We start from the raw sequence: 188,931 nt of genomic DNA on the forward strand, positions 1-188,931 counted from the left end.
GGAGAGATGGCTGAGTGGTTGAAAGCACCGGTCTTGAAAACCGGCATACGTTAATAGCGTATCTAGGGTTCAAATCCCTATCTCTCCGCCATATTAAGGCCCAAGTTAGTTTCTAGCTTGGGCTTTTTTACGTGTTTTACCTACCAAGCCAATGAGCTATAAACCCCTTCGAAAATATGTAAAAGTAATGACAGACCAAAAGTGAGCTACTTTAATTGTAACTAGCGCGAGACTAAAGTCGCATTGACCCAAACGTACTTTACTCAAAAACTAAATCGAGACTTAATTTTGTAAGGTATTTGAAATGAAAAATGTGGCGACAGCAATTGCTGTATCATTCCTTTCTCCGGTAATAATAGGAACAATGTTAGGGACCTACTTTTTCATTGGTTATGGAGAAGTCGAGTTGTTTTGGCAGTTATTTACAACGGCCATCGCAAATGCACACATAGTTGGTATTTCAATGGCAGTTTGTGTATTGCCTACATATCACCTCCTTTACAAGCGCGACAAGGTTAGTTACTCGGCAGTGATGACTGCTGCCATGCTGGGAGGGGCGGCATTAACCTACGTGTTTTCTGTTGATGGAGGGCCTATTCTTATCGCAAATTCAGTTATGTGCAGTCTCGCTGCGGCATTGTTTTTGTACAGTTTAAGAAGGCGTAACGTAGCTTGCTGAGCGTTAATTGAACAGATAGTTAGAGATTGATCGCAATTTCTTACTTTTTCTTAGTAAAAGGTTTCATTTGTTAGCGCGAAAGAGTACCTTTACTCCTTATATGTAAGAATGTTCAGTATTGAAAATGCAAAAGCAAAAATTTTATGATCTGTTAAACCAACAAGCTCAAGGGTTGATTGGTGGCGAAAATAACTTTATCGCTAATATGGCAAATCTAAGCGCACTTTTATTCACAAACATGGAAGACATCAATTGGGCTGGCTTTTATCTGATGGACTCAGAGCAAGAGCTGGTGTTAGGTCCATTCCAAGGCAATCCTGCTTGTATACGTATCCCTGTTGGAAAAGGCGTTTGCGGTACAGCTGTTTCTGAATTAAAAACGCAACTTATCAAAGACGTTCATGCTTTCGAAGGGCATATTGCTTGTGATGCAGCATCAAATTCAGAGATCGTAATTCCCGTTTATCGACAAGGTAAAATATTTGCTGTTCTGGATATTGATAGCCCAAGTTTGGCAAGGTTTGATGAACAAGATAAACTGGGGCTGGAAGCCATTGTAAAAAGCTTCGAGGAAACACTTTAAATGAAAGATATGCTTAATGTACAAGATTACCTGTTCTCAACTTTTGATGTGGGAGACTGGGAAGGTGATGAAGAGCAAGTTGCTGAAACGCTTAATGAGTTAATCCATTTTGCGTGGGAAAAATTGCCGGATGATCTTGGAACTGAGCAAATCGACCACATTATAAATGGTATTTGGGAACATTTACGCGGTGATATGGCACTCATAGATACCGAGTTAGATGAGCTCTTAGACTGGGTTACACACTACATTAATTCATCGTTAGATGAGAGTATTTAAATAGGTTTAGACATGGAAACCACAAACAAGCTAAAAGATATTAATGAGGTTCTAGAGTTTTTATACTCTGAGTTTCCTCAGTGTTTTAAACAAAAGGACGGTATAAAGCCTCTTAAAGTCGGGATCTTTAAAGATATTGCTGAAAAGATCGAAGGCTCAGAGAAGGTAAGTAAGACACAAGTAAGGCAAGCGTTAAGAAAATACACTTCAAGCTGGCGTTACTTAGAAGCTGTAACTAAAAATGAATTCCGCGTGGATTTAGAAGGTGCTCAAGCTGAGAAAGTAGAACAAGAACACGTTGAGCATGCTCAAAAAGCTCTTGAAGAAAGTCGTGCAAAAATGGCTAAGCGTAAGAAGCCGCAGAGACCACGCAATGACGGTGACACAAAATCTTACAAATCAAAAGGCCAAGGTCACCCTCGTCACGCAAATAAAAAGGCTAAAGTTAATAATAAGAAACCTGCGCCTCAGCAACAAAGAAGAAGTTCAGGAAAAGTTGAACCTCTTCCAGCAAATGAGGTCAAGGTAAATAACAAAGTTAAAGTTAAGCTTGGCCAAGCGCTAGTAAATGCAACGATTACTGAAGTAAATAAAGACGAAGTACACGTTGAGCTTGTTACTGGTATGCAGGTTAAGACAAAGGCCGAGAGCCTGTTTATTTTATAAGGAGTAGTGTATGAGTAAAAATTTACCACTCATAGGGGCAGTTGCACTGTTTGTTTCCAGCGCTTGTTTGGCATCAAATGGAGCCGTAACAGAAAAAGATATACCAGTGCTTAAACCTGAATTACAGCACGCGACCGCTACGAAAAGAGTGACCAGTAAATTTACTCGTGAACACTACAAGCGCTTTAAACTCAATGAGGCACTATCTGAGCAGATCTTTGATCGCTTTGTTGAGAATATTGACTATAACAAGTCGCTATTCTTACAGTCCGAAATTGATGCATTTGCGCAACATAAAGCAAAGTTTGATGAAGCACTGGTAAGTGGCAAATTGAACTTTGCTTTTGAAATGTTTAATGAAAGCATGAAACGTCGCTTTGAACGTTTTGAGTATGCGATTTCATTATTAGAAACAGAGATGAAGTTCGACAAACCGGACGAATTTTATTTTGATCGTGAAGAAGCCAATTTTGCTAAGAATCAAGCTGAATTAGACGAGTTTTGGCGTCAACGAGTTAAGTCTGACGCGCTCAGATTGAAATTGACTGGCAAAGATTGGGAAGGAATCAAGGAAGTTTTGACCAAGCGCTATAAAAACGCGCAGAAAAGATTGGTCCAAACAAATAACGAAGATGCGTTTCAAATCGTCATGAATGCGTTTGCACGTAGCATCGAAGCCCATACATCGTATTTGTCACCTCGCAGAGCTGAACAATTTAAGATGGATATGGAACTTGAACTAGAAGGCATCGGTGCAGTGCTTGGCTATGAAGAAGATTACACTGTTATTCGTAGTCTAGTTCCGGGTGGCCCAGCTGATAAGTCAGAAAAGATTAAAGCTGATGACAAAATTATTGGTGTTGCACAAGATGGCGAAGATTTTGTTGACGTTATTGGCTGGCGATTAGACGATGTAGTCGATCTAATTAAAGGTCCAAAAGGCACGAAAGTGCGCCTGCAATACCTTAAAGGCAGCGATTCACACGGCACGCCAAAAGTCGTCGAAATTACACGTGATAAAATTAGACTTGAAGACAGAGCCGCAAAATCTTCGGTATTTGAGGCAAGCTACTCGACTTTAACAAGTAAAATTGGTGTGATTGAAATCCCAAGTTTTTACAATAATTTGTCAAAGGATGTACTTAAGGAGCTGACGAAGTTAAAGGCTGAAAAAGTTGATGGCATTATTGTTGACCTTCGCCAAAATGGCGGTGGTTCATTAAATGAAGCAAGAAACCTGACAGGTTTATTTATTGATAAAGGGCCGGTAGTTCAGATCCACACCGCAAATAATCGCGTTGATATTCTTAAAGATTTGGATGGCGTTACACACTATGACGGGCCGCTCACTATTTTGGTTGACCGTTACAGTGCCTCCGCATCCGAAATATTCGCCGCAGCAATGCAAGACTATGGGCGTGGTGTAGTTATTGGTGAGCAAACCTTCGGCAAAGGTACAGTGCAGCAACATAGGGGCTTGCGTAAAACATATGACCTTTTTGAGAATCCATTAGGTAGCATTACTTATACCATTGCCAAGTTTTATCGTATCGATGGGGGCAGTACACAAAATAAAGGTGTGATACCAGATATTTTGCTCCCGTCATATATTGATCCAGAAGAGTGGGGTGAAAGTCAGGAAGATAACGCCTTACCTTGGGATAGTATTGTAAAGGCTAAGTACCGTACCTTAGAAGACTTAGCGCCAAAGATTAATTACTTAAATGACATGCACCAGAAGCGTATAAAATCAGAACCTGAATTCTCTTACGTCATCAGCGATATTGCGCGTTACAAAGAGCAAGAGAATGAAGAGTCTATCTCACTCGTAGAAGCTGAGCGTAAAAAAGATCGTGAAGAGAGGGATGCGCGTGCGCTAGCCAGAACTAATGAGCGCCTAACACGCTTAGGACTAGAAAAAGTAGAATCACTAGATGATATTCCAGATGTGATTTCAGATTTGGACCCATATTTAGAAGAAGCAGCTCTAATCACACAAGATGTTATTAACTACGGTAGATTGGTCAAAAATAATATCAAGTAATAAAGACGTTTTTTGTGATATGAAAAAGGGCGCTTAAGCGCCTTTTTTCGTTACTAGTCTTGTCAAATTTGTTATCATCGCCAGTCGCAACAAGACAACATTGGCTAGTTTTACCAATCCGTATTAATAATTAAAGCCAAAATTTAGAGCCTGTAAGTAAACCACTCGGGTTTTCGTGTTCGAATAGAGGTTAAAGGCAATCAAGTATTGTTAAACCGGATTGGTATAGGAAGCGTGTTCTGCACCTAGCTGAATAATAATACGCACCATGACGAGTGCGAGGGGTACAGTAATTTGAAACAACCTAAAGCCGCATCCTCTTGGGATGCTTTCATACCAATAATAGTATTAGTAAGTTTACTTGGCGCAGCAGTGTATCTATATGGCGATAACTCGTCTTCGGGTCCAAACCAGATAGCGCTATTATTTGCCACATTTACCGCCGCGCTCATCGGTCTCAAAAACGGTTTTACATGGAAAACGCTTGAAGAGGCGATGATTAAAGGTATCACAATTTCTTTAGGTGCAATCTTGATCTTACTCATGGTTGGAGCACTTATAGGCACTTGGTTGCTATCGGGCACGGTACCAACGCTGATTTATTATGGACTACAAATTATCAATCCAGCTTGGTTTTATGCCGCAAGCTGTTTGATATGTGGCATAGTTGCGATGAGTATCGGTAGCTCTTGGACAACAGCGGCAACCATTGGTGTTGCTTTACTCGGGGTTGCCAATGGATTAGGTCTAGATCCAGTAGTTACGGCAGGCGCTGTGATTTCAGGCGCTTATTTTGGTGATAAGTTGAGTCCATTGTCAGAAACAACCAACTTAGCTCCAGCTGTTGCGGGCAGTGACTTATTTGACCACATACAGCATATGCTTTGGACAACGGTCCCCAGCTTTGTGATTGCTTTAATCATTTTTATAGTGATGGGTTTTAACGCAGATGTTGCAAGTGATGCTGGCAAGATTGATGCGATAAGTTCCATTTTACAAGAAAACTTTAATATCAATATCCTGATGTTAGTTCCGCTAGTAATTTTGTTAGGGTTAGCTATCAAGAAAATGCCAGCTTTCCCGGCTATCTCAATAGGTGCGGTTGTTGGCGCTGTTTGGGCGCTGTTGTTCCAAGGTGATTTGATAGCAAGTCAATTGGATGCCAGTCAAGGGCCGCTTGTCGGACAATTTAAGCTCATATGGGCAACATTTTTTGACGGTTTCAGTGTGCAAACTGGTGATGCAAAAATGGATGATCTGCTTAGTGGTGGCGGAATGTCCAGCATGTTGACTACAACCTGGCTGATTATGACGGCGTTGATGTTTGGTGCAATTATGGAGAAGACAGGCTTATTAGAAGTCTTCGTCCGTAGCATTTTAAAAATTGCAAAGAGTACAGGTTCGCTAATTGCTTCCACAATTGCGACTTGTTTTGGTACTAATTTGGTAGCGGCAGACCAGTATATCGCTATCGTGGTGCCAGGTAGAATGTTTAAAGAGGAGTACAAAAAGCGAGGCCTTCAAAGCGTAAACCTATCTCGCACACTTGAAGATGGAGGAACGATTACGAGCCCACTTATTCCTTGGAACACGTGCGGTGCCTACATGCAAAGTGTCCTGTTAATTAACCCTCTAGATTATGCTGTTTACGCATTTTTCAATTTAATAAACCCACTTCTAGCAATAGTTTATGGTTACCTTGGCGTCAAAGTTCTAAGGCTAAAACCAAGAGCGCAAGAATAAAGCAAAAAGCCCCACTGAGTTGGGGCATTTTTATAGTTTAAACCGAGACTTAACTGGTCTAAACTTGTTTACATGCTACTCGAGCCTAATTTAAAATTATTAAATCTTGTCCAATAATATAACTGAGTCGAGAAATCTGGTTTCAGGGTTTACATTACTCACGCGAAAAGCCGAATCAATAAATCGCGTTTGAGTATGCTTATGTTATGAAGGAATTTAAATGACGCATAAACCACAAGCAAAATATTTAAAAGACTACCAACCGCCTAGTCATCTAGTTGAACATATTGATTTAACTTTTGATCTGTCACCTAAAAAAACGGTCGTGACGGCAAAGTATCATTTAGAAGCAAACAAGCAGTCGAGTTCAGTTGAACTAGATGGTGTGGACCTTAAGCTTACTTCTTTAAAGGTGAACGGGTTACCACATGAAAAATACGAGTTAACTGATTCAAAGCTAATAATTGATGGCGTACCAAGTGCATTTGACTTAGAAATTGAGACTGTCATTGCGCCAGAATTAAATACATCACTGGAAGGGTTGTATTTATCTGACGGAGCATACTGTACGCAATGTGAAGCTGAAGGCTTTAGGAAAATTACGTATTTCTTTGATCGACCTGATGTGCTAGCAACCTATACTGTCACTGTGATCGGTGACAGCGGGTTTCCATATTTACTGTCCAATGGTAATAAAGTCGAAGAAGGTAGCCTTGAAAATGGAAAGCACTACGTAAAATGGGAAGATCCTTTTAAAAAACCTTCCTATTTATTTGCGTTGGTTGCGGGAGAGTTTGACTTACTGGAAGACACTTTTAAAACTAAAAGTGGAAGAGATGTAAAACTGCAAATATTTGTCGATAAAGGTAATTTATCCAAAGCACCGCATGCCATGGAGTCGCTAAAAAAATCCATGAAGTGGGATGAAGAGCGCTTTAATTTAGAGTATGACCTTGATATCTATATGATTGTTGCTGTCGATTTCTTTAATATGGGCGCAATGGAAAATAAAGGTCTGAATGTGTTTAACAGCGCATGCGTATTGGCAAATCAAGAAACTGCGACTGATAGAGATTACCATGTTATCGAGTCCATCGTTGGCCATGAGTATTTCCACAACTGGACGGGTAACCGAGTCACTTGCCGAGATTGGTTTCAGCTAAGTTTAAAAGAAGGTCTAACAGTATTTCGAGATCAGGAGTTTAGCAGTGACTTGGGGTCAAGAGCGCTTAACCGTATTGACGCAGTAAACGCGATGCGAACGCATCAATTTGCGGAAGATGCAGGGCCTATGGCACACCCGATTCGTCCTGAAAAAGTCATTGAAATGAATAATTTCTATACTGTCACTGTGTATAACAAGGGCGCAGAAGTCATTCGTATGATGCATACTTTATTGGGCGAACTAGGCTTCCAAAAGGGCATGAAACTGTACTTTGAACGCCATGATGGACAGGCTGTTACGTGTGATGATTTTGTCAACTCAATGGCCGATGCAACAGGAACAGATTTAACCCAGTTCAAATTATGGTACAGCCAGTTTGGCACACCAAAGTTAAAGGTACGTACTCAGTACAACAAAACACACGGAGAGTATCAAATCGACATTGAGCAGGTTCATGCTGCACAAGATCCGGTTCAAGAACCACTGCATATCCCTGTAGCAATCGAATTGTTAGACAATCAGGGGGCTAGAATAATTTTAGAGCATCCAGAAGTGCGCCAAGGTCGAGTTATTGAGCTAAAAGCTGCAAAACAGACCTTCACATTTGAAGGTATATCTGAAGAACCTACATTGGTCTTACTCGAAGATTTTTCAGCGCCGTGCTTATTGGAGTACGACTACACAGTTGATCAACTTTGCCATATAGCGAAGTTTGCATCGAGTGATTATGCACGATGGGAAGCTCTACAACAGTTGTATACTCAGCAAATAAGAGAGTATGTTGATGGGCATACAGTGGACTTTATGCTGTCTAAAGCGCTATCTGCGGTCCTCTTGAGCTTATTTGACAATAAACCAAGAGACCTCGCTATCCTTGCAGAATATATCACGATCCCTAATTTCGATACTTTGTCAGCTGGTTATGAACAGGTGCCAGTAGAAGCGCTGTGTAACGCTATTGATGAGCTAGAAAGTCAGATAGCACATTTATTAAAAGATGTACTTACGCAGTTTTATATTGGTACCCAAGAGAGCGGCAGCTTGAGTGCTGAGGATGTTGCTATTAGAGCACTTAAAAATAGAAGCTTGTACTATCTGGCACTAACAGATGTGGACGTTTCAACATCTCTGAGCTCACAAGCTTCATCTACAAACATGACCAATAAACTCGGTGCACTGCGCAGCGCTGTTAACGCCAATCATAACCTGCAAAATGAGTTGATGGCGCATTTTGATAAACAATGGAACCATGACCTGTTGGTCATGGACAAATGGTTTGCATTACAAGCTGCAAACAAAGCTGATGCGTGTATTGACAATATTTTGTCTTTATACGAGCACCCTTGTTTTGATAAATCCAATCCGAATCGCGTACGAGCACTTGTTGGTACGTTTGCTAGGACTAACCCAAAACAGTTCCACAGAGAGGACGGTGCCGGCTATAAACTCTTGGCAGATCTTATCTGTGAACTTAATCAGCTCAACCCTCAAAACGCTTCACGAATCATCACGCCACTATTGTCGTTTAAGCGATTCGATGAAAAGCGTCAAGGCCTCATGAAAGCGCAGTTAGAGCGGCTTTCAAGCATTGATAATTTGAGCGACGATCTGTTTGAGAAGATAGACAAAGCACTGAATTGATAAATGCAAGAGTATTACTTTTATTTAAAGCTAACACATGAACAGTGTTTAGCTTACTACGAAGGTGAAGTAGAGCACATACAAGTCATTGAAGACGGTGGAAAGCGCATTCGCTTTCCTGCTCAGCATATTCGTAGGTTTGTATCAACTATCGGAGTAAGTGGCCGTTTTAGACTGCAATTGGACGATAATAACCGTTTCATTGCGTTAGAAAAGGTCAATTAGCATACATATTGTCATAACGAGATAAACTATTTTTGTTAATTCGGTTTGTTTTAAACTTAAATTACGTGTTATAACTATTCTGGTAAGACGTCTTACCAAGGTTAAAAGACGGCCTAAAAAGTTAAAAATGCACCGAACGAACGCGTAAAATTTGTAATTTTCAATTTTCGCTTCTATCGTTACGACAACAAAAAACAATAACTTGATTAGATTTACCCGCCACAAGGGGGAGAAATAATGATAAAAAAAGCGCGCTTTACAAAGAACAAGATTATGCTTGGGCTTGGAGCAGCCATTTTTGGAACTGTTGGTTTGCCAGTGCACGCTGCCAACTTTCAGGTCGGTGATTTTGAAATAACATTCGACTCAACGTTTTCATATGGTCAAAGCATTCGTGTAGAAGATAGAGACTTTGGCATTATTGGTAAAAGTAACCATCCTAGATTTGATTGGACTGGCTATAACGCTTCGACCGGCAATACACTGTACTCTTCTTCTCAAGTTTGGAGTCAGCCAGGCGCGTATTCAAACAACGGCGATGCTGGTAACCTAAACTTTGATTCTGGCGACACCTTTTCACAATTGCTAAAAGGTACGCATGAATTTGCAATCACAAAAGATAACTACGGCTTCTTCTCGCGCTTCATGTATTTCTATGACTTTGCCATGGAAGACGGTGATTTCGCATATCGTAATCCGGTTTCTGGTCAGTCTGTAGATCCATGTGACGATGATGAAACTAAAGAGCAGGTGTGTTCAGATTTGCGCCTACTTGACGCATTTGTGTGGGCGGATTTTGATCTAAACGGCGGTAACAACCCACTTTCAATTCGTTTAGGCCAACAAGTTATTAACTGGGGTGAAAGTACGTTAATTTCACACGGTATCAACGTGAACCCTGTTGATATCGACAGACTTAGAGCGCCCGGCTCAGAACTGAAAGAAGCGTTCATTCCTGTAGGCATGCTTTGGGCATCATTGGGTATTACTGAGAACATTACGCTAGAAGCATTTTATCAATATGAATGGCAGGAAACTCGCTTACCTCCAGCAGGCAGTTATTTCTCAACGAATGATTTCGCCTCTTCAAATGGTTATGGGCAAAATGTACAGTTAGGATTCACGTCTAACCCAGATATTGATTTGCACCATTTAACAGATGCTTTAAATGGTTTGCAGGCTAATTGGTTAGGCGCATTGTCAGCTCAGGGGCTAGATGTTACGGATCAAAATGTTCTACAAAGTGCTGAAGCAAGGCAAATGCTCTCTTCAATGTACTTGGCATACCCTACGAGAGTCGCGTTAAAGGGTAAAGGCGATGCAGGTAAAACCGATGCAGATGACGGTGGTCAGTTTGGTATTAGACTTGGGGTATTTGTTCCAGAACTAAACGACACTGAAATTGCGTTGTACCATATCAATTATCATAGCCGTAGGCCGCTTATTTCTGGTAAAGCGTCAGACTTTACACAACAAGCCATCCAAGAAGATTTGCAGTTGATTACGACGCAAGGGGTCACAGCAGACAACATCACAAGTTTGAATGCTTTTACACAAGCTGTGTTAGTGTATCCTGAAGATATCAAACTATATGGTTTAAGCTTTAATACTGCGATTGGTGAAACCGCGTTTTCCGGTGAATTTGCATACCGTCAGGACGAGCCGTTACAAATAGATGATGTTGAGTTGCTATATGCAGGTATGGTAGAGCAATTAGCTGCCGCTGGCATTCGTGATGATTTTGCTGGATTCTCTCAACTTAGTCAGGGCAATGACGTTGCTTTTGTTAAACCAGGACAAGTAGCGCAAGGTTTCGTTTTAAAAGATACATTACAAGCTCAATTTACGGCAACACATTTGTTTGGCCCATCTTTGGGTGCAGATAGCTGGGCTGTAGTGGGTGAAGTTGGCGCAGTTACAATCAAAGATATGCCAACTTATGACGAGTTGCGTTTAAACGTAGCTGGTACAGGACGAAGCGGCACCATTGAAGGGATCGAAGGCCGTAACTACGACCTTATCCATCAAGCAGTTTCAAATGGTCCAGAAACTAATCCTTTTCCTACGGCATCATCTTGGGGTTATCGTTTAATCGCAAAAGGGGAATACAACAACTTATTCTCTGGTGTTAACTTTTCACCGCGTATCGTATTTTCTCACGATGTGAACGGCACAACGCCTGATCCGATGTATTTATTCGTTGAAGATCGCAAATCAATGGGTGTAACACTTAACTTCAGTTATCAAAATGCTTGGTCATTTGACTTAGGTTATAACACTTTCTGGGGTGGCGGCGCGACGAACACATTCTCTGATCGTGATTTTGTATCGTTTAATATTAAGTATTCAATTTAAGGGCTTTCGTTATGTTTAGAAAACCTACTATATTAGCAGCTTCAATAATGACAATAATGGCTGCACCAATTGCTGTCGCAAAAATGACAGCAGAAGAAGTGGCGCGTTTAGGCAAAGATTTGTCTCCAATTGGCGCAGAGGTTGCGGGTAACGCAGATGGTTCTATTCCGGCTTGGACTGGCGGGATCACTAAGCCACCAGCAGGCTTTAAGCCAGGCATGCACCACCCTGATCCATTTGCAGACGACAAGATTCTTTTTACTATCGATAAAAGCAATTTAGACAAGTACAAAGATCAATTAAGTCCTGGACAAATTGCGCTGTTCGAAACGTATCCTGATACGTTTAAAATGAATGTATACCCAACACGTCGAAGTGCAGCTTACCCACAGTTTGTATATGACGCGACTAAGCAATATGCATCGACAGCAGAGCTAATTGAAGGCGGTAATGGGATTAAAAATACAGCCATTGGTATTCCTTTCCCGATTCCAAAGAATGGCCTTGAAGCTATCTGGAACCATCTATTAAGGTATCGTGGCCTGTCAATTGCGCGTAATGGTGGTCAAGCCATGCCTACAGCTTCTGGTTCATACAACATTATTGGTTTCGACGAGAAGCTATTAGTGAAATACTCAGATCCAAACGCGACACCTGAAGAGCTACAAAAATCGAACGTACTTTTCAAGTTTAAGCAAAAGGTGACTGAGCCAGCTCGTCTTGCAGGTACTGCATTGCTTGTACACGAAACAATGGACCAGATCTTAACGCCTCGTCAGGCTTGGACGTACAACACAGGCCAGCGTCGTGTTCGCCGTGCTCCTAACGTTGCATATGATGCACCGGGAACTGCGTCTGATAGCCTACGCACGACAGATGACTTTGATATGTTTAACGGCTCACCAAACCGTTACAACTGGACGTTAAAAGGCAAGAAAGAGCTGTATATCCCTTACAACAGCTATAAGCTACACAGTGACTCGCTTAAATATGATGATATTTTGAAAGCCGGTCATATAAACCCGGAGCATGTTCGTTACGAAAAACACCGTGTTTGGGTTGTTGAAGCGAACTTGAAAGAGGGCACACGCCATATCTATAAAAAGCGTGTCTTCTTCATTGACGAAGATAGCTGGCAAATTCATGTTGCGGACTTGTATGACAACAGAGATCAAATGTATCGCGTAGCGATGGCACATGGTATTAACTATTATGACGTACCGACACACTGGAGTACGCTTGATGTTTACCATGACTTGAATTCTCGTCGTTACTTAGCAATTGGATTAGACAACGAAGAAGAAATGTACGATTTCACACAGTCATTCCAAGACAATGAGTTTACTCAAAGTGCACTGCGCCGCGAGGGAAGACGTTAATCAACGTCTTTCAGGATCAAGTAATTTGATCTATCAAATTATTACCACTAAGGCTGGGTATATGTGTACCCAGCCTTATCCCACCAAGTCATTCACGACTTTTTTATTTGAGAATTCATAATGATTAAGAAGTTAATTGCAACCTCCCTTGCAGTTTTCGTTATGCAAACTGAAGCCGTTAGTGGCGAATCAGCTGCGCTTATGGTGGCGCACCCTGAAACGACTCTACTTACAGATATCACCTACAGTGGCGAAAACCTTGTTGCTGTCGGAAAGCATGGCACAATTGTACTGAGTAAGGATGGAAATCATTGGCAACAAGCCAGGGTGCCAATTCAGTCTCTTTTAACCGCTGTAGATTTTACTTCACCACAGCATGGGTGGGCGTGCGGGCACGATGCATCAATATTAAATACAACTGACGGTGGTAAATCGTGGTCAATTCAACAACATTTACCAAATGTTGAAAAGCCGTGCCTAGATATTGAGTTCATAGACGAAAATAACGGATTTGCGATTGGCGCGTATGGCATGATGTACCAAACCACAGACGGTGGTTCAACGTGGAATAAACGCTTTTTAAATGAGTTTGTGCACCCAGACGATGTCGATTACCTTGAAGAATTAAAGCAGAACGACCCGCAAGCCTACGAAGAAGAAACACAGTTTATCTTGCCACATTTTAATCGCATGGCGATACACGGTCGCACAATTTATCTAGCCGGTGAGATGGGGTTGTTTGCGGTGAGTAAAGATCTCGGTGCAACTTGGCAACGATTTGACGAATTTTACTCTGGTTCATTTTTCGCAATAAGCAAGCAAAAAGAGCAACTCTTAGTAGCTGGTCTAAGAGGGAACACCTTTCAAAAAAGCACAAAAAACAACGACTTTTTCCCTTTAAAAGTGGATAAGTCAGCAACGATAAACAGCATTGTTCGATATAAAAACAAACAAATTATGCTAGCAAACAGTGGCTTTATGTTCACAGTCGAAGATGACAAGGTGACGACAACTCAGTTACAAAATGGTAAATCCATCATGGCTGGCGCAATTCATGATAATAAATTAGTGCTCGCAACTGAGCAGGGTATTCAAATAATTGAGGTTGAGCGCTAATGCAGTCAATACTAAATCAACTGGTTTACGTTGTTTTTCGCCATCGCTTTATGATGATCGCGTTGTTTGCGTTGACAACTGTATTTTTGGGGTTTAAATCTACCCAGATCCAGCTAGATGCGTCATTTAACAAAAATATCCCGCTAAACCATGACTATATGAAAGTTTATTTGAAGCATGAGAAACAGTTTGGCGGTGCAAACAGTATATTAATTTCGGTGTGTGATGCTGACGGAAATATTTTTAATCCGGAGTTCTTTACTCAACTCAAAGCAGTCCATGACCAACTATATTTTATTCCGGGTGTGAACAGACCCTTGGTAAACTCTATTTTCGCACCAAGCGCACGTTTTGTTGAAGTTGTGGAAGATGGTTTTGCCGGTGGCCCAATCATTCCAGCAAACTTTACCGCTGATGAAGCGGGTCTTGCTGTTGTTAAGCAAAATATCGAGAAAGCTAAAGTAGTAGGGCGGATGATTGCAAGCGACTACTCGTGTGCGATGGTATCAGCTCAATTGATGGAGACAGACCCTCAAACTCAGGAAAAGCTCGATACATTGGCATTTGCTAAAAAGCTCGAGTCAGAGATACGTGATCCATTGAGCACAGATAAAGTTTCTATTCATATCATTGGTTTTGCGAAAATGGCTGGTGATATCGCTGATGGTGCAAAAGATGTCGTGTTGTTTTTCGCAATCGCGATTTTATTTACGTTTATTATGGTGTGGCTATTTTGCAAGAGTTTTAAGCTTACGCTATTACCTATCGTTTGCTCATTAATCGCCGTGGTTTGGCAATTGGGTTTACTGTCTGTGTTAGGCTTTGGCCTTGACCCAATGTCAATTTTGGTACCATTTTTAGTATTTGCAATTGGTGTGAGCCATGGTGTGCAAATGATTAATGCCATAGGCAAGAAAGTCTCTGAAGGTGTTAGCAGTAAAGTAGCGGCAGAAGCGAGCTTTAAGGCGTTATTGATTCCAGGTGGCATCGCGTTGCTTTCTGACACCATTGGTTTTATGACGTTACTTGCTATAGACATCGGTATTATTCGAGAGCTTGCTATTACAGCAAGTTTGGGTGTGGCGGTTATTATCTTCACCAACCTAATCTTGCTTCCGGTTTTGGCCTCTTACTATAAGTCGTCAAAAATGAGTCGAGTTGATGATGGTGACTCATCAGCAAACAGCATTTTTACAAACCTCAGAGAGAGCTTGGTCCTTGCGACAGACAAGCGCTATGCTGCTTTAATTTTGGTGACCTCTGCGGCATTGTTTGCTTTTGGCTATTGGCAATCAAAGGACATGCGAATAGGGGACTTACATGCAGGTGCACCAGCACTTCATCAAGATGCAAGATATAACTTAGACACTTTCCTGATTTCAGATCGGTACGAAATTTCGTCCGATATTTTGAAAGTACTTGTTGAAGCGTACCCGGCTGCTTGTACTGAACACGATACAATGGACCGTATCAGCCGCTTTCAATGGCGAGTTGAAAACTTAACTGGTGTGCAATCCGCAGTGTCGTTGAGCTCTGTAGCACAAGCCGTTAACGCAGGGTACAACGAAGGCAATTTAAAGTGGCAGACCTTACCTCGAAATGGGGCGTCATTGGTCCAGGCCACATCTCGAGTAGAAACAAGTACAGGTCTGTTAAATGGCGATTGCTCGGTCATGCCTATTATTATCTTTATGGATGACCACAAAGCAGAAACAATCGATCATGTTGTAGAACAAATTAAGCTCTTTGCCACAGAAGAGGGCACTGATCGTGTTAGCTTCAAACTTGCTTCAGGGCCAATTGGCGTGATGGCTGCGACGAATGAGTCGGTAGCTGCTGCACAATTGCCAATGATGATCTATGTTTATGGTGCAGTGATAATTTTATGTTTAATAAGCTTTAGAAGCGTCCGTGCAACAATCGCAGTGGTGTTGCCACTATACATTGTGTCGACGCTGGCTCAGGCTTTGATGGTTAAATTAGAAATTGGCTTAACAGTATCTACTCTGCCAGTAATTGCATTAGGTGTGGGTATTGGTGTGGATTATGGTATTTATATCTTGTCTTCGATGATGAATCAGTTAAAGCAAGGTGTGCCGTTAAGCCATGCGTATCGCAACGCTTTAGCTGAGCGCGGAAGTGCGGTTCTATTTACTGGGATCACATTGGCAATTGGCGTTAGTACTTGGATTTTCTCTGCATTAAAGTTCCAAGTTGATATGGGGATATTACTGACCTTCATGTTCCTAGTGAATATGTTGGGGGCAGTCCTGCTATTACCTGCTATAGGGACTTTTATCTGGCCAGACCAGAAAAAAAAGTGTGAATAATTGTGCTCTTAAATGGCCTTAATTGGCCATTTATATCTACAATTTGTGAATATATGACCAACTGGCTGAAAAGCCTCAAATGTTTTTGTCAAAAAAGCTTTTTATTAGCGCCAGAAAGGTTAAAATCCTCTGGACTCCACGCTAATAATTGGCTGTACAAATAATCTACCGTTCAAAGGTGGTATAGATTAAGGAACACATAATGACACAAAGTGAAGGTCCAGCATCGGTTATCCTTGATAACGTTTGCAAGTTGATCCATAAAAAAGTTCATGCCGATAACGTGTCGCTCGTTGAAACATTTGCCAAAGCCTTGTACAGCAACATGTCTAAAGAGGACTTGGCACATCGTAACGACAGTGACCTCTACGGTGCTGCTTTAAGTTTGTGGAATTCTCTAGAAAAGAATACCTCAGACAATGCAGTAATCCGTGTATTCAACCCTGAAGTTGCAAAAGATGGCTGGCAATCGTCTCATACGATTGTTGAAATCATTTCAAATGATATGCCGTTTTTGGTTGATTCAGTGCGTATGGCACTTAGCCGTAAGAATATTGCATCGCATTTGCTTTTACACTGCCCTCTCAAAATCAACCGTGACAAACAAGACAAAATTTCTGCCGTTTCAGGTTTGAAGACCGAACAAGAATCTTCATCTACTAAAACTGTTTTCTTTATTGAGATTGACCGTCAGACTGACGAGTCGGTCATTGCTGACTTTAAACAAGAGTTAGAGTCAGTGTTAAAAGATGTATCAGTAGCGGTTGAGGACTGGTTACTAATTAGAGATAAACTAGTATCAGTTGGCGAAGATATTCCTAGCCGTAAGCATAACGCTTCAAAAGAAGAACTAAACGAAGCCGTTGAATTCTTAGATTGGCTAGCACGTGATAACTTCACGTTCATGGGCTATCGTCAATACGATTTAGTACCAGTGCAAGGTGATTATGAGTTGAAACCAGTGGCTGGTTCAAGTTTAGGTTTAATGAAAAACTCTACTGAAAGCAGTAGATTACTATCAGAATTACCTGAGGTTGCGCGTCTTGAAGCTCGTAGTAAAAACTTGCTTATTTTAACAAAGACCAATTCTCAATCTCGAGTACATCGCCCAGCACATATCGATTATGTTGGCATTAAGCGTTTTGACAAAGAAGGCAATGTAATCGGAGAAGACCGCTTTATTGGTTTGTTCTCATCAAGTTTTTACAATAACAGCGCAGCTGACGTTCCTGTTCTAAAAAGCAAAATTGCTCGCATAATGGAGCAGTGTGATTTTGCAAAAGGCACCCATGCATATAAAGCCGTACTCAACATCTTAGAAACATACCCTCGTGACGAGCTAGTGCAGGCTCGTGAATCTGAGTTGTTAGACGTTGCCACCGGAGTTTTACAAACTCAAGAACGTGACATGTGTCGCCTATTCATTCGTAGAGATGTATACGGAAGATTCTTCTCATGTATGGTTTATGTACCGCGTGAACGCTATAACACAGCGCTTCGCCGTGAAACTCAAAAGTTGTTAGGTAATGCTTTCGGTTCTAACGAAAAAGTTGAGTTCACCACATTTTTCTCAGAGTCTACACTGGCAAGAACGCATTACATTGTTCGTGTAGCTGACAACAACATTAAGTATAACGTGAAAGAAATCGAAAATAACTTGGTAGAAGCTGCCCGCACATGGGAAGACAAACTACAAACTGCTTTACTAGCTAGCGATGGTGAAGCGCGCGGAAACGATCTTAATCGTAAATATGCAACAGCTTTCCCACGTGCATATAAAGATGAAGTATTACCAAGTGCTGCTGTTGTAGACATCGAAAAACTTGAAAAGCTGAGCGATGAGAACAAACTAGAAATGTTGTTCTACCGTCCGCAAGAAGAAGCTAACTCGCAAATTGTACGTCTGAGCTTATTCCATAAAGATGAGCCAATTCATTTATCAGATGTCATGCCAATGCTAGAAAACTTTGGCCTAAGAGTTATTGGTGAAACACCATATGCAGTTAAAACCAGTGATGGCCAAGTTAACTGGATCATGGATTTCTCAATGCTTCTTGATAGCAAAGGTCTGGCTGACTTTGATAAAGTGTCGGCGCGTTTCCGTGCTGCACTGATTAATGTATGGAACAACCGCTTAGAAAATGATGGTTTCAACCGTCTAGTGTTAAAAGCTGGCTCAACGGGTCGTGAGGCGTCAATCCTACGTGCATATGCTAAATATATGCGCCAAATTGGTGTGACATTCTCACAATCATATATTGAGAACACATTTGAACACTATCCTCACATTGCTAACCAATTGGTTGAATTGTTTGAGAAGAAGTTCTGCCCGCAAAAGAAAGTTGCACAAAAATCGCTTGATAAGCTAGTGGAGAAAATCTATCACGAGCTAGAGAGCGTTGCTAACCTTGATGACGACCGTATTATTCGTTTATATGTTGCCATGATTGACGCGACATTACGTACTAACTTCTATCAAAAAGAAGCGGATGGTACCAACAAGTCTTACGTGTCATTCAAGATCCAGCCAAGTGCAATCCCTGAAATGCCGTTACCACTTCCTGCGTTTGAGATCTTTGTTTATTCTCCACGCATTGAAGGTGTTCATTTACGTGGTGGTAAAGTTGCACGTGGTGGTTTACGTTGGTCAGACCGTCGAGAGGATTTCCGAACAGAAGTATTAGGCTTGGTGAAAGCTCAGCAGGTTAAGAATACGGTAATCGTTCCCGTTGGCTCTAAAGGTGGTTTTGTATGTAAACAGTTACCAAATGATCGCGAAGGCTTCTTCCGCGAAGGTCAAGAGTGCTACAAAATCTTTATCCGTGGTCTACTAGATATCACTGATAACATCATCCATGGTGAGATTGTTCCTCCTGTTGCCGTAGTGCGTCATGATGAAGATGACCCGTACCTAGTTGTTGCTGCAGACAAAGGTACTGCAACGTTCTCAGACATCGCCAATGGAATTGCTGATGAATACAACTTCTGGCTAGGCGACGCGTTTGCTTCTGGTGGTTCAATTGGTTACGACCACAAGAAAATGGGTATTACTGCTAAAGGTGCTTGGGAGTCAGTTAAGCGTCACTTCCGTGAAATGGACATTGATTGTCAAACAACCGACTTCACTGCTGTTGCGATCGGTGACATGGCAGGGGATGTATTTGGTAATGGTATGTTGCTATCTGAGCACACTCGCTTGGTTGCAGCATTTAACCACATGCACATCTTTATCGATCCAAACCCAGATGCAGCAAGCTCATACAAAGAGCGTGCGCGCATGTTTGAGCTACCGCGTTCTTCTTGGGAAGACTATGATGCAAATCTAATTTCAGAAGGTGGTGGTATTTTCTCTCGTGCAGCTAAGTCAATTAGCTTAACACCTGAGATTAAGAAAATGCTTGGTACCAAGAAAGCCAGCATGACGCCAACTGAGCTTATCAAAGCTCTATTGATGATGCCTGTTGACCTACTGTGGAACGGCGGTATCGGCACATACATTAAAGCAGCTAGCGAAAGCGATGCAGATGTAGGTGATAGAGCAAACGATGCACTGCGTATCAACGGCTCGCAACTAGGAGCTAAAATCTTTGGTGAAGGTGGTAACTTAGGTGCAACGCAACTTGGTCGTATCGAGTTTGCAGCGAAAGGTGGCCGCATCAACACTGACTTCATTGATAACGTAGGTGGTGTTGCGTGTTCGGATAACGAAGTAAACATCAAGATTCTACTTAATGGCCTTGTAGCAGAAGGTGATTTAACGAAGAAACAACGTGACGAGTTGCTATACGCGATGACTGACGAAGTATCTGAGTTAGTATTAGCTGACTGTTATCGTCAAACTCATACGTTGTCGGTAACGAAGTCGAAAGGTCCTGCGACGCTAAAAGAGAAGATTCGCTTTATTCATGCCCTTGAAAAAGATGGCAAGTTGGATAGAAGCATCGAGTTCTTGCCAAGTGACGAAGAGCTAGCAGAGCGCGCAGCAGCTGGGCTTGATCTGACTCGTCCTGAGCTTTCAGTGCTTGTTTCTTACTCTAAAATGGTATTGAAAGAAACACTGGTTGTTGACGAAATTACTGAGAACCCGTATTACCGTCAGCTACTTGTAAATTCTTTCCCAGTACCTCTACGCGAGCGTTTTAACGCTGCGATGGATGAGCACCCACTACGCAAAGAAATTATTGCAACTAAATTGGCTAACAACATTGTCAATGACATGGGTCTTAACTTCATGGTTCGTATGCATGAAGAGACTGGTGCGACAGAAGCTGAGATAGCACTTTGCTATTCAATTGCGAGCGCTACGTTCCAGATGTCAGAGACTTGGACAGCGATTTCAGATCTTGATAACAAGATCCCAGCTGCGGTTCAAACTGAGATGCTATATCAATTGCGTCGCACAGTTCGCCGTGCTACACGTTGGTTCTTGCGCCACCGCAATAAAGCACTGACAATCGAGCAAACGATAGAGTTCTTTGCGCCGACATTCGCTGACTTAAGTGCAAACCTTGATAACTACATGGTTGCAGATGAAAGTGCACGTCTAGCTGAGAAAGCAGAAGTGTTAACTTCAGACGGTGTACCTGCTGAACTTGCACATCGTATTGTTACTTTGTCTAGCTTGTTCTCAGTGATGGATCTAGCTGAAGTTGCAAATAACGCGAAACGTGATATCTCAGTCGTGTCTAACACTTACTTCAAGCTTGGCGCTAATATGGGACTACACTGGTTCCTAGACCAGATCACAGCGCAGCCAGTAGCAAACCATTGGCAAGCACTAGCACGTGCTTCTTATCGTGAAGAGCTTGATTGGCAGCAGCGTGCTTTATCTGAAGTGGTATTAAACAGCTTTGAAGGTAACGATGATGATGTTGATACACTGATTGATCAGTGGATGGAAAACCAAGCTTCATTGCTTCACCGTTGGCAACAGATGCTTGCTGAGTTCAAAACATCTCAGAACCACGACTTTGCGAAGTTCTCTGTAGCACTAAGGGAGTTAATGTTACTGAGTCACAACTGTGACACTTCCAAATAAAAATTAAAGCGTTACAATACCCCGGCAATTGCTGGGGTATTTTTTTGCCTCAAACTGTTACCAGGAACTTAAGGAGTCACGATGTTTTACGATTTAGCACGTCGTTATATGTTTAATAAAGATGCGGAGTGGGCGCACGACTTTGCATTAGGCAATCTACGCCGCTTCAAAAATACCCCGTTAAGTCTCGCATGGTCACAGTCACTCCCTAAGAAGCCAGTTAATTTCTTAGGACTAGAGTTTGATAACCCAGTTGGTTTAGCAGCTGGTTTGGACAAAAATGCAGAATGTATTGATGCATTTGGTCAAATGGGTTTTGGGTTTATTGAGGTGGGTACCGTTACACCAAGACCGCAGGTTGGTAATGACAAGCCACGTATATTTCGTCTTCCAGAAGCGCATGCTGTAATTAATAGAATGGGCTTTAATAACAAGGGTGTGGATAATCTTGTCGCAAATGTAAAAGCGTCGAATTATACAGGGATCCTTGGGATCAACATTGGTAAAAATAAAGACACACCGAATGAGCAGGGTAAAGATGATTACATTCATTGTATGCGTAAAGTGTTTGAACATGCTTCGTATATCACTGTAAATATTTCATCACCGAATACTCCAGGGCTTCGAGATTTACAATATGGCGAAGCGTTAGATGATTTACTACAAAGCCTTAAAAACGAGCAAGTAGATTTAATCGCGAAACACAATAAATCGGTACCAATGCTTGTAAAAATTGCGCCAGATGTAGATGCTGTTCAATTAACACAAATCTCCGAATCTCTTGTAAATAATCGCATTGACGGGGTCATTGCGACGAACACAACACTCGCGAGAGAGGCTGTTGAAGGGCTTGAGTTCGCTAATGAAGCTGGTGGCCTTTCAGGCAGACCTGTACGTGAAAAGTCCACTCACGTTGTCAGTGAATTAAAGCGTTTAACTGACGGGAAATTGCCAATTATCGGAGTGGGTGGAATTGATAGCGCAGAAGCTGCGCAAGAAAAGTTAAATGCAGGTGCTGATTTAGTTCAAGTATATACAGGATTTATATACGAAGGCCCGCAATTGATCAAAAGGATCGTAAATTCTTTATAAGGATCAGGCATATTACGAAATGATCCTAAATAAAAAGTTATTATAAATATTTTTACACTTGCAAAAATCGCGATATACTACGAGTTACTGTTAGTTTGGAGAAGTAGTAATTCGGAGGCGATTTTGCAAGCATCAAAAGAGTGGCGTTGGTTACAGTGTCACACACAGAATCGGTTGCTTGTTGACCTCGGAGACGAGCTACAGTTGTGTACCCCTTTTAGGTTGCGTCAACTAACAGCCGATTCTATATCCAGCCCAACTTTTAGCGTTGAAGAAGCCGAATTTTACCAGAATGTGTTCGATTACTTGTGCACTTATGGTGTTTGGTCTGAAGCGCAGTGCTGTCAAATATCACTGAATGCTACCGCTACAAAATTCCATTTACTTCCCATGCAAGCCAAAAGCTGGTTTTTCAGTCCTTATACAGGTTCTGATGTGTTGTGTAATGCGGTAATCTCACTAGAGTCGAAAGAAATGACTGGTGAGTGTTTAATCGTAGACCACGACAGCGAAGCCAGTCTGTGTGTTAATCTCACTGCTAATTTCAAGCTCGATGAAAATATTGTGCTCGAACAATTTCAAGCAATTAAAGTGCTTAACAATCGTATCCACCCTCTATTAGTCAGTAATAAACTCGTCAGAAGAGCGTAATCCAATCCCAGTCTGTAAACAGCTGTGTTATACTCGCGTCAATTGAAATTATAGGGTTATCACATTGCAGTTTATTGCACTTACGTCGATTGGTATCGAGAATTTATTAGTTGAAGAGCTTCAATCTTTCGAAATTAAAGTAACTAAGCAAAGTATTGGTTCAGTACGTTTTGATGCTGATAATTTAACAGCACAGAAATTCTGTATGATGACACGCTATTCAACACGCGTAATGTTGCTGATTGATGAGCACGAAGATATTAAAAATAAAGATGACCTATATAAATTTGCGCGTTTTCAGGGCTGGCAGGAATGGTTTGGTCCAAAACAAACATTTGCTGTTGAGTTTAATGGTACCAACAAAGAGCTGAAAAACAGTCAGTTTTCTGGACTTGTGATTAAAGATGCAGTTGTAGATTATTTCCAAGATCTTTATGAACAACGTCCTTCTGTTGATAAGCAAGATGCTAACGTTCGCATTATTGCAAAATTAAATAAACAGAAGCTCGCTTTATACCTCGATTACTCAGGCCCAAGGTTGTCAGACCGTGGTTATCGAACTAAGCAAGGTAAAGCACCTATTCGTGAGCATTTAGCGGCTGCACTAGTGACTCGTAGTGGTTGGTTAAATGACACTTCTAAACCACTTTTTGATCCTTGCTGTGGCTCAGGTACATTGTTAATTGAAGCGGCGAGTATGGCATTGAAATTGCCGACTAACCTAAATAAAGCCTTTGCTTTTAAAAGACTTCCTAGTTTTAGAGAAGCAAAATTTAAAGAGCTGCAACAAACACTTAAAGCTGAAAAAAATGATTCTAAACTGTGGTTAATTGGGCATGATATTGATGCGAAAGTCATCGAAACTGCACAATCGAATGCTAATCGAGCTGGTTTAGGCGAGCAAATTCAATTTAACGTTGCTGATGCAGGCAAACTTCAATCCGTCGCTAAGCGCCCTGGAACTGTTTTAAGTAACTTGCCTTACGGTGAGCGTTTAGGATCTATGGCTGAACTCATTAGTTTATACCGTAATATGGGGGCGAGCTTTAAGAAATACTTCCAAGATTGGAATGCCGCTCTTTTAGGGACTGACGATGAGTTGTTCAGGCTGCTCAAACTTGCATCTAAAAAGCGATATAAGTTTAAAAATGGCCCGATTGATGTGACGTTGTATCTTTATGAGTTAAATGAGAAACAAGTTGCGCAAAATCAGCAAGCGTCTGAACTGCACTACGAGCAATCTCGTGCTTTTGCAAATCGATTAAAGAAGAATAAACAAGGCCTTAAAAATTGGCTTAAAAAAGAATCGGTACAGGCTTACAGGTTATATGACGCAGATATTCCTGAATACAATGTTGCCGTTGATGTGTACGGTGACAACGCGGTTATTTTCGAATATGCAGCGCCTAAAGAAATCAATGCAGAAGTTGCCGACAAACGTTTACAGGATGTGATTTCCTTAACAGCTGAAACATTGCAGATTTCTCCAAGTAATCTCGCTGTTAAAGTTCGTAAGAAACAACGTGGTGATGAACAATATACCTCGTATGAAAAGCAAAATCGCTTACAAGTTATCGAAGAATTTGGAGCGAAATTTAAAGTTAACTTGTATGACTATCTCGACACAGGTTTGTTTTTAGATCATCGACTAGCACGTCGCTTTATTCAGCAAAATTCAAAGGATAAGCGGGTACTGAACTTGTTTGCGTACACAGGCACAGCGTCAGTACATGCGGCACTTGGTGGCGCGAAAGCTGTGACAACAGTAGATATGTCCAAGACTTATTTAAAGTGGGCGGAAGAAAACTTTGCTTTGAATAACCTTAAAAATCCTCGTTTTAGATTTGAACAAGCTGATTGCCTCAAATGGTTAGAACATGCGAAAGGTCAATATGATTTGATCTTTTTAGATCCCCCAACGTTCTCTAATTCTAAGCGAATGAAAGATGCGTTTGACGTGCAAAGAGATCACATCCAGCTATTAACTTGGGTAAAGAATATCCTGAGTCCAGACGGTGTGCTGTTGTTCTCTAATAACAAACGCGGTTTTAAGATGGACGAAGTTGCGCTAATAGGCTTAGGCTTGAAAGCAGAGAATATTTCTGCGCAAACGTTGTCGCCAGATTTCAAGCGTAATAAGCAGATCCACAACAGCTGGTTAATTACTCATGGCTAAAGTGACCTTGTATTACACACAGGGGTGTCATTTATGTGAAGAAGCGCTCTCGTTAGCGCTTTGTTGCGTTCGTGAAGGTGATATTCTTCACCAAGATATTTTGGAAAGTGAGGCTTTGGTTGAAAAATATCAAACCTCAATTCCTGTTTTAGAAAGTATAACTACTGGTAAATTGCTATATTGGCCGTTTACCCAACAACAAATTCAAGAGTTAGTACAAGAAGATGGATTTAATAAGAATAGCTAAAGCGCAACTTGCTTTCGGCTCTCATCCGTTATTAGACAATGCTGATGCTCTCATCGAAGCCGGTGAGCGAGTGTGTATTGTTGGTAGAAATGGTGCAGGCAAGTCAACCTTACTAAAAGTATTAGACGGCCAAGTCGTACTTGATGATGGTGAAATAAATAGATTAACTGGCTTAAAAGTTTCTCGATTAGAACAAGATCCACCTAAGGGCGCTGAAGGGAGCGTGTTTGATTATGTCGCCAATGGGTTACCGGAGGTTGCTAGTTTACTTATTGAATATAATCATGTTAGTGAAGCGCTTCAAACCGATCAATCTAACTCTTTGTTAAATCGACTAGAGCGTCTATCAGCTGAAATTGAGGCGGCTGATGCTTGGCGGTTTGAAAGTAGAATTAACCTAGTACTTAGCCAATTGCAGCTCACAGCGCAAATGCGTTTGGAAAAGCTATCGGGTGGTTGGTTAAGAAAGGTGGCACTGGCAAAAGCGCTTGTGGGAGACCCAGATTTACTATTGCTTGATGAACCTACTAACCATTTAGACATGGCGAGTGTTGAGTGGCTGGAATCATTTTTAAAGGACTTTAAAGGCGGCATTGTATTTATTTCTCACGACCGTGCTTTTATTCGTGCTGTCGCTACACGTATTCTAGATTTAGATCGAGGTAAGTTAATATCTTACCCTGGAAATTACGCTAAGTACCTAGAGCAAAAAGCGCATGACTTAAAAGTTGAAGAAACACAGAATGCGCTTTTCGATAAGAAGTTAGCAGAAGAAGAAGCATGGATACGTCAAGGCATTAAGGCGCGTAGAACGCGAAATGAAGGGCGAGTTAGAGCTCTAAAAGCCTTGCGTGTTGAACGTAAGCAACGAGTCGAGCAAGTGGGCAAAGCTGATTTTAACATTGAGTCGGCAGAGCGTTCAGGGAAGTTGGTTTTTGAAGCTAACTTCGTTAACCATGCATTTAAAGATAAACCTATCGTTAAAGATTTTTCGACACTGGTTATGCGTGGCGACAGAGTGGGCTTAGTTGGCCCAAATGGGATAGGTAAAACAACATTGCTAAAGCTATTATTCGGCAAGCTTTCTGCTGACAGTGGCAAAATTAAACAGGGTGTCAATCTGGAAGTTGCCTACTTTGACCAGTATAGAGAGAAGCTGGATGAAGAGATGACGGTACAAGACAACGTTGCTGAAGGAAAACAAGAAGTTTCTATTGGTGGACGTAGCAGACATGTGTTGGGTTACTTACAAGACTTCTTATTTCCACCAGCAAGAGCAAGAACACCTGTTAAAGCACTGTCAGGTGGTGAGAAGAACCGTTTATTACTAGCAAAACTGTTTTTGAAGCCTTCGAATGTACTTGTGCTCGATGAGCCAACCAATGATTTGGATATCGAGACCTTAGAGTTATTAGAAGAAATAATCACACAGTATAAAGGTACAATTTTAATCGTAAGCCATGACCGTGAATTTATCGATAACACCTGTAATAGTGTGTGGGCATTCGAAGGGGATGGTGTTGTCACTGAAATCGTCGGTGGCTACAGTGACTTTGAAGCTTACCGAGAAAACAAGCTCGCTCAGCAAAAAGCACTAGAGAAACTAGACAAAGAGAAGAAAGCTGCACCAGCGGCTAAGAAAGAGACAAACAAGAACAAATCAAGCAAGTTAAGTTACAAATTAAAACTTGAATTAGAAAGCTTGCCAAGTAAAGTAGAGGAACTTGAGGCAGCTCTAGAGAGCCAGCAAGAATTAGTTAACTCTCCAGAGTTCTTTAAACAAGACTCCGAAGTAACACAGCAAGCGTTGAACCAATTAGCAGAACTAGAGTCAAAGCTCGAAACCGCGTTTGAACGCTGGGAAGAATTAGAAGCTTTACAGAATCAGCAGTAAGGATTGAGATGAAATATTCACTTTTAGCCGCCAGTATCGGTTTGTGCTTTTCAGGGCAGCTGTTTGCTGTCACTTATGATTTAACAGAATTACCAACGAATGAAAAAACAAAGCATACCTATATTATGGATGCAAATGAGTCTGGCGCGATAGTTGGCCGCTCAACAGAATTGTTCAATCTGCCTATCGATGTGAGTTACATTGATATTGAAGACAGCGGCATCAAGAGCGCATATGACTCTTGGAAGCGAAACCTAGAACTTCGTGATGAAACTATCGACTTTACACTTGAACAGATCAAAAATGAAAATGCGGCTGCGACAAACGCAGATGCTAATTTATTCATGCGTAACTTCCTCTCTTCACGCGCTGGGAATGCGGAGTTCCAAAAATTAAACTCAGGTATAGCCTCAATTTTTTCAGCTACGACCGCTGAAGAGAAAGTGTTATTTGATGCTAATCGTAGTTATACAAATAATGAACTATCTCGCTCTACAATTCAGTTGCTCACTGCGGTTGCATCTGATGGTACCGCTGTTGGTTGGGGTACTGCACCTTACGACCAAATTCAATTTAGGAAGAAAGATGAAAATGAAGACACTACTTTTTTCCAAAGAGCACACACATCACGCGCTATATTGGTAAAGCCAAGCGGCGAAGTTATGGAATTACCTGCTAAGTTTACGGACGATTATGGTAGTTACAGTATTGCGACAGATATTAAAAAATTAAATGACGGTTCTTACCTAGTTGTCGGTCAAAGTGCTGTGAGTGTTGAAAAAGACTCCCAAGACCGATTTAACGATAATTGTAAAAATGAAGATGAGCCAACCGCAGTTTGTGCATGGGAATTGCAAAATGCAGGCTACTACGATCTTCGTGCCTATCAATGGAAACTGGATGCTAACTTTAACATCATTGCAGCTGATACAGACGAATTGGGTATTGGTTTAACTCGAAACGATGATGAAGAGCGCATTCACATTAGTTCTGCACTAGCCGTAAACAGTGCGGGTATTGCTGTCGGTAATTCCAATACACGTGAAGGAGATGACTTCATCGTTAGACAGCGAGCGGGCTATTATCAGGGCGGCGCTTTTAAACCTGTGGTTGATCACGACAAAGGTTATGAGTCTAGTAGAGCAGTTGCCATAAATGATAATAACATTGTTGTTGGTTATCGTATGGACGAATTTTCTACTGGTAATAATTCTAACGTGAAAGGTTATTACTATGAGATTGATAACGCGAAGTACGTAGAAATCGAATCCTTCTACGAAGGTTCGGATATGTATGTTAGAGATATCAACAATGCTGGGCAAATTATTGGTCAAGCAGAGGTTGAAAAGAACGTTGCATCTCCGCGTAGAGAAGCGTTTCTGTTTGATAAAGCGACAGGCAAGCTAAACAACATTAATGATCTACTGCCATGTAAAAGTGCTGAATTCCCATATGATGTTTCTGAAGCGATTAAAATTACTGAAAATGGAAACATTTACGCAATCGCAACTAAGACAGTAAACAGAAAAGATGCGCTCGGCAATAATATGAAAGACAGTAATGGCAATGACGAATTCGAGTCTGTGGCTATCCCTGTTCTTTTGACCAGAAACAATAGTGGTGAACCGGCACAGTGTGCGCCGGATGAAGCAGAAACTTACGAACGTGGCTCAGCATCATTTGGCATGCTCAGCTTACTGGCTGCACCTCTGGTGATGTTAAGAAGACGCAGAAAAGCAAAATAATTAAGAAGGCCCTCACTGTAGGGCCTTTTTTAATTCCGTTACATTAGCCGTAGTAGAACAGGGTGAAAAAGGCGAGATGACGTATAAACAGGCGCAGAGCGTTATGCGTTCAACATCGTTCAACTTTCTTAGTTTGGCTTCGAAAGCATGGTCGTCCTTGGGGGTAATCGATAACGAAAGTGTGTTGCTTGTTGGGTATATCAAGGCCTGCTCATAAATCACGCTGGCAGAGTGTGCAATATTGCTCAGTAGAGTATCAATAGTTTCAACAGAAATACAATGTCAGTTGTTCAAAGACAGACGGGTATAATTGCTCTCATAATGCACTAGCAGAACGCGTTTATGGCATCTTTAAAGGCGAGTGTTTTTTGTACAAATGAATGGCTTAAATGAAGCTAAGAAAATGATTGAAGAGTTGATAGACATTTATCTTTTAAAAACAAAACGCCCGACGGCATACATTGGGCGTTTTGACTGAAAAAGCTGTTATCCAATATCAGGACTAGTCACGCAAATGACTTTAAACCACAAGTAGTTCAATCCACCTGATTACGAGCTTCCCACGCTTTATTGACCGAGCGTCTCCACAAATAATCAATGCCAAAAAAACCAATTACAGCTGCAATACAAGCGCAGATGAGTGAGCCAACCATAAATGCAGGCCCAATCGTGGAGATACTTTCGCTTAACCATGCCCATGTAGGCTCGAAATGAAATGGCTGTAACTCTTGACCAAGCGCAAAAACGCCGACAAGATAAGAGCAATAAAAAATAGGTGGCATTGTCAGTGGGTTAGTTATCCAAACAAGTGCTATCGACAGGGGTAAGTTAACTCTGAACGGTATGGCAAGGGCTGCCGCAAGTACCATTTGAAAAGGAACAGGGATGAACGCAAAAAATAGTCCAACTGAAAAGGCACCTCTGGCTGAACGTCTGTTTAAATGCCAAAGGTTCGCATCATGCAATAAATTTCCAAATATCTTTAACGATTTTTGTTCTTTGATCTTATTGTGATCAGGTAAAAAGCGTTGGATCGTTTTCTTCGCCATATAGAGCAACCATCTACTTCACTATTGATTTGCTTTGGCATCATTTTTGGGTGCCTAATATCCGTGTTTTATCTGGATTCTTGGCAGTTACCCAGCAGTATTGCCATGCTTGTTTTTGTTAGTAGCTATTTTAAGCCTTTTTCGAATGTTTTGGCAGGTTTTATTTTAGGTATTTTTGTTACACTTTCTCACTACCATCTTTTCTACCATTTGGATTGGGAAAGGGAGGTCGTGAATAAGCCGGTTGAGATACATGGCAAGGTATCAAAAATACTAAACCGTGGTAGCTACTCATACATCAAGTTAGATGTATCCGTGCTCGATAAGTTTCATGTGCCACCATTTAAAACGGTTTATGCGAATTTGGCGGTTGTAAATGGACCAGATAGCTTAGCGCGTGGAGATGAGATTGCTGGTCATGGAAACGTGCGGCTTTTTCGCTCTCGTAAAAACTTTGACGTGTTCGACGCTGAGTTATATGCATTTCGTAATCATATTCACTTTAAAGGGAAGGTGGAGATAGAGTCAATTTCAGCTGCCAAAATTGGTTGGCAGGAAGCATACCGAGCGTTTATTTTCAAAGTATTTAGTAACTACGAGTTAGGTTGGTTGTACTACGTGTTACTTAGTGGAGATAAGTCTCATATCGCATCACAGGACAAAGAGAATTTTAGAAAGCTGGGCTTAAGCCATATTATGGCAATTTCGGGTTTACATATTGGTATCTTGTTTACTTTGAGTTTTGCGATCTTAAAAGCGGTTGTGTTCATATTACCAAATAAGTTAAATCAAGGAATTAACATTAATATCGGCTGCTTAATCGGTGCGCTTTGCTTGGCTGGAATATATGTTATTTTAAGCGGTATGCAGGTGTCTGCCCAACGAGCTTGGTTGATGGCTGCACTCGGGGTTTTGTGTTATTTCTTAGGACTGCGATTAAGCTTTACAAGGACTATAGTTTATGCGCTTGTACTCATCGTGCTTTTTACACCGTTTTCTTTGTTAAACATAGGTCTTTATTTTTCATTTAGCGCAGTGATTGCAATTCTCTGGTTATTGTCGCTGCAAACAAACATCCTGTACCAAAAACAAGGCGGCTTGTTTAAACTTAAATGGTTGGTTTTGTTACAGGTCGTCATTTTTTTATTCTTACTGCCATGGAGTTTGTTTACCTTTCAAGGAGTGAGTGTTTCTGGCCTGTTTATAAACCTAGTTATGATCCCTTTTTTGGGAGTGGTTCTTTTTCCTGCAATAGTGGCACAATGCTTTGCGTCACTGCTATTTGATCTACACCTCTTAGGTGGACTGGATAGCCTACTTTCCACGTCTTATGATGTTATACAACATTGGCAATACAACTGGTTGTCGGTGGGTAGCATTGCGTTTCAAGAGTTGGGATTGACGTTACTCTGTATTTTGCTTTTACTTAATAGAGACACAGCGCGTTACGCTTGTATACCTGCTTTGATCTTAATTGCAAGATGGCTAACACTGCCATCACCGCATTGGCAAGTAGACTTTTTCGACGTAGGTCACGGGAGTGCGGTACTCATATCTCGCGACGATGAAGCAATTCTTTACGACCTTGGGGCCAATTACTTTGGCACATACTCTATTTTTGAAAATGTCATTTTGCCGTTTGTACGTGCTAATAATCTATCTCTTATTCATACTATAGTGAGCCATGATGATGGCGATCATGCCGGCGGGCTAGCTGATCTGATAAAAAATGGATATGGGGAAAGTTTACACACATTTCATGGTCACAAATATCAACAGCCCTGCGTTAACGGAACCGTTCGATTTGGGGAATTAACGGTCACAACAATCTGGCCAAAAGAGAAGCAAAATAACGATAACAACAGTTCATGTGTTGTACGTATTAGTGATGGTAAGCACAGTTTGCTGTTACCTGGAGATATCGAGTCGAGCACAGAAAATAAGCTAATAAAAATGAGCGAAAAATTGCTTCCTTCGACATTTCTGTTGGCACCCCATCACGGTAGTAAGACCTCATCGGGTATTGATTTTGTTCGTTCGGTTAGTGGTGAAGTCGTTGTTTTTTCGAGAGGGTTCCACTCTCCGTGGGCATTGCCGCATCAGGAAATCGTAGCGAGATATGGTCAGGCTGGATATAAGATGTTTGATACGGCCTTAGATGGACATATTCAAATTCGTATATTTTCTAATCACTATGAGGTTTTATTGGCCCGAGAAGCGAAAAATCTATGGTTTTTAAGATAATGCATTCAGTTTTCGCGTTATGGCGGATACAATACAAGGGTTTTGAAGTTTTAGAGTAACGCTATGCAACAGTCTGGAAAGCAAATTTATAAAAGGCTTTTGACTTACACTTATGAATTTAAACTTGCGGCATTTTTTGCTGTGTTTGGCATGCTTGGTTATGCAGCGATGGATGCGCTTTTTATCCAGTTAATGAAACCATTTATGGACGATGGATTAACACAGGGTAATCAAGATGTATTGGCAATGGCCCCAATTGTGGTTATTTTACTGGTGATGGGCAGAGGTATTTTTAACTATATGTCCTCGTACTGTTTGAGTTATGTGGGTTCTCAAGTTGTTCGTAAATTGCGTCAACAGCTGTACGAGCATATGTTATTTATGCCTGTTTCATTCCATGACAAACACTCTAATGGTGAATTAGTCTCGAAAATAACGTTTGATACCGAGCAGGTTCAACAGGCGGTTACGCGAGCTTTGCAAGTTGCAATCCGAGAAGGGGCATTTGTGGTGTTCTTACTTTGGGGTATGTTCGCGATTAGCTGGAAATTGTCTCTTCTCTTTTTGGTGATAGTTCCGTTTGTTGCGATTGTTGTGAGTGTTGTTTCTAAACGATTCAGAAAAATCTCGAAAAAAATACAAGACGCGATGGGCGCAGTGACAAGAGGCTCAGAGCAAATGCTTTCGGGCCACAAAGAAATTCACGGATTTGGTGGCCAAGAAAAAGAGATTAAACACTTCGCGATGGTGAATAATCACAATAGACAACAACGCGTGAAAATGGATGCAACTCGCGCATTGAGTGTGTCCGTTATTCAGCTGATTGCAGCAAGTGCAATGGCGGTAGTACTCGCAATTATTGCAATGCCTGATGTACATGAGTCGTTGACGCCAGGTGTGGTCGCGTCACTTATCACTGCGATGGTCATGATGTTAAGACCTCTAAAGCAATTGGCGAATGTAAATAGTGATTTTCAACGTGGTATTGCAGCCGCAAAGAGCATTTTTGAAGTACTAGACCAAGACAAAGAGAAAGACACAGGATCGTACGAAGCTAAGGCTGTCCGCGGTGAGATTAGTGTTGAGAATGTGACATTTACTTACCCAACTAAAGATGAACCTGTAATCGAAAATTTATCACTGCATGTAGAAGCTGGTAAAAGTATTGCGTTGGTCGGGCGAAGTGGCTCTGGGAAGTCGACACTCTCTAATTTACTACCTAGGTTTTACGAGCTTGATGCAGGAAAAGTAACACTTGATGGCGTTGAGTTGACTGATTACTCGCTGGCATCTCTTCGTAAGCAATTTGCTTTGGTGTCTCAGCATGTAACCCTATTTAATGACACAATTGCTAATAACATCATGTATGGGCTAGAAACGTCCCTGACTAATGAAGAATTAGTAAAAGTAGCTAAGCAAGCGCATGTTTGGGAGTTTGTAAAAGACTTACCTGACGGGTTGGATACGGAAGTGGGAGAAAATGGCGTTATGTTATCTGGTGGACAGAGACAACGTATCGCCATTGCCAGAGCAATCGTCAAAGATGCACCTGTACTTATATTAGATGAAGCGACTTCAGCGCTGGATACCGAATCTGAGCGTTTGATCCAAGAAGAGTTAGAGCAGCTGATGAGTAATAAAACATCTATTGTGATAGCTCACCGCTTATCTACGATAGAGAAATCTGATCAAATTTATGTACTAGACAAAGGGAAAGTGTTGGAGCAGGGCAAGCATGAGGAATTGTTAGCAAAAGACGGCGCGTATGCCGCGCTATGTAAAATGCAATATGGTGAGTAACAGTGAGCAAAATAGAAAAAAGCTGGTATCGACCAATGGGCGTTTTAAATATTGCTCTATTGCCGTTAAGTGCTTTGTTTTGGTTAGTGAGTAGTGTGCGCAGGGGGTTGTTTAAGCTTGGTATTAAGTCCTCGTATAAAGCAACTGTGCCTGTTTTAATTGTTGGTAATATCGGTATTGGCGGCAACGGTAAGACACCATTTGTATTGTGGTTAGTGCCTTATTTAAAGTCACTTGGACTAAAAGTGGCTGTTATAAGCAGAGGCTATGGTGCTAAGCCGCCTCATACACCTTATCAGATCAATCAACAAAGCGCGCCAGAGCAAGCTGGTGATGAACCGCTACTGATTTTTAATCGTCTAGGCTGCGATGTCGTGATTGGCGGCGACAGAAAAGCAAGCATTGAGTACCTGATAGAACATAATGAGCCGGATATTATTATTAGTGACGATGGGCTTCAGCATTACCAGCTTGCGCGAGACATTGAAGTCTGTATTGTGGACAATGAACGCCGGTTTGGTAACGGGTTACTGCTTCCAGCAGGCCCGTTACGAGAACTTCCGGGGCGCCTAAAGTCAGTAGACTTAGCTGTGTACAATGGTTCTATAAAAGAAGATGGCTATTCACTATGCACCACTGGAATATACAGTGTAAAGACAGGTGAAAAGCTCAAAGCACATGCTACACAAGGGGTAGCAATAAGTGCGATAGGCAACCCATCTCGATTTGAAAAATCATTGCGAGCAAACGGGATAACCATTACGCAAACAAAACACTTTGCAGATCATCACTTATACGGTGAACAAGATTTCGAACCATATATAAATCAACCGGTGTTTATGACAGAAAAAGATGCAGTTAAGTGCCAAAAATTTGCAAAAGAAAATTGGTACTTCTTGCGTGTAGACGCCGTTCCATCAGATGCACTTATAGAAAAGTTACATCGTTTATTAGAAAAGAAGGGGATTATTGGTCATGGCATTTGATACAAAACTATTGGAAATCATCGCTTGTCCTGTATGTAAAGGCAAGTTGGCATATGACAAAGAAAACAAAGAGCTTATTAGTACCGCGGCTAAGTTAGCGTACCCGATTAAAGATGACATTCCGGTATTGCTTGAAAATGAGGCGCGTGAATTGAGTCAGGAAGAGGTTGAGAAGTGGAATTCATAGTTGTCATTCCTGCACGCTACGCTTCAACGCGTTTACCAGGTAAGCCACTTGTAGATATCTGCGGCAAAACCATGATCCAACGTGTTTTTGAGCAAGCTGAAAAATCTGGAGCCAAGGCAGTTTACGTTGCGACTGATCATCAAAAGGTGTTTGATGAAGTTAAGACATTTACTGATAACGTGTTGATGACTAGAGAAGATCATCAGTCTGGTACCGAGCGTTTGGCAGAAGTAGTGGATATTCTAGGTTTAGACGATGAAACATTGATTGTGAATGTCCAAGGTGATGAACCTTTACTGGAGCCAGAAAATATAACGCAAGTAGCTCAGCTGCTTTTTGCATCTTCTGCACCAATGGCAACTTTGAGCGTTGATATTGAAAGTGTCGAAGAAGTTTTGAATCCAAATGCCGTCAAAGTCGTTAGTGATGCAAACCACAACGCGTTGTATTTCTCTCGTGCATCTATTCCATTTCAGCGAGACAGCATGATGGAGTTGGATGAGGCAAACATCCCTCTTGAGCATTTTAAGCGCCATGTGGGTATATATGCTTATCGCGCAGGATTTATTAAAACTTATTTAGCGCTTAGCGTTTCGCCGCTTGAAGTTCAAGAATCGTTGGAGCAGCTAAGGGTTTTGTATCATGGCTACCCTATAAAAGTGACGAAGGCTGTAAAGCCCGTTCACGCAGGTGTTGATACGCCAGAAGATTTGGCCCGTGTCATAGAGTTTCTTAATGGCTAAATTTGACATTATCGCCCATCACGCAGATTTTGTTGTCGCTTATAAGCCGAGTGGGGTGAGTTTTCACAGTGAAAATGAAGCGGGCTTTGTCGCATTGCTTGAAAAACAGCTCGATATTAGTCTTTACCCTGTACATCGTTTAGATAAGGTCACCTCCGGTTTACTTGTCTTAGCAACTTCCAGCGATGCAGCACGTGAGCTAACTTTGCTTTTTACCGAACGGTTGGTCAATAAGTTTTATCTAGCGCTGATAACCGATAAACCTAAGAAAAAGCAAGGTTGGATAAAAGGGGATATGGCTAAGTCTCGCAGGGGGACTTTTAAGTTATTAAAAACGCAAGAGAACCCTGCAATTACAAGGTTTTATTCGGCTAGTGTGCGGGCAGGACTTCGAGCTTGCTTGATGAAACCTTTTAGCGGCAAGACACACCAATTACGTGTCGCGCTGAAAAGTTTGTCTGCGCCTATACTAGGTGATGAAAGCTACGGTGGAAGTAGCTCTGATAGAGTATACCTTCACGCTTTTTACCTTGCTTTTGATTGGCATGGTGAGCACATGAGTTACAGTGCTGTACCAAAAGAAGGTGAACATTTCATGCATTTGATTAAGCATGATGTATTTAATTCGTGGCAACAGCCCGAGCAGTTAGAGTGGTAATATGACAGAGCAAGATACGTCACTACGATTTGGTGGTATTGGTAGGCTATATGGGAATGAACAGCTACTTTGGTTGAATGAAGCCAATTTTTGTGTAATTGGGATTGGTGGAGTAGGTAGTTGGGCAGCTGAAGCGCTAGCCAGAACGGGTATCGGACATATCACGTTGATCGATTTAGATGATATTTGTGTAACCAATATTAACCGTCAATTGCACGCTGTCACAGATACTGTGGGTGAAATCAAAGCAGAAGCAATGAAAGCTCGTTTAGAAAACATTAACCCAGCTTGTAGAGTTACTGTAATCGATGATTTCATTACGCTTGAAAATATTAAAGAGCACATTCAAGGCTTTGACTACGTCATCGACTGCATTGATGCTGTAAAAGAAAAAGCAGCTTTAATTGCCCACTGCAAACGCAATAAAATTCCCGTAATAACAACGGGTGGGGCGGGTGGCCAAACGGATCCGAGCCAAATTTGTTTTGGTGATGTTGCTAAAACAACGCATGATCCATTGCTAGCTAAAGTACGTTACTTATTACGAAAGCAGTATAATTTCACCTCCAATCCGAAACGAAAATTTGCTGTCGACTGTGTTTACTCGACAGAACAACTTGTTTACCCAACTGACGACGGTAATGTGTGTAAAGCTAAGCAACAAGCTGATGGCAGTAAAAATATGGACTGTGCAACAGGGTTTGGCTCTGCAACCATGGTAACCGGTAGTTTTGGTTTTTTCGCAGCGGCGAAATCTGTGCGTAAATATTTAGATAAGCGCGAGAGAAATCGTTAACATTAGGCGCATTTCAGTTGCTTTACTGAAATGCGCTCACTTGCGTTTTTATACGCTCGATGATGGCTTTTACGCCATTGCCTCGAGATGGGCTTAAATGTTTTATCAGCCCCATTTGTTCGAATAATTCATATGCGTCGATTTCTTTTGCTTCGTGCGGCAGTCGATTATTGTAGGTTGCCAGTATTATGGCGAGAAGTCCCTTTACGATACGTGTATCAGAGTCACCAATGATCACTAATCGCTCTTGATTTTCGTCTAAGTCTAAATGTAGCCAAACATTACTCTCACAACCCTGAACGAGGGCATCAGGAGTCTTTAGTGCTTCAGGTAAAGCTGGTAATTTTTTCCCAAGCATCATAATTTCTCGGTACTTGGCTTGCCATCCGCTTAAACTGTTTAGACGATTTTGAATTTGAGTGATGTCCATGATTATTCTTCCAACATATCAATAGTATCTTTTAACGCATCGATAAATGTATCGATGTCTTGGTATGAATTATAAAATGCCAAGCTTACTCGGACCGTGCCCGTCAATGATAAGTGCTCCATTAAAGGTTGCGTGCAATGATGGCCACTTCTGACCGCAACACCATACGTATTTAAAAAGGTCGCGATATCGAAGTGGTGCTCGTCCTTATATGTAAAACTGACCACACCTATGTTTTGTTTAGTGTCCCCCCAAATCGTAATCCCGTCTATATCGTGAAGTGCATCAACTAAATAGCGATATAGAGATTGCTCATAGTGAGCAAGCGCAGAAGCATCAATTGCATTTAAGTAATCGAGGGCAGCACCGAACCCAATAACTCCGCTGATATTCGGTGTACCGGGTTCAAACTTGCCTGGGGCAGCTCTAAACGTAGTGCCTGAAAAGCTCACGCGTTCTATCATTTCTCCGCCGGTTTGATAAACCGGCATGTCGTTTAGTAACTCATAACGACCAAAAAGGCCGCCGACGCCGGTTGGTCCAAGGGCTTTATGAGCTGAGAAGACGAAAAAATCGCAGCCTAAAGCTGTCAGATCTGGCCTTAGATGCAAAAAGGACTGCGCGCCATCTATAACCGTGATGGTCCCACATTGATTTGCTACATCAATTAAAAAAGCTACGTCATGAATGTTCCCCAGTGCATTAGATGCGTGACACACGCTAAGAATTTTGGGCCGTAGCGTTTTAATTAATTGCTTTGAAGCCTCTAAATCTAAAATGCCTTGAGGGCTAACTGGCAGCGTTTCGATTCTGGCTCCTGTTCTTTGCGCAGCTTGTTGCCATGGAACAATATTGGCATGATGCTCAAGCGGAGAAATTAGGATTACATTGTCTTTATTGAGCTTGTCAGAGAGACCATAAGCAATGAGGTTGAGGGAGTCTGTTGCACCTTTAGTCCATACCACTTCTTTTGCAGTGACATTCAGAAAGTCGGCAAGCTTTGTTCTGACAGCTTCATACTGCGTTGTTGCGGCGGCACTAAGGGTGTGTGCGCCACGATGTACATTCGCATTTTCTTGCTGGTAAAATTTATTCACTGCATCAATTACACTCTGCGGCTTTTGTGTTGTCGCAGCGGAGTCGAAGTAACATAGTGGTTGTTCATCAACTTGAGTGTGTAACAATGGAAAATCTTTACGAAGTTGCTCGATCAATGTGTGTACTCTGCAAGGACTATAAACGGCAGAATTCTACCTAAATGTAAGGGCCTTGCAACCCTGTACTAAAAATTACATAAAGCAAATGCAAAAAAGACAGCCACAGCTGCCTTTTTACGCTTATTAGAGTTTAATGTTGGGGCTTTGGAGGGAAGTTTGCCAAAATATCTTTCACGGTATTATTGACCGACTCAGTACGTTTTTCTGGAGATTGGTTTTTTCTTAATCGACCTTCTTTGGCACCTCGCCAAACAAGCTGATTTGAAACGCGGTCGACGATGTCTATGACTAATGTGCCAACTTCATACTCTCTCGCTTGAGTTTGAGTATGCCAGCCAACGCCCCAGTAATTCCATCTTGCTGTGTAACTTGTATTAAAGGTATCAACATCGAGTTTTGTGTCTACAGAGGCATGAAAGTTAACCATGACATCTGCTTGCTGAGCATCAACTAGCTTGAAGCCATGTTGGCTCATTTCAGATTTAATTGCGTTACGAACTCGCTTCTCCATTAATTCGCTGATTTGATAATTTTCGGCACCATTATCAAAGTCAGTGTCCGGTGACCAAGCAAACGTTTTATAGTTTGCGAATTTAACAGATTTATCGTAATCCCAATCGGGTGTGTTAGTGCATGCGGTTAATACAAATAAACTCAAAGCTACAAGCAAGTTGCGAGTCATTTTTTACTCCTTAACTAAGGCGTAACGCCTTTTTAAACAAATTGGGGTCTAAATTTATTAAATGTAATCACTCATTTATCAATAAATAGACCCTAACTCTAAGACCAGAATTTATTATGAATGTTCCACTTCAATCCAATCTTTTTCGTCCACCCAGTTTTGGCTACCTTGATTAACACTGCGTATCGGAACTAGATAGTCGCAACTGATCTGCGGCTTAACCGACGCAAAGATTGGTACAAACCCAAAACTTAATGCGGTTTCAATTATCGCTTTTTGGTTCTGAGGGTCAATATCCGCAGCTTCATCAATATAAATGGGTATACGGTACAGAGCTTGCTCCTGATCAGAAAGTAAGTATCTGATGAACAGCATGCCACATAACAACTTGATTGTAATACGTGTACCATTTGAGCCAGCCGAGTCAATTTTATCGAAATGCTCTGTTTCTCCAGCGCGATTCACGACTTCAAAGCGTATATCAAACAAATCAGTCAGTGTTAGACCCGCTTTTTCACTGGCAAGTTTAATAATATGATCTTTGGCTTCATTAACTGCTTTTTCATCTGCTGGTGCGTCACTCAAAAGGTCGAAGCTTTCACCTTGCTCATATTGTTCTGATGTGCTGATGATAGTATCAATACTTTCAACCAACATCTTTCTCGGAATAACATTAATTTTAAATGCCTTTAAATTGGAGATGCGGTGCTGGCTAATGCCGCGGTTGAAGCTATTCATTTCGCGGCGCAGTCGGTCTAAATCTTCACGCAACCCTTTAATGGTTGCTGCAACTTCTGTTAAGGCGACACGTGCTTGACGCTCTACGGCATCTCTCTCATTATCAATGTTATGATATGCACTGATGAGTTTAGCGTATTTAGTTGATTCGTCGGTCTCGTTGTCAAACTTGGTAATACCTGCGTTGTATATATGCAGGTAAGTGTTACGTACATTAACGTCTAGATTTCGTAACTCTTGGCAGTCTTTGTTGAATTGGTGAACAATTTCAGACAAGTTATCAAAGTCTATGGTCACATCGATAGGATAGGGAGTCTGTTTCCCCTCATAAATGGATAAAGTGTGATCGATACGTTCAGACTTAACCTGCTTTAGCCTATCACTCTGTCTTACAATCAGATCTTGTTTGCTCTTAATGATCGAGCGACGATCTGAAATTGATCCGGCGTTTCGCTGAACATCTTGCAAGTAATCATCTACTTGCTCTCGCTCTGCACCCAATTGGTCTTTAAGTGCTGTTTGCGCATCGACAGATTGCTGCATTGTTTGAAACTGCTCAAATCGTTTCAACGCTTCTTCGGTTGCCATCAACTCTTGATACAAGCTGTCTCGCTCTTGTTGCTTGTCTGCAACGTTAGCGGCAACTTCGCGTTGCTGCTTCAACTCATTCAGGGAGCGTTGCAATGCGTCTAATTGGGCTTGCAATTGTGATTTATTTTCGCCGCTTTGCATCTGCACTGGCGCTAGTTTCTTAAGTTTTATTGTCGCCCCAGGTAGCTGTAGCTCCCCTCCTTTTACAGCGGCTGAAAGAGAAGAGAGAAAATCGGCAAACGCATCTTCATCGTGTATATTTACTTCCCCTTGTGACGTGGTTGCAAACGACAATAGATCGGGGTTAAGGATCCTAGAGATCTCTTCCACTTCTTTCAGGGATAAATCTTCGCGCATACGAGTAAACAAATTGAACTCAAGGTTCTTAAGCTGAAGTTTCAAGCTCTTAATTTGTTTTTGTGTTTCGCCAATTCGGTAATCAAGCGTATGTAAGCTTTGGCCTTGCGCGCTATTTATTGAAAATGACAGCTGCTCGTACTCTTTCTTAAGAAGAGTGAGGTTTGTTTTGAGCGTAGCATGATTGGTCAGTTCAAATTCTGATTTAAGCGCACTATAGTCTGTAAACCACTGCTCAATCTGAGTTTGTTTTCGCTCAATATCTCTAGATTGTTGAACAAACAGTTGTTGCTTTTGCTCAAATTCGCGCTTTTCTTGCTCGATGTTTTCTAGTTGTTCATTGAGCTCATCAATCTGAGATGTCTGATATTCGTCAAACGCAATAATGGCTTGATCGATTTTAGGTGCGTAAGCTGCTAATTTTCCCTTTATGGTGGCTTCACTTTCAATCATTTGTTCAAGTGCACCAATGGGTTCCTGCATTGATTCAAGCGCACTTAGTTCACGTTTTGAGCGGTTAACCTTGTCAAATGCCCGTCGCCAAACTTCGTAAAAGTCTACCTTAGAGTTAGACATATGGCGTTCAAATACACGAAGCATAAAGCGCTTAACATCGTGTGCACCAAGCTTATGTAAGTTTAAGATTCGTCTAAATATTTCTTTGTAAATAGCGGCATCTTGAACATTGTTCAAAGGGATCATTTTAAGGTTTATGTCGCCATCATAAGGCGTTGCACCACCAGTCAAAAGTGCATTGAGCTCAGCAGCTTTCAATTCAATGGCTTTATAGCCTTTGCTATCCAGATGCTTAAATAGCTTGGTGTACTTGATGATGCTTTTACCTTCGGTAAAGTCATCGAGATTCAGTTTACCGTTATAGCAAAAAAACTGATGTGCATAACCTGCTATTTTACCAAGGCCTGCCACGCCAATGACTACATCACCATGCGGGAGGTTGGCCTCAAGCAATATATATGATTGGTCACTTGAGAAGTAAAACTTGCGCGTTTCTTCCAAGTCATGACCATCCCACTCAGTAAGACGCAGATCATTAACTAAAGGAAATTGCAAAGCATTGATGACTGAGCTTTTACCTGTGTTATTTGGAGCACAGATTGAGGCGCTTTTATCTAGTGGTATAACGCATTTTGCATAACCAGCCGTGTTTAACAATGCCAGCTTACTTAAACCATACAATTCGCTCATACTTCTTCCTCTAGCGCATCAAAATTGTCTTCATTTACTTCCATCAAAGCATCGATGTATCGGTATATAGGGGCAAGTAACAAAAAACCTTGTTCGGCTTCTTTACACAGACCTAAGCGCAACATGCGTAAAAATACATCTTTACGTAGGTCAGACCCTGAAAATATCTCTAGCTGGTCAAAAAGGTGCTTGTTCAATTGAATGAGAGTTTGCATTAGCTCTAAATCAATGTGCTCATCGAATAGGGCTCTGAGAGGGTCTTTGCCTTGGTTAGCGTAATACTCGATTAGGATGAAAACAGTAAGCGCAATCGCACGGCTGATTTTACCCATATTTGGGGTACTCTCGTCACTTGCAAGGTAATAAAACCCTCGTCCATCATGCTGTAAATCGTGACCTAAGGCTGCAAATAATGCCTGATATGATTCAATGTGTTGATCGAGTTCTTGCCATAGCGTCGTATCTTGCTCGCTAATGTGATAGCCACTGGCAAGCTTCTTATTGATAGCTTGCAGTTGTGTGAGTTCATTAAGGTTAATATTCGTCATGTATTTCGTGCTTATTCTTTAGGTTGTTCAGCGTCGCTTACTTTGTTGTTAGTGGCGCTAAACGGATAAAGTTTAATTCTTGCGTTAGCCAGTTGCATTGTTTCTTGAGAATCAGATTGAGCGACGTTTAATTCGGGGTCACTAATCAGCTTCTGGTAAAGAAACAGCATTTCATCAGCCTCTAGGTTTGGATATGCATCGCTCAAAAAGCCGAGTAGTGCAGTGCGTTTTTTACCACTCGAAGAAAACGACTTTCTGACGTCGTTATAGTCTGGGATATTTGGACTTTGGTATGCTGGCACATCTTGATGATCCGGTAATTGGTACTCTTCGTGTTCAAACTCCGCAAGACTCGCCATATATGCAACCATGTGGCGCTTTTGTCCCAAATTGAAACGCTGTATATCAGATACAAATTCTGGCTGAACAGGGCTGAGCATTCGGTCTACACCGTTTTTACGGATGAGGCCTAGCACCTTAGCGGCTTGCCTTGTAATTAGCGTGTTGCGCCTTAATTCTTCTCGCAGCGGCATGAGCATGTCAGCACTTTTACCCAAACTCTCACGGCCTATTAAGTGCATATCGAGAATACGTGTTCTCAATTGTTCCAGCATACGCTTGTCTTGTGCGCCCCGACCAAGTTGCTCTATTTGGTCTATTTGTTCACTGATAGAGGCTTCAATTTGTGTAAAACAGGCATGAAACGGGCCGTGAATATCGACCATTTCAAGCATAGGTTCGATATACTCATCGAATGCCTCAATAACGGCTTGATAACGGCGTTTGAGTGATAAATTGCTGTGATCAGACTTTGCTTGCTCAACAAGGTTGAGGATTGCACTTTCATTGTGTTGATAAAGCTTTACAATTTTTCTGACCCGCTCGTCCATGATTCGGCTAAATCTTCTTAGCTCGCTGTGGTCTCCTTCATTACCGGCTTCTGTTAGCCTTTCACCTAACCGTTGCAAATCTTTAACTAATACTGTGATTTCTTCGGCTAAACCCAAGTGTTCTTCTTGCAACAAAAAGCTCGCAAAATCAGCAACAGCGCGGTTGATTTCAAGCTGAGACGACTTTGCTAGAGGAATAATTATTTCCTGATTTAACAATCGATTTGTTTCTCTAAAAACGCGCTCACTTGACCAGTTAGGGTTTTTAAGTTTTATGATGTTTTGTACATCTTTTATACTGAAATCAGCCATTTTAAAGCGCTTAAATAACAGCTCTAAAACGCTCCAGTGCTCATTTAGCGTACTCAGTACTTTTTTAGCTGGGATCATAACTTTCCAGTTTGTATCATTTTTGTGACAGGCTGCCATCACAATTTTGTCATAAAGTGTAATTACTGATAGCAGTCACTCGCTCATAGTGTTAGACTCCGCGCCGATTTACATCACCCTTTACAAAAATTACATTTTATTACAGGTTGTTTACGCGTATGGTCACTTCCATAATCCTAACCCTAATAGCGTTAGCGTTTGTGCTTATCGTTATAGAGGATATTATCCATGTAAACAAGGCCAAAACGACCCTTTTTTTTGGCACTTTATGTTGGATTATCGCTTTTATATCTCCAATTCATGGTGAAAGCACAGAAACTATACAACATCAGCTAGACCATAACATTCTAGAAATAGCCACTTTATGGCTATTTTTGATGGCAGCTATGACCTTCGTTGCGTACTTGAACTCAAAAGGATTTATTCAAAACATAGTGCATAGGATTATGCCCGAGCAAATAAGCGAACGAAAACTCATGTTTTTAGTAGGCGCTTTTGCTTTTGTTTTTTCTTCCATTTCTGACAATATTACAGCGACGCTAATTTCATTGGCGGTCGTTATGTCTTTGAAGTTAGACACTAAGAAGTTAGTTAAGTATGCCACACTTATCATTTTTAGCGTAAATTCTGGTGGGGTTTCTCTTATTACGGGTGATGTAACTACCTTAATGATTTTCCTAGCGGGTAAAGTTACCATCCCAAATCTACTTCTTTTAGTTGTGCCGGCCATGGTTAGCGTGTTTGCGCTTGCCGCTATGTTATCAATTGGTATGAATGAACAATTGCACTTTGCAAGGCAAGAAATGCGCCGTATCGAGAAAACAGATATCACCATTGCGATTATATTTATGTCGACTGTACTTGCCACGTTGTTTTTAAGCGTCGAGTATCAGGTACCTCCTATGCTGACTTTTCTATTCGGGCTCTCGTTTATGTTTTTAGTGGCGCAGTTTTTGATGCGTAAAAAGGACGTAAACAAGAAAATCATCGATTACATCAGAGAGATAGAGTATGACACTTTGTTGTTCTTTGTCGGAGTTTTACTGTTAGTCGGCGCCCTAAAGGAGGTTGGTGTACTAAGTATGTTCACGGAGTTGTATCAATATTTGGCTCCCGAATATGCAAACTATTTAGTTGGTCTGTTGAGCGCAGCGGTAGACAACGTACCGCTAACAGCGGCTTTATTAAAAGCACAAATTGAAATGACTCCACAGCAATGGCTAACCTTTACCTATGCGACTGGTGTTGGCGGATCCATGCTTATTATTGGCTCTGCAGCTGGTATCATCGCGATGAGTAAAGTGAAAGCGTTAACGTTTATGAGCTACCTGAAAATGGCGCTGTACTTGTTGATTGCTTACACAATTGGCTACGGTGGATCATTTTATATGGGCCAATTGATATAATAGTTTTTTATGTTTAGGTACAAAAGTACTTGACACCTAGACGTCTAAAAGATAATTTTTATAAGCCTGCTCACTGTAGCGGGCTTTTATTTTGCTGATGTTCATGTTTAAACACGCAAAATAAACAGAAGAGGTGCGATGCTTAGGTAGCTTGTTTGAGGACACGATTTCCTTAGACGACAAGTGAGGGAAGTATTCGCCGAGGAAAGTGATTGGTCGTGACAATGACTTTTCGGTTTTAGAGGTTGAATCCTCTGAACTGTCACCGGTTTTGGTGGAGAGCTTCTGGCAGTGGTCTTACAATAAGTCTATTCTTCCTCTTGCCATGTTAGTTCTCCTTATTTTTAAGGGTAATCTTGCTGATTATCTAAAGGAGAGAAAATGAATTCCCAGTATGTTGTTGCAAAGTTTGGTGGTACCAGCGTGGCCGACTTTACAGCCATGCATCGTTGTGCCCAAATTATCAATGATGATCCAAGCGTTAGAGTTGTAGTGGTCAGTGCTAGTGCAGGCGTGACGAATCACCTCGTGACCCTTGTACAGCAGAAGTCGGACGAAGCACAAAGGCTTGAACTGGTTGAATCGGTCATGAAAATCCAGAGTAATATCCTAGCGCATGTAACACTAGATAACGATTTGCAAGATGGGTTTAACGCGACGGTTGAGCAGTTTAAACAACTGGCGCAATTACCAGCGTTAGATCAACAGCAATGTGATGAGGTTTTGAGCTTTGGTGAGCGTTTCTCATCATTTATTTTCTCTCAGGTTCTGCGTGACCAAGGTGTAAGCACACAGCGCTTTGATATAAGAGATGTTTTAAAAACAGATAGCAGCTTTTCAAAAGCTACACCAGATATCGCAGCAACAGAGAAAGCAGCTGCAAAACTATTAACCCCCTTACTAGAACAACATGTTGTCGTGACGCAAGGTTTTATTGGTAGCGATAAATATGGCCAAACTACCACTTTAGGGCGGGGGGGGTCTGATTACAGTGCTGCGTTGATTGCCGAAGCCATAGGCGCAAAAAGCGTGCATATATGGACGGATGTGGTTGGTATATTCAGCACTGATCCTAGGCTTTGTAACAAAGCAAAGCCGATTCCAAGTTTGAGCTTTGATGAAGCTGCTGAGATGGCTACATTCGGCGCTAAAGTGTTACACCCAGCAACGATTCTACCTGCAAGCCGCAAAGGCATTTCGGTGTTTGTTGGCTCAAGCAAAGCGCCTGAGCAAGGTGGAACTTGGATCGAAAAGGAAACCCAATCTCAATCTGGGATCAGAGCAGTAACGCAACGTAAGAATCAAATTCTGTTGACTTTGAAAAGCCCGGAAATGCTTCTGGCAAGCGGCTTTTTGGCGAGAATATTCACAATTTTAAGCAATTATAATATTTCTGTTGATCTGGTAACTACCTCTGAAATTAGCGTGGCATTGACACTGGATAACGCGCCAAATGCAACACGACCAGAGTTAGATCAGGCATGCCTCGATGAGTTGGGGGCTTTTTGCCACGTCACAGTGGAAAACAATTTGACACTGGTTGCAATGATTGGGTCAGAGATTCAATTGCAAGGTGGAGAAAATTGCCTCGTTGACGTACTTTCAGAGTTTGATATTCGATTGATCTGTCACGGTGCCAGCCGTCATAACTTATGCTTTTTGGTTGAACAAAGTAAGTCCGACTTAGTTGTACAGTCTATCCATCAAAAACTACTTGAAGCTGCTTAGTACTATGCGCCGCACAGTACTCAGCATATGAAGACATTTCTTATTAGACCAAGCACAATGCGTTAGTGCTTGGCTAGCTTTGTTCTTGTTGTATTTATACATAAATTTATAACAAAAATTAGTGATAAAGTTGCAATTATATTGGTCTGGTGGCAATCTAGAAATTAGACCAATGTGAGTAAGGAAGTAGGCAATGCAGTATCAGCAAGTATATGAATTTTGGTTTGTTACCTGTTCTGAAAGTGATTGGTGGCAAAAGTCGACAGTGTTTGATCAAAAAGTGACACAAGAGTTTTCTACACTACATTCAAAAGCACTTAATGGCGAATTGGCTTCTTGGCGCCAGAACCCATTAGGGGCGTTATGTGAAATCATCGTTTTAGATCAATTTTCTAGAAACATGTTCCGCGACACGCCAAGTGCTTTTGCGAGTGATACACTAGCGTTGTGTTTAGCGCAACATGCTATTGAAAAGGGCTATGACAAAGAGCTCAATGATACCGAAGTGAGCTTCTTGTATATGCCTTTTATGCATAGTGAAAGTCGCTATATTCACCAGTATGCAGAAAAATTATTTCGTGACCTTCCAAACTATGAATTTGAAATCGCACATAAAAAGATAATTGACCGATTTGGCCGTTATCCTCATCGCAATGAGATTTTAGGGAGAGTATCAACAGATGAGGAGATTGAGTTTTTACAGCAGCCAGGCTCCAGCTTCTAACTATTGATAATTTGTGGATAGAAATGTTTGGAAGGTTCTTAAATCGGAACCTAGCCACTCGCAATTTTCGTTCAACAGGGTATAATCGCGGACCTAAAACAATAATTATATTAGCGTTAAATTATGGCTCAGGTACGTGATGGTTTTCAAAGCCGACTTGGTTTTGTTCTTGCAGCAGCGGGCGCCGCTGTTGGATTAGGAAATATTTGGGGTTTTCCCACACAAGCCGCCAACCATGGTGGTGGAGCATTTTTGCTTGCATATTTTATCGTCATCTTTTTACTCGCATTACCCGCTCTGTATACCGAACTATATCTCGGTCACCAAGCTCAGGCTAACCCTGTAAAAGCGCTAAAAATGGCATGGCAAGAGAGAAATCCAAAAATAGGCGCAGGCGCTGGTTATTTAGGTCTAGCTGGCGCAATTGTGATGCTCAGCTTTTATTCCATTGTAGCAGGGTGGATGTTGGCGCACTCAATTGAGCCTGTAACAACATTTATGGGTCTTGAGTCAACAAGCCAGTTTCTTACTGGTGACTCGATGACTCGTAATTTTGTTTTTACACCGCTTATGTTGCTGCTAACCGCAGCGATTATTTTAAAAGGTGTTAAGTCTGGTATTGAAATTTGGTCTCGCCGACTAATGCCTGTATTGCTATTGCTCTTAATTCTTTTGATTGTATATATGGCAACACTTGAAGGGGCAAATGAAGGGTTTAGAGCTTATTTGATTCCAGATTTTAGTAAAATTACGGATCCTGATTTAATTATTGCCGCAATGGGACAAGCATTTTTTTCGCTCTCGTTGGGGGTTGGCTGTATGATGATTTATGGGTCATACCTTAAACCCAATGAGAATTTACCAAAACTGACTTTCAGTGTCGCTATGCTAGATACAGGCGTCGCGTTTTTAGCTGGTTTACTTATTATTCCAGCGATTTTTGTTGCTCAACAAAACGGTGTAGAGGTGTTCCAAGATGGCAAACTAGTTGGCGAAGGAAGACTTATTTTTGCTATTTTACCAGAGTTATTCGCAAGCATGGGTCAAATTGGCATTTGGGTCGGCCTGACATTCTTTGTGTTAATGTCAATTGCATCGCTTACATCAACCATCTCATCTACCGAAATTCCTGTGTCATTCCTAGTTGAGAATCATGGGTTTGCAAGAAAATCGGCTACTTGGATTGTGACTTTAGTTATTCTTGTCTGTTCGAGCTTGATTATATTGAACTTTGAATGGCTGTTTGGATTAGTGATAAATGTATTCACTCGCTATCAGTTACCGCTAATGGGATTATTTTACTTTATTACGGTTGGCTGGATGTGGCGACGTGGTAATCAACTGCTCTTAGTAACTGGTGGTAAGCAATATTGGTTTGCCCAATATCTAAAGTTTGTATGTCCAATTTTAATGACCGCCGTGTTTGTAAATGTTGTCTTGAATAAATAACAGATACCTTGCAGAGACTTGAAAAGCGCAGCTGCGAAGAGCTGCGCTTTTTTGTGTTTAAAGAACTTTAAACGCTGTTAGGTGACACTTGCTCACAATCGAGAGCATTCAAATTGCTTATGGTTACTGACGCAATTTCGGTTAACGCTTCTTTTGTAAAAAAACCTTGATGACCAGTGATTAAGACATTTGGAAAGCCACTTAGACGAATAAAGTCATCATCTTGTATGATATCTTCACTCCTATCTTTGAAAAATAACTCTGACTCTTGTTCATATACGTCGAGTCCTAAATAGCCTATTTTTCTAGATTTGAGCGCTTTAATACAAGCTTGAGTATCTATTAATGCGCCACGACTGGTATTAATCACCATAACGCCAGTTTTCATTTTTTGAAAAGCTGCGTCATCTAATAAGTGGTGTGTGCTTTCGGTTAACGGGCAGTGCAGGGTGATAATATCGCTTTGCTCAAACAACATTTGCAAAGACACCTTTGTATAGGAACCTTCACCCACATTAGGGTCAAAGACCAATGTATGGGCGCCAAAGCCATTTAGAATCGACACCAATGACTGGCCTATTTTCCCACACCCAATTACGCCTACAGTCTTGTTGTGAATATTAAAACCTAGCAACCCATTTAGGTCGAAGTTTTCTTCCCTCACTCGGTTATAGGCTTTGTGGGTTTTGCGTGCCAATGTCAAAATAAGCGCCATACAATGCTCGGCTACCGCTTCAGGGCTATAGGCAGGAACACGAACAACTTGAATTCCTAAAGCATGTGCAGCGTCGATATCGACATTATTAAAGCCCGCGCAGCGCAGTGCAATAAATTTGACATTTAACTCAGCTAATTCAGCCAAAACGCACGCATTCACATCGTCGTTAACGAAAACACATATGGCATCAAAACCGGATGCTAGGTATACAGTTTCCATTTTTAACGCATGTTCTAAATGCGTAATTTCTATATGCGGATAAGCGTTTACAGCTTCGGTAAAAAATGCTCTTTCATACTTTTGCGAACTGAATAGTGCTACTTTCATGGTGAAACTGGCCCTCAATAATCTGCTTCAAGGATTCAGGCTTAGTGCGCGGCGCGTAACGTGATAGTAGTTCTCCATTGCGGCCGATTAGGAATTTTGTGTAATTCCACTTTACGGCACGATTTTGGGCAATGCCGCGCGTATGTGATTTTAAATAGTTAAAGAGGGGATGTGCGTCAGGTCCATTTACTAAAACTTTCTCAGAGACCTTAAAGCTTAAATTGAAATGAGATTGATAAAACTCTCGGAGCATTTCATTTTCCAAAGGTTCATTTTTGCCAAACTGATTACATGGAAAAGCAATGACCTCTAAACCGCTGTGTTTATATTTGCGATACATTTTTTCTAGTGCGGCTAACTGCGGGGTAAAGCTACACTTGCTAGCAATATTGACTATCAGTACAGGTCTGTCTTGCAGTGACTTAAGAGAGAGTGTTTCTCCACTAAGTAACTTAACGCTGTATCTGTAAATATTATCCATATTGAAAGGCTCCGTGCATAAAACAAGTTTTATTAATGTTATTCATCTTGGTCAACTTCAGGTCACACCTCATATTAAATGGGGCAATAATCCCTCCATTGTTCAAGCATAGCAGCCATTTAGGACAATTTTATGTCAGTGTAGGTTTAAATTTAATCAAAGTTAAATAATGTTGTAGAAATGAAATAATTTTGGGAACACAGGGTACTTCTTACGAAGTACCCGATATTTGAGTGGTGGGTTAAACTAAGCGCTTTAGTAAGCTAGACGTGTCCCAACGGTTACCCCCCATTTTTTGAACGTCTGCATAAAACTGGTCCACAAGTGCTGTAAGTGGCAAGGTAGAGCCGTTTTTCTTTGCTTCATCTAGCGCAATGGCTAAATCTTTGCGCATCCAATCCACGGCAAAGCCGTGTTCATAATGGTCTTCAAGCATCGTTTTATGTCGATTTTCCATTTGCCAGCTGCCTGCGGCACCTTTTGAAATAACTTCGATGACAGACTCGCAATCAATGCCGGCATTTTGGCCAAATTGAAGTGCTTCCGCTAAGCCTTGGACAACACCTGCGATACAAATTTGGTTCATCATTTTTGCAATTTGCCCCGAGCCTACTGTGCCCAAGAGTTTTGAGAATCTTGCATAGGCAGCCATGATGGGTTCAACCGCTGAATATATGTCAGAATTACCACCACACATGATAGTCAACTGACCGTTGATAGCACCAGCCTCTCCGCCAGAGACTGGCGCGTCAATAAACCCAATCTGTTGTGACTCACACAGTGAATACAATTCTCTGGCAACATCAGCAGATGCAGTTGTGTGGTCCACTAGTATAGCGCCAGATTTCATGGTTTTTAGTGCGCCGTCTTCACCAGAGGTTACTTGGCGCAAGTCATCATCATTACCTACGCAAACGAAAACAACATCTGCATCTTGTGCTGCTATTGCAGGTGTCTCTGCTGACTTGCCATTGTAAGATTCTAGCCATAACGCTGATTTGCTAGAAGTGCGATTATAAACAGTTACATTGTAACCTGCGTTAGCTAGGTGCCCAGCCATAGGGAAGCCCATTACACCTAAACCGATAAATGCTACATTTTTTGTGCTCGATGTCATGCTTAACAAATCCAATTGCCTTAAGTGCATATGATTGTATCTTAAGTAAATTATTTGTGTAGCAAAAAAGTTTACGAGGTGCTGAGAAAAGATAATGTAAGGCATTTAGGGCAGTAAGACTGCCCTAAAAAAGGATTAAGATGCTTTTGAAGTAGATAAATTCTCTTCTAATTCTTTAGCTGCGTTAGGGTCGTTGAATACCGATTGATTGAGCTCATTTTCTGATTTGGCTACGACACACGTAACCATACAATCACCAGTAACATTAACCGCAGTACGGGTCATGTCTAGTAATCGGTCTACACCCATGATTATGGCAATGCCCTCTACTGGTAAACCAACCTGATTTAACACCATAGCCAGCATGATTAGGCCAACACCAGGGACGCCAGCGGTGCCTACAGAAGCCAACGTTGCTGTAAGGATGACCATAAGGTAGTCACTTAAAGTTAAGTCAACAGCAAACACTTGAGCGATAAATACGGTAGCCACACCCTGCATGATAGCAGTGCCGTCCATATTGATTGTTGCTCCAAGAGGTACGGTGAAAGACGCCACTGTGTTGTTGGCACCTAGCTTTTTTGTAGCTGTTTCTAAAGTAACAGGCATAGTCGCACTAGAGCTTGAAGTACTAAATGCAAACATACAAGCATCTTTCATTTTAGTTAAGAAAGTAACAGGGTTTAATCCTGTAAGTACCTTCAACAAAATTGAATAATTTACCAGTGCGTGGAAAAACAGTGCCGCAACTACAACTAAGAAATACTTACCGAGTTCTAAGATAAGACCCATTTGTATGTCGGTGAAGAGCTTCGCCATTAAGCAGAAAACACCATAAGGTGCGAGGTTCATTAAAAGCGTCACGAGTTTTAGTATCACAGTGTTCAAATCGTCAAAAACAGCTGCAATGCGCTTCCCAGCTTCGCCACTTAAGGCCATTGCAATTCCAAACAGCAGTGCAAACACAATTACTTGCAGCATATTGCCGTTTGCCATTGCGTCGATTGGGTTGGTAGGGAACATACCGATAATGACTTGTGCCAATGTCGGTGCCTCTTTTGCATCGAAGCTAGATGTTGTAGGCATATCGATGCCGGCGCCAGGGCTAACCAATAGCGCTAAAGATATCGCCACTGTGATGGCAACCGCGGTCGTCGTTAAATATAGGAGGATTGATTTACCGCCAAGGCGACCTAGCTTCTTTGGGTCACTTAAACTACAAGTACCACACACAAGTGAGATAAACACCAAAGGTACTACGAGCATTTTCAAGCTGGCAATAAAGATTTGTCCACCAACATGAAAAAGGCCATCTACAAAAAAGCCTCTAAGCGGCAAGTCGAACAGGCCAAGCGGAATTAAAAACTCAGCCTTTCCACCGAGTGCAAATTGAAACATTAGACCTACACCAATACCCGCAATCATGGCAATCATGATGCGTGTTGTTAGGCTAAATTTATTATTATCTGTCATAGTTTTGGACACGCCCTAAAACTTCTTGTTGTTAAAATCGTTATAGCCTAACAGGATGGTTCGCAATGAACAAAAAAAAATGCTGAAGACTACGAAAAAATTGTGATTTTTTGCCAAGGTTTGGGTTAACATTGTGAAAATAACTCTAATTTATAATTGTGCGAGGGAGAACTGCGGATGCTTTCAATGCGTTGGTTTAGCACCATATTTATGATATTTCTTCTGACTGCCTGTGGCGGCGGGGGTTCTATCGAACGAGACTCTTCAGGCGATGGTAGTGGCAACGACACAGATGACTATGCTTTAGAGCTTAGCCTAGAGTCCCAAAGCGGCACATCAGAATTAAGTGTCGGTAATCCAATCCAAGTTCAAGCCAAAGTAACAAAAGATGGTCAAATTCTAGCAGACAAGCTCGTTAAATTTGTTGGGGATGAATTCTCCGAATTTAATGGTGCTGATTCTGCATTGACGAATAGTCAGGGGATTGCAGTCGTTGGCATTGTTGCCAATAGTAATGCTGGCGCTGGTACAATCCAAGCTTCTATTGATGTTGATAGCGAAACCATTTCAAAAAGCATTGAGTATGCCGCAGCAGGGGACGGGGGGATTCAAATCGCCCTGACGATGAAAGATAGTTCGGGCAACGACATAAACGCTCAGAACCCACTTTCAGGTGAATTGCCAGCAACAGTAATGGCAACGCTAACCGACAATGGACAACCAATCGCTGATAAAATCATTACTTTTACATTTGACGAACTGCTGAACACCAGCAGCAATGGTAAAATTGTCACCAATAGTAATGGGCAAGCGAGCTTTGAGGTTAACGCAACACAGCAAACCGGTGCCGGAGATATTACCGCACAGTATGAAGAAACGACCCAAACACTTGCATACGTGTCAGACGGGTATGAGTTCTTTGGTTTAGAAGTATACGAGTTGCAGGTAGCAGGGTTAAATGCACAAGGGCAAGATACCAGCGAACTTTCATTTAATACGCCGATTTCAATCAGAGCTTCTTTGACTTTAAACGGTAAAGCTGTTGCAGATGCACCGCTAACGTTTGTTGTTGACAAAGCATTACTGAGCTCAGCGACAAATGTATTGAAAACGAATAGCGAAGGGATTGTGACCGTTGCTTTGTTAGAGAATAATGTTTCTGGAACAGGCAGTGTCACAGCAAACTATACGACAGAAAATGACCAAGAATTAAGCCGCACATTTACGTTCAACAGCGCCGGTGATGGCGGGTTGCAAATGACGCTAACCGTTAAAGATGATGCTGGCAATGCGATTAATATCGATAATAAAATTGATGCCGATAAGCCCGGGCGCGTAGAAGTAACGGTAACAAACAATAACGCACCAGTTGCCAATGGTATCGTTACTGTAACAAATGGTGGCAAGGCCGTGACTGTTCCGGCTGATGGTGAAGTTGAAACCCAAGCTGACGGTAAGGCGAAGTTAGACCTTATTGCAACTCAGGAGACAGGTCTTGCGGAAATTACAGCAACCTTTACAGACCCAACCACGAATGAAACCGTCTCTCAAAAATACATCTATCATACTAGTGGTGACCCAGACTACACACCGTCAGCATTTGGTTTAACAATTTCAGGTAAAAATGCAGAGGGCGATGAGACCAATGAGTTGTCGGGCAATGCACCTCTGACTATAGAAGCGACTTTGCTCCAAAACGGTCTACCTTTCGAGAATCAACGAATTCAATTTACGGTCAATTCGTTTGGAACACTTGATCCTACCTCGGGCTCTGTATTGACCGGTGCTGGTGGCGTGGCAACTATTATCCTTAGGGATAACTCGGTTAAAGGGGCTGGAACTATTACGGCGACATTTACCTCTTCAACAGGTGAAGCCGTGTCTCGAAACTTTAATTTTGAGAGCGCTGGAGATGGTGGCTTACTGCTCGTCCTTAATTCGATCACGGATAATTCAAACAATGATATCAATGTGGGTAATCAAATCTCTCGGACTAACCCTGGCACTGTTACCGCGACGTTGACACAAGATGGTGCACCGGTGCCGAATGCATTGGTGACTTTTACCGTAGATAACGTTGCGACGATGGATCCAGCAAGTGGACGTGCGGAGACCGATGCTCAGGGTCAGGCTAAAGTTCGCCTTCTAGCAAGCACTGTAAGTGGTGTTGGACAAGTCTATGCTGAGTATGAAAGCTTGCGCACAAATGAAATGATTTTCCACGCTGCGGGTGACGCTGTCGTGATAGACGGCAATTATAGTTTTGATATTCGACTCCTTACAGGGTGTAACGATGGATGGGATGCAGTACGAAATGATCCTGACAACGAAATTAACCCTGTTACAGGTGGTTGTACAGAAGTCACTAGTATTGACTCAAGTGTTATCCCTGAGTTGTTTATTAAACTGGGTAAAGTGACCGGCGACGGCAAGGAAGTTGATAATCAAATCATTGAAGTAGTCAGTGATAAAGGACAAGTTTTACCGAATTCTGGAAAGGTTCTAACTGATGTTAATGGCATTGCTTTGTTGAAACTTCAACCTGGTGACAGCGATGGTGCAGGCACAGTAACCGTTTCATTTGACGGGGAAACGGCCTCAGAAAACTTCACTGTGGGTATTCAAGAGCTATATTTGCAATTGACAGCTAACCTACCAGCATCAACTAACCCAGATCAGACGCTGCCAGAGTTAGACTCAGGCGATAGCTTTATCATCACTGCAAAAGTTTTCACGCAGAGTGATTTTGATGAAAGCTCACTTTATACACAGCCGGTTGATGTTGGCTTTTCATCTATCTGTGTCAGTCAACAGCCCACCGATCCACTAGCGACGTTGGATAATCCGGTACGTACGCAACAGGGTGTAGCCAGTTCGACCTACAGGGCGAGTGGTTGTAAAGGCAGTGACACTATTACGGCCAGTATTTCTGCCGCAGATCCCGCATCGTATACTTTTTTCGTGAATGATGCACCAGTACAGTCTTTAAAATATGTTAGTGCGAGTAACCGCTTTATTGGTTTACCACCAGCAACTGGTAGTGTAGCGGTTACTTCTGAAATAATTTTTGAGCTGATAGACACTGACAACCGACCTCTGATGCAAAAGCAAGTGGAATTTAGATTTGCTGATTTAACCGGTCGTGCTGAATTGACCACGTATAAAGGCAACACCGACGGCGATGGACAAGTAAAAACCCTCATTGAAGGGGGGGTGATCCCTGGGGCACTTGTTGTTGAAGCGTGTTACTTGCCAGATGATAAAATAGCAGAAGCGGCGCTGACCAATCAGTTTCCAACATGCTGGCAATCTAAAATTACGCAATGTACAGCAGACCCTACGCTGAAGTTTTGTGAGTTACCCGATGGTATTAATGGATTTGTTTTAATCCCTGGGGACGAGCAAGTGAACGCAGTATCGTCAGGTGTCATTCTGTCTTCAGGCGTACCAGATCAGGATAGCTTTGATGCCGCGCCTGAGAGTGCAATTATAAACGCACAAAACTATATAGGTGTGTTTACTAACATTAGCGTCTTTTTTGGTGATCAGTTTAATCAGTTAACAAGAGATGATCTAGTTGCCAATGTCCTTGCCGAGAGCGGGGTTGTAGGTAATATAGATGGCACCGGTGGTGCAGAAACTTATCAATGTTTTGCAGTGCGAGGAGTGTGTAATGTCCAGTGGCGAGCGCAAGGTACACTCCCGTTTACCGAAGATAAATGGGAAAACAAAATCAGTGATGTTTGTGACACTTATCAAGGTCAGCCAGTTCCATGTATTGGAGATTTCCCAACTGAAGTTGACTTGCCAGGAGGCGGGACTCGAAAGGTCGTAAGAGGTGCGCGTGTTACGATTTTAGCAACAACCAAAGGTCAAGAGAATTTCCACGATAAGCCGTCGTCGGACACTGTTACAAGAACAAACGGTATATTTGATATCGGTGAATTCCAGCCGCTTAACGATGATTTACCTGAGGCTTTTATTGACTTTAATGAAAATGGTGTATTTGATGCCGTAGAGTGTGATGCAAGCAATGGCGTGGAAAATGACCCCTGTGAACCAACCCTGAGCAATGGTGGGCACAATGAATCGTTCCTTGATGCAAATAATAATGGCTTATATGATGGTGTACCAGCAGATCCAACCACAGGCATATACAACGGATTACTTTGCGGAGAAGCTGCTGAAGCAGCTGGACAGTGTAGCAAGGATTTAGTTGATATACGCAAGCAGTTTGAAATTGTCGCATCAAGTGATGAAGTTTATGCGCGATTTGTTGTAAATAAATCACACTTTATTGATGAGCCTGATGGTGTAAACACTGCGTGTACGAACCCTGTAGGACCTGTAGGTCCAGATAATGAAATCAAGACATTACCTGTACGCGGGTTACTCGGGTTAGAAGCAACTGAAAGCTCTGACTATTGTGACATAAACGAAATCGTACTAAGCGATTTTGATGGTGACGGTAGCAATGAAACTGAGTTAGTAACCGTCGAGATATACTACTCAGATATTTACGGAAACAGCTTACCTGTAGGCACAGAAATCAACATTACAACTGAGAATGGTCTGATTACTGTTCAAGAGTTAGTCGGTACTGTGTTTTCCAGCGGTGGTTTTGGAAGAGGCAAAGCGGTTGTTCGGGTGACGCCTGAAAACGCTGCAAATAACCTTACAGAAGGAAATTTGATTGTTACATTTACAATCCCTGACCCAATAAATGAAGGTGAAACGATTGTCCGGACAAAGACAATTACCATTCGAGATAACGGTTAAGTTGAATAAACAAAAGGGCCTTTTTTAGGGCCCTTTTTTATTAACGCTTGAATTTCCTCACATATCCGCTATATTCGCCTCTTTAACAAGTCCAGAGATACAGTTGAATAAAATTAGAGCAAAAATTGCTTAATAAATCGCTGTTCAGATAAAAGTTGAAATGAAAAGCTTGTAACAATAGGTGTTTGTGGATATACCTATAAATAATAACGCCCAATAGGGCACAACAGACAGAATTAGTCAAAATAGGCAAATATGGGCAAATCGCTAGTAATCGTAGAGTCTCCCGCAAAGGCCAAAACTATTAATAAGTATTTGGGCAAAGACTACATTGTTAAATCCAGTGTAGGTCATGTTCGTGATCTACCAACGTCAGGGGCAGGTAAGACCAAAGGTGTTGCAACCAAATCACCGGCTGAAGTACGCAAAATGTCTCCTGAAGCAAAGGCGGCATACCGCAAACAAAAAGACTACGCCAATTTAGTTGCAAGAATGGGTATCGACCCCGAAAAAGGGTGGGAACCACACTATGAGGTGTTACCAGGTAAAGAGAAAGTAGTTCAAGAGCTGACTAAGCTCGCGCAAGATGCTGACCACATCTATCTCGCAACCGATTTGGATAGAGAGGGAGAAGCGATTGCGTGGCACCTTGAAGAGATCATTGGTGGCGATGCATCAAAGTACAAACGTGTAGTCTTTAACGAGATAACCAAAAATGCGATCACTCAAGCGTTTGAAGCACCGGGTCAATTAAATACAGATATGGTGTATGCGCAGCAGGCTAGACGATTCCTAGACCGTGTTGTTGGCTTTATGGTATCACCACTGCTTTGGCAAAAAGTGGCAAGAGGCCTCTCTGCTGGACGAGTTCAGTCAGTTGCAGTAAGGCTGCTAGTAGAGCGTGAAAGAGAAATTAAAGCGTTTATCCCAGAAGAGTTTTGGGACATTCACGCCGATACAAAATTAGCCACGACAGACGTCCGCTTTGCTGTGACCAAATTCCAAGGTCAAGCATTTAAGCCTGTGAACGAGGCTCAAGCTTTAAAAGCTGTTTCAGACATTGAAAATGCCAGCTTGTCTGTTGTTAAAGTTGAAGAAAAACCAAGCAAGAGTAAGCCAAGTGCACCTTTCATCACATCGACTATGCAGCAAGCTGCAAGTACGAGACTTGGCTACGGCGTAAAGAAAACGATGATGTTAGCTCAGCGACTATACGAAGCAGGTTACATCACATACATGCGTACGGACTCAACCAATCTATCAAATGATGCTGTTGAGATGTGTAGAGACTACATTCAAGGTAATTTCGGAGATAAGTACCTTCCCAATGCACCTATTAAATACAGTGCAAAAGGCAATGCGCAAGAAGCGCACGAGGCTATCAGACCTTCCGACGTTAATGTATTGTCTGGCCATGTTGAAGGTGTCGATGCCGACGCTAAAAAGCTTTACGAGTTAATCTGGCGACAGTTTGTTGCATGTCAAATGACGCCAGCAGAATACGACTTGACCAACATTACGGTAGGTGCAAATGATTACACCTTAAAAGCTCGTGGTCGTGTATTGCGTTTCGACGGTTGGACTAAAGTACAACCTGCTGTACGTAAGAAGAGTGAAGAAGAGCAAGCGCTACCAGCTGTAACTGTTGGCGACAATGTAGATTTAGTTAACCTTGATCCTAAGCAGCACTTTACTAAGCCACCCGCAAGGTACAGTGAAGCGAGTTTAGTTAAAGAGCTAGAAAAACGTGGCATTGGCCGTCCTTCTACTTATGCTGCAATTATTTCAACCATACAGGAGCGAGGCTACGTTAGAGTCGAAAATAGACGTTTCTTTGCTGAAAAGATGGGTGAGATTGTTACTGATAGGCTGGTTGAAAACTTTAACGATTTAATGAACTTTGACTTTACTGCAAAGATGGAAGGTCGTTTAGATGATATCGCAGAAGGCGAGCGTGAGTGGACGCAGGTTCTCGACAAGTTTTATGCTGACTTTTCTGAGCAATTAGAACTTGCTGGAAAAGAAGAAGCTGAAGGTGGAATGCGCCAAAACGTGATGGTTGAAACCGATATCGACTGTACTACGTGTGGCAGAAAAATGGGTATTCGTACTGCGTCAACAGGCGTTTTCTTAGGTTGTACGGGTTACAGTTTACCGCCTAAAGAGCGCTGTACAACGACAATGAATCTTATCTCGGGTGATGAGGCCATCGATAAGGATACAGAAGACGCTGAAACAGAAAGCTTGATGCAGAAGAAGCGCTGTCCAAAATGCGAAACAGCTATGGACTCTTACCTAATCGACGAAACACGTAAAATCCATGTATGTGGTAATAACCCAGCTTGTGATGGCTATATCGTTGAGCAAGGCACATTTAAAATAAAAGGATATGATGGTCCTGTTATTGAGTGTGATAAGTGTGGCGCTGATATGCAGCTTAAATCAGGCCGTTTTGGTAAGTACTTTGGCTGTACCAATGAAGACTGTAAGAATACACGTAAACTGCTTAAAAGCGGTGAACCAGCTCCACCAAAAGAAGACCCAGTACCGCTACCTGAACTAGAGTGTGAAAAGTCTGACGCTCACTTTGTTTTGAGAGATGGAGCTTCTGGTATTTTCTTGGCGGCGCATACATTCCCTAAATCTCGTGAGACTAGAGCGCCGAAGGTTGCAGAGTTGAAGCGATTTAGAGACCGTATTTCTCCGAAGTTCTATTACTTAGCCGATGCGCCTGAAAAAGACAGCGATGGTAACTTGGCTGTAGTAAGGTACTCGCGTAAAACCAAGTCCCAATACGTCATGACAGAAGTAGAAGGCAAAGCGACAGGCTGGAAAGCAACATACGCCGAAGGCAAGTGGGTAGAAGAAGAAAAGAAACGTAAGAAGTAACACTTAGGGCCAGCAAAAGCTGGCCCTTTTACTTTTCAGGGTCAGGCTTTACACCGCAATTGCTTGTTTTCATCGGCCTTCTAAACAAACATTATTTACTTAAAATTCTTTCTAAGTTACTTAATTCGCGATAAAAATAGCAGTGTATATTAGATGGGTACGCTTGTTATTGACACGCAAAAGCACGACCTCTATCCTAACGCGCATTGTATTATCAGGTTAATACACTCGATTATCTACCGCTATCTAATCGGTTTGCTGTAGAGTTTAATAAGGAAACAATTAATGAATAAGTACGGCAAACCGCTCATAAAGCTTATGCAGTCTTGCTTGATTCCTCTTGCCATAGCATGTTCAGGTTTAGCGCATGCGCAACAAAATCAAAAATTGCTTACACCTTGCTACGTTGATGGTCTAGAAGACCGGCTTATGTGTGGGGTAATACCTCAGCCGCTTGCAAAACAAAACGGCGACGGAACGATTGAAATTCACTTCGCGGTGATTCCCGCTATCAAAGAAACGAAGCCAACAGAGGCTGTATTGGCTTTTGCTGGTGGCCCAGGGCAATCTGCGATAGAAGTTGCCCCAATATTTGCGCGTAACTTAAGGTATGCACGTGAGAATAGGGATATTATTCTTGTAGATCAGAGGGGCACTGGTAAGTCCAATTTGCTCCAGTGTGATACTGACAATTTAAAAGAGCAATTTGCTTTTGATGATCAAGCAGTATCTTTATTTAAGTTAGCCAAAGAAGAAACGCAGGCTTGTATCAGTAAACTGAGCACAGACTTGTCCAATTACACAACGGTGGCTGCAGCAAGTGACTTTGAAGCTGTACGTATCGCGTTAGGATATGAAACGTTACATTTATATGGCGCATCTTATGGGACTCGTATTGCCCAAGAATACATGCGTCAATTCCCAAACTCAGTTGCTACAGCTGTGCTTGATGGTGTAGTGCCAATGCAGCAAAGTTTAGTCGCTATAGGCGAAGCCATTGACGATTCTTTAGCTGCTTTGTTTCAGCGCTGTGCCAAAGATACAACCTGCAAAGCGCAGTATCCCGATTTAGAAAGTAAGTACAATACGCTCACTTCAAAGTTGGTAGAAAAACCCATTCAAGTTTCTGTTAGGCATCCTCGTACATTTGAATTAATTGATTTAGTGATTACTGAAAGCAAATTACGCGGCGCCATACGAATGGCTTTGTATAGTCATACGACAAGGGCGCTTATTCCGTTGGTTATTGATGCGGCACATAGAGGCAACTATGACCCTTTGGTTGGTTTACTTGGTAATGAAAACACAGTTGGTGCGATTGCCATGGGTATGCATAGTGCAATTACCTGCGGAGAGGATTGGCCAAATATAACGGACGAAAATAGAACAAAATATAAAGCATCATATTTTGGGCGATTGATGATTGATGCGCTTGATGCAAGTTGCCCTTTATGGAAGGTTAAACCGGTCAATCCAGATTTCTATAAGCCGTTAAATACCAATATCCCGACGATGTTGTTATCGGGTGGTTTAGACCCTGCAACGCCGCCTAGCTGGGCGGAGTTGACCATGGTGGATATGCACAATGCCAAGCATTTGATTGCACCAACAGCAACGCACGGTGTTGCCGCACAAACGTGTGCGAATAAACTCATCGGTGAATTTATAGATACACGTTCCTTTGAGAACCTAGATACAACATGTCTTGAAAAAGACAATACGAAACAGTATTTCATGAATATCAATGGACCTGTTGCCAGTCAAGTTAGCGAGGAACTGTAATGATAGAAGTTACTGAACTGAGGAAAAAAATAGGTAATGTAGAAGCCTTGAATGGTCTGAGCTTTCGGGCCGAAAATGGCAAAATTACAGGGCTGCTAGGGCCAAATGGCGCGGGAAAAACAACTTGCTTGCGAACCGTATTTGGATTGCTGCAAGCAGACAGTGGTGTTGCCTCTATTGATGAAGTGGATGTTGCAAAAGAGCCTATGCTTGCAAAACAACAACTGGGTCTATTTCCAGATCCATGTGGTTTGTACGAGCGATTAACTCCTAGAGAATATATTCAATTTTTTGCTGAGTTAAGTGGTATGGGCAAACAAGATGCCAAGTCAGCAACACAAACTGTGCTCGATAAGTTACAAATGACTGATATTGCAGACCGTAAGTGTCAAGGGTTTTCTCAAGGACAAAGAATGAAAACGGCACTCGCACAAGCTATCGTTCACAAGCCAACTAATATTATCTTGGATGAACCTACAAGGGGCCTTGATGTAATGAGTACGCGGATCCTAAGAGAGCTTTTGTTAATGCTAAAAGAGCAGGGGCACTGCGTTCTATTTTCCAGCCATGTGATGCAAGAAGTTGCAGCACTATGTGACCATGTTGTGGTTATGGTGAAAGGTAAGGTTGTAGCGCAAGGCTCACCGCAAGAACTGTGCGTAAAAACTCAAAAAGAAACGCTGGAAGAAGCATTTATTTCACTGATAGGCTCTGATGAGGGGTTGGCTGCATGATGAACTTGGTTAAAGTCCTTTATAAAAAGGAGATGCTGGATGCAAGCCGCGATAAACGCTCGGTAATGGCTGGTCTGTATTATGCTATTGGGGCACCGATAGTAATGTGTTTACTGTTTACAGTGTTATTGAAGCAGTTAAATTCACCAGAGGCGCTTTCGATCACCATCGAAAACGCAGGCTCGGCTCCCAACCTTGTACGTTATCTTGAAGGTCATGACATAACGCATGGTGAATCTGGTAGCGTAAAAGCGATTACTCTAATTATCAGTAAAAAATATCCTGATAATATGTCGCAGGGCAAAAGTGCACAAGTGACTATCGTCGCAGATAAATCAGATAATAAGTTGATCAAGTCAGTGCGCAGATTGGAAGGTGCACTTGCAAGATATAATTCAGAAGTTGCTAGTTTACGCTTAATTTCTCGTGGAATAGACCCAAACATTATGCGAGCTGTAACGGTACAAACGCAAGATCAGGCAACTCCTGACTCAAAAGGTGGGATGTTTTTAGGAATTGCGACATTGTCTATTATCATTGCACTGTTTTATTCTGCGATGAATTTAGCAATCGACACCAGCGCTGGAGAAAGAGAGCGCAACTCATTGGCTCTATTGCTCAGCCACCCTTTAAGTAGTACTCAAATCGTACTCGCTAAAGTGGGAGCTATTGCGAGTTACTCTATGATTGGGTTGGTGTTGGTTTTGGTAGTATCGAAGTTTGCCTATGGCATGGTGCCTTGGGAGCAACTTGGATTTAGTATTAATATTGATGTCATGTTTATCCTATTTTGCACATTGTTGGGGCTACCTATTGCTCTTATGTCGGCGAGCTTATTGGTGTTCGTGTCATTCATGGCAAAGTCCTTTAAAGAAGCGCAATCATATGTCGCATTCGTGCTATTTGTTCCGATTGGATTAAGTATGATGACAACTTATGACATTGGTACTGATTATGTTCAATGGATACCCATTGCCGCGCAACAGTATGCGATGATCGAAGTTATTAAAGGCAATGAGCTACCTATATGGCAGGTTTTGCTGTCTTCATTTAGCACACTAGGTCTCTTTGCTATTTTTGCTGCATTGAGTAGCCGAATGCTAAAAAGTGAAAAGGTTGTCTTCGGGCTGTAATTTAAGCTATGTGAGCCAACCAAATTCCCATTTGGTTGGCTCACGAATATTATTGAACCTAACCTTTAGGCCTTAACTACGCGGTTTCTGCCACTTCTTTTAGCGTCATACAGCGCACCATCAAGTTTGCTATAAATTTTATCTAAATTACTCAGGTGGTTTTGGTAGGAAAGCGTTGCAAAACTTGCAGTCACATTTAGCTTTTTCTTCATTTCGTTGGTTATTTCATGCGTGCTAAGACTTTCACGGAATTGGTTAGTGAGTTGATGTAGTTCTACATCTGAAAGGTTAGGAATGAACAACATAAATTCTTCACCGCCAAATCTTGCAAATAATGTTGTTTTGGGGAAGAAGTCTCTTACCAGTTGTGCTGTTTGCTCAAGCACTAGATCGCCTGTTGGGTGACCATACACATCATTGACTTGCTTAAAATGATCTAAGTCGAATAATACTAGTCCGTGTTTTTTACCTAATGCTGGCGCGCCAAACCGTGTTACACGGCTCACAAACGCACTTCGATTCAACGCGCCAGTTAAGTTATCATGCTGTGCTCTATACTTATGTTTACTGTAGCCACGTAGAGTCAAAAATAACAAAACTATAGAGAATACTATAATAATTGCTTGATACTTTTGTCTTTCTTCTAATCGAGAAATTTGCTGCTGTTGTAAATTATTGCTTTTTTCAAGGCGCACATTTTCTAACTGTTGGGCTGTCACCTCGAGCTCTGATTCTAGTGCTATCATTGCTTGCATACTTTTTTGCGCATTAAGCTTCTCTTTTTCCTTCAACAATTTGGTGTTGAATTGGTAGGCTTGTTCAAAGTTGCCGAGCTTGGCTGAGAGTTCAGATAGCAACTCTAAGCTTTGAATGAGGTGTGCCTTGTCGTTCACGCTCTTTGCTAAGTCATGTGCAATTTGAGCCTGCTGTATGGCTTCATCCACGTTACCCAAAGTGAGCATATTTTCAGCGGCATGAATGCGGATGTCTGTAATCAAATTTATGTTATCGGTGACGCTGATAAGTGACAAAGCTTGATCAATTGCGTTTGTCGCTTTTGTTGTCTGTTTTAACTGTGTATAAACCTTGGCTTTTTGGACCAATGTATAGGCTTTACGGTAAGCGTTATTAAACTCAACATAAAGTTGGTAAGCGTTGTCCAACCAAGTCAGTGCCTCATCATATTGGCTGGCTCGACTGGCTACTATGCCTAAGTTAAGCATGGTTAACGCAATTTTAAATTGGTTATTTTGTTGCTCTCTTAATTCCAAAGACTTTTTTAGGTATTTAGTGGCGTCTACAAAGTTACCTAAGTCTAGGTATGTTAATGCCAGATTATTGTAATAGGGCGCTTTATTTGCCTCGTAATCTGTGTTTGCAATGGCTTGTTGGTACATTTCGATAGCCATTGCATGGTCACCATTAAAATTGGCATTGAGGGCTTTTACATTGTGTAGTGAGTTGACCCCCCAAAATTGGTCATTCATTTTCTGCACATTACGTTCTACTTCTTCGATGTGATGCGAAAGTTGGACATAATTAGCGAGCGATATTTTTACATTGATGTAAAAAAGCTCGACGGTAGCAATCACGGCTGGCTCATCTAATACATAGGCCTTGGAAATCGCTTGTTTGAACTCGTCCATTGTTTGTGAATACAGATTCTCGTGCGCAAAAAAGAGTCCTGAAACGATGTGTTTTAATATTTCGTCACTGATATCATTTGAATATTGGATACTGCTTGAAAGGGATTTACTTTCTTTTAGCGCTAAAGCTGTTCTTGCGAGTGTTGCGCCTACATAGATACGCTCTGACCCTGGTTCAAGTGAATTGACTTGCTGTTGCAAAAACTGAAAAGCAAGTCGAGTATCATCTGCCCTTAATTTATCGTAAATTGTTTGCCAGTTACTTTCTGAGTGAGGCGAAGACAAAAGGGGAAGGGGAGCTATTAGGAGCAATGATAAGACAACGAATATGCGCAAAAACTCAGACCTGAAGTGAAGATAATTGCGTATATTAACATAATAAATGGGTGATATTACAGTCAGCAAGTTGTTATGATTTGTAATCGAAAATTACGTTGATAAAAACGCCAGCTTTGCTGGCGTTTTTAATTGCATAACTTAAAGATTATGCAAGGTCTTCTTGAGTATCCGTATGGTCTGTTTTATGGTGTTCCGCGATTTCTTTTGATAGCTCTTGCTTTGAGCGTTTTTCAGTGAACTTACGTGCAGTTAACCAATAAAAAAATAAGGGAACAAAAAACACTGCGAGGAACGTAGCTGCCATCATCCCGCCCATAACACCAGTACCTACACTATGTCTTGCGCCAGCGCCAGCGCCAGAGCTTAGTACTAATGGGACAACACCTAATATAAAGGCAAGTGATGTCATAATAATAGGGCGGAATCTAAGCCTTGCAGCTTCAAGTGCGGCAGTGCTTGCACTCCAACCTTGCTGGTACTTCATGAGCGCATACTCAACAATAAGGATGGCATTCTTACTTGCAAGGCCAAGTAGGGTAACCAAACCAATCTGGAAGTAAACATCATTAGTTAACCCCGCTATCCAAATCGATACTAAAGCACCGAATGTACCAAAGGGCAAAGCTAACAAAACAGATATAGGCAGTGACCATCGTTCATAAAGTGCCGCTAGAATCAAAAATACCATTACAACCGCAAGCCCGAGTGCTAACCCAGTAGTACCTGTGCTGCGCTTTTCCTGGAATGCAGAAGCAGTCCATTCAAATGTCATATCTGGTGGTAACACTTCGGCAGCAATACGCTCGATTTCTGCAATTGCTTGACCTGAGCTATATCCAGGAGCCGCATTACCCATCAGCTTAACAGCAGATAAGTTATTGTAGCGATGCAGACTTTCTGGACCTCGAGCGAACTCAATGTCAGTAAAGGCTGAAATAGGTACCATATCGCCTTGGTTATTTTTCACGTAAATTCGGCCTACATCTTGAGGTGTCATTCTAAACTGCGCTTCAGCAGATAAAATAACTTGCCATGAGCGACCAAACTTATTGAAATCATTTACATAGTAATTACCGAGATTCGCAGCTAATGCATTAAATGCCGAATTAATATTCACGCCCATCGCTCTAGCTTGCTCTCTGTCCATATGGACTTCGAGTTGCGGCGCATCTGGTCTCCAAAGCGTTTGCAACCCTCCTAAAATAGGACTTTGTTGCGCGGCATTCATCATCAGTTGCATACCTTGTTTCAGCTTTTCAGGATCGGCCCCTGTTTTATTTTGTAAGTAAAACTCAAAGCCACCCGTGGTGCCTAAGCCAAAAATCGCAGGTGGGTTAAAGGCTAGAACTAACGCTTCGTTGATATGCGCTGTTTTCATAAATAGCTCACCGACCAGTGATTTGGTATCTACTTCACGCTCATCCCAATGCGTCTGGGTGATAAAAAGTGTCGCAGCATTATTCTTATAGCCACCACCCAAAAAGTCGAAACCGGTAAATGCAACCACATTCTCGTTTGCTGGGTTAGATTGCGCAGCTTCTACAACTTGTTTAGTAACTTCAGTCGTTCGTTCTAAAGACGTACCGTCTGGCAGGAAAACAGCGCTGATGTAAAACCCTTGATCTTCATCAGGAACAAGTGAACCAGGTGTTTTTTGCCACAAGAAGATGGTTGAGCCTATCATTATTGACATTAAAATAAAGCCAAGGGCACCTCGGCGGATCATAAAGCTTACTGAACCGACATATTTAGCCGTAACACGGGTAAACCAATCATTAAACCATAAGAAAAAACGAGCAGTTTGTTTGTCTTCATGCTTTAAAATCAACACACATAATGCTGGGGTCATCGTGAGTGCAACAACACCTGACAAGCTTACAGAAATAGAAATTGTAATAGCGAATTGACGGAAGAGTTCACCTGTTAACCCACCTAAAAATGCAATCGGAATAAATACGGAACACAGCACAAGCACGATAGCGACGACCGGTCCACTGACTTCTTCCATCGCTTTGTAGGCCGCCTCTCGAGCACTAACATGTTGCTCATGCATAATACGCTCGACATTTTCTAAGACAACAATCGCATCATCGACAACGATACCTATGGATAAAACCATGCCGAATAGAGTCAAAGTATTGATTGAATATCCAAGCATATATAGACCAGCAAAGGTACCCAGTAGAGATACAGGAACAGCCAAAGTTGGAATTAATGTGGCTCGCCAATTCTGTAAGAACAGATACACGACAAGGAACACAAGTACCATCGCCTCGCCAAGCGTTATTAAAACCTCCCGAATAGATACTTCAACAAAGCGCGTCGTATCATAAGAGTTCAAATGGGCAAGGCCTTGCGGGAATTGTGTTTTGAGTGCTTCAATTTCGGCCTCTACTTCATTCGCGACGTCCAGCGCATTAGCACCAGGTTGTAGGAAAATACCCAGAAGTACCGCATCTTTACCATTTATGGTGCCGTTGAAGTTATAGTCTTTAGAACCTAGCTCAACACGCGCAATGTCTTTGAGTCTAAGGGTTGAACCGTCAGAGTTTGCACGGATAATGATGTTGTCAAATTCTTCTGGTGTTGAAAGTCGGCCTTGGGCCGTCACGCTATATACTAGCTCTTGAGGGCTCGACGACGTTGGTGTTGCTCCAATGCTGCCCGCAGCATATTGCGAGTTTTGTTCACGAATGGCACTCGTAACTTCTTCGACAGTGACCATCAGTTGACTCATGATATCAGGGCGTAACCAAATACGCATAGCGTAGTCTCTTGCGCCAAATATCTGGACATTAGTAGTACCGGGAATTCGTTTGATATTGTCCAAAATGTTCATAGTTACATAGTTGGATGTCCACAAACTCGAACGGCTGTTGTCGGGTGAATAGAATGCGTGTACTTGCAAGAAGCTAGAAGAACCCTTGGCCACAACAACACCTTGTCTGCGAGTTTCTTCAGGTAATCTAGCCTCGACCTGTTTAACCCGGTTATTTACGTCAACAGCAGCTTGATCGACATCTGTACCAATCTCAAACGTGACGGTGATGGTTGTAGCGCCTGAGCTGCTGCTAATTGACTCCATATACATCATGCCTTCAACACCCGTGATGGCATTTTCTATTGGTGCCGCAACGGTTTGCTCTAGTACGTCGGCTGACGCCCCAGGGTACACCGCTGTAACTTGTACTTGGGGTGGCGAAATTTCTGGATACTGAGCGACTGGCAGAGTGCGCATTGCGGCTAAACCAGCCAGTACTATCACAATTGAAATTACAAAGGCAAAAATGGGCCTATCTATAAAGTATTTAGAGAACATAGGGCTTATTCTCCTTCAGCCGCTACGTTAACAGGCATACCTGGGAAGAAAATTCGCGCCATACCTTCAACAATGACAGGTTGTTGAGGTTTTAGGCCTGAGCGTATTACCCACATATTTTGACCATTTAGTTGTACCCATTCACCTACTTGAACGGGTGCAGGAAGCGCTACAGTCATGCCTTTTTCGTTTTCAGTTGCTACATAGACAAACTTGCCTGTGCCATTGTCCAAAACTGCGCGTTGCGGCACCACGATGGCTTCGTTTCTAACTGCACCACTTAGTTGTACACGAACGAACTGGCCCGGTCTTAACTCACCATTTGGGTTGGCAATACGAGCTTGTAGTTCAGAGGTGCCTGTGAATCGGTTGACTCTTACATCTGAGAAATTGACTTTACCTCGTTGATCGTAAATTGACCCGTCTTGCAATATGATAGTTGCATCAAACTCATTGTTTTTAGGGAGTGTTAACGTGCCCGATTCAACATCTTTACGCATGGCTAGCTGCTCTCGTTCGGAAAAGCCAAATCGTGCTCTCATATTACTTGTATCTGTTAATTCGGTAAGTAAAACGGTAGGCCCTGAAACATAACTGCCTTGAGACTCTCGCTCTCGACCAATAATTCCGGAAACAGGCGCTTTTACTTGCGCATAATCTAAATCAAGTTTGGCTTCGTTTAGTGCAACTTTTGCAGATTCAAGGTTAGCGAGTGAAATGTCGTACGCTGAGACCGCATTATCAAAGTCACGCTTGGACACGGAACGTTCATCTTTCAGTTTTTCTAATCTGTCACGCTCCCTTTTAGCTTGCTCTACATTTGCTTCTGCTGCATGCAAATCCGCTTGGGCTTTTTCTAATTCTAATTGAAAAGGTTTTAACTCTATTGTGAATAATGATTGACCAGCAGTAATGTATTGGCCTTCGTCAAAGTTTCTGGATTCTATCAAACCAGAGACCCTAGCTCGAATTTCAACTTCTTTATCACCCAGTAATGTTGCAGGTAATTCAATGTTGAAGGGAACACTTTGCGTTGTCACGTGGGTGACGCTAACTTTTGCAGGTTGCATTCCAAACCCAGCCTGTTGCTGGGGGGCTTCTGAACAGCCACTGATAATACCCGCTGTAAGCAATGCCAGTGAAAGGTGTTTTAGTTTGCGTTTAAATGATGCTGGATACATGAACACTCCAAATCCTATTTTATATCGTGCTTTCCAAACCAAACAGCAAAGACGATGTGTCTTTGTTCAGTTTAGCGTACTGCCTTGTATAAACTAGTTCACTGAGTATGAATTAGTGGGCACTTTGTCATTTGATACCTTCCTCACACCAAAGTAAAGGCTAAAAAGTCGACAATTATACAAGTAAACGCTAGTGTATACTTGTTAGGTTGAAAGGTAAACGGTATCGTGTACTTTTATTTTTATTAATAAACGCATGTGTTTACTTTTTATTGTCCCGAATATTGGTTAAACTTATGTTAATTGATAAGTAAGAGAGAGATTGATGACACAATTATCTGCCAAAAAGCAGGCGATACTCAGTGCGGCAATCGACCAGTTTGCATTGATGGGTTTGCAAGCGACGACCATGGAAGCGATATGCCAAAAAGCAGAAGTATCAAAGCGTACGCTATATAAGCACTATCCAAATAAAGAAGCTTTGTTTGATGCGGTCGTAATTTCCCTTATTGAAAGAATTCAACCTTTATCTGCTATTCAGTTTATTCCAAATTATGATTTTGAAGTACAACTCAAACACTTGGCGAATAGTGCTGTTGGGTTACTGAGTGATCCTGATTATATTAGGTTGTCACGTATTGTAATGATTGAGTCGATGCGCAGTGAAGAGCAGGCGCAAAGATTGAATGAAAAGTTCAGCGATTGTGAAAAGTCGATGGTTTTGTGGTTTGAAGAAGCCGCTCTTGCAGGGTGTTTGGGTGATTGCGACGCGCATTTTGCTGCAGCCTTTTTCTGGGGCGGCCTTAAAAGGCTTACTTTTTGGGAGATGGCTATTCGTTGGCAACCCCCCATTGACGAAACGCAGCTCTCAGAATTTATATCTCAGGCATGTAGGCTGTTTTGCAATGGCGTTAGCCCACGCCCATAAAGCCACCAGTTTGGTGTGCATAACTTTGCATACATTCCATTTTTTTCGACCACAGAATCAATGACAGCGTCGCTACTGTTCATAGACTGGTTGCGTGAATGAATCCAAGCTGCCTTCTCATATTGCTCTTCACGATTGGTATGTGAGAACAATTTGATAATCGATATGTTTGTAGTGCTGAGAATTATTCTGCCTGCCATTTCAAAGCGGGCATCGACTTGCTCAGAGGCAACTTTTTAATTTTAGGTACAAAGTGGTATTGTACATTGCACCTTGTTCGTTACTGCGGGAGTGTATTGGTGCAGGGAAGGGGTGAGCGCGTTTGGCCCACCAAAAATGTCAGAGCTTTGCGTTTATTCAGCTTCAACTTCGTCATGGCCGTACGTTTTACGCATGATCAAGACATAGGCATTAGTAAATGCTTGTTCTTGATATTTTCTTAGTCCAGTATCTGCATAATCAACAGGTACAGGGTTGCGTTTTAGCTGTTCTTTCACTTCTGTCGCATTTAATAAGTGTACTTCTGCATTTTCAATAAGCTGCAATGCCGCTTCCATTTTGAAGCCAGCTGCGCTGCCTGCAAACTTGCCTTTATGCGCACGTTGGCGAATCGCAATAGTGTCTATCTGATAGTCTTCGACAAGCTTTGCTAAGTCGAAATGAAACTTGCGCATAGTCTCTTGGTCATGACCTATGTTTGGTAAAGTAAAGCGTGTTTGTCGAATGTCACGAATGTCGAATACGTCGCTTTCTTTCGATAAAAGACAAAGCATCGCTTCGCTGCCGGTGATTTCTACGCCTAGTGTTCTCATTATATTTTCCAATTTGTATCTATTGGCAGCGATCATAGCATAGCTTTTTCATTTAATCGTAATTTCTATTGCAATCGCTGCATGATCTGAATAACGAATGTCCTCTTCGTCTCTTTTAGGGTCTAAATGGTTGGCATAATTGTAATAAAAAAGGGACTCTACCTTACTATCAGCATGGGTAGGTGAGAACTCTTTTGAAGCTAATATGTAATCGAGTACATTGCCTTCCCCTTGAAAATAATGGGTGGGCGGTTTGCTATCAAACTCAAGTTGGTTGTCTGAAATGCTAAAGCTCTCGTACAATCCCACACTGTCAAATTTCGAAGGCTCAACGGCAATGGGAAACTGTTGTGTCATAAAAGATAGAGCTGGGCTTGATATGTGTGCATTAAAGTCACCCATTACTAGTGTTGCGGCTGCTTTTTCGCGCTGAGTTTTCAGTGCATCATAATAAACAATAGATGCTTCAAGTGAGCGTGATATTTGCGATTGCATTGCGCCAACAGTTTGATTGAGCATAGTTAAGAATGGGTCTTCTTGATCTGGCTCACCCAAAATATGCGCCATTGAGTGAACACGCTGCGACTTAAAGTGAACAGCATATACAGTGAGCGGACCAAATTCCTCAATGTCAAACGTGCACTTTATAGGCGTGCGATTGAATTTAAATTGTCCCAGGTTGTTTAGATACTCAAGTAATTCATGACTGGGCTCAAGCGGTTTGCACTGCTTAAATGGCATCTTTGACGCTATAGCCACAACAGGATTAAACAGTACGTTAGCATAGATTGGATCTTGAGTCGGCGTGTCGACAGTAGCAAAGTGCTTTAATCCTAACTCATCGCAAAGTGAAGCCAAAATATCTGGATTGAATACTTCTTGAAACACAATTACAGCGGGATCTATGTGTTGAATTAGGCCTGTAATAAATTGTGTTTTAGTGACCCACTGTGTATCACTGTAGGTTTCTTCAGGTTGATAAAATGCGTAAGGGGGTGCTGCAAAATTCAGTAAATTGAAAGACGCAAATTTTAATGATTTTGGTCGCACCATATAATTCCCTCGATTTTTGATAAATATTGACTATTTAATCTTAGTCTTTTCCTTGCAACTCGTCACGCATCACGTCACAATACCGTCAGGACTGTAAGACCCCAGTCAAATTTAGCATACCACTGAATAACCAATGCTTATTCGTAAAAGCGTTGATGGGCACACATTACATTAAGATAAATTAAATACATGTGACGCGGCGTAGGTGTCACCACTGTAAATAGGACTAAAAATGCCAGTAATTACTCTTCCTGACGGCAGTCAGCGTATTTTCGAAAACCCAGTTTCCACATTAGATGTAGCCAAAGATATCGGCCCTGGTCTTGCAAAAGCAACCATAGCCGGACGTGTAAATGGCGAGCGCGTTGATGCGTGTGACATCATTGAACAAGATGCGAGCCTTGAAATCATCACCGCGAAAGATGAAGACGGTCTAGAGATTATTCGTCACTCTTGTGCGCACTTAATCGGCCATGCCGTAAAGCAACTTTTCCCTGAAGCTAAAATGGCGATAGGTCCTACTATCGACAATGGCTTTTACTATGACATCGACATGGAGCATTCATTAACTCAAGAAGATCTTGATGCAATTGAAAAGCGCATGTTGCAACTAGCTAAAACCAATTACGATGTCGTTAAAAAGAAAGTTAGTTGGCAAGAAGCGAGAGATACATTTGAATCTCGCGGCGAAACCTACAAAATGGAAATCCTAGACGAAAACGTTGCTAAGGATGACCGTCCGGGTTTGTATCACCACGAAGAATATATCGATATGTGTCGTGGTCCTCACGTGCCAAACATGAAATTCTGCCAGCACTTCAAAATTATGAAAGTGGCAGGAGCTTACTGGCGTGGTAATGCAGAAAACAAAATGCTACAACGTATCTATGGTACGGCGTGGGCAGACAAAAAACAGTTAAAAGCATACCTTAAACGTCTTGAAGAAGCAGAAAAGCGCGACCACCGTAAGATCGGTAAAGCGTTAGACCTATGGCACTGGCAAGAAGAAGCGCCAGGCATGGTGTTTTGGCACAATGATGGCTGGACAATTTATAAGGCGCTTGAAGACTACATGCGTGAGCAGCTTGGTAAATTTGATTACGAAGAAGTTCGTGCTCCACTTATTTTAGACGTAAGTATGTGGGAAAAATCAGGTCACTGGGATAAGTATGGTGATATGATTTTCTCTACAGAATCTGAAAAGCGTACATATGCGGTCAAGCCAATGAACTGCCCAGGTCATTTGCAGATTTTTAATCAGGGCCTTAAGTCATATCGTGACTTGCCTTACAGAATGGCTGAATTCGGATTGGTACACAGAAATGAGCCATCAGGTTCATTACACGGATTAATGCGTGTAAGGTCTTTCACACAAGATGATGCTCACGTATTCTGTACTGAAGAACAAATCTTACAAGAAGTATCTGCATGTATTGAAATGGTTTTTGATACATATAGAACGTTCGGTTTTGAAGACGTTGAGATTAAACTCTCTACACGCCCTGAGCAACGAGTTGGCTCTGACGAAATTTGGGATAAGGCAGAAAAAGCACTTGAAGATGCATTGAAGGAAAACTCATTAAAGTTTGACTTGCAGCCTGGCGAAGGTGCTTTTTATGGCCCTAAGATTGAGTTCACTTTACACGATTGTCTTGGACGAGCGTGGCAATGTGGCACAATTCAGCTAGACTTTTCAATGCCTGGTCGTTTAGGTGCGACTTATGTGGCGGAAAATGGAGAGCGTCAAACACCAGTTATGATCCATAGAGCGATTCTTGGCTCCCTTGAGCGCTTTATCGGTATTTTAACAGAAGAGTTTGCTGGTTTATTCCCAACATGGTTATCACCAAAACAGGTTGTGATCATGAATATTACGGATAAACAGGCTGATTATGTCCAAGAAGTTGTACAAAAACTGAATAAACTTGGAATAAGAGCCTGTGCTGACTTGAGAAATGAGAAAATTGGCTTTAAAATCCGCGAGCATACTTTAAAACGTATACCGTATTTAGCTGTTGTTGGTGATAAAGAAGTTGAACAACAAGAGCTAGCAGTAAGAACGCGCAAAGGTGAAGACCTTGGCAAATTCTCTGTAGACGATTTTGTTGCTAAAATCAGCGAAGAGATCAAGAACAGAGTATAATTTAGAACCCGTGCGGCAAAACACTATTTCAACGGCGCCGCACGTTTAATTTTGGATTTTTTGGAGGAACGTACCATTAGAGGCGGCAAAAAAGGGCAAACTACTGCTCAAAAGAATCGTATCAATGATGAAATCACAGCGAAAGAAGTTCGCTTAATCGATGCTGAAGGTGAGCAAGCGGGCATTGTCTCGTTACGAGATGCACTGGCGCAAGCAGAAAACGCAAGTTTAGACCTTGTTGAAATCAGTCCAAACGCTGAACCACCAGTGTGTAAAGTAATGGACTATGGTAAGTTCCTTTTTGAAAAAGCAAAATTACAAAAAGAACAAAAGAAAAAGCAAAAACAGATCCAAGTTAAAGAAATCAAGTTCCGCCCAGGAACTGATGAAGGTGACTATCAAGTTAAACTTCGTAACTTGCGTAAGTTTTTAGAAGCTGGCGACAAAGCTAAAATCACTATCCGTTTCCGTGGTCGTGAAATGGCTCACCAAGAAATTGCAATTGACATGCTTAACCGATTGAAAGCAGATTTGGAAGAGATCGCACAAGTTGAATCTTTCCCGAATCGTGTTGAAGGTCGTCAAATGGTTATGATGATGGCACCTGTTGCCAAGAAAGCATAAGTCAGGCATAATACGCGCCGATTTTTCATAGAATTTAACACAGGTATAAAAGTACACTGGCTTTTGTCATGGTCACCTGTGTTGACCGGCTTTAAGTAAACTTTTTGATTTCATTTAGTTTCGCCGGAATAAGGGTGTAAGCTAGGCCAAAAAAGTGATGTTCTCATCCGCCTACTTGCATATATTAAACGCAATATCATTTGGAGTTATTGCAATGGCTTATAAGCTAAAAACACACAGAGGTGCTGCAAAGCGCTTCAAAAAGACTGCTTCAGGCGGTTACAAGCGTAAACAGTCGCATCTTCGTCACATTCTGACTAAGAAGTCTTCAAAGCGTAAACTACACCTACGTGCTAAGTCTATGGTTCATAAGAATGACCTAGGCCTTATCGATCGTATGTTACCATTCGCTTAATAGAGGATATCAGAAATGGCAAGAGTTAAACGCGGTGTTATCGCACGTGCACGTCACAAAAAAGTATTAAAGCAAGCTAAAGGTTACTACGGAGCACGTTCACGTGTTTACCGCGTAGCGTTCCAAGCTGTAACTAAAGCTGGTCAATATGCATACCGTGACCGTCGCGCTAAGAAACGTACTTTCCGTCAACTATGGATTGCACGTATCAACGCTGCAGCACGTCAAAACGGCCTATCTTACAGCCGCTTCATTAACGGCCTTAAAAAGTCGTCAATCGAAATCGATCGTAAGATCTTAGCTGATATCGCAGTATATGACCAAGTAGCTTTCACTGCTCTAGTAGAGAAAGCAAAAGAAGGTCTTGCAGCTTAATTTTTAATTAAGTTTAAGCGATTTAAAAAGGAGCCTATGGCTCCTTTTTTAGTTTGTAACTGAGATTACAAGCAGAGTATTTGTTGCGTATAAATATTGATAAGCTTTGAATCAAAATCGCTACCTGTTTTTTAACAGGATCTTATCCAAAAGCGCTGAGCTTAAAATTCGCTTAAGGTATCCCATAAAATAAGTAGGGAATGTCACATAGTATCTGGCTTTTGCTTTGGGTGCGGTAATAGCATGCAGCAGTTTTTCATAAACCGCATCTGGGCCGAGTGTAAATTTTTGGGGTGCTGTTTGTGCTTTTAATCTTGTTAATTGTGCTTGATATTCTGCTTTATGAAAGCTGTCCTCAATATTGATATGCTCTTCAAATGCTATTCGTGCGTTTTTTCTAAACTCCGACAAAATTGGTCCAGGTTCTATGAGACTGACTTGGATATTCGTGTCGGCCAATTCCATTCTCAGAGTGTCTGTTAACCCCTCAAGTGCAAATTTACTGGCGTTGTATGCACCTCGATAAGGCAAGGCCACAAGCCCAAGGACAGATGAGTTTTGAACAATTCTACCTTGTCCATGTTTTCTCATGTGTTTTACCGCTAGCTTAGTAATGGAGTGCCATCCAAAGAAATTGACTTCAAACTGTTGTCTCAGCACCTCTGTTGGCAGGTCTTCAACCGCGCCAGGTTGGCCATATGCGCCATTATTGAACAAGACATCTAATTTGCCATTACACAAAGAAAGCGCTTCATTGAATCCGTTTTGTATTGAATGTTCGTCGGCAAGATCAATTAAGACGCATGGAATGCCGAGTGTTTCAAATTGCTTTAGATGCTCGGTGTTCCTCACGGAAGCGATTACTTTGAATCCTTCATTATGCAATGTTTTAGCACAATATAACCCAATTCCTGTTGAACAGCCTGTAATTAATATGCTTTTACTCATTGGTTTAGTTAAATTTTCCTTAGTTCTGCTGTGATTAGTGCGATTAACTGTGAATTTTTGTTGAATCACCGCACATTGTAAGCTGTTAAATAAAATATTGATATAATCAACTTTATACAAAAAAGACACAAAGAATGTTTATGAGTTTAGGTATTGTTCTGCTTTCCGCAACGCTTAATTTGAATAGTCATCTCCCTCCATTGCAACCATGGCAGGGCTCTAGCTTGAGCCTTATGCGACAAGATGGACCATTGACGACGGACTTTGAACTGAGTGCGGGAGAGGAATCACCCAACTATGAGCAAACTAATGCATTTATAAAGCGTTTAGTCGCAGCTAACCCTACACAGTTTAAATCAATCACAATCGGTAAAAGTGATCAGGGTAGGGATATTAATATGATGTTGGCTGTAGAAGATAGCCAATTCTCCCCCGCAATGATGACCAACAATAAAAAGCCTACTATCTTAATTCAAGCTGGGATACATGCTGGTGAGATTGACGGTAAAGATGCAATGTTTATGTTACTGAGAGATATTGCAACGGGAAAGCGACGCGATATTTTAAGTAAGGTTAATATCCTCTTTATACCAATTTTAAATGTGGATGGGCACGAGCGAAATAGCCAATTTAACCGCATTAATCAACGCGGCCCAGTGACGATGGGCTTTAGAACAAATGCAAAGAATTTGAACCTAAATCGAGATTATGCAAAGCTTGATACTCCTGGGGTAAGGGCTGTAATGGAGGTCATAAATGACTTCAAGCCTTCATTGTACATTGATGTTCATGTGACGGATGGTGCAGACTATCAATACGATATTACGTATGGGTTTAACCCAAGTTTTGCAAGTGATTCTCCTGCTATTGCGAAGGTACTTGAAGAGCAGTTCTCCCCGATTATTGATAGCAAATTATCTCAGCAAGGACATATTCCAGGGCCTTTGATTTTTGTTATGAATAAACGTAACTTAAAGCAAGGTTTGGCGGGGTGGGTTGCGTCACCGCGTTTCTCTAACGGCTGGGGAGATCTAAAAGGGCTACCGACCATTCTTGTGGAAAACCATTCTTTAAAACCTTACAAACAACGTGTTTTAGGTACTTATGTCTTTATTGATGGTGTTATTGATGCGCTGTCTAAACAGCATAAAGCGTTACACAAAGCCATCGAAACAGAGAAACACAATTATCCTACCGAGTTAGTTGTTGAACGGGGTTACAGCCAAAGCCCGGATTACATTCGCTTTAAAGGGATTAAATATAAGCAATTTGACAGTGCTTTGTCGGGTCATCAAGAAGTGAAGTACCTTGGTGAGCCTGTTGAGTATGAAGAGCTCCCCGTGTTTTGGCAAAAAGAAGTAAAAGCCAAAGTCACAGTGCCAAATGCATTCTATATACCGCCTCAATACAGCAATATAGTGCAGAAGCTTGCTCTACATGGTATTGAAGTGGAGACTGTTTCTAACACTCTCGATGAGAGTACTAGTCTTACCCAGCTCAAGGTGTCTAGTTATGAATTTGCTAAACAACCATTTGAAGGGCGCTTTCGCGTTAGTGCGCAATTTGAAGCGTTACAGCTAAGTGAATCACCAATAACCGAAGGTTGGTACAAGGTATCGACGCAGCAACCTTATTCTGAACTCGTAACGCATTTATTACACCCAGTTGCTCCTGACTCATTTTTTGCTTGGGGTGATTTTTTAGGGATTTTCCAACGTACAGAATATGTTGAAAATTATGCACTTGAGCCATATGCTAGAAAAATGTTAAAAGAGAGTCCTAAGTTGGCGTTGGCATTTGATAAGCGTATAAGCGAAGACCGCGAGTTTGCCAACAGCGATGAACAACGGCTTGAGTGGTTATATGAAAAAACCCCATTTTATGATCAAGCATATTTGAAATACCCAATTTTAATGTCGTACCAGAGCAAATAGTATGAAAGTTATTACAATACCTGTAACCCCTTTTATGCAAAACTGTAGAGTTATCGCTTGCGATGTAACAGGTAAAGCTGCCATAGTGGATCCTGGTGGTGATGTCGAGAAAATTCTGCCTGCCATTGAAGAGCATAAATTAGCGGTAGAGTTTATATTGCTCACGCATGGTCATTTGGACCATGTTGGTGCGAGTATTGAGCTGGCTGATTCTCTAGAGATAGAAATTGTCGGCCCTCATATTGAAGATAAATTTTGGTTAGATGGTTTACCAATGCAGGCGCAAATGTTTGGATTTGCGCCACAAGCTGGCTTCACGCCACACAAGTGGCTCGAAGAAGGTGATGTGATAGAGCTAGGTGAGCTCAAGTTGGCAGTAAAGCATTGCCCCGGTCACACCCCGGGTCATGTTGTTTTTTATGAGCCTAAAAGTGCGTCGGTGCTTGTAGGAGATGTATTGTTTAAGGGCTCAGTGGGGCGCACTGACTTTCCAAAAGGAAACGCCGCACAACTTAAGCACGCTATAGAAACTAAACTTTTTACACTTGACGATAATACAAGGGTAATGAGTGGTCACGGAGAAGATACCAGTATAGGGTATGAGAAGCGCAACAATCCGTTTATGAGCGGGCGTTTTGGATAGTACTACGTGAATAGCGTAAAGTTTAACATTAAAATATAAAGATAAATATGTCATTAAATCAAGTTGATCGTCAGATATTAGCGTTGTTACAGCAGGATGCTAGCCTGTCTACAGCAGAAATTGCAGACAAAGTTGGATTGTCACAATCACCGTGCTGGAGGCGAATAGCTAAGTTGGAACAAGATGGGTTTATTAAAGGGAAAGTTGCGCTGTTAGACGAAAAGCAACTTGGCTTTGATATGCTGGTCTATGCTCATGTAAAGCTATCTAATCATGGTCGCAATAATCTCGCTGAATTTGAAAAACTGATAATGAGCTATGACGAAGTTACAGAGTGTTACACCATGGCAGGCACGATGGACTTCATGTTGCGCATTATTTCTAAAGGAATTGAAGGTTATGAGCTGTTTGTCAGAGATAATCTACTGAATTTGGAGTACGTTCAAGAAGTGCATTCCAATGTCACCATGACGTGCGTTAAACGTTCAACTGCTTTACCAATCATTTAGTGTCATACAGACATCTCAAATTACCACTATAATGTATCATGTTTGTTAAAAGCGCTGGATTTTGTTAGGATCCAGCGCTTTTCTGTCGTAGTAAAAAACACTGGGGATATAAATGTTTAATCTTTTAGGCAAAGCGCCAAGCTCTGCTAAGAACGATGTGCTATCAGGCTTAACCGTTGCATTGGCATTGGTACCTGAAGCAGTCGCTTTCGCATTTGTTGCACAAGTCGACCCATTAGTTGGCCTTTATGCAGCATTCATCGTTGGACTTATCACTTCAATATTTGGTGGTCGTCCTGGTATGATTTCAGGTGCAACTGGTGCACTTGCAGTAGTTATGGTAAGCCTTGTGGTTGAACATGGGGTCGAATACCTCTTTGCAACTGTATTACTAATGGGTATTTTACAGATCCTAGCAGGTATCTTTAAGCTGGGTAAATTCATCCGAATGGTGCCACACCCAGTAATGCTCGGTTTCGTTAATGGCCTCGCCATTGTTATTTTCCTCGCTCAACTCGGTCAATTCAAAGTGATGGATGACTCCGGAACGCTACAATGGATGCAAGGCTCAGAGCTATACATTATGGCTGGCCTTGTTGCGCTAACCATGGGCATTATTCACTTCCTACCTAAATTAACGACCGCTATTCCGTCAAGCCTTGCAGCCATTTTAGTCGTAACAGGTATTGTGATTGGATTTGACCTAGATGCGCGAAATGTACTTGATTATCTAAAAGATATGAGTGGTAATGCTGATGCCACCATTGCTGGTGGCTTCCCTATGTTCCATATTCCAGAAGTACCTTGGAACTTAGAAACATTTAAAATTATTTTCCCTTATGCACTTATCTTGGCTGCAATCGGTCTCATTGAGTCATTGCTGACATTGACACTCATTGATGAAATCACTGAGACTCGCGGTAATAGTAACCGAGAATGCGTTGGTCAAGGTGCTGCAAATGTAACTTGTGGTGTGTTTGGTGCAATGGGGGGTTGTGCGATGATCGGACAATCTATGATCAACATTAATTCAGGTGGTCGCAGCAGGCTGTCGGGTATCACAGCTGCGCTGTTATTACTTGGTTTTATCTTGTTCGCAGCTAGCTTGATCGAAATGATACCTCTGGCAGCACTGGTAGGCGTTATGTTTATGGTTGTACTAGGTACCTTTGAGTGGTCTAGCTTCCGATTAATGAAGCGCATCCCTAAAAGTGATGCGTTTGTAATTGTGCTTGTATCAGGTGTAACCGTAATAACAGATTTGGCCATTGCAGTATGTGTGGGTGTCATTGTATCTGCGCTTGTATTTGCTTGGGAACATGCAAAGCACATTTATACCAGTAATTACATAGATGAAGAGGGCTCTAAAGTGTATGAGCTTCATGGCCCGCTGTTCTTTGGTTCGGTTAAAAACTTCGCTGAGCTGTTTGATATCGCAAATGATCCGGATGATGTCATCGTCGAGTTCAAATATAGCCGTGTCGCAGACCACAGCGCTATTGAGGCAATTGATGCTTTAGCTGAAAAATATACTAAAGCAGGTAAAACGCTTCACTTGCGTCACCTAAGCCAAGACTGCAAGCAGCTACTGGACAATGCATGTGACTTAGTAGAAGTTAATGTGATTGAAGACCCAAAATACAAAGTAGCTTCGGATAAGCTAGCCTAAACTTGTTTTGCATAAAAAAGCCCGCATTAAGCGGGCTTTTTTATGCTTAAGAATATGTATTAAAAGAGGTGAGAAAAAATAATATCTTTGGCTCATTTTATCTTTAAGCTATAGCTTATTTACCTTCGCTTTATTAAGGTGAACTCAAAATACATTAAGAAGTGAAAACGCAATATGAAAAAAATCTCTGCGGTCATAGTTTTGGCATCGATGCTCCTTAGTCATCAACCTGCTGCACAAGAAAAGCAAGTGAGCGTAAAAACATTGGTCAAAACCAGTCAAAGTTGGGACGGCTCACCTTTGCCTAAGTATCCATCCGGCACACCCGAAATAACAGTTCTCGATATTAATATACCAGCAGGGACAACGCTTCCACTCCACTTTCATCCTGTGATTAATGCGGGTGTCGTACTACAAGGACACCTTAAGGTGACAAAGCCTAACGGTGAGGTTTTGATGCTAAACGCAGGAGATCCGATTGTTGAACTGGTAAATAAGGTACATACAGGAAAGGCACTAGGCGAAGATGATGTGAGAATCATCGTGTTCTATGCTGGCGAAAAAGGCAAAGCTATTACAGTTAAAAAATAGCAAAGTACTAGGCTAGTTTATATTAAGGCTAACTAACCTCGTGCAATTCAAACTGACAAATGGCGCGTATGATTAATTAAAAACTCACATAGCGCTTTTACTTTCGCATTGTCTTTTAGGTCTTTGTGGTATGTGTACCATAAAGAGCCTATGTAATCCGTTGCAAATAGGGTGCTGCAATCAAGTTTAACTAAATGTGCGTGCTTATTAGCTTCTATCTCAGACACAGGGCCAATGCCCATCCCACTTATCACTGCGGATTGGATATCTAAAAATTGATTGCTTGAGTAAACAATACTTTCATTGCTCAATCGTTTTATGACTTGATGAATAAACGGGATGTGATATTTACTTATATCAGGCATTAACCACTGGTGTTCATTCATCTGTGTTTCGCACTCAGGCAGTCCAAATGTATCGACATAACTTTGCGATGCATAATAGGCCATTTTTAATGACACAACATGGCGTACAATCAAGTCTGGATCTTGGGGCTTAGGCCCAGCCCTCAACGCAACATGCACGGCGCCACTCTGTGCGGGGATCACCTCATCAGTAGCGAGAAGCTCAATCCTTACCTTTGGATATTGCTGGCGAAAAGCATGCATTGCTGGCGCGAGAAGTGATGAGTATGACGTGACCGTCGTAATCCTTACTTTTCCGCTAAAGTCTTGCTGAACACTTTGTAATTTATCCTCTAATGCAACAAATTGTGCGTCAATGTCAGGCATCGCATCATGCAAAATAGAACCCGCATCGGTCAATTTATATCCTCTTTGATGACGGATAAATAGCTTAACGTTCAGTGCTTCTTCTAGTCGGTTTATGTGTCGTAACACGGTGGTGTGATTACATTGGAGTGTTTGCGAAGCTTTGGCCAACGAGCCAGCATTTGCCACAATATGCGCAACACGAAAGTCATCCCAATTTAACTTTTGCATAAAAAAATAATATTCCACTTCGTCTATGGAATTAGTATATACAATTTTGCACAACAGTTTTTAAATTTATGCACTACTTGTGGGGAGAATTAATCTGTAATCTAGATACAGGTATCCGGCAAGGTAGGAGGCAAGGTGCTTAAAAACAGTAAGAAAAGTTATGGTTTGGTAGCCATATTAATTCATTGGCTCATGGCGATAGCGATCTTTTTTATGTTTGGACTTGGCCTTTATATGGTAGAGCTTACCTATTATGACCCATGGTACAAAGGCGCTTTAGAGCTGCACAAATCGATCGGTATGTCATTGATAGCTATGTGGGTATTGAGGCTGCTCTGGCGACAGGTTAACGAGCGCCCTGATGAACTTCCGGGGCCAAAACTAGAACAGGTTGCAGCGCGAGTAGGGCACTTTTTACTCTATGTATTGATGCTACTAATTCTTGTCAGTGGTTATTTGATTTCGACTGCTGACGGTAGGCCTATTTCTGTATTTGAACTCATTAATGTGCCTGCATTTCCTTGGTCTTTTGATAATCAAGAAGACATTGTTGGTGAAGTGCACTTTTGGTTGGCATGGGCATTAATTGGCTTTGTAGTCGTGCATATAGGCGCTGCGTTGAAGCACCAGTTTATAAATAAAGATGGCGCCTTAAGTCGAATACTAAAAGTGAATAAAGAAAATTAATTAAGTATCTTGAGAGGAATTTATGAAAAAACGTATTTTATCCGCGGTTGTTGCTGCTGGTTTGGCAATTTCGGGTGTGGCTAATGCGGCGGAATACCAAATTGACAAAGCGGGCGCACACGCCTTTATAAACTTTAAAATTAAGCACTTGGGTTATAGTTGGTTAACGGGTCGATTTAATGATTTTGACGGTGACTTTAGCTATGATAAAGCTAACCCAAATGCCTCTAAAATAAATGTTGTTATTAATACTGCCAGTATTGACTCAAATCACGCTGAACGTGATAAGCACCTAAAAGGAAAGGACTTTTTAAACGTTAAGAAATTTCCAAAAGCAACCTTCGAAAGCTCTAAATATGAGCAAGTTAGTGAAACAGAAGGGAAGCTAACAGGTATATTAGAACTTCACGGTGTGAAGCGCACGATAACCTTCCCAGTAGAAAAAATTGGTGAAGGTAAAGATCCTTGGGGGGGTTACCGTGTTGGCTTTTCAGGTGAAACGACTTTAAAGCTTAAAGACTTCGGTATCGATTACAATTTAGGCCCAGCTTCTACTCATGTGACTCTTGAACTGCACATTGAAGGTATAAAAAAATAACATACGGAGGCCTTGTTTTACGAGGCCCTCTTTTTATTTCAAGGCAGCAACCCCTTGCCAGTCCTCTAAGTCTTGTTCTGGTTTTTGCAATCTAAACTCTCCGTACTGTTTTACACCTAGTATATCTTCCAGAATATCTACTTGCAGACCTTTTTCTTTTAACAGTGACTCATTACCACTGGCATTAGTAATATCTCCAACCACGACGCGTTTGAAGCCTCTCATGTATAAAAGTGTAGCGCACACATCACAAGGGCTTAGACTGGTGTACAGGGTTGTTTTAGAAAAATCAATTCTGCCAGCATCTCGAATTGCAGAGGTTTCTCCATGGTTGTAGGGATGTGACTCTTGCACAAGGGTATTGTGTCCTTTACCGACAATTTGATTATTTTCATTATTGATGATAACTGCGCCAATAGGGCACCCGCCTTCTTCGTAGCTTTTTTTGGCAAGTAAAACCGCAATTCTCATGAAGTCAACATCGCTTAACTTTGCACTAAAATCATCAGAAATAAGCGTGGGTAAGCTTGTTGTCGGCATATGCGCAATAACGTTAAGAGTCGTATCATTCACTTTGGTATCTTGATCAAACAAAGGCTGTATCATGGTTTTATCCAAAAAATTGCAATTGATACAACATATATAAGAACAATGAGGAGCAATTGTGAAGTGAGCTACCAATAAATATAGATATTTATTGATAGGTTAGGAATTAGATTGTGTGTTTAACCACTTTAATGCAGAATCTGGGTACAAAATTGTAAGGAAAAAACCATGACAAAATTGGAAATATTGGTCGGGCTGTATGTAAAAAATGATGCGCTATATCTGGAGTATAGAAAGGCAATGACGCCAATATTACTGGGGATTGGCGGTGACTTTGGCTATGACTTTGTTGTAGGAAAAGTATTAAAAAAGGAAACAAGCAATGATATCAATCGCGTTTTCACAATACGTTTTCCGAGCAAAGAGGCAATGGACACCTTTTTTAGCAACGAAGAATATCTAGAAATCAAAGAAAAATACTATAAGCCGGCAGTTGAACATACGACAATTATTCGTAGCTATGAAATAACCGAATAAGAAACTTTTGCACAGTCAGACAGCATAACCATAAAAATTTTAGTAATGAATAGGGAAAATTTGTCCTTTTTAATGTTTGTCATTAGCTGTATTGTTGCGGCTGCTATTTATTGTAATTCAGTTAGTTAAAAGGAAAAAGAATGAAAAGGTTAGTGTTGTGTATGGATGGTACTTGGAACAAGCCAGCACAATATGATCGAGGCAAACGAAAGCCAACCAATGTCGTTAAACTAGCAAGGGGCATAGAGCCTGTGTGCCATGATGGGATCCATCAGGTTGTTTATTACAGCGAGGGGGTTGGTACGCACTGGGGAATGGATAAGATTTTGGGTGGCGGCTTTGGAATTGGCTTGTCTGAAAATGTGATTAAAGCTTATCAATTTTTAGTTTTAAACTACCAACCTGGAGATGAAATCTATGGGTTTGGTTTTAGCCGTGGTGCTTATACAATTCGTAGTGCGATAGGCTTAATCAATAAAGTGGGTCTACTACCTAAAGATCACGCTTTTTATATGCCGGAGGCATACCGATTATATCGAAATAAAGCCTCAGATGCGGAAGTTGCTGCCTTTAAAAAAGAACATAAGTGCACAGATGTATCGATCAAGTTTGTAGGTGTTTGGGATACTGTTGGCGCATTGGGTGTGCCTTTTAAATTTGAACTGATCAACAACAGATACCGTTTTCATGACGTTAGTCTGACCGAAAATATCGAACATGCTTATCATGCGCTTGCAATTGATGAAAAGCGCGGCCCGTTTAAACCCGCAATTTGGACCTTGCCAGAAGGCTCCCAGCAAACGTTAGAGCAAAAGTGGTTTGCAGGCAGCCATAGCAACGTTGGTGGTGGTTATTCTAAAGATGGCCTAGCTAATATTTCTCTGCATTGGCTTAAAGAGAAAGCAAGCGATCATGGCTTAATATTTAACGAAAAGTTTTTGTCATACTATCGTCCACATCACCTAGATGAATATCGGGACTCGATGAGCTGGCTGTATAAGTTAACTGAAAAAATGCGACAGTTAGGTACTAAAGAGAGAACCAATGAGTCATTACACGAGAGCGTATACCAACGAATTTCGCAAAGCAGTTCATATCAGCCAAGAAACGCTTTTGATTTTATAGATAGGATGAGCACCAAACGTGTTCAATAGAGCGTTGGAGCGAAACCGATATGATTTGGTGGAAAAGTTTTACGCTATATAAAATAGTTATGCTTTTTACCAGCTTTGTATTTTTGCGTAGCCCTTAGAAATATTTTAAGACAGAATAAAATAACATTAAAATTGCTCAAGCGATTAGATAATTGTAAGTAGATGACATGATCTCTACTTACAATTTTAGTTTTGACTCGATTCAAATTACTTTAAAGTACACAATTTTTTTTACTTTTAGCACTCATCATTTTCATAATTGCTTTATCTCTGTTTTCTTTTTTAATATATCTAGCTGGTAAGCTCTTTATTTTATATATGTAGTCTCCTTTGTCCCAATCGATGTTCTCATTTGTAAACTGAGGGCTAATTACAGTTATTTTTAATTCGGGAGCGATACGTTTCAATGCGTCAACAGTCCCAAGGTGGTAGTTACTATGAAACGCGCCGTTAAAATGGATAATTTGGCTATTTGGGGCACGCAGGGTTGCTTTGTATATAGAGTCTGCCATCGTATTATCACGGGCCAATTGAGCATAAAAACTATTACTTTTGGTTATGGATTTATTTAGGTTGCTTGGCCCTTTATGGTGTAACATCGATTTTGCAAACTTATCTTGGTATTCAACAGAGCTAGTTGTGATATCTGTCGCGACCCAGTTCAACTTTTCTGAATCGAGGGACTGAATAAACTCAGGTCCTTTTCGGGCTACACATCTAACAATACTTATAGGTGTATTGGCCCCAACAACAGGCAAACGATGTTCTTTGGCAAATTCAACCAGAGGGCGGTAATCACTGGGGTAGTTATCCCAGGCGTCACCTTCTTTAATTAATGTTTGCTCGCCAATTTCATTGCGTAAGTATTGATTTAATATATTTTGCTTATCTCGAGAAAACTGCTCCATAGATAGCACTAGATTTCTATTTTGCTGATATAAAGAACTTAATAACTGAACTTGTAATCTGTGTGATGCGCTATGCGAGTGATATTCACCAATAAATATAACATCGCTCTCTGCCAAATCACTTCGTAATTTATTTAGTGAAGTAACTGACTGATTTGCTGCTTCATACAAATGATAATCTTGCATTGTCGCAATTTGAGAGTTTGTTACCGAACCTGTTGAAATAACGCTACAGCCTTGAGCTGAGAGGATTGAAGCGAAAATAGCGAGGTACTTTGTGGTGTTTCTAAAGTTCATAAACTATCCGAGGTAGAGTTTTAACTTGTGTAATGATAACTATTATCAAATATTAAGTCACGGACTAAGCTGCTTTATCAAATCACTAACTCGCGATATTACCTTATGGGATTGTACTGAAAGTACATAAGAAGGCACAGTGAACACACTGTGCCTTAGCTCGTTTTATCTGTATGCCTGCATATTAGCTTAGAACTTTTCTACTTTGACGTCGATCCACGCATTTGCAGAATCTTCTTGTCCTCCTTTTGCAATTGGCGTGATCTTAAAACCGCTCCATGGATCCGTGAAGCTTTTACCAATTGCGAGCTCCGCATCCGTTTCATCTTCTTGTGCCCAGCGAGAGTTGTCTTTTGAGTTAGGCGTCATGTCTAAAAGCGCCGATCTATGGTTCCAAAAAGAAGGTTGGGGCTCATTTTCCATATAGCCTTTGATATTGACTAAAACACCATTTTTGGTATTAGTGTTATACCTATCATTTGTAGTTCGGTATTCAAGCCAATAGGTATAATTGCCATTACCTGACTTTAGTCGCAGTCCTATACTTCCAGGCGCATTTGTTCCCGCTGAAGAGCCGTGATCAAAAGCGTAAATACGGTATGTTCCTGAAGAGGAGATAAGAGGCACTTCTTCATCTGTCAGCCAGCCTTTAAAGTAGCTTTTATACATCAGGTTGTACTCTTCTAATGTATGAGCACCCATGCCCATCATGGCATGTGGGTTGCCATAATTGCGAATTGAATCATTGCCTGAATTGATGACATGATTACCGGCTTCAACCGACATAGAGTGGCGTAGACCCATTGCATGTCCCATTTCGTGCGCAATGGTACCTGGCTTGTGGTGATAGAGTTGAATAAACGGCGGGCCTGCTTGGGAATTAATGGTCGAGACTTGTGGCGAAGCCATCATGACGAGATTAGCCTCTCCAGGAAAGTTCATATCAACACCAGCTTGTGCAATTTTGTCCGCATACAATTGGTGCCATGCTTTTGTATCGGCATCATATTTTGATTTGGGCTCATTGATGTATATTTCTGGTTTTATTTCCCATGTAACGTTGAAGCGACCATACGACTGCTCTGCATAGTATTGTTTTACGGTTTGCATATCGGCATTAATTTGGTCCACAGACCAAGGTAGAGGTGTGCCGTTAAAGCTAAACGGAAAGATAATGACATTCACGTGTGAAAACTCGTATGCAACGTTACCAGGGTCTATAGCACCAGGCTCTTTTCTGCAGTTAGTCGCGCCTAGGTCTGCTACAATCGTCGCGCCTTTAAAAAGACCACGCATCACAATGTTAGTCCAGTACTTAGTCGGATTGGTGATAACAACACATTCTGTATTGCCAATGTGCTTAGATCGAATACTGTCGTCTCCAGGTCTAGGGTAGCCACCTTCACCATTGCGCGCTTCAAGCGTCAGGTTACCTTGACCATAAGACGTGGTGATAGCCACACTCCCAGCCGAATCAGCACCTGGTACAGAAAAACTTTGAAACTGAGAAGAAGACTTGACACATACAGGTACGCTGTCGGTTAACGCTGATTGTTCAGTGGGCGGCTGGCTCAGACACATATCTTCAAGTTGTGACGTATCTCGCGGTTTTATGTGTACAGAGTAATCTTCGACTTCACCTGCGTTAAAATTTTCGCAAGCGTTGGCAACGGGTGAATTGTACTTCATCGCAATGCGCATTCTCGAAGTTACACCTTCAGCTGATGCGGGTATATCTAAAGTGGTTGTTAATGCAGTTCGACTACTGCCAGAGCCAACGAGTTCATCTATGTCATTGAAATCGCCATCATTATTTAAATCAATGAATACACTCCAATATTCTGTATAGGCGTTGTTTACAAAACCGGGTGTAAGGGTGATTTGATTTTGTCCAACACTAAGCTCGGCGGTTAAGTTGGTAAAGTCGGTATACGCGGATTGACCAGCAGATATGTTATTGATACCCGCAGTAGATACGCCAGCAATATGCTCATAATTACCACCACCTGAGCTTTCACAGTAGTTGGTATTTAAAGGAGTAACTTCATCTTGTGCTTTTAGCTGAGTGCATGTGATTACACTGGGCAGCAAGCAGGACCCCATTAATAATAACTTTTTAGTACGTTTAATTTTCACTTTACATGTTCTCCAAATTGTGAGGATGCATGCCTATTTAGGCAATTATCTTCTGGTAAATAAGACCTAAATGGTCACAAAGATTTCATTAAATCTTGGTATTCCATTAACGATCTTCTGAATTAAATGTATATTGTATGCAAAAAATGTAAAGGTGAATTTATCTCATATTTATCTAAAATGGGTAAAAAACAAACTTAATTATCTGATTTTGATGTTTTTATTGAATTGAATAATTGTTTTTTTATATCAATATGTTTTTTTGGAATATTAGAAGGGCACTTATAAATAAAAGGTTGAAATAATGCTCTAGTATGATTGTTTTCACATTATTCAGAACTCAGTACATCATTGTTTTGCATAGTTAAATAAAAATAGATGGTGGAGGTTTGTATCAAAAACTCAATCAGTTAATACAATCGAATCTTGGTGAGTGACTAAGCGTTTGCTACCAGAGCCCAAAACCTTACCGCCACGAAAGTGGTTTAAAAAAATACAAGATCATCATTGTCATCGCTAAGGTCCTTGTCTTTAGTGATCGCTGCTAAATCATCTACCAACTCGTTGAGTAGCGCCATGCTTTTATCATCTTGATGGGTATTGGTATGCTCCTTAATTTCACTAATAATGGTATCCATATGATGCAACTTCGCGATTTCGTTTAAGCGAATGTCAATGGCCTCGACCACGTAATGGAATATATCAATCAAAGAGCCTTTACTGTAACTATCCGTGGGCATATTTTTAACTATAAGCTCTGCTTGTTGGTATTTAAAGAATGTCGATTGACCAAAGGATTGTACATTTGCCGTGTTTACTTCTAATTCATCAAAAAGCTCAAGTTCCATTTCGCATATCGCTTCATCATTATTTTTGAAATGATATTCTGTCCCATCAGTGAGCTTCAGCCGAGCGACGTAATCCAGCTCCCAACTTTCCATCAATGAAGCTAAGAACCCTGAAAACTTACTGATGTCATTTAAATTTAAACATTGGCGATAAAAGTGAATTAGGGCGTTATTATCAAGCTGGGTACGAAATGTTCGATCTGTTTGCAACTGAGAATCTTTTTTTGCGTGTTTTAAGGCCCGCAACCTTTTTGCCTGATAATCCAGTAAACTATCCAGTTTCAATTTAAGTAATTGCTGAGGGATATCTTTCGGAATGTAGTTTTCCGCGCCAGCTTCAAAAGCGCGTAACCGCCATTCCAGTTCGGTTTCACCACTCAAGAATACCGTAATTGTTTCATCCTTTTTTGGTGTATTGATAAGGCGACAAAACTCGATACTATCTCCGTCAGGCAGATATAAATCTAGCAAGTAAATATCGAATTGATGCTCTTTTAAAGCTATTTCAGCCTCTCTCAGGTTAGTACACCAAATAAAGTCAGCCTTATCTTTACCCAATAACTGAACGAGCTGTGCATAAATTGGATTATCTTCGACGAGCAATACTTTAAACTTTTTCATGGCGAACCGCTTATCTTTTCAAACAAACTGTTGTAAACAGTGGATGCTGACTTATAAGTATGTCCTGTCGTGCTTCAAACGCAATTTTTTAAAGGGTTTGTGTCAAATTGATGGCAATTCTTTAAAGTCATGGGGAATTGACGAAAAGTTGCGCTAGACAAGTGTCCCCTTTTTCTTTACTTTTTATAGGTGTAAATAAGAGAAGGAAAGTTATATGAAACTATTTATAGCGTTATTATGTTCTACTTCTTTTACTGGGGTTGCCTCTGAGACGCTGGGGGATTTTAGCGACATGGTTGTTATTCCAGCGGTAAAAACGGTTTCGGTTTCCAGTTATACGCGTGCTCAATTTGACGAAGCACGGACTTTGCGAAGTAATTCAGCAACAGAAGAGCATATTGGTAAAATTTACTCTACGCTAACGCCAGATGAAAAGATTCAGTACAAGTTTGAAAAAGGAATATTGTCTACCACTGTAACGTTTGACCAATACCAAACAGCCATATCACAGTCAAATAAGTCCCGAACAAGGACAAGCCATTACATATTCTGGGGTAAATAGGGCAATAAAAATGCGATATGCTGTTAAGGCCAGTTAAGCAGCATATCGCGAAAGTGGTGCATATAGAGTTTTAGTTATTAATTACAGCCTTTTTGAATAGTTGTAGTCCACACCCTTACAACGAAATCGTTATAATCGGCATCATTTTGGTCTTCCCAGAATTGCTTGTCTCCGTAAACTCTATAGTTTCCGGTCAAGTGGTTTGCATTTCCATTTATCGCTAAAACATAGTTATAGCTGTGGCCTTGAAGTACATCGTAGCTACCAGAGCCGCCGTATTCGTCAAGTAGTTTCACGTAACTACCGTTAACTGTTACGCCCCAATCGTTGTTATAACCGGCGCTTTCACTGACGAACTGGTAATTAATACGCGTATAATTATCCGGTGTACAAGCTGGGTCATTGTCTATGATTGTGCCAAGTGCCGAAGCCGTGCCAGTAGCATTTTGATCTGCACTCGCATTAAGCGTAAAGGTCTCGTCACTTTCGTGAACTTGGTCATCTAATGCATCGATAAACACGCTCGCTGATGTATCGCCGCTAGGGATAGTCAGTGTAGACTGACCCAAGCTGTAATCGCTGTTGTCAGTAGTGCCATCTGTAATACTCAAGTCGACCGTGACATCTTGGTAGTAACTATTACTCAATGTCACTTGATACTCTAACTTACCAGCTTCTAAGGCCGAATCAGTAACCGCTTCTAATGTAATAGAAGGGAGTGGGTCGGTTTCACATGTTGGAGTTGTATAACAGGCGACTTCTTTGTCTGTATTTGAAGCTAAGTCATTTATCCGTACAGGGACTGTTGCCAACAAGCAAGTGTTACCAGATTGAGGGTTAAGTTTGTATAGTTTTGACTTGTTAACGTGCCCGTAGTCATTAATCAGTGTGCGGCTAACGACTATTTCACCGCTTTGGTTTAATGCTGCACCCGTAGCTGCAGTCAGAGAATGGTTTGCAAGCTTGGTCACGCCATAGGTTGTTTTATCAATTTGGTAAACTGCACGGCTTGTGATCAAGTACCAATTACCATTTTGAATGACTAAGTCGCCTCTGAACTTGCCTTTCAATGAACCTAAAGTACCTAGCTCAATCGTAGTGCCAGAGTTTTTATCGATTTGATAGAGTTTTTTAAAGTCTGTTCCCAGTAAAGCATCACGTTCAGCGTCGTATACAAGACTGAGCACTTGAGTTGTACGCCCAACTATAGTGTGTGTGTCTGTATTGAAGTCATAATATGCAAGGCGAATATACTTGAAGCGATTACCTTCAATAGGTAAATGTTCTTTTTGTTCGGCAGACAGGTTCAAGTGGCTGGTATCTACTTCATACTCAATTGGACGAGGGGCCGAGATGTAATACATGCGCTTACTGGTGCTGTCGTATGCGAGAGCAGATGAGCTAAATTCTGCTAGCGTTTGAGCAAAAGCACTGTCAGTTTGTTCATTGAGGCCAAAAAGAATGCCTACATCTCCTCGCCCAGCATTAATACCATACAATTCACCGCTACAGGTGTTGGCGAGGCTAAGCGGTGAAAACGACGCTGTTACTAGAGTTAATAAAGTGAGTGATGTTTTAAGCATGGTAACAAACTCTGGTCGGGTTATCCTAATTAAGCTAACACAACACAAAGTAATGACACATCGACTTCCAATGTAAGATGTGAACTCTTAATCCTTCGAGACGGGCGCTTCCGTTATTATCTTTGCAATCTCATTCTATTATTCCTCTGCATGAACAAAATTGCAACAATAAATTAGTACAAATGGATTAAAAGTCAGCGGAGGTTAAGCGTTTTTCTTCGATTCCAAGTAGTTAGGCAATAACTCGTCGACAATTTTTTTTGCAGGTAAGGTATACCTTACTCCATTGAACATCACTGAGGTATGCTCATCGATACCGGTGATCCCTGTTAGTGTCCAGCCTTCACCTTTTTCTTTACATAGTACTTTTGTTGTAGGAGGAATAACTGTAAATTCGGCATTATTTTCGGTCATATTTTTATCTTCACTGGACATTCTAATAAGATTGGGTAGTTTATACCAAAATAATAAAAAATCGACCAAATTGGTGAAATGGAATTACTGACAACAAGGCTCGTATTGCGCTTGGTAAATTATCGAGATAGCCAAGTCTTACATGACATATTAAATGATCCGCAAGTTAGCTATTTTAATGATTATGGCAACGCACTAAGCATACAAGATATCAAAGCAATGATTCAAAGTGACCTTGAGCTTTTTTATCAGGGTGTGGGCGTGCGCATGATGCTAATTAAAGAGGGCGTCCGAATAGGCTCAATCGGTTTATTTGACTATTGTGACAGCACTTCAAGAATATATGTGGGTTACGAGCTTGCTCCGCAATATTGGAATCAGGGGTTTATGAGAGAAGCCGCCAACTGTTTACTTAGTTCGATAAATTTAGTGTTATCTAAAGCTTTGGTCGAAGAGGTGAGGGCAAAGGTGTCTTCGAAGAATATTCGCAGTCTAAATCTATTGACGCACCTTGGCTTTGAAAAGCGGCATAGTGAATATCGACTATGCCTTTGTGATTCAAACAGGAAAATACTGATTAAGGATTAAATTCCTTTTTTACTGAATAGCGTAACGCGGTCTGAAACGAGTGTGACTGTAATATTTTTGCTCTCATCACCCCAAACACAATTCGTATGTAGTGTTTTTTCTTCGCATGAATCAGCCGAGCCTAAAACTTGCTCAAGTTCTGTTTTTTCCATCCCAACGGAGATTTTTTCGTAATTTTCTATAGTCACCTTTGAGCAAGCAGTTAAGCTTAGCAACGCTGCAATCGTTAAAAGTTTTTTCATTTTGGTTATCCTATTAATGTTTGAATTTCCTAATTTGGAAAATAATGCCCATTTTCGGGTGATCTAAGTAATGAATGTCGCCACTATACACGCGTGTAAACTGTGACATTCTAGCGGACTCTAATTCGCCTTCTTCGGTTAAATATCGATAATCAAAGTTACTCGTAACATATAAGTAATGACGAATATGAATTTTTACCGTCCCGTCTAACTCCCAAAGATCTTCCCCTTGGGTTTTAATTGCACGCTGTGGTGCAGAACTTAGTAAACTGATAAAGCTGTCGCTTTGTCCGTCACTGATATATCTATAACTTGCAGGTTGCTCAAACTTCATACCACCGTACACAACAACATTAGGCGCGCGCTTTTTGCTTTGGTCAGGGAATCGCCATCCAGTATGTAAAATAGGATTTTTCCCTTGTCGCTCTAGTTTTTTTCTAATTGCGTCAAACCTCAGCTGCTCAGGCGCAAGAAGATACATAGATTGCATATGATCCAGAGGCTCACTTACAGGAATAACAGGTAGCTTCTCATAACGCTCAACATAGTTAATGTTGTCATCACAATACCAAGAGCTTTGCTGCCGAGTGAACTTTTCTGTTACAGAGCGAGGGTCGTAGTTCACATCACCTGATAAACATGCTTGGTGCCCAACGTTATTAAACCCCTTTGTAAGTAAATCAAGACGCTTTTCTCTTGGGATTGGTCCGGTTTCTATTGAGAAGTCCTCACGAATTTCAGCGCCTTCTTTTTGTGAAAAGGCGATTAACTCTACCTCAAACCAGCGTACTGCCAATGCTGGTGTTGCGACCATACCCAACGTACCTAAAAGAATTGCTTTTAGTACAAATTGCTTCATGCAACCGCCTTTTTCTGAAAGTCATCCATCATGGCCTTAACGAGTTTAAGTCGCTCCTGTCCATTTTTTTCTTCTATATTAAAGCGTAACTTACTTGCGCCTTCCATTCTATATATTGCAGGGTTGCTTTGTATCAAGCCGATAATGAATGTTGGGTTAACGCTCGTCGTGTTACTAAACTCAAAGTAACCGCCTTTGGGGTTCGCTTCAATTTTATTAATACCGAGTTGCTGAGCTTTGCACTTTAATAGCTGAATATTGAATAAGTGTTTGGTCGCGTCAGGTAAAAGGCCAAATCGGTCGATAAGTTCAACCTTTAATTCGTCCAGCTCAGGTTCGGTGTTCATGCTAGCAATTCGTTTGTACATACTCAGACGAATGTTTACATCGTGAATATAGTCGTCTGGTAGTAATGCTGGTATTTTTAAGTCGACTTCACTTTGTTGTTGCAGCAAGTTCTCCAAAGTTGGTTCTTTACCATCCTTTAGAGCTTGAACTGCTTGTTCAAGCATCTCCATATACAGAGTGAATCCAACGGTTTGAATTTGACCACTTTGATCATCTCCGAGCAGTTCACCTGCCCCCCGTATTTCCAAATCATGGGTTGCCAATGCAAAACCAGCGCCTAGGTCCTCTAATGACTCAATAGCTTGTAAACGTTTAACGGCATCTTTGGTCAACGCCTGACTATTTCTGGTCAGCAAATATGCATATGCTTGGTGATGGCTTCTTCCTACACGGCCTCGTAATTGGTGCAATTGTGCCAAACCTAATTTATCGGCTCTATCCATGATAATGGTATTGGCGGTGGGAATATCTATACCCGTTTCAATGATTGTCGTACAAACAAGGACGTTATGCTTTTGGTGATAGAAATCACTCATTAAATGTTCTAATTCACGTTCGCGCATTTGGCCATGAGCCACGGCAATACTGGCCTCAGGTACGAGCGCTGAGATATCTGCTGCGGTTTTTTCGATTGTTTCGACGTTATTGTGTAAGAAGTAAACCTGACCACCACGCTTAATTTCACGCAAAATTGCTTCACGGATTAACTCATCGTTGCGCTCACGTACAAATGTTTTAACCGCTAAACGCTTTGCTGGTGGCGTTGCAATGATTGAAAGGTCTCTCATTCCACTCATTGCCATGTTAAGCGTACGAGGAATAGGCGTTGCTGTGAGCGTTAGGATATCAACATCCGCTCTGAGCTTTTTGATCTTTTCTTTTTGCCTTACACCGAAGCGGTGCTCTTCGTCGACAATGAGCAATCCAAGGTCTTTGAATAAAATACTCTCCTGAATAAGCTTGTGTGTGCCTATGACGATATCAATCTTGCCAGACTCAAGCCCTGCGAGCGTTTCTTTTTGCTCTTTGGTGCTATTAAATCTAGATAAGACACCCACTTCTATAGGCAAATCGGCAAAACGATCTTTGAAATTTTCGTAATGTTGCTGAGCAAGTAGGGTGGTTGGAACCAATACCGCTACTTGCTTGTTGTCATTGATTGCGACGAATGCGGCCCTCATGGCGACTTCAGTTTTACCAAATCCAACATCACCACAAACAAGTCTATCCATTGCTTGGTTAGTTTGCATATCTCCAATGACTGCTTCTATGGCATTACGTTGATCATCTGTTTCTTCAAAGGGGAAGCTATCACTGAATTCACGATATGCACTGCCTTCTAGCTTGAACTGGTGACCGGGTTTACTTTGTCTTTTAGCATAAATATCCAATAGCTCTGCCGCTACGTCTCGCACTTTCTCAGCGGCTTTACGTTTTGCTTTCTCCCAAACGTCCGAGCCAAGTTTATGAAGTGGGGCACTCGCTTCTTCACCGCCAGAGTAGCGACTAAGCATGTGCAAAGATGAAACCGGCACATACAGCTTTGCATCTCCTGCATACGTGATGGTAACAAACTCAGTGGCAACTCCGGCTGCATCTATCGTCTGAAGGCCCAAGTAACGACCAACACCATGGTCCAAATGAACAATCGGCTGCCCTTCTTTTAGCTCAGCTAAATTGCGAATGAGGGCATCTTGTCCTTGTTCATACTTGTGTTTACGGCGACGTCTTTGAGATACCTTAATGCCGAGCAGCTCTTGCTCAGTGATAAGCGACAGAGGCTTCTCGCCGGCAAGAAAAACGGAAGATTCTAAAGGGCTGACGATGAGCCCGACATCAGATCTGCCGCTTACAAACTTTTCGAAGCTTTCAAACTCTTTAAGCTTTAATCCAGATGGTTTTAAAAGGGTTAATAGTGATTCACGTCGCCCATCAGATTCAACACTGAATAAGACTTTTCCTTTGAGCTTTTTCTGGTTTGCTATGTAATCAATAACCGCATGATAAGGATCGGCATGTTTATGGTCGACTCTGACATCATCAACCAATTTCGCGTTGAGGTTGGTGTGACCAGCCTTGGTGCCAAGTTTTGCTTCACTTAAACGAATGCGAGGGAAATGCGCGAAAGCTTCAAACAAAGATTCTACATTGAGGTATAACTCTTTTGGCGCCAGTAGTGGGCGCAATGGATCGACGCGTCTATTTTCATAGCGTTTGCAAACGTCCATCCAGAATTCATTTGCCGCGTGTTCAACATCTCCAAGGTGCATAAACACGGCGTCACTTGGCAAGTAATCGAAAATTGTTGCTAATTTATCGTAAAACAGAGGCAAATAATACTCGATACCAGCAGGCCAGTTGCCCCGTGTGACTTGCATATAGATTGAGTCTTGCTCAGAGCTTGCACCAAACGTTTCTCTATATTTAATTCTAAAACGTTCAATGTCTTCCTCATTCGTAGGAAACTCGTGTGCTGGTAGCAGGTCAATAGCATTTATGGTGTCGCTTGAGCGCTGTGACTCGATATCAAATAGACGGATGCTATCGAGCTCATCATCAAAAAAGTCTAGCCTGTAAGGTCGCTCGCTGCCCATCGGGTATAGGTCGATAATCGACCCTCGTACAGCAAACTCACCATGTTCCATAACCTGTTGCACATGACGGTAGCCAGCTTGTGTTAGCGTGTCTTTTAGCGCTTGTGCATCTATAGAGTCACCGGTTTTAAACTGTAAAGCATTGCCATATATGAACTCAGGTGGCGCGGTTCGTAACATAAGTGTGGAGACAGGTACAAGTAACACACCTTGTTGTTTTTTTTGAAGCGCATTCAAGCTTGCTAAGCGCTGAGAAATAATATCTTGATGGGGTGAGAAATGATCGTAGGGTAGGGTTTCCCAATCAGGAAAGACCATCACATTATCATCACCAATCAGATATCCAAGCTCTGTTTCTAGGCGCAGGGCACTGGGCGTATCTGGCGTGACCAAAACCACTAAAGATTGGTTTTGTTTAACCCCTTCACTGATGGTAATTGCCAAACTGCTACCAAGAAGTTGACCCCAATGGATTTTGTCTTTTTGTGATTTTACCCAAGGTAGCTCATTCCACTGCACTAGCGCCATTATTAACTCCTAACTGCTTAATCTCGGTATATTTTACATAGGTCTTGATAATGATCTATACGCCTATCTCTCAAATAGGGCCAAATACGGCGTACAGATTCACTACGATTTTGGTCTATATCTACGACCAATACTTGTTCATTTTCTTCTGAACCATGAGCTAGTAACTCTCCTTGAGGGCCGGCAACAAAAGAGTTCCCCCAAAATAAAATCCCGTCACTTTGATTACTTGGATCTGATTCATGTCCAACTCGATTTACGCTTATCACCGGGACGCCATTTGATACGGCATGCGCTCTTTGCGCGATCATCCATGCATCTCTTTGGCGAACTTGTTCGTCTTTGTCATCACGTGGATCCCAGCCAATTGCAGTTGGGTAAATCAATAACTCTGCACCAGCCATTGCCATCAACCTGGCACCTTCAGGGAACCATTGGTCCCAACAAACGAGCACACCAAGTTTACCTACAGAGGTTTGAATGGGCTCAAAACCTAAATCTCCAGGAGTAAAGTAAAACTTTTCATAAAAACCAGGGTCATCAGGAATATGCATTTTTCTGTATTTTCCTGCCAGCGTTCCATCGGACTCGATAACAACAGCGGTATTATGATAAAGACCAGTAGCGCGCTTCTCAAACAAGGACGCAACAATGACAATATTAAGCTGTTTAGCTAACTCTCCAAGTGCCGTAGTGCTTGGACCTGGGATAGTTTCTGCTAAGTCGAATAGATTGGTGTCCTCAGTTTGACAAAAATATAAGCTGCGGTGTAGTTCCTGTAGAACAACCAATTTTGCACCTTGCTGAGCAGCTTCTTTTATCCCTGCAATGGACTTTTCAAAGTTTTCTTCTAAATTGTCGCTGTTGCTGTGTTGTATCAGCGCGACTTTCAAATTATTGTTGCTCATTTGGACTCCTACTTTAAAAAGCCTTGAGGTAATTGCATCGTGATACAGTGTAAACTACCAAACTGGTGAATGATTGGTAGGCAGTCTATACCTATCACTGTTCTTTCTGGGTGAGCTTTTTGCAATTGCGTTAGTGCGAGCGCATCTTTTTCATCGCCATAAATTGGCAGCAATACCGTATCGTTGATGATTAGGTAATTAGCGTATGTCGCTGGCAACCTGTCACCATCATGGTTGTATTTGGCACTTGGCCAAGGTAAAGGTACAAGCGTGTATGGTTCGCCAGTTGGTGTAGTAAATGTTTTAAGTTGTGACTCCATTGCTTGCAAGGTTTCATAATGCTCATCTGCTTCGTCGTCACATTGTACATATACCAATGTGTTGTTTGGCGCAAACCTGATCAATGTATCGATATGGCTATCGGTGTCATCACCAGCTAAATACCCGTGGTCCACCCATAAAAAGGATTTTGCACCTAACTCGACTTTTAACTTTTCTTCTAATTGCGCTTTGTCTAAATGAGGGTTTCTATTTGGGTTGAGTAAACACTCTGAAGTTGTGAGTAACACCGAACTTTCATTGATTTCAACGCCTCCGCCCTCAAGTACAATATCGACTTGTTGAACTAAGTTATTAGGTGAAGCTAGTTGTTTGCACAGTGCTGAGTTGATTTGTGTATCCAGCTCGCTTGCGTATTTATTGCCCCATCCATTAAATACGAAATCTTTGATACAAAGATTCCCTTCGCTATCGGCGGTAGTTAACGGGCCATGATCTCTTGCCCAAGTGTCATTGCAAGGCGCATCGACAAACTGAATTTGAGTCATGTCTACACTTGCTTCACTGAGCAACTGAATTACATGGTCTTTTAATTCTTGGTTATGCGTAACAATAACGACTTTTTGAACTTGAGAAATGTGTTGGCAAAGGGCCACATAAACTGGTTCTACTTGGTCGAGGATTTCAACCCAGTCAGTTTCTTTATGCGGCCAAGTGAGCATCACAGCGTCTTGCGGTGACCATTCAGGTAATAATGTAAAACTCATGACGATTGTAATTTTTAATTGCTAGGGGCTAAGTGTATCACTGGTTTGCACAGAGTCAGCTATTTTGTGTCAGAATCACTGTCCGATTGGCGCTTTTTTAGCTGCCTTGTTTGTGCATGCAGACTCGCACGTACTAAAAGCTCTTGATCCGAGTCCCTTATTTGAGTAAATGCGAGTGTGTACTGAATTTGGTTATCTTCTTTTTGATGCGTCTCAATGATTTGGCTATAGCAAAATATGGCACTTGCTTCATGTTGTAAAAAAATCTTAGTTCGGAAATTTTGGCCAACACTAAATTGCTCATCAGAGGTGACTTTAATTCCACCACCGCCGTAGCTGTCGCAATAAGACGTGTCATCTTCCGGCTGCTCATTCGCAAGTATGTGACTCATGATAAGATCAATTTTTCTTGATTGAGCTTGTAAATAGGCTGCTAAGTCACTGGCTACATCGCCAAGGTTTCTAAGTGGTCTAAGTGCGTTTAAATCTAGTTCATTTATCTCATTGGCTAGTTTAAACAGGGGGGGAATAGCAGCTTCGAGTTGCGCCGCATTTTTGGGCACCATGTTCTGCTCGACAGGAAACAAGTTAATTTGGTTTGTTTCGTCAATCTGAAAGTACTGTTCAAAATTTTCTTTTAATTCTGTTTGCATTTAGTTGCCAATGTTACAGGGCTAGATGAGCGATTGTTGTATTCTCTCCACTCTAGCCCATTAAATCAAGATGTTAGAGTTTTATACTTTAAATTGCTCCAACATATTTTCTTGTTTTGCGATTTTGTCCACCTGTGACTTCATCGTATGGTCAACAACTTTCGCCTCGTCAACGACCGTATTAGAAAGGTTTCTAATTTCGGATGCGTTGTGATCGACCGCTTCAACGACCGTACGTTGCTCTTCTAACATACTCGCGATGTTTACGTTAAGCTCAACAATATGGTTAATTGATTCCCTAATTGCGTGCAATGCGTCTTTGGTTTCTTCTGCTTTGACCACTGTTTTCTCAACAATTGTTTGGCTTTGCTTCATAACACCAACCGCATTTTCGGCGCCTGACTGCAATTGGTCAATCATCGACTTGATTTCTGTTGTTGCTTCTTGCGTCCTTTGTGCAAGGGTCCTCACTTCATCTGCAACAACGGCAAAGCCACGTCCTGATTCACCTGCTCGTGCAGCTTCTATCGCTGCATTTAGTGCAAGTAAGTTGGTTTGCTCAGCGATGCCATTAATTACCGAGAGTATCTGTTCTATGCCCGAAGAAGACACTTCGAGCTCATTGACCACATCTACTGCACGTTCTATCTGGGAAGAAAGTTCAGCAATTGAGGTTGTTGACTGTACGACAATACCTTCGCCATCTGACGCAAGGCCATCTGTTGTTTTAATCGCTTCCGCTGCCTGTTGTGCGGTATTAGCAACTTGTTGCTCAGTGTTAGACATATTAGCCGTTGCATCAACCAATGAGTTAAGCGATTCCAATTGCCTTTGGATAGCTTGCGTTGCGTGATTAGCTCCAGCTGATGTTTGCTTGGCATCAGCCAGTACTTCATGACCTAAGGCTTGAATTTCTGCGATGATGTTTTGTAGCCGAGAGGTAAAGAGGTTAAAGTTTTCGGCAAGAGCAGAAAATTCTGGTTCTTTTGAAGCTTGCAGCCTCACCGTCAAATCTGCATTACCACGTGCAATATTTGACATCGCTGTATTAATTACTTCTAAAGGTCTAAGCAAAATATTAATAACATAAGAAAGGGCAATAAAACTTGCCACAACGGCAATGATGGTCACTATGGTCGCGTCGTAAGCGAGCGTATCCATTGCCGAAAAGACTTTCTGTTTTTCAAGTGCGACGCCAACAAACCAGTCATAACCTTCGACCGCTTTGAACATGACGAGATATTCAACGCCGTTAATTTCAATTTCTTGCGATGATTCTCTAATGACGGTGTTTCCTAAAAAGTTTTTAGCCGGTTGTCCATTCATTGACACATTGGGATGAGATATAGTGTCGCCACCAGAGCTAACCATAAATGCAAACCCAGCATCAAAAAGATTAAATGAATTAATCATCTCTCCCAGCTTTGCGAGGCTAACATCATAAAAAATAGCGCCGTGGAATCGACCATTCTTTTTGACGGGCGCACCAATTGATACAACGATTTCTCCGCTAACAGCGTCCGCGTATGGTTCGGTTACAACAAGCTTACCTGCTGCTTTGGCGTCTTTATACCAAGGTCTAACTCGAGGATCCCAAGTTGAGCCAGGGTCCCAATTAGGGTCGCTGGCGACATATTTCCCAGAACTTTCTTCTCCATAACCAATAAGTATGAACTCAGAAGTCAGTTTAGATTGAGAAATCATTGGATATGCATCTTGCAATGAGTCTACTTGTTCTACGAGCCCCGTAGATAGCGCAGCGAGGTTCATTGAACCTTGCATTTGTGCGGTAACAGTATTACTTATCCCTTGAATCACTTCTTCCATACTATTAGTGACTTGTTGTTCTAAATTATCTTTAAGAAGGAAATACTGTTTTAGTGAGAGCAAAAACAAAGCAAGCACTAATACACAGGCAGAAACGGCGACTACTTTAAACTTGAACTTCACTGAACGTCTCCCATGAATGAGCTTATTATTAAAGGTAAATCATTAGCCAATAGTTGCAATAAATTCCTAGAATTTAAAGTGTTTATTTACAAAATGGATACAAAAATTTTGAAATTAAAGAAATTAGGCCGACTCAAGGTCCGAATAAAGCTCTTCTATTTCATCTTCTGAAAGCCCGATGAAGTCCAGCACTTCGTCACTGATAGCTACCCATTCTTCATCGGTCGCAAGTGAGCCTGCTGTTTGTCTCATGAAGTTACCATGGCGTGCCAGCTTTAATATTGAGAGTAGTTCTAAGCTTAGAGTATCTAATTCTCCCGAATGGAATATTCCACTGGCGTCATGCTGATAATAAATGACGTTAATCATAGGCTTTGGTAGCTTCCATTGTTGAGCAAGCAACGCACTTATTGTGGCATGGCTAGTGTTATATTTTTCGAATTCAAATGCGCTTGCTTTACTCCACCCTTGTGCATTTGCGCAGTCTAATACCTCTTGATAATCATCAAAATGCACGCACAACAGAGGAATGCCAACAGTATGAAAGAGACCTAGCATATAAGCGTGATTTGCAAGGGCTGGCTTGTTTAACTGATTACAAAGGGCTGTACATAGCTGAGCAATGTCACTTTGTTCAGTCCAAAAGTTTTCAAGTGATTTTGGGGTTTCGACAGTTGCTTTGACTGCAACGGCTTTGACAAGCGGAATTAATCTTTTTAACCCCAAAATCATAATTGCTTGTTCCAAGGATTCGATTTCTCTAGCCCGTCTAAATGCCGCTGAGTTAACGACCTGCAATACCGCAGCACTCATTGCGACGTCACCTTGCAGTATTTTAGTAATCTTTGATATATCGGGTTCTGCTGATTTTGTTTCTTGAGAGAACTCTACAAGTGCTTCGGGCCTTGGGGGGATAGAAATTGTTCGTAAGATTTGTTTTTCTTGTGGTGTTAAAGATATGGCCATTACTTCGCTCACTTCATCTTATTTATATCTAAGAATAGTAAAAAATAGCCAAACTGGGTAAACGAGTTGAAATGCTCCTTTTAGTGGGCATAAAAAAGGCCAGCAAAGGCTGGCCTAATAAATATGTAACTTTACATTAAGCGTTTTCAACTGCTGAACGAGGATCTACATATTCCATATTGAAGCCTTCAGCAACTTCTTTACATGTAACTTGACCTTTAAGTACGTTCAGACCATTTAGGAAGTGTTGGTCAGAAAGTAGAGCTTCTTTATAGCCAAGGTTCGCAAGCTTGATAATGTAAGGTAGCGTTGCATTGTTAAGTGCAAACGTAGAAGTGCGTGGAACCGCACCTGGCATGTTAGCAACACAGTAGTGTACAACATCATCAACAATGTAAGTAGGTTCAGCATGCGTAGTTGCTTTAGAAGTAGCAATACAACCACCTTGGTCGATAGCTACGTCAACAATCGCAGAACCTGGTTTCATTGCTTTGATGTGATCAGCTGTAACTAGTTTAGGCGCTGCTGCACCTGGAATTAGCACGCCACCGATGACAAGGTCTGCTGCAAGAACGTGCTTTTCAAGTGCATCTACAGTTGAGTAGATCACTTTAGCTTGGCTACCAAACTGAGCATTTAAGCTACGTAATACATCAATGTTACGATCTAAAATAGTAACGTCAGCACCCATGCCTACAGCCATTTGAGCCGCGTTACGACCAACCATACCGCCGCCGATTACAACAACTTTAGCTGGTTCTACGCCTGGTACGCCACCAAGTAGCATGCCGCGACCTTCGTTTGACTTTTCAAGCGCTTGAGCACCAGCTTGAATTGACATGCGGCCAGCAACTTCTGACATTGGAGCAAGAAGTGGTAGACCACCACGTGCGTCAGTAACTGTTTCGTATGCGATACAGATTGCACCACTGTTGATTAAATCTTCCGTTTGTGGAAGGTCTGGTGCTAGGTGAAGGTATGTGAAAAGAATTTGATCTTCACGAAGCATCGCACGCTCAACCGCTTGCGGCTCTTTTACCTTTACAATCATTTCAGCTTTAGCAAAAACATCTGCTGCAGTAGAAAGAATTTCAGCACCTGCTTGAATGTAATCTTCGTCTGTGAAACCAATGCCGATACCAGCATTTGTTTCAACGATAACCTGGTGGCCGTGGTTAATTAGTTCACGAACGCTTGCTGGAACCATACCAACACGGTATTCGTGGTTTTTAATCTCTTTAGGTACACCAATAATCATAATAAATCGCCTCAATTAAGAACGGATAACATTTTCGACTATTATAATTATGCATAGCTAGTGTGTCCTACCTTTTTTGTGCTATTTTAGAGATGAAAACACTGTAAAATTAAAAAATGTAGGATAAAGCACTTTTCATGCATACTCAGCTTGATAGAACTGATAGAAAGATTTTAGTTGAATTACAAAAAGACGGTCGAATATCGAACGTCGAATTAGCAAAGCGTATCGGGTTAAGCGCGACGCCATGTCTAGAACGGGTTAAAAAGCTAGAGCGGGAGGGGTTTATTACAGGATACAAAGCGGTTGTTGACCCAGTTAAACTTGGACAAGGGTTACTTGTATTTGTAGAAGTGACGATTAACAAAAACTCGCCTGACGTATTTGAGCGGTTTAACGAAGCCGTAAAACAGCATGACGAAATAATCGAATGTCACTTGGTATCTGGTAATTTTGACTTCTTACTCAAGACACGAGTGACAGATATGTCTGAATATCGCGGAGTGCTTGGGGAAATCCTTTTGAAATTACCGAATATTAATGAAAGCCGCACTTATGTTGTTATGGAAGAAGTTAAAGGGGAGCAAGGCGAGGTTATAAAACCTTGTGCACCTTAAAGAATTTCTTGATATGGTGTACTCTATAAAAGACATTTTTAATATAAAGATAATACAGGTTGAGTTTAATGCGCTTAAATGGTGTTCAGCGCCTACTTGAAACAGGTCTAATCGTTAGTACAGCAGCCGCAATATTCACGCTGTGTGCCTTGATATCATTTGACCCTGCCGATCCAGCTTGGACTCAGGCCGGGGAATTTATAAAGGTCAACAATATTACGGGGGCTGCGGGAGCTTGGGTTGCAGACATTTTGCTACTTAGCTTTGGCTGGCTGGCATTTTTAGTACCTGCTGCCATGCAACTGTTCGGTTATTTAATTTTTAAAAAGCCCCATAAACTTCTGCAATTAGACTATACGACGCTTGGTTTAAGAGTGATTGGGGCAACTTTGTTTGTCGCATCAGCCAGTGCTATAAGTAGTATAAACTTCGACGATATTTACACGTTTTCTTCCGGTGGGGTAGTAGGGGACATAGTCGCTGGTGCGATGATGCCTGCTTTTAATTTTACTGGTACTTCTATATTACTGCTGTGTTTTTTCTTTGCGGGTATTACTCTGTTAACTGGCGTGTCTTGGGTAGAAGCTGTCGACTATTTAGGTGAAAAAGTAGTCAATCTAATCCGGTTCCTATTCTTTAAATTCAAAGAGCGCCAGACAGGGGCGGTCACAACTATTGAAGATAAAAAGCTGGTCGAAGCACCTCCGATAAACAATTCTCCAACGAATATCGAAACTGAAGACGATGAGCCTCAAAAAGAAGAAATTGAGCGCGCTCATAATGTTGCAAATGTGGGCGACGAGCCTTCAATAGATTCTTATCAGGAAGATACGCTTGAAGCGCAAACACAATCACCAAAGCCTCTGAAATTAAAAGACAAGTTGTTTTCTGCGGTTGGTCGCAAACAAGAAGAAAAAGCAGTTGCCTCACCAGCAGTAGAGCCCAGCTTTTCTTCTGACAGCAGTGCACTTGGAGACCCAGTCTCGTCTGATGTGTTTGACGAACTCGATCAAATCTTAGAGCAAGAAATTAACTTTTCTGCCATCGATGATGAGTCGCTAGATACAGTCGCCGCATTAAATGCATTAGATGATGCAGCAGTTAAAGAGGAACCAGTTACAAAAGTGGTTTCACCTGCGCGTCCGCTAAAGCAAAACCAATCTAATACGGAGTCAAAGCCTACGTATCAACCGCCACCATCAGCAAAGGAACAATTTGAGGCGCTTCTTGAAGCCGAGCCTCCAACGGACCCTTTGCCATCTTTAGACTTGTTAGACAGACCGGATAAAGCCAAAAACCCGATAACTAAAGAAGAGCTTGAAACAGTATCAAGACTCGTTGAAGCAAAACTTTTAGACTTTAATATCCAAGCAGCGGTGGTTGGTGTTTATCCCGGGCCAGTTGTAACGCGATTTGAGCTAGATCTTGCTCCGGGCATAAAAGTTGCGAAGATTACAGGACTTGCAAAGGATTTAGCACGCTCTCTGTCAGCTGTAAGTGTGCGTGTTGTAGAAGTTATACCTGGAAAAACTTATGTTGGATTAGAGTTACCGAACAAAAATAGAGAAATTGTTCGCTTATCAGAAGTCATTAACGCCCCTAAGTTTGAGCAAAATGCTTCGCCTCTTACTATGGTGTTAGGTAAAGATATTGCTGGTGAACCAGTTGTAGCAGACTTGGCTAAAATGCCACATTTACTTGTCGCAGGTACTACTGGTTCAGGTAAGTCAGTTGGCGTTAATGTTATGATATTAAGCTTGCTATATAAGTCGCCACCTGAAGATGTACGCATGATAATGATAGACCCCAAAATGTTGGAGCTATCTGTGTACGAAGGTATTCCACATTTATTGTGTGAAGTTGTTACGGACATGAAAGAAGCAGCCAATGCACTTCGCTGGTGTGTTGGTGAAATGGAACGTCGTTACAAATTGATGTCAGCTTTAGGTGTTCGAAATCTTAAAGGTTATAACCAGAAGGTATTGGCTGCAAAAGAAGCTGGGCATCCAATCCTAGACCCGTTATTTAAAGATACAGATGGAATGGCTGACGGGCCAGAAGAGTTAGACAAATTACCTAGCATAGTTGTTGTCATAGACGAATTTGCCGACATGATGATGATTGTGGGTAAAAAAGTAGAAGAGCTAATTGCTCGTATCGCGCAGAAAGCGCGAGCCGCAGGTATACATTTGGTTCTTGCGACTCAGAGGCCATCTGTTGATGTTATTACCGGATTAATTAAGGCAAATATTCCAACGAGAATGGCGTTTCAGGTTTCCAGTAAAATAGACTCACGAACCATACTTGATCAGCAAGGTGCAGAAAACTTGCTGGGGATGGGTGATATGCTTTACTTGCCACCAGGAACAAGCGTACCAATTCGTGTACATGGTGCATTTGTTGATGACCATGAAGTACATGCGGTTGTGAATGATTGGAAAGCCAGAGGAAAGCCCAACTACATAGAAGATATTTTATGTGGAGAGGCAACAGAAGAGATCCTATTACCTGGCGAGCAAGCTGAAGGCGGCGACGAAGAGTCTGATCCGTTGTATGATGAAGCAGTGGCGTTTGTTATTGAAACGGGTAAAGTGTCAGTATCCAGTGTTCAGCGCAAATTGAGAGTAGGCTATAACCGAGCTGCGCGTTTGGTAGAGCAAATGGAAATGTCGGGTGTTGTAAGTGCACCTGGACACAATGGCGCGAGAGAAGTATTAGTACCGAAAGGTGGAGCAAATTAGAATGAAGTTTAAATCAATAGCCTTAGTACTAGGTGTAACAATTGGCGCGATGTCACAGGCGGTTGCCAATGATGCAGAATCATTAAAATCAAAATTAAAAGCTTTAAACACGTTCCAAGCCGACTTTAAACAACAAGTCAAAGATGAAGAGGGTACGTTGTTGCAAGATGGAGAAGGAAATATTGCGCTTAAGTATCCTTCGAAGATCCGATGGGAGCAAACAGCGCCTGATGAAACACTGCTTGTTTCGGACGGAAAAAAGACATTTTATTTTGATAGTTTTGCAGAGCAAGTGACGGTAATGAAAACAGCCGGTTTGATAGATACCACACCGTTTGTTTTATTGACGACCCAAGACAAAACCCAGTGGCAAAAATATCAAGTACAGAAGACAGAGGCCGGTTATCGTGTCTCTCCAAAGCAAAACATCGAATCTCAAGTAGAGTTATTAGATATCGTCTTTAAGAAGCAAGGTGTTGAGATTGACTCGATTAGTATCAAAGATGCGTCCGGCCAAACTTCTACGTTTAAATTTGCCAACAGTAAAACAAACCTAGAGTTAGATGATGCGTCATTTACTTTTAAAATTCCACACGGGGTGGTCATAGACGACCAAACAGAAAGTGACTAACTTAGGGTTCGACTTTTCACCAGATGTAAGACCTTTGGCCGCTAGAATGCGGCCAAAATCGTTACAAGACTACATTGGTCAGACACATATCCTAGCCCAAGGCTCGGTTTTGTATCGCGCGATAGAGCAAGGTAAATGCCATAGCTTAGTACTGTGGGGACCGCCAGGCGTTGGCAAAACAACTTTGGCTGAGATTATTGCCCACCATGCGGATGCAGAGCTTGCAAAGCTTTCGGCGGTGACTGCGGGAGTTAAGGAAATCAGGGAGGTTGTGTTAGAAGCTAAAAGCCGCCTGTCTCAATCGGGTCGTAGGACTTTGCTATTTGTTGACGAGGTACATCGGTTTAATAAATCGCAGCAAGACGCATTTTTACCGCATATCGAGGATGGTACGTTTGTTTTTATTGGTGCCACGACCGAAAATCCGTCATTTGCACTCAATAATGCGATTTTATCTAGAGCACGAGTTTATACGCTCAAGCCGCTTTCAACAGAAGAACTGACGCATGCATTGAATCGCGCTTTAAGGGATGATGTACAGTTAAGAAAAGTTAACATTGCGATTAGTCCAGAGGCGATCTCGGCTATCGCGCAAGCTGCTGACGGTGACACACGCAGAGCGCTCAATTTGCTGGAACAAGCGGTAGATCTTGGCACCCATCAAGGTGAGAAAGTTGTTGTGGACAGCAAAGTGTTAGAACAGATTTTGCCAACTCATTTAGCGAAGTATGATAACGGCGGCGATATTTATTATGACTTAATCTCAGCCTTTCATAAATCGGTTCGAGGTAGTGCGCCAGATGCGGCGCTTTATTGGTACTGTCGAATACTGGCTGGTGGAGGCGATCCGCTTTATGTTGCGCGTCGGTTACTTGCAATTGCAACCGAGGATATTGGCAATGCAGATCCAAGAGCGATGCAAGTAGCGCTAAATGCTTGGGATATTTATCATCGTGTAGGCCCTGCAGAAGGCGAAAGAGCAATTGCACAAGCAACTATTTATCTTGCCAGTGCAGCCAAAAGTAATGCTGTGTATACCGCATTTAAGCAGGCTAAGCGAGATGCAATGTCAGACCCTGATTTACCCGTACCAGAACATTTACGAAATGCGCCTACGAAACTAATGAAAGAAATGGGGTTTGGTGAAGAGTATCGTTATGCACATGATGAACATGGTGCATATGCTGCAGGGGAAAACTACTTTCCAGAAGCGGTGTCTGACAGGCAATATTACTTTCCAACCGATAGAGGGCTAGAAAAACAAATTGGGGAAAAACTCAACTACCTCAAGTCACTCAATTTGAGCAGTGTGCGACAACGATATGGAAAATTGCCGGATAAACCCTAGATGGAAATGCTTAAAACGTACTTAATGATTGCTGTGGGCGGCGCGTTTGGTGCGTGCCTACGCTTTTTTATTAGCGATATTGTGCTAAAACTCGCAGGTAAGGGATTCCCTTTTGGGACGTTGACCGTTAATATTCTGGGTTCACTGTTGATGGGCATTCTCTACGGATTAATCGAAAAGCAAATAATCGAAGTATCTCCAGCCAAAGCTCTGGTTGGGATAGGTTTTTTAGGTGCTTTGACGACATTTTCGACATTCTCAATGGATAGCTTGCTGTTGTTACAGCAAGGGCAAATTGTGAAAATGGCACTGAATATTACGTTGAATGTTGTTATATGTATTTTTATGGCCTGGATAGGTCTTTGCTTAGTCATGCAAAAAGGTTAAAAGAACAAACATGTTAGATCCAAAGTATTTAAGACAAGACATTGAAGAAGCTGCGACGCGCTTAAAAAAACGTGGCTTTGAGCTAGATGTTGCTGCAATTAATGCGCTTGAAGAGCAGCGTAAAACTCTACAAACAAGAACTCAAGAATTACAGAGTGAACGCAACAGTCGTTCCAAAGCAATTGGACAAGCAAAAGCAAAAGGTGAAGATGTACAGCCACTACTTGATGCTGTTGCAGACTTGGGTGATCAGCTATCTGCGGCGAAAGCTGAACAAGATAAAGTACTTGCTGAACTGCAAGACATTGCTTTGACGTTGCCAAATTTACCAGCAGAAGAAGTTCCTGCAGGCGCGGATGAAGACGATAACGTTGAAGTGTCAAAATGGGGCGAGCCAAAACAATTTAACTTTGAAGTGAAAGACCACGTTGACCTAGGTGAAGCCTTAGGTAAAGGCCTAGACTTTGAAACAGGTGTTAAATTAAGTGGTTCTCGTTTCACGGTTATGCGCGGTGGTGTTGCAAGAATGCACCGTGCACTTGTGCAGTTTATGCTTGATACGCATACTGATAGCAATGGCTACACAGAAATGTACGTGCCTTACTTAGTGAATAAAGCGAGTTTGTTTGGTACGGGTCAGCTTCCTAAATTTGCCGCTGATCTTTTCCACACAGAGGTGTTAGAAGAAGACCAAGATGGTTATAGCCTAATCCCTACAGCGGAAGTGCCGTTAACAAATTGTGCGCGTGATGAAATTTATGACGAGAAAGAACTACCAATTCGCATGACTGCACATACACCTTGTTTCAGAAGTGAAGCAGGTAGTTACGGTAGAGATACTCGCGGCCTTATTCGTCAACATCAGTTTGATAAAGTTGAGTTGGTTCAGTTAGTAAAGCCAGAGGACTCAATGAATGCGTTAGACGAGCTCACAGGGCATGCAGAGGCGATTTTGCAAGCGTTGGAATTACCATATCGTAAAGTTGTTCTTTGTACGGGTGATATGGGCTTTGGCGCTGCGAAAACTTATGACCTTGAAGTGTGGTTGCCAGCGCAAAATACGTATCGAGAGATTTCTTCTTGCTCAAATATGCAGGACTTCCAAGCTCGTCGCATGCAAGCGCGTTTCCGTCGTGCTGGGGAAAAGAAACCTGAGCTACTTCATACTTTAAATGGTTCTGGCTTAGCAGTAGGTAGAACGCTGGTTGCAATATTAGAAAATTATCAACAAGAAGATGGTTCTATTATCGTTCCTGATGTGCTTAAGCCATACATGGGTGGCTTAGAAATTTTGAAGTAACTTGGCAAGTTATTGAAATCAGGCCGCTATCTAGCGGTCTTTTTTATGACAAAATAATGAATGTTTTTTTACACGTAAGTTGGGTGGTTTAATCCATAAAGTGATTATTAAATAAATAAACAATCTATTTAAGTGTAATTTTTGAATTTATATACCTTTCAATAATAATCTCATACTGTTCTCATCGTTTAATTATTGCATGTGATCCTAATCTATGATTAATTGAGTCTTGAGGTTTGGCCATTCCTACTGAATAAGTGACGCACGCATAGATTAGTCTGCGAGCGGGCTGCTTATTGTTACCATTATTGCAAAACTTAATTTTGATTCTATCCAAGATAGTTGGGCGTCGTTCTGTGCAACGTGTATTTGACTCAAGAGGCTAATATCGTAATTTTAAGAGGTACTTCTTATACAAGCTGAGTTCAAAACACTTTTGAAGTTGAAAATTACGGTTGCGTTAACTATTTATTAAATGTGGATGTCATAAGACTAAAGCAATCAAAAATTGAAGGTGAGGAATTTACCTATGAAGAGACAGAAAAGAGACCGTTTAGAGAGAGCACACTCACAAGGATTTAAGGCAGGTTTAGCAGGGCGGTCTAAAGATTTATGTCCATATCAGCAAATTGAGCACAGATCAGAATGGTTAGGTGGCTGGCGAGAGGCCATAGACAATCGCAACATGTTTAAAACGTAAAACAAAACCGTCAACGAATTTTGAGTAATAAAAAGCCCCTATACAGGGGCTTAATTTTTTAGAGCGACTAATTTAAAAAGCGCTTGTGTCTTGGAATAAGCCAACCTTTAAATCTTTTGCTTCATAGATAACACGTCCATCTACTTCAACAACACCATCAGCTAGGCCCATAAACAGCTTACGTTTAATAACACGCTTCATGTCTACACGATAAGTTACTTTTTTAGCTGTTGGTAAAATTTGGCCTGTGAATTTTACTTCACCTACACCTAGTGCACGACCTAAGCCTGGACCACCTGACCAACCTAGGAAAAAGCCAACAATCTGCCACATAGCGTCAAGGCCTAAACAACCCGGCATTACTGGGTCGCCGCGGAAGTGACAGTCGAAGAACCATAAGTCAGGGTTTATGTCTAACTCAGCGATGATTTGACCTTTGCCGTATTCGCCACCATTGTCGTTTATTTCGACAATGCGATCCATCATCAACATGTTGTCGATTGGTAGGCGACAGTTGTTCTCACCAAACATTTTTCCTTCTGCACAAAGGATTAGTTCTTCTTTTGTATAGCTATTTTTTGGTTCCATAGTCTTCATTCTTTATTTCTAATTGCGGGTACTCTAGCGTACACTTGTACGCTAAACAACTCTGAACAGTTAAATTTTTACCAAGAATAGTCGTCAAATGCATTAAAATTAATTCTCTTTGCGATTAACGCGATTTTTGATTGAAAAAACTTTATAATCAGATTGTTTTGTTAGAAATTTAATGGAAGTTTATGATCCTTTTTGTAGATGCCTTAACGGTAATAGATTTTTCTTACTTGTGTGCCAAGCGCGGAGCTGTTGGCGAAAGTTGGATTGTAGATATGACTTTGCACGGTCAGCTGAATGAAGAGTCAATGGTATTGGACTTTGCTAAAGTAAAAAAACAAATCAAAAGTATCATTGATAGTACAATAGATCATAAATTGGCCATTCCTTCAAAGTTAGCTTGTCAGTTTGAACAAAATGATGGCAGAGTTGCTTTTGACTATCATTTTAACGGCCACCATCTGGCTATGAGTGCACCAGACGAAGCGGTTTGTATTGTTGAAGGTGAACAAATCGATGTGCAATCGGTGGTTGCATTTCTGAAAGGGCAAATACTCCCCAAAATGCCTGACAATGTAAAAGATATCGAAATTACGCTTCGTCCAGAAGAAACTAGCAGCTTTTACTACCATTACAGCCATGGATTGAAAAAGCACGATGGAAACTGCCAGCGAATTATTCATGGACATAGATCATTAATTGGTATTTTCTTTGATGGTGTCAGTATGCCGAGACTGCAAAAAGAGTGGTCTCAAAGGTGGGAAGACATATATTTGGGCAGCGAAGAAGATTTAATTGAGCATGCTCAATTAAAATATATTACTGCTAGTGATAACGATTATGCTTTTGCATATAAGTCTACACAAGGTTACTTTGAGATGAGTATAAGTCAGCAGAGGTGTGAGATTTTACCGTGTGACACCACTGTGGAGTGCATCGCAGACTACCTTGCGACAGAGATTAAAAAGTCATATTCAGACAAACAAGTTAAGGTACGGGCATATGAAGGTGTCGGTAAAGGAGCAATAGCTTATGCATAAACTGTTACTTTTGTTCGGAGCATGTTTGGCACTCAGTGCACAAGCATTAGAACTGAAAGGCCACCTAACTCAAGGTGGTATGGTAACAGGCAGTATTGAAGGTGCAGAATCAGTTTCGCTGAATGGTAAGTCGTTGCAATTAACACCAGATGGGAAATTTGTATTTGGTTTTGGTCGAGATGCAAAACCAGAACATTCACTTTCATGGGTTGATAAAAGTGGGACTAAGCACACGAAATCGTTGCTCATCACTAGCAGAGATTACGATATTGATAGAATAACGGGTGTCGCAAAAAAGTACGTTTCGCCACCCAAAGAAGTGCTTAAACGCATTCGCAGTGATGCAGCCAAAGTCAGTGCAGCTAGAGCAAAGGCAAGTACCCTTGAGTATTTTTTTGAGCCAGTTTACCGACCGGCCAAAGGTCGTATTTCCGGAGTCTACGGTAGTCAGCGTTACTTCAATGGGGAACCGAGAAGGCCACACTTTGGTTTAGACATCGCCAATAAAACAGGCTCGCCGATTTGGGCGCCGTTGTCAGGCACAGTGGTGTTAGCTGAACCTGACCTATATTACAGTGGTGGAACACTCATTCTCGATCATGGCTATGGTATTACCTCGACTTATATCCACATGAGTAAATTGCATGTAAAAGTAGGGGATAAGGTAAACACAGGCGAACTGATCGGTGATATTGGTGCAACGGGTCGTGTTACTGGCCCACACTTGGATTGGCGCTTTAATTGGTTTGGGGAGCGTTTAGACCCTGAGTTATTAATGATTGATAAATTAGCAAACAGTAAAAAGCAGTAAACAAATGACAGACTTAGAAAGAGATGCGGTTATCAAAAAGCGTATTGAAGACTCTACAACTTCAGTTACAAAGACCGTTTTTCCCGGTAGAACAAACCACCACAACACGTTATTTGGTGGAGATGCGCTAGCATGGATGGATGAAGTTGCTTTCATTGCGGCAACACGATTTTGCCGTAAGCCGCTAGTGACTATTTCATCTGACCGTGTTGATTTTAAAGAGGCTATTCCAGCAGGCACGTTTGCCGAACTAGTTTCAAAAGTTGTGCACGTAGGTAATACGAGCTTGAAAGTAGAAGTGCAAATATTTTTAGAAACGATGCATAAAGACGATAAGCATCTTGCTATTTCCGGCAATTTTACTTTTGTAGCGGTAGATGACAACCATCGCCCAACACCTGTTGTGTGCGAGAATATGTTAAACGGTTTTAAATAAAATGGTTATTTTGGGGATTGCGCTTTACGTGAAAGACTTTCCCCAGTCTCGCCTACTTTTATAGTAATAGCACCTACCTTTAACCCCCTTGTTGTGTGCACTAAAGAAAGTTTACACTCCATCGTCTCAGCAACTCCATCAAGCATGTTAATTTTTGACACGATCAATCTCGTCCTGTGCAGCCTCTTTTTGCCTACGATGACGGCCTGACCATCTTTAAGTTTGTTGAATAGGCAAACCTTTAAAATATGGTTACTTGCATACTTGGCGTTTCATAAAAATTTAATATGCAAGATTTTCACTTTAAAATAGATGACCTTCTTATCTGATGTATGTTCTTTAAACAATAATCAATCCAGCTTCAAAATACTGTTCTACACTTATTTGTGGTTGATCCTAACAGTTAAGGAGGTAGTGATGATTTCCGTACATAGAGAGTATTGTTTGTCAGGCGACAAGAACTTGCACGCCCACGTTGAGGTCTATCCAACGGGGATTTTGGATGTCGATATTGTTGAGCTTCACGAGCATCACACAACTGAGTTTAACAACATCAAATATGAGCATAATGGTGCCGATATTGCCTTAAGTGGAAAAGAAGGGGCTGTTACATGGCAAGTGGTCTTGAAAGAACGAGATGCTAGAGAGCTCTCCCATTTAATTGCAGATGCGAATGAAGAGTATGAAATTTTAATGAGGGATTTAGGATAACTATTTAGATACTGTTCAATCAAAAAACAGGAAATTAATCAACATGGAAAAGTGAGAATTAAGCGCAATGAAAACATTTATCACATATAAAATGGCTGGGTTTAATGCCCAGCCACAGTGTCTAATTAATACCTAAATATTGATTAGAAGAAATAACGCTTACCGTTCCACAGTTGTGTTTTACCAGCGTCTAAGCCAACGAATTGCACGTTACCTTGACCATTTACATTTTCAGGTAAAGAAAACTCAACTAGCTTTGCAGTCGGGCCGTATGCAAATACGTTAATACGCTCAACTTTTACATCATTTACATACACATCTACATGCTCTGTGTTCGTAACTTCAATTGAGAAAACGCCTTGTGTCTCAGCCAATTCAACAACTCGAGGTTGTAAGAAGTTTACTGTAGATGCTGATAGTGGCTGGCTAAGTAGGTCACGCGCAATTGTGTCAAAGTTGCCAACATCATTGTCTAAAATGCTGCTAAGTGTTCTTGGTACAACTTGGTTTGACACACAGCCAAAGTCTTCAATCAGCGCATTTTTGTTATGTCCATGACGTACCATTTGTCTCCATGAAACAGTCATTTCTTGGTTGTATGGCAAGAATTCAAATTTAGGCGCACCCGCGTAACGAGCAAAAACAGAATGTCTTAATACGTTTGCTCCGCCAGCACCAGTACGCAGGTTTTCACCATATACTTTTGCAGCGCCATTATCTTGTACTGCGCAAGTAAATACGTCACCTGATGAATATGTTTTCGCGTTCGACCAAACCCCTACAGGTTTGTAGTATGACTGACCGAAAGCATTGTTTTGCGCCTTTGATACATACGTTTCAGTTGCTGTGTATTGTGCATTTGTGCCCGCAACATCCGCTAGTATATTTACCCAGTTTTCACCAAGCGTTGAGAAAATAGTATCGTTCATTAAGTGGTGGTTGATGTCCGAGTTAATGAAGCGAAGCTCTGTCGGAGAAGTTTGCTTTGCAGTAAATAGCTGTACTAATTCATCCGCATAGATGATGTTACCGCCAGGGTTGTTACGTACGTCAAATACGAGTGCGTCGGTATTAGCCAGTTCATTTTGCATTAGGCTGCTAACAATCCACACAGAATCTTCTTTCGTGCGGTTTGGAGAGAAACTGTCTAGCTGTATATAGCCAACACTTTGACCGTCAACCTCACGAATAGCCCATGAGATTTCACTATCTGCTGTCGGCGTTGTTGTAAATGGTGACGCATTATCTTCATCTAATTCAGCTCTGATCTCAGCGAACATTTGAGCTTCTAAATTGGTACTATCTGACGTTGAATCTGCAAGTGCAGTATCTGAACCGTTTGACGCTGCTGCTGTGCGAGGCAACCTAGCAACCCACGGCACTACTGTAGTATAAGTTTCACCAGTTGCGTGTGAAACAAATTCGATTGTTACTTCATTCTCTTCAGGTACAAGTGATATTGCGTGGCCTTTGTAAGTAATTGCACCAAGCGCACGTAAAAAACCAGCATCTGGGTTAGCACCGAAGCCTGTATTTAAGTTTTGTTCTACAACGTCATAAATAGATACACCATTGTAAGAAACAACTTTGTCACCAACTTCTGGCAGCCTTACACCACCTACGTATGGGATTAAGTTTTCTAGAAGGTTAGATACACGTACTTCAGGGTTGCCCAATACATCTACCGTCTTATCGAATTCGAAAGGCAGAATTGATGCAAAGTTTCTCACTGGTGTTGGGTGTACATAAACTAGGTGTAGATCACGCTGCGCCTTGAAAATTTTAGTTAGGCGCTCGTTTAACTGTTTGGAGTTAAGAGAATCAAGTTCAGCGATTACGTCGTTGATAGCATCAACTGGGTTTACGTGGCCAGTTGGTGAAATTCCGTAGTAAAGGTCTTTCGCGTAACGGTGCACATATAGACCTTCAAGAAGTTGTTTCGCTTGATTAACAACCGTCAATTTTTCCTGTTGGGTGTACTCTGGGTATTGGATTTGATCTCTTGTTTCAGAAAGTAACGCGTAGTTGCTTGCGAAAGCTTGAGAACCGAATGTTAGTGCTAAAACACTAGCCAATATAGACTTTTTCATATCTTTTTCCCTAAGGTTATTTTTGTTGTTCCTGAAATACAAACCTTGGTTTTCCAAAAAAATAACAATATGGACAAAATACTCGATCTTTTTTAGCATTTGGCAGTGTTTGTTAGTAGTGGATTTAAGTCTGATATCTATATAAAACAATTACTTATTGGTGCTTTGCATATTTTAAAAATTTTTGGTGAAGTACTTTGTGTTTTTGAATGTTTGTGGGTAATTCCTGTATTTAGCGTCTTCGGTAGCTGATGCAATTAGCTATACAGGGGAGGTTTAGCTAAAGTTTACACATATTGTTGATATACACTTTCTTATGCGTGGCGCATATAAGAGAGTCTCGACAAAAATTATAGAGAAGGAATAAACATGCGATTGATTTTGTTAGCCGTGTCAATGGCTGCCATAAATGCACAAGCTGCGCCTTGTGACGATAAACAGTATCGAGAATTCGACTTTTGGATAGGTGATTGGCAAGTTGAGTCGAATGGTAAGTTAGCGGGGACCAGCAAGATTAGTAAAATTTTAGATGGCTGCGTTTTACTTGAAGAATACAAAACGCCAACTGGTTATCAAGGCAAAAGCCTAAATATTTTCAATAAGGCATCGGGTAAATGGCATCAAACATGGACAGACAACACTGGTCTATTATTGCAACTAGAAGGTGAGTTTTCAAAAGGGAGAATGACACTTCGTGGCGAGACTAAAGAGTCAAACGGAACAATCAAAAAGCATGAAATTATATGGGAAAAAACAAAACAAAATACTATCCATCAGCATTGGCGTACATCAAGTAATTCTCAAAGTTGGACCACAGAGTTTTATGGTATTTACAGCCAATCACAAGTGCGTGGGTCGAATATACAAAGTGTTACAACTGACGATAAGCAAAAGCCTCTTAACTGATTGACAATTTTTCTGAACTATTATTTATTAAGGTTGTGTGGATTGGCATTAATGAAAGGGTATTTGAAATTTAAAGATAGACTTTTCAGTAGAAAATACGCGTTCTGCTTGCCTTTATTTACAATACATTAAAATTTTTCTTCATTAGAAAGTTTCATTGCCAGAACCGAATTAATGCAAAGATTAATATCTTGGCGAGCTATAATTTCGTGTATTGAGTGTTATTTCAATTTTGGAAATGACTCAACAAAGTATTGCTGAAGTATATGTAAAGGGAAGTCATGCCTATATCTGTGTTTGTTCTGATTTGTTTGATAGGCACGTTACACCACTATATTGGTTACAAACTCATTCTAACAAAAGAAGCCCTTGATAAGGTCGAGCCAAAATATCTTTTTGGCAAGTACTGTACAAAAAGGGTCTTGAAAAATCTGTGGCACTTTTCTACAGCATGCTGGTTTGGATTTGCTGCATTAATCTTCGTTCTTTCAATCGGTAAAACGCCCACCAAAGATGCGCTAATAATGATTGTAACCGTTATTTTTTCGGTAAGCGGTTGGCTTTCTTCTACTTTTAGATGTGCAAAAACGATTTATTGTTTGACCTTTATATTTGTTGCGGGTTTTAGTGCTGCGCACATTTAATAAGGGTAGTTTGAACAAGCTCAGCCAGAATCGTTTGTTTTCGGATTCTAGCTGAATACATAGTCCGAAGTTATACGATCTTGAAAGTTCCTTTCATGATCGCAAAATGGCCAGGGAATGAGCAAAAGAATTGGTAATTGCCGTCTTTGCTTAGGCCCTTGGTCGAGAAAGTAATAGAAGTTGATTCGCCTCCGCCAATGACTTTAGTAAATGCAAAAACTCTATCATCACCGGGTTTTACATAGCTATTCTTTACCCCGGCACGCATGCCATCAGATGCAACTGCTTTCACGTTCTGTTTCTCTGTTAACACCCAGTTATGACCCATCGCAGATGATGGGAGTTTCCCTGTATGAATAAGAGTGAGTTTAACTTGTTCGCATTTACTTGGAACTGACAGCGCTTTTGTCGAAAACTGCATCATGTCATTTGATTCTATAGATAGTTCGCACTCATTGGCACTGCTGTGGAAAGCCGAAAAAGCCAGTGCTGTAGCTGCGAACTTAGCCAAGTTGTTCATTGATGTTACTCCTTGAATGGAAATTATTATCATTATCTTGCAAACACTTGATTTAGTAAATTACTAAATTCCTAAACCGGGTAAATTTGATAGATTTATCTTGTTTTAGATCAGTGTATCTCCCTTTGAAGCAACGACAATTGTTCATCGGCCTGAATTATTAATGCTTGAAGGCGCATTCACATGTCACCTAAAAGTGAAAATGTGCGCTTACAACATGTTGATACAGATCAAACTATTATTAATAAAACCTGCATTACATTAATAGAAACAAAAATAATAATTGATCTCATTTGGGTGTTTCTTTACTATTTTATTGGGTGAAAATTGTTCACTCTAAAAATCATGTGAAACAAGAATCTGGGGAAATTGTGAAGACTATTAGACATATTGCACTGACACTTGTGTGTACAGCAGTGCTAGCTGGCTGTAATGGAGATGACGGTAAAGATGGCGCTCAAGGGACACAAGGTGTTCAAGGTGAACAGGGTACGACTGGACAACAAGGTGCACAAGGCCCTCAGGGAGAACAAGGGTTAGATGGTGTAGTGAGATATGCCGTAGCCAAAGATGTCGTAATGACCAATGCGCAGCATGCATATGCGGTGTATAGCGACTCATTGCAAACGGCTAAAATGCTAAAAGAAAAGATTGATGCATTTGTTGCTCAGCCATCTGATGAAAACTTTACAGCTGCCAAACAGGCTTGGCTAGAGGCGCGAGAACCGTATGGCCAGTCTGAGGTATATAGGTTTAGAGATGGCCCAATCGATGACTTAACAACAAATGATGCGGGTCAACCCGTGCTTGTAAAAGAAGAAGGACCTGAAGGGGCTATTAACGCGTGGCCGTTAGCTGAAGCTATGATTGATTACACCATTGATATGGATGGCCTTCAAGCTCGTGGTGATGATGCAATATATTCGTCTGGCGGCAATATTATTGCTGACGCTGCAACATTTCCGAATATCACAGCTGAATTAATCAAAAATCAGTTTGAGGTCAATGACGAAGAAGCAAATGTATCATCGGGGTATCATGCAATTGAATTTTTGTTGTGGGGCCAAGATTTGAACCAAGATGGTACTTATACTCAGGCTAGAGACTTCACGGCGGGGCATAGGCCGGTAACTGACTTCTACACAACCACTAATACCCAAACTTTGCCAACTGCAAATACCTGTACCTCTGGCGAAAATGGCTCAGCAGACACTGTTTGTGAAAGAAGAGGCATGTACTTAAAAGCAGCGGCAGAGTTGTTAGTTGCTGATCTACAGGGAGTTGTAGATGCATGGACGCCAGGTTCAGGGTTCCACTATATTGATTACACCAAAGAAGAGAACGCCAATGCTAACCTAGCTGCGATGCTTGAAAGTATGGGACGTTTAGGTCACGGAGAATTAGCTGGTGAACGAATGAGTGTTGCAGTAAGGACTGACAGTCAAGAAGACGAACATTCCTGTTTTTCTGACAACACGCATAGAGACATTTTGTTGAATGCACAAGGCATCGAAAACCATTACCTAGGAACGTATACCAGAACCAATGGAGAAGTTTTAAAAGGTGCAGGTGTGCATGATTTACTTATGTCTGCGGGCCATAAAGAACTTGCAGGAGAGTTACAGACAGCAATTGACGCAACGATGGCCGCTGTTCGAGTAATTGATGATAACGCTAAAAACAATGGCATTTCATTTGATGTTCAAATCCAAACGGAAAAACATCAGCTTGAAGTTCGCGCAGCAATGACCGCGTTGAAAGACCAAACTGCGATTGTGCAAAAAGTAATTGATACTCTTGGCTTAGAAACTGAGTCGTTAACTGACGACACCGAAGAGCAATTCTAGTTTTTATTAGGTGTTAAAGGGCCGGCTATTTGCCGGCTCTTTAGTTTCAAATTAATGATTCGAAGTAGGGGCATAGGATCATGAATCATTACTTTTTAAGATTTTTATTTACGTTAATTTTCACCAGTTCTTTTCTTACTGGTTGTGGAGGTGGCTCCGGAGGCGGAAATGATAATGTCCCCAACAATGAACAGCCATCAGATGGTGATAACGGGACTCCTCCAACTTCAGGCGATGGCAGTACAGAAAACCCAGACCCAAATGACGGCAACCAAGACAGTGGAGATGGCGAGCAACCTTCAAATCATGCGTTTGAGGTAGATCCTAAAGATGGGTTACCCGCGTTGCTTACAGACGTGCCGGATGAGAATGAGTACTTATCTGCAGGCTTAGGGACGTCACGTACACTCAATGAAGATGCATTTGGTGAAGCATTACCAGCCGTAGAGGGAGATTTCACACTAGATAGTAACTTTAAGGCTGGTGATCATATTTTCCGTAAAAACCACGATGGGCAAGGGCCATTGTTCAACAATGAAAGTTGCCAAGGGTGTCATATTAGAGACGGTCGAGGAGAGCTTCCAGCAGATGTAAGTGATCCTATGTTGAGTATGTTTTTCAGAATAGGCGATGGTAACGGTAACTTAGATCCTATCTATGGAGATCAAATTCAGGTGTTCGGCACAATAGATGGAATGACCAGCAGTGCCAAAGCAAAATATAACGGTGCTGTTGATGAAATGCTTGCTTATGGCGAAGCACATACTTGGGTTGAATACGAACTTGTGTCAGGCACCTTTGCTGATGGTGAAAGTTTCGAGTTGAGAAAACCAATAAACAAAGTAAGGGATTTAGCATACGGTCCATTTATGTCGGGCGTTCAGTTTTCTGCGAGAGTTACGCCCCATGTATTCGGCTCGGGTTTATTAGAAAGTATTCCAGAAGCTTCAATTCTAGTGTATGCCGACGAGCATGATGAAAACAAAGATGGAATATCTGGTAGGGCGGCATATACAACCCACCCAACTACTGGCGAAAAGCAGTTAGCTCGATTTGGCTATAAGGCCGTAACAGGCTCTGTTTTACAACAAGCGTCGGGGGCTTATCGAGGTGACATGGGAGTAACCAATTCACTGTCTCCTGAAGAAGTCTGCACGAACAAGCAGACTGCGTGTTTAGCTCAAGCTGAAAAAGAAAATAAGAAACATCATGAAGGTGTCGATCTCAATGATCTGGATCTTGCCTTAGTCGAATTCTATAACAGAACGCTTGCTGTACCTATAAGGCGCGGCTTTGACGAAGCAGCAAAAGTATGGGACGAAGAAGTCATTTCTGGGAGAAAGCAGTTTTTTGCGGCGAATTGTCATAGCTGCCATGTACCAAGGCATAAAACGGGCGATGCAGAGGGCAGTATATTGGGCGATGTGGACATTGTAGGTTTGAGTGACACGAGAACGAATATTACGGCACTCGAAAATCTAGTTATTTACCCTTATACCGATTTGTTGTTGCATGACATGGGCGGCGAATGTGTGGTCACACGAGAGACAGAGTCTGGTGCAACATGCGACCAAATTGACTCTCAAGCTTGTATTTACGTACAGCGCTGTGAGGGATTAGCAGACGGGCGACCTGAGGGGGAAGCGTCAGGGAGCGAATGGAAAACTCCTGCACTATGGGGGCTAGGTTTAGTTAAGACGGTTAACCCTCGCGCTACTTTCCTGCATGACGGTAGAGCAAGAACTATATCAGAAGCAATTTTGTGGCATGGAGGCGAAGCTTCAGCAGCAAAGCAAAGCTTCTTGAATATGCCTAAAGCCGACAGGCAAGCATTGATTAAGTTTTTAGAGTCACTGTAATGAAAAGCGTTATATTCGTACTTGTTATCTCAGTAATGGTTTTATTTGCTTATTTTTATCCTGACTTTCGAGATGAGTATCAACCTCCTGAATTTTCAAAATATGAAATGAAGCCAGGAGGTGACACTACCGCTCGTAGGGTACCAAAAAGAAGTTTTATCGAGCCAATTGCAAATGAAAATGGCATGATTTTATTTGATTTTTGGGATGGCTTTTCATTTTTTCGCGACCCTTGGGTTGCGGCCCCCTCGATAACAAGAGACAGAGACGGATTGGGACCGCTTTATAATGCAAGGTCTTGCAAAGCGTGTCACAACAGCGGAGGAAGAGGCAAGTTAGCAGAGTCAGGAGAAGTGGCAAAAATGGCGCTGCTATTTAGATTTCTAAAAGCAGATGGCAGCGTTGATAGTATGTATGGTGGGCAACTACAACCGTTTTCTGTGCGCTTGAGTCATCGCAAAATTCAATCTCCAGCGATAGCTGAAGGCAATGTAACAGTGCATTACGAGATGTTAGAAGGAAACTATGATGATGGCTCTAAATACACCCTCAGAAAGCCTAGGTATGAACTTGCGAATCTAGGGTATGGACCTCATGACAATGATAGTTTTTTGTCCGCCAGATACGCGCCAGCGATATACGGTATGGGTTTACTAGATGCAATTGACGAAGCCGATTTGATTGCACAAGAAGATAGAAAAGACAAGGACGAAAACGGGATCAGCGCTAAGTATAACCGAGTACTAAACGTAAAGACTGGAGAACTTGCAATAGGAAGGTTTGGGTTTAAGGGTCTTCATCCAACTTTAGAGCAACAAGTTGCAGGTGCGTTTGTAAACGATATTGGGATTACAAACCCAATTTTTAAGCAAGAAAATTGCCTAGAGCATCAGATTGGGTGTACACAAGCAGCAAGTGTAGAATCTAAGACGATTTTAGATATTCCACAAAAGTTGTTTGCGCCGACATTGTACATGAGCCAGGCCGTGGCTGTGCCACCGGCACGAAAATTACAATCCAATAAAGCACAGCTAGGTAGAAAGCATTTCTACCAGCTTAAATGTGATACTTGCCATACACCAAGCTACGTAACGTCTGAAGACTATCCAGTGAAGACACTCGCCAATCAAAAAATCTGGCCTTATACAAATTTAGCACTACACGACATGGGAGAAGGACTTGCTGATAAAGGCAAAGAAAATCAGGCATTAGGCAGTGAGTGGCGCACGCCTCCCTTATGGGGAATAGGGCTACAAAAGCGGATTCAAGGCTTTGAAGGGTATTTACATGATGGACGTGCACGAACAATAGAAGAGGCTGTTCTGTGGCATGGTGGTGAAGCAGGACAATCACAACAGGCTTTTAAGGCTCTTAGTAAAAGTGACCGAGAGTCTCTTATTTATTTTTTAAAACAAATTTAATTGGAGCGAATGATGAGCATGAAAATAAAACCTATAACGTTTGCAATATTTAGCGCGTTGGCTTTGGTTTCGCTATCTGGGTGTGGTGGTTCGGGTGGTGATTCGTCAACACCAGCGGCAGATACTGGAAATAATGATACGTCAGGCAGTGATACGTCAGGCGGTGATACGTCAGGTGGTGATACGTCAGGTGGTGATACGTCAGGTGGTGATACGTCAGGTGGTGATACGTCAGGTGGTGATGCCGTCACGCCAGGAGAAATGACGATATCTGAAGGGCAAAGTAAGGTATTAGCTGGGGTAAGTGACTCTGTAATCACACCAATTTATAAAGAGTTTTTGGACTCCACGGTGACGCTTTTAAATGTCACAAATTCATTTTGCGAAATAACAGAACCTGCACAAAGTGATCTAAAAACCGTGCAAGAGGCTTGGAAGTCTGCGAATAATAAATGGCAATTTATTAGAGCAACCAAGTTTGGGCCTTTAGCTGAAAACTTTACCTATTCCCGAATACAACTTTGGCCATTTTTACCTAATCGGACAGTTAGCTCAGTGGAGAGTGCTCTGGAAACTAATTATGATTTTTCAAGCGGTTTCAATGACACAATACACCAAAGACAGGGGTTACCTGCATTCGAATATTTAGTTTTCAATCAAGATGACGGAAAGAGTTTCTTGATGGCAGAAGACCGTGCAAAGCGCTGTGATTACCTAAAAGCAATTGCCAGCAATGTAAATGGCTTAATGTCTCAAATCAACACAACTTGGATAAATGCGTACTCTCAACAGTTCAAAGCTGGAAACGGCGAATTTGAAAGCCAAAAGGACGCACTTGAAACTTTGTTTAAGTATTGGTTTGAATATCTTGAAGTGATTGCTGACGATAAACTGAAGGAACCTTTAGGTGTTACAGCACCTGGAAAGCCTGAAGAGCAGGAGAGCTATTGGGCAGAAGTGAATTTTGAGAATATCAGAGAAAATATTACGTCGCTAAAGAAGCTCTACGACGCGGGCGATCAATTTGGGTTTGATGATTACTTGATTGCAGTGAACAACCGAGAAGACTTAAAGGATGAGTTAGAAGAAAAGTTTGCGGCTATTTTTCTTGCGTTAGATGCTGTTGAAGGTAAAAAATTGGCGGATTTGATTACACAGGAAGAAGGTCGCTCTCAAATTGTTACGTTAGGGCAGGCTATTACATCTTTACGTACAGTTATGAGTACTGACTTTGTTCAGGTGACAGATATTCAACCGGGTTTCAATACCAATGATGGCGACTAGTATGTTGCAATCGAGAAGAAAGTTTTGCCAGCAAATGCTTGCTATTGGGGCCACATTATCGGCCTCCACTTTGATGACTGGCTGTTTTTATTCAGGTAGTAAGGTGTTTGCGAATGCATTCACGTTGCCTTCAGGTGAACATTACGTAGGCTGGTTTAACGGCACAGGGCAATTACTCGGTAAAGTACGGGTACCTCAAAGGGCACATGATTTAAAGTTTATTTCTGGTAAACATGTACTATTGGCGTTTGCGAGAAGACCAGGGAATTATTTTTACGTAATAGATATAAATCTTGAAAAAGTTATACAGAGCGTAAAAACTGCGGATGGCCAGCATTTATATGGACATGGTGCGATTAGTCGGGATGGCAATTGGCTGTACACAACAGAAAATAGATTTGCAGGCTCTTTAGAGCCAAAAGAAGGTGTTATATCGGTTAGGAATACCCGCAATTGGTCAGTGGAAGCTACTTATTTGAGCGGCGGAGTTGGACCCCACCAACTATTATCTTTATCTGACCCTAATCTGCTTGTGATTGCTAATGGCGGGATCCACACTCATCCAAGTCTGCCCCGTACTAAGTTAAACACAGAAACCATGAAGCCAAACATTTCGTATCTGGATGTAAATAAAGGGACAATAAACGATTCTGTGACGCCTCCGCACCATCAACTTAGTATGCGACATTTGTGCGTAGATCAGCGGGATAATGTGTATATTGGATGTCAATTCCAAGGGCCTGAATATCAAATTAACCCTTTAATTTTCAAGCACTATATCAAAGGTTCTTTACAACCGTTTTACGCTGAAAACTCCTCTTGGAGTGAGTTTGCTCAATATACTGCAAGTCTTGCAATCAGTGATGATAATAAAATGCTTGCTGTAACTTCTCCAAAAGGGGGAATAGTATCTTATTGGGATACTAACTCTCTGAAGCTAATAGAAACCTTGAAACTCAAAGATTGTGCGGCAATAGCACCTTCAGGTAATGAGTTTATAGTATCGACGGGGAGGGGCGAAATAGCAATCAAGAATAACGCTATGGTCCGAAATTCAGAAATTAAGTGGGACAATCATATGGCAGTTTAACTTACGCTTTACTTTAACTCTGTATCGCTCCTTGTTTAACTTTGGAGCGATAGTTTAAATATTCAATAACGCCCTCTTCCTATTTAGCCATTCCATCCGCATTTTAAAATATTTTGAAATGACTGTTATTTCTTCGATTGTTGTCAGTTTGTAATTATATGCCTCATTTAACCAATAGTTTTAACATCACTCGAGAGGTTAGGGTGATTGTTGATGAAATTGTTATTTTTATTGCTCTTTTTGACTTTTGTTTTCATCACAAATTAATTTTTTCGACAAAAAAATTTAACAAAAGGTTGCAAAGTTAAAATTTAACAGATAGTTTGTATTTGAAAGGGGTACAAAGTACTAGCAAGTAGGAAAATTATCGCAGTGGATGCGACAACAATAATAACTATCCACTAAGGAATTAACATGAAAAATACATTCAAGCTAACTTCGTTGGCGCTCGCTTTATCTGCACTTACATCAACAGCCGTGCAGGCTCAAGAAACCAAGCAGTATATTTTAAAACAAAGCGATTTAAGTATTTTTGCGCCTGAAACGAGTCGTTTTTCCAGAGCGAATATTGCACTAGACTTTGGTGCAGAGCCAGCTGCGGAAATACTCTCAAATGATGGTTCAGGCACTGTAGTAACAATGGACCTAACACCTGAACAGGTCGCCAAATTGAAAGCATCTGGCCAGTACAAGTACATCGAAGAAGATTACGAATATGTGCCATTTAATGCTACGTCGGCTGGTGAAGTTTCGCCATACGGTTTAGCGGAAGTGCAAGCGCCATTATTACAAGATACAAATGCTGATTTGTTCAAAGTCTGTGTTATTGATTCTGGATATGATCTTGGACACCCAGATCTACCTCAAAACGCAACAGGTTTTACCGACCTTCCTGGTGGTCTTACTTGGTATCAAGATGGCTCGGGACATGGTACTCACGTAGCGGGCACAATTGTAGCGCTCAAAAATGGCACTGGTGTTGTTGGTGTATTACCAAATGATAAAGTGGGCATCCATAATGTGCGTGTGTTCGATAACGATGGCAAGCAAGGTTTAACTTCACGTATTGCCCGTGCAGTAGACAACTGCGTCGAAAATGGCGCGAAAGTCATTAATATGAGTTTAGGTGGCGGCAGCCCGAGTCAGTATTTCCAAGAAAGATTGCAAGCAGCATACGATAAAGGTGTACTACTTATTGCAGCTGCTGGTAATGATGGCAATGCAACAATGAGCTATCCAGCAAGTTATGACACGGTTGTTTCTGTCGCGAATATTGATGAAAACCGTGTTAAAAACCCTTCTTCACAATACAATGTACAAGTAGAAATTGCAGCACCGGGTACTAATGTTCTGTCAACTGTTCCAAGAGGAACAGGTGTATTAGCGGGTGTAACTGCTGGTGGTGTGTTTGCGCAAGGTGCAGGTATGACTAACTCGGTAGAAGGTAAAGTCAGTGCTGAGCTCGTTGACTGTGGCCAAGGCCTTACAAGCTGTGCAGCAACGCAAAGCATCTGTCTGATTGAACGTGGTGGAGCATCTTTCAAAGACAAAGCAGCAAACTGTCAATCAGGTGGTGGTGTAGCAGCTATCGTATATAACAATGCACCGGGTTCATTTGGCGGAACGCTGGGTGATGGTGTACACGGTGTAACTATCCCAGTTATCTCATTGTCTCAAGAACAAGGCACGGCACTTCAAAGCTCAGTAGGCTCGAAGGTTGAGTTGCAGTTAGAAGCTATATTAGATTACAGCGAAAAATCAGGTACTTCGATGGCAAGTCCGCATGTTGCTGGTGTAGCTGCTTTGGTGTGGAGTCAACACCCAAGCTGTTCTAATGTAGACATTCGAAATGCGCTAAATGCAACTGCAATCGATTTAGGTACAGTTGGTCGTGATGATGAGTATGGCTTTGGCTTGGTACAAGCAAAAGCTGCATCTGACTATATTGCGGCAAACGGTTGTGGTGGAGCGCAAGATAATACGGCACCTGTTGCGAACTTTACATTCAGCTGCAATGACTTAGCTTGTACGTTCGACGCAACTTCTAGCCGTGATGCAGATGGCCAAATCATTAGCTACGACTGGAATATCGATGGTTTTGCTGCAACTGGTTCAACAGTGTCTCATACTTTTGCAAATGCAGGCAGCTATCAAGTTTCAGTGACTGTAACGGATGACTTAGGTGCAACACACAGTATTGCTAAATCTGTGACTGTTACAGATGGTGGCAATCAAACTGGATGTATCGGTTTAGACACTTGGTCTTCAGCAAAAATCTATATTGCTGGTACGGAGGTCGCGTACAACGGTCGAAAATATCGCAGCAATTGGTGGAACAGAGCAGCAAACCCTGAGCAAAACTCAAATGTTGGTAACAGCTGGAAAGTTTGGACAGATTTAGGGCAGTGTAACTAATTCCTTATTGTATGATTGAGAAGTAGAGTTAAAGGCGACACGGGTGTGTCGCCTTTTTTATTCTGAATCTAGATATGTATCGTGGGTTACCTAAATGTCTATTGCGCCGCTTTCTCAGTTTTAATGTTATTAAGTTTGGAGAAGGCAGGTAACAGTGCCGTACTTCGTTCTACTTGAGTGAGTATATGTAATGAGGAGTGCTAACAGAGTGTGTATAACAGTGCTCCGTCAAAGAGCACTGTTTCAATTGCATAGCTACTATAGTTAGAAGCGATATTTTAAATTGGCAGTTACGGTGCGACGTTGTCCATAGAAGCAATCGCCGCGCACTAGGCAGCTTGTAATGACGGTCTTATCAGTTAAGTTATCGACGTTTAAGCTTAGCTCATAGTCACCAAAGTTATAACCGATCATCATATCGTAAAGCGTAAAGTTGTCGGTCGTCAGTGCTTTGTGATAATCAATACCGCCTACACTTACAGATCGACTGCCATCAAAAGTCTTTCCAACGTAACGAATCCCTGCACCGAACTTTAAGCCTTCAACAAGATTATCAGCGCGGTAGGTCGCCCAAACTGAAGCTAAGTGTTCTGGTGTTGCAGATAGGGGAGCATCATCAGTAGCTATAGTACCAATTGCACCTTGTAAAGCAGCCGCTCTAAGGGCTGGATCTTGAACAGCAAATGCGCCAGCCAAAATTGTTTCAGGCGATTGCGGTGTTGTGTCATTTTCTGTTGTCGTGTAAGCGTATGATGCATATACATCAAACTGCTCCCACTCCAATTGAGCTTCTAGCTCAAATCCTTCAACAGAAACTTCGCCATCTTGCAGGTGCAAAGTAGGGGAAACGCGACGAATATGGTTTTTATCTGTGATATGGAACACACTTGCGGTAATTAAATGCTCAGTACCCGCTGGTTGATACTTAACACCGTATTCAAATTGCTGGCCTTCTTTTGGCTTATACGCGCCACCCTGTGGTTTCAAGTCATAGAGTGGTTGGAAAGATTCTGAATAGCTTGCATAAGGCGAAAGGCCATTATCGAATAAATACAAAACGCCAATTCGACCGGTGGTTGCGCTTTGGCTGTCAGACTTTCCTGATGTTTCAGTATCAACATTGTCGTGACGCAGTGCGGTATTTACAACAAAGCCACTGTACTCTAGCGTCGCTTGAATATATCCACCCAGCTGTGTATCTACTTTTTCAGGTGCGTCAACAGTGACTGTTGTTGGTAAAGCTTCGGCTTGGCCATAAACAGGACTATATAAGTCTAGTAGGCTACTCACTGCACCACGTTGGGTATCTGCATCTGTTTTAGCATCTTGGTAGTCAATACCCGCAACAAGGTTGATTTCTAGATCGCCTAAATCAACATATTGATGTATCTGAATATCGCTTAAAAGGCTGGTCGCATCACCATCTGTCATACTATAAATGCGACTTATTGAGCGCTTGTCCTGTTGAAAAGCAGGAGGCCAAGAAAAGATAGTTCTGTATTCTGAGGAACTGTCGCTATAACGTGTTGACCAGCTAATATGTGTACTATCAGAGATGCTGTGTTCTAAAATTGTGGTTAACGCAAATTGCTCTGTGTCATAACGATCCCAGCCTGGCTCACTAACAAATCGCTCACTCGGGATCTGTCCGTATTGTGCTGGCTTGATTGTCCCTTCGTGTGGGAAGAACTGAGTAGAAGACCCCGACTCATTTTTTTGCATGTTTGCCAACACGGTGAAGCGCGTATCGTCATTAATATCCCACGCAAAACTCGGTGCAAAAACAAGCGTATTATCATCTACAAAATTTGTTTGTGTGCCACTGTCTCGGTAGACACCGACAACGCGTGTTTGAAACTCGTTACTATCGCCAAACGACGTATTGTAATCACCTGCAACTTGTACTCGGTCGTAGTTACCTACCTGAGCCCAAAGCTCGCCTTGAGTTTCTTCATGCGGGCGCTTTGATACAGAGTTAACAATACCCCCCGTTGAACCTTGGCCATATAAAACAGAAGATGGGCCTTTTAAAATTTCAACACGCTCTAAGGTATAAGGGTTGACTCGGGTATTATTGTAGTGGCCGAATTGCATTTGCAGACCATCTACATATACAAGGGGGTCGACACCTCGAATTTTAGACCAATCTCCGCGTGTATCTACACCGTATGGGCCGTTGTATACACCAGCGACATAACCAATTGCATCTTGAAGTGTTTCAGCGCCAAGATCTGAAATACGCTGAGCGGTTAAAACTGAAACCGAAACAGGAGTCTTTGTAATTGGAACATCTGATTTTGAAGCACTGGCACTTACGTAGGAGATTAGGCCTTTAGGGCTAACCTCAATTACTTCGAGCTCTTTATTTTTTAATGTGTCATCTGCGATAGCAGCGCCTGACAGTGCGATGGCTAGAGCTGAAATGAGTGTTGGATATTTTTTATTGAATGAGCGCATGTTATTCCCTATTTAGAATTATTGCGCAAATAATATTGAAAATGATAACGGTTATCAATAAAGTTTTATTGCTGTTTTGTACATTAAACAGCCTGTTATAGTTTTTGAAATATACACAACATATCTTGTATCTAAAAATTTACATATATACCTAAAAAGCTATTTTTACCTTTGCATGCTCACATGTAACTAGGTTGTCTAAGTACTTAAAATCAAAAATTTAAGTGTTTGTAATGAATCATTTTTGATAGTTACTCATTGGTATGTTTTTTGCGGTTAACAGAGGGAAATACAGGACCGTTGGTAGTGATTAAGCAGATCTCATTAGGATATAATCGAGATAAGTTATAAGAGGTAAATGAAAATTTGAACTGGCAAGCTCTCGTCGATAACAGACAAAGATTTTTTTGGGTACTACAAATTTCAGGGTGGATTGGCTACGCCTTGGTCAATTACATTGGTTCCAAAGTATTTGAAATGCGTGATATTTACGTATTTGTGATAGTGCTCAACGCTTATGCCGGTTGCTTAATGACGGTGCCACTAAGGTATTTGTATCGTCGTGTATGGAATGCAAAACCTTGGATCTTGATATTTGTTGTGTTTAGCGTGTCTTATGTAACGGGTACGTTATGGTCTGTGGTGCAAAAATATAACCTCTGGGAGATATACCGACATGGCTATCGGCCTGATGAGTGGTTTTACTACCTGCAGCAAGGTCTAGACTCTGTTTATATAGTACTCTGTTGGAGCGGCCTGTATTTTGGAATTAAATACTATCAGCTACTACAAAGCGAGAGACAAAAAGCACTAAAAGCCAATACAATGGCGCACGAAGCACAATTGAAAATGCTTCGCTATCAATTAAACCCGCACTTTTTGTTCAATACCTTAAATGCGATATCAACGTTGGTACTCGTTGAGGAAAATAAAGATGCCAACCAAATGGTGTCCCGCTTAAGTGATTTCTTGCGCTATACCCTAAATACAGATCCAATTAAAAAAGTACCATTAGAGCAGGAGCTTCATGCTTTAAAGCTCTATCTTGAAATAGAAAAAGTTCGTTTTGATGAGCGTTTGGCGATTGATTTAGATATTACTGAGCAAGCAAAGCAAGCATTGGTGCCCAGTTTGATATTGCAGCCATTGATCGAAAACTCGATCAAATATGCCATTGCACATATGGATGAAGGTGGCAAGATAGAAATTAAAGCACAAGTATTTGCCAATGAGCTATTGTTAGAAGTTGGAGACAATGGCCCTGGCGCAGAGTTAGACAATGGGCAGTTGAAAAGCGCAGGTGGTGTTGGCATTGCAAACACGCAAGATAGATTAAAAACGCTCTACGAGAATAATTTCTCGTTTGTGCTGTCAAATAATACGCCTTCAGGACTGAAGGCAAATATACGAGTTCCGTTTGAAAAGGCCGAGAAGTGAAGTAATGAGCAAGATTAAAACGCTAATTGTTGATGATGAGCCGTTAGCCAGAAAAGGGTTGGCCGTCAGACTAAAAGATTTTGAAGAAATAGAAGTAGTTGAGCTTTGTAATGGTGGCCAAAAAGCCATTGAGTTATGCCAGCAGCAAGATATCGATTTGGTCTTTCTAGATATCCAAATGCCAGGCATGAATGGTTTTGAGGTTGCAAGAACCCTTAGCGAGAGTGTTAAACCCTTACCGGCAATAGTTTTTGTTACGGCTTTTGATCACTATGCGGTAAAGGCGTTTGAGATCCACGCTTTGGATTACATACTCAAACCGGTAGATGACAACAGACTAAAACAGGCGATAGAAAAAGTGCAGAGCTATCTAAAAACCCAACAAGATAATGCCCATAAGAAGAAGCTTGCTAGCTTTGTCGCAGGGATCACTGGCAATAACTGTGAAGAAATCCTGAAAAAACTAGCAACCGGCGATGTAATTGAAGATAAGAAATTCCCTGAATCGCTCGCTGTAAAAGAGCAGGGGGAGATCATCAGAGTGTCTACTGCGACAATTCAGTGGATCGATGCTGCGGGCGACTACATGTGTCTTCACTGCGCAGATGGTCAGACTCATATTTTAAGAAAAACGATGAAAGAGCTTGAACAGGAGCTAGATCCGAAGTTATTTGTAAGAGTACATCGCTCAGCAATTGTAAATACGGGTCAAATCAGCAAATTGGTTACGCAAAGTAGTGGTGAATACTTATTGGTATTGGACAATGGCCAAGAGTTAAAAGTAAGCCGCAGCTATCGTGATAAAGTAAAGTCTGCATTGGCGAGTTAATTTCTGTACATAGCGTTTAGTCTGGCTACAAAAAGCCCAACTTAATCAGTTGGGCTTTAAGAATTTATGAGCTTGATTAAGCCATTAAACGGTGACTATTTTCATTGTATTGGTTGCACCAATAGTTTCCATTAGGTCGCCGTGTGTCAGAATAACGGTGTCGCCTTTTTCTAATGAGCCACCTTCAACTAGCGTATTTAATGCATCGCGAACAATTGTGTCGGCTGTGCAGCTTGTTGAATCAAAATACACAGGGTATACACCGCGATAAAGTGCTGTTTGACCTAGTGTTGAGCTGTGGCGTGAAAGAGAGAAAATTGGTAACCCTGAGCTAATACGAGACATAAGCTTAGATGTGTTACCAGACTCTGTCAGTGCAACGATTGCTTTCACTGAGTCTAGGTGGTTAGCTGCGTACATAGCAGACAGTGCCAATGTTTCTGAAGTATCAGAGAACATGCTGTCGAGTCTATGCTTAGAGATGTGTGTCTCAGGCTGTGACTCTGCACCTAAACATACACGCGCCATTGTCGCGACTGTTTCTTCTGGGTAATCACCCGCAGCGGTTTCTGCTGAAAGCATGACTGCATCTGTGCCATCTAGCACAGCGTTAGCGACGTCCATAACCTCAGCACGTGTAGGCATTGGGTTATCGATCATCGATTCCATCATTTGTGTTGCCGTGATTACCGTTCTGTTTAATGAGCGTGCGCGGCTAATGATTTGCTTTTGCTTGCCTACGAGTGCAGCGTCACCAATTTCAACACCGAGATCACCACGAGCTACCATAACGGCATCAGACGCTAAAACAATGTCATCAATCGCTTCGATTGTATCTACAGCTTCTGCACGTTCGATTTTTGCTAAAAGCTGAGCATTCGAACCTGCTTTCTCCGCAAGGCTACGTACATAACGCATATCATCGCCACTGCGAGGGAACGACACCGCAATGTAGTCGACACCAATCTCAGTTGCTGTAATTAGGTCTTTCTTATCTTTATCTGTGAACGCTGGAGCGGTAAGACCACCACCTAAGCGGTTGATCCCTTTATTGTTTGACAGTACACCACCAACGGTAACTGTGCAGTTTACTTTTTGGCCAACCACATCATCAACAGTTAACTGGATAAGACCATCGTTCAATAACAGTAGGTCGCCAGTTTGTACATCTTGCGGCAGCTCTTTGTAATCGATACCTACTGAGTCAACGGTACCTTCTTCTAAACCAAGTTCTGCATCAAGTGTGAACTTAGCGCCCACTTCCAAGTCGACTTTACCTTGTGCGAATGTTGATACACGGATTTTTGGACCTTGCAGGTCAGCTAGGATTGCGACGTGCTTATTTAATCTTTTTGCTATTTCTCGAACAGCTTCAGCTCTATTTTTATGATCTTGCGCTACCCCGTGGGAAAAGTTTAGTCGTACTACATTAGCACCGGCGCGTATGATTTTTTCTAAATTGTTATCTCTATCTGTAGCTGGTCCTAATGTGGCAACTATTTTTGTGCGTCTAAGCATCAGATTCTCCTGTAGGCTGTACTTGCTAACATCATTCTTGAAAAGTAGGTTGAAAAGTAATCATTTACAGCATGTTTGACTAAATAATGTCAGATAATCACGCTTTTCTGTAAAGTTTTGCCGTTTAACCCTTTTTCATACACAAATTAAATTATATGATCTGTATGACGTGATTATGACACCGGTGTCAGGTGTCGTCAATCTTAGAGTGAGATAAGATCTCTTTTAACACTCTGACTTATAATGCGATCAGCCAGTGTGTAAGGCAAAAAAAATTGCTTGTGTTGAAGCGTGTTATGATTGAATTAGTACTAAACTTTAACAGCTTAGTATATAGAGTGGCCAGAGCAGCACATTACATGCTACTCAGGTATAATGTACTCGACATCGTGAAAACGAATTAAAGTGTGGTTGTTACCGAGGAGGAAACTTAATGCAAGTTGCATTAGTTGGTTTAGGTGTGATGGGTAAAAACCTCGCGCTTAATTTAATTGAAAAAGGTATGACGTTAGTCGCCTATGATAAAAATCCAGACGCTGGTGCAGAATTAATTAGCTGCGCACAATCGTTAGGTGTAGAAGAGCGTCTCCATATCGTATCAGATCTCGGCGATATGGTTAAAAGGCTTGAGCCTCCTCGTTCGGTTTTATTGTTAGTACCAGCTGGTGAGTTGGTTGATACCGTATGTAATGAATTGATTGAAGCCGGCGTGTCAAAGGGTGATATCATTGTTGATTGTGGTAACAGTAACTACAAAGATGGCATAGCTCGTAAACTGAAATATCAAAATAAATTTGAGTTTGCGACCATGGGTATTTCTGGTGGTGCAGAAGGTGCACGTCACGGCCCCGCAATGATGGCCAGTGGCTCAGAAGGTGGCTGGGAGCGCTTAGTACCATGGTTTGAAAAAGTAGCTGCAAGTTACAATGAAGAATCTTGCTTTGCGCGTGTTGGTCAATCGGCAAGTGGGCACTTCGTAAAAATGGTGCACAACGGCATCGAGTATGCGTTGATGCAACTCATTGCAGAAATCTATCACTTGTTAAGAATTGGTACTGGCAAAACGCCTAAAGAAGTCGCTGAAATTTTTGAGTCTTGGTCCGAGGGAGAGTTAAATAGCTATTTACTGTCTATTTCTCGCCATATCCTTAGCCTTGAAGACAACAGCCAGACGCCATTAGTTGACTTAATTGATAATAAAGTTGGCGCAAAAGGCACTGGTCTTTGGACTGCTCAAAACGCATTGGAGTTAGGTATTGCAGTTCCATCTCTTGTTGCAGCCGTACAGGCTCGTCATTTAACAAACACCATTAGTACGCTAGCGGCTAAAGAAATGACGTATCAAGCAAAAGAAACAAACAAGGTTGATATAGACTTAGAAGAGCTTAAATCAGCTTTTTACTTTGCGAGTCTTCTTTGTTATCGACAGGGCCTGGCGCTTATTAAAGGTGCGTCCCGTTCGCACCAGTGGAAAGTAGATCTTGCTAAAACGCTTCAAACGTGGAGAGCTGGTTGTATCATTCGTGCTGATTATTTAGATGATATTGCAAAGGGTGTTGATTTTATTGATACACTAACGAATGAAGCAAATGCGCTTAGAAGCATCACGGGACAAGCGATTCAAACCGGTCTTGCGTTTCCTGTTCTGGCATCGACTCAGACTTATATTGCAACCCTAAGTACACCGAGCAATGGTCACTTGGTACAAGCCCAGCGTGACTATTTTGGTGAGCATGGTATTAAGACACACAGTGGTGAAACATCTCACCTTACTGATCTAGTCGACCTGCCTGAAAAGGTTAGATAGACTGCGAAATAAAAAGGCCACTTGAGTGGCCTTTTTTAATGCACTGATCCTTCATTTCTATGGAGGTTTAAACAGGGTGGATCGCTAGCGCGTAAGCTCGCCTCTCAAGTCATCCTGCATTAAGTGACGAATGGTCTCTAATTCGAGCTCTTGGCTGAACAAGTAATGTAATTTAGTGAGACAGGCTTCTAAGGTCATGTCGTAGCCACTAATTACACCACAATTTAGTAGAGCATTACCTGTGGCATATCCACCCATATTGACTTGGCCCTGAATACATTGCGTTAAGTTGACAATCACAACTCCGCGGTCTGACGCAGATTTCAAGGCATTAAGTATGGCTTCTTGTTGGGGGGCATTCCCAACGCCGAAACTTAATAAAATGAGCGCTTTTACATCGCTAGACAAGATATTTTCAACCATAGTGGCGCTTATCCCTGGATATAGGTGTAGCACAGCAATAGGTTGCGATTGAATCGATGTGACATCGAGATCTTGATCGACGTAAGGGCTTAATTTACCTTCTTGCAGTTGAATATTAATGCCAACTTGAGCAAGTGGTGCTAAGTTTGGAGAGGCAAAAGCGTCAAAACCATCTGCATGCGCTTTCAGTGCTCTATTACCTCTAAACAGTTTATTATTGAAAAATAAACTCACTTCAGCAATTGGGTAGTTAGCCGCAAGGTACATTGCATTAAGTAAATTAACCTGCCCATCCGATCGTAATTGAGACAAAGGTATCTGTGAGCCAGTCACGATCACCGGTTTAGTCAAATTCTCGAACATGAAGGACAGAGCAGATGCTGTATAAGCCATTGTATCTGTACCATGCAGCACAACAAAGCCGTCATAGTCATTGTATTTGGATTTGATATCTTCCGCGATTAATTGCCAATGTTTTGGCGACATGTCGGAAGAGTCTATCAGTGGGCAGTATTCGTGAATATCGAATAAAGGCATTTCTTCACGGGTAAACTCAGCGTTATTTTTTACCGTTTCTGTTAGATAGCCAGCAACTGGCACATAGCCTCTGCTGGATTGCTTCATACCAATTGTGCCACCTGTATAGGCAATATAGATTTTTTTTCTTTTCATAAAAAAGCCCAGAAAGATTTCTGGGCTTAGTATATCAACTGCAGCATCACATTGCAGTTTATTCATTAACCTTATGTGGCGTTGTACTATTGTGAAACGTTACACATAGTACACACACTATAGATACTGTTAGGGTCATTATAAAGTTCAATCATTTTAGCACTTTTTTGTACTTGCTCTAACAGCTGGTTCACGCCTTGTTTTGTGATTGCCTGAAAAGGGTCGGCTGATTGCACTTCGTTTTCTAAGAAAGATTGTACTAGCTCTGCGCCAAAGATTTGTTGCATCAACAGTTCTTTTTCAGACAGCGTTTGTTCAACAGTAAACACATCATAATGCTCAAGGCTTGCTAAATTGGCTGCGGCTTCAATAGCCTGCTGTTTGGTGCCCAATTTATCAATAAGGCCAAACTCTAGTGCTTGTGGCGCTAACCAAACACGCCCTTGTGCAACTTCGTCAACCGCATCTTTGGTTAAGTTACGCGACTCTGAAATCATCGATAAGAATTTATCATATGCATCTTCAATACTCATTTGAATGATGTCAGCGTACTCTGGATCCAGCCCTCGAGATACAGATGATGATTTAAGTTCTGTAGTTGCGACTCCATCGGAGTATACACCCAGTTCTTTTAACGAGTTTTCAAAAGTGAAAATCGTGCCAAAAATGCCGATAGAACCCGTAATCGTGCTTGGTGAAGCCCAAATTTCATTTGCTGACGCTGCAATCCAGTAACCACCTGAGGCTGCAACTGAGCCCATCGAGGCGACAATTGGCTTACCTGCTGCTTTAATTGCAAGCACCTCATTACGAATTTTTTCAGATGCAAACATGCTGCCACCACCAGAGTCGATACGTAGAACAACAGCTTTTACTTTGTCGTCGAGTCGAGCTTTTCGTAATAGAGCAGCGGTAGAATCACCTCCAATTACACCAGCTTTACGTTTACCATCAACAATATGGCCTTTAGCAACAACAACAGCTACTTTGTCAGAAATTGGATTAGGGAGGTTATTAAACCCAGATATTGATGTGAGGTAATCACTATATTTGACTTGTCTATAGGCATTGCCTTTGTCTTGCTTTCCAACAAGATCAACCAGTTTAGTGTTGAACTGTTGGTCAGTTTCAAGCTTATCGACCCAGCCATACTTAAGTGCAAATTGCCCTGAATCGCCAGAAACCGTAGCCATTTTATCACCAAGCTGGGCAAGTGTTTCATCAAAGTTTTGCATATCAAATGGTCTTTTAGCGGAGACATCTTCTTTATATTGTGTCCACAAACTGTTTAGCCACAGTTTATTAGCTTCTTTCGCTGCTTCTGACATATCATTTCTGATAAATGGTTCAACGGCCGATTTATAGGTACCGACACGAAAGATATGCTGGGTAACTTTTAATTTGTCCAACGCATCTTTAAAGTACATTGGATAGGTACCGAATCCACTCAGACTAACAGCACCATAAGGGTGCATAGAGATTTCATTTGCTGAAGCGGCTAAATAATATTGGGTTTGAGTAAAGTATGGACTGTGCGCGTAAACAGGTTTACCAGTTTCTTTAAATGCTTCTAGCGCATCAGTAATATCACGAAGCTTGTCAAGATGTCCGTGATGGAGGTGTCTAAGGTCGAGCGTAATGGCACGAATGCGGGCATCTTGTGCCGCAGCATTAATTACTCTTACTACATCATCAACCAAGATTTCTGCGGGCATATCTTTTGAGCCCATTGCATCATCTAATGCAGCATCTAGTGGGTCTACGTAGGTCAGCTGCTCAACTAAAACACCCGATAAGTTCAACCTAAGCACACTTTCTTGTGGCACAAGGATCTCTTCGTCAGACGACATTATTGCTGCAATAAAGACGACAATAAGCGCTACAAAGATCAAGTTTACTATCAGCCTGCGCGAAAAGTTTAGCGCGTGCCAGATACCTTTAAATAGTTTTGCGATCAACTTCAATGTGATTCCTCTAAATATAGTACCTAAATACTCTCAATTAATATCATAACTTAGTTGTGAGCTGAGTGTTACACCTAAAACGTAACGAAGTATTAATTTCCGTACATATTTGAATATTTAGCTAAAGATTTAAAATTTCCATTATCTTTGAATAAATAATTTGTCCTTTTTACTTGCCAAAATCTTGAAAACAGTTAATGTTCACAGGTAAGACCAGTTACATTGGGGCGAGCAATGTTAGAACAAAAACTACAACTTAAAAATTCTGAGCTACGTAACCGCTTGGTCATGGGATCAATGCATACAGGATTGGAAGAAGGTTGGCACAACCGAAAAAGGCTTCGTGCTTTTTATGAAGAGCGAGCTAAAGGTGGTGTCGGGCTGATTATTACGGGCGGATATAGTCCTAACTTACGCGGTAAATTAACCCCGATTTCGTCTTCTTTCAACAGCCGCTACGACGTGATTAAACATCGGGCATACACAGATGTTGTGCACCAACACGATGGAAAAATCTGTTTGCAACTGTTGCATGCTGGCAGATATGCATATCACCCTTTCAATGTTGGCCCAAGTCCAATTAAAGCACCAATAAACCCTTACACACCAAAGTCTATGTCATTGGGGATGATCAAAAATACCATAAGAGACTTTGCTAAGTCGGCTTATATGGCTGAAAAAGCTGGGTATGACGGGGTAGAGATCATGGGGTCTGAAGGGTATTTAATTAATGAGTTTATGGCGCCTCATACTAATCAGCGTAAAGATGAATACGGTGGTTCCCTTGAAAACCGTATGCGTTTAGCTATCAACATTGTTAAGGCCGTTCGAGCGAAAGTCTCAGATAAATTCATAATTGTATTTAGGCTTTCAGTGATGGATCTTGTGCCCAATGGCTCTACATCTGATGAAGTCACAGTACAAGCTAGAGCACTTGAAGACGCTGGCGTGGATATATTAAATACAGGTATCGGTTGGCATGAAGCAAGAGTACCAACCATCGCGAGTATGGTGCCTCCAGGTGCATTCAGAGAAGCATCAAAACGACTGAAGGATGTCGTAGACATACCAGTTGTCGCTGTAAATAGAATTAATACACCGGATCTCGCTAATAACATTCTAGATAAAGGTGAAGCTGATTTAATTTCTATGGCAAGGCCTCTTTTGGCTGATCCAGAGTTTTTTAATAAGTACACACAAAATAAGTCTGAGCAAATCAACATTTGTATTGGCTGCAATCAAGGGTGTTTAGATCATGTTTTCAAAGGCAAGCGAGCGACATGTTTGGTTAACCCTCAAGCCGGCTTCGAACTTGATTACCCACTTGAGAAAACCAAATCACCTAAAAAAGTATTGGTGGTGGGCGCAGGTCCAGCCGGTTTATCGGCAAGCTGTTATTTGGCGCAAAAAGGTCACAATGTGACACTGATTGATAAAAATAAACATGCAGGTGGCCAGTTTAATCTCGCTATGCGCGTGCCGGGTAAAGAAGACTTCAAGTTAGCACTCAAATACTTTTTAAATGAAGTCGAGAGACTGGGTGTTAATCTGGAGCTTGGGCGAGAATATAGCGCACAGATTGGTAAACAATACGATGAAGTTGTTTTTGCGACAGGTGTAAGTCCCCGTTTATCAAAAATTGAGTGTAGCGATGGAAAGCGCGTATTGGCCTATGACGAGGTTATCCGAAAAGAGACTGAGTTAGGTGATAAAATAGCGATTCTAGGTGCTGGTGGCATTGGTTTTGATATGGTGGCGTTTCTAACGGAACCTGAGAATCAAAGCATTGCGGACTTTAAGAGTCAGTGGGGTATCGAACAACAAGTTGCTCCGTCAACAGAAAAACGCAAACTATACATGTTAAAACGCAGTGCTGGTCGATTTGGTTCAGGCCTTGGCAAAACGACAGGCTGGATCCACAGAGCGGTTGCAAAACACCATCAAGTGGAACAAATAGCGGGCTGTGAATATATTTCTTTCTCTAATAAAGGCTTAGTAGTACGTATTGATGGACAAGAGCAGACGTTAGACGTTGATACGGTGATTGCATGTATCGGACAAACATCAAACGAAAGCGACTTTAATAGAGAGCAACTGCCTGAAAATCATCATGTTATAGGTGGTGCATTACTTGCCAGTGCTATAGATGCCAAGCGGGCCATTTTTGAAGCCCTTCAAGTCGCTAGAAAGATATAAATTATATTAGAGATTAAATCGGCCCTAAGTGGCCGATTTTTTTATGCTGCAATAAAACTTAATGTGGTTCGGTCTACACTGTATGAATATCCTAAAAAGTGTAGATCTCCCTATGATTAAAAAAATCCAATCTATTTATCAAGCTAGCATTGAAAAAACTGAATTAATGAGTGGCCTTGCTCCTTTGTTGCTTAGGCTAATCATTGCACCAGTGATGATCATTGCTGGCTTTAACAAGCTCAACCTTAGTAAAGAAAACGCCGGCTTTTTCGAAAGCCTTTTGGCAGATGAAAATGTTGTTGCTTGGTTTGGCAATGCAGATTGGGGGCTTGGCTTGCCTTTTCCTGATTTACTCGCTTTTTTAGCGGGGTGGACTGAGTTTTTGGGCGGCTGGTTAATATTATTTGGTTTGTTAACAAGATTAGTGTCAATTCCACTTATGGTCACTATGTTTGTAGCGGCCACCCAGGTGCATTGGCACAACGGCTGGTTCTCAGTTGCCCCTGCAAACCCTGATACAAGTGCAGCACAAGTGTTTGCTTGGTTAGGTAGCGATGCAGCGCAAGAAAGCCTAGCAAACAGTCTTGAAGTGGCAGAGCGTTTAGATCGCATAAAGTCCATTGTGAGTACCCATGGATTTCCTGAGTATCTATATGAAAAGGGCAATATTGTTGTATTGAATAATGGTATTGAGTTTGCTGCCATTTATTTTGCGATGTTACTAAGTCTATTTTTTACTGGGGGCGGGCGATTCTTCAGCATAGATTACTGGTTGGCTCGCAAGTTGGGTAACAATGACTGAAAAATATAAGGGAAAGGACTAAACTTTCCCTTTTAGATCACGTTAGAATAGCCAGTGTTTGTTTATTAGTAAGGAATTTCAAATGGATGCAATAGAGCTATTGCTGACTCGGCAATCGGATAGCAAATTGTCCTTTCCTGGCCCTAGCGAGTCTCAATTAGAGATCATTAAAAAGGCAGCGCTGAAAGTGCCTGATCATGGCGGTCTTGCGCCTTGGAAGTTTATTGTTGTAAATGAAGACGCACGAGATAAGCTCGGAGAGATTTACTACAAAGCAGCAGTTGAAGAGAATCAAGATGAGCGAACCATTTCGCGAGCCAAGGAGCTACCTCATCGAGCTCCTATGATGATCATTGCCGTTTCTCCATATCAAGAACACCCTAAAGTGCCTCGTATAGAGCAAATTGAAAGTGCAGGGTGCGCTTGTTTTGCAATGCAGCAAGCAGCATTCGCTCAGCATCTTTCAGGTGTGTGGAGAACGGGCTTCTTTGCTCAAAGTACGACTGTAAAAAGAGAATTAGGGCTTAGCGAGAAAGATGAGATTGTGGGTTACTTGTATCTAGGGACGCCAACAGTCCAGTGCACAAAACCTGTGCGCCACGAACCGTCATCATTTTTCACTGAGTTATAAACGAGAGGCTTTTATGGCACTACATGTTGTTGAACATCCATTATTGCAACACAAGATTGGTCTTTTACGTGAGCATGGCATATCGACTAAAAAGTTTCGTGAGCTAGTTTCTGAAGTTGGCAACCTACTCACTTATGAGGCGACTAGAGAGCTCCCAACAGATACAAAGACGATAAAAAGTTGGACTGGTGAAGATTTAGACGTACAAGAAATTAAAGGTAAAAAAATTACGCTTGTGCCTATCTTACGTGCTGGCTTGGGTATGCTTGATGGGGTGATGCAATTGCTTCCCGCTGCTAAGATCAGCGTGGTTGGATTGCAGCGCAATGAAGAAACATTAGAACCTGTGTCATACTTTGAAAAATTAGTCGGTAATTTGGAATCGAGGCGAGCGTTGGTTGTAGATCCGATGCTGGCAACGGGCGGTTCTTTAATCGCTACGATTGATTTGCTTAAAAAATCAGGTTGTAAAAATATCACCGCCATTGTTTTAGTTGCGGCACCTGAAGGGGTGGCAGCAGTTGAGAAAGCACATCCTGACGTTGATGTTTACACTGCTGCACTTGACAGTCACTTGAATGAGCACGGATACATTGTGCCTGGTTTAGGTGATGCGGGTGACAAAATCTTTGGTACGCAAGTGTAGTCTCTTAGCTTTGTTTTTAAAAAAGATACCCGTAAATATCGCAGATTCAAATAGGCTGAAATAGATTTTCAGCCTATTTTGTTTTAATTATTTACTCACTGAGGTTGTCGCACGAGTCGATTTTGAAGTTGCCTTATTGAACATCCACCAGCTTACCCAAAAAAAGCCAGTCAGCCCAATCGCGGCATATATAGCGGGTTTTGGATTTTCCAATGTACTTACAGAACCGGCATATGCGGCAATGATTGCATAGGGAATCGTGCTCACTAGCCAACATACTATAAATGTTTTAAACGGCATTTTTGTCATACCAGCCATACACGCCGAAACTTCGGGTAATATAGGGGAGGCGCGAGATAACAAGATAAAAACAGCTCCTTTGGCTTTAAAGTTTGAAACAGCCAATGCCTTTTCTGATTCAGTTTTTATCAATTTGTCTATGAGTACGTAACCGTATAGGCTACTTATCCAGTACCCGCCCAATCCCGCAAGCAACATACCGATTATTGCGCATAGAGCGCCCATAGCCGGGCCAAGAAAATAACCTGCAAGTATGATGATTGTCAGTGTTGGTACTGCAACGAATAGATCCAGTAACAGTAGCGCGATAATGATAATCGCGACGACATAAACGTTCAGAGACTGGGCATATACCAGCCAGCTTTCAATTGCGGCGATACTAAGTAGCCCACTTACTTTTAAGGCTATGAAGGTACACGCAAAAAAGAAGACGAGAACAAGCGTTAGCTTTAAAATTGGCTTCATTGTGACCTCTGAATTATGGATATCGAATACTGATGTCAATTGAGCTTTCAAGTGTTGCGAGATTGAGTTTTGCATCTTTAAATTTTGGTGCTCCCCGCCAACTAATCGTGACGCCATTAGAGAAGCCAAGTCCTTCTGAGGGGATTATGCCTGTCCAATTTTTAGATGTTTTTCCCGAATTATCTTCATCGTGTAAAACTTTGATAGCAAAATCATAATTCGGTACAGACAACCTGACCTTATGTGTTGTCGAGTTTGGGGCTAAATATAGGGTTTGTATCGCTTTTTCATGGTGAATGGGGAAGCCCTCTTGTTCGAATAACATCACCATTATCTGCCCAGGCCTTGATACATCTACGTCATTAATATTTACTTCAATTGTTTTTGCGAATGATAAATGTGACACCATTGATAGTGTTCCTAATGTGACCAAGTGGATAAATGTACTTTTCATGATTACGACCTTTTTAAGAGTTTTCTGGCAAGTGGCGGGGCGAGAGTCGTCAAAACTCTGAGGAGTTTAACTTTGCCAATATTATTGATTGGGATTTGCTTTTCTAAGCCTTTTATAATCTCAACTGCGGCTTGCTCTGAGCTGAGTTTGGAAGCACCGCGCCCTTGTGTCATTGGGGTGTCGACTAATGGCAAAAATGCTTGGAGCACACTGATATTTGTCTGCTCAAGTTGGTAGTTTAAGCTTTGTGAAAATATATTCATTGCTGCTTTTGAGGCACAGTAAACAGCAGAACTTTTTTTGGGCACTAGTGCCAGTCCAGAGTTAATGTTTAAAATTATGGCTTGCTCATTGGCATTCTTGAGGTTGGGGAGGAATAGGTAAGACAGTGAGCAAATAGCGTTAAAGTTAACGTTAATTTCTTGCGCTATCGTTTCGTATTTAAAGTTTGTATCGGTGAACATCTGAGTGTTTTGAACCGCAGCGTTGTTGATTAATACATCAACAATTGGAAATCTACGCTGAACTTTTTGAGCTAACCCCTTGTATTGTTTTGAGTCTGAAAGGTCGGCAGAAAAAACATGTATGTTTTGGTGAGCGTCGGTTAATTCGGTTAATCTAGTTGTGTGGCGAGTAATTACAATTACTGTGTTGTTGTGACAAAGTAATGCTACTAACTGACGGCCAACGCCAGAAGTGCCTCCGGTAATGATGATTACTTTATTTCTAAGGTTCAAAGGTGCGTCTCCGTTTTAAGCTTTGTGTTAATTTAGCGCTTTGGGACGTGGAGCAGCATTAACCTATGTTAAAAACGCATAGTTTTAGTTTGCGAGGAATCGATAGGTCACTGTTTGAAATTGATCCCACCAAGTAGGTTGGTCTTAATTTGCGGGTGATACGTACCTCATATAAAAAATACAGTAGATAAAAAATGGAATTACAAAATTTAATTACAGAGCAGGGTGTGCGTTGTCATTTTGAAAAGGGCGCGCAAGTATTTAAGCAAGGTGATGACTGTGAATATATTTACTTTGTTGAGCACGGCTTGTTAAAAGCTTTTTATGTTACGGCCAGTGGCAAAGAAACCATCAAGTCGTTTATCAAGCAACATTCAATCATTGGTAGTTTGAACGCCGCGCTTCGTCTTGCTCCCTGTACGTTTAGCTTAGAAGCATTAGATTCCAGTGTGTTAATTCGCTTTCCTTTTAGTCAACTGCTAGAGGAAAGTAAAAGATCAATGAGTATTTCCCAAGAAGTTGTGCAAATACTGTTGGGTTTGGCGCTTAAAAAAGAACGCAGAGAATTTGAGTTGCTGACCTTGTCTGCGACAGAACGGTTTAACAATCTAAAACGCGCCGACCCAGAGCTAGTTAAAAAGCTTACTCAAAATGATATTGCGAAATATCTAGGCATCACCGCTGTTGCCTTAAGCAGGATTAAGCATCAAGGATGAACTAAACGGAGCAACGCGGCATATCGCGTGTGTTTGATGCATTAATTCGTACATTTACCCCATTCATTTTACTCATCTTTTTTTATCTTTGACCCATAGCGACGTAGTTTTGAAGCCGCGGTGAAGTGCCGCTATTCAAACCTGCCGCTATTTGCTGTGGTTGATTAGCACACAAATCAGCTGATTAGTGGCGCATCAAACCCTGTTCAATGGTTTTTAGGCATTCAGATAAATAAGGCGTGTGCATGATAGTTTTTCTGGGGGGAACGTGTAACCAGTCTACTTGGCGTAACAAGCTAATTCCTAACTTAGCAGTGGACTATTTTAATCCTGTCGTAGAGCACTGGGACGAACAGTGCTATGAGAGAGAGCTTGTCGCGCGTGAAACAGCCGATTTTTGTCTATTTGTAATTACCCCAAAAATAGAAGGATTGTTTGCTCTGGCCGAAGTTGTTGATACGTCATACAAGCGTACTGACCGAACAATTTACTGTTATCTAGAAGAAGATGGTGACGAAAGTTTTACCCCCCAACAATTGGCCGTGCTTGAAAATATTGGCGATTTAGTTGAAAGAAATGGCGCTGTGTGGCTTAAGTCCCTAGACGAAATTGCAGACTTTTTTCGTCAAGCCGCACAAATTAAGCCACCAGAGACAGAAAACGATATTTACGATGTATTTATCTCTTATGGCCGCAGGCACAGTAAAGGGTTTGCAGTGCAACTCAGACAGTCACTGATTGAACAGGGTTACAAAGTTTGGCTGGATACTGAAAACATTGCTATTGCAGTTGAATTCCAACAAAAGATAGATGAGGGGATCCGTTACTCCCATAATTTTTGTTTTATTTTGTCGCCACACTCTGTTAATTCGGAGTATTGCCAACGCGAAATTCAAACTGCGATCGAGCTTAATAAACGCATCATTCCAATTCATCACATGGATATGGGCGCAAGTGAAGGTGATATCCCGGAAAAGTTACAAAAATTAAACTGGATGATGTTTCATTGCCATCGAACTTATACTCAAACCCTTTCAATGTTGGTCAATGCACTAAACCAACATACAGAATTACTGCACCCTCACGGCGAATTGCTGTTACATGCTGATAAATGGGTAAGCTCACTCAAAGGCCACGAGGATTTACTGTATGGTAAAGCAATGCTCAACGCTTGCAGTTGGTTGGCGCAAATTAGGCGAACTAAAGATCTAGAAGTATACCCGCTCGTTGAACATACCAGCTTTATTAATGCATCTAGGTTATATCATCAGGATGACATGTCCGATATTTGCTTGGTGCATTACTCTCGAGATCAAGCGCGAGTAAACAATCTATGCCACTACCTAATCCAGCAGGGGTACGTCACTGTTACAGAAGTCTTAGATGACGTACAAAGCAACTCATTAGATCAGCTTTTATATAGGCGGTTAGGCACTGCAACATTTATTGTTGTGTTGGCCAGTGATGGTGCTAATTACACCTCAACATGGAAATATGTCCGAGAGTATGTGCGCAACAACGACAAAGTGAGTTTCACTTTACTTGAAAATCTCTCGCCTGAAAAAGGGTCGGACTTAGGCCAGATAGTGCGCTTTGCTGACAAATTGTGCGCGCAGGCACTATGCGAGTTGCTTTTGCATCACCTTGAGCAAGATAAAGAATACCTTACATTAAGAAATCGCTTGTTTTGTAGAGCGGTGCAATGGGACGAAAGAAAGAGCAAGGGTATTTTATTAACTAACAATGAATTGATCGATTATCAGCAGTTTCTGGTCATTGCTCAAGCCCGTTCAGTATATGGCGCACCTAAAGTCCTCGTCGACTTCGTTGAACATAGTGCTCAAGCTCTTGAGCAGCGTACTGACAACTGTGTAGACCTATTTATTTGTGCAGACACAGAAGACAGCCATTTTGCCTTACGACTCAAGCGTCGCCTGACTGAGTTAGAGAAAACTGTTCATTTCACTGAGGATGATTTCAGCGAAGAAGCTGACATTCAATACAAAGAAATGATTGCGTCTTCTTGTCGAGTTATCGCCGTTTTACCACGACATTTGTCTGAACACGTTAATAAGTTATTGAGCATTGCAAAGGAATTAGGCAAACCCGTTACTTTTATAAAGCTAAAGCGTTTTAGGAATGCGAGTTATCACGAGTTTTATCTAGAGGAAGTCCAATCAGCGTTTGAGGTTGATGAGCTGTTAGAAGTATCGCTCACGCATTTGCTTGCAAAAATTAGTGGAAATACAGAGTACCTAGAGTCATATCGATATTGGTCGCAAAAGTATCATTTTTGGCATGAGCAAAAATGTACAGACGAATTTTTACTGGGTAATACAGAGTCAATATTGGCAAACGCTTGGTTAGAGGGTGCCTTGGCGCATGTAAATGAACCAAAGCCAAACAAAAACTTAATTGATTTTATCAACCTGAGTAAAACCAGTGTTGAACATGCGAAAAGAAATGAGCGAAAAAATAAAAACCGACTAAAAATATTTTCTGCACTGTCATTATTTCTGTGTTGTATCTCTTTATTTCTTGGTCTGAATGCGATTAAAGATGGCCGTATTGCACAACAGCAAACACTTGCCATTCAACTTAAAAATACGGCGTTAGAAAAGAAAACAGAAGAAGCCAAATTGTTGGCTAAACAAGCCGAAATTGCACGTCTCAAAGCTCAAGAACAAACGCTATTAGCACAGGCTAAAACTGAGCTCGCTAATACCCAGAAACGTAGAGCTGAGCAAGAGAAAGACAATGCACAAAAGCAAAAAAACCTCGCGCTTGCATTAAAGCGAGATGCGGAAGAAGCGCAGCGGGCAGCACTGCTACACCAACATGAGGCCCAAACACAAGCCGCAAAAGCGCTACGGTTAAAGCAAATCGCAGAAATTGAGGCGTTGATTTATCAGGCTCAAATTCAAAATGAAGGGAAGGAGAGGATCTCGCTCGCGCTAAAAGCGTATCGTCAATTGCTTAGCTTGGATGCTGATGTAAGAAACAACGCACTTTATAATCTGCTGTATCGAGAAATTAAGCCACAACTTATACCTATCAAGGCCCACTCGGTACCCGTTGAACACCTCACTTACTCCCAGTCAGACAATACTTTGTTCAGTGTTGACAGAGGAAGACGTTTGGTTGCGCATCAATTTTCTGAGCAATGGCAAGCTATAAAACAGTTTGAATATGAAGTCGATTTCAATGTTGTTCAAGTAAAATCAGAGAGTGGGAGGACATTGCTCCTGAGTGATAGCAATAAAATCTATGAATTAGTCAAACAAGATGAAAAGTGGGCATTAGTTTCAAATACCACAAATATTTCGGTTCAAAAAATTCTACGTATAGAAAAATTTAAGGTTTGGGTTCAAAGCGGTAGTGACTTAGTTGTCATTGATCAGGTGAATTCAAATAAAGAACGGCATTCCTTCACCAAAGCAACTTCTTTATTCGTCAATAACGATCTGAACTATATCTTTGCTCAAACACAGGGTGAGTTGTCTGTTTGGAAAAACATAGAAGGGGTTTACAAGGAAATTTGGCGAGAGCCCCATGATGTTGCAATTTTGCATGCGCAGTTTGTGGCTAACCGCTTAGTAATTGTCGATTCCAAAAGCGTGTTTAGTAGCTTTATTTTGGAGCGCAATGAAGTGTCCCTTGTGAGGCGAGGCAAAGCACACGAACACCCAATTTCAGAAGCGTTTTACGTCCCCGCAATGGAGCAAATGATAAGTACGGGGGTTGGTGGCACCGTTAAGTTTTGGCCATTTGGTGCACACATTTCCAATCGAGCACCAATCGAAATTAAACACTCTAACTGGGTATACAGTGCCACACATGTTGAAAGTGACGATGGAGCGTTTATTTATTTGGGGACAGATAGTGGTCTGATTGTCCCCGTACCGTTAAGTATCAAACATTTAGTTAAACGTGCAGAAAAGAAAATACAACAAGGAATAAATGAGTTATGAAGTATTGGGTCATATTTCTCATCCTCTGGGTAAGTTCCAGTCAAGCTAAAGTCATTGGTAAGGTCACAAATGGAATAAGTGATGGTTGGTTAAATGAAGTGAAAGTTATCAATGTGCGCAATGGTGCAGTGGCTTTCACAAATGAGTATGGATCGTTTGCGATAGATGCTAGCGCGGGCGATAAACTTACATTTTCATTACGTGGTTTTGACAGCGAAACGCTCATCGCGCCCTATAACAAACTCGTATATGCCGCTTTAGAGCCTTATGAATTTCAAGACACGGGCTCGCTGAATAGCGTGCTCTCGACGGGAGGCAAACAAGCCCAGACACTCGCAACTACACCAGCGAGTGCAATTGTTATTACCCAAGCAGAAATCACCAAATTTGGGTATCAAACTTTGAAGGAGGTGTTAAATCACATTTCTGGTTTGTATCTAATCGAAGAGCATAGTTGGACGGGCTCTGGAGCAAACGTTGGGGTACGTGGCTATATGAGTAGTGGCGTCAACAATGGGCTGCTAATTATGATCAACGGTGTGACTCAATACGAAGATTATTGGGGTCAATTTCCCCTAACTCGAATTGATATACCAGTAATTGCAATTGCACGGATTGAAGTGGTGCGTGGGCCGATGTCTGTTACATATGGCAATCAAGCATTGTTAGGCACTATCAATATTATTACACGTGCTGATACAAGCGATTCAAAAAACGCTAGCGATGACCGCATAGGGTTTTCATTCAATAATGAAAACGATAAAAGGTTTGCCGCAAAGCTCTCTTATGAGGGGAATACAAATCATACCCTTTCATTTGGTGCAAGCACAGAGTCTGGAAAGTTCGATACGCAAAGCTTAAGTTCGAGTGCTGAATTTGCGTCTAACTATGGTGATTCATTGTCTGGGCAATCATTTTTTCTGGGGCTGTCTTCTAACTACAGAAAAAACTTAGTGCTCAACGCAAATCTATCTCAGGCAAAGAAAGGCGTACTGGCTGATTTAAAGTTTGCTTCAGAGCATTTTGGCACGCTAACTGGACGGCAGTATGCAAATATTAATGGGTCAAACTTTAGCATGAGCTATAGGCACCCATGGAGGGATGGTGCAGGGCAAACTAAAATGACTTTTGGGTACTATGCCCATAACTCAATGCAAGACTACTCTGCAGGTGGCGTTACCTATGGTTTTGCAAGCTATCGTTCTAAAGCGATGCAGTTTGAGTGGGAGTTAGCTATCAATGGGCACCAGTTGTATCAAGTGCCGATGAATTTAAGGCTAGGTGGGCAAAATCGTCGGGCTTTAGATTTACATACAACATTTGATATTGGCACAGACGCTCCAAGTTTAGCAGACAGATATATTGCGCTTGATCATGACGATGCGCTGGATACCCACTCGCTATTTTTTCAGTTAGATTATCGCTTTGACGAAAAGTGGTTAGTAGACCTTGGCGTGAGAGCCGAGCGTGTCTCAGGCTACCAAATGATATTTGGCTGTAAAAGCTTAATAGCGATTTGCAGTACTTCAACAGGCGCAACGGAAAAATCTTTATCACTGTACGAGCGAAAAGCGAATGTAGCAGCGCTTACAACGGAGTACACGCCAAGAGTCGCGCTGATTTATCAAACCAATCCTGATTCCGTTTTCAAAGTTATTTATGGTGTGGGAGCAAGAAACCCTTCGTTTGGTCAGAATGCAGATGCAATTGAATCAAAGTCGTTAAGTACATTTTCACGTGAGCAGGTAAAGTCACTTGAGCTGATATATTTGAACCAACTCAATTACGACTCAATAGACTTAACAATCAATTCTCAGCTTAGTCTTTTCTACAGCAAATTAGATAATTTAATTGTGCGTCATGGGTTAGAAAGCTTTGCACGCACGGGGGCCAGTAAGGGCGTTGAGTTATCCACCGAAGTGACCTGGCGAAGACTGTTTGCCAGAGTTGGTTTTAATTACTATCGCGCCGAAGATTATCAAATGGATTTTAGAGTCCCAGCGTCCCCTCATCAATTAGCACAATTGAAAATTGGTAAAACGCTTACAGATGAACTTGGCGTCGGTGTATCCATCAGGTTAATAGATCGGATGTACAACAGCTTTTCTGAGTGCTCCCCAAAAGGGGAGTGTAAGTACATCAACCCACAGCGCCCGTATGCGCGAAAAGTGTGGTTAGTGGACATGAGCTTCACCAAATCTAAGCTTTTTGACATGCCAGTATCTACGCAGTTTGGTGTTAAGAATTTATTTAACACCGACCACCGTTACCCCATTTCTTCAAATAATGCATGGTTAGAGCGGGGGTTTCCTGCTGAGCCTAGACAAGTATTTATGGCATTTAAATATCAGCTTTAAGGAGTATGGCCAATGTTTAGAAACTTAGTGGAACGCTTGAGGTATCGAGCTATTGAATTCCCAACTGAGCTTGCGGTTATGGATGAAAGCAAATCGCTTAGTAATCAGGAGCTATGGCAATGTGTCAGTCATAGAGCTGCGTGGTTTGTTGAAAAAGGGATCAATGCGCAGGATAAGGTCGCTGTTTGCCAACCTCGTGACATAAATTTGGTAGTGACTGTGCTCGCTTTGGTTAGTATTAGAGCCATATTTGTACCATTAGATAGGCAATTGTCACACAGTGCCATCAGCCAAAGATTGAAAAAGGCACAATGTAAAGTATTTATTAGTGACAAACCGCCAAAGTTTAGACTGGTTGGCAATACAACGATTGATTTAAGCAAAGAAACAAAAACGGCTAAACCAATAGCTAAAGGTGAGCCATTTTGTTTTGGTGATTTGGCTTATGTCTTATTTACTTCGGGTTCTACTGGGGCACCCAAAGGGGTGATGGTTAAATATGATTCAATGTATCGGCACCTGGCGTGGAAAAGTACGGTTTACCCTGTAAAAAGCAATAGTATCGAATTGCTCAAAGCACCATTAAGCTTTGATGTGTCTATCAGGGAATTATTCGGATTTTTATTTTCAAAAAACGCGTTATTCGTACTACCAGATGGCCATGAGAAAAGGCCTGACATTTTGTGTAAGAAGATTAATCAACTCAAGCTAAAAGAGATCAGCGTTGTCCCGAGTTTTTTATCAGCACTGCTGACCTATATAGAAAATTTTGTACATATTGAACAACTAGAGTCCCTCAATCGGGTTCTTGTTGGTGGAGAAGTATTATCTAGCAGTTTGCTTAATGCCTTTATACGTGTATTTGGTAGAGATAGCGTTTCGCTTATAAACCTTTATGGCCCCACTGAGGCGACTATAGAGGTAACGCATTATGACTGTCTATCACAAGCCATCCCTAAGGCAATGTCGGTACCAATAGGGAAGCCCATTTATAGAGATACACTGTTTGTACTTGATCATAAGGGAGTGCCGGTAAAAGATGGAGACATTGGTGAACTCTATATTGCTGGCGATCAAGTGGCACTGGGGTATGTTGGTCTAGATGATGAATCGAGCAGGGCATTTAAAACTAGTTGGCTTTCTGGTCGACGCACCTATAAGACGGGTGATCTAGTCAGGCGATTGGATGATGGTAACTTAGTATTTTGTGGCAGGATTGACCATCAAGTAAAAGTGAATGGCAAAATTGTCAATCTAGAGCAACTTATAAAGTTGCTAGAACCGCTGCTTTGCGCATCTGATATCAGAGCGATAGCATACACAAATAGAGACGCACACACTGCCATACACTTGTTCGTTTTAGTTGAAGCGATTATTCAAGGTAAAGTAACGCCCAGAGATGTCCAACAACATATATTGCAAAAGGCAGGAGTCAAAATTGCCCTAAGCCACATATTCGCAGTGATTAAGTGGCCTAGCGCTCCAAATGGTAAGTGTGATTTGAAAGCACTGGCCAAATACACCGTGCAATGGCCAACATCTTTCAGTTCTCAAAGTAGGTCTAGTTACGAAGTAACAGGTATTGTTGAGCAATTTGAATCAGTAGCCAAAGCTGCGCCAAACAGAACCGCACTCATTTTTGAGAACGAAAAAATTTCTTACGCTGTCTTAAATAAGCAAATTAATCGCATTGCCCACTGTTTACGTTACGAACACAACGTCGGTTATGATGATATCGTCGCGGTTTGTGCATTCCCTAGTATTATTTATGTTTCTGCAATTTTCGGGGTTCTAAAAGCGGGAGGAGCATTTGTTTCGCTTAAGGCTGGCGAGAAACTGCAGGCAAAAGAGGCCTATACACAACTCTCAGAATGCTCCGCGCTATTACTACTAACAGATAGAGCGCACGAAAATAGCTTAATTTATCCCAGGCTTTGCATTGAAAACCTAACCAGCGATGATTATTTAGCCGAGCAAAATTTACCTTGTTTGAGGACACCAAAAAGCTTGGCTTATGTTTGTTATACCTCAGGGTCTAGCAGCAAAGCGAAAGGCGTGTTGATTGAAGATTATGGCTTACACCATCGTTTGTATCATAAGCAATTACGAGATCCGATCCGCCCGACACAAGGATACTTGCAGCTAACAACACCGCAATTTGATGGCGCAATGTGGGAGCTCTTTGGCTGGGTGTATTCAAGCAGCTTTCTTGTCATTATGCCTGAAAATGAGCGAACCAACCCGGACAAGATTATCCACTATATTAGCGAGCATAATATCGGTGAAATATTAATGGTGCCTAGTCAGTTACATGCATTTTTGACTTACGTTCGTAATTACAATTATGAAAATCAGTTAAGTGTGTTGACGCGAGTACGCGTGGGTGGAGAGCAAGTTCAAAGAGATACGATAGCCCTTTTTAAGCAGGCGAATGTAAAAAATAAGATTTGTCTTATCAATAATTATGGCCCAACAGAAGCAACAATTGATGTATCTCAAAGCCACATTCAAACGCTTGAAGCTAACAATGCGATTACCGTTGGCCGTGCACACGTTGGAGTAGAACTGTTCGTACTCAATGAACAGCACAAAGAAGTCTCACAAGGGGAGCTTGGACAGCTCGCAATCGGCGGAATAGGTTTAATGAGAGGTTATGCTAAAGGTGATGGGCTACTTCAAAGTGCCTTTTGTACACACCCATACAACTTGCAAAACCAGGTGTATTTAACAGGGGACTTGGCTTATCAAACTGAATCAGAGGAGTTTGTAATTAAAGGACGGGTTGATGAGCAAATTAAGGTGCATGGGCAGCGCGTTGATTTATCGGAACTCAACAAGGTGTTTTCGGATATATTGCCTTTCGATATGTTTAAGGTGTTGACGGCAAACTCAAACTTGGGATCGCATATTGTGGTGTACATATTGAATCGCGCTGTCAATAATTACGTTGCTTTAAACATGGAAGAAATTAAAAAGCTAGTTAAGTTCAATTTACCTGCCTATATGATACCCAAGGCTTACTATTGCGTCGAAGACTTCCCGAAATTAGAAAGTGGTAAAATTAATCGCTCAGCATTATTAGACATGCATTTTACACGTAATTGTGATGATGAGCACAATCAACTGGAAATTAACCTATTTGAGGTCGTTAGGCGGGTTTTTAATTTATCTAACCTACCCAGCGAAGATCAAACGCTTGAAGATTTAGGTGCAGATTCGGTGAGTATTATTTTGCTAGCGGCTGAACTAAAGTCACATTTGGGCTGGCAAATAGAACTAGAATTGCTGACCCCAGAAAGAACGATCGAAAGTATCAGTAAATTGCACTTTAGTGATGTTAACCGTGCACGGTACATAAAATACAACCCTAATCAAAACCCAATTTTATTCTGCTTTCCGCCCGCGTCAGGTCTCGGTTTTTGCTATCAAAACCTCGCAAAAGCACAGCCTCAAATCTCATTAATAGCATTTCATTTTATGGAGTCATGCAAAGACATCATAAATACCTATTGTGATGACGTGACGCGATTAGCAATAGGGGATATTCATTTAATGGGTTTTTCTGGGGGCGGTAATCTTGCAATGCAAGTGGCGCAAGCTTTAAACATGAGAGGTGTTCAAGTCAAAAGTATAACGCTTATCGATGCATATATTCACACTCAGCAATTTAGGTGTTTACCAAGTAAGATCCGCAATATGCGAGACTCGCTGAAAGACCAAGTGTGTAAGGAGTTAAAAAGTTCAGGGCTGCCGTTGGATGTGCTTGAAAATAGAGTCTGTGCTTATTATCAGCATCACTGGCAAAACCAGATTAGTGGACAAAAAGTTGATAGCCCAATCCTACAGATCAGTACGACGCAACAAGCCCTGTTGAAGGAAATAAACGCTACGCCTGAACTTGGTTTACTGATGCATGACAAGTGGTCAGACTGGACCGAGCAAACTTGTCTCAAAAAGTTCGTTAATGCGAATCACTATGAATTAATGAGTGCGCCTCACATCGAGACGATAGGCCAATTAATAGAAAAATTCATTGGCTCTGAAGTTAAGGAGCTACGCGATGAACATTGAAGTTTATGCGAACAAGCAAAACGCAATGATTAAAAATTTAGTAAAGGGAACTCAAGAGGTTCGTTGCGTATTTTTTGATGAAAACGCAGAACTAGAAGTAGATTTTTATTTGTTCATTTTGTTGCAGGAAGATTTAGCGGCAAGACATATTCCGACAACGTTGCCAAAGCTGGTGGACTATTCCAATAAACATCCTGAAAAAACCCTATTCTGTTTTGCACAGGACCAAGGCGTCGAACTGATAAGCGATCACCAACTCAAGTCGATTAATGCGGTGGGTAAGCTAGTTGAAGACAATGGAGTGAGGTGGCTTACAGAGCTGCCAATCTCTTTAGATGCACTTTTTAAGCGAGGTGGGTACTGACGATGTTAAGAGTAGAATTGGTTACTGGATTCGACCACTTATACGAGAGTGGGGCTGTCGATGCTCGTAAGCTCCATGCTCAAGCTGTAAAGCTCACCGAGCAAAAGGAGATAGTTTACCTAGACGCTTTGGCCAGTGTCTTACCTGCATCTAAACACGTGTGCATTTCATCAGTCGATTCATTGTTCAAGCGCTATGAGGCGGGGTTTGGCCCAATTAAAGATTTTCTATTAGGACTTAAACTCATCTCCAATCAAAATGGTGTTGTGATTAAGATCAGAGTGAATATATTTGTTTTTGCCTTTCTTGCTCATGCTAAAAATTTAGATTTGATGTTTCATACTGAAATAGCTGCTATGCATAAATCTCGCTTCTTGAGTTGGCAAAATGCTATTCATAACTTGGTCTTGTTTGAATCCAAAGGAAGAAAAATTACCTGTGAGCAAAAGGTGCTCGTAAAGCCATATTTAAAGCTGCGTAAGATTCTCGAGCGAGACTCCACCCGTAATGAACTAGCATTATTGGCCTTACTCACTTTTTCGTGCCCAATGCACGAAAAAGAAATTTTAAAAGTGTTAGGGGGGTCTGATTCGGGGCTTAAAGCATTGCTCTTTACTTTGCTAGATACCGGTGTAGTAACTATCTCTTGTGGGTTAGTTACAATCGAGCAAATGTATATTCCAATCGCAGTGTTTTTTGTTCGTGCAAAGCTTGGCGTTGACCTCATTCAACTGTCGCAGCGGTGGGTGTAATGGCCGAGTTGATCCAATATTTTCAAAACATCTATGTCGTGGTTTACCTAATTCTTTTAGTAATGAGCCAAATTGCTGTGCTTGCATTGTTTACACTGTTTAAAACGCGACGTAGAGCCAGGCGGGCCAAAGTCGGGTTGTCGGAGCACCGGCTTTTGTCGCACGCTAATGAATTAGAGCAGCATCGACAATTTACAAAATTACAGGCATGGGTGTTTATTTGTCAGCTTTTTGGCCTGCCAATTCTTCTTTGTGTAATCGCTTATTTTATGAGTAATGAGTCTAGCGGTATAATTGACAGTCTTACAATTTCATTTTTATTGATGTTTTTTTGGTTAACGTTTGTTGGAACCGACGCGCTTAAGTCTTTGTTATCAGGGTTTGCGTTTAAAGTACTAGCGGGCTTCAAAAAAACGATTCAAGTGGGTGATGTGATGCAAATTGCGGATTGTAAGGGAGAGCTCATTAGTTTGGATAGCTTTCATACGCAGTTAAAGCAAGCAAATGGGTATGTTGTTACTTTTCCAACCGCAGAAATGTGGCATCGGCGATTTGCTTGTGCAACCGCAGGAACTGCAAGTTCACCATGCGAAATCCCTTTCTTCTTGGCGAGCAATATTGGAGCGGATAAACTGCAGCGTTTTGAACGTCGCTTGTGGAATGAACTTCAAAACTCTCGGTATGTTGATTTGAGCGAACCGATTAAGATTCACTTTATGCAAAATAAAGACTGCATAGAAGTCAATGCGCTAGTGCATGTTGCACTGGCACGAAATGAGTCGGTGTTTAAAAGTGAACTGTACCGAGCAGTGCTACTGATATGTGCATTAGAAAAAATTAGTCTTTCAAGTTGCGAGCTGGAGTAATGATTTTGGTTGGGTGCTTGTTAGATTAAAGTAACACACTTGGAAAATTTAAACTAAGCAATCTTTACTAATTAGACTATCTTTAAACCGTAGTAGAGCCAGCTGGAAAGATTGCACTTGTGGCATTGTACATAAGCGTAATGATTAGCGACTACTACAAAGAAAGGTGACGATAAAACAGGGTGGCACATAGCTGCTGAAATCATTTCACGTTTAACAATGTAGAGAGTTAAGTATGAGCTCAAATAACATCAGCATAGTAAATTTAATTTTCGCAATCTTTTTACCGCCAATTGGTGCTTTTTTGCAAGTGGGTTTTAGTGCACATTTCTTTATTAATATTGTTTTGACATTACTTGGTGGATTGCCAGGTATGATCCATGCTATTTGGCTGGTTGTAACAAATAAAACTGGCGACTAGATAGCGTGTGCGCCTTCTAGTAAACAAGTTTGCACATGGGTTTTGAATCGATGAGGACTGAATATTTTGTCCATTCGGATGGATGTGGCGCTTAAAACGAATGAATTTGGTTATGCCATTCATCACAAAGACTTATGGTGAAAACTAGGTTCATTCTTGTTTGCGAGGAAACTTTGCGCCTTAAGAGTGGGTAAGTATTAAATAGAGTAAGTACTGTACGACGTACTTACTCTTTTTATTAATGAAGCACTTAAAGTCCGCTGTGGTGCTCGCGTTGTCAATGAAACTTGGATGCTAAGTTCTCAAAATCTTGGCATCCACTTTCTATAGACTTTTTAAAGTGGTTCTTGGCCTTTTTCAAATCAGTGTTCAAAAACCACAAGTACTGACTTAGTACGTTATCTTCGTTAAACAAATAATATCGACTTAGTTCATAATCAGCTTGGCACTCTCCAGCGTCAGCAGCTTCTAACAAATACCCAATTCCTTTTTCAGTGTTAACTACTTCAGGAACAGTCAAATAAGATAGGCCAAGTAAAAATTTAGCTCTTGAGCTGCCTTGTTTTTGCGCCTCAGTTAGCCAATAAAGGCCTTTATTTGGGTCATGATTGAGCCTTCCTGTTAATTGCATATATTCTAACCCAAGGTTAATTTGCGATAGAACGACACCTGTATCGGCCGCCTTTCTGAGCCAAAAAACTGATTCTTCCAGCAGTGGCCTGTTAGCAAGTAAGTTGCCACGCAGATCTTCTAGTGTTGCTGACAGGTTATTCATTGATTGGGGGTGCCCTTGTTTGGCAGCTCTGTGGTAATAATTCTTTGCTTTAGAATTATCAGTTACTCTGCATTCGACTCCTGAACTTGAAGCATAAGCGTGACCAAGCTGATATAATGCCCACACATTGCCTGTCGAACTTAGTTCCTCTAATCGGCTTGTCGCAAAATCACAACTCCACACACCTTCATCTTGCATATAATTTGTGTATAACACATCTGAATGTGTATTGTTTTTATATGTTTTTTCTAAGACTAATAGAAACTCAGGTACCTCTTTATAATCAAATTCTTTAGATCTACGATAATATTGACCTGCTTTTCTGAAGTCGGTTCTTACGCCATATCCAGAATTGTATAAAAAGCCCAGCCGAAGAAATGAAAATGGGTGCTTGGACCTTTCATAATGTGATTTTGCTTTGTTAAAGTTTTGCTCGACTATATAACCAAACTCGTAATAAATGCCCATGACTAAGTTTGAGTAATCAGAATTAGCTGACTTGAGCTCCTCAACTGTTTTTAACTTAAGGCTATGAGACTCTTCATTTGAGTAAGACATGTAGGGAGCTAAGAATAAAATAATAATAGAGATCGTTCGCATTTTTCTATTTTGATCAGGAAAAAACAGCAAGCTCAATTATACAGAAAATAAAATATTACAGGACTTTTAATGTATTTTCCCCAGAATCAAATAAAAGCACGCGTTGAAGAAGGTGGCCGCAACGCGCTCATATAAAGGATTTGTCCCGCTTACAGTTTAAAACGAGATAACTCTTCGGTCAGTTGGATACTATCTTTATTGACAGTTTCGAGCATGTTTATGACTTTGTCTAGCTCTGCAATCGAGTCACTGGCTAAGTCTCTTAGGCGGATAATATTATTATCCATTTCTAAAGACGCATCTGACTGTTGCACCATGGCTTGCGCTATATTATCCACAGCTGCATTTGCATCATGTTCAAGTTCCATCGCTTGTTTTAGCTGCTCTGAAACTTCTCTGACTTCGTCTCTTGTTTCATCAGTTAACGTATTGCCGTTTACTACCTTATCAACAGCTTCACTCCCCATGCGCTGTAACGCGTCTACGGTCCCCTGTATTTGATCGATTGACTGTTGGGTTCTGTGCGCCAACGCCCTTACTTCGTCTGCAACTACAGCAAAACCACGACCTTGCTCTCCGGCTCTAGCGGCTTCAATTGCTGCATTGAGTGCAAGTAAATTGGTTTGTTCAGCAATCGATTTAATTACGTCTAGCACAACACCTATTTCCTTACTTTCAGAGCTTAGATTTGTGATCACAGTAACAGATTCAGACATGACTTGAGATAGGGCGTTGATGTTCTCAACAGAATGCTCCATTTGACTGCTGGCTGAGATCAGGTTTTTGTCGGTCTCATTGGTGCTTTGTGCTGCTTGATCCGCATTGTTAGAAATGTCTTTAATACTCACAGTGACTTGGTTAATGGCTGATGCAATTGACTGAGTTTGTGCTTCCTGTTCTTGTATTTTTGTGTGTATTGTACTCGTTGCTTCGCGAACGTTATTAACAGACACTTCAAGGTGATTAGCGGTTTCTATGATAGATTCAATAAGTGACTTGAATTTATCTTGAAAGTGATTAAATTGGACTGCAACATTACCTATCTCATCATCGTCATCTACTTCAATAAACTTCGTTAAATCACTTTGCCCTGACGCAAGGTTAGCGAGAGAGTCTTCTAGTTTTTTCGTTCGACGCAGTACAAAACGCTCGAACATGGTGACGAGTGTGACAATCATTAAAATTAATACAATAAAAGCACCAATTAAAATGTAATTTCTAATATTTGACGTCAATTCGGTAACATTATCTAGTGGTTTTGTTACCTCAAGCACACCTCTTACATCGCCAAGTTTCCAGTTTGCTCTGGGCGTTAAAGGGTGAGTGTTATGACAGTTTACGCAGGCCTCTGCTTGCATTGTATCTGCAACTGCAATTCTCAAGTATTGACTTCCATTTTTTTCAAAAAGTTTGGAGTAAACCTCTCTTGGGTTGGCTGTTAGGTAGCGCCAAGCTTCTTTTTGAAATGAATCAAGCTGTCGCTGTTTGCGGTTTGGAAATGGGTATTCACTGTAAAGTTGAACTTTAGTCCCTGACTGAGAAATTAACTCGCTTAGCTCATGAATTAATGTTGCGGGTAAAGGAAGGGCATTTTTGTCATTTCGATGTTCATAGTGAGGCGACATACCAAAAGCTTTTGCTTTCGCGATGACGTTTTTAGTGTAGTAACCCCTCAGTGTTTTAAATTGGTTTACTGTTACAACTGCATCATCGGAAGTAATCTGTAACATTGTTGACTTGATAATTGAAGGTAAAATGGTTGCGACCAAAATAGCGACGATAACCATCATTAACCCCAAAGGGAGAACAAAGCGCCGCGTCATCGACTGACTTTTCATAGCGAGATCATCTTCACAATAACAATGTGTCTTTAGAGCATAGTACAAACTAAAGAATTACTAGTGATTTAGTATGTTTCGTCTCACCTTTATTTAAGCAAACAGGTTTGACTCGGGGATTGAGCATAGTGTAACAGCTAAAAGCGCAATGGATAGCTACAAAGTCGATGTGAATTAACACCGCATTCGACAATATAAAGGGGTCCACCGATTATCACGTAGTACCTGTATGGACTTCTTTTTGACTGTACACGCAACCTGGTCTCCACCGGCTAAGTGTCACCGACCAATGATATGCGAATTGCGTTCACGCTAATTTGTTAATTCTGAAATATTAATTACGCTTTTAGCTTTTAGCAAAGTGTGTTTAGAACAAAGTTTTTAATACTAAATTTATATATATTGAGTTGTTAAAAGTAAAAAAAAGAATAAACACGTTGGAAGAGCTTTAATCAAAGTATTAACGCTTGTTGAGGATAATCGTATATTCAAAATTGACGAAATACCTGAGTTGAGTTTAGGTATAAAATACTAAGTAGTATTTTCATGCTGGTACTTAACTCTAGGTCGTTACTAAGCCTTTAATATATTAACTTTATGTAATAATTTATCACCATTTGTTTTATCAATTTTAATAATTAATTCCAAACCAATAGGCGCGGCAGAAATGTCTAACATGCACGTTTAAATTATAAAGTGCATTAAATACAGTTGGTTATGTGGGTTTGCGTGTGTGTTAGGTTGATATGTTGACATAAAGTAGTGTGGCTGACACATTGATGTTGGCAGTACAAATAAAATAATAAAAGGAAATTAAGATGAAAAGATATACGCTAATGGCAGTTGTAGGCTTAGGCCTAGTGAGTGCTTCGGCATCGGCACAAGATTTAGTTGTTGAGTGTCTAATAAGCGGTACGCCTACACAACAAACTTTAACCCCTCATTTTTGCTATAGCCAAACGAATGTGCCAGATAGTGGCGTTTACTTCAAATTGAAGTCAAGCAAGCCCGTTGCTGATGTAACATGGTCTTATGGCGGTAGCTCTGGCAGTTGGAGGTGTAATGGCAATTCATCATGCTTTTACACTGCTGCACGCCGTGTAACAGCAGGCTCAGTAGAGGCATGCGTAACTCGCGTTTTATACACTGATGGCACGTGGGAAAATGCAAATGCATGTGCAACGGGAGAGTTTTGGTATAGCGGTGGAGGTCCAAACCCTTTAGACCATGAAGAAGTAGAATAAGTCTAATTTTTATTCATACAAGGCTGTTTAACAGCCTTGTTCAGCTGCTCTAAAAGGCGATGGCGCTTTTTATTGACTGCAAGCAGGATTCAACTGCGTATTTCCTTCTCAAAATGAAAAGTGCATTGAAGGTGCAGGCCCCCGCGCGAAAAATGAAACCAAAGCTTAATTTTAGCTACCATCGTTTCTATTACACTTTATTAAGTCAGTTTTTCTACTAAATAGTCAATTAACACTCTGACTCGCTTGGCTTTTTGCGTATTTTGATGAAAATACAAGTACAAAGGTGAGTAAGGATACCAATAGTTTTGTAATACGGGAACAAGCGTCTGATTGTCGAAATAGTCTTGCACCATGGGGGCAACAATACGGCCGATCCCCAGACCATTTAAAGCGGCATCTAGCATCAAGTCTGTATCGTTAACTACCAATGCATGAGGCATGTCTACAGGAAGGGTTTCCCCCTGATTATCAAGAAGCAATGGGGCTAACTGATTTGACGAAATAAAACGATACTGAATCAACTTGTGTTGTTTTAAATCATTGGGCTGACTGGGTGTGCCATATAGTTCAATGTACTTCTGTGAGGCAAATAGCGCTTCTTTCATTGGTTGAGTGAGACGCTTTGCAACCATTCCTTCTTGAACACGCTCGCCAAACCTGATCCCTAAATCAAATCCGTCTTGCAAAATATCGACGGTCGCATCTGAAATGGAAATTTCCAGCTCTATATTTGGGTATCGCATGCAAAACTCAGCATAAATTGGTTTTAAAAGGCTTTGGTACACAAACCTAGGGGTCGTTAAGCGAACTTTACCAGATGGATCTTTGCTTAGTTCGCTAATACCTTCAACGGCGCCATTTAGTTGCTGTACCGTGTCATGTGTTCGTTCAAATAATTGTTTACCTGCTTCAGTCAGCTCAATTCTTCGCGTGGTACGTGTAAACAGTGGCAGACCTAACTCGTTTTCCAGTGCTTTTAATGCATTGCTAACCGAAGGCGAGGCAATCTCAAGTTTACGAGCCGCTCTTGCGATACTGCCTTCTTTCGCAATGGTATGAAACATAATTAGCTGATTAAATGTAGAACCGTTCATTATCTCAAATATAGATTGTTAGCTAATAACTACTAATCTATTACATTTTCACTCTCTAATCATTACTAATTGATTATCTTAGACTGGATTTGTTCATTCAGATAGGTTTAACGAGGTAAGTATGAGTAGAGTTGTTGTGATTTCTGGGCACCCTAATTCAGAAGGTTCAAACGCCAATAGTGTGATCTTAAATGAATTAAAACGTTCAGTTACTGAATTAGATGTTAGGTACTTGGATCTGCTTTATCCAGATTTTCAAATAGATGTTAAAGCGGAGCAAGATGCGCTTATTGATACGGATATCATCGTTCTTCAATTTCCATTTTATTGGTACTCAATTCCAGCGTTACTGAAAAAATGGATTGACGATGTTTTTGCGTATGACTTCGCCTTTGGTGCCAATGGTGACAAACTCAAAGGTAAAGACCTGATATTGTCATTTACGGTAGGTGGTCCAGAGGAATCTTATGATCCACTAGGCTACAACCACTTTACGATAGAGCAGCTCATATACCCAATACAGCAAACGGCTTACTTGACGGGGCTCAATTTTAACAAACCAATTTATACCCATAGAATGGTTTATATAGAAGGCGTTTATAACAAGTTAGAAGATGTACAAAGTCGCGCAGCGTCTCATGCTCAAAGGCTTTTTGCGCTTATTGACGAGCTCAAGAGCGCCCCTGAGGCAACAATCAACAAATTCATAAAACAATGGTTTGAAAACTTTGATGCATTGCCAAATGACTCTGCACTTTTTACACAGTACCTGTCAGACGATATCACTTTGATTATGCCCGAAGGTGAGTTTAGAGGACACAGCGGATTTAGAGATTGGTACAAAGGAGCGAGAGAAACGTTTAAACCAAACTGCGAACATGTGGTTGAGCAAATCACAGTCAATAAAAAAGGGGAGCAGTCTTATCTCGTTGAATTACGTGTGAGGCTACTAGCTGACACATTTGCAGATTCAAAACTACAAGGGGAGAAAATAAATCTATTAGTTAATGAGCTATGGGAGCTTGAGGTAAGAGAACACAATGAGATTGAAATATCTCAATATACCGTGGAAGTTGTTTAGCATAACCTCAATAAACGCATGATTGGGAGTTGAAAGCTCAGTGGCATTGATCTTTTTGATTCTGATACGAGCTTTCAACAAAGTGGTATTTAACGCACATTTGTCTTTTCCAATTTGACGACAATTGTTGTGTATCTAATTCAGCTTTAGATAGTGATAACTCAAACATAACTCTGGAAGAACGTCAGATTCAGTGTATTAAAGCCACAAAAATTAAAGCTCATTCAAGCGAAGAGTATAAAAGCGAAAAAGATAAGTGTGTTCAATGTAACATATCAAGTACTGTAGGTGCCGTTTTGCAGTCTATAGTATCGGCTGCTCTATTGATAGGAGTAATCTTCTATCGCTACAATACTACACTAGCAAGTTGCATAAGCGGACTGCTCATGTTTGGTTCCGCTTTGCTTCGTATACATTTAGCTAAAAAGTACGCCTTTGAAAAGCGTCATATTCCATAGGAAAGCGATGGAACAATTGTCAATCACTGCGGATCTTGAAGATTACTCCGTGGGCCTTACATGCAAGGCACACCTAAACGAATTTTCTGGTGTTGGAGGGGCTTGGTTTAACTTAGGTGACGTCGCAACTTTTTGTGACAATTTAAGTCGGCTTGCCTCTGAAATGATAGGTTCCTTTGAACTGATTGGTGCTCAATCCAAAATTGATGGTAGCGAATATCTAGAAACCTTTTCAATTAGGTGTTACGTACTGTCAGCCTCTAAAATTAATGGCATTATTGGTATTCATGTTACGCTGGCAGATTATCCATATACAGGCTGTCGTAGTAATGAAATTAGGCAATTTTCTGGAGAATTTAAAATAAGACATCATAAAATAAAAGAATTCTCAGCCAGTCTCTTAAATTTAATAAATAACAATCAAAGTGAGGCTGTTTTGTTCGGCGATGGGCGCATGTAACAAAGCAGTAAAAAGCTTGGTTTAGTTCGCACTTCGTAAATATTAGTAAGCAACTTGTGCCATTTAGCACGACACTTGCGCATCAAGTGAATTGATATATGAATGAATTTGCAAGGAAAAGAAATAGGTTTGATGCCGTGTCAAAAAATATTCGACTCGGCATTTGTTCACTTTTCAAGACTATTAATAGAGTCACTTGCCCTTGCTGTGGGTATCCTACTTTAGTTGAACGCGGTCAATATGATATATGTGAACTTTGCAATTGGGAGGATGACGGCCAGGATGATGAGGATTCTCACACTGTTTTTGGTGGCCCCAATGGTGGTTATTCACTAGACATGGCGCGCACCAATTTTGTGAAATATGGCTCTATGTATTCTCCTGAAAATGACACCAGAATCACGGGCGATTCAGTAGAAAGGGCGGCTCTAAAAGAGCAGCTTGTTGAGATATTTGACAGTTTACTGAGTGAAAACGATGCAAATCTATCGAACATTTGGAAAACGGTGTTAAAACTTGAGAAAGCCTTGGATAGAGAGCTTTCACGTAGCATTAATGAGTATGAAAAGTCGCTGAAGTAATAACAAAACCCACCGCCGGAAGCAGGCGTTCGTGACCTATCACCAAATCATATCATTTTAAAAATCCCTAAATTAGCAATATATACGGCCTTATATTGGCAAAATGACAGAATTGGGTGATTTACGATGGTTGTTTACAAGTACTTTATCCCATGTGACCATTGGGGCTTTTAATTTTCGTCTTTTATGAGTCGTGTTTTCAGCTGATTATTTGAAACATGCGCGAATAGGGAGTAGGAGGTCAATTGGAATATTCTTGGAAGCCTAAAGGTTGGTTGAGTATTTTATACGGTTTTGCTTTACAGCCATTTGTATTTCTTTACGTCAATAGAGCCAAACTATTTTGGTTTTATTTAATTTTATTTATATTGGTTTCTTTATTTGATACAAAACTACATGCGATACCAGATAAAGAAACATGGTATCAAAACATTTACTTCGTGTGGTTTATTCTAATAATTTGTCCTGTCCATGCATTTTTAATATCTAGAAGGTATGACAAAGAACAAGTCAGGAAGTGGTATGCTAGTTGGTGGATCACTTTAGTGTGTTTTAGCGTGTTTCTTACATGTTTAATCATTGGAAGAGCGTTTTTTTATGAACCATTTTCTATTCCCGCAAAGTCAATGAGCCCTGCGTTAAACCCCGGTGACCACGTAGTAGTTAGCAAATTTGGATATGGAAACTACAGTTACTCAGGAATACGAATACACACAACAGAATCAACAAGAATGCTTCAAAGAGGGGATATTGTCGTTTTTAAACACCCACTGGATCCCAATATTGATTTTATCAAGAGAGTAGTAGGGTTACCTGGAGATAAAGTGACCTACCGTAACAAAACTATTTATATTAAACCTGCATGTGTAGACGAGACAACTGAGTGTCCTAGCTATAAAGCCGTTGATAAAGAGCTTAAATTTACTCAAAAAGAAGATGGTTCTGAATACGAGTATTATCAAGAGTCTTTAGGCCAAATTGAGTACGAAATCAAAACGAACAACAATCATACAGAAATGGTCTTTCATTATTTTAATCAAGCTGGTAGTCGGTTAGATGAATGGATAGTGCCAGATAATCATTACTTCGTCTTGGGTGATAATAGAGACAATAGCCTAGACAGCCGCTACTGGGGGTTTGTACCCGATAGTAATATTGTTGGTAAAGTCATTGCGAAGTGGTAATGCTTGACCCCATTATCAATGGGGTCAGAGTCGTTGGTGTCATATACGTAAGCTAATTCGGTAGTAATCAAGTTTTGGGTCAAACGTTAAAAGTTGTCTTTGCATTTGTTTGCAGCCCTTATGAATAGCAAAGCGTTCAGCCGCTTTTTTGCGGGGGCATAATTTGTATACAGGAAGACAGTGCTTTACCATTATTGCTTTGCGCACTGTCTCCTTTTCTAAGTAAAAATTACTTCAAACGCGCAGCTACATAGTTTGCGTGTGTTTAGTAAAAACTGGCTGAATATTTATAAACTACTAGCCTTGTTGATATCTATAAAAAGGGCGGTTTAGGCTTTCTTATTGATCAAAAGTACAATGCACAAAATATTCGCCTTGATACATTTTTTGCTGTAGCTTTTCTTTTATCTGCTGTGTAACTAATTCCTGCCCACCGGCGATAGAGTGGAGCTGGCACATATGTGTCTGCAAATAGTCTTGCATCTCGAGGCTATCGATATCCCACAATACAGGTTCTCCAAGCTTTTCTAAGTGACGGTATAGTATTTTGGGCACTGTGTTTCTTGGGCTGTCTTTGGGCTCTAGAGTAGAAAAAATAAACTGCGTACCTGCACCTGTTAACGCCCGGATAGAATCAAAGATTGCGTTGACGTCTTTTTCGTTTAAGTACATTAAAACCCCTTCACATATAAATAAGGTCGATCGCTTTGGATCGAACGCCTCGAATTCGGTCAGTGCTGTTTGGAGCTGTTGACGACCAAAATCTACTGCCAAAAAGTGCATGTTTTGGCGCTGAGTAGCCCCTTGTTCTAGTGCTTTGACTTTTTGTTCTTGAGTGGCTGGGTGATCAATTTCAATGAAATTCACCTTGGGGTAATCTTGTTGAAGACGCCAGCATAACGAGTCGAACCCTGCGCCTAAAACGACAACCTGAGTAATACCCTCTGACAGCGCATTCAGAGTTAGATGCTCAATGTGGCGCTTTCGCAATACATAATGCAGAGAAATACCTGGCAACAAAACCCGTTCTCTAAGTTTTGCTAGTTTGCAAAACCACCAGCTATTGAGTTGTTTTAGTCTACGGCGGCCTTGTTCGCTACCTTGTAATATCTGACGTGATACTGAAATTACGTTGTCGTTTACCAAGCCTCCATACTTTGATGTTTTGGCGGCAAATAAAATCCCCTGAGCGACGGTAAAAGCGGTAGAGCTGGCATTATTATCTTTCACGAAAGCGCCTCACTATAAAAAACGATACTGTTCTCAGTTAAACCAATGCTGCCTGTTTGAGCTTGTTGTTCAAGAAATGCCTGACTTTCGTTGCGCTCAATCCCTGATATGACAGAAAACGCATGACCACCCATTCTGACAACTCGTTGATGTGGTTTCTTCAGCATAGGTTGCGCGGTTTTTGCAAGTTGCTCCAGAAAAAATTGTAACCTTTCTTCACGTGAAGCGTGTGCGTAAATCAATGCTCTGCGGCCTACATCTCGAAGTTTTTGATCCATCACTTTTAAGACCTCTTTCATGTAGCTTTGATCTTGGTTAACTTTATTCCAGAAATCCACTTTTCTTAATACGAGTAGGTCGGTGTTGACAATGGCTGTGGCATTGACTTTACGAGCCTGTTCATCGATCAAGCACGATTCGCCGAATAACTCGCCAGCAGTTAAAGTTGCCAAATCAAAATCTTGCAGCTGCGTGGTTGTGTCCATAGTAATACCAATGGCACCGCTGCTTATTAAGTAGGCCTCATCTGGATTTTCATCAGCTGCGTTAAAAATCGGTGTGCCTGCACTGACCAGCAAGTATTCATAGCACAGTGCAAATAATTCTGTCAGTTTAGAGTGTTTTCTAGGGCCACCAAACGCCCACTTTGTGATCTGCGCCATACTGCAATGCATAGGTACCATAGAGACAGAAATATGTTCATGTCTAATTTGTGCCCCAAGTGCTTTAAGACCCATACGCTTGTAGAGCGCAAGTGTTTCGATGTTAGCGGTTGTGATAATATCAGTGACACCTCTAGCTTCACCGATATCGCAGCTCAATTTAAATAAAGCCCGAAACAAATCACGGCGATTTCGCCATCTGGCATCGATTGCAAACATGCCTGAGTTAGCCAGTAAAGGAGTAGACAAGCCTTGTGACTGGGCTTGATCAATAAGTTGGGTGCGATATTGATTAAAGTCGTACATTTGATCCGCTGGCAGGCGAAGCGCACCATCTATAACTACGCGTATTGTACCGACCGGTGTTTCACCATCATAAGCAATAATGTTGTAGCTGTCGGGCATACCGTCAAACATATCCATAATGATACGTTGCGGATTTTTCTGCATATAAGTGTATTCTTCTGCATAGACCTGGTACCTGAGCTGGTATACGTGATTGAGCTCAACCGGGGTAGTGGCGACTTTTACTCGAATAGACATTGAACGGGCTTTATTTTAATTATTGCAAAGCTGGATTGTAACCCTGAGGTGGTGCATGGTAAACAGCTCGTTCAAAGAAAATTAGGATAAAAGTGTGACAATTAATGATCGCCTGTCTAATCCTAGCCCACTGACATAAAATTCATAAAGAACAAAAACAAAACGACAAAATCAATGGGGTCAGAGTCGTTGGTTTTAAGCACAGTCGATTCTCGACGCGTGTAGTTGTTCCAAAACAAATTACACGCCCGTAAAGATCAACCCTAACGGACTAAATTGTTAGAATCTATTCGCGGTTATTCAGAATTAGTAGACGAGGCTGATTGTTCAAAATCTAAGTGTTTCTCTCTTAGTAGACAAGAAAGCATTTAAATTAAAAACCATGGAATTAACTTTAGCCCAGAATTTTTCTTGAACCAAAATCTACGCATACAGTGCAGCCACGTTGATCGTTATTGCGTAAAGAGAACTCCCAATCGAATCGCTGGCAGAAATCTTCAACAATAAGCAAACCCAAGCCATGCCCTTGTGGGTCTTGATGTCCGTCGTAGCCACATCCACAGTCGATTACTTTTAATTTTGATTCAGTCATGCAAACTTCGATAGATCCTTCTTCGGTTGCAGCAATGGCGTTTCTAATTAAATTGTTTAGTACGATGGCTATCACAGGTGAGCTGGCTTGAACGGTAGGCATACTCTCTATTGTGCATTTTAAATCAAGTTGTTTTTCCTGCGCTAAAGGTAGGTTAGATGAAATGATACTGTCCAGCTCCTCTGTGCTTATCCGTCTAAAGGGTTCATTGTGCTTTTCTCGTTCATAGCGTACAAGCGACAAAAGGGCATCGGTCATGGTCGACATCTGTTTACTGGCTTCTTGCACTCGGATCATTTGCCGCGAAATAAAGTTATCTTCACTTGCTCTGAGAAGTAGCTTTGAGGCCCCTTTAATGACTGTCAAAGGTGTTCTTAACTCGTGACTTGCGTAGCGTGCGAAAGATTGCTCCCGTTTAATCAGCTCATTTACGTGGGTTCTATAACCATTAAGTCCAGAGGCTAGAGTTTGAAATTCGTTGGCGGCATCTTTAGGCAATGTAAAAGAAGCACTAGGATCATTCTTATCGAGTTGAGCCTTTAGTGCATTAACAGGCTCAATCAAGCGCTGTGACAACTTCATTAATAACTTCGCAAAAATAAAAACAAGCACTACAACAAAGGCAAGATTGATGGCAATCACTGTGATAAATTCATCGTAGCTGATCTCCACCTCATCAACATAAGTAAGCAAAATTATGGGCTTTTCAACGCCATTTTGCGTAAAGGTACTCAAGTAAACCATTTGTGAGCCATCTTCAATATGTACCTCATCCAAGAAATGACGCTTTCCGATTAAATAAGGTTGGTAGGTTTGAGGTACAAGCGATAAGTCATTATATGCGGTTGTAAGCAGGTCCAATTGCACAACATTGATTTCAGGATTGGAATGAAAGTAGTGAATAGCTTCCTTTTTATCAATCAGTATTCTCCTTTCACCCATTCTGTCTTCTGCCCAGTGTAAGGTAAGGGTGATTAGCGCAAAACAAAATAGTCCGATTACAGCTGAAACAGCGGCGAAAAAAAGCGCAAGACGACCCGTCATACTGCGGGTGTTGCCAAGATATCGTCGTATCATGAGGTGTGCTCCAAACGAAAACCAACCTTGGGAACTGTAGTTAAGACTTGGGTGTCGAATGGTTTATCTAATTGTGTTCTGAGTTGATAAATGTGACTGCGTAGTACGTCATTATTTGCTTCATGCTCGCCCCATAATTGATATGCGATCTCTTCTTTTGTAAGTACTTCTGGGGCTTTTTTTAAAAGCAACTCTAAAATCGTGTAAGTCGTAGGGTTTAGTGCAAGCAAGCGGCCTTGTCTGTATGCTTGGCGCGTTCTTTGGTCGATGGATACATCTCCAAAACAGAGCTTTTGGCTTGTAAATTCGGCATTACTTCGGCGAATCAACGCATGCATGCGTGCCTCTAAAATATCTAAATCAAATGGCTTTGTAAGGTAGTCATCTGCGCCATGTTCAAAGCCTTGTAATATATCTTCTCGACCATCTAACGCTGTGAGCATTAATATAGGTGTGGTGTTTCCTGATTCTCTGAGCTTATTGCAAATGGATAACCCACTCATGCGTGGCAGCATCAGATCTAACAGAATAACGTCAAAAGTGTGTTCACTTGCTAGCTTTAAGCCCAACTCTCCGTTGTCTGCATAATCGATTTCCATTCCGAGTGACTCAAAATAGTCAAACAAAATGCCTGCAATCTCGCGATTGTCTTCCACTATCAGCAGTCTTTTCAAACGAACACTCCAACAAAAACATCAATCTATATTATGCATATTTAGTGTGAAAAAAATGTCGACAACAACTCTTTCACTGCCTCTGATATAGGCTAACTCCGTCTTTTAATGCTACGGATAATTGCGTATGTCTTTTACTAATGCACCAATAACAAATATTAGTGCGCTAAACGAACGCCGAGATATTGGACCTACTTTATCAATCGTTGTTCCATTTTATAACGAATCAGAAGTGCTCGCTGAATTTCACCAACGACTTAGCTGGGTACTTACTCAAATCAGTGGGAAAACAGAAATCATTTATGTCGATGATGGGAGTGTTGATGGTAGTTTAGAGATTGTCAAAAAATTTAGTGCGGCAAACTGTACGGTAAAATGCATCGAGCTGAGTCGTAATTTTGGCAAAGAAAGTGCGATGAGTGCCGGTCTAAATCATGCGCAGGGCCAAGCGGTCATTATGATAGATGCAGATCTTCAAGATCCGCCGGAGCTAATTCCTAAAATGTTGTGTAAGTGGCGTGCAGGGTTTGACGTGGTAAATATGAAACGTACCAGCCGCCGAGGAGAGTCATGGTTTAAACGGTTTTCCGCTGGGTGCTTTTACAAATTACTAAATAAGATGACACCGTTAAATGTGCCTGAAAACGTGGGTGACTTTCGTTTAATGAGTTCCAAAGTCGTGCAGCACATTAATGCGCTACCTGAGCGCACTCGCTACATGAAAGGGATATTTGCGTGGCCCGGGTTTAATCACACAACCGTAGAATTTGAACGGGATGCGCGTTATTTAGGGCAAACAAAGTGGAATTACTTAAAACTTATTGGTCTCGCTATGGACGGCATCACATCCTTCTCTATTCGGCCCCTTAGACTCGCGACTATACTAGGCGCATTGATCGCCAGCTCAGCCTTTGTTTACGGTCTAGTTATTATTACCAAGACACTTGCCTTTGGAGAAGTTGTCTCCGGTTACCCATCTACTATGGTCGTTCAATTGGCGCTTGGCGGCGTGCAACTGTTATCTATTGGCTTATTAGGGGAATACATCGGGCGCATTTTTGTAGAGGTAAAACAACGGCCACTCTATCTTGTGGCACATGTGCACCACTGTAATCAAACACAAAAGAGCGCTGAGGTGCCTTCGCTAATGGAGAAGGCTTAGATGACGGTAAGGCAAATCCACCTTTGGCTACTATTAGCCTTTGCACTGTTTCTAAGGCTTATTTCTTTAGCGACTTACCCATTAATGGACACGACCGAGGCTCGCTATGGCGAAATGGCTCGGCTTATGGTCGAAACCGGGAATTGGCTGACCCCTCAATTTGACTATGACGTGCCATTTTGGGGTAAGCCACCGCTGTTCACTTGGATGAGTGCTACGGGGATCAAGTTATTTGGGCTAAATGAATTTGCGGTGCGAGTGCCTCATTGGTTTGCTGGGGTGTTAACTATTTGCTTCATTGGACTACTGGCTAGAAAAACCAATAACAATCCTGTTGTTGCAGCGGTTGTGGTAGCGACATGTGGTATTTTTACCATCGCATCGGGCGCGGTGATGACTGATATGGCCCTGACTTTTGCTTTGACTATGGCTATGGTCGGTTTTTACTTATGTTGGTTACAAAAAGATGAGCATGCTCAAAAATGGGGTTATTTAGGCTTTTTTGGCTTGGCGTGTGGTTTATTGGCAAAAGGGCCCGTCGCTTTAGTCATAATGACAATAGCGGTAGTACCTTGGCTTATACTTCAACACGGCTTTTTGGGCGCATTTAAACAATTATGGAGCAGGTTTCCCGTGTTGTCTGGCAGTGCGCTTATGTTGATTGTTGCGTTACCTTGGTACGTGTTGGCAGAAATCGCAACTCCGGGGTTTTTAGATTATTTTATTGTCGGTGAACATTTTAACCGCTTTGTCATAAGTGGTTGGGAGGGCGATTTATACGGCAATGCACATGACAGACCTCGTGGGACTATTTGGTTGTTTTGGTTACAATCTGCTTTACCTTGGTCAGTTGTGCTGCCAGTGTTAATTTGGAAAAAACGCACTGACAAGCAAGAATTTGAAAAGGGCTACACAGGCTTATTCAGCTTTTTAGTTTTTTGGTTATTATCGCCGCTGCTTCTGTTCACTTTATCAGGAAATATATTACCTGCATACGTGCTGCCGGGAGTGCCAGCAATCGGAGTCCTGATAGCAATGTTGGTCACCAAGAAAGATTTTAAATGGTTGTGGGGCGCTTCTGCTTTCATTCCTGTCATGTTGATGATCGTTTTGTTAGTTTTGAATTTGGGCAAGGCGGACAGCCGTAGCGATCGAGTGATCTTCGAAAAGGTATCTCGTGAGCTCCCTGTGTTCTATATCGGCAAGAGGCCGTTTTCAGGGCAGTTTTATAGTCAAGGGCAAGCAAAATTACTAAAAGACACTCGTGTTCTTACTTCTTTGAGTCGATACCACCTTATTGGCCGGCGAGAGCAGGTCAATGCGCTTGTAGAGCAGTACTTATTGAGTTGTACGGTAGAGTTTGAATCGAAATCGGGTCGTTCACTATTCACTTGCTCAAACAGTACACGCGGTTAGTTATGCAGCAGGTAATCAAATTTGCTCTGGTAGGAACTGTTGGGTTTGCTGTAGACGTGTCAATGTTTACTATATTTAGCTTTGGTTTGTCGCTGCATTTAGAATGGGCTAGGGTACTTGCATTTTTTGGGGCTGCGTTTACAACGTGGCTCGGCAATAGACACTTTACATTTTGCTCAAAAAACGCCAATCGAGCGGTCTCTGAATGCGTAAAAAGCTTAATTACCGCTTGCATTGCCGGCGTAATGAATTTCAGCGTATTCAAGGTGATGACCGATTATTCAAACGAACTTTTGTTTGTGTATTTTGCCTTAGTGTGTGGTGTGTTGATAGGAATGGTGGTGAATTATGTTTTAAGTGCATTATGGGTCTTCAAAGCTCAGCACGCCTGAATACGAAGGGCATTCACATATCTGGGCTTTGTCAGCACCAAGAGCAGCACCTTGCTGTATCGCTGTTTTGATTGACGGTTTTAATTGGTTTGGTGAAAAAACACTAGAAATAAAAATGCTGCCACTAAGGACAGCATTTTGGGTCTCTATAAAAGAAAGGAACTGTTTAGAAGTAAGCTCTAATTCCAAGCTTTAAGTTACGCCCAGGGAGAGGCGCCTGATCTTTAATAAACGAGCTATGTACAAAGCCCAATTCATCTGTCAGGTTTTCTAGATTCATATAGCCAACCATGTCGATACCTTTTACTGCAAAGTCATAGCTTAGGCTTGCATCGACCAATGTGTAACCGTTAGTTACTGTCTCGTAAGAGGTTACTTTATCTTGCTCTAAGTAGCGCGTAATTGTCATATCCGCTTTAAATGGGCCGTTCTCATAAGCGTAATTAACACCAAGTTTGTTACTTGGAATACGCGGCAGGTTTTGTCCATTGTCTAGCTTAGCGCGTAAGTGGTCGCCGAATAGCTTTATGCGTGTTAAATCGTTAATTTGATAGTGAACATCAAATTCTAATCCGTAAAGTTTTGCATCTTTACTCACATATTGATAAACATCGCGCGCGCCTTCGTGCTCGTGGTCAGCAACTTCTAAACCATGCTCAGACGTAAAGAAGTAATTCGTCTTTTCTTGGTAATAGAAGTTAGAAATATCGTTGTGGAATACATTCACTGTATAGCCAAAGTCACCGATAAAGCGACGGAAGCTAATATCTAAATTAGTTGATGTTTCTTTTTCAATGTCTGTTGGCTCAAAGTGGATCTCAGTGCCTTCAATCTCATAGCCAAGACCTAATTCATAAGTGCTTGTCGCTATATGCAAGCCATTAGATAGCAACTCTGCTGTTAAAGGTGCACGTTCTGAACGAGAAAGACTGATAGCAACATTTTCACCTGGTGCGTAGTTATATACGCCACCAATTGATGCACTCACGTTTGTCATTTCAAGTGTGTAGTCAGAGATTTGCGTTGTTTTAACCATAGCTTCTTCGTGAGCATGGTCATGATCATGGTCATCTTCGCCATGTTCGTCGTGGTCATCATCGTGACCTACATGTGTTTCAGTGATACGGCTTGATAGCTCAAAATCTTCAACGCGCGCACCTAACTCTAGAGTGAAATCACCAAACTCTCTTTCTTCTAAAATGTAGAATGCATGGGTTGTGGTATTTGTAGCTGGCGTGAAAGCTTCGGCGCCTTGGGCTTCATAATCGCTGTCAGAGTAGTGGTAACCAAAGATACCATGCCAGTCGCCAATACGGTGTTCAAAGTTGGTGCGAAGCTCAGTTGTTTCATTTTTGAATACTGTGCCAATTGCGCCGCCTTCAATTTCTGCGTGCTCATAATCTGTATAACCTGCACGGACCTGAATAGACTCTAGCCAGTTGTTGTGAAGTGCATAGTTAAATAAAGCTTGCCATCTGTCTTGTTTAACGCGTGCGAACACATTGTGGTTTTCACCTTCGTGCTCGTGTGCATCATCCTCACCATGGTCGTCATCGTGGTCATGACCATCTTCATCTTCGTGCCCATGATCATCATGGCCGTGATCGTGGCTGTGTGCAGGAATACCGTAATCAGTTTCAATACGGCCGTAAGAAATACCAGCGGTGATATGATCTGAAACGTAGCTAGTGCCGATATTAAATACTTCAGAGTCGATAAATGTATTATCTACTTTTTCTGCGAATTCAGCTGCGTGCTCTTCTTCACCTTCGTGTTCTTCGCCTTCATGAGCGTGATCATGGTCATCATGTCCGTGTTCATCCTCGTGATGCTCGTCATGGTCACCAGGTAATTCAAAGCTTGGTGTTTCATAGTCGTCGCCTTGACGCTTTACACCATCAAAGTGGAAGTTAAAGCCTTCGTGGCCTGTTTCGAACAATACAGCGTACGTATTGGTGTTCGAATTCGTATCATGACTGTAATTAACAGCGCCTTGAGGCGCTTCAATAACGTCAGTCGGAATGCGGTTATCAACTACGTTAACAACACCGCCAATCGCACCTGAGCCATAAAGCAAAGTTGCAGGGCCGCGAAGGATCTCAATTTGCTCAGCGCCTAGTGCATCATTTGTATTCGCATGGTCAGGACCAACGCGTGAAGCATCACTGCTGTCTAGGCCGTTTTGTGTAATTTTAACGCGAGGACCGTCTAATCCACGAATAATTGGACTTGAAGAAACAGGACCAAAGTAGCTCGCATTAACACCTGGTAAGCCTTTAAGTGTTTCACCTAAAGTTGGCTTAGCTGAGTTTTTGAGCGTATCACCACTTACTACGGTAACTGGTGAAGCCATTTCCATGTTGCTTTTGTGCAGGGCAGATGCATATACAACAATACTCTCTACAGAGCTTGGTGTTAGCGTAACAGTAACAAAAGGAGAGTCCGGATTAACGTCTAAGCGTTGATCAATAAAGTTGTTTTTTGAAACATGTAACTGAGATGCTGCGTCAACCGCGATTGTGAAGTTGCCTTCAGCATCTGTTTTAATTGTTTGTGATTTACCGTGCAAGTGAACATCTGCGTTGCTAACTGGTAGGTTGTTGTTATCTACAACTTTACCTTTTAACTCGCCAGCATATGCTGACGTTGACAGCATTACTGCGCTGACACTCAGAGAGATTAAAGATTGTTTAAACATGTTATTACTTATTGATTGTGATAATGATTGTGAACTTGTAATAATATAACACCTCATTTTTTCAAAAACAATGATGTTATACTATAACTTTAAGTTTGAATTATATTTGACTGTTCCTATATTTAAGCTAGAGCGCGTTAAACTGAGCCTAGTATGACTGGACCATTTGTTTTCAAAGTAAGGTTGAAAATAGCGGATTTGTTTCATCAAGCAAATCACCTTGAAACCTTTACGACAGCATTACAAAAAGCAGAAACGCTTGAACATTTCGTGTTAAAGCTTATCGGATACTGTGCCCTGTCTTATAGTGATAAAGTACGTTGGTTAAACAGTCGCGAAAAGTCTAGCCCTGACGTATGGCATGAAGATGACAGTGGGTTAATCGAAAATGCACTGTTTATTGGGCCCACGGAGCTAGGTGATATTCAAAAGTATGGAAAACTCTACAGTAAAACCATCATTTTTTTAGTCCACGATGACGAGTGGTTTAATGCTTTGGAGCCGCATCTCATTGCGTTACCCAACATTCGCATATTTTCGGTAAATCAAACATGGGTTGACGATTTGGTGTCGGCTCTGACACGCAGTTTGCACTGGGATGTGGTGATAGAAGACGGCGCAATTGCAATTAGCAATGGCACCGATTACTTTCAAACAGAAGTTCAAAGATTAAGTTAGCTTAATCACAATGTCGGTTATTGGCTTCGAACAGCACAATAGCACCTCTCCATCTCGCACAAATGCTAAGGGCTCTTGGTTGTATACTGTTTTGCCTTGCACTAACTTTGCTCGACACGCTCCGCAATAACCTTCTCGGCATTGGTAGGGGACATCGATGTTGTTTTGTTCAAGAGTACATAGAAGTGAAGGTGATTGAGCCGCAAATTTTAGCGGCTCTTCGTGGTCTTCGATTGTTATCGTCGGTTGTGGCCTTTCTTCCATTACAGGTCGAAATCACCAAAGTCTGACGCACTTACTTCAGAATCGATTTGACCAACTAGGTATGAGCTGATTTCAGCTTCTTGTGGAGCAACCTGAACATTGTCAGAAACCAACCAAGCGTTAATCCATGGAATCGGGTTACTTTTGCTTTCGAATTGAGTTGGTAATCCAACAGCTGCCATACGTACGTTTGTTATGTACTCTACGTATTGGCACAAAATGTCTTTGTTAAGGCCAATCATTGAACCGTCTTTAAAGAGGTATTCTGCCCATTCTTTTTCTTGCTGCGCAGCTTCTACAAACATTTGGATAGCTTCTTCTTGGCATTGCGCCGCAACAATTGACATCTCAGGATCGTCTTTACCTTCTTGCATGATATTCAACATGTGTTGAGTGCCTGAAAGATGAAGCGCTTCATCACGCGCGATTAGCTTGATGATTTTTGCGTTACCTTCCATAAGCTCACGCTCTGCAAAAGCAAACGAACATGCAAAACTTACATAGAAACGAATCGCTTCTAATATGTTTACTGACATAATGCAGAGGTAAAGCAGCTTTTTCAGTTCAAACAGGTTAATATGAACTGTCTCGCCGTTAATTTCATGCTTGCCTTCACCATACATATTGTAAATAGATACTTTCTCGATTAACTCATCGTAGTATTTAGTTACAGAGTCTGCGCGTTCACTGATTTTCTCGTTCTCAACGATGTCATCGAAAATAAGTTCTGGCTGTTTAGTTACATTACGAATGATATGCGTATATGAACGGCTGTGTATTGTTTCACTGAATGCCCATGTTTCAATCCAAGTTTCTAGCTCAGGGATTGATACGATAGGCAGTAATGCAACATTAGGTGAACGACCTTGAACACTATCTAGCAGTGTTTGGTACTTCAAGTTGCTAAGGAAAATATGCTTCTCGTGTTCAGGTAGCGCCTGAAAATCTAACCTGTCTTTACTTACGTCGACTTCTTCAGGACGCCAAAAGAAAGATAACTGTTTTTCAATTAGCTTCTCAAATATTGGGTATTTCTGCTGATCATAGCGAGATACATTAACAGATTGGCCAAAAAACATTGGCTCTTTTAGTTGATCATTATGTTTTCTGTTAAACGTAGAATACGACATAAATAATACTCGATACCAAAAAATAGCGGAGTCTAAACGACTGAACCGCTGGAAAGTTTACAATTTATCATGACACAAAGTGCTAAAATAGAGATTCGAAACCCCTTTACAGGGACTACAAAATTTGCTCCGTTACACTTGATGTCATTAAACCCAGAGCGTGTGTTTCAGTATACGAATGTATCACAGAATTCGATTCCACACCGCAAATAAATTTTTTAGAATTACCTGCTAACCGTCTTGACAAACTCCTCTAAATATCAAAGTTCCCCGTTCTACTAGTAATCAAAAAATGTCATTTTAACTCTATAATTCATAGGGTTAATCGAGTTTTAGCTTGTTTCTAAAGCGTTTGTCTTTGAACTGAAAAAAGAACTAAACGCAGCGACATGCTTTATGCGATTTGAATTTTTCGATGTAGATTTAAACAGCTTAGCCAAAGTTTTCAAGTAATCGACTATTTGGGTAAAAAACAAGACATGTTGTGTATCTTGTCTTTTATTTTTCAAACCATAGGAGCTGATAGCCTGGCCAATTTGGGTGTGCTATCTATAGATAAACCTGTGCGCTTCAGCGCAATGGCTACGCTTGGATAATTAGGATGAAAAACCAATAATTTTTAAGAAGATAGCGAATAAATGTCACAGTTTTTATCTTTACTGACTGGTAAATGTATTGTGGTAGGTTAGGTGTGTTTGTTATTTAAGTCATTCTATTAACGAATTAGAAGAATTTTTCCTTGGAATTGAGATAAAACGGATTATGCGTTTAATGTTGAAATTAAACGAAAGATTTTTTGGTCGAATAGAACTGCTTTATGAGTTCGGGCCATTGTTGAGAGTCGTCATGGAGCAAAGCAATTAGGTTATCTATGAGTAAACAAATTTTAGTGACGGGCGCTTCGTCAGGAATAGGGCTGTGTCTTGTTCATCACTTATCTTCTATTGGGCATACCGTTTACGCTGGTGTTCGCAAGCAACAAGACTTTAATCTGTTAGTCGGATTTAAAAATATCATTCCAGTAATCTTAGATGTAACTAACAACGCTGATATTGCAGAATTCAAAGCGATAATTAAGGCGTCAAATAGGCCTCTTTATGGACTTGTAAATAATGCTGGGTTAGGTGGCTTAGGGCATTTTAATGCTTGGCAAGAAGATGAACTTAAAGTCATGTTTGATGTAAATGTATTTGGTCCGTGGCGTCTTACCAAGGCATGTATCGACTCACTGTTAGTAGCTCAAGGCAGAGTAGTAAACATAGGTGCACAAAGCTGTGTGACAGGAACTGAGCTTTTAGGCCCTTATACAATGACAAAAAACGCGCTAGATGCATTTACTGAATCTTTACGTAACGAAGTCACTGAATTTGGTGTAAAAGTAAGTTTAATTCAGCCCGGAAACATAAAGTCAAAAATGGAAGAGTCGACCAATAGCGCTAGTTTAGAGAGGCTAGAGCGGACATCATTTCCATTTAATACGCGTGCAAGAATATTGATTAATAATATTTTAGAGCAGCAAGAAAGGCCTGAGTTTGTCGCCTATGCGGATGCTTCGGAGCCGGAGTTTGTGTCCCATGCTGTTGAACATGCGTTGTTTAGCGATGAGCCAAAGGAGAGATATGTAATTGGTACTCATAATGAAGGAACAAGATTGATCGAAACACTTTTAAAACGAGTTGTTCAGACAAACAAAAATCCAGACCTTCATTACACAAGAGATGAACTAATTGAAATATTAGACAGGTATCTTGCTTAATGTAAAACAGCAAAATGGTTTGAGTCCCAGAGACGCAAAACTCTTAACCTATTTATTCACAACATGAAAGTACCGTCGATATGAGCGTAGAAACTGAAATTCAACACATTGAAGAAAAATTACAACCACATTCACTTGAGTATGTAAAAGTCATTCCAAATGCACAAGAACCGATGCACAGTTGGAGTAGCAAATTCTCTGGCAAGCCTTATTGGCCAAAGGATAAGACATACCCATGTAATAAAAATGCGCAGCCTTTGGTTTTACTGGCACAGATTAACTTTGAGGAGGTGCCAGCTTTGGAAGGTTATCCAACTCAAGGGATTTTACAGTTTTTTGTCGAGGATGACGATGAAATGTTCGGAATGGACTTTGATGTCCCAGTGGATGACGCCATTGATCAAGCTGATGGCTATTGTGTTGTTTACCATAAAGAGATCATTAAAGACGAGTCACTTTTAGAAAAGGGCTTACCCTGTGCAGCTTTAGATTCGAACTTTCCGGTTGCGAACGAATACTCATTGCAGTTTGAGTTGGACCAAGAGGTGCCATCGCCTACTGACTATCGATTTGAAAAGATCTGCGGTGATGTGTTTGAAATGGATGAAGCTGTGGGAGAGTATTTATACGATAACTTTGAGAGCATGGGCTCTAAGATTGGTGGATATGCGCACTTTACACAAGATGATCCAAGGGGATACGAAAAACCAGACGAGAACTGGGTTTTGTTATTTCAGCTAGATAGCGAAGATGATGAAGGTGTAGAAATTATGTGGGGTGACTGTGGTGTTGCGAACTTCTTTATTGAACCAGAAGCCTTGCAAAAACTGGACTTTTCTAGAGTATGGTACACATGGGATTGCAGTTGAGCAGCATAAAATTGGTTGGGT

General features: G+C 41.4%; 148 protein-coding genes, 1 tRNA gene, 1 pseudogene and 1 riboswitch. Of the genes and pseudogenes, 97 read left to right on the forward strand and 53 right to left on the reverse strand.

All coding sequences use genetic code 11. From position 1 onward, the window contains the following. The 21 genes and pseudogenes from N480_RS16290 to N480_RS25785 all read left to right on the forward strand — a co-directional run. Nucleotides 1-91 (forward strand) — tRNA-Ser (locus tag N480_RS16290). A 213-nt stretch (nucleotides 92-304) separates the two neighbouring features. Then, a complete protein-coding gene (locus tag N480_RS16295) occupies nucleotides 305-679 on the forward strand; it encodes a hypothetical protein (protein WP_063373513.1) in 375 nt (124 codons plus the stop codon). A 124-nt stretch (nucleotides 680-803) separates the two neighbouring features. Further along, complete coding sequence (locus N480_RS16300) at nucleotides 804-1,262, forward strand: GAF domain-containing protein (protein ID WP_063373514.1); 459 nt, start codon at nucleotides 804-806, stop codon at nucleotides 1,260-1,262. Next, nucleotides 1,263-1,541, forward strand: coding sequence for a hypothetical protein (locus N480_RS16305; protein ID WP_063373515.1), 279 nt, complete (start codon nucleotides 1,263-1,265; stop codon nucleotides 1,539-1,541). Between the two features lie 12 nt (nucleotides 1,542-1,553). Beyond that, nucleotides 1,554-2,207 (forward strand): RNA chaperone ProQ, encoded by a 654-nt coding sequence (gene proQ / locus N480_RS16310; protein ID WP_063373516.1) that lies wholly within the window; start codon nucleotides 1,554-1,556, stop codon nucleotides 2,205-2,207. A 10-nt stretch (nucleotides 2,208-2,217) separates the two neighbouring features. After that, the gene (gene prc / locus N480_RS16315; RefSeq protein ID WP_063373517.1) at nucleotides 2,218-4,251 is read left to right on the forward strand and encodes a carboxy terminal-processing peptidase; all 2,034 of its coding nucleotides are present in this window, start codon (nucleotides 2,218-2,220) and stop codon (nucleotides 4,249-4,251) included. 294 nt (nucleotides 4,252-4,545) lie between these two features. Then, on the forward strand, nucleotides 4,546-5,994 hold the full coding sequence (gene nhaC / locus N480_RS16320) for a Na+/H+ antiporter NhaC (protein WP_063373518.1): 1,449 nt from the start codon (nucleotides 4,546-4,548) through the stop codon (nucleotides 5,992-5,994). A gap of 220 nt (nucleotides 5,995-6,214) precedes the next feature. After that, nucleotides 6,215-8,800, forward strand: a complete 2,586-nt coding sequence (gene pepN, locus N480_RS16325; protein WP_063373519.1) for an aminopeptidase N — start codon at nucleotides 6,215-6,217, stop codon at nucleotides 8,798-8,800. A gap of 3 nt (nucleotides 8,801-8,803) precedes the next feature. Next, a complete protein-coding gene (locus N480_RS16330; RefSeq protein WP_063373520.1) occupies nucleotides 8,804-9,025 on the forward strand; it encodes a DUF2835 domain-containing protein in 222 nt (73 codons plus the stop codon). Nucleotides 9,026-9,262: 237 nt separating this feature from the next. Further along, entirely contained in the window at nucleotides 9,263-11,380 is a 2,118-nt protein-coding gene (locus N480_RS16335; RefSeq protein WP_063373521.1) for a DUF1302 domain-containing protein, read from the forward strand. 11 nt (nucleotides 11,381-11,391) lie between these two features. Next, nucleotides 11,392-12,759: a DUF1329 domain-containing protein gene (locus tag N480_RS16340; protein ID WP_063373522.1), complete on the forward strand. Its 1,368-nt coding sequence runs from the start codon at nucleotides 11,392-11,394 to the stop codon at nucleotides 12,757-12,759. A 123-nt stretch (nucleotides 12,760-12,882) separates the two neighbouring features. Further along, nucleotides 12,883-13,875: a WD40/YVTN/BNR-like repeat-containing protein gene (locus N480_RS16345; protein ID WP_419554948.1), complete on the forward strand. Its 993-nt coding sequence runs from the start codon at nucleotides 12,883-12,885 to the stop codon at nucleotides 13,873-13,875. Next, complete coding sequence (locus N480_RS16350) at nucleotides 13,875-16,205, forward strand: efflux RND transporter permease subunit (RefSeq protein WP_063373524.1); 2,331 nt, start codon at nucleotides 13,875-13,877, stop codon at nucleotides 16,203-16,205. The genes N480_RS16345 and N480_RS16350 overlap by 1 nt, the downstream gene beginning before the upstream one ends. A 202-nt stretch (nucleotides 16,206-16,407) precedes the next feature. Next, a complete protein-coding gene (locus N480_RS16355; protein ID WP_063373525.1) occupies nucleotides 16,408-21,243 on the forward strand; it encodes an NAD-glutamate dehydrogenase in 4,836 nt (1,611 codons plus the stop codon). 81 nt (nucleotides 21,244-21,324) lie between these two features. Continuing rightward, entirely contained in the window at nucleotides 21,325-22,335 is a 1,011-nt protein-coding gene (gene pyrD, locus N480_RS16360) for a quinone-dependent dihydroorotate dehydrogenase (RefSeq protein WP_063373526.1), read from the forward strand. Nucleotides 22,336-22,455: 120 nt separating this feature from the next. After that, the gene (locus N480_RS16365; RefSeq protein ID WP_063373527.1) at nucleotides 22,456-22,986 is read left to right on the forward strand and encodes a cell division protein ZapC domain-containing protein; all 531 of its coding nucleotides are present in this window, start codon (nucleotides 22,456-22,458) and stop codon (nucleotides 22,984-22,986) included. Between the two features lie 64 nt (nucleotides 22,987-23,050). Next, nucleotides 23,051-25,162 (forward strand): bifunctional 23S rRNA (guanine(2069)-N(7))-methyltransferase RlmK/23S rRNA (guanine(2445)-N(2))-methyltransferase RlmL, encoded by a 2,112-nt coding sequence (gene rlmKL, locus N480_RS16370; protein WP_063373528.1) that lies wholly within the window; start codon nucleotides 23,051-23,053, stop codon nucleotides 25,160-25,162. After that, complete coding sequence (locus tag N480_RS16375; protein ID WP_063373529.1) at nucleotides 25,155-25,409, forward strand: glutaredoxin family protein; 255 nt, start codon at nucleotides 25,155-25,157, stop codon at nucleotides 25,407-25,409. The genes rlmKL and N480_RS16375 overlap by 8 nt, the downstream gene beginning before the upstream one ends. After that, complete coding sequence (locus N480_RS16380) at nucleotides 25,387-27,303, forward strand: ABC transporter ATP-binding protein (protein WP_063373530.1); 1,917 nt, start codon at nucleotides 25,387-25,389, stop codon at nucleotides 27,301-27,303. Before N480_RS16375 ends, N480_RS16380 begins: the two co-directional genes overlap by 23 nt. Before the next feature lie 8 nt (nucleotides 27,304-27,311). Continuing rightward, nucleotides 27,312-29,048: a DUF3466 family protein gene (locus N480_RS16385; protein WP_063373531.1), complete on the forward strand. Its 1,737-nt coding sequence runs from the start codon at nucleotides 27,312-27,314 to the stop codon at nucleotides 29,046-29,048. 227 nt (nucleotides 29,049-29,275) lie between these two features. Next, nucleotides 29,276-29,522: pseudogene (locus tag N480_RS25785) on the forward strand (IS3 family transposase); the annotation flags it as partial. 62 nt (nucleotides 29,523-29,584) lie between these two features. Here the strand turns inward: N480_RS25785 and N480_RS16390 are convergent. Then, nucleotides 29,585-30,097 (reverse strand): DUF2062 domain-containing protein, encoded by a 513-nt coding sequence (locus N480_RS16390; RefSeq protein ID WP_063373532.1) that lies wholly within the window; start codon nucleotides 30,095-30,097, stop codon nucleotides 29,585-29,587. A gap of 24 nt (nucleotides 30,098-30,121) precedes the next feature. Between N480_RS16390 and N480_RS16395 the strand changes: the two genes are divergently transcribed. The 7 genes from N480_RS16395 (at nucleotide 30,122) to tcdA (ending at nucleotide 37,511) form a co-directional block, all read left to right on the forward strand. After that, nucleotides 30,122-32,341: a DNA internalization-related competence protein ComEC/Rec2 gene (locus tag N480_RS16395; RefSeq protein WP_331245798.1), complete on the forward strand. Its 2,220-nt coding sequence runs from the start codon at nucleotides 30,122-30,124 to the stop codon at nucleotides 32,339-32,341. Between the two features lie 63 nt (nucleotides 32,342-32,404). After that, a complete protein-coding gene (msbA, locus tag N480_RS16400) occupies nucleotides 32,405-34,141 on the forward strand; it encodes a lipid A export permease/ATP-binding protein MsbA (protein ID WP_063373533.1) in 1,737 nt (578 codons plus the stop codon). Nucleotides 34,142-34,143: 2 nt separating this feature from the next. Further along, the gene (gene lpxK, locus N480_RS16405; RefSeq protein WP_063373534.1) at nucleotides 34,144-35,127 is read left to right on the forward strand and encodes a tetraacyldisaccharide 4'-kinase; all 984 of its coding nucleotides are present in this window, start codon (nucleotides 34,144-34,146) and stop codon (nucleotides 35,125-35,127) included. Beyond that, nucleotides 35,117-35,314 carry a Trm112 family protein gene (locus N480_RS16410; protein ID WP_063373535.1) on the forward strand — a complete coding sequence of 66 codons (198 nt, stop codon included), beginning with the start codon at nucleotides 35,117-35,119 and terminating at the stop codon, nucleotides 35,312-35,314. Before lpxK ends, N480_RS16410 begins: the two co-directional genes overlap by 11 nt. Continuing rightward, the gene (gene kdsB, locus N480_RS16415) at nucleotides 35,302-36,057 is read left to right on the forward strand and encodes a 3-deoxy-manno-octulosonate cytidylyltransferase (RefSeq protein WP_063373536.1); all 756 of its coding nucleotides are present in this window, start codon (nucleotides 35,302-35,304) and stop codon (nucleotides 36,055-36,057) included. The genes N480_RS16410 and kdsB overlap by 13 nt, the downstream gene beginning before the upstream one ends. After that, on the forward strand, nucleotides 36,050-36,715 hold the full coding sequence (locus N480_RS16420) for a TIGR01621 family pseudouridine synthase (RefSeq protein ID WP_063373537.1): 666 nt from the start codon (nucleotides 36,050-36,052) through the stop codon (nucleotides 36,713-36,715). The genes kdsB and N480_RS16420 overlap by 8 nt, the downstream gene beginning before the upstream one ends. A gap of 1 nt (nucleotide 36,716) precedes the next feature. Then, nucleotides 36,717-37,511: a tRNA cyclic N6-threonylcarbamoyladenosine(37) synthase TcdA gene (gene tcdA, locus N480_RS16425; RefSeq protein ID WP_063373538.1), complete on the forward strand. Its 795-nt coding sequence runs from the start codon at nucleotides 36,717-36,719 to the stop codon at nucleotides 37,509-37,511. A gap of 22 nt (nucleotides 37,512-37,533) precedes the next feature. Here the strand turns inward: tcdA and N480_RS16430 are convergent, their stop codons facing one another. The 6 genes from N480_RS16430 to N480_RS16455 form a co-directional block, all read right to left on the reverse strand. Next, a complete protein-coding gene (locus N480_RS16430) occupies nucleotides 37,534-37,941 on the reverse strand; it encodes a SufE family protein (protein WP_063373539.1) in 408 nt (135 codons plus the stop codon). A gap of 2 nt (nucleotides 37,942-37,943) precedes the next feature. Then, nucleotides 37,944-39,155: an aminotransferase class V-fold PLP-dependent enzyme gene (locus tag N480_RS16435; RefSeq protein ID WP_063373540.1), complete on the reverse strand. Its 1,212-nt coding sequence runs from the start codon at nucleotides 39,153-39,155 to the stop codon at nucleotides 37,944-37,946. 133 nt (nucleotides 39,156-39,288) lie between these two features. Continuing rightward, entirely contained in the window at nucleotides 39,289-39,840 is a 552-nt protein-coding gene (locus tag N480_RS16440; RefSeq protein WP_063373541.1) for a DUF4136 domain-containing protein, read from the reverse strand. A gap of 114 nt (nucleotides 39,841-39,954) precedes the next feature. Next, a complete protein-coding gene (locus tag N480_RS16445; RefSeq protein WP_063373542.1) occupies nucleotides 39,955-42,732 on the reverse strand; it encodes a hypothetical protein in 2,778 nt (925 codons plus the stop codon). Next, entirely contained in the window at nucleotides 42,729-43,280 is a 552-nt protein-coding gene (locus N480_RS16450; protein WP_063355973.1) for a condensin complex protein MksE, read from the reverse strand. The genes N480_RS16445 and N480_RS16450 overlap by 4 nt, the downstream gene beginning before the upstream one ends. An 11-nt stretch (nucleotides 43,281-43,291) precedes the next feature. Next, the gene (locus N480_RS16455) at nucleotides 43,292-44,560 is read right to left on the reverse strand and encodes a hypothetical protein (protein WP_063373642.1); all 1,269 of its coding nucleotides are present in this window, start codon (nucleotides 44,558-44,560) and stop codon (nucleotides 43,292-43,294) included. Between the two features lie 158 nt (nucleotides 44,561-44,718). Between N480_RS16455 and nhaD the strand changes: the two genes are divergently transcribed. The 4 genes from nhaD to N480_RS16475 all read left to right on the forward strand — a co-directional run bounded on the left by nhaD (nucleotide 44,719) and on the right by N480_RS16475 (nucleotide 49,867). Next, nucleotides 44,719-45,966, forward strand: coding sequence for a sodium:proton antiporter NhaD (gene nhaD, locus N480_RS16460; RefSeq protein ID WP_063373543.1), 1,248 nt, complete (start codon nucleotides 44,719-44,721; stop codon nucleotides 45,964-45,966). 120 nt (nucleotides 45,967-46,086) lie between these two features. Next, nucleotides 46,087-46,259, forward strand: a riboswitch (Lysine riboswitch). Between the two features lie 88 nt (nucleotides 46,260-46,347). After that, complete coding sequence (gene lysC / locus N480_RS16465) at nucleotides 46,348-47,694, forward strand: lysine-sensitive aspartokinase 3 (protein ID WP_063373544.1); 1,347 nt, start codon at nucleotides 46,348-46,350, stop codon at nucleotides 47,692-47,694. A gap of 193 nt (nucleotides 47,695-47,887) precedes the next feature. Further along, nucleotides 47,888-48,418, forward strand: coding sequence for a DUF924 family protein (locus N480_RS16470; RefSeq protein WP_063373545.1), 531 nt, complete (start codon nucleotides 47,888-47,890; stop codon nucleotides 48,416-48,418). A 123-nt stretch (nucleotides 48,419-48,541) separates the two neighbouring features. Further along, nucleotides 48,542-49,867, forward strand: a complete 1,326-nt coding sequence (locus N480_RS16475; protein ID WP_063373546.1) for a sodium-dependent transporter — start codon at nucleotides 48,542-48,544, stop codon at nucleotides 49,865-49,867. Nucleotides 49,868-49,934: 67 nt separating this feature from the next. On the opposite strand, the gene N480_RS16480 is transcribed toward N480_RS16475, so the two are convergent. From N480_RS16480 to N480_RS16495, 4 genes are all read right to left on the reverse strand, one after another. Then, entirely contained in the window at nucleotides 49,935-50,912 is a 978-nt protein-coding gene (locus tag N480_RS16480; RefSeq protein ID WP_063373547.1) for a 2-hydroxyacid dehydrogenase, read from the reverse strand. Continuing rightward, nucleotides 50,878-51,393: a glutathione peroxidase gene (locus N480_RS16485; RefSeq protein WP_063373548.1), complete on the reverse strand. Its 516-nt coding sequence runs from the start codon at nucleotides 51,391-51,393 to the stop codon at nucleotides 50,878-50,880. The genes N480_RS16480 and N480_RS16485 overlap by 35 nt, the downstream gene beginning before the upstream one ends. 241 nt (nucleotides 51,394-51,634) lie before the next feature. Then, nucleotides 51,635-52,540: an NAD(P)-dependent oxidoreductase gene (locus N480_RS16490; RefSeq protein ID WP_081231903.1), complete on the reverse strand. Its 906-nt coding sequence runs from the start codon at nucleotides 52,538-52,540 to the stop codon at nucleotides 51,635-51,637. Nucleotides 52,541-52,645: 105 nt separating this feature from the next. Further along, nucleotides 52,646-53,983, reverse strand: a complete 1,338-nt coding sequence (locus N480_RS16495; RefSeq protein ID WP_063373549.1) for a dicarboxylate/amino acid:cation symporter — start codon at nucleotides 53,981-53,983, stop codon at nucleotides 52,646-52,648. A 186-nt stretch (nucleotides 53,984-54,169) separates the two neighbouring features. On the opposite strand from N480_RS16495, the gene N480_RS16500 reads away from it, so the two are divergent. The 5 genes from N480_RS16500 (at nucleotide 54,170) to N480_RS16520 (ending at nucleotide 65,300) form a co-directional block, all read left to right on the forward strand. Then, nucleotides 54,170-58,762, forward strand: a complete 4,593-nt coding sequence (locus N480_RS16500) for a hypothetical protein (protein ID WP_155732877.1) — start codon at nucleotides 54,170-54,172, stop codon at nucleotides 58,760-58,762. A 255-nt stretch (nucleotides 58,763-59,017) separates the two neighbouring features. Further along, nucleotides 59,018-61,651 carry a type I DNA topoisomerase gene (topA, locus tag N480_RS16505; RefSeq protein WP_063373551.1) on the forward strand — a complete coding sequence of 878 codons (2,634 nt, stop codon included), beginning with the start codon at nucleotides 59,018-59,020 and terminating at the stop codon, nucleotides 61,649-61,651. 285 nt (nucleotides 61,652-61,936) lie between these two features. Further along, nucleotides 61,937-63,433, forward strand: coding sequence for an alpha/beta hydrolase (locus N480_RS16510; RefSeq protein WP_155732878.1), 1,497 nt, complete (start codon nucleotides 61,937-61,939; stop codon nucleotides 63,431-63,433). Next, a complete protein-coding gene (locus N480_RS16515) occupies nucleotides 63,433-64,167 on the forward strand; it encodes an ATP-binding cassette domain-containing protein (protein ID WP_063373553.1) in 735 nt (244 codons plus the stop codon). The genes N480_RS16510 and N480_RS16515 overlap by 1 nt, the downstream gene beginning before the upstream one ends. Next, the gene (locus tag N480_RS16520) at nucleotides 64,164-65,300 is read left to right on the forward strand and encodes an ABC transporter permease (protein WP_081231904.1); all 1,137 of its coding nucleotides are present in this window, start codon (nucleotides 64,164-64,166) and stop codon (nucleotides 65,298-65,300) included. The genes N480_RS16515 and N480_RS16520 overlap by 4 nt, the downstream gene beginning before the upstream one ends. 65 nt (nucleotides 65,301-65,365) lie before the next feature. Here the strand turns inward: N480_RS16520 and N480_RS16525 are convergent, their stop codons facing one another. From N480_RS16525 to N480_RS16535, 3 genes are all read right to left on the reverse strand, one after another. Next, nucleotides 65,366-67,282 carry a GGDEF domain-containing protein gene (locus N480_RS16525; protein ID WP_155732879.1) on the reverse strand — a complete coding sequence of 639 codons (1,917 nt, stop codon included), beginning with the start codon at nucleotides 67,280-67,282 and terminating at the stop codon, nucleotides 65,366-65,368. A gap of 148 nt (nucleotides 67,283-67,430) precedes the next feature. After that, nucleotides 67,431-70,604 carry an efflux RND transporter permease subunit gene (locus N480_RS16530; RefSeq protein ID WP_063373555.1) on the reverse strand — a complete coding sequence of 1,058 codons (3,174 nt, stop codon included), beginning with the start codon at nucleotides 70,602-70,604 and terminating at the stop codon, nucleotides 67,431-67,433. A 5-nt stretch (nucleotides 70,605-70,609) separates the two neighbouring features. Next, nucleotides 70,610-71,785: an efflux RND transporter periplasmic adaptor subunit gene (locus tag N480_RS16535; protein WP_063373556.1), complete on the reverse strand. Its 1,176-nt coding sequence runs from the start codon at nucleotides 71,783-71,785 to the stop codon at nucleotides 70,610-70,612. A gap of 325 nt (nucleotides 71,786-72,110) precedes the next feature. On the opposite strand from N480_RS16535, the gene N480_RS16540 reads away from it, so the two are divergent. Continuing rightward, on the forward strand, nucleotides 72,111-72,713 hold the full coding sequence (locus tag N480_RS16540) for a TetR/AcrR family transcriptional regulator (RefSeq protein WP_063373557.1): 603 nt from the start codon (nucleotides 72,111-72,113) through the stop codon (nucleotides 72,711-72,713). Between the two features lie 353 nt (nucleotides 72,714-73,066). Here N480_RS16540 and N480_RS16545 read toward each other — a convergent pair whose 3' ends face one another. After that, nucleotides 73,067-73,525 (reverse strand): DUF3010 family protein, encoded by a 459-nt coding sequence (locus N480_RS16545; protein ID WP_063373558.1) that lies wholly within the window; start codon nucleotides 73,523-73,525, stop codon nucleotides 73,067-73,069. A gap of 48 nt (nucleotides 73,526-73,573) precedes the next feature. After that, nucleotides 73,574-74,578 (reverse strand): endonuclease/exonuclease/phosphatase family protein, encoded by a 1,005-nt coding sequence (locus tag N480_RS16550; protein ID WP_063373559.1) that lies wholly within the window; start codon nucleotides 74,576-74,578, stop codon nucleotides 73,574-73,576. Between the two features lie 232 nt (nucleotides 74,579-74,810). Here N480_RS16550 and thrS point away from each other — a divergent pair, with 232 nt between their 5' ends. The 4 genes from thrS to rplT all read left to right on the forward strand — a co-directional run bounded on the left by thrS (nucleotide 74,811) and on the right by rplT (nucleotide 78,135). After that, entirely contained in the window at nucleotides 74,811-76,721 is a 1,911-nt protein-coding gene (gene thrS / locus N480_RS16555) for a threonine--tRNA ligase (RefSeq protein WP_063373560.1), read from the forward strand. A gap of 60 nt (nucleotides 76,722-76,781) precedes the next feature. Continuing rightward, nucleotides 76,782-77,345: a translation initiation factor IF-3 gene (gene infC / locus N480_RS16560; protein WP_081225566.1), complete on the forward strand. Its 564-nt coding sequence runs from the start codon at nucleotides 76,782-76,784 to the stop codon at nucleotides 77,343-77,345. A 214-nt stretch (nucleotides 77,346-77,559) separates the two neighbouring features. Next, a complete protein-coding gene (gene rpmI, locus N480_RS16565) occupies nucleotides 77,560-77,760 on the forward strand; it encodes a 50S ribosomal protein L35 (RefSeq protein WP_023398350.1) in 201 nt (66 codons plus the stop codon). A 15-nt stretch (nucleotides 77,761-77,775) separates the two neighbouring features. Next, nucleotides 77,776-78,135: a 50S ribosomal protein L20 gene (gene rplT / locus N480_RS16570; protein ID WP_023398349.1), complete on the forward strand. Its 360-nt coding sequence runs from the start codon at nucleotides 77,776-77,778 to the stop codon at nucleotides 78,133-78,135. 120 nt (nucleotides 78,136-78,255) lie between these two features. Here the strand turns inward: rplT and N480_RS16575 are convergent, their stop codons facing one another. Further along, nucleotides 78,256-79,083 carry an SDR family oxidoreductase gene (locus N480_RS16575; protein WP_063373646.1) on the reverse strand — a complete coding sequence of 276 codons (828 nt, stop codon included), beginning with the start codon at nucleotides 79,081-79,083 and terminating at the stop codon, nucleotides 78,256-78,258. Between the two features lie 140 nt (nucleotides 79,084-79,223). Between N480_RS16575 and N480_RS16580 the strand changes: the two genes are divergently transcribed. From N480_RS16580 to N480_RS16600, 5 genes are all read left to right on the forward strand, one after another. Further along, nucleotides 79,224-81,017, forward strand: coding sequence for a M14 family metallopeptidase (locus N480_RS16580; RefSeq protein ID WP_419554946.1), 1,794 nt, complete (start codon nucleotides 79,224-79,226; stop codon nucleotides 81,015-81,017). 1 nt (nucleotide 81,018) lies between these two features. Continuing rightward, on the forward strand, nucleotides 81,019-81,660 hold the full coding sequence (locus tag N480_RS16585) for an MBL fold metallo-hydrolase (protein WP_063373562.1): 642 nt from the start codon (nucleotides 81,019-81,021) through the stop codon (nucleotides 81,658-81,660). Between the two features lie 47 nt (nucleotides 81,661-81,707). Beyond that, nucleotides 81,708-82,169 carry an Lrp/AsnC family transcriptional regulator gene (locus N480_RS16590; protein WP_063355950.1) on the forward strand — a complete coding sequence of 154 codons (462 nt, stop codon included), beginning with the start codon at nucleotides 81,708-81,710 and terminating at the stop codon, nucleotides 82,167-82,169. Between the two features lie 112 nt (nucleotides 82,170-82,281). Further along, nucleotides 82,282-83,838, forward strand: a complete 1,557-nt coding sequence (locus tag N480_RS16595) for a SulP family inorganic anion transporter (RefSeq protein ID WP_063373563.1) — start codon at nucleotides 82,282-82,284, stop codon at nucleotides 83,836-83,838. A gap of 174 nt (nucleotides 83,839-84,012) precedes the next feature. Beyond that, entirely contained in the window at nucleotides 84,013-84,429 is a 417-nt protein-coding gene (locus N480_RS16600; RefSeq protein WP_063373564.1) for a cupin domain-containing protein, read from the forward strand. A gap of 47 nt (nucleotides 84,430-84,476) precedes the next feature. Here N480_RS16600 and N480_RS16605 read toward each other — a convergent pair whose 3' ends face one another. Next, nucleotides 84,477-85,370, reverse strand: a complete 894-nt coding sequence (locus tag N480_RS16605) for a LysR family transcriptional regulator (protein WP_063373565.1) — start codon at nucleotides 85,368-85,370, stop codon at nucleotides 84,477-84,479. 135 nt (nucleotides 85,371-85,505) lie between these two features. Here N480_RS16605 and N480_RS16610 point away from each other — a divergent pair, with 135 nt between their 5' ends. Then, nucleotides 85,506-86,057 (forward strand): cytochrome b, encoded by a 552-nt coding sequence (locus N480_RS16610; RefSeq protein ID WP_063373566.1) that lies wholly within the window; start codon nucleotides 85,506-85,508, stop codon nucleotides 86,055-86,057. 22 nt (nucleotides 86,058-86,079) lie between these two features. Beyond that, nucleotides 86,080-86,655 (forward strand): YceI family protein, encoded by a 576-nt coding sequence (locus tag N480_RS16615; RefSeq protein WP_063373567.1) that lies wholly within the window; start codon nucleotides 86,080-86,082, stop codon nucleotides 86,653-86,655. 33 nt (nucleotides 86,656-86,688) lie between these two features. On the opposite strand, the gene N480_RS16620 is transcribed toward N480_RS16615, so the two are convergent. Further along, nucleotides 86,689-87,261 carry a nucleoside deaminase gene (locus N480_RS16620; RefSeq protein WP_063373568.1) on the reverse strand — a complete coding sequence of 191 codons (573 nt, stop codon included), beginning with the start codon at nucleotides 87,259-87,261 and terminating at the stop codon, nucleotides 86,689-86,691. A 168-nt stretch (nucleotides 87,262-87,429) separates the two neighbouring features. On the opposite strand from N480_RS16620, the gene N480_RS16625 reads away from it, so the two are divergent. Both N480_RS16625 and N480_RS16630 read left to right on the forward strand, forming a co-directional pair. Beyond that, nucleotides 87,430-87,738 (forward strand): DUF1330 domain-containing protein, encoded by a 309-nt coding sequence (locus N480_RS16625; protein WP_063373569.1) that lies wholly within the window; start codon nucleotides 87,430-87,432, stop codon nucleotides 87,736-87,738. A gap of 140 nt (nucleotides 87,739-87,878) precedes the next feature. Then, on the forward strand, nucleotides 87,879-88,892 hold the full coding sequence (locus N480_RS16630; RefSeq protein ID WP_063373570.1) for a DUF2235 domain-containing protein: 1,014 nt from the start codon (nucleotides 87,879-87,881) through the stop codon (nucleotides 88,890-88,892). A 212-nt stretch (nucleotides 88,893-89,104) separates the two neighbouring features. Here the strand turns inward: N480_RS16630 and N480_RS16635 are convergent, their stop codons facing one another. The 3 genes from N480_RS16635 to N480_RS16645 form a co-directional block, all read right to left on the reverse strand. Beyond that, entirely contained in the window at nucleotides 89,105-90,097 is a 993-nt protein-coding gene (locus N480_RS16635) for a ChaN family lipoprotein (protein ID WP_063373571.1), read from the reverse strand. A 189-nt stretch (nucleotides 90,098-90,286) separates the two neighbouring features. Continuing rightward, nucleotides 90,287-92,233: a GEVED domain-containing protein gene (locus tag N480_RS16640; RefSeq protein WP_081231905.1), complete on the reverse strand. Its 1,947-nt coding sequence runs from the start codon at nucleotides 92,231-92,233 to the stop codon at nucleotides 90,287-90,289. A 485-nt stretch (nucleotides 92,234-92,718) separates the two neighbouring features. Beyond that, entirely contained in the window at nucleotides 92,719-93,702 is a 984-nt protein-coding gene (locus tag N480_RS16645) for a response regulator (protein WP_063373572.1), read from the reverse strand. A gap of 214 nt (nucleotides 93,703-93,916) precedes the next feature. Between N480_RS16645 and N480_RS16650 the strand changes: the two genes are divergently transcribed. Further along, complete coding sequence (locus N480_RS16650; RefSeq protein ID WP_063373573.1) at nucleotides 93,917-94,264, forward strand: hypothetical protein; 348 nt, start codon at nucleotides 93,917-93,919, stop codon at nucleotides 94,262-94,264. Nucleotides 94,265-94,341: 77 nt separating this feature from the next. Here the strand turns inward: N480_RS16650 and N480_RS16655 are convergent, their stop codons facing one another. Beyond that, nucleotides 94,342-95,847 (reverse strand): Calx-beta domain-containing protein, encoded by a 1,506-nt coding sequence (locus N480_RS16655; protein ID WP_063373574.1) that lies wholly within the window; start codon nucleotides 95,845-95,847, stop codon nucleotides 94,342-94,344. A 204-nt stretch (nucleotides 95,848-96,051) separates the two neighbouring features. Then, nucleotides 96,052-96,261 (reverse strand): hypothetical protein, encoded by a 210-nt coding sequence (locus N480_RS16660; RefSeq protein ID WP_063373648.1) that lies wholly within the window; start codon nucleotides 96,259-96,261, stop codon nucleotides 96,052-96,054. A gap of 78 nt (nucleotides 96,262-96,339) precedes the next feature. On the opposite strand from N480_RS16660, the gene N480_RS16665 reads away from it, so the two are divergent. Then, on the forward strand, nucleotides 96,340-96,849 hold the full coding sequence (locus tag N480_RS16665; protein WP_063373575.1) for a GNAT family N-acetyltransferase: 510 nt from the start codon (nucleotides 96,340-96,342) through the stop codon (nucleotides 96,847-96,849). Here N480_RS16665 and N480_RS16670 read toward each other — a convergent pair. The 9 genes from N480_RS16670 to ald form a co-directional block, all read right to left on the reverse strand. After that, nucleotides 96,846-97,091 (reverse strand): hypothetical protein, encoded by a 246-nt coding sequence (locus N480_RS16670; RefSeq protein WP_063373576.1) that lies wholly within the window; start codon nucleotides 97,089-97,091, stop codon nucleotides 96,846-96,848. The genes N480_RS16665 and N480_RS16670 overlap by 4 nt on opposite strands. 13 nt (nucleotides 97,092-97,104) lie before the next feature. Beyond that, nucleotides 97,105-97,950 carry a CsiV family protein gene (locus tag N480_RS16675; protein ID WP_063373577.1) on the reverse strand — a complete coding sequence of 282 codons (846 nt, stop codon included), beginning with the start codon at nucleotides 97,948-97,950 and terminating at the stop codon, nucleotides 97,105-97,107. Beyond that, entirely contained in the window at nucleotides 97,947-101,420 is a 3,474-nt protein-coding gene (gene mfd / locus N480_RS16680; RefSeq protein WP_063373578.1) for a transcription-repair coupling factor, read from the reverse strand. The genes N480_RS16675 and mfd overlap by 4 nt, the downstream gene beginning before the upstream one ends. 17 nt (nucleotides 101,421-101,437) lie before the next feature. Next, complete coding sequence (locus N480_RS16685; RefSeq protein WP_063373579.1) at nucleotides 101,438-102,328, reverse strand: carbon-nitrogen hydrolase; 891 nt, start codon at nucleotides 102,326-102,328, stop codon at nucleotides 101,438-101,440. Between the two features lie 8 nt (nucleotides 102,329-102,336). After that, entirely contained in the window at nucleotides 102,337-103,374 is a 1,038-nt protein-coding gene (locus tag N480_RS16690; protein WP_063373580.1) for an agmatine deiminase family protein, read from the reverse strand. Nucleotides 103,375-103,433: 59 nt separating this feature from the next. Further along, a complete protein-coding gene (locus N480_RS16695; RefSeq protein WP_063373581.1) occupies nucleotides 103,434-104,027 on the reverse strand; it encodes a PilZ domain-containing protein in 594 nt (197 codons plus the stop codon). An 81-nt stretch (nucleotides 104,028-104,108) separates the two neighbouring features. After that, complete coding sequence (locus N480_RS16700) at nucleotides 104,109-105,977, reverse strand: methyl-accepting chemotaxis protein (protein WP_063373582.1); 1,869 nt, start codon at nucleotides 105,975-105,977, stop codon at nucleotides 104,109-104,111. A 123-nt stretch (nucleotides 105,978-106,100) separates the two neighbouring features. Continuing rightward, nucleotides 106,101-106,943, reverse strand: a complete 843-nt coding sequence (locus tag N480_RS16705; protein WP_063373583.1) for an HDOD domain-containing protein — start codon at nucleotides 106,941-106,943, stop codon at nucleotides 106,101-106,103. A 136-nt stretch (nucleotides 106,944-107,079) separates the two neighbouring features. Next, a complete protein-coding gene (gene ald, locus N480_RS16710; RefSeq protein WP_063373584.1) occupies nucleotides 107,080-108,201 on the reverse strand; it encodes an alanine dehydrogenase in 1,122 nt (373 codons plus the stop codon). Nucleotides 108,202-108,338: 137 nt separating this feature from the next. On the opposite strand from ald, the gene lrp reads away from it, so the two are divergent. The 7 genes from lrp to rmf all read left to right on the forward strand — a co-directional run bounded on the left by lrp (nucleotide 108,339) and on the right by rmf (nucleotide 115,925). Further along, nucleotides 108,339-108,818 (forward strand): leucine-responsive transcriptional regulator Lrp, encoded by a 480-nt coding sequence (lrp, locus tag N480_RS16715; protein WP_063373585.1) that lies wholly within the window; start codon nucleotides 108,339-108,341, stop codon nucleotides 108,816-108,818. Nucleotides 108,819-108,886: 68 nt separating this feature from the next. Then, nucleotides 108,887-111,559 (forward strand): DNA translocase FtsK, encoded by a 2,673-nt coding sequence (locus N480_RS16720; RefSeq protein WP_063373586.1) that lies wholly within the window; start codon nucleotides 108,887-108,889, stop codon nucleotides 111,557-111,559. Between the two features lies 1 nt (nucleotide 111,560). Further along, nucleotides 111,561-112,190 (forward strand): outer membrane lipoprotein chaperone LolA, encoded by a 630-nt coding sequence (gene lolA, locus N480_RS16725; RefSeq protein WP_063373587.1) that lies wholly within the window; start codon nucleotides 111,561-111,563, stop codon nucleotides 112,188-112,190. Beyond that, the gene (locus N480_RS16730) at nucleotides 112,183-113,538 is read left to right on the forward strand and encodes a replication-associated recombination protein A (protein ID WP_063373588.1); all 1,356 of its coding nucleotides are present in this window, start codon (nucleotides 112,183-112,185) and stop codon (nucleotides 113,536-113,538) included. Before lolA ends, N480_RS16730 begins: the two co-directional genes overlap by 8 nt. Nucleotides 113,539-113,544: 6 nt before the next feature. Further along, a complete protein-coding gene (crcB, locus tag N480_RS16735) occupies nucleotides 113,545-113,925 on the forward strand; it encodes a fluoride efflux transporter CrcB (RefSeq protein ID WP_063373649.1) in 381 nt (126 codons plus the stop codon). A gap of 10 nt (nucleotides 113,926-113,935) precedes the next feature. Further along, complete coding sequence (gene serS / locus N480_RS16740; RefSeq protein ID WP_063373589.1) at nucleotides 113,936-115,225, forward strand: serine--tRNA ligase; 1,290 nt, start codon at nucleotides 113,936-113,938, stop codon at nucleotides 115,223-115,225. Between the two features lie 529 nt (nucleotides 115,226-115,754). Then, nucleotides 115,755-115,925 (forward strand): ribosome modulation factor, encoded by a 171-nt coding sequence (gene rmf / locus N480_RS16745; protein ID WP_023398857.1) that lies wholly within the window; start codon nucleotides 115,755-115,757, stop codon nucleotides 115,923-115,925. A gap of 72 nt (nucleotides 115,926-115,997) precedes the next feature. Here rmf and fabA read toward each other — a convergent pair whose 3' ends face one another. Beyond that, nucleotides 115,998-116,513 carry a bifunctional 3-hydroxydecanoyl-ACP dehydratase/trans-2-decenoyl-ACP isomerase gene (gene fabA, locus N480_RS16750; protein ID WP_036975796.1) on the reverse strand — a complete coding sequence of 172 codons (516 nt, stop codon included), beginning with the start codon at nucleotides 116,511-116,513 and terminating at the stop codon, nucleotides 115,998-116,000. 191 nt (nucleotides 116,514-116,704) lie between these two features. Between fabA and N480_RS16755 the strand changes: the two genes are divergently transcribed. From N480_RS16755 to N480_RS16770, 4 genes are all read left to right on the forward strand, one after another. Continuing rightward, on the forward strand, nucleotides 116,705-117,559 hold the full coding sequence (locus tag N480_RS16755) for a 6-carboxytetrahydropterin synthase (RefSeq protein ID WP_063373590.1): 855 nt from the start codon (nucleotides 116,705-116,707) through the stop codon (nucleotides 117,557-117,559). Further along, nucleotides 117,552-118,370 (forward strand): M23 family metallopeptidase, encoded by an 819-nt coding sequence (locus N480_RS16760; protein ID WP_063373591.1) that lies wholly within the window; start codon nucleotides 117,552-117,554, stop codon nucleotides 118,368-118,370. The genes N480_RS16755 and N480_RS16760 overlap by 8 nt, the downstream gene beginning before the upstream one ends. 4 nt (nucleotides 118,371-118,374) lie before the next feature. Continuing rightward, on the forward strand, nucleotides 118,375-118,806 hold the full coding sequence (locus N480_RS16765; protein WP_063373592.1) for an acyl-CoA thioesterase: 432 nt from the start codon (nucleotides 118,375-118,377) through the stop codon (nucleotides 118,804-118,806). Between the two features lie 417 nt (nucleotides 118,807-119,223). Next, a complete protein-coding gene (locus tag N480_RS16770) occupies nucleotides 119,224-119,517 on the forward strand; it encodes a hypothetical protein (RefSeq protein WP_063373593.1) in 294 nt (97 codons plus the stop codon). A gap of 143 nt (nucleotides 119,518-119,660) precedes the next feature. Here the strand turns inward: N480_RS16770 and N480_RS16775 are convergent, their stop codons facing one another. Next, the gene (locus N480_RS16775) at nucleotides 119,661-121,607 is read right to left on the reverse strand and encodes a S41 family peptidase (RefSeq protein ID WP_063373594.1); all 1,947 of its coding nucleotides are present in this window, start codon (nucleotides 121,605-121,607) and stop codon (nucleotides 119,661-119,663) included. Nucleotides 121,608-121,976: 369 nt separating this feature from the next. On the opposite strand from N480_RS16775, the gene N480_RS16780 reads away from it, so the two are divergent. After that, a complete protein-coding gene (locus tag N480_RS16780; RefSeq protein WP_063373595.1) occupies nucleotides 121,977-122,513 on the forward strand; it encodes a hypothetical protein in 537 nt (178 codons plus the stop codon). A gap of 714 nt (nucleotides 122,514-123,227) precedes the next feature. Here N480_RS16780 and azu read toward each other — a convergent pair. Beyond that, complete coding sequence (gene azu / locus N480_RS16790) at nucleotides 123,228-123,677, reverse strand: azurin (protein WP_063373597.1); 450 nt, start codon at nucleotides 123,675-123,677, stop codon at nucleotides 123,228-123,230. Nucleotides 123,678-124,048: 371 nt separating this feature from the next. On the opposite strand from azu, the gene N480_RS16795 reads away from it, so the two are divergent. The 6 genes from N480_RS16795 to N480_RS16820 all read left to right on the forward strand — a co-directional run bounded on the left by N480_RS16795 (nucleotide 124,049) and on the right by N480_RS16820 (nucleotide 133,593). After that, nucleotides 124,049-125,524: an imelysin family protein gene (locus N480_RS16795; protein WP_063373650.1), complete on the forward strand. Its 1,476-nt coding sequence runs from the start codon at nucleotides 124,049-124,051 to the stop codon at nucleotides 125,522-125,524. 80 nt (nucleotides 125,525-125,604) lie between these two features. Then, the gene (locus tag N480_RS16800) at nucleotides 125,605-127,383 is read left to right on the forward strand and encodes a di-heme oxidoredictase family protein (protein WP_063373598.1); all 1,779 of its coding nucleotides are present in this window, start codon (nucleotides 125,605-125,607) and stop codon (nucleotides 127,381-127,383) included. Next, on the forward strand, nucleotides 127,383-128,804 hold the full coding sequence (locus N480_RS16805; RefSeq protein ID WP_063373599.1) for a di-heme oxidoredictase family protein: 1,422 nt from the start codon (nucleotides 127,383-127,385) through the stop codon (nucleotides 128,802-128,804). Before N480_RS16800 ends, N480_RS16805 begins: the two co-directional genes overlap by 1 nt. A gap of 18 nt (nucleotides 128,805-128,822) precedes the next feature. Beyond that, nucleotides 128,823-130,088, forward strand: a complete 1,266-nt coding sequence (locus N480_RS16810; RefSeq protein ID WP_155732880.1) for an imelysin family protein — start codon at nucleotides 128,823-128,825, stop codon at nucleotides 130,086-130,088. 1 nt (nucleotide 130,089) lies between these two features. After that, nucleotides 130,090-131,178, forward strand: a complete 1,089-nt coding sequence (locus tag N480_RS16815; RefSeq protein WP_063373601.1) for a DUF1513 domain-containing protein — start codon at nucleotides 130,090-130,092, stop codon at nucleotides 131,176-131,178. 414 nt (nucleotides 131,179-131,592) lie between these two features. After that, nucleotides 131,593-133,593, forward strand: coding sequence for a S8 family serine peptidase (locus tag N480_RS16820; RefSeq protein ID WP_063373602.1), 2,001 nt, complete (start codon nucleotides 131,593-131,595; stop codon nucleotides 133,591-133,593). Nucleotides 133,594-133,857: 264 nt separating this feature from the next. Here the strand turns inward: N480_RS16820 and N480_RS16825 are convergent, their stop codons facing one another. Then, the gene (locus N480_RS16825; RefSeq protein WP_063373603.1) at nucleotides 133,858-136,050 is read right to left on the reverse strand and encodes a TonB-dependent siderophore receptor; all 2,193 of its coding nucleotides are present in this window, start codon (nucleotides 136,048-136,050) and stop codon (nucleotides 133,858-133,860) included. Between the two features lie 366 nt (nucleotides 136,051-136,416). Here N480_RS16825 and N480_RS16830 point away from each other — a divergent pair, with 366 nt between their 5' ends. Both N480_RS16830 and N480_RS16835 read left to right on the forward strand, forming a co-directional pair. Then, nucleotides 136,417-137,487 (forward strand): sensor histidine kinase, encoded by a 1,071-nt coding sequence (locus N480_RS16830; protein ID WP_063373604.1) that lies wholly within the window; start codon nucleotides 136,417-136,419, stop codon nucleotides 137,485-137,487. Between the two features lie 4 nt (nucleotides 137,488-137,491). Next, on the forward strand, nucleotides 137,492-138,316 hold the full coding sequence (locus tag N480_RS16835) for a LytR/AlgR family response regulator transcription factor (protein WP_063373605.1): 825 nt from the start codon (nucleotides 137,492-137,494) through the stop codon (nucleotides 138,314-138,316). Between the two features lie 84 nt (nucleotides 138,317-138,400). Here N480_RS16835 and pyk read toward each other — a convergent pair whose 3' ends face one another. Continuing rightward, nucleotides 138,401-139,834 (reverse strand): pyruvate kinase, encoded by a 1,434-nt coding sequence (gene pyk, locus N480_RS16840; RefSeq protein WP_063373606.1) that lies wholly within the window; start codon nucleotides 139,832-139,834, stop codon nucleotides 138,401-138,403. Nucleotides 139,835-140,267: 433 nt separating this feature from the next. Here pyk and gndA point away from each other — a divergent pair, with 433 nt between their 5' ends. Continuing rightward, on the forward strand, nucleotides 140,268-141,641 hold the full coding sequence (gene gndA, locus N480_RS16845) for an NADP-dependent phosphogluconate dehydrogenase (RefSeq protein WP_063373607.1): 1,374 nt from the start codon (nucleotides 140,268-140,270) through the stop codon (nucleotides 141,639-141,641). An 84-nt stretch (nucleotides 141,642-141,725) separates the two neighbouring features. Here gndA and ansA read toward each other — a convergent pair whose 3' ends face one another. Beyond that, entirely contained in the window at nucleotides 141,726-142,736 is a 1,011-nt protein-coding gene (gene ansA / locus N480_RS16850; RefSeq protein WP_063373651.1) for an asparaginase, read from the reverse strand. 86 nt (nucleotides 142,737-142,822) lie between these two features. Beyond that, complete coding sequence (gene sppA / locus N480_RS16855; RefSeq protein WP_063373652.1) at nucleotides 142,823-144,694, reverse strand: signal peptide peptidase SppA; 1,872 nt, start codon at nucleotides 144,692-144,694, stop codon at nucleotides 142,823-142,825. A 240-nt stretch (nucleotides 144,695-144,934) separates the two neighbouring features. Between sppA and N480_RS16860 the strand changes: the two genes are divergently transcribed. The 4 genes from N480_RS16860 to upp all read left to right on the forward strand — a co-directional run bounded on the left by N480_RS16860 (nucleotide 144,935) and on the right by upp (nucleotide 148,975). Beyond that, nucleotides 144,935-146,896, forward strand: coding sequence for an FAD-dependent oxidoreductase (locus tag N480_RS16860; protein ID WP_063373608.1), 1,962 nt, complete (start codon nucleotides 144,935-144,937; stop codon nucleotides 146,894-146,896). Between the two features lie 112 nt (nucleotides 146,897-147,008). Continuing rightward, a complete protein-coding gene (locus N480_RS16865; RefSeq protein ID WP_063373609.1) occupies nucleotides 147,009-147,698 on the forward strand; it encodes a DoxX family protein in 690 nt (229 codons plus the stop codon). An 82-nt stretch (nucleotides 147,699-147,780) separates the two neighbouring features. Then, nucleotides 147,781-148,329, forward strand: coding sequence for an NAD(P)H nitroreductase (locus tag N480_RS16870; RefSeq protein WP_063373610.1), 549 nt, complete (start codon nucleotides 147,781-147,783; stop codon nucleotides 148,327-148,329). Nucleotides 148,330-148,342: 13 nt separating this feature from the next. Further along, on the forward strand, nucleotides 148,343-148,975 hold the full coding sequence (gene upp, locus N480_RS16875; protein WP_063373611.1) for a uracil phosphoribosyltransferase: 633 nt from the start codon (nucleotides 148,343-148,345) through the stop codon (nucleotides 148,973-148,975). A gap of 87 nt (nucleotides 148,976-149,062) precedes the next feature. Here upp and N480_RS25035 read toward each other — a convergent pair whose 3' ends face one another. From N480_RS25035 to N480_RS16890, 3 genes are read right to left on the reverse strand one after another with little or no spacing between them, the layout of a single operon-like run. Next, on the reverse strand, nucleotides 149,063-149,740 hold the full coding sequence (locus N480_RS25035) for a TVP38/TMEM64 family protein (RefSeq protein WP_081231908.1): 678 nt from the start codon (nucleotides 149,738-149,740) through the stop codon (nucleotides 149,063-149,065). Between the two features lie 13 nt (nucleotides 149,741-149,753). After that, entirely contained in the window at nucleotides 149,754-150,194 is a 441-nt protein-coding gene (locus N480_RS16885; protein WP_063373612.1) for a DUF2141 domain-containing protein, read from the reverse strand. Nucleotides 150,195-150,196: 2 nt separating this feature from the next. Next, the gene (locus tag N480_RS16890; protein WP_063373613.1) at nucleotides 150,197-150,931 is read right to left on the reverse strand and encodes an SDR family oxidoreductase; all 735 of its coding nucleotides are present in this window, start codon (nucleotides 150,929-150,931) and stop codon (nucleotides 150,197-150,199) included. Nucleotides 150,932-151,125: 194 nt separating this feature from the next. Between N480_RS16890 and N480_RS16895 the strand changes: the two genes are divergently transcribed. From N480_RS16895 to N480_RS16930, 8 genes are all read left to right on the forward strand, one after another. After that, on the forward strand, nucleotides 151,126-151,647 hold the full coding sequence (locus N480_RS16895) for a Crp/Fnr family transcriptional regulator (protein WP_063373614.1): 522 nt from the start codon (nucleotides 151,126-151,128) through the stop codon (nucleotides 151,645-151,647). 245 nt (nucleotides 151,648-151,892) lie between these two features. Further along, the gene (locus tag N480_RS25655) at nucleotides 151,893-155,618 is read left to right on the forward strand and encodes a TIR domain-containing protein (RefSeq protein ID WP_063373615.1); all 3,726 of its coding nucleotides are present in this window, start codon (nucleotides 151,893-151,895) and stop codon (nucleotides 155,616-155,618) included. Continuing rightward, a complete protein-coding gene (locus tag N480_RS25935; RefSeq protein WP_063373616.1) occupies nucleotides 155,615-157,975 on the forward strand; it encodes a TonB-dependent receptor plug domain-containing protein in 2,361 nt (786 codons plus the stop codon). The genes N480_RS25655 and N480_RS25935 overlap by 4 nt, the downstream gene beginning before the upstream one ends. A 12-nt stretch (nucleotides 157,976-157,987) precedes the next feature. Continuing rightward, nucleotides 157,988-162,046 (forward strand): non-ribosomal peptide synthetase, encoded by a 4,059-nt coding sequence (locus N480_RS16910; RefSeq protein WP_063373617.1) that lies wholly within the window; start codon nucleotides 157,988-157,990, stop codon nucleotides 162,044-162,046. Then, nucleotides 162,036-162,410: a hypothetical protein gene (locus N480_RS16915; protein ID WP_063373618.1), complete on the forward strand. Its 375-nt coding sequence runs from the start codon at nucleotides 162,036-162,038 to the stop codon at nucleotides 162,408-162,410. The genes N480_RS16910 and N480_RS16915 overlap by 11 nt, the downstream gene beginning before the upstream one ends. Before the next feature lie 2 nt (nucleotides 162,411-162,412). Continuing rightward, nucleotides 162,413-163,162, forward strand: a complete 750-nt coding sequence (locus N480_RS16920) for a hypothetical protein (RefSeq protein WP_063373619.1) — start codon at nucleotides 162,413-162,415, stop codon at nucleotides 163,160-163,162. Beyond that, the gene (locus N480_RS16925; RefSeq protein ID WP_063373620.1) at nucleotides 163,162-164,028 is read left to right on the forward strand and encodes a mechanosensitive ion channel domain-containing protein; all 867 of its coding nucleotides are present in this window, start codon (nucleotides 163,162-163,164) and stop codon (nucleotides 164,026-164,028) included. The genes N480_RS16920 and N480_RS16925 overlap by 1 nt, the downstream gene beginning before the upstream one ends. A gap of 235 nt (nucleotides 164,029-164,263) precedes the next feature. Then, nucleotides 164,264-164,449 carry a YqaE/Pmp3 family membrane protein gene (locus N480_RS16930; protein WP_063373621.1) on the forward strand — a complete coding sequence of 62 codons (186 nt, stop codon included), beginning with the start codon at nucleotides 164,264-164,266 and terminating at the stop codon, nucleotides 164,447-164,449. Between the two features lie 277 nt (nucleotides 164,450-164,726). On the opposite strand, the gene N480_RS16935 is transcribed toward N480_RS16930, so the two are convergent. Continuing rightward, the gene (locus tag N480_RS16935) at nucleotides 164,727-165,782 is read right to left on the reverse strand and encodes a tetratricopeptide repeat protein (RefSeq protein WP_063373622.1); all 1,056 of its coding nucleotides are present in this window, start codon (nucleotides 165,780-165,782) and stop codon (nucleotides 164,727-164,729) included. 191 nt (nucleotides 165,783-165,973) lie between these two features. Beyond that, the gene (locus N480_RS16940) at nucleotides 165,974-167,662 is read right to left on the reverse strand and encodes a methyl-accepting chemotaxis protein (RefSeq protein ID WP_081231910.1); all 1,689 of its coding nucleotides are present in this window, start codon (nucleotides 167,660-167,662) and stop codon (nucleotides 165,974-165,976) included. Nucleotides 167,663-168,480: 818 nt separating this feature from the next. Between N480_RS16940 and N480_RS16945 the strand changes: the two genes are divergently transcribed. Beyond that, nucleotides 168,481-168,906 carry a hypothetical protein gene (locus N480_RS16945; RefSeq protein WP_063373624.1) on the forward strand — a complete coding sequence of 142 codons (426 nt, stop codon included), beginning with the start codon at nucleotides 168,481-168,483 and terminating at the stop codon, nucleotides 168,904-168,906. A 200-nt stretch (nucleotides 168,907-169,106) separates the two neighbouring features. Here the strand turns inward: N480_RS16945 and N480_RS16950 are convergent, their stop codons facing one another. After that, entirely contained in the window at nucleotides 169,107-170,003 is an 897-nt protein-coding gene (locus N480_RS16950) for a LysR family transcriptional regulator (RefSeq protein WP_063373625.1), read from the reverse strand. Between the two features lie 121 nt (nucleotides 170,004-170,124). Between N480_RS16950 and N480_RS16955 the strand changes: the two genes are divergently transcribed. The 4 genes from N480_RS16955 (at nucleotide 170,125) to lepB (ending at nucleotide 173,767) form a co-directional block, all read left to right on the forward strand. Beyond that, nucleotides 170,125-171,084 carry an NAD(P)H-dependent oxidoreductase gene (locus N480_RS16955; protein WP_063373626.1) on the forward strand — a complete coding sequence of 320 codons (960 nt, stop codon included), beginning with the start codon at nucleotides 170,125-170,127 and terminating at the stop codon, nucleotides 171,082-171,084. A 465-nt stretch (nucleotides 171,085-171,549) separates the two neighbouring features. Beyond that, nucleotides 171,550-172,002 (forward strand): hypothetical protein, encoded by a 453-nt coding sequence (locus N480_RS16960; protein WP_063373627.1) that lies wholly within the window; start codon nucleotides 171,550-171,552, stop codon nucleotides 172,000-172,002. Between the two features lie 98 nt (nucleotides 172,003-172,100). Next, nucleotides 172,101-172,583, forward strand: a complete 483-nt coding sequence (locus N480_RS16965; protein ID WP_063373628.1) for a CPCC family cysteine-rich protein — start codon at nucleotides 172,101-172,103, stop codon at nucleotides 172,581-172,583. Nucleotides 172,584-172,828: 245 nt separating this feature from the next. Continuing rightward, nucleotides 172,829-173,767 (forward strand): signal peptidase I, encoded by a 939-nt coding sequence (gene lepB / locus N480_RS16970; protein ID WP_063373629.1) that lies wholly within the window; start codon nucleotides 172,829-172,831, stop codon nucleotides 173,765-173,767. Nucleotides 173,768-174,106: 339 nt separating this feature from the next. Here lepB and N480_RS16975 read toward each other — a convergent pair whose 3' ends face one another. From N480_RS16975 to N480_RS16990, 4 genes are all read right to left on the reverse strand, one after another. Then, nucleotides 174,107-174,997 carry a class I SAM-dependent methyltransferase gene (locus N480_RS16975; protein WP_063373630.1) on the reverse strand — a complete coding sequence of 297 codons (891 nt, stop codon included), beginning with the start codon at nucleotides 174,995-174,997 and terminating at the stop codon, nucleotides 174,107-174,109. Continuing rightward, complete coding sequence (locus N480_RS16980) at nucleotides 174,994-176,202, reverse strand: N-acyl amino acid synthase FeeM domain-containing protein (protein ID WP_063373631.1); 1,209 nt, start codon at nucleotides 176,200-176,202, stop codon at nucleotides 174,994-174,996. Before N480_RS16980 ends, N480_RS16975 begins: the two co-directional genes overlap by 4 nt. 394 nt (nucleotides 176,203-176,596) lie before the next feature. Next, the gene (locus N480_RS16985) at nucleotides 176,597-177,871 is read right to left on the reverse strand and encodes a sensor histidine kinase (RefSeq protein WP_063373632.1); all 1,275 of its coding nucleotides are present in this window, start codon (nucleotides 177,869-177,871) and stop codon (nucleotides 176,597-176,599) included. Continuing rightward, a complete protein-coding gene (locus tag N480_RS16990) occupies nucleotides 177,868-178,545 on the reverse strand; it encodes a response regulator transcription factor (RefSeq protein ID WP_063373633.1) in 678 nt (225 codons plus the stop codon). The genes N480_RS16985 and N480_RS16990 overlap by 4 nt, the downstream gene beginning before the upstream one ends. A 127-nt stretch (nucleotides 178,546-178,672) precedes the next feature. On the opposite strand from N480_RS16990, the gene N480_RS16995 reads away from it, so the two are divergent. The 3 genes from N480_RS16995 to N480_RS17005 are packed head-to-tail and all read left to right on the forward strand — an operon-like array spanning nucleotide 178,673 to nucleotide 181,515. Continuing rightward, entirely contained in the window at nucleotides 178,673-179,707 is a 1,035-nt protein-coding gene (locus N480_RS16995) for a glycosyltransferase family 2 protein (RefSeq protein ID WP_081231911.1), read from the forward strand. Beyond that, nucleotides 179,708-181,123, forward strand: a complete 1,416-nt coding sequence (locus N480_RS17000; protein WP_063373634.1) for an ArnT family glycosyltransferase — start codon at nucleotides 179,708-179,710, stop codon at nucleotides 181,121-181,123. It abuts the gene before it with no gap. Between the two features lie 2 nt (nucleotides 181,124-181,125). Further along, nucleotides 181,126-181,515, forward strand: a complete 390-nt coding sequence (locus N480_RS17005) for a GtrA family protein (protein ID WP_063373635.1) — start codon at nucleotides 181,126-181,128, stop codon at nucleotides 181,513-181,515. 166 nt (nucleotides 181,516-181,681) lie between these two features. On the opposite strand, the gene N480_RS17010 is transcribed toward N480_RS17005, so the two are convergent. Next, entirely contained in the window at nucleotides 181,682-184,213 is a 2,532-nt protein-coding gene (locus N480_RS17010) for a TonB-dependent receptor (RefSeq protein WP_063373636.1), read from the reverse strand. A gap of 153 nt (nucleotides 184,214-184,366) precedes the next feature. On the opposite strand from N480_RS17010, the gene N480_RS17015 reads away from it, so the two are divergent. Beyond that, entirely contained in the window at nucleotides 184,367-184,891 is a 525-nt protein-coding gene (locus tag N480_RS17015) for a YaeQ family protein (protein WP_063373637.1), read from the forward strand. Here N480_RS17015 and yfaE read toward each other — a convergent pair. Next, a complete protein-coding gene (gene yfaE, locus N480_RS17020) occupies nucleotides 184,883-185,155 on the reverse strand; it encodes a class I ribonucleotide reductase maintenance protein YfaE (protein ID WP_063373638.1) in 273 nt (90 codons plus the stop codon). The genes N480_RS17015 and yfaE overlap by 9 nt on opposite strands. Continuing rightward, the gene (nrdB, locus tag N480_RS17025) at nucleotides 185,155-186,285 is read right to left on the reverse strand and encodes a class Ia ribonucleoside-diphosphate reductase subunit beta (protein WP_063373639.1); all 1,131 of its coding nucleotides are present in this window, start codon (nucleotides 186,283-186,285) and stop codon (nucleotides 185,155-185,157) included. Before nrdB ends, yfaE begins: the two co-directional genes overlap by 1 nt. An 871-nt stretch (nucleotides 186,286-187,156) precedes the next feature. Between nrdB and N480_RS17030 the strand changes: the two genes are divergently transcribed. Together N480_RS17030 and N480_RS17035 are read left to right on the forward strand one after the other, a co-directional pair. Continuing rightward, a complete protein-coding gene (locus N480_RS17030; RefSeq protein ID WP_063373640.1) occupies nucleotides 187,157-188,041 on the forward strand; it encodes an SDR family NAD(P)-dependent oxidoreductase in 885 nt (294 codons plus the stop codon). Nucleotides 188,042-188,121: 80 nt separating this feature from the next. Further along, on the forward strand, nucleotides 188,122-188,910 hold the full coding sequence (locus N480_RS17035; protein WP_081225582.1) for a YwqG family protein: 789 nt from the start codon (nucleotides 188,122-188,124) through the stop codon (nucleotides 188,908-188,910). Nucleotides 188,911-188,931: the final 21 nt, after the last annotated feature.

This window comes from Pseudoalteromonas luteoviolacea S2607 (assembly GCF_001625575.1).
Lineage (GTDB): Bacteria > Pseudomonadota > Gammaproteobacteria > Enterobacterales > Alteromonadaceae > Pseudoalteromonas > Pseudoalteromonas luteoviolacea_E.

Bases quoted from the DNA above. Each gene is read 5' to 3' on its own strand.
- N480_RS16295 (WP_063373513.1), top strand. From the start codon at position 305: ATGAAAAATGTGGCGACAGCAATTGCTGTATCATTCCTTTCTCCGGTA.
- N480_RS16300 (WP_063373514.1), top strand. From the start codon at position 804: ATGCAAAAGCAAAAATTTTATGATCTGTTAAACCAACAAGCTCAAGGG.
- N480_RS16305 (WP_063373515.1), top strand. From the start codon at position 1,263: ATGAAAGATATGCTTAATGTACAAGATTACCTGTTCTCAACTTTTGAT.
- proQ (WP_063373516.1), top strand. From the start codon at position 1,554: ATGGAAACCACAAACAAGCTAAAAGATATTAATGAGGTTCTAGAGTTT.
- prc (WP_063373517.1), top strand. From the start codon at position 2,218: ATGAGTAAAAATTTACCACTCATAGGGGCAGTTGCACTGTTTGTTTCC.
- pepN (WP_063373519.1), top strand. From the start codon at position 6,215: ATGACGCATAAACCACAAGCAAAATATTTAAAAGACTACCAACCGCCT.
- N480_RS16330 (WP_063373520.1), top strand. From the start codon at position 8,804: ATGCAAGAGTATTACTTTTATTTAAAGCTAACACATGAACAGTGTTTA.
- N480_RS16335 (WP_063373521.1), top strand. From the start codon at position 9,263: ATGATAAAAAAAGCGCGCTTTACAAAGAACAAGATTATGCTTGGGCTT.
- N480_RS16340 (WP_063373522.1), top strand. From the start codon at position 11,392: ATGTTTAGAAAACCTACTATATTAGCAGCTTCAATAATGACAATAATG.
- N480_RS16350 (WP_063373524.1), top strand. From the start codon at position 13,875: ATGCAGTCAATACTAAATCAACTGGTTTACGTTGTTTTTCGCCATCGC.
- N480_RS16355 (WP_063373525.1), top strand. From the start codon at position 16,408: ATGACACAAAGTGAAGGTCCAGCATCGGTTATCCTTGATAACGTTTGC.
- pyrD (WP_063373526.1), top strand. From the start codon at position 21,325: ATGTTTTACGATTTAGCACGTCGTTATATGTTTAATAAAGATGCGGAG.
- N480_RS16375 (WP_063373529.1), top strand. From the start codon at position 25,155: ATGGCTAAAGTGACCTTGTATTACACACAGGGGTGTCATTTATGTGAA.
- N480_RS16380 (WP_063373530.1), top strand. From the start codon at position 25,387: ATGGATTTAATAAGAATAGCTAAAGCGCAACTTGCTTTCGGCTCTCAT.
- N480_RS16385 (WP_063373531.1), top strand. From the start codon at position 27,312: ATGAAATATTCACTTTTAGCCGCCAGTATCGGTTTGTGCTTTTCAGGG.
- N480_RS16390 (WP_063373532.1), bottom strand. From the start codon at position 30,097: ATGGCGAAGAAAACGATCCAACGCTTTTTACCTGATCACAATAAGATC.
- msbA (WP_063373533.1), top strand. From the start codon at position 32,405: ATGCAACAGTCTGGAAAGCAAATTTATAAAAGGCTTTTGACTTACACT.
- N480_RS16410 (WP_063373535.1), top strand. From the start codon at position 35,117: ATGGCATTTGATACAAAACTATTGGAAATCATCGCTTGTCCTGTATGT.
- N480_RS16420 (WP_063373537.1), top strand. From the start codon at position 36,050: ATGGCTAAATTTGACATTATCGCCCATCACGCAGATTTTGTTGTCGCT.
- tcdA (WP_063373538.1), top strand. From the start codon at position 36,717: ATGACAGAGCAAGATACGTCACTACGATTTGGTGGTATTGGTAGGCTA.
- N480_RS16430 (WP_063373539.1), bottom strand. From the start codon at position 37,941: ATGGACATCACTCAAATTCAAAATCGTCTAAACAGTTTAAGCGGATGG.
- N480_RS16440 (WP_063373541.1), bottom strand. From the start codon at position 39,840: ATGACTCGCAACTTGCTTGTAGCTTTGAGTTTATTTGTATTAACCGCA.
- N480_RS16445 (WP_063373542.1), bottom strand. From the start codon at position 42,732: ATGAGCGAATTGTATGGTTTAAGTAAGCTGGCATTGTTAAACACGGCT.
- N480_RS16450 (WP_063355973.1), bottom strand. From the start codon at position 43,280: ATGACGAATATTAACCTTAATGAACTCACACAACTGCAAGCTATCAAT.
- N480_RS16455 (WP_063373642.1), bottom strand. From the start codon at position 44,560: ATGATCCCAGCTAAAAAAGTACTGAGTACGCTAAATGAGCACTGGAGC.
- nhaD (WP_063373543.1), top strand. From the start codon at position 44,719: ATGGTCACTTCCATAATCCTAACCCTAATAGCGTTAGCGTTTGTGCTT.
- lysC (WP_063373544.1), top strand. From the start codon at position 46,348: ATGAATTCCCAGTATGTTGTTGCAAAGTTTGGTGGTACCAGCGTGGCC.
- N480_RS16470 (WP_063373545.1), top strand. From the start codon at position 47,888: ATGCAGTATCAGCAAGTATATGAATTTTGGTTTGTTACCTGTTCTGAA.
- N480_RS16475 (WP_063373546.1), top strand. From the start codon at position 48,542: ATGGCTCAGGTACGTGATGGTTTTCAAAGCCGACTTGGTTTTGTTCTT.
- N480_RS16480 (WP_063373547.1), bottom strand. From the start codon at position 50,912: ATGAAAGTAGCACTATTCAGTTCGCAAAAGTATGAAAGAGCATTTTTT.
- N480_RS16485 (WP_063373548.1), bottom strand. From the start codon at position 51,393: ATGGATAATATTTACAGATACAGCGTTAAGTTACTTAGTGGAGAAACA.
- N480_RS16490 (WP_081231903.1), bottom strand. From the start codon at position 52,540: ATGCACTTAAGGCAATTGGATTTGTTAAGCATGACATCGAGCACAAAA.
- N480_RS16495 (WP_063373549.1), bottom strand. From the start codon at position 53,983: ATGACAGATAATAATAAATTTAGCCTAACAACACGCATCATGATTGCC.
- N480_RS16500 (WP_155732877.1), top strand. From the start codon at position 54,170: ATGCGTTGGTTTAGCACCATATTTATGATATTTCTTCTGACTGCCTGT.
- topA (WP_063373551.1), top strand. From the start codon at position 59,018: ATGGGCAAATCGCTAGTAATCGTAGAGTCTCCCGCAAAGGCCAAAACT.
- N480_RS16510 (WP_155732878.1), top strand. From the start codon at position 61,937: ATGAATAAGTACGGCAAACCGCTCATAAAGCTTATGCAGTCTTGCTTG.
- N480_RS16515 (WP_063373553.1), top strand. From the start codon at position 63,433: ATGATAGAAGTTACTGAACTGAGGAAAAAAATAGGTAATGTAGAAGCC.
- N480_RS16520 (WP_081231904.1), top strand. From the start codon at position 64,164: ATGATGAACTTGGTTAAAGTCCTTTATAAAAAGGAGATGCTGGATGCA.
- N480_RS16530 (WP_063373555.1), bottom strand. From the start codon at position 70,604: ATGTTCTCTAAATACTTTATAGATAGGCCCATTTTTGCCTTTGTAATT.
- N480_RS16535 (WP_063373556.1), bottom strand. From the start codon at position 71,785: ATGTATCCAGCATCATTTAAACGCAAACTAAAACACCTTTCACTGGCA.
- N480_RS16540 (WP_063373557.1), top strand. From the start codon at position 72,111: ATGACACAATTATCTGCCAAAAAGCAGGCGATACTCAGTGCGGCAATC.
- N480_RS16545 (WP_063373558.1), bottom strand. From the start codon at position 73,525: ATGAGAACACTAGGCGTAGAAATCACCGGCAGCGAAGCGATGCTTTGT.
- N480_RS16550 (WP_063373559.1), bottom strand. From the start codon at position 74,578: ATGGTGCGACCAAAATCATTAAAATTTGCGTCTTTCAATTTACTGAAT.
- thrS (WP_063373560.1), top strand. From the start codon at position 74,811: ATGCCAGTAATTACTCTTCCTGACGGCAGTCAGCGTATTTTCGAAAAC.
- rpmI (WP_023398350.1), top strand. From the start codon at position 77,560: ATGGCTTATAAGCTAAAAACACACAGAGGTGCTGCAAAGCGCTTCAAA.
- rplT (WP_023398349.1), top strand. From the start codon at position 77,776: ATGGCAAGAGTTAAACGCGGTGTTATCGCACGTGCACGTCACAAAAAA.
- N480_RS16575 (WP_063373646.1), bottom strand. From the start codon at position 79,083: ATGAGTAAAAGCATATTAATTACAGGCTGTTCAACAGGAATTGGGTTA.
- N480_RS16580 (WP_419554946.1), top strand. From the start codon at position 79,224: ATGAGTTTAGGTATTGTTCTGCTTTCCGCAACGCTTAATTTGAATAGT.
- N480_RS16585 (WP_063373562.1), top strand. From the start codon at position 81,019: ATGAAAGTTATTACAATACCTGTAACCCCTTTTATGCAAAACTGTAGA.
- N480_RS16590 (WP_063355950.1), top strand. From the start codon at position 81,708: ATGTCATTAAATCAAGTTGATCGTCAGATATTAGCGTTGTTACAGCAG.
- N480_RS16595 (WP_063373563.1), top strand. From the start codon at position 82,282: ATGTTTAATCTTTTAGGCAAAGCGCCAAGCTCTGCTAAGAACGATGTG.
- N480_RS16600 (WP_063373564.1), top strand. From the start codon at position 84,013: ATGAAAAAAATCTCTGCGGTCATAGTTTTGGCATCGATGCTCCTTAGT.
- N480_RS16605 (WP_063373565.1), bottom strand. From the start codon at position 85,370: ATGCAAAAGTTAAATTGGGATGACTTTCGTGTTGCGCATATTGTGGCA.
- N480_RS16615 (WP_063373567.1), top strand. From the start codon at position 86,080: ATGAAAAAACGTATTTTATCCGCGGTTGTTGCTGCTGGTTTGGCAATT.
- N480_RS16620 (WP_063373568.1), bottom strand. From the start codon at position 87,261: ATGATACAGCCTTTGTTTGATCAAGATACCAAAGTGAATGATACGACT.
- N480_RS16625 (WP_063373569.1), top strand. From the start codon at position 87,430: ATGACAAAATTGGAAATATTGGTCGGGCTGTATGTAAAAAATGATGCG.
- N480_RS16630 (WP_063373570.1), top strand. From the start codon at position 87,879: ATGAAAAGGTTAGTGTTGTGTATGGATGGTACTTGGAACAAGCCAGCA.
- N480_RS16635 (WP_063373571.1), bottom strand. From the start codon at position 90,097: ATGAACTTTAGAAACACCACAAAGTACCTCGCTATTTTCGCTTCAATC.
- N480_RS16645 (WP_063373572.1), bottom strand. From the start codon at position 93,702: ATGAAAAAGTTTAAAGTATTGCTCGTCGAAGATAATCCAATTTATGCA.
- N480_RS16650 (WP_063373573.1), top strand. From the start codon at position 93,917: ATGAAACTATTTATAGCGTTATTATGTTCTACTTCTTTTACTGGGGTT.
- N480_RS16655 (WP_063373574.1), bottom strand. From the start codon at position 95,847: ATGCTTAAAACATCACTCACTTTATTAACTCTAGTAACAGCGTCGTTT.
- N480_RS16660 (WP_063373648.1), bottom strand. From the start codon at position 96,261: ATGACCGAAAATAATGCCGAATTTACAGTTATTCCTCCTACAACAAAA.
- N480_RS16665 (WP_063373575.1), top strand. From the start codon at position 96,340: ATGGAATTACTGACAACAAGGCTCGTATTGCGCTTGGTAAATTATCGA.
- N480_RS16670 (WP_063373576.1), bottom strand. From the start codon at position 97,091: ATGAAAAAACTTTTAACGATTGCAGCGTTGCTAAGCTTAACTGCTTGC.
- N480_RS16675 (WP_063373577.1), bottom strand. From the start codon at position 97,950: ATGAAGCAATTTGTACTAAAAGCAATTCTTTTAGGTACGTTGGGTATG.
- mfd (WP_063373578.1), bottom strand. From the start codon at position 101,420: ATGGCGCTAGTGCAGTGGAATGAGCTACCTTGGGTAAAATCACAAAAA.
- N480_RS16685 (WP_063373579.1), bottom strand. From the start codon at position 102,328: ATGAGCAACAATAATTTGAAAGTCGCGCTGATACAACACAGCAACAGC.
- N480_RS16690 (WP_063373580.1), bottom strand. From the start codon at position 103,374: ATGAGTTTTACATTATTACCTGAATGGTCACCGCAAGACGCTGTGATG.
- N480_RS16695 (WP_063373581.1), bottom strand. From the start codon at position 104,027: ATGCAAACAGAATTAAAAGAAAATTTTGAACAGTACTTTCAGATTGAC.
- N480_RS16705 (WP_063373583.1), bottom strand. From the start codon at position 106,943: ATGGCCATATCTTTAACACCACAAGAAAAACAAATCTTACGAACAATT.
- ald (WP_063373584.1), bottom strand. From the start codon at position 108,201: ATGATTATTGGTGTACCTAAAGAGATTAAAAACCACGAATACCGTGTT.
- lrp (WP_063373585.1), top strand. From the start codon at position 108,339: ATGCATACTCAGCTTGATAGAACTGATAGAAAGATTTTAGTTGAATTA.
- N480_RS16720 (WP_063373586.1), top strand. From the start codon at position 108,887: ATGCGCTTAAATGGTGTTCAGCGCCTACTTGAAACAGGTCTAATCGTT.
- lolA (WP_063373587.1), top strand. From the start codon at position 111,561: ATGAAGTTTAAATCAATAGCCTTAGTACTAGGTGTAACAATTGGCGCG.
- crcB (WP_063373649.1), top strand. From the start codon at position 113,545: ATGCTTAAAACGTACTTAATGATTGCTGTGGGCGGCGCGTTTGGTGCG.
- serS (WP_063373589.1), top strand. From the start codon at position 113,936: ATGTTAGATCCAAAGTATTTAAGACAAGACATTGAAGAAGCTGCGACG.
- rmf (WP_023398857.1), top strand. From the start codon at position 115,755: ATGAAGAGACAGAAAAGAGACCGTTTAGAGAGAGCACACTCACAAGGA.
- fabA (WP_036975796.1), bottom strand. From the start codon at position 116,513: ATGGAACCAAAAAATAGCTATACAAAAGAAGAACTAATCCTTTGTGCA.
- N480_RS16755 (WP_063373590.1), top strand. From the start codon at position 116,705: ATGATCCTTTTTGTAGATGCCTTAACGGTAATAGATTTTTCTTACTTG.
- N480_RS16760 (WP_063373591.1), top strand. From the start codon at position 117,552: ATGCATAAACTGTTACTTTTGTTCGGAGCATGTTTGGCACTCAGTGCA.
- N480_RS16765 (WP_063373592.1), top strand. From the start codon at position 118,375: ATGACAGACTTAGAAAGAGATGCGGTTATCAAAAAGCGTATTGAAGAC.
- N480_RS16770 (WP_063373593.1), top strand. From the start codon at position 119,224: ATGATTTCCGTACATAGAGAGTATTGTTTGTCAGGCGACAAGAACTTG.
- N480_RS16775 (WP_063373594.1), bottom strand. From the start codon at position 121,607: ATGAAAAAGTCTATATTGGCTAGTGTTTTAGCACTAACATTCGGTTCT.
- N480_RS16780 (WP_063373595.1), top strand. From the start codon at position 121,977: ATGCGATTGATTTTGTTAGCCGTGTCAATGGCTGCCATAAATGCACAA.
- azu (WP_063373597.1), bottom strand. From the start codon at position 123,677: ATGAACAACTTGGCTAAGTTCGCAGCTACAGCACTGGCTTTTTCGGCT.
- N480_RS16800 (WP_063373598.1), top strand. From the start codon at position 125,605: ATGAATCATTACTTTTTAAGATTTTTATTTACGTTAATTTTCACCAGT.
- N480_RS16805 (WP_063373599.1), top strand. From the start codon at position 127,383: ATGAAAAGCGTTATATTCGTACTTGTTATCTCAGTAATGGTTTTATTT.
- N480_RS16810 (WP_155732880.1), top strand. From the start codon at position 128,823: ATGAAAATAAAACCTATAACGTTTGCAATATTTAGCGCGTTGGCTTTG.
- N480_RS16815 (WP_063373601.1), top strand. From the start codon at position 130,090: ATGTTGCAATCGAGAAGAAAGTTTTGCCAGCAAATGCTTGCTATTGGG.
- N480_RS16820 (WP_063373602.1), top strand. From the start codon at position 131,593: ATGAAAAATACATTCAAGCTAACTTCGTTGGCGCTCGCTTTATCTGCA.
- N480_RS16825 (WP_063373603.1), bottom strand. From the start codon at position 136,050: ATGCGCTCATTCAATAAAAAATATCCAACACTCATTTCAGCTCTAGCC.
- N480_RS16835 (WP_063373605.1), top strand. From the start codon at position 137,492: ATGAGCAAGATTAAAACGCTAATTGTTGATGATGAGCCGTTAGCCAGA.
- pyk (WP_063373606.1), bottom strand. From the start codon at position 139,834: ATGCTTAGACGCACAAAAATAGTTGCCACATTAGGACCAGCTACAGAT.
- gndA (WP_063373607.1), top strand. From the start codon at position 140,268: ATGCAAGTTGCATTAGTTGGTTTAGGTGTGATGGGTAAAAACCTCGCG.
- ansA (WP_063373651.1), bottom strand. From the start codon at position 142,736: ATGAAAAGAAAAAAAATCTATATTGCCTATACAGGTGGCACAATTGGT.
- N480_RS16860 (WP_063373608.1), top strand. From the start codon at position 144,935: ATGTTAGAACAAAAACTACAACTTAAAAATTCTGAGCTACGTAACCGC.
- N480_RS16865 (WP_063373609.1), top strand. From the start codon at position 147,009: ATGATTAAAAAAATCCAATCTATTTATCAAGCTAGCATTGAAAAAACT.
- N480_RS16870 (WP_063373610.1), top strand. From the start codon at position 147,781: ATGGATGCAATAGAGCTATTGCTGACTCGGCAATCGGATAGCAAATTG.
- upp (WP_063373611.1), top strand. From the start codon at position 148,343: ATGGCACTACATGTTGTTGAACATCCATTATTGCAACACAAGATTGGT.
- N480_RS25035 (WP_081231908.1), bottom strand. From the start codon at position 149,740: ATGAAGCCAATTTTAAAGCTAACGCTTGTTCTCGTCTTCTTTTTTGCG.
- N480_RS16885 (WP_063373612.1), bottom strand. From the start codon at position 150,194: ATGAAAAGTACATTTATCCACTTGGTCACATTAGGAACACTATCAATG.
- N480_RS16895 (WP_063373614.1), top strand. From the start codon at position 151,126: ATGGAATTACAAAATTTAATTACAGAGCAGGGTGTGCGTTGTCATTTT.
- N480_RS25655 (WP_063373615.1), top strand. From the start codon at position 151,893: ATGATAGTTTTTCTGGGGGGAACGTGTAACCAGTCTACTTGGCGTAAC.
- N480_RS25935 (WP_063373616.1), top strand. From the start codon at position 155,615: ATGAAGTATTGGGTCATATTTCTCATCCTCTGGGTAAGTTCCAGTCAA.
- N480_RS16910 (WP_063373617.1), top strand. From the start codon at position 157,988: ATGTTTAGAAACTTAGTGGAACGCTTGAGGTATCGAGCTATTGAATTC.
- N480_RS16915 (WP_063373618.1), top strand. From the start codon at position 162,036: ATGAACATTGAAGTTTATGCGAACAAGCAAAACGCAATGATTAAAAAT.
- N480_RS16920 (WP_063373619.1), top strand. From the start codon at position 162,413: ATGTTAAGAGTAGAATTGGTTACTGGATTCGACCACTTATACGAGAGT.
- N480_RS16925 (WP_063373620.1), top strand. From the start codon at position 163,162: ATGGCCGAGTTGATCCAATATTTTCAAAACATCTATGTCGTGGTTTAC.
- N480_RS16930 (WP_063373621.1), top strand. From the start codon at position 164,264: ATGAGCTCAAATAACATCAGCATAGTAAATTTAATTTTCGCAATCTTT.
- N480_RS16935 (WP_063373622.1), bottom strand. From the start codon at position 165,782: ATGTCTTACTCAAATGAAGAGTCTCATAGCCTTAAGTTAAAAACAGTT.
- N480_RS16940 (WP_081231910.1), bottom strand. From the start codon at position 167,662: ATGAAAAGTCAGTCGATGACGCGGCGCTTTGTTCTCCCTTTGGGGTTA.
- N480_RS16945 (WP_063373624.1), top strand. From the start codon at position 168,481: ATGAAAAGATATACGCTAATGGCAGTTGTAGGCTTAGGCCTAGTGAGT.
- N480_RS16950 (WP_063373625.1), bottom strand. From the start codon at position 170,003: ATGAACGGTTCTACATTTAATCAGCTAATTATGTTTCATACCATTGCG.
- N480_RS16955 (WP_063373626.1), top strand. From the start codon at position 170,125: ATGAGTAGAGTTGTTGTGATTTCTGGGCACCCTAATTCAGAAGGTTCA.
- N480_RS16960 (WP_063373627.1), top strand. From the start codon at position 171,550: ATGGAACAATTGTCAATCACTGCGGATCTTGAAGATTACTCCGTGGGC.
- N480_RS16965 (WP_063373628.1), top strand. From the start codon at position 172,101: ATGAATGAATTTGCAAGGAAAAGAAATAGGTTTGATGCCGTGTCAAAA.
- N480_RS16980 (WP_063373631.1), bottom strand. From the start codon at position 176,202: ATGTCTATTCGAGTAAAAGTCGCCACTACCCCGGTTGAGCTCAATCAC.
- N480_RS16985 (WP_063373632.1), bottom strand. From the start codon at position 177,871: ATGATACGACGATATCTTGGCAACACCCGCAGTATGACGGGTCGTCTT.
- N480_RS16995 (WP_081231911.1), top strand. From the start codon at position 178,673: ATGTCTTTTACTAATGCACCAATAACAAATATTAGTGCGCTAAACGAA.
- N480_RS17000 (WP_063373634.1), top strand. From the start codon at position 179,708: ATGACGGTAAGGCAAATCCACCTTTGGCTACTATTAGCCTTTGCACTG.
- N480_RS17005 (WP_063373635.1), top strand. From the start codon at position 181,126: ATGCAGCAGGTAATCAAATTTGCTCTGGTAGGAACTGTTGGGTTTGCT.
- N480_RS17010 (WP_063373636.1), bottom strand. From the start codon at position 184,213: ATGTTTAAACAATCTTTAATCTCTCTGAGTGTCAGCGCAGTAATGCTG.
- N480_RS17015 (WP_063373637.1), top strand. From the start codon at position 184,367: ATGACTGGACCATTTGTTTTCAAAGTAAGGTTGAAAATAGCGGATTTG.
- yfaE (WP_063373638.1), bottom strand. From the start codon at position 185,155: ATGGAAGAAAGGCCACAACCGACGATAACAATCGAAGACCACGAAGAG.
- nrdB (WP_063373639.1), bottom strand. From the start codon at position 186,285: ATGTCGTATTCTACGTTTAACAGAAAACATAATGATCAACTAAAAGAG.
- N480_RS17030 (WP_063373640.1), top strand. From the start codon at position 187,157: ATGAGTAAACAAATTTTAGTGACGGGCGCTTCGTCAGGAATAGGGCTG.
- N480_RS17035 (WP_081225582.1), top strand. From the start codon at position 188,122: ATGAGCGTAGAAACTGAAATTCAACACATTGAAGAAAAATTACAACCA.